General features: G+C 36.2%; 201 protein-coding genes, 1 pseudogene, 4 riboswitches and 2 other annotated features. Of the genes and pseudogenes, 157 read left to right on the top strand and 45 right to left on the bottom strand.

Annotation, left to right across the window (positions count from 1 at the left end):
• Positions 1-164: 164 nt before the first annotated feature.
• A complete protein-coding gene (locus LCM23_RS19955; RefSeq protein ID WP_224938498.1) occupies positions 165-383 on the bottom strand; it encodes a helix-turn-helix domain-containing protein in 219 nt (72 codons plus the stop codon).
• A 152-nt stretch (positions 384-535) separates the two neighbouring features.
• Between LCM23_RS19955 and LCM23_RS19950 the strand changes: the two genes are divergently transcribed.
• From LCM23_RS19950 to dapF, 6 genes and pseudogenes are all read left to right on the top strand, one after another.
• A complete protein-coding gene (locus LCM23_RS19950; protein WP_224938497.1) occupies positions 536-1,144 on the top strand; it encodes a hypothetical protein in 609 nt (202 codons plus the stop codon).
• 27 nt (positions 1,145-1,171) lie between these two features.
• Complete coding sequence (locus tag LCM23_RS19945; protein WP_224938496.1) at positions 1,172-1,405, top strand: hypothetical protein; 234 nt, start codon at positions 1,172-1,174, stop codon at positions 1,403-1,405.
• A gap of 269 nt (positions 1,406-1,674) precedes the next feature.
• Positions 1,675-1,817, top strand: a riboswitch (FMN riboswitch).
• 260 nt (positions 1,818-2,077) lie between these two features.
• A complete protein-coding gene (ribE, locus tag LCM23_RS19940) occupies positions 2,078-2,719 on the top strand; it encodes a riboflavin synthase (RefSeq protein WP_224938510.1) in 642 nt (213 codons plus the stop codon).
• Between the two features lie 10 nt (positions 2,720-2,729).
• Positions 2,730-3,320 (top strand): annotated as a pseudogene (gene ribB / locus LCM23_RS19935) (3,4-dihydroxy-2-butanone-4-phosphate synthase); the annotation flags it as partial.
• Between the two features lie 46 nt (positions 3,321-3,366).
• A complete protein-coding gene (gene ribH / locus LCM23_RS19930; protein WP_224938495.1) occupies positions 3,367-3,834 on the top strand; it encodes a 6,7-dimethyl-8-ribityllumazine synthase in 468 nt (155 codons plus the stop codon).
• Between the two features lie 128 nt (positions 3,835-3,962).
• Positions 3,963-4,952, top strand: a complete 990-nt coding sequence (dapF, locus tag LCM23_RS19925) for a diaminopimelate epimerase (protein ID WP_224938494.1) — start codon at positions 3,963-3,965, stop codon at positions 4,950-4,952.
• Between the two features lie 321 nt (positions 4,953-5,273).
• Here the strand turns inward: dapF and ligD are convergent, their stop codons facing one another.
• Entirely contained in the window at positions 5,274-6,479 is a 1,206-nt protein-coding gene (gene ligD / locus LCM23_RS19920) for a non-homologous end-joining DNA ligase (protein ID WP_224938493.1), read from the bottom strand.
• A gap of 111 nt (positions 6,480-6,590) precedes the next feature.
• Here ligD and LCM23_RS19915 point away from each other — a divergent pair, with 111 nt between their 5' ends.
• From LCM23_RS19915 to LCM23_RS19870, 10 genes are all read left to right on the top strand, one after another.
• Positions 6,591-7,496, top strand: coding sequence for an ATP-dependent DNA ligase (locus tag LCM23_RS19915; RefSeq protein ID WP_224938492.1), 906 nt, complete (start codon positions 6,591-6,593; stop codon positions 7,494-7,496).
• A gap of 94 nt (positions 7,497-7,590) precedes the next feature.
• Positions 7,591-7,845 (top strand): spore coat protein, encoded by a 255-nt coding sequence (locus tag LCM23_RS19910; protein ID WP_224938491.1) that lies wholly within the window; start codon positions 7,591-7,593, stop codon positions 7,843-7,845.
• A 194-nt stretch (positions 7,846-8,039) separates the two neighbouring features.
• Complete coding sequence (gene ku / locus LCM23_RS19905) at positions 8,040-8,900, top strand: non-homologous end joining protein Ku (protein WP_224938490.1); 861 nt, start codon at positions 8,040-8,042, stop codon at positions 8,898-8,900.
• A 66-nt stretch (positions 8,901-8,966) separates the two neighbouring features.
• Complete coding sequence (locus tag LCM23_RS19900; protein WP_095372947.1) at positions 8,967-9,608, top strand: phosphatase PAP2 family protein; 642 nt, start codon at positions 8,967-8,969, stop codon at positions 9,606-9,608.
• Positions 9,609-9,623: 15 nt separating this feature from the next.
• The gene (gene glpK / locus LCM23_RS19895) at positions 9,624-11,114 is read left to right on the top strand and encodes a glycerol kinase GlpK (RefSeq protein ID WP_224938489.1); all 1,491 of its coding nucleotides are present in this window, start codon (positions 9,624-9,626) and stop codon (positions 11,112-11,114) included.
• A gap of 37 nt (positions 11,115-11,151) precedes the next feature.
• Positions 11,152-12,798 (top strand): glycerol-3-phosphate dehydrogenase/oxidase, encoded by a 1,647-nt coding sequence (locus LCM23_RS19890; protein WP_224938488.1) that lies wholly within the window; start codon positions 11,152-11,154, stop codon positions 12,796-12,798.
• A 732-nt stretch (positions 12,799-13,530) separates the two neighbouring features.
• Positions 13,531-13,613: riboswitch (ZMP/ZTP riboswitch) on the top strand.
• A gap of 38 nt (positions 13,614-13,651) precedes the next feature.
• The gene (locus tag LCM23_RS19885; protein ID WP_224938487.1) at positions 13,652-14,494 is read left to right on the top strand and encodes a bifunctional 5,10-methylenetetrahydrofolate dehydrogenase/5,10-methenyltetrahydrofolate cyclohydrolase; all 843 of its coding nucleotides are present in this window, start codon (positions 13,652-13,654) and stop codon (positions 14,492-14,494) included.
• Between the two features lie 241 nt (positions 14,495-14,735).
• Positions 14,736-14,936, top strand: coding sequence for a cold-shock protein (locus tag LCM23_RS19880; RefSeq protein ID WP_095372951.1), 201 nt, complete (start codon positions 14,736-14,738; stop codon positions 14,934-14,936).
• Between the two features lie 183 nt (positions 14,937-15,119).
• Positions 15,120-16,586, top strand: coding sequence for a DEAD/DEAH box helicase (locus LCM23_RS19875; RefSeq protein ID WP_281202505.1), 1,467 nt, complete (start codon positions 15,120-15,122; stop codon positions 16,584-16,586).
• Between the two features lie 84 nt (positions 16,587-16,670).
• Positions 16,671-16,871 (top strand): cold-shock protein, encoded by a 201-nt coding sequence (locus tag LCM23_RS19870; RefSeq protein ID WP_095372953.1) that lies wholly within the window; start codon positions 16,671-16,673, stop codon positions 16,869-16,871.
• Between the two features lie 140 nt (positions 16,872-17,011).
• On the opposite strand, the gene LCM23_RS19865 is transcribed toward LCM23_RS19870, so the two are convergent.
• Positions 17,012-17,830, bottom strand: a complete 819-nt coding sequence (locus tag LCM23_RS19865; protein ID WP_224938485.1) for a GNAT family N-acetyltransferase — start codon at positions 17,828-17,830, stop codon at positions 17,012-17,014.
• Positions 17,831-17,962: 132 nt separating this feature from the next.
• Here LCM23_RS19865 and LCM23_RS19860 point away from each other — a divergent pair, with 132 nt between their 5' ends.
• Complete coding sequence (locus tag LCM23_RS19860) at positions 17,963-18,358, top strand: cytosolic protein (protein WP_224938484.1); 396 nt, start codon at positions 17,963-17,965, stop codon at positions 18,356-18,358.
• Between the two features lie 42 nt (positions 18,359-18,400).
• Here the strand turns inward: LCM23_RS19860 and LCM23_RS19855 are convergent, their stop codons facing one another.
• Complete coding sequence (locus tag LCM23_RS19855; protein ID WP_224938483.1) at positions 18,401-18,694, bottom strand: DUF6509 family protein; 294 nt, start codon at positions 18,692-18,694, stop codon at positions 18,401-18,403.
• Positions 18,695-18,961: 267 nt separating this feature from the next.
• Here LCM23_RS19855 and LCM23_RS19850 point away from each other — a divergent pair, with 267 nt between their 5' ends.
• Positions 18,962-19,165, top strand: a complete 204-nt coding sequence (locus LCM23_RS19850; RefSeq protein WP_095372957.1) for a cold-inducible protein YdjO-related protein — start codon at positions 18,962-18,964, stop codon at positions 19,163-19,165.
• A gap of 222 nt (positions 19,166-19,387) precedes the next feature.
• Entirely contained in the window at positions 19,388-20,815 is a 1,428-nt protein-coding gene (locus LCM23_RS19845; RefSeq protein ID WP_224938482.1) for an alanine/glycine:cation symporter family protein, read from the top strand.
• 280 nt (positions 20,816-21,095) lie between these two features.
• Here the strand turns inward: LCM23_RS19845 and LCM23_RS19840 are convergent, their stop codons facing one another.
• Entirely contained in the window at positions 21,096-21,539 is a 444-nt protein-coding gene (locus LCM23_RS19840; protein ID WP_224938481.1) for an Rrf2 family transcriptional regulator, read from the bottom strand.
• Positions 21,540-21,713: 174 nt separating this feature from the next.
• Here LCM23_RS19840 and hmpA point away from each other — a divergent pair, with 174 nt between their 5' ends.
• The 11 genes from hmpA to LCM23_RS19785 all read left to right on the top strand — a co-directional run bounded on the left by hmpA (position 21,714) and on the right by LCM23_RS19785 (position 33,826).
• Positions 21,714-22,868, top strand: coding sequence for an NO-inducible flavohemoprotein (gene hmpA / locus LCM23_RS19835; protein WP_224938480.1), 1,155 nt, complete (start codon positions 21,714-21,716; stop codon positions 22,866-22,868).
• A gap of 263 nt (positions 22,869-23,131) precedes the next feature.
• Positions 23,132-23,314: an H-type small acid-soluble spore protein gene (locus LCM23_RS19830; protein ID WP_095372961.1), complete on the top strand. Its 183-nt coding sequence runs from the start codon at positions 23,132-23,134 to the stop codon at positions 23,312-23,314.
• Between the two features lie 142 nt (positions 23,315-23,456).
• Complete coding sequence (locus tag LCM23_RS19825; protein ID WP_289433985.1) at positions 23,457-23,792, top strand: metal-sensitive transcriptional regulator; 336 nt, start codon at positions 23,457-23,459, stop codon at positions 23,790-23,792.
• Positions 23,793-23,805: 13 nt separating this feature from the next.
• Positions 23,806-24,015 (top strand): copper chaperone CopZ, encoded by a 210-nt coding sequence (copZ, locus tag LCM23_RS19820; RefSeq protein ID WP_224938479.1) that lies wholly within the window; start codon positions 23,806-23,808, stop codon positions 24,013-24,015.
• An 83-nt stretch (positions 24,016-24,098) separates the two neighbouring features.
• On the top strand, positions 24,099-26,519 hold the full coding sequence (locus tag LCM23_RS19815; RefSeq protein WP_224938478.1) for a heavy metal translocating P-type ATPase: 2,421 nt from the start codon (positions 24,099-24,101) through the stop codon (positions 26,517-26,519).
• Positions 26,520-27,050: 531 nt separating this feature from the next.
• Positions 27,051-27,228: riboswitch (cobalamin riboswitch) on the top strand.
• A 165-nt stretch (positions 27,229-27,393) separates the two neighbouring features.
• Complete coding sequence (locus LCM23_RS19810) at positions 27,394-29,601, top strand: ribonucleoside-diphosphate reductase subunit alpha (protein ID WP_224938508.1); 2,208 nt, start codon at positions 27,394-27,396, stop codon at positions 29,599-29,601.
• A gap of 25 nt (positions 29,602-29,626) precedes the next feature.
• Positions 29,627-30,667, top strand: coding sequence for a ribonucleotide-diphosphate reductase subunit beta (locus LCM23_RS19805; RefSeq protein ID WP_224938477.1), 1,041 nt, complete (start codon positions 29,627-29,629; stop codon positions 30,665-30,667).
• 95 nt (positions 30,668-30,762) lie between these two features.
• Positions 30,763-31,437 (top strand): response regulator transcription factor, encoded by a 675-nt coding sequence (locus LCM23_RS19800; RefSeq protein WP_224938476.1) that lies wholly within the window; start codon positions 30,763-30,765, stop codon positions 31,435-31,437.
• Positions 31,434-32,816 (top strand): HAMP domain-containing sensor histidine kinase, encoded by a 1,383-nt coding sequence (locus LCM23_RS19795; protein ID WP_224938475.1) that lies wholly within the window; start codon positions 31,434-31,436, stop codon positions 32,814-32,816. The genes LCM23_RS19800 and LCM23_RS19795 overlap by 4 nt, the downstream gene beginning before the upstream one ends.
• A 143-nt stretch (positions 32,817-32,959) precedes the next feature.
• On the top strand, positions 32,960-33,358 hold the full coding sequence (locus LCM23_RS19790; protein ID WP_224938474.1) for a hypothetical protein: 399 nt from the start codon (positions 32,960-32,962) through the stop codon (positions 33,356-33,358).
• Between the two features lie 132 nt (positions 33,359-33,490).
• Entirely contained in the window at positions 33,491-33,826 is a 336-nt protein-coding gene (locus tag LCM23_RS19785; RefSeq protein WP_224938473.1) for a hypothetical protein, read from the top strand.
• Between the two features lie 364 nt (positions 33,827-34,190).
• On the opposite strand, the gene LCM23_RS19780 is transcribed toward LCM23_RS19785, so the two are convergent.
• Positions 34,191-35,144, bottom strand: coding sequence for an aromatic acid exporter family protein (locus tag LCM23_RS19780; RefSeq protein WP_224938472.1), 954 nt, complete (start codon positions 35,142-35,144; stop codon positions 34,191-34,193).
• A 304-nt stretch (positions 35,145-35,448) separates the two neighbouring features.
• Between LCM23_RS19780 and LCM23_RS19775 the strand changes: the two genes are divergently transcribed.
• From LCM23_RS19775 to LCM23_RS19740, 8 genes are all read left to right on the top strand, one after another.
• Positions 35,449-37,257 (top strand): S9 family peptidase, encoded by a 1,809-nt coding sequence (locus LCM23_RS19775; RefSeq protein WP_224938471.1) that lies wholly within the window; start codon positions 35,449-35,451, stop codon positions 37,255-37,257.
• Positions 37,258-37,335: 78 nt separating this feature from the next.
• Entirely contained in the window at positions 37,336-39,009 is a 1,674-nt protein-coding gene (locus LCM23_RS19770) for a sigma-54 interaction domain-containing protein (protein ID WP_224938470.1), read from the top strand.
• Between the two features lie 184 nt (positions 39,010-39,193).
• A complete protein-coding gene (locus tag LCM23_RS19765) occupies positions 39,194-40,342 on the top strand; it encodes an acyl-CoA dehydrogenase family protein (protein WP_224938469.1) in 1,149 nt (382 codons plus the stop codon).
• Positions 40,343-40,363: 21 nt separating this feature from the next.
• Positions 40,364-41,995, top strand: coding sequence for a long-chain-fatty-acid--CoA ligase (locus tag LCM23_RS19760; protein ID WP_224938468.1), 1,632 nt, complete (start codon positions 40,364-40,366; stop codon positions 41,993-41,995).
• Positions 41,992-42,882: a 3-hydroxyacyl-CoA dehydrogenase family protein gene (locus LCM23_RS19755; RefSeq protein WP_224938467.1), complete on the top strand. Its 891-nt coding sequence runs from the start codon at positions 41,992-41,994 to the stop codon at positions 42,880-42,882. Before LCM23_RS19760 ends, LCM23_RS19755 begins: the two co-directional genes overlap by 4 nt.
• A gap of 15 nt (positions 42,883-42,897) precedes the next feature.
• Positions 42,898-44,046 carry an acyl-CoA dehydrogenase family protein gene (locus LCM23_RS19750; RefSeq protein WP_224938466.1) on the top strand — a complete coding sequence of 383 codons (1,149 nt, stop codon included), beginning with the start codon at positions 42,898-42,900 and terminating at the stop codon, positions 44,044-44,046.
• A gap of 12 nt (positions 44,047-44,058) precedes the next feature.
• Positions 44,059-45,252 carry a thiolase family protein gene (locus LCM23_RS19745; protein ID WP_224938465.1) on the top strand — a complete coding sequence of 398 codons (1,194 nt, stop codon included), beginning with the start codon at positions 44,059-44,061 and terminating at the stop codon, positions 45,250-45,252.
• A gap of 15 nt (positions 45,253-45,267) precedes the next feature.
• Complete coding sequence (locus LCM23_RS19740) at positions 45,268-46,044, top strand: enoyl-CoA hydratase/isomerase family protein (protein ID WP_095372977.1); 777 nt, start codon at positions 45,268-45,270, stop codon at positions 46,042-46,044.
• Between the two features lie 70 nt (positions 46,045-46,114).
• Here LCM23_RS19740 and guaC read toward each other — a convergent pair whose 3' ends face one another.
• A complete protein-coding gene (gene guaC / locus LCM23_RS19735) occupies positions 46,115-47,098 on the bottom strand; it encodes a GMP reductase (protein WP_224938464.1) in 984 nt (327 codons plus the stop codon).
• 339 nt (positions 47,099-47,437) lie between these two features.
• Between guaC and LCM23_RS19730 the strand changes: the two genes are divergently transcribed.
• Positions 47,438-49,423 carry an acetoacetate--CoA ligase gene (locus LCM23_RS19730; protein WP_224938463.1) on the top strand — a complete coding sequence of 662 codons (1,986 nt, stop codon included), beginning with the start codon at positions 47,438-47,440 and terminating at the stop codon, positions 49,421-49,423.
• Between the two features lie 98 nt (positions 49,424-49,521).
• On the top strand, positions 49,522-49,914 hold the full coding sequence (locus tag LCM23_RS19725; protein ID WP_224938462.1) for an acyl-CoA thioesterase: 393 nt from the start codon (positions 49,522-49,524) through the stop codon (positions 49,912-49,914).
• Positions 49,915-49,922: 8 nt separating this feature from the next.
• Here LCM23_RS19725 and LCM23_RS19720 read toward each other — a convergent pair whose 3' ends face one another.
• Positions 49,923-50,135: a hypothetical protein gene (locus tag LCM23_RS19720; RefSeq protein WP_095372981.1), complete on the bottom strand. Its 213-nt coding sequence runs from the start codon at positions 50,133-50,135 to the stop codon at positions 49,923-49,925.
• A 535-nt stretch (positions 50,136-50,670) separates the two neighbouring features.
• Here LCM23_RS19720 and LCM23_RS19715 point away from each other — a divergent pair.
• Positions 50,671-52,506 (top strand): PTS fructose transporter subunit IIABC, encoded by a 1,836-nt coding sequence (locus tag LCM23_RS19715; RefSeq protein ID WP_224938461.1) that lies wholly within the window; start codon positions 50,671-50,673, stop codon positions 52,504-52,506.
• A 127-nt stretch (positions 52,507-52,633) separates the two neighbouring features.
• Positions 52,634-52,717, top strand: coding sequence for a putative holin-like toxin (locus LCM23_RS26250; RefSeq protein WP_224938507.1), 84 nt, complete (start codon positions 52,634-52,636; stop codon positions 52,715-52,717).
• A 188-nt stretch (positions 52,718-52,905) separates the two neighbouring features.
• Here LCM23_RS26250 and LCM23_RS19705 read toward each other — a convergent pair whose 3' ends face one another.
• Positions 52,906-54,153, bottom strand: a complete 1,248-nt coding sequence (locus tag LCM23_RS19705; RefSeq protein WP_224938460.1) for an MFS transporter — start codon at positions 54,151-54,153, stop codon at positions 52,906-52,908.
• A gap of 154 nt (positions 54,154-54,307) precedes the next feature.
• Here LCM23_RS19705 and LCM23_RS19700 point away from each other — a divergent pair, with 154 nt between their 5' ends.
• From LCM23_RS19700 to LCM23_RS19650, 11 genes are all read left to right on the top strand, one after another.
• Positions 54,308-54,961, top strand: a complete 654-nt coding sequence (locus LCM23_RS19700) for an MOSC domain-containing protein (RefSeq protein ID WP_224938459.1) — start codon at positions 54,308-54,310, stop codon at positions 54,959-54,961.
• 33 nt (positions 54,962-54,994) lie between these two features.
• Positions 54,995-55,240: a binding site (T-box leader), on the top strand.
• A 37-nt stretch (positions 55,241-55,277) separates the two neighbouring features.
• Positions 55,278-55,531: a binding site (T-box leader), on the top strand.
• Positions 55,532-55,613: 82 nt separating this feature from the next.
• Complete coding sequence (gene trpE / locus LCM23_RS19695; RefSeq protein ID WP_224938458.1) at positions 55,614-56,999, top strand: anthranilate synthase component I; 1,386 nt, start codon at positions 55,614-55,616, stop codon at positions 56,997-56,999.
• A complete protein-coding gene (locus tag LCM23_RS19690; RefSeq protein WP_224938457.1) occupies positions 56,996-57,610 on the top strand; it encodes an anthranilate synthase component II in 615 nt (204 codons plus the stop codon). Before trpE ends, LCM23_RS19690 begins: the two co-directional genes overlap by 4 nt.
• Positions 57,579-58,604, top strand: a complete 1,026-nt coding sequence (gene trpD / locus LCM23_RS19685; RefSeq protein WP_224938456.1) for an anthranilate phosphoribosyltransferase — start codon at positions 57,579-57,581, stop codon at positions 58,602-58,604. The genes LCM23_RS19690 and trpD overlap by 32 nt, the downstream gene beginning before the upstream one ends.
• A gap of 4 nt (positions 58,605-58,608) precedes the next feature.
• Positions 58,609-59,391, top strand: a complete 783-nt coding sequence (gene trpC, locus LCM23_RS19680) for an indole-3-glycerol phosphate synthase TrpC (RefSeq protein WP_224938455.1) — start codon at positions 58,609-58,611, stop codon at positions 59,389-59,391.
• The gene (locus LCM23_RS19675) at positions 59,388-59,996 is read left to right on the top strand and encodes a phosphoribosylanthranilate isomerase (RefSeq protein ID WP_224938454.1); all 609 of its coding nucleotides are present in this window, start codon (positions 59,388-59,390) and stop codon (positions 59,994-59,996) included. Before trpC ends, LCM23_RS19675 begins: the two co-directional genes overlap by 4 nt.
• A 14-nt stretch (positions 59,997-60,010) precedes the next feature.
• Positions 60,011-61,213, top strand: a complete 1,203-nt coding sequence (trpB, locus tag LCM23_RS19670) for a tryptophan synthase subunit beta (protein WP_224938453.1) — start codon at positions 60,011-60,013, stop codon at positions 61,211-61,213.
• Positions 61,210-61,989 carry a tryptophan synthase subunit alpha gene (trpA, locus tag LCM23_RS19665; RefSeq protein WP_224938452.1) on the top strand — a complete coding sequence of 260 codons (780 nt, stop codon included), beginning with the start codon at positions 61,210-61,212 and terminating at the stop codon, positions 61,987-61,989. The genes trpB and trpA overlap by 4 nt, the downstream gene beginning before the upstream one ends.
• Before the next feature lie 133 nt (positions 61,990-62,122).
• Entirely contained in the window at positions 62,123-62,722 is a 600-nt protein-coding gene (gene cdaS / locus LCM23_RS19660) for a sporulation-specific diadenylate cyclase CdaS (protein WP_224938451.1), read from the top strand.
• A 72-nt stretch (positions 62,723-62,794) separates the two neighbouring features.
• Positions 62,795-64,396 (top strand): catalase, encoded by a 1,602-nt coding sequence (locus LCM23_RS19655; protein ID WP_224938450.1) that lies wholly within the window; start codon positions 62,795-62,797, stop codon positions 64,394-64,396.
• Between the two features lie 194 nt (positions 64,397-64,590).
• Positions 64,591-65,250, top strand: a complete 660-nt coding sequence (locus LCM23_RS19650) for an SOS response-associated peptidase (protein ID WP_224938449.1) — start codon at positions 64,591-64,593, stop codon at positions 65,248-65,250.
• A gap of 37 nt (positions 65,251-65,287) precedes the next feature.
• On the opposite strand, the gene LCM23_RS19645 is transcribed toward LCM23_RS19650, so the two are convergent.
• The 4 genes from LCM23_RS19645 to LCM23_RS19630 form a co-directional block, all read right to left on the bottom strand.
• Complete coding sequence (locus tag LCM23_RS19645) at positions 65,288-65,569, bottom strand: iron-sulfur cluster biosynthesis family protein (protein WP_224938448.1); 282 nt, start codon at positions 65,567-65,569, stop codon at positions 65,288-65,290.
• A 5-nt stretch (positions 65,570-65,574) separates the two neighbouring features.
• A complete protein-coding gene (locus LCM23_RS19640; RefSeq protein WP_224938447.1) occupies positions 65,575-65,769 on the bottom strand; it encodes a hypothetical protein in 195 nt (64 codons plus the stop codon).
• A 285-nt stretch (positions 65,770-66,054) separates the two neighbouring features.
• A complete protein-coding gene (locus LCM23_RS19635) occupies positions 66,055-66,192 on the bottom strand; it encodes a hypothetical protein (RefSeq protein WP_180316959.1) in 138 nt (45 codons plus the stop codon).
• A 26-nt stretch (positions 66,193-66,218) separates the two neighbouring features.
• Complete coding sequence (locus tag LCM23_RS19630) at positions 66,219-66,365, bottom strand: Fur-regulated basic protein FbpA (RefSeq protein WP_224938446.1); 147 nt, start codon at positions 66,363-66,365, stop codon at positions 66,219-66,221.
• A gap of 181 nt (positions 66,366-66,546) precedes the next feature.
• Here LCM23_RS19630 and LCM23_RS19625 point away from each other — a divergent pair, with 181 nt between their 5' ends.
• The 7 genes from LCM23_RS19625 to LCM23_RS19595 all read left to right on the top strand — a co-directional run bounded on the left by LCM23_RS19625 (position 66,547) and on the right by LCM23_RS19595 (position 73,249).
• A complete protein-coding gene (locus LCM23_RS19625) occupies positions 66,547-66,885 on the top strand; it encodes a MerR family transcriptional regulator (protein WP_191817265.1) in 339 nt (112 codons plus the stop codon).
• Positions 66,886-67,196: 311 nt separating this feature from the next.
• A complete protein-coding gene (locus tag LCM23_RS19620) occupies positions 67,197-67,955 on the top strand; it encodes a threonine/serine exporter family protein (RefSeq protein ID WP_224938445.1) in 759 nt (252 codons plus the stop codon).
• A 28-nt stretch (positions 67,956-67,983) separates the two neighbouring features.
• Positions 67,984-68,433, top strand: coding sequence for a threonine/serine exporter family protein (locus LCM23_RS19615; RefSeq protein ID WP_224938506.1), 450 nt, complete (start codon positions 67,984-67,986; stop codon positions 68,431-68,433).
• Positions 68,434-68,494: 61 nt separating this feature from the next.
• Positions 68,495-70,105 carry a glycoside hydrolase family 3 protein gene (locus tag LCM23_RS19610; RefSeq protein ID WP_224938444.1) on the top strand — a complete coding sequence of 537 codons (1,611 nt, stop codon included), beginning with the start codon at positions 68,495-68,497 and terminating at the stop codon, positions 70,103-70,105.
• Positions 70,106-70,178: 73 nt separating this feature from the next.
• A complete protein-coding gene (locus tag LCM23_RS19605) occupies positions 70,179-71,891 on the top strand; it encodes an ABC transporter ATP-binding protein (RefSeq protein ID WP_224938443.1) in 1,713 nt (570 codons plus the stop codon).
• A gap of 139 nt (positions 71,892-72,030) precedes the next feature.
• Positions 72,031-72,897 carry a carbon-nitrogen hydrolase family protein gene (locus LCM23_RS19600; protein WP_224938442.1) on the top strand — a complete coding sequence of 289 codons (867 nt, stop codon included), beginning with the start codon at positions 72,031-72,033 and terminating at the stop codon, positions 72,895-72,897.
• A 151-nt stretch (positions 72,898-73,048) separates the two neighbouring features.
• Complete coding sequence (locus LCM23_RS19595) at positions 73,049-73,249, top strand: hypothetical protein (protein ID WP_224938441.1); 201 nt, start codon at positions 73,049-73,051, stop codon at positions 73,247-73,249.
• A gap of 180 nt (positions 73,250-73,429) precedes the next feature.
• On the opposite strand, the gene LCM23_RS19590 is transcribed toward LCM23_RS19595, so the two are convergent.
• Positions 73,430-73,906 carry a hypothetical protein gene (locus LCM23_RS19590; RefSeq protein WP_224938440.1) on the bottom strand — a complete coding sequence of 159 codons (477 nt, stop codon included), beginning with the start codon at positions 73,904-73,906 and terminating at the stop codon, positions 73,430-73,432.
• Positions 73,907-74,065: 159 nt separating this feature from the next.
• Between LCM23_RS19590 and LCM23_RS19585 the strand changes: the two genes are divergently transcribed.
• The 10 genes from LCM23_RS19585 to LCM23_RS19540 all read left to right on the top strand — a co-directional run bounded on the left by LCM23_RS19585 (position 74,066) and on the right by LCM23_RS19540 (position 90,302).
• On the top strand, positions 74,066-77,161 hold the full coding sequence (locus LCM23_RS19585) for an SNF2 helicase associated domain-containing protein (protein ID WP_224938439.1): 3,096 nt from the start codon (positions 74,066-74,068) through the stop codon (positions 77,159-77,161).
• 596 nt (positions 77,162-77,757) lie between these two features.
• Complete coding sequence (locus tag LCM23_RS19580; RefSeq protein WP_224938438.1) at positions 77,758-79,017, top strand: C40 family peptidase; 1,260 nt, start codon at positions 77,758-77,760, stop codon at positions 79,015-79,017.
• Between the two features lie 394 nt (positions 79,018-79,411).
• Positions 79,412-80,095: a FadR/GntR family transcriptional regulator gene (locus tag LCM23_RS19575; protein ID WP_224938437.1), complete on the top strand. Its 684-nt coding sequence runs from the start codon at positions 79,412-79,414 to the stop codon at positions 80,093-80,095.
• 64 nt (positions 80,096-80,159) lie between these two features.
• Complete coding sequence (locus LCM23_RS19570) at positions 80,160-81,479, top strand: FAD-binding oxidoreductase (protein ID WP_224938505.1); 1,320 nt, start codon at positions 80,160-80,162, stop codon at positions 81,477-81,479.
• Positions 81,480-82,820, top strand: a complete 1,341-nt coding sequence (locus LCM23_RS19565; RefSeq protein ID WP_095373007.1) for a (Fe-S)-binding protein — start codon at positions 81,480-81,482, stop codon at positions 82,818-82,820.
• Complete coding sequence (locus LCM23_RS19560) at positions 82,817-84,274, top strand: FAD-linked oxidase C-terminal domain-containing protein (protein WP_224938436.1); 1,458 nt, start codon at positions 82,817-82,819, stop codon at positions 84,272-84,274. Before LCM23_RS19565 ends, LCM23_RS19560 begins: the two co-directional genes overlap by 4 nt.
• 109 nt (positions 84,275-84,383) lie before the next feature.
• Entirely contained in the window at positions 84,384-86,561 is a 2,178-nt protein-coding gene (locus LCM23_RS19555) for a malate synthase G (RefSeq protein ID WP_224938435.1), read from the top strand.
• 116 nt (positions 86,562-86,677) lie between these two features.
• Positions 86,678-87,454, top strand: coding sequence for a fumarylacetoacetate hydrolase family protein (locus LCM23_RS19550; RefSeq protein WP_224938434.1), 777 nt, complete (start codon positions 86,678-86,680; stop codon positions 87,452-87,454).
• A gap of 33 nt (positions 87,455-87,487) precedes the next feature.
• Entirely contained in the window at positions 87,488-88,258 is a 771-nt protein-coding gene (locus LCM23_RS19545; RefSeq protein ID WP_224938433.1) for an IclR family transcriptional regulator, read from the top strand.
• A gap of 268 nt (positions 88,259-88,526) precedes the next feature.
• On the top strand, positions 88,527-90,302 hold the full coding sequence (locus tag LCM23_RS19540) for an L-lactate permease (RefSeq protein ID WP_224938432.1): 1,776 nt from the start codon (positions 88,527-88,529) through the stop codon (positions 90,300-90,302).
• Positions 90,303-90,352: 50 nt separating this feature from the next.
• Here LCM23_RS19540 and LCM23_RS19535 read toward each other — a convergent pair whose 3' ends face one another.
• Complete coding sequence (locus LCM23_RS19535) at positions 90,353-90,640, bottom strand: hypothetical protein (RefSeq protein WP_224938431.1); 288 nt, start codon at positions 90,638-90,640, stop codon at positions 90,353-90,355.
• Between the two features lie 161 nt (positions 90,641-90,801).
• Here LCM23_RS19535 and LCM23_RS19530 point away from each other — a divergent pair, with 161 nt between their 5' ends.
• Positions 90,802-91,530 (top strand): class I SAM-dependent methyltransferase, encoded by a 729-nt coding sequence (locus LCM23_RS19530; RefSeq protein ID WP_224938430.1) that lies wholly within the window; start codon positions 90,802-90,804, stop codon positions 91,528-91,530.
• 1 nt (position 91,531) lies between these two features.
• On the opposite strand, the gene LCM23_RS19525 is transcribed toward LCM23_RS19530, so the two are convergent.
• Entirely contained in the window at positions 91,532-91,960 is a 429-nt protein-coding gene (locus tag LCM23_RS19525) for a MarR family winged helix-turn-helix transcriptional regulator (RefSeq protein ID WP_224938429.1), read from the bottom strand.
• Between the two features lie 235 nt (positions 91,961-92,195).
• On the opposite strand from LCM23_RS19525, the gene LCM23_RS19520 reads away from it, so the two are divergent.
• The 5 genes from LCM23_RS19520 (at position 92,196) to pssA (ending at position 97,984) form a co-directional block, all read left to right on the top strand.
• Positions 92,196-93,341 carry an acyl-CoA dehydrogenase family protein gene (locus LCM23_RS19520; protein ID WP_224938428.1) on the top strand — a complete coding sequence of 382 codons (1,146 nt, stop codon included), beginning with the start codon at positions 92,196-92,198 and terminating at the stop codon, positions 93,339-93,341.
• A 13-nt stretch (positions 93,342-93,354) separates the two neighbouring features.
• The gene (locus tag LCM23_RS19515) at positions 93,355-94,506 is read left to right on the top strand and encodes a thiolase family protein (RefSeq protein WP_224938427.1); all 1,152 of its coding nucleotides are present in this window, start codon (positions 93,355-93,357) and stop codon (positions 94,504-94,506) included.
• 21 nt (positions 94,507-94,527) lie between these two features.
• Positions 94,528-96,081: a fatty acid--CoA ligase gene (locus tag LCM23_RS19510; protein ID WP_224938426.1), complete on the top strand. Its 1,554-nt coding sequence runs from the start codon at positions 94,528-94,530 to the stop codon at positions 96,079-96,081.
• Between the two features lie 26 nt (positions 96,082-96,107).
• On the top strand, positions 96,108-97,142 hold the full coding sequence (locus tag LCM23_RS19505) for a CaiB/BaiF CoA transferase family protein (protein ID WP_224938425.1): 1,035 nt from the start codon (positions 96,108-96,110) through the stop codon (positions 97,140-97,142).
• A gap of 146 nt (positions 97,143-97,288) precedes the next feature.
• Positions 97,289-97,984, top strand: coding sequence for a CDP-diacylglycerol--serine O-phosphatidyltransferase (gene pssA, locus LCM23_RS19500; protein WP_095373020.1), 696 nt, complete (start codon positions 97,289-97,291; stop codon positions 97,982-97,984).
• A 143-nt stretch (positions 97,985-98,127) separates the two neighbouring features.
• Here the strand turns inward: pssA and LCM23_RS19495 are convergent, their stop codons facing one another.
• Complete coding sequence (locus LCM23_RS19495; RefSeq protein WP_224938424.1) at positions 98,128-98,505, bottom strand: nucleotide excision repair endonuclease; 378 nt, start codon at positions 98,503-98,505, stop codon at positions 98,128-98,130.
• 311 nt (positions 98,506-98,816) lie between these two features.
• Between LCM23_RS19495 and LCM23_RS19490 the strand changes: the two genes are divergently transcribed.
• From LCM23_RS19490 to pstB, 4 genes are read left to right on the top strand one after another with little or no spacing between them, the layout of a single operon-like run.
• Positions 98,817-99,659: a phosphate ABC transporter substrate-binding protein gene (locus LCM23_RS19490; RefSeq protein ID WP_224938423.1), complete on the top strand. Its 843-nt coding sequence runs from the start codon at positions 98,817-98,819 to the stop codon at positions 99,657-99,659.
• A 43-nt stretch (positions 99,660-99,702) separates the two neighbouring features.
• A complete protein-coding gene (pstC, locus tag LCM23_RS19485) occupies positions 99,703-100,608 on the top strand; it encodes a phosphate ABC transporter permease subunit PstC (protein WP_224938422.1) in 906 nt (301 codons plus the stop codon).
• 1 nt (position 100,609) lies between these two features.
• Entirely contained in the window at positions 100,610-101,434 is an 825-nt protein-coding gene (pstA, locus tag LCM23_RS19480; RefSeq protein WP_224938421.1) for a phosphate ABC transporter permease PstA, read from the top strand.
• A gap of 17 nt (positions 101,435-101,451) precedes the next feature.
• Positions 101,452-102,270 carry a phosphate ABC transporter ATP-binding protein PstB gene (gene pstB, locus LCM23_RS19475; RefSeq protein WP_224938420.1) on the top strand — a complete coding sequence of 273 codons (819 nt, stop codon included), beginning with the start codon at positions 101,452-101,454 and terminating at the stop codon, positions 102,268-102,270.
• 371 nt (positions 102,271-102,641) lie between these two features.
• Here pstB and LCM23_RS19470 read toward each other — a convergent pair whose 3' ends face one another.
• Positions 102,642-104,687, bottom strand: coding sequence for a molybdopterin-containing oxidoreductase family protein (locus LCM23_RS19470; RefSeq protein ID WP_224938419.1), 2,046 nt, complete (start codon positions 104,685-104,687; stop codon positions 102,642-102,644).
• Between the two features lie 470 nt (positions 104,688-105,157).
• Between LCM23_RS19470 and ileS the strand changes: the two genes are divergently transcribed.
• The 5 genes from ileS (at position 105,158) to fsa (ending at position 113,581) form a co-directional block, all read left to right on the top strand.
• A complete protein-coding gene (gene ileS / locus LCM23_RS19465; RefSeq protein WP_224938418.1) occupies positions 105,158-108,220 on the top strand; it encodes an isoleucine--tRNA ligase in 3,063 nt (1,020 codons plus the stop codon).
• Positions 108,221-108,762: 542 nt separating this feature from the next.
• Positions 108,763-109,965 (top strand): MFS transporter, encoded by a 1,203-nt coding sequence (locus tag LCM23_RS19460; RefSeq protein WP_224938417.1) that lies wholly within the window; start codon positions 108,763-108,765, stop codon positions 109,963-109,965.
• A 114-nt stretch (positions 109,966-110,079) separates the two neighbouring features.
• Positions 110,080-111,279, top strand: coding sequence for an NAD(P)/FAD-dependent oxidoreductase (locus LCM23_RS19455; RefSeq protein ID WP_224938416.1), 1,200 nt, complete (start codon positions 110,080-110,082; stop codon positions 111,277-111,279).
• Positions 111,280-111,429: 150 nt separating this feature from the next.
• Positions 111,430-112,845 carry an NADP-dependent phosphogluconate dehydrogenase gene (gndA, locus tag LCM23_RS19450; protein WP_224938415.1) on the top strand — a complete coding sequence of 472 codons (1,416 nt, stop codon included), beginning with the start codon at positions 111,430-111,432 and terminating at the stop codon, positions 112,843-112,845.
• Between the two features lie 76 nt (positions 112,846-112,921).
• The gene (fsa, locus tag LCM23_RS19445) at positions 112,922-113,581 is read left to right on the top strand and encodes a fructose-6-phosphate aldolase (protein ID WP_224938414.1); all 660 of its coding nucleotides are present in this window, start codon (positions 112,922-112,924) and stop codon (positions 113,579-113,581) included.
• A gap of 318 nt (positions 113,582-113,899) precedes the next feature.
• On the opposite strand, the gene LCM23_RS19440 is transcribed toward fsa, so the two are convergent.
• Positions 113,900-114,145, bottom strand: coding sequence for a methionine aminopeptidase (locus tag LCM23_RS19440; RefSeq protein WP_095373030.1), 246 nt, complete (start codon positions 114,143-114,145; stop codon positions 113,900-113,902).
• Positions 114,146-114,446: 301 nt separating this feature from the next.
• On the opposite strand from LCM23_RS19440, the gene LCM23_RS19435 reads away from it, so the two are divergent.
• On the top strand, positions 114,447-115,205 hold the full coding sequence (locus tag LCM23_RS19435) for a TerC family protein (protein ID WP_224938413.1): 759 nt from the start codon (positions 114,447-114,449) through the stop codon (positions 115,203-115,205).
• 47 nt (positions 115,206-115,252) lie between these two features.
• On the opposite strand, the gene LCM23_RS19430 is transcribed toward LCM23_RS19435, so the two are convergent.
• Positions 115,253-116,221 carry an ABC transporter substrate-binding protein gene (locus LCM23_RS19430; RefSeq protein ID WP_224938412.1) on the bottom strand — a complete coding sequence of 323 codons (969 nt, stop codon included), beginning with the start codon at positions 116,219-116,221 and terminating at the stop codon, positions 115,253-115,255.
• 112 nt (positions 116,222-116,333) lie between these two features.
• On the opposite strand from LCM23_RS19430, the gene LCM23_RS19425 reads away from it, so the two are divergent.
• The 4 genes from LCM23_RS19425 to LCM23_RS19410 all read left to right on the top strand — a co-directional run bounded on the left by LCM23_RS19425 (position 116,334) and on the right by LCM23_RS19410 (position 119,933).
• Positions 116,334-117,356 carry a FecCD family ABC transporter permease gene (locus LCM23_RS19425; protein ID WP_224938411.1) on the top strand — a complete coding sequence of 341 codons (1,023 nt, stop codon included), beginning with the start codon at positions 116,334-116,336 and terminating at the stop codon, positions 117,354-117,356.
• Between the two features lie 2 nt (positions 117,357-117,358).
• Positions 117,359-118,375 carry a FecCD family ABC transporter permease gene (locus LCM23_RS19420; RefSeq protein ID WP_404826629.1) on the top strand — a complete coding sequence of 339 codons (1,017 nt, stop codon included), beginning with the start codon at positions 117,359-117,361 and terminating at the stop codon, positions 118,373-118,375.
• 43 nt (positions 118,376-118,418) lie between these two features.
• Positions 118,419-118,679: a hypothetical protein gene (locus tag LCM23_RS19415; protein ID WP_224938409.1), complete on the top strand. Its 261-nt coding sequence runs from the start codon at positions 118,419-118,421 to the stop codon at positions 118,677-118,679.
• A gap of 159 nt (positions 118,680-118,838) precedes the next feature.
• On the top strand, positions 118,839-119,933 hold the full coding sequence (locus LCM23_RS19410; protein WP_224938408.1) for a metallophosphoesterase: 1,095 nt from the start codon (positions 118,839-118,841) through the stop codon (positions 119,931-119,933).
• Positions 119,934-120,006: 73 nt separating this feature from the next.
• Here the strand turns inward: LCM23_RS19410 and LCM23_RS19405 are convergent, their stop codons facing one another.
• The 3 genes from LCM23_RS19405 to LCM23_RS19395 all read right to left on the bottom strand — a co-directional run bounded on the left by LCM23_RS19405 (position 120,007) and on the right by LCM23_RS19395 (position 123,707).
• On the bottom strand, positions 120,007-120,225 hold the full coding sequence (locus LCM23_RS19405) for a methionine aminopeptidase (protein ID WP_095373037.1): 219 nt from the start codon (positions 120,223-120,225) through the stop codon (positions 120,007-120,009).
• A 60-nt stretch (positions 120,226-120,285) separates the two neighbouring features.
• On the bottom strand, positions 120,286-122,502 hold the full coding sequence (locus LCM23_RS19400; protein WP_224938407.1) for an MMPL family transporter: 2,217 nt from the start codon (positions 122,500-122,502) through the stop codon (positions 120,286-120,288).
• A 488-nt stretch (positions 122,503-122,990) separates the two neighbouring features.
• A complete protein-coding gene (locus LCM23_RS19395) occupies positions 122,991-123,707 on the bottom strand; it encodes an NAD-dependent protein deacylase (protein WP_224938504.1) in 717 nt (238 codons plus the stop codon).
• 215 nt (positions 123,708-123,922) lie between these two features.
• Between LCM23_RS19395 and LCM23_RS19390 the strand changes: the two genes are divergently transcribed.
• The 8 genes from LCM23_RS19390 to LCM23_RS19355 all read left to right on the top strand — a co-directional run bounded on the left by LCM23_RS19390 (position 123,923) and on the right by LCM23_RS19355 (position 133,297).
• Positions 123,923-124,387, top strand: coding sequence for a GNAT family N-acetyltransferase (locus tag LCM23_RS19390; protein WP_224938406.1), 465 nt, complete (start codon positions 123,923-123,925; stop codon positions 124,385-124,387).
• A 335-nt stretch (positions 124,388-124,722) separates the two neighbouring features.
• Positions 124,723-125,295: a histidine phosphatase family protein gene (locus LCM23_RS19385; protein ID WP_224938405.1), complete on the top strand. Its 573-nt coding sequence runs from the start codon at positions 124,723-124,725 to the stop codon at positions 125,293-125,295.
• 120 nt (positions 125,296-125,415) lie between these two features.
• The gene (locus LCM23_RS19380) at positions 125,416-126,468 is read left to right on the top strand and encodes a bifunctional transcriptional activator/DNA repair enzyme AdaA (protein WP_224938404.1); all 1,053 of its coding nucleotides are present in this window, start codon (positions 125,416-125,418) and stop codon (positions 126,466-126,468) included.
• Between the two features lie 151 nt (positions 126,469-126,619).
• Positions 126,620-127,816 (top strand): M20 metallopeptidase family protein, encoded by a 1,197-nt coding sequence (locus LCM23_RS19375; protein ID WP_224938403.1) that lies wholly within the window; start codon positions 126,620-126,622, stop codon positions 127,814-127,816.
• Positions 127,817-127,831: 15 nt separating this feature from the next.
• Positions 127,832-129,121, top strand: coding sequence for an amidohydrolase (locus tag LCM23_RS19370; RefSeq protein WP_224938402.1), 1,290 nt, complete (start codon positions 127,832-127,834; stop codon positions 129,119-129,121).
• 77 nt (positions 129,122-129,198) lie between these two features.
• Positions 129,199-130,521: a hypothetical protein gene (locus LCM23_RS19365; RefSeq protein WP_224938401.1), complete on the top strand. Its 1,323-nt coding sequence runs from the start codon at positions 129,199-129,201 to the stop codon at positions 130,519-130,521.
• A 294-nt stretch (positions 130,522-130,815) separates the two neighbouring features.
• Positions 130,816-132,339 carry an AbgT family transporter gene (locus LCM23_RS19360; protein WP_224938400.1) on the top strand — a complete coding sequence of 508 codons (1,524 nt, stop codon included), beginning with the start codon at positions 130,816-130,818 and terminating at the stop codon, positions 132,337-132,339.
• A 211-nt stretch (positions 132,340-132,550) separates the two neighbouring features.
• Positions 132,551-133,297 carry a GNAT family N-acetyltransferase gene (locus LCM23_RS19355; RefSeq protein WP_224938399.1) on the top strand — a complete coding sequence of 249 codons (747 nt, stop codon included), beginning with the start codon at positions 132,551-132,553 and terminating at the stop codon, positions 133,295-133,297.
• A gap of 119 nt (positions 133,298-133,416) precedes the next feature.
• Here the strand turns inward: LCM23_RS19355 and trhA (LCM23_RS19350) are convergent, their stop codons facing one another.
• Positions 133,417-134,052: a PAQR family membrane homeostasis protein TrhA gene (gene trhA / locus LCM23_RS19350; protein ID WP_224938398.1), complete on the bottom strand. Its 636-nt coding sequence runs from the start codon at positions 134,050-134,052 to the stop codon at positions 133,417-133,419.
• Positions 134,053-134,404: 352 nt separating this feature from the next.
• Positions 134,405-134,514: riboswitch (TPP riboswitch) on the top strand.
• A 123-nt stretch (positions 134,515-134,637) separates the two neighbouring features.
• Here trhA (LCM23_RS19350) and tenA point away from each other — a divergent pair.
• The 4 genes from tenA to LCM23_RS19330 all read left to right on the top strand — a co-directional run bounded on the left by tenA (position 134,638) and on the right by LCM23_RS19330 (position 140,753).
• On the top strand, positions 134,638-135,327 hold the full coding sequence (gene tenA / locus LCM23_RS19345; RefSeq protein WP_095373668.1) for a thiaminase II: 690 nt from the start codon (positions 134,638-134,640) through the stop codon (positions 135,325-135,327).
• Positions 135,328-135,627: 300 nt separating this feature from the next.
• A complete protein-coding gene (locus LCM23_RS19340) occupies positions 135,628-136,908 on the top strand; it encodes an MFS transporter (RefSeq protein ID WP_224938397.1) in 1,281 nt (426 codons plus the stop codon).
• Positions 136,909-137,205: 297 nt separating this feature from the next.
• Positions 137,206-139,341 (top strand): peptidoglycan D,D-transpeptidase FtsI family protein, encoded by a 2,136-nt coding sequence (locus tag LCM23_RS19335; protein ID WP_224938396.1) that lies wholly within the window; start codon positions 137,206-137,208, stop codon positions 139,339-139,341.
• Positions 139,342-139,937: 596 nt separating this feature from the next.
• The gene (locus LCM23_RS19330; protein WP_224938395.1) at positions 139,938-140,753 is read left to right on the top strand and encodes an ATP-grasp domain-containing protein; all 816 of its coding nucleotides are present in this window, start codon (positions 139,938-139,940) and stop codon (positions 140,751-140,753) included.
• Positions 140,754-140,795: 42 nt separating this feature from the next.
• Here LCM23_RS19330 and LCM23_RS19325 read toward each other — a convergent pair whose 3' ends face one another.
• The gene (locus tag LCM23_RS19325) at positions 140,796-140,966 is read right to left on the bottom strand and encodes an aspartyl-phosphate phosphatase Spo0E family protein (protein ID WP_224938394.1); all 171 of its coding nucleotides are present in this window, start codon (positions 140,964-140,966) and stop codon (positions 140,796-140,798) included.
• A 346-nt stretch (positions 140,967-141,312) separates the two neighbouring features.
• Positions 141,313-142,689 carry an aspartate aminotransferase family protein gene (locus LCM23_RS19320; RefSeq protein WP_224938393.1) on the bottom strand — a complete coding sequence of 459 codons (1,377 nt, stop codon included), beginning with the start codon at positions 142,687-142,689 and terminating at the stop codon, positions 141,313-141,315.
• 223 nt (positions 142,690-142,912) lie between these two features.
• On the opposite strand from LCM23_RS19320, the gene LCM23_RS19315 reads away from it, so the two are divergent.
• From LCM23_RS19315 to LCM23_RS19200, 24 genes are all read left to right on the top strand, one after another.
• A complete protein-coding gene (locus LCM23_RS19315) occupies positions 142,913-143,779 on the top strand; it encodes a MurR/RpiR family transcriptional regulator (protein WP_224938392.1) in 867 nt (288 codons plus the stop codon).
• A gap of 12 nt (positions 143,780-143,791) precedes the next feature.
• A complete protein-coding gene (locus LCM23_RS19310; protein ID WP_224938391.1) occupies positions 143,792-144,577 on the top strand; it encodes an SDR family oxidoreductase in 786 nt (261 codons plus the stop codon).
• A gap of 112 nt (positions 144,578-144,689) precedes the next feature.
• A complete protein-coding gene (gene htpG / locus LCM23_RS19305; protein ID WP_224938390.1) occupies positions 144,690-146,576 on the top strand; it encodes a molecular chaperone HtpG in 1,887 nt (628 codons plus the stop codon).
• Positions 146,577-146,724: 148 nt separating this feature from the next.
• Positions 146,725-146,892: a hypothetical protein gene (locus LCM23_RS19300; protein ID WP_224938389.1), complete on the top strand. Its 168-nt coding sequence runs from the start codon at positions 146,725-146,727 to the stop codon at positions 146,890-146,892.
• Positions 146,893-146,915: 23 nt separating this feature from the next.
• The gene (locus tag LCM23_RS19295; RefSeq protein WP_224938388.1) at positions 146,916-147,305 is read left to right on the top strand and encodes a VOC family protein; all 390 of its coding nucleotides are present in this window, start codon (positions 146,916-146,918) and stop codon (positions 147,303-147,305) included.
• 724 nt (positions 147,306-148,029) lie between these two features.
• Positions 148,030-149,397: an NAD(P)-dependent oxidoreductase gene (locus tag LCM23_RS19290; protein ID WP_224938387.1), complete on the top strand. Its 1,368-nt coding sequence runs from the start codon at positions 148,030-148,032 to the stop codon at positions 149,395-149,397.
• 19 nt (positions 149,398-149,416) lie between these two features.
• Positions 149,417-150,703 (top strand): NAD-dependent dihydropyrimidine dehydrogenase subunit PreA, encoded by a 1,287-nt coding sequence (preA, locus tag LCM23_RS19285; protein ID WP_224938386.1) that lies wholly within the window; start codon positions 149,417-149,419, stop codon positions 150,701-150,703.
• 24 nt (positions 150,704-150,727) lie between these two features.
• A complete protein-coding gene (hydA, locus tag LCM23_RS19280; protein WP_224938385.1) occupies positions 150,728-152,137 on the top strand; it encodes a dihydropyrimidinase in 1,410 nt (469 codons plus the stop codon).
• Positions 152,138-152,229: 92 nt separating this feature from the next.
• Positions 152,230-153,702: an NCS1 family transporter gene (locus LCM23_RS19275; RefSeq protein ID WP_224938384.1), complete on the top strand. Its 1,473-nt coding sequence runs from the start codon at positions 152,230-152,232 to the stop codon at positions 153,700-153,702.
• Positions 153,703-153,715: 13 nt separating this feature from the next.
• Positions 153,716-153,928: a hypothetical protein gene (locus tag LCM23_RS19270; RefSeq protein ID WP_095373056.1), complete on the top strand. Its 213-nt coding sequence runs from the start codon at positions 153,716-153,718 to the stop codon at positions 153,926-153,928.
• A gap of 21 nt (positions 153,929-153,949) precedes the next feature.
• The gene (locus LCM23_RS19265) at positions 153,950-155,179 is read left to right on the top strand and encodes a Zn-dependent hydrolase (RefSeq protein WP_224938383.1); all 1,230 of its coding nucleotides are present in this window, start codon (positions 153,950-153,952) and stop codon (positions 155,177-155,179) included.
• 442 nt (positions 155,180-155,621) lie between these two features.
• On the top strand, positions 155,622-156,395 hold the full coding sequence (locus tag LCM23_RS19260; protein ID WP_224938382.1) for a 2,3-dihydro-2,3-dihydroxybenzoate dehydrogenase: 774 nt from the start codon (positions 155,622-155,624) through the stop codon (positions 156,393-156,395).
• A gap of 21 nt (positions 156,396-156,416) precedes the next feature.
• Positions 156,417-157,577 carry an isochorismate synthase gene (locus LCM23_RS19255; protein ID WP_224938381.1) on the top strand — a complete coding sequence of 387 codons (1,161 nt, stop codon included), beginning with the start codon at positions 156,417-156,419 and terminating at the stop codon, positions 157,575-157,577.
• A 20-nt stretch (positions 157,578-157,597) separates the two neighbouring features.
• Entirely contained in the window at positions 157,598-159,214 is a 1,617-nt protein-coding gene (locus tag LCM23_RS19250; protein ID WP_224938380.1) for a (2,3-dihydroxybenzoyl)adenylate synthase, read from the top strand.
• 15 nt (positions 159,215-159,229) lie between these two features.
• Positions 159,230-160,114: an isochorismatase gene (locus LCM23_RS19245; protein ID WP_224938379.1), complete on the top strand. Its 885-nt coding sequence runs from the start codon at positions 159,230-159,232 to the stop codon at positions 160,112-160,114.
• Between the two features lie 15 nt (positions 160,115-160,129).
• The gene (locus LCM23_RS19240; RefSeq protein WP_224938378.1) at positions 160,130-167,236 is read left to right on the top strand and encodes an amino acid adenylation domain-containing protein; all 7,107 of its coding nucleotides are present in this window, start codon (positions 160,130-160,132) and stop codon (positions 167,234-167,236) included.
• Complete coding sequence (locus LCM23_RS19235) at positions 167,233-167,445, top strand: MbtH family protein (protein ID WP_224938377.1); 213 nt, start codon at positions 167,233-167,235, stop codon at positions 167,443-167,445. Before LCM23_RS19240 ends, LCM23_RS19235 begins: the two co-directional genes overlap by 4 nt.
• Positions 167,445-168,833 (top strand): DHA2 family efflux MFS transporter permease subunit, encoded by a 1,389-nt coding sequence (locus LCM23_RS19230; protein ID WP_224938376.1) that lies wholly within the window; start codon positions 167,445-167,447, stop codon positions 168,831-168,833. The genes LCM23_RS19235 and LCM23_RS19230 overlap by 1 nt, the downstream gene beginning before the upstream one ends.
• Before the next feature lie 20 nt (positions 168,834-168,853).
• The gene (locus tag LCM23_RS19225) at positions 168,854-169,537 is read left to right on the top strand and encodes a 4'-phosphopantetheinyl transferase family protein (protein ID WP_224938375.1); all 684 of its coding nucleotides are present in this window, start codon (positions 168,854-168,856) and stop codon (positions 169,535-169,537) included.
• A gap of 252 nt (positions 169,538-169,789) precedes the next feature.
• Complete coding sequence (locus LCM23_RS19220) at positions 169,790-171,373, top strand: PucR family transcriptional regulator (protein ID WP_224938374.1); 1,584 nt, start codon at positions 169,790-169,792, stop codon at positions 171,371-171,373.
• Positions 171,374-171,578: 205 nt separating this feature from the next.
• On the top strand, positions 171,579-173,045 hold the full coding sequence (locus tag LCM23_RS19215) for a CoA-acylating methylmalonate-semialdehyde dehydrogenase (RefSeq protein WP_224938373.1): 1,467 nt from the start codon (positions 171,579-171,581) through the stop codon (positions 173,043-173,045).
• Positions 173,046-173,061: 16 nt separating this feature from the next.
• On the top strand, positions 173,062-174,414 hold the full coding sequence (locus LCM23_RS19210; RefSeq protein ID WP_224938372.1) for an aspartate aminotransferase family protein: 1,353 nt from the start codon (positions 173,062-173,064) through the stop codon (positions 174,412-174,414).
• Positions 174,415-174,643: 229 nt separating this feature from the next.
• The gene (locus LCM23_RS19205) at positions 174,644-174,931 is read left to right on the top strand and encodes a DUF3219 family protein (protein WP_224938371.1); all 288 of its coding nucleotides are present in this window, start codon (positions 174,644-174,646) and stop codon (positions 174,929-174,931) included.
• Between the two features lie 119 nt (positions 174,932-175,050).
• Positions 175,051-176,025: a bile acid:sodium symporter family protein gene (locus LCM23_RS19200; protein WP_224938370.1), complete on the top strand. Its 975-nt coding sequence runs from the start codon at positions 175,051-175,053 to the stop codon at positions 176,023-176,025.
• 159 nt (positions 176,026-176,184) lie between these two features.
• On the opposite strand, the gene LCM23_RS19195 is transcribed toward LCM23_RS19200, so the two are convergent.
• Positions 176,185-177,363, bottom strand: coding sequence for an MFS transporter (locus LCM23_RS19195; RefSeq protein WP_224938369.1), 1,179 nt, complete (start codon positions 177,361-177,363; stop codon positions 176,185-176,187).
• Positions 177,364-177,616: 253 nt separating this feature from the next.
• Between LCM23_RS19195 and LCM23_RS19190 the strand changes: the two genes are divergently transcribed.
• Together LCM23_RS19190 and LCM23_RS19185 are read left to right on the top strand one after the other, a co-directional pair.
• Positions 177,617-177,817, top strand: a complete 201-nt coding sequence (locus LCM23_RS19190) for an IDEAL domain-containing protein (RefSeq protein WP_224938368.1) — start codon at positions 177,617-177,619, stop codon at positions 177,815-177,817.
• Positions 177,818-177,866: 49 nt separating this feature from the next.
• Positions 177,867-178,925, top strand: a complete 1,059-nt coding sequence (locus tag LCM23_RS19185) for a DmpA family aminopeptidase (RefSeq protein WP_224938503.1) — start codon at positions 177,867-177,869, stop codon at positions 178,923-178,925.
• A 287-nt stretch (positions 178,926-179,212) separates the two neighbouring features.
• On the opposite strand, the gene LCM23_RS19180 is transcribed toward LCM23_RS19185, so the two are convergent.
• Entirely contained in the window at positions 179,213-180,235 is a 1,023-nt protein-coding gene (locus tag LCM23_RS19180; protein WP_224938367.1) for a DUF1646 family protein, read from the bottom strand.
• 117 nt (positions 180,236-180,352) lie between these two features.
• Positions 180,353-180,880 carry a GbsR/MarR family transcriptional regulator gene (locus LCM23_RS19175; protein ID WP_224938366.1) on the bottom strand — a complete coding sequence of 176 codons (528 nt, stop codon included), beginning with the start codon at positions 180,878-180,880 and terminating at the stop codon, positions 180,353-180,355.
• Between the two features lie 307 nt (positions 180,881-181,187).
• Between LCM23_RS19175 and LCM23_RS19170 the strand changes: the two genes are divergently transcribed.
• Genes LCM23_RS19170 through LCM23_RS19155 form a run of 4 tightly spaced genes read left to right on the top strand, consistent with a single transcriptional unit; the run spans position 181,188 to position 184,629 of the window.
• A complete protein-coding gene (locus LCM23_RS19170) occupies positions 181,188-182,327 on the top strand; it encodes a betaine/proline/choline family ABC transporter ATP-binding protein (protein WP_224938365.1) in 1,140 nt (379 codons plus the stop codon).
• A 15-nt stretch (positions 182,328-182,342) separates the two neighbouring features.
• The gene (locus LCM23_RS19165; protein WP_224938364.1) at positions 182,343-182,996 is read left to right on the top strand and encodes an ABC transporter permease; all 654 of its coding nucleotides are present in this window, start codon (positions 182,343-182,345) and stop codon (positions 182,994-182,996) included.
• A gap of 16 nt (positions 182,997-183,012) precedes the next feature.
• Entirely contained in the window at positions 183,013-183,933 is a 921-nt protein-coding gene (locus LCM23_RS19160) for an osmoprotectant ABC transporter substrate-binding protein (RefSeq protein ID WP_373370915.1), read from the top strand.
• Between the two features lie 12 nt (positions 183,934-183,945).
• Positions 183,946-184,629 carry an ABC transporter permease gene (locus LCM23_RS19155; RefSeq protein ID WP_224938363.1) on the top strand — a complete coding sequence of 228 codons (684 nt, stop codon included), beginning with the start codon at positions 183,946-183,948 and terminating at the stop codon, positions 184,627-184,629.
• Between the two features lie 50 nt (positions 184,630-184,679).
• On the opposite strand, the gene LCM23_RS19150 is transcribed toward LCM23_RS19155, so the two are convergent.
• Together LCM23_RS19150 and LCM23_RS19145 are read right to left on the bottom strand one after the other, a co-directional pair.
• On the bottom strand, positions 184,680-184,829 hold the full coding sequence (locus LCM23_RS19150; protein WP_224938362.1) for a hypothetical protein: 150 nt from the start codon (positions 184,827-184,829) through the stop codon (positions 184,680-184,682).
• Between the two features lie 140 nt (positions 184,830-184,969).
• A complete protein-coding gene (locus LCM23_RS19145) occupies positions 184,970-185,644 on the bottom strand; it encodes a lysoplasmalogenase (protein WP_224938361.1) in 675 nt (224 codons plus the stop codon).
• 25 nt (positions 185,645-185,669) lie between these two features.
• Between LCM23_RS19145 and LCM23_RS19140 the strand changes: the two genes are divergently transcribed.
• Entirely contained in the window at positions 185,670-187,100 is a 1,431-nt protein-coding gene (locus LCM23_RS19140; protein WP_224938501.1) for an aldehyde dehydrogenase, read from the top strand.
• A gap of 96 nt (positions 187,101-187,196) precedes the next feature.
• Here the strand turns inward: LCM23_RS19140 and trhA (LCM23_RS19135) are convergent, their stop codons facing one another.
• A complete protein-coding gene (trhA, locus tag LCM23_RS19135) occupies positions 187,197-187,844 on the bottom strand; it encodes a PAQR family membrane homeostasis protein TrhA (protein WP_095373078.1) in 648 nt (215 codons plus the stop codon).
• Between the two features lie 130 nt (positions 187,845-187,974).
• Between trhA (LCM23_RS19135) and LCM23_RS19130 the strand changes: the two genes are divergently transcribed.
• Positions 187,975-188,547 (top strand): DUF1836 domain-containing protein, encoded by a 573-nt coding sequence (locus LCM23_RS19130; protein WP_224938359.1) that lies wholly within the window; start codon positions 187,975-187,977, stop codon positions 188,545-188,547.
• Positions 188,548-188,774: 227 nt separating this feature from the next.
• Here the strand turns inward: LCM23_RS19130 and LCM23_RS19125 are convergent, their stop codons facing one another.
• The 5 genes from LCM23_RS19125 to LCM23_RS19105 form a co-directional block, all read right to left on the bottom strand.
• Complete coding sequence (locus tag LCM23_RS19125; protein ID WP_224938358.1) at positions 188,775-189,782, bottom strand: LLM class flavin-dependent oxidoreductase; 1,008 nt, start codon at positions 189,780-189,782, stop codon at positions 188,775-188,777.
• A gap of 218 nt (positions 189,783-190,000) precedes the next feature.
• Entirely contained in the window at positions 190,001-191,131 is a 1,131-nt protein-coding gene (locus tag LCM23_RS19120) for a CAP domain-containing protein (RefSeq protein ID WP_224938357.1), read from the bottom strand.
• Positions 191,132-191,699: 568 nt separating this feature from the next.
• Positions 191,700-191,864, bottom strand: a complete 165-nt coding sequence (locus LCM23_RS19115; RefSeq protein WP_224938356.1) for a hypothetical protein — start codon at positions 191,862-191,864, stop codon at positions 191,700-191,702.
• Positions 191,865-191,910: 46 nt separating this feature from the next.
• Positions 191,911-192,858, bottom strand: a complete 948-nt coding sequence (locus LCM23_RS19110; protein WP_224938355.1) for a MerR family transcriptional regulator — start codon at positions 192,856-192,858, stop codon at positions 191,911-191,913.
• A 290-nt stretch (positions 192,859-193,148) separates the two neighbouring features.
• Positions 193,149-194,213 carry an AbrB family transcriptional regulator gene (locus tag LCM23_RS19105; protein ID WP_224938354.1) on the bottom strand — a complete coding sequence of 355 codons (1,065 nt, stop codon included), beginning with the start codon at positions 194,211-194,213 and terminating at the stop codon, positions 193,149-193,151.
• Between the two features lie 199 nt (positions 194,214-194,412).
• Here LCM23_RS19105 and LCM23_RS19100 point away from each other — a divergent pair, with 199 nt between their 5' ends.
• Positions 194,413-195,063, top strand: a complete 651-nt coding sequence (locus LCM23_RS19100) for an AAA family ATPase (protein WP_224938500.1) — start codon at positions 194,413-194,415, stop codon at positions 195,061-195,063.
• Between the two features lie 288 nt (positions 195,064-195,351).
• Here the strand turns inward: LCM23_RS19100 and LCM23_RS19095 are convergent, their stop codons facing one another.
• Positions 195,352-196,125 (bottom strand): methyltransferase domain-containing protein, encoded by a 774-nt coding sequence (locus LCM23_RS19095; protein ID WP_224938353.1) that lies wholly within the window; start codon positions 196,123-196,125, stop codon positions 195,352-195,354.
• 201 nt (positions 196,126-196,326) lie between these two features.
• Between LCM23_RS19095 and LCM23_RS19090 the strand changes: the two genes are divergently transcribed.
• The 8 genes from LCM23_RS19090 (at position 196,327) to LCM23_RS19055 (ending at position 203,921) form a co-directional block, all read left to right on the top strand.
• Entirely contained in the window at positions 196,327-196,707 is a 381-nt protein-coding gene (locus LCM23_RS19090; protein WP_224938352.1) for an XdhC family protein, read from the top strand.
• Positions 196,682-197,479 carry an XdhC family protein gene (locus tag LCM23_RS26105; protein WP_224938351.1) on the top strand — a complete coding sequence of 266 codons (798 nt, stop codon included), beginning with the start codon at positions 196,682-196,684 and terminating at the stop codon, positions 197,477-197,479. Before LCM23_RS19090 ends, LCM23_RS26105 begins: the two co-directional genes overlap by 26 nt.
• Entirely contained in the window at positions 197,451-198,074 is a 624-nt protein-coding gene (locus LCM23_RS19080; RefSeq protein WP_224938350.1) for a nucleotidyltransferase family protein, read from the top strand. Before LCM23_RS26105 ends, LCM23_RS19080 begins: the two co-directional genes overlap by 29 nt.
• A gap of 196 nt (positions 198,075-198,270) precedes the next feature.
• Positions 198,271-198,720 carry an SRPBCC family protein gene (locus LCM23_RS19075; RefSeq protein ID WP_224938349.1) on the top strand — a complete coding sequence of 150 codons (450 nt, stop codon included), beginning with the start codon at positions 198,271-198,273 and terminating at the stop codon, positions 198,718-198,720.
• A gap of 18 nt (positions 198,721-198,738) precedes the next feature.
• Positions 198,739-199,632, top strand: a complete 894-nt coding sequence (locus LCM23_RS19070) for an FAD binding domain-containing protein (protein ID WP_224938348.1) — start codon at positions 198,739-198,741, stop codon at positions 199,630-199,632.
• A gap of 1 nt (position 199,633) precedes the next feature.
• The gene (locus LCM23_RS19065) at positions 199,634-200,098 is read left to right on the top strand and encodes a (2Fe-2S)-binding protein (RefSeq protein ID WP_308937070.1); all 465 of its coding nucleotides are present in this window, start codon (positions 199,634-199,636) and stop codon (positions 200,096-200,098) included.
• Between the two features lie 14 nt (positions 200,099-200,112).
• A complete protein-coding gene (locus LCM23_RS19060) occupies positions 200,113-202,485 on the top strand; it encodes a xanthine dehydrogenase family protein molybdopterin-binding subunit (protein WP_224938347.1) in 2,373 nt (790 codons plus the stop codon).
• A gap of 161 nt (positions 202,486-202,646) precedes the next feature.
• Positions 202,647-203,921, top strand: a complete 1,275-nt coding sequence (locus tag LCM23_RS19055) for an MFS transporter (RefSeq protein WP_224938346.1) — start codon at positions 202,647-202,649, stop codon at positions 203,919-203,921.
• A gap of 78 nt (positions 203,922-203,999) precedes the next feature.
• Here LCM23_RS19055 and LCM23_RS19050 read toward each other — a convergent pair whose 3' ends face one another.
• Both LCM23_RS19050 and LCM23_RS19045 read right to left on the bottom strand, forming a co-directional pair.
• Entirely contained in the window at positions 204,000-204,431 is a 432-nt protein-coding gene (locus LCM23_RS19050) for a terpene synthase (RefSeq protein WP_224938345.1), read from the bottom strand.
• A gap of 36 nt (positions 204,432-204,467) precedes the next feature.
• The gene (locus tag LCM23_RS19045; protein WP_224938344.1) at positions 204,468-205,382 is read right to left on the bottom strand and encodes a DMT family transporter; all 915 of its coding nucleotides are present in this window, start codon (positions 205,380-205,382) and stop codon (positions 204,468-204,470) included.
• 116 nt (positions 205,383-205,498) lie between these two features.
• Here LCM23_RS19045 and LCM23_RS19040 point away from each other — a divergent pair, with 116 nt between their 5' ends.
• The gene (locus LCM23_RS19040; protein ID WP_224938343.1) at positions 205,499-206,368 is read left to right on the top strand and encodes a LysR family transcriptional regulator; all 870 of its coding nucleotides are present in this window, start codon (positions 205,499-205,501) and stop codon (positions 206,366-206,368) included.
• A gap of 54 nt (positions 206,369-206,422) precedes the next feature.
• Here the strand turns inward: LCM23_RS19040 and LCM23_RS19035 are convergent, their stop codons facing one another.
• Positions 206,423-206,863, bottom strand: a complete 441-nt coding sequence (locus LCM23_RS19035) for an OsmC family protein (RefSeq protein ID WP_224938342.1) — start codon at positions 206,861-206,863, stop codon at positions 206,423-206,425.
• A 117-nt stretch (positions 206,864-206,980) separates the two neighbouring features.
• Here LCM23_RS19035 and LCM23_RS19030 point away from each other — a divergent pair, with 117 nt between their 5' ends.
• The gene (locus LCM23_RS19030; RefSeq protein WP_224938341.1) at positions 206,981-207,736 is read left to right on the top strand and encodes an exodeoxyribonuclease III; all 756 of its coding nucleotides are present in this window, start codon (positions 206,981-206,983) and stop codon (positions 207,734-207,736) included.
• Between the two features lie 354 nt (positions 207,737-208,090).
• The gene (locus LCM23_RS25970) at positions 208,091-208,222 is read left to right on the top strand and encodes a hypothetical protein (RefSeq protein ID WP_263624346.1); all 132 of its coding nucleotides are present in this window, start codon (positions 208,091-208,093) and stop codon (positions 208,220-208,222) included.
• A gap of 71 nt (positions 208,223-208,293) precedes the next feature.
• Here the strand turns inward: LCM23_RS25970 and LCM23_RS26245 are convergent, their stop codons facing one another.
• On the bottom strand, positions 208,294-208,389 hold the full coding sequence (locus tag LCM23_RS26245; protein WP_224938499.1) for a type II toxin-antitoxin system prevent-host-death family antitoxin: 96 nt from the start codon (positions 208,387-208,389) through the stop codon (positions 208,294-208,296).
• Positions 208,390-208,856: 467 nt separating this feature from the next.
• Here LCM23_RS26245 and LCM23_RS19020 point away from each other — a divergent pair, with 467 nt between their 5' ends.
• From LCM23_RS19020 to trhO, 5 genes are all read left to right on the top strand, one after another.
• Entirely contained in the window at positions 208,857-209,585 is a 729-nt protein-coding gene (locus LCM23_RS19020; RefSeq protein WP_095373096.1) for a DUF421 domain-containing protein, read from the top strand.
• Positions 209,586-209,954 carry a DUF4363 family protein gene (locus LCM23_RS19015; RefSeq protein ID WP_095373097.1) on the top strand — a complete coding sequence of 123 codons (369 nt, stop codon included), beginning with the start codon at positions 209,586-209,588 and terminating at the stop codon, positions 209,952-209,954.
• A 47-nt stretch (positions 209,955-210,001) separates the two neighbouring features.
• Positions 210,002-211,057, top strand: coding sequence for an undecaprenyldiphospho-muramoylpentapeptide beta-N-acetylglucosaminyltransferase (locus LCM23_RS19010; RefSeq protein ID WP_289435173.1), 1,056 nt, complete (start codon positions 210,002-210,004; stop codon positions 211,055-211,057).
• 92 nt (positions 211,058-211,149) lie between these two features.
• On the top strand, positions 211,150-211,413 hold the full coding sequence (locus LCM23_RS19005) for a DUF1450 domain-containing protein (protein WP_224938339.1): 264 nt from the start codon (positions 211,150-211,152) through the stop codon (positions 211,411-211,413).
• Positions 211,414-211,426: 13 nt separating this feature from the next.
• Positions 211,427-212,389: an oxygen-dependent tRNA uridine(34) hydroxylase TrhO gene (trhO, locus tag LCM23_RS19000; protein ID WP_224938338.1), complete on the top strand. Its 963-nt coding sequence runs from the start codon at positions 211,427-211,429 to the stop codon at positions 212,387-212,389.
• Between the two features lie 45 nt (positions 212,390-212,434).
• Here trhO and LCM23_RS18995 read toward each other — a convergent pair whose 3' ends face one another.
• Positions 212,435-213,052, bottom strand: coding sequence for an NUDIX hydrolase (locus LCM23_RS18995; protein ID WP_224938337.1), 618 nt, complete (start codon positions 213,050-213,052; stop codon positions 212,435-212,437).
• A gap of 420 nt (positions 213,053-213,472) precedes the next feature.
• Here LCM23_RS18995 and LCM23_RS18990 point away from each other — a divergent pair, with 420 nt between their 5' ends.
• A complete protein-coding gene (locus LCM23_RS18990; protein ID WP_095373101.1) occupies positions 213,473-214,084 on the top strand; it encodes a superoxide dismutase in 612 nt (203 codons plus the stop codon).
• Between the two features lie 428 nt (positions 214,085-214,512).
• Here LCM23_RS18990 and LCM23_RS18985 read toward each other — a convergent pair whose 3' ends face one another.
• Positions 214,513-215,142 carry a helix-turn-helix transcriptional regulator gene (locus LCM23_RS18985; RefSeq protein ID WP_224938336.1) on the bottom strand — a complete coding sequence of 210 codons (630 nt, stop codon included), beginning with the start codon at positions 215,140-215,142 and terminating at the stop codon, positions 214,513-214,515.
• 187 nt (positions 215,143-215,329) lie between these two features.
• On the opposite strand from LCM23_RS18985, the gene LCM23_RS18980 reads away from it, so the two are divergent.
• The 5 genes from LCM23_RS18980 (at position 215,330) to sipW (ending at position 220,008) form a co-directional block, all read left to right on the top strand.
• Positions 215,330-216,289 (top strand): MBL fold metallo-hydrolase, encoded by a 960-nt coding sequence (locus LCM23_RS18980; RefSeq protein ID WP_224938335.1) that lies wholly within the window; start codon positions 215,330-215,332, stop codon positions 216,287-216,289.
• A gap of 463 nt (positions 216,290-216,752) precedes the next feature.
• On the top strand, positions 216,753-217,343 hold the full coding sequence (locus LCM23_RS18975; RefSeq protein WP_224938334.1) for a CalY family protein: 591 nt from the start codon (positions 216,753-216,755) through the stop codon (positions 217,341-217,343).
• Between the two features lie 36 nt (positions 217,344-217,379).
• A complete protein-coding gene (locus LCM23_RS18970; RefSeq protein ID WP_224938333.1) occupies positions 217,380-218,963 on the top strand; it encodes a M4 family metallopeptidase in 1,584 nt (527 codons plus the stop codon).
• A 67-nt stretch (positions 218,964-219,030) separates the two neighbouring features.
• Positions 219,031-219,459 carry a hypothetical protein gene (locus tag LCM23_RS18965; RefSeq protein WP_224938332.1) on the top strand — a complete coding sequence of 143 codons (429 nt, stop codon included), beginning with the start codon at positions 219,031-219,033 and terminating at the stop codon, positions 219,457-219,459.
• Positions 219,460-220,008 carry a signal peptidase I SipW gene (gene sipW, locus LCM23_RS18960; protein ID WP_224938331.1) on the top strand — a complete coding sequence of 183 codons (549 nt, stop codon included), beginning with the start codon at positions 219,460-219,462 and terminating at the stop codon, positions 220,006-220,008.
• Positions 220,009-220,270: 262 nt separating this feature from the next.
• Here the strand turns inward: sipW and LCM23_RS26240 are convergent.
• Positions 220,271-220,386 (bottom strand): IS3 family transposase (locus LCM23_RS26240; protein ID WP_404826601.1); only part of this gene is annotated, 116 nt, incomplete at its 5' end.

Below are 220,386 nucleotides of genomic sequence, written 5' to 3'. Positions count from 1 at the left end.
ACGATGAGAAAATAAGTCCCATTGGAAAACCAAAAGTTTTTATATATGATCCGAAAGATAGTATAGATAATGAGAGTATAGATGACTTAACATCAGTATTTTAAAATAAAATGACAATTATAAAGGAGGGCTCAATGATTGAAAGAGTTGAAACCACCAACAGATTACTGTTGGTGGTTTTTTTCGTCTCTAATATGAGTAATTACTTCTTCTACTTTACAGCCTAGCTTATTGCAGATGTCATCGATCACTTTTAAAGAAACTGGTTCATCCTTACTTAGTTTTGCTATTGTAGCAGATGATACTCCGATAGCCTCCTGTAAATCTGATTTAGACATTTTCATTCTATGTAACGTAGACATTAATGGCGCATAAGAAATCATTAAACCAACCACCTCATTTTCTATCTATAATTACATTATAAAGAAAATCTTTAAAAAGTTAAAGATATTTTTACAAAAGTGTTGACTTCACCTTTAGAAGATATTATAATTTCTTTAGAAAGTTAAAGAAATTCTTTAAAAAGAGGTGAACTATGAAAATCGAACTAAAAGAAATAAGATTAAGATTCCAAGTTGATAATCATCATGAATACTATCCAGTCGCTTATCTCTTTAATCACGAGATGTGTATTGCTTTTGATGATAAGCAAGTGTATCTGCATAGGGTTCATGAGGTTTTACCAGGTATTTATGAAGAAACACCAGTAACAAAGATAATAGTCCTAGGTGAAATTATGCTTGATGATATCACCTATGAACAATATGCTAAACGGATTATCGCAAAAATGAACAACACATCAATGTATGAATTTTTAACTAAAAGTATATCTACATTGGGATGGATTATGTTGAGGATGATTGGCAGCTTACTAACGTGTAGAGGGGATGGGGAGGTTATCCTGTTCCCTCCTATAAAAGGGGAGATAAATAAAATGGGATTAAAAGAAAAAGAATTATTAGATTATTTAAATTCGTTGGTAGTGGATTTTGAAGAAATGCTGAAGAAGGAAGAGGAAAGTGGGCACCCAAGAGATTTTTCTAGAGGAATGTTGCAAGGTCGAATTGATTCGTATAGACATGTCACAGAGATACTGAATAAAGAAAATCGAGATTATAACTTTTTGTTTCGTAGTAAAAAATAATAACATTTAAAAGGGAGAGATTTACATATGAAAAACTTTATTTTTGGGGATTTAAAAATTACATTAGCTGACCTTTCTGATCAAACTGCTAAGGAGTTACAACAAGAAATTGAAAGAGGTGTTAAATTTAAATTCTCTTTTATTAAGTCTGATGGTGAAGAAATTGAGATGGAAGTTGCTGAGACGATTGTTGAAGATATTAAAGCTTTTGATCCTTGTACCGAGGAAGAGATTTATGAGGATGATTTGGTTTACGAGTAATGCTGCTAATTTTTTAGCAGTTTTTTTGTGTACAAACTCCTATTTAATCTTTTTACTATTGATTATTTATTGAAGTGCATTTATTCTGTATATAGATACTCTAGTAAAAACGGTAGGATTTTGGTAGGTTTTTTATCTGAAATGGTAGGAAAAGAGAGGTTATCTCAAGACTACTAGAGGATAAAGAAAATATCGAAAAACGAAAGAAACGCTGATATATCAACGTTTCTAAGTTCCTATAGTTTCCTCTAGTATCAACAATTTAATAGAATATCCTTCGGGGCAGGGTGAAATTCCCAACCGGCGGTGATGAGGGTAACCTCTTAGTCCGTGACCCGGGCTCAGGAATGAGAACGGTGGATTTGGTGCAATTCCAAAGCCGACAGTATAGTCTGGATGGGAGAAGGATGCGTGTGTGTAAAAACGTTCAAAAACAGTTGATTTTGACGTTTATTTGGCCATGATTACTTTTCCCGTATACGTATTCGTATACGGGTTTATTTATTCATGAGTATTTTAAAAAGGGTGGTGATGATATGGGATAACGATAAGTGTGAGTCCAACTCTTTTTGTAATTTTCAACAAACTCTCCCGATACCGCGTATTTGCCCCGAGCGGAAAATTCCAACTTTTACTTAAACGAATAAATCTTATGCAGAGAGGTTGATCATTCTGTTTACAGGTATTATCGAAGAAATCGGTACTGTACAAAGAACGATTCATCGTGGATCTACTATCCAATTAGTGTTCAATGCTACAAAGATTATGGATGATATCCATATCGGTGATAGCATCGCTGTAAACGGTGTTTGTTTAACAGTGACCGAATTCCAACAAAGAAGTTTTACAGCAGATGTGATGCCAGAAACTTTTCATGCAACATCGCTTTCCTCTTTAAAAGTAGGAAGCAATGTGAATTTAGAAAGGGCGATGTTAGCAGGTGGAAGATTTGGCGGCCATTATGTAAGTGGTCATGTGGATGAAACGAGAAAAATTCTAAAAAAACAAAGACAAGAAAATGCGATTTATCTTTCAATTTCACTATCCGAGCAGTATCAGCATTTAATTCTACCTAAAGGATCTGTTGCTATTGATGGCACTTCATTAACAGTGATGGAGGTAGGGGATGGTTATTTTACGATTGCGTTAATTCCTCATACAGCTGAAGAAACGGTGATTAGTGAAAAAAAGCCAAATGATACTGTCAATATCGAATATGATTTATTTGCTAAATATGTATTTGCCTTTTCAGACACATCGAAACGTGAAAGAAATTTCGAACAGTTATTAGAAAATAATGGATTCTTAAGTTAGGAGGGAATATATGAGTCACTCAATTGAAGAAGCGATTGCTGACTTGAAAATGGGAAAAGTGATTATCGTTAGTGATGATGAGAATCGTGAGAATGAGGGCGATTTTATCGCTGTTGCCGAGTATGCTTCAGCTGAAACAATCAATTTTATGGCGACAGTGGGAAGAGGGCTTATTTGCGTACCGATTGAGCAGTCAATCGCCAAAAAATTAGACTTGCATCCGATGGTAACTAATAATACAGACAGCCATCAAACTGCTTTTACAGTAAGTATTGATTATAAAGAGACAACGACTGGTATAAGCGCATTTGAACGGTTTTTAACCGTAGAAAAAATGTTAGACGACAAAACACAAGCATCAGATTTTAATCGTCCAGGTCATATTTTCCCCCTTATAGCGAAGGATGGTGGCGTCCTTGAGCGTTCAGGCCATACGGAAGCGGCGGTAGATTTAGCGAAATTGGCTGAGGCAAGTCCGGTCGGGATTATATGCGAGATTATGAAAGAAAATGGTGAAATGGCTAGAGTAGCAGAGTTAGAGAAAGTAGCAGAAAAATATGATTTGAAGATGATTACGATTGAACAATTAATATCTTATAAGCAATCACAATTATTATTAAACTAATCTAATTTAGGAGTGAAGTAGAATGAATACAATACTAGAAGGACATTTAATTGGAACGGGAATGAAAGTAGCCGTTGTTGTATCACGGTTCAATGAGTTTATTACAAAAAAATTATTAGATGGTGCATTAGATAGCTTCAAGCGTCACGATGTGGCTGAAGAGGATATTACGGTAGCGTGGGTACCAGGTGCATTTGAAATTCCCTTAGCGGCGAAAAAACTTGCGGAAAGTGGCAAATACGATGCGGTTGTTGCCCTTGGAACAGTCATTAGAGGGGCAACACCACATTTTGATTATGTGAATGCAGAGGTAGCCAAAGGAGTGGCAGCGACTTCATTACAAACTGGGATTCCAGTAATTTTTGGTGTGTTAACAACTGATTCTATTGAACAAGCGGTTGAGAGAGCGGGTACAAAAGCAGGTAACAAAGGCTGGGATGCAGCTGTTAATGCGATTGAAATGAGTAATTTTAATAAACATTTTCGTTAAAAATTAATTTTCTTTGCTCCCTCTTTCTTTTTCTCGTTATAATAATATTACGTTTATATTCACATGAACAATGGTAAAAACATGTATAGAAGATAAATGAAGAGCCTAAAAGAGAAAGAGGGTTTATGATGAAATTAGAATTAATTAAATGTCACGGTTCGGGAAATGACTTTTTTATTATTGATGAAATGGAGCAGTCCTTTGGCTGGAGTGATGAAGAACGAGCGAATTTAACGATTAGTCTTTGTAATCGTGGCAGTGAGCTCGGTGCGGATGGGATTTTATTTATATTAGCCAGTGAAGTTGCTGATGCAAAAATGCGCGTATTTAATGCAGATGGTTCAGAAGCTTCCATGTGTGGTAACGGTCTTCGTTGTGTCGCGAGGTATGTTTGTGAGAAATTGAAAATCAAAGAGGCGACAATTGATACGATGAAAGTAACCCTTCATGTTAGTAAAGAAAGCGATATTTATAAAGATATCCCTACTTACAAGGTAGAAATTTCACCAGTATCATTTGATGTTGCTACTTTACCACTTCACATCAATCAGCACCAATTAGTCAATGAAAAGATGGAAGACCTTTCAGAAGATATCGCTTTTACTGCTCTTTCTGTACCTAATCCCCATCTTGTTGCTATTGTCGAAAAAGAACAGATGCAATCAGATATTCAAGAAGAAATAAGTTTGTATGTCAACGGAGAAAATGATTACTTTCCTGATGGTGTAAATGTGAGTTTCGTCAAACCTCTTCCAGAAGGTGGGATTTTTGTTCGTACGTATGAAAGAGGTGTGGGCTTTACGAATGCATGTGGGACAGCGATGTCGGCTTCAAGTTTAGTCACATGTCTGCAAAGGATCAATACCTATGAGCAGCCGATTGAAGTTTATAACAACGGTGGTAAGGTCCGTTGCGTTGTTCATAAGCAAAATGATACCTTTACAATCGACCTTATTGGTAATGCCAGCTTTGTCTATCAATGTACAATTGAAGTAGATATAAATCATCCAGGGACATTTACCGTCGATAATAGCGAAGAATATATTGAAGAAATGATGCAATATGCGAAGTTGCAACAAGAGGCTTCTGCCTTTTTAACTAAGCAATTAAATGCTTAAGAAATGTTTAAGAAAGAAAATGGGTTTTGGACCGAAACGACACTTATGAGTAAATAGTGTTGGTTCGGTTTTTTGTTTTTTTCATCTGAATAACGCGTAGAAATTGCATTAGCAGGTCGTTTCATAGTGTTTTCGCTCCTTGATGTCGTGCAAACTGAATGAGCAAAACGTTCAAATCAGTTTACTTTTTGAGTGATATGCAAACGGAGAAGGCAATCGTTTAAATGCGTTTTGGATTGGATAACGTGCATATCACATTTGCTTAGCTTTCACTTCCGTCACAAAAAAATCGCATAGGCTAAAGTTTCGTTTGTGTATAGTCTATTCTTTTAATGAATCTATAATTTTTGCAATCGTGTCATTTTTTGTTTCGAAAAAAGTTGCCATTGGACAGCAATCAGTTAAACGATACTTGCGGATGTTGTCTAGTGAAAAATTCTCCCGCTGCAGTTGTTTATTTACTTCATCCCAATAGAGAGGGGCTGCTACTATCGCACCTTCTCTGCCTCTAGGAGAGTAAGGAGCAATCATCGTTTTTCCTTCTGCATGTTGTATATAATCGATATATAACTTTTTCCCGCGATTCTTTTTCATTCTTTCTGTCGTAAATAAATCTGGGTTTTTCTCAACTAAATAGGATGCTATGAACGAAGTAAACAGTCGGGTATCTTCATAAGAAAAATGATGATGCATAATTGGGATATGTACTTGTATACCCTTACCTCCAGTTAATTTTGGAAATCCGATAATATTTAATTCTTCGAAAATCTTACTTAGTTTCTGTGCAGCATCAACAGCTAGTAGAAAGTGTGTTTCATCTGGTGGGTCAAGGTCGAACACAATATCTACCGGATGGTCGCTGCCAATTGTTTCAAAAGGGGTATGATACTCTAGTGCTAATTGATTACCTAGCCAAACAAGGGTAGATAAATCATTACAAAGGATATAGTCGATTTCGTCTTTTGTAAAAGAATTCACAAATGACGGTGCATAATCAGGTTTATTCTTCTGATAGAAAAATTCTTTCCCGATATAGCCATGTGGATAGCGAATGGTTGTTAACAATCTATTCTTCACAAACGGTAACAACCGTGGAGCGACGGAAACAAGATAAGCAATGAGCTGCTCTTTATTGATCTTTGGGTTGTCCCATAACGGTTTCTCTGGGTGGGTCACTTCTATAGAAGAATCGATATTTGCATTTTCTATCAATAATCTCTCCCAAGTACATGTTTCCCATTGCTCATTCGGTAAGAATTGCATAAATTGAGGGAGAATCAAGGTATCCTCAATTATGTCGCGAAAGCAAAGTTGAATACAAATGCTTGGGGAGATGCTGTATTTTACTTGATTTACTTTTTTTCCATTCTTTTGAATCAAGCTGACTAAAATAGCCAATTCTTGTTCATTTAGACCTTCGGAAAATTCGCCCATTGCCTTTACTTTATTTTGATATACGATACTATATTCAAACTGATTAGTTGTATTATTCCAGCCAGTAATAAAGAAACGACCTTTTTTCCTCATATGACCTTCAACCATCCTTTTTCTACATTTTGGTTTACATTCATAAAACCTATTACACATGGTCATAGTATGGTTAGATTAAAAAAAGACATACAAGTGAGGATCGATCCAATGAAGCCAATTATTCCTTTTGAACCAAAAATGACAAATGAAATTCCAAATGGCGATCAATGGATAGCGCAAGTAAAGTGGGATGGTACAAGGATATTGACTTATTATGAAAAAGAGAATTTAAGGATGTTTAATCGAAAAGGAAATGAGCGCACCATCCAATATCCGGAATTACATCAATTACCCTCATTAATTAAGGGGAATTCCTTCATTTTAGATGGAGAGGTAATCGCTTTTCAAGACGGTGTTCCCTCTTTTTATGATGTGATGAGAAGAGATCGGAGGAAGAATACGGTAACAATCAATCATTTACAGACAGAAATTCCTATTACTTATATGATATTTGACCTCTTATATTTTAACGGTAAATGGCTAATTGAAACCCCATTATATAGACGTCAGGAGATGTTAATGGAAATCATCCAGCCAACAAATGAGATTCAAATCGTCCAAAGTTTTAGAGACTGTCAATCATTATATGATGCTGTCATAGAGCAAGGATTAGAGGGCATTGTTTGTAAGGATTTATATAGTGCTTATCTATTAGGAGGAAAAGATGAACGCTGGTTAAAAAAGAAAAAAGAACAGGACCTTATTGCTGTTGTTGGAGGGGTAACTTATAATGGAGCACTTATTCGTTCAATTGATTTAGGTATATATAATGAAAAGGGTGAGCTGATTTATATCGGTAGTGCAGGCTCGAGCAAGCTTACTTTAAAGGATTGGCGTGAAGTGACTGAAGTGACTAACCAAATTCTTCAGGGAGAAAGTCCGTTTCATAATTATAGCGGATTATTGAAAAATCATGAGTGGCTATCTCCGATTTTAAAAGTGAAGGTTACATTCTTAGAGTGGACAAAAGATCATACAATGAGGCAACCAGTTATTCAGTCTTTTGTTTTTTAAATCGTTTTCGGATAGGTTTTTGCCTACAGCAAATTTAGGTGTTTTACATAGTTTATAAGGAGTATATAAAGAGAACGACAGAGGAGGTTATAGGGTGAATCAACACTTTTACCCGGTATATACACAGACTCACTTATATAGAAGGCCTTATGGTGGTCGTCCTGGTTTTGGGGGAGGTCCCGGTTTTGGCGGTCCCGGCTTTGGGAGACCTGGTTTTGGTTTTGGTGGTCCATTTTTAGGTGGTGTAGCGGCAGGTTTATTAGGTGGCGCATTATTAGCACCTCTGGTGTACCCGCCTTATCCACCATATCCTGTATATCCACCATACCCACCTTATCCGGTTTATTAAAAAAATGGCTCAGATTTCACAAACACCACAGATTTAGCTGTGGTGTTTATTGTTTTTAATGCTTGTTTTTTTGTAAAGACAGTGTTAGATGAAGAGATATAAAAGAGATGTAGCTAATCTTACCAACATTGTACGTGTATATGAATAATCCTCAGAGAAAAAATACAATTAATAAGAATGGAGGAGGTTTTCTGATGCACACAATGTGGAAAGGAAGCATTAGTTTCGGTTTAGTCAATATCCCGATCAAATTGCATGCGGCAACTGAAGATAAAGATATTAAATTGCGTAATTTGCATAGTAAGTGTCATTCGCCTATTAAGTATGAGAAAGTTTGTCCTGTATGTGATGAACCTGTTGAACAAAGTGATATAGTGAAAGCATATGAGTACACGAAAGGGAAATTTATCGTACTTGATGAAGAGGAATTACAAGCGTTAAAAAAAGAAAATGAAGATAAAGCAGTGGAGATTTTAGATTTTGTCAAAATCAATGAAGTAGATCCGATATATTTTTCTCGATCTTATTATATATCTCCAGGAGATAGTGGATCGAAAGCTTATGCCTTGTTAAGGGAAGCTTTGAAGGAGTCTGAAAAAGTAGGGATAGCGAAAATCATCATTCGCGCAAAAGAACAGCTAGCCCTTCTAAGAGTTTTTCACAATACTTTAGTAATGGAAACCATCCATTTTCCTGATGAGGTGAGAAATTTTGCAGATGTGCCTAATATTCCTGCAGAAGAAAAAATAGCCAAAAAAGAATTAGACACCGCATTGTTATTGATAGACCAACTAACGACAACATTTGAACCTGAGAAATATACAGATGAATATCGCCAAGCACTTTTAGAACTGATTGAAACAAAGAAAAATGGGGAAGAGGTAGTAATAACAAATCAACAGCAACCAAAGACATCCAATGTTACTGATCTTATGGCTGCATTGCAAGCATCCATCGATCAAACAAAACCAACACAACCGAAAAAAGAAAAAACGACGACGAAGTCAAAGAAGAAAAAATCAACGAGTGCTACAAAGACAAAGAAGGAAGCATAGTTTTGTTTATTCAATTGGAGAAGTCTAGACTTCTCCAACTTCCTAAAAAATATAAAGGAATGGGCAATGAAAAAATCAACCTTATACATAACGACAAACATCATACTATTCATTCTATTTTTAGGTATGTTTTTGTTTATCGTTTTCGATTACACAAACAATGATCTTGCTTGGTTTGATATGGAGGTCATTCATATTGTCCAGCAAAATGTAACTCCTGCATTAACCACATTTATCGATCGTTTTACTTTCCTAGGTTCTGTGCTGTGGTTTGTCATAGCCACAGTTGTTGTAATAGTCCTTCTTGTCTTAAAAAAGAAGTATGCATTAGCTATTTATATTTGTTTGACATCGGGAGTAGGGGCTCTTTTAAATTGGACTCTTAAGCACTATTTTAAAAGGGAAAGGCCAGATATCCTTCCATTAATTGAAGAAACTGGCTATGCCTTTCCAAGTGGACATTCAATGGGCTCGTTTATATTCTACGGATCGCTTGCTTTTGTCATCATTCATGTAGCTAAAAAGACAAGTATGAAATGGGCTGTAGCAATCATCATGGGGTTACTGATTTTGTCGATTGGGTTAAGTAGGATATATTTAGGTGTCCATTACCCTAGTGACGTAGCGGCTGGTTTTTTGGTCGGAGCGATTTGGTTAATGCTTTCAATTATGGTTTTTCATATGTATGAACATATATTTAATAAATAAAAGGAGAGGAAAAGGTTGGAAAAATATATTCTTTCATTAGATCAAGGAACAACGAGCTCTCGAGCAATTTTATTCAATCATGAAGGGGAACCAGTACATAGTGCGCAAAAAGAGATTAAACAGTATTTTCCGAAACCTGGATGGGTGGAACATAATGCGAATGAAATTTGGGGAAGTGTACTGTCAGTGATTGCTAGTGTTTTATCAGAGGCAAATGTTACTCCCATTCAAATTGCCGGTATAGGTATTACGAACCAACGAGAAACAACAGTTTTATGGGACAAAGAATCAGGAGACCCCATCTACCATGCCATTGTTTGGCAATCTAGACAAACGAACGACATCTGTAAAGAGCTTAAGAAAGACGGATTGGAAGATAAGGTGCGTCAAAAGACTGGTCTATTAATTGACCCTTACTTTTCTGGAACAAAGGTGAAGTGGATCCTAGATCATGTGGAAGGTGCACGTGAAAAGGTGAAAAAAGGGGAAGTATTATTTGGGACCATTGATACATGGCTTATATGGAAATTATCCGGTGGTAAAGCTCATGTCACGGACTATACAAATGCGGCAAGAACTCTAATGTTTAATATTTTTGACCTGAAATGGGATGAAGAACTGTTAGATTTATTTGGGGCAAACCATTCTATGATGCCTGAAGTGAAAAGTTCTTCAGAGATATATGCAGAAACGGCTCCTTATCATTTTTTCGGTCAGTCAGTTCCTATAGCCGGCGCAGCAGGTGATCAACAAGCTGCCTTATTTGGTCAAGCATGTTTTACTGAAGGCATGGCAAAAAATACGTACGGTACGGGCTGTTTTATGCTCATGAATACAGGTGAAAAAGCAGTACATTCAGATAATGGTCTCTTAACAACGATAGCATGGGGGATAGATGGTAAAATCACCTATGCGCTTGAGGGGAGTATTTTCGTAGCCGGTTCTGCTCTTGGATGGTTACGAGATGGTTTGAGGATGTTAAAGCATGCGGAGGATAGTGAAGATTACGCAACAAAAGTACAATCAACAGAAGGTGTGTATATGGTACCTGCATTTGTTGGTTTAGGTACACCTTACTGGGATAGTGAGGTAAGGGGAGCTATTTTTGGATTAACTCGTGGAACGGAAAAGGAACATTTTATAAGAGCCACTTTGGAGTCACTTGCCTATCAAACGAAGGATGTATTACAAGCGATGATTGAGGATTCGGGGATTGATATCACTTCTTTACGGACGGACGGCGGTGCAGCAAAAAATAACTTTCTCATGCAATTCCAAGCAGATTTACTGGATACAGTTGTTGAACGGGCAAAGATTAATGAAACGACAGCTTTAGGAGCAGCATATTTAGCAGGCTTGGCTGTTGGTTTTTGGGAAAACAAAAAGCAACTTACCAAGAAGTGGGATCTAGATAAAGAATTTCAACCAGAAATGGATGAAAAAGAAAGAGATAAACTGTATCAAGGCTGGCAAACAGCAATCAACGCAACAATGGCATTTAAGTAAGGTACTTCACCATTTGAAAAAACAGGAGGGTACGAAAATGAAATTTTCTGTGAAAAATCGTTCTACTACCATTCAGCATTTAACTAACAATGAGTATGATCTCGTTGTTATCGGTGGAGGTATTACAGGAGCTGGAATTGCCCTTGATGCTGTGACAAGAGGGATGAAAGTAGCTTTAATTGAAATGCAGGACTTTGCTGCAGGAACGTCAAGTCGCTCAACTAAACTTGTGCATGGTGGTCTACGTTATTTAAAACAATTAGAATTTCATGTCGTTTCTGAAGTAGGAAAAGAACGGGCGATTGTGTATGAAAACGGCCCTCATATTACAAAACCAGAATGGATGGTCTTACCTTTTTATCAAAAAGGAACTTTCGGGAAGTTCACAACATCAATTGGGTTGAAGGTCTATGATTTCCTTGCGGGAGTTAAAAGAGATGAAAGAAGAGAAATGTTAAATAAAGAAGAGGTGCTAATAAAAGAACCATTATTGAAAGAAGAAGGTTTACTTGGTGGTGGTCATTATGTGGAATACCGGACTGATGATGCACGGTTAACTATTGAAGTGATGAAAGAAGCCGCTCATCGAGGAGCTGATGTGATTAATTATGCTAAAGTAACTGATTTTGTTTATAGGGATGGAACGATTATTGGTGTTGAGGTGCAACACCAACTAAGTAATGAGTCTTTTCAAGTTTTCGGAAAAAAATGCGTGAATGCAACAGGTCCTTGGGTGGAACAGCTTTTAGATAAAGATGGGCAAATGAAAAATAAATCTTTAAAACTAACAAAAGGTGTTCATATTGTCATCGATCATTCTATTTTCCCATTAGAGCAAGCTATTTACTTTGACAGTGAAGATGGTCGAATGATTTTTGCCATTCCACGGGAAGGGAAAACTTATGTTGGAACGACCGATACCTTTTATAAAGGTGATCCTGTGCAACCTTCGATAACAGATGAAGATAGGCAATATTTGCTGAACGCAATTAAAGGGGTTTTTCCAAATGTGAAGGTGACAGAAGCAGATATCGAATCTAGTTGGTCAGGTGTGCGTCCACTTATTCATGAAGAAGGAAAGTCACCGTCAGAAATTTCGAGAAAAGATGAAATCTGGGTGTCAGAGCACGGTTTAATTACGATTGCTGGTGGTAAATTAACAGGTTACCGAAAAATGGCCGAGACAATTGTAGACAAAGTTTCGTTTATGTTAAAAGAAGAATATCAACTATTGTTTTCAAAAAGTATGACAAAACATCTACCGTTGTCAGGTGGAAGAGTAGGTGGAGCGAAATATTTCCCTACTTTTATCGAATCAAAGAAACAGGATGGGATAAAAGCTGGATTAAATGGAGAAGAGTCTCTTTATCTCTTAAGGCGTTATGGTTCAAATGCGCCGGTTTTATTCTCTTTGGTTAAGCAATATCATAAAGGAGAGCATCTAATCCCACGAGTCTTATGGTTGGAGCTAAAATATGCACTTGATTATGAAATGGCTGTTTCGCCTGTAGACTTTTTTTTCCGCCGGACAGGCGCATTGTTGTTTAACATTAAGTGTGTGTTCACATATAAAAAGGCTATCATTGAGATCATGGCAGATGAGCTTGACTGGACAGTTGAACAAACACAATCATATACGAACGAACTAAATGAAGTGATTGACTGGGCGACAAACAACGGGTAAAAAAAATCGTGGGTGGCGACGGGATATAGTGAGTCTCTCTCATATCCTGTCGTAAAAAACCAATGAATTTGACATGTATCTACCAAAGTACTATAATAGATTGTGGTATTTGAGATAGAAAGATAGTCGGTAGTCATACGGCTTTTCTTGATGTGAAAGTTACTCTTTAGAGTAAAGTTCGCTAAGCAAGGTTTATAATTAAGAACTATTTTGTGGACAACTTCATAAGTAAGTTGAAATTCTTCTTAAATCATCTTCTATTTACCCATAAATGAACTTTATATGGTTACTTCAATAATTAAACCCCAATATACAATTCAACAAAGAGTTACTTTTCTCAAGAACAAATGAAGATTTAACCTGATTCTCACTGGCGCAGCTTCGGGGTTGCAAGGATGGAAGAGAGGTAGGGCTTTCGTTGTTTTAGGTAAAGAACTTATTGAAATTTAATAATCTCAAATATAACCAGCGAACCGTCATTGAAGCGGTTCGCTTTTTGATTTATTCCTTATAATAGAGATAACGTCGTATAGCGTTGATTAAGATATATTCCCCATCCTTTATGTGGTTCTCAGCATTACTTTTGATTCTCAACAAAAATTATGCAATAATCAACCAATAATCAAATGTAGAGTAATAAAATAGCCTATGACGTAAATTCAAAAAGGCGAACAATAAGCGCGATTTTTATTGAAACATATGTGTTTTCTGTTATAATAAAAAGGAAGCTGAAGAAATCGCAGTAACTGACGACATTGCGGAAATAACCGCTGGGGAGCTGCGTCTATGTTTAGCCGGTCGTCTGGGCAGAGGTGAGTTTTCCTTATCTCTTTTTATTTCGGAGGGAATGGACATGGAAGAAAAAACGATACTAGACGGACAAAAAGTTTCGAAAGATGTAAAAGAAAACTTAAAAGAAAGAGTATTAAAATTATCGGCACAAGGAGTAACGCCTTGCTTAGCTACTATTTTAGTGGGAGATGATCCATCTTCTGCTACGTATGTACGCATGAAAGGCAACGCCTGTGAAAAACTGGGTATTCTATCAAAGAGAATACATCTAGATGCAAGTATTTCTACTGAAACACTCATAGAAACGATTCAGGATTTGAATAATGATAAAAATGTACATGGTATCCTATTGCAACATCCAGTACCTGCACATATAGATGAAAGAAAAGCATTTGAAGCGATTGACATCGAAAAGGATGTGGATGGTGTCACCAGTCTGGGGTATGGTCAAACAGCACTTGGTTTTGGTGTTTATCCATCTTGTACACCTGCTGCTATTATGGAAATTATTGATTATTATGACATTCCTGTTGAAGGGAAAAATGCAGTTGTGGTTGGAAGAAGTCCTATTTTAGGGAAGCCTGTTTCTGCATTACTACTCAATCGTAATGCAACTGTAACGACTTGTCATTCTAAAACAAAGGATTTAAGTGAACATTTAAGCAAAGCTGATATTGTTGTTGCAGCTGTTGGGAAACCTAATTTTATTCAAGGAAGCTGGCTAAAAGAAGGGGCTGTAGTGTTAGACGCGGGATACAACCCAGGAAATATTGGCGATGCTCATTATGATAGCTGTTATGAAAAAGCATCTGCCATTACCCCTGTCCCTGGTGGAGTAGGCCCTGTAACGATATCTATGTTATTAAAACACACTGTAGCTTCAGCAGAGAAAACGGTTCAGTGAGAAATAACTATTGACATTTAGCGACAAAACAATGTATTATAAAATATACGCTGTAAAGTTCGTTATATATTATTTGGATAAGTGGTCGTAACTGCAAGAAATGTAGGCGATTGTACTCTTCATTTCTTGTAGTTACGGCCTTTTTAACTTCATAAGAAAATTAAAGTACGAGGCATTCCACTTTTCTCTATAAGCTTATATAATTATGACTTTTTAGTGATTATTTTTTGGAGGTATTATCATGAATAACGGTAAAGTAAAATGGTTTAACGCAGAAAAAGGTTTTGGTTTCATCGAGTCTCAAGAAGGACAAGACGTATTCGTACATTTCAGTGCGATTCAATCTGAAGGTTTCAAAACTCTTGAAGAAGGTCAAGAAGTTACTTTTGAAATCGTTGATGGCGACCGTGGCCCTCAAGCTGCAAACGTTGTAAAAGCATAATAATGCGGTGATGCATGGCCTTTCATGCATCACCTTTTTATGTGAACTACTCCCCAACCGTTCTTATACCGTTACAATGATTTTACTTTTATTGCTTATAAATTGATAAAAATTAATGGAAACTGGATACACTCATACTATAGATTATTTTGAAGTATGTTTGAAATACAAGGAGGATTTATCTTGGTAAAATTTTCGGATTTTGGTTTAAGTACAGAGCTAGAAAAAGCTCTTTCTAATATGGGTTTTGAAGAGCCAACACCTATTCAAGCACAATCACTACCAATCGCATTAGCTGGTGCGGATATGATTGGTCAAGCTCAAACAGGTACTGGTAAAACAACGGCATTTGGTGTCCCAATGTTAGAGAAAGTAACGAAAGAAGATGGCATTCAAGGTTTGGTTCTTGCCCCAACAAGGGAACTAGCTGTGCAAGTGGCTGAAGAATTAAATCGTATTGGACAAGTGAAAGGAATCAGGACTTTACCGATATATGGTGGTCAAGATATTGGCAGACAAATTCGCGCACTTAAAAATCGCCCGCAAATTATCGCTGCCACACCAGGCCGTTTAATTGATCATATTGAAAGAAGAACCATTCGTCTAAACAATATTAAATCAGTTGTTCTAGATGAAGCGGATGAAATGCTAAATATGGGCTTCATTGAAGATATTGAAAGAATTCTTGGTGAAATTGAGCATGAACGCCAAACGCTTCTTTTCTCAGCAACAATGCCTAGACGTATTCAAACTCTAGCTGAGAAGTTTATGAATGATCCACAAATTGTTCGTGTAAAAGCAAAAGAGTTAACAGTAAAAAATATTGAACAATCTTATATCGAAGTGCATGAAAAACAAAAATTTGATGTGTTATGTAGCTTATTAGATATTCAATCTCCTGAACTTGCGATTGTATTTGGTAGAACGAAAAAACGCGTAGATGAAGTGGTAGAAGGATTAATTAAACGTGGATATTCTGCAGAAGGTATTCATGGTGATATTCCACAAGCAAAACGTGATCAAGTTATTCGTCGTTTCAAAGACCAAACAATCGATATTATGGTAGCAACAGATGTTGCCGCTCGTGGACTAGATATTTCAGGCGTTTCACATGTCTACAACTTTGATATTCCTCAAGATCCTGAAAGCTATGTGCACCGTATTGGACGTACTGGGAGAGCGGGGAATAAAGGTTTAGCTGTTACATTTGTTTCTCCACGAGAAATCGATCACTTGAAAATTATTGAAAATGTAACAAAGACAAAAATGAAGAAAGAACCAGTGCCAACGTTTAAAGATGTTGTTGCAGGTAACCAACGTGTGACGATTAATCGTTTAATGAATACGATTGATAAGAAAGACTACGATGAGTATAAACGTATTGCAGAATCGTTGTTAGAAGATACAGATTCAGTGACAGTATTGGCAGCAGCATTAAAATTATTAACAAAAGATCCAGATGTCACACCTGTAAAAATTACAGCGGTTGAGCCACTTCGTTCGAAAAAACCTAAAAATAGAGATGGGCGTAATCGTAGTCGCTTTGGTGATCGTCCGAGATCTGGTGGAAGAGATCGTAAAGGGGGCGGACGTGACTATAAAGGTCGCGAAAGACGTCGTGTAAAAAATAATAATAAAGGCCGCGATTGATTAAAATAAAGTAAATTGTGGTATATTAGGAAATACAGGAGACTATTCCTGTGAGTTTTCAAATGTTTAGGAGGAAAAGAAAAAATGGCAACAGGTAAAGTAAAATGGTTTAACGCAGAAAAAGGATTTGGCTTCATTGAACAAGAAAGTGGAGATGACGTATTCGTACATTTCTCTGCAATTCAAACTGAAGGCTTTAAAACATTAGATGAAGGACAAGAAGTGTCTTTTGATATAGAAGAGGGGCAACGTGGCCCTCAAGCTGTAAATGTGACAAAGCTATAATACAAATGTTCAATCAAACAAAAAAGATCATTCCATTGAGGAGTGATCTTTTTTCTTTTATTCATGGTTAATAGTACTCCACCGCTGTATTTGATGAGGACTAAATAGAACTCCATTCGGATGACAACGAATGTGAGTACCTATCTATGGTTTTTATTGAAGTGATAATAATCCTGACTGCCACACTCTGTAAATCCGCACTTTTTATAAAGCGTGAGTGCCCGGTTATTCTTAACCTCAACCTCTAAGTGAATGGAATAACGAGCTTCGTATTGTTCAATGATTAGACGCAATACTTCACTTCCTAACCCTTTACCTTGTTCATTGGGATGAATCGCGAACCCGTATATCCATAAATGATGATCCTTTATTTGGAGACGTATCTTACCGACTCTCTGATTACCATCGCAAATGACTAGTAATTGATGATCTTGTCTATGTAAGTTGAAATCACCATTAATCGCTTTAGCATCTTCTTCTGAAAGGTTAAAACATAGTTGATCGAGTCGGTTGCAGAATGTAGAATCTACTAATTCTGCGATTCTGAGATGAATATTTCGTTGCTCTTGTTTTGTCGGTTGACCCCCTTCATAGACCATTTGATATTCTGTGTAAGCATACGGTTGTTTCCATGCAGACATAACGGTCGTACCCGTATGTGATTGACCTGGTATATTAATTAGTACTTCTTGATAGTGGTCAATCATCGGCAAAGCTTCCGTAAATAATGAAGAGAATATTCCTTTTCTACGATAATTAGGATGGACCATACCACATATTTCAAGCTTGGACCCGAATGGATAAAGTGCAACAAAACCGATAAGTTGACCATCAATATAGTGCTTGTACAAAGGTGTTTCGGTTTGGGTATTCTCTATCATATCAAAGTTTAATTTAAGTATGATCTCATCATGTTGTTCACAAATTTTTTGCAACTGATAGATCTCATGTTTATCCATTTTCTTCGCACTCCTTTAAGCTATTATATCTGTAAAAATTAAAATGAAGAAGTTTCTTTTTTATTACGAAGGTAATAATAGGATAATACAGGTGTTTATGCTATCATCATATAGAGAAAGTGAGGGAGATGTATGCAATCATTTAAAGTACAATTCCATAAAGAAGATCAAGTGGATGAAATGAATGTAAACAAACTATCAGAGGAAGATTTTAACCGAATGACAGAAGGTGGAACAAGACACCTGTTTGAATTAGATACGAATATTGGCTTTTTTGTTTACTTTGATGGTCTTAATAAGGATGGACAAGAGTCGTATATGGTTCTTCATTATGAAGGCGAAGAAGAAGAGCCAACCGCTTGTTACAGTTTTTCATTGCCGGATTTTTACCAGTTTGTTGCCTTGCATTTAAATGATTTAGAATTTAACGAAGAAGAGCAAGAGGATGAAGAAGTGTATGGTCCAATACATCACCTTGCCCATTTAATGTATCATATCATTGAAGAAGGTAAAGAAGTAGAGGAATAATCATAAAAAATGCCTAGGGGCTAACCCTAGGCATTTTATGATTTATTCTTCATTTGCATTGAGATGTTGACTACAGAATTTAGTCACTAATATTTCTTCTTCTTCTTCTAATCCAAATTCCAAAATCTCTTCATTATTATTCTCTTGGAAGTGATAATTAAGTATCTTCATTTCGTCTTCACCTTTATAAAATAACACGCGCAAGCGAATACCTTGTTCTAAATATAATTCATCATCTTCATCAACATCAATATCTAAAAAGAATTCGTACCTCTCTCCAGACAGTATACCAGTTGGATCATTGATTTCCTCCACCGTATAACTAGAAATATGCAAATGTCTTCATCCTTTCTTTAAAGCAATCAGCGTCTCTATTATACACTTTTTCCACTATAATTCATACATAAAGGTTGTTTTTTATAGGACAACATGTTAAAGTGGAAGTTTCCTTGTTTTGACAAGGATAAAAAAATGTGCTATACTAATATTTGTTAAGTAAAAAATATCACACACACTTGTTATAAAGGACCATACTGGTTTGGCATAGCGAGTGATTTTTATTTTTTTCGGATGATATGTTCTACCTTTAGGAGGTGCCTGATAATGGCAATGGGATTTGGAAGAAAGAACATGGAAGAAGTGAAGACTGAAGAGATTAAAATTTGGGAATGTTCCTCAGAAACATGTAATGCTTGGGTGAGAGACAACTTTAAAAGTACACCAAAATGCCCAATTTGTGAGAGTGAAATGGTAGCAACAACAAAAGAATTACAAGTAGTCAATAACAATAGTCTTTATAACAAATAATATTCTTCTGTTATTTTTGGCTTCTGTTAAGTCAAGGATAATTGAATGAACAGGATAAGACGAGTGGTTGTTTGATAACCACTCTTTTTTATTTTATTTAAAAACTTTATCAATATAGGTTTATTTATTGTAAGAACGGGTATGTAGATATCTTAAGGGGGTGAAAAGACAGAATTTTTTAATAAATATGGTAAGTATTCATTTATATTAAAGGGGGATTTGATGGAGTTTATTGAAAACATTGTGAATATGAGTAATGAGGTATTATGGGGTTATGTTCTTATCTTTGTGTTAGTGATTGCAGGGCTGTTTTTTAGTATAAGAACAAAGTTTGTTCAAGTCAGGCATATTGGTGAGATGGTTAGGTTACTGTTTGTTAAAGAAACCGTTACAACAGAGTCTAAAAAAACTATTTCGCCTTTACAAGCGTTTTTTGTTGGTGCAGGAACGAGAATAGGTACAGGTAATATTGCCGGAGTAGCTATTGCGATGGTATTAGGTGGTCCTGGAGCAATCTTTTGGATGTGGTTAATTGCAGTTATTGGTAGTGCTAGCTCATTTGTCGAAAATACGTTAGCGCAAACTTATAAGGTTAAGACTGGTGTAGGCTTCAAAGGTGGGCCGGCATATTATATAAAGAAGCAATTAAAACTTCCTTGGATGGCTGTGTTATTTTCCACAATGATTATCTTATCGTATGGTACGACATTTAACGCTGTACAAAGTAATACGATCGCTGTTGCAATGGAGAATTCATTTGGCATTCAGCCTGTTTATATTGGTATCATTCTTGTTTTCTTAACAGGATTAGTAGTATTTGGAGGAATTAAGCGAATAGCAGATATTTCTTCTTTAATCGTGCCGTTTATGGCTTTTGGTTATATTCTGTTAGCTTTATTCGCAGTTGCTTCAAATATTACTGAGTTACCAGCAATGTTTGCTCTTATTTTTAAAAGTGCATTCGGATTTGAGCAGGCTATTGGTGGAGGGATAGCTGCTGCTATTGTTAATGGCATTAAGCGCGGATTATTCTCCAATGGTGCAGGAATGGGGGGAGATCCGATTGCAGCTGCAACAGCGACTGTATCTCATCCAGTAAAACAAGGCTTCGTTCAGGCTCTAGGGGTATTATTTGATACTTTATTGGTTTGTTCTGCTACTGCTTTTATCATTTTATCCTCTGAAAGCTATGCTTCAGGCTTAACAGGTATCGAATTGACTCAAGCAGCGATGTCGGAACACTTTGGTACAATAGGTGGAATGTTTCTCGGTATTGCTATTTTTTTATTTGCTTTTACTTCTATTATTGGATCTTATTATTATGGTGAAGCAAACTTGAATTTCATTCATAAGAGTAAAATATTTCATCATGCTTATAAGGTAGCTGCATTAGGAATGGTCATGTTTGGTGCAATTGCTAATTTAGAAATTGTTTGGGGAATGGCAGATTTAACAATGGGTATCATGGCGCTTGTCAATTTAACCGCCATTACGATGTTATCGCCTATCGTAGTTAAGCTGTTGAAAAACTATATGCAGCAACGGAAAGCGGGCTTGGAACCGCAATTTTATCAAGAGGATATCCCTGGTCTAACAGGGGTAGAAGCTTGGCCTGTCAGAGAAAAGGAGAAAAGAAAGAAAGCGATGTAATGGAAATGAGCGAATCCTAATTTTTAGGGGTTTGCTCATTTTTTGTGCGAGGAACAAGGTTTCACTTTGTATTAATTTTTTGCGTAAGTCAGCTAATTGAGGAACTGAGCCGATAATTGTGAATGTATCTCATCTCGGATGCAATGTGATTGAAATTGCTATCAATGTTAATTTCGCTTCAATTTAGCGTTAGGTTCTCGATTGTAATAAAAATAGCGGACTAAAGGCCGCTATTTTATTATTTCATCTCCCTACTTGGTAGGAGAGAATGCACTGCTATCTAAAATTTACTTTTAAATAAAAAGTCTGCTAATGCCGATTGATTCTTCGTTAGATCAGCTAATGTATATTGATCTAGTACTTCTAAATACGCTTTTAATGCTTTATTTAATACATGTCTTAGACCACAAACAGGTGAAATGACACAATGATTGTTATTAGTATCAAAACATTCAACTAAATGAAAATCTTCTTCGGTTTTTCTGACCACTTCACCAATATTAATATCTTTAGGTGACATCGCTAATCGAATGCCTCCATTTCTTCCTCGTATCGTCTCAACATATTGATTTTTCCCTAATTGATAGATAACTTTCATCAGATGATTCTTAGAGATTTGATATGTGTCTGCAATTTCTTTAATATTTGTCAGCTGGTCTTTTTCAATTGTTGCTAAATATATGAGAACTCTTAATGAATAATCCGTGTAGTTGGTAAGACGCATTATGAATCACACCTTTTTTCTATTAATAGTTCTATTATACATATTGCTTGATATGGAACCAATTGTGACAACTTTTTAAAAGATGTATTTAAAATATTGCTTTAAATTTGGAAACGGTATATTTTAAAGATGTATTTAAAATATTGCTTTTAAATTGAAAGGGTGGAGATATTAATGTTAAAACAAGAGACGATTAAAATCATCAAATCAACCATACCCGTATTAGAAATTCATGGAACCGCTATCACAACGCATTTTTATAAACGATTATTTGCTGAACATCCTGAACTACTTAACATTTTTAATCATGCTAATCAAGAGAAGGGAAGACAGCCTAAAGCCCTCGCTAATGTATTATTTCAAGCAGCTAACCATATTGAACATTTAGAAGAATTAGCGCCGGCAGTTGCTACAATTGCTCATAAGCATCGAAGCTTAGGGGTTAAGAAGGAGCATTATCCAATCGTCGGGGAACATCTATTAGCAGCGATAAAAGAAGTTCTAGGTGATGCAGCAACAGAAGACATTATTACGGCGTGGGCAGAGGCTTATGAAGTGATTGCCGGTATCTTTATTTCCACAGAAGAAGAGTTATACAATGCATCAGCATGGGCTGGATTTAAATCTTTTAAAGTAGTAAATAAGGTACCTGAAAGTGATCTTATCACTTCTTTTTATATTGAGCCAAATGATGGTATGACTTTACCAACCCACCAACCTGGCCAGTATGTAACGATTCGGGTAAATATAGCTGGCGAAAAGTACGACCATAACCGTCAATATAGCTTATCAGGTAAACCATCAGAAAAGACGTATCGTATATCTGTCAAAAGAGAAGAACAGGGTAAAGTCTCAAACTGGTTACATGACCATGTGCAAATAGGAGACAGTTTGGATGTTAGTGCACCAGCTGGTGAATTTGTATTATCATCCCAAGCAGAGACACCCGTGGTATTAATCAGTGGTGGTGTTGGAACCACACCATTATTGAGTATGCTTCATGCATTAGAAGGGACAAAGCGAGAAGTAAGTTTCCTTCATAGTTGTAAGAACAAAAACGTACATGCGTTTGAAGATGAAGTGAAGCCGTTGATAGCAGGAATTGAAAAGGGGCGTTTCCTAGTAAAATATAGTGATGACGTGGGCAGATTAGATAGTGAGGATTTAAAGCAACATATTAGTCAAGAAGCAGAGTACTATCTATGTGGTCCTATTAATTTTATGGAAAATATGAAAGAACAATTATTGATGTTAGGTGTGGAAAATTCGCATATTCATCTTGAACTGTTTGGTCCAGCCGTTCCTCTAAAAGAAAAGATCAATATGTAAAAGAAGAGCTTTTGAAATATTTCAGTAGAAAAGAGATGAAAACTCATCTCTTTTCTGTTTATTCAATTTTGCCTTTTCCCTTTCAACTTACACGATATAAATGAATAAATTAAAATCAATCCATTGTTAAGACCTTTCATCTCTTAGTAACCTTAATTGTATATTGTCGAGAAGTCCTTCATCAACAAATGAGTTCCTTTCGAAATGTATAAAAAGGCTAAAATGTTAAAGAATATATTTATCAATTATGAGAGGTGAATCATATGGAAACAAAGAGGATAAAACAAATACTTTCATCATCGAGTGATGTAGAAGTTCAATACAATGGAACTTCTGTATGGATAGATAAGTTACATGAAGATGATAAAACAGTTACAGTTCATTTAAGAGGAATTCCGTTAGAAGAAAGAACAGAAGTAGATATTTCAGACCTTAATGAAGTGTAATTACAATTCAACATGTTAGAGTGTAGGTAGATACTGCTACCTACCTTTTTATTTATAGTGGAGAAATGAACCATATTTAAAATTCTTTCACTTTACATAGGGTACCGGGGTATAATATAATATGTATAAGGGAGGCGATTCAATGGGATATGAAGAAGATAAGGTAAGAGAAGAAACAATGTGCCTAGAGCATGCAGATAGACGAAGTCATCATTCAGATAAAGTAAAAAAGAATTTAGTCACTCGATTGAATCGTATCGAAGGACAAATTCGAGGTATTAAAGGTCTAATTGAAAAAGATACGTATTGTGATGATGTGATTACACAAATATCCGCAACACAATCTGCCTTAAATAGTGTCGCTAAAATTTTACTTGAAGGTCATTTAAAAGGGTGTGTCATTGATCGGATAAATGAAGGTGACGAAGAAGTGTTAGATGAATTTCTTATTACAATTCAAAAATTAATGAAAAAATAGGAGGATTTTAAACATGGAAAACGTAATTTTACATGTAGAAGGAATGTCTTGTGGTCACTGTGTGAAAGCGGTAGAAAGTAGTGTTGGTGAACTTAAAGGAGTAGACACGGTCAAAGTAGATTTAGATAAAAAAGAAGTCAAAGTTGCCTTTGATGCTTCATCTGTAAAGCTTGATCAAATTAAAGAAACAATTGATGATCAAGGTTATGAAGTTAAATCTTAATCGTGCAGCTTTGCACGATTTATTTTAAGTGTTTATATAGGGTAGTAGGGTATAGTATTGAAAGAAAGGTGTGGTAGGAGCATATGTCTAATCAAGACGATTCTCACCAAAAAATTCATTTGCCAATTACGGGAATGACGTGTGCTGCCTGTTCTGCTCGAATAGAAAAAGGGTTAAGTAAAATGGATGGTGTAAACGAAGCGAATGTGAATCTCACTTCTGAAATAGCAACCATTTCCTATAACCCTCAAAAAGTAGGAGAACATGCATTTCAGCAGAAGATTAAAGATCTAGGCTACGAAGTTGTTTTAGAGAAAGCTGAGTTTGATATTACAGGAATGACAAGTGCTGCTTGTTCGGCGCGAATAGAAAAAGTTTTAAATAAACAGCCCGGTATTGCGCAGGCAAACGTGAACTTAGCTTTAGAAACAGGTACTGTTGAATACAATCCTGAACAGGTTTCGGTTGAGGAAATCATTGCAAAGGTAGATAAGATTGGGTATAGCGCTTCGCTAAAAACAACTGCCAGCGCAAATGATGTGAGGGAACAGCATATTAAAAAGCAGCAAAGGAAATTTATCGCTGCTGCTATCCTTTCTCTACCATTACTTTGGACGATGGTTGGGCATTTTGAATTCACCTCATTCATTTTTCTACCAGATTTTTTAATGAACCCTTGGATACAGTTAATTTTGGCGACACCTGTACAATTTATTATCGGTTGGCAATTTTATACTGGTGCATATAAATCATTGAAATCTGGTAGCGCGAATATGGATGTACTTGTTGTATTAGGTACTTCTGCAGCTTACTTTTATAGTTTGTTTCTAACATTACAATCGATGAATGCAACATATGGTCATCATGTTGAGTTCTATTATGAAACGAGTGCGATTATTATTACCCTTATTTTGTTAGGGAAATTATTTGAAGCACGTGCAAAAGGAAGATCATCAGAAGCAATAAAGAAATTAATGAATTTAAAGGCTAAAAAAGCCGTTGTAGTAAAAGAAGGGAAGGAAACGATTGTCCCAGTTGAGCAAGTTATGCAAGGCGATAAGGTTATCATTAAGCCTGGTGAAAGAATTCCTGTAGATGCAGTAATCATTGCAGGACATTCAGCTGTTGACGAATCAATGTTAACAGGAGAAAGTGTGCCAGTTGATAAGAAAGCTGGTGATGAAGTAATTGGAGCAACTGTAAACAAAAATGGCCATTTAACCGTTGAAGCAACAAAGGTTGGAAAAGATTCAGCGCTGGCGCAAATTATTAAAGTAGTCGAGCAAGCACAAGGGTCGAAAGCACCTATTCAGCGGTTAGCCGATAAGATTTCGGGCATCTTTGTTCCCATTGTGGTAGCTATTGCCCTTGTTACCTTCTTTATATGGTTTCTTTTCTTGCAACCGGGTGATGTAGCTAGTGCGTTAGAAAAAATGATTGCTGTGCTCGTCATTGCTTGTCCTTGTGCACTAGGATTAGCGACACCTACTTCAATTATGGCAGGGTCTGGCCGTTCAGCAGAGATGGGTGTTCTATTTAAAGGTGGAGAGCATCTCGAGATGACACATGAAATTACAACTGTTGTGGTTGATAAAACAGGTACTGTTACAAATGGTCAGCCTGTATTAACCGATATCATAGTCGAGCCTGGAACAAATGAGGCCCATTTTCTTTCCATTGTTGCTGCGAGTGAGAAGTCATCTGAACACCCTCTTGCTGAAGCCATTGTGAAAGGGTTAGAGGAGAAAAATATAGAAAAAATAAAAAGTGAATATTTCGAAGCGCTACCAGGTTATGGTATCTCTGCGAAAGTTACAGGAAAAGATGTACTGATTGGTACAGTTAGATTAATGGAAGAGAATGGGATAGACTCCTCTTGGTTCTCGAAACAAATGAAAGAATTAGAAGGTGAAGGAAAAACAGCAATGCTTGTGGCTATTAACGGTAGAGCAAAAGGCCTTCTTGCTGTAGCTGACACGATAAAAGATTCATCAAACGAAGCGATTCAAAGGCTACATGATATGGGGTTAGAAGTTATTATGATGACTGGAGATAACCAGTTAACCGCACAAGCTATTGCTAAAGAAGTAGGTATATCAAAAGTCATTGCAGAAGTCTTACCAGAAACGAAGGCAGAAGAAGTAAGAAAGCTGCAAAGTCTAGGGAAAAAGGTAGCGATGGTAGGAGATGGTATTAACGACGCCCCAGCATTAGCAACTGCCGATATCGGCATGGCTATTGGTACAGGAACAGATATTGCCATGGAAGCAGGAGACATTACACTTATGCGTGGTGATCTAAATAGTATTGCCGATGCAATCATGATGAGTAAAAAAACCATTCGTAATATTAAACAGAATCTTTTTTGGGCGTTTGGTTATAATACAATCGGTATTCCTATTGCAGCTGCGGGTTTCTTAGCACCATGGTTAGCAGGTGCTGCGATGGCGTTTAGCTCTGTGTCCGTTGTATTAAATGCACTTCGTTTGCAACGTGTAAGATAAAGATGACAAGTTACGTATGAATTTTTATAAAACATTCTATCAAAAAACTGATTGAGAAAAACAAGCTAATTAAATAGTTAGTTTGTTTTTCTCTTTTTATAGAAGGTATGTAGGAGATGGATAAAAAAATTTGTCCCTTGAGGTAAATTATTTTCTTTTTAATATGGCATATACTTATATAGATTTTTTGACCCACAACTTTACCACCATTGAATTTATTTCAACACTTCTGCGATTTTTTAATTTATTTACCAAAAAATTATTACTTTTCTGGTTTAAGCTTACTCGTTTGAAGGTAAAAAAGTAGAGTTGGTCAGCTTGAACAATTTTTAATGGATTTCAAGACTTTTTTACACAAATAAGAAATGCTATTATTTATTATGGTCTCAAATTTACCGCTAAAAGAACGAAACGTATATTTTAAATTTAGATAAAAGAAATAAATTGTATTCTATGAAATGATGTGATATGATTACTCATACAATCTCAGATACAATATATAGTTATTTTTTTACTTCTCGACAACTACATATAGTAATTGGTTGAAGGAGTCCAAATGGACTTAAAATGGGAATCCGGATAAGCCGGAGCTGTACCCGCAACTGTAAGTGTGACGAAAAGAGGAAACCACTGTTCTTTTGAAAGAATGGGAAGGCTCTTAGTAGATTGATACACAAGCCAGGATACCTGCCTTCTTAATCATAAGTTTCAATTCTTCGGGGCTTGAGAAGATGAAACGACAGTTGATGAAAAGAGTGTTATTGTACACTTGTATTTATACTGTCGTTTGATCCGCTCAAGGTGTAACTGGGGCGGTTTTTTTTATGCCTAAATTTGATAGAAATAGTTTGAAGGAGGAAGAAATTTGAAAACAATGATTGATACGACAGTCAATTTTGAACAATTATATCAACAATTCAACAACTTACCAATTAGTGCGTTAGAAAAGCGTGCGGAACAATTAAATCACTTAGAGTTAGATAGTTTCTATGATCAGTTAATACTAGAATGTCTTTCTTACATAAATGTTAATGAACCTGATTGGACATATGTGGCTGCCCATTTATATTTAAAGAAGATTTATCAACAAGCAGCGGAGAACCGAGGGTACAGTGGCCAGGCCTATGGTGATTTTCATACTTTAATTCAACAATTAAGTGATCTTGATATTTATAGTCCTATTTTATTATCTAGTTATACAAAAGAAGAAATTGATGAATTAGGCAAAGAAATTGTCCCTGAAAGAGATCAGCTCTTTACTTATCTCGGGATTAAAATGCTTACGGATCGTTATGTAGCAAAAGATCGCCAAAAGAGAATTTTTGAGTTGCCTCAAGAACGCTGGATGGTTATTGCAATGATTCTTATGCATCAAGAAGAAAAAAATCGGTTGCAATTAGTAAAAGAAGCTTACTGGGCAATGAGTAACTTATTTATGACTGTAGCTACACCAACTTTATCCAATGCAGGTAAGAACTGGGGACAACTATCTAGCTGCTTTATCGAAACAGTTGATGATAGTCTAGATTCGATTTATGACAGTAATACAGACATTGCTGCACTATCTAAAAATGGTGGTGGAATCGGCGTTTATTTAGGTAAGATTCGTAGTAGAGGCAGTATGATTAAAGGATTCAAAGGCGCTTCATCTGGTGTGCTTCCATGGATGAAACAGCTAAATAATACAGCTGTAAGTGTCGATCAACTTGGACAAAGGCAAGGAGCAATTAGCGTTTATCTAGACGTTTGGCACAAGGATATCTTTTCTTTCCTTGATGCAAAGTTAAATAATGGTGATGAAAGATTACGTACACATGATTTATTTACCGGTGTTTGTCTACCTGATTTATTCATGGAAAAAGTAGAAGAGCGTAGTAACTGGTATTTATTTGACCCACATGAAGTTCGACAAAAAATGGGCTTCTCATTAGAAGATTATTATGATGAAGAAGTTGGTGCAGGTACTTTTAGAATAAAATATCTAGAATGCGTCAATAATGAAGAGCTATCGAAGAAGGAAATTCCTGCTATCGATATTATGAAGTCTATCATGCGCAGTCAATTAGAAACGGGAACACCATTTATGTTCTATCGGGATGAAGTGAACCGTATGAATGCAAACGCACATGCTGGCATGATCTATTGCACAAATCTTTGTACTGAAATCGTTCAAAATCAAAGTGTAACAACAAGAGTAGAAGAGTATACAAAAGATGGTAAAATTGTCATCGAGAAAACACCTGGTGATTTCGTCGTATGTAACCTGTCTTCTATTAACCTTGCCAAAGCAGTGAATGAAGCAGTCATAGATCGATTGATTCCTATTCAAGTAAGAATGCTAGACAATGTAATTGATATTAATAAAATCCCTGTTATCCAAGGGCAGTTAACGAATAAAAAATATCGCGCGATCGGCTTAGGTACTTTCGGCTGGCATCATTTATTAGCTACTAATAAGGTCGTTTGGGAAAGCCCTGAATCATTAGAATTTGCAGACCGACTTTACGAGAAAATTGCTTACTTAACGATTGAAAGTTCTATGAATCTAGCTGAGGAAAAGGGAGCCTACCCAGCATTCAATGGTTCAGATTGGCATACAGGTGCCTATTTCGAAAAAAGAGATTACCTGAATGGTGATAGCGAACTTGATTGGCAAGGACTAATGGAAAAAGTGAAAGCAAAAGGAATTAGAAACGGCTATTTACAAGCGGTAGCACCTAATGCGTCAACTGCATTAATTGCAGGTAGCACACCGAGTATTGATCCAATCTTCAACAAGCAATACTCAGAAGAGAAAAAAGACTATCGTATTCCTGTAACTGCACCAGACCTAAACGCTCAAACGACGTGGTACTATAAATCTGCTTACCATATCGATCAAAAATGGAGCATTGCTCAAAATGCGAAACGTCAAAAGCATATTGACCAAGCTGTGTCATTTAATCTATATATTAAAAATACGATTAAAGCAAAAGAATTATTAGATCTTCACGTATCCGCATGGAAAAACAGGCTGAAAACAACGTATTATTTACGTTCTACTTCCACAGATATTGAAGATTGTGAATCATGCTCTAGCTGATTTCACCGAGAGGAGAATAAAATAAATGAACACTTTAAATAAACGTCCCATTATGAATCATGAAGCACCAAACCGTTCAACAGGTATTATTAATGGAGAATGTTCGAACGTTTTAAACTGGGATGATGTAAGATTTTCCTGGGCTTACCCTAAATATAAAAAGATGTTATCTAATTTCTGGACACCATTTGAAATTAATATGTCTCAAGATATTAAGCAATTCCCTGAGTTATCTGAGGACGCACAAGAAGCCTTTTTAAAGATTATCGGTTTACTAGCGTTACTAGATAGCATTCAAACTGACTATGCTGGGAAGACAGCAGATTATTTAACAGATTCTAGTCTTTCAGCGTTAATGATTATTCTTGCACAACAAGAAGTTATTCATAATCACTCGTATTCTTATATTCTTTCTTCTATTGTTTCAAAAAGTAAGCAAGATGAAGTCTTCGATTATTGGCGTACAGAACCAACATTAAGAGAACGAAATGATTTTATTACAAATGGTTATAAAGATTTTGTAAAAGAACCGACGGCGGAAAATATGTTAAAATCAATCGTTTATGATGTAGTATTAGAAGGCTTATTCTTCTATTCAGGTTTCGCTTTCTTCTATTATTTAGCGAGAAATCAAAAAATGGTATCTACATCAACGATGATTAACTATATTAATCGTGATGAACAAATTCACGTTGATTTATTTGTAAAAATCTTTAAAGAAATCTTAAACGAGCATCCTGCATTAGACACACCAGAATTGCAACAATTTGTAAAAGATACTTTCAGAAAAGCTGCAGATCTCGAAATTGAATGGGCACGTGAAGTAATCGGTGATAAAATGGATGGTATTCTTATTACTGACCTTGAAGCATACATCAAATTTTATGCCAATGTCCGCAGTAATCAATTAGGATTTGAACGACCGTTTGAAGGATTCCGTAAAAATCCACTCCGTTGGATTGTTGCTTATGAAGAGGTAGATCAAGGCAAATCTGATTTCTTCGAACAAAAATCAAGACAATATACAAAAGTGAATCAAGTCGATAATGGATTTGATGAATTATAAGTTTTATAATAAACCTTGCATATCATATGCAAGGTTTATTCTTTCTTCTTAATAATTGAAGAAATGATAAGCTTTAAGAAGAAGAGGTGTTTCTTGTGAAAAAAATTTTAATTGTTGATGATGATCAACATGTTCGCTATTTAATGAAGGATAGTTTACAAAAAGAAGGCTATCAAACCACTGAGGCAAAAGATGGTCAGGATGCGATGGCAATATTAGAAACGGAAGTAGTCGATCTTGTTATTGCAGATATAATGATGCCGAACATGGATGGCTATCAACTAACAAAAACAATTCGTAGGGATTTTGACCTCCCGATTATCCTGCTTACGGCAAAGGGACAATTAGATGATAAAGCAAAGGGATTTTCAGTCGGTACGGATGATTATGTGGTAAAGCCATTTGAGCCGAAAGAGTTATTATTCCGTGTCAATGCATTATTACGAAGATATGGAAAGGTAGGAACAACGAGTATCATGCTCGACCGATTATATATCAATAAAAAAAGCTATGAAATTGAAGTGAGCAATAAAGCCTATCTATTACCACTGAAGGAATTTGAGTTATTATATTTTCTGGCTGCTAACCAAAATAGAGTATACAGTAGACAGCAATTAATTGAACAAATCTGGGGCATTGATTTTTCTGGGGATGAAAGGACTGTTGATGTACATATTAAACGTTTACGTAGCCGCTTATCTAAGTTAGAGGTAGATGTAATCATTAAAACGATTCGCGGTATCGGTTATTCATTGGAGATAGGCAAATGAAAACACTTTACTCAAAAATTGCTCTCACAACCATTTGTATTATGCTTCTAAGTAGTGTCATTTCATTCATATTGAGCAATGCATATTATCAACAATCATTAAAGCCTAAAAACGATGCCAAAGTGACAGAGATGGCGAAAGCTACGATTACCTTCATGGAGGAGAATCCACAAATCAATAAGGAACTATATCTTACGCATATCAGCTCTTTTGGTTATCAAATATTTGTAACTGATGGTCTTGGAGAGGAATCTTTTTATGGAGCGGAGTATCGCGAACATAATTTAAGTAGTGCTGCTGTTCAACAAGTTTTGAATGGTCGGATTTATCACGGTATTAACCTTTTTCCACATGCTACATTTGTGACCGGTTTTTTTGCTAACGAACTTAAAAATACTGTCGGTGTACCATTTACTTATCAAGAGAGGGAGTATGCTCTTTTTCTCAGACCTGATATTTCCCTTTTATTTAGCGAAATGCACATGATGTTTGCTTGGTTATTGATTGGTATCCTCTTATTAAGTATTTTATTCGTGTTCATCAGTACAAAGTATATTGTAAAGCCGATTAGAAAGTTAAATGAAGCAACAACAGTGATTGCTAATGGAGCGTACAGTATTGAGTTACCTACTAATAGAAAAGATGAAATTGGTTCTCTCACTCAAAGTTTTATGAAAATGACGAAAAAATTAGAAGCAGCAAATGAAATGCGCAAAGAATTTATTACAAATATCTCACATGATATTCAATCCCCTTTATCTAATATAAAAGGCTACTTACATCTTTTTAAGGAAAAGAAAAGAACAGATGAAGAAATGAATCAAATGACAATGATGGAAGAAGAAGTAACCCGTTTGTCTGATTTAACAAATCAATTATTATTATTATCTTCTATCGACTATAGGAAAGATATGGTTAATATCGTTTCATTTAATATGAGTGAACAACTAAAGTTAGTGATTAAACAATATCAGTGGCATTTAGAAGACAAAGGCATGATGCTAAGTTATTCATTGCCTGATTGTATGATCGAAGGGGACCCCTCCTTGCTCTATTCTGTTTGGGAAAATTTACTCACAAATAGCATTAAATATGGAAAGGAAAATGGAGATATTTCCATCATTCTTAAAGAAGAGGGGGGCTGGATAAAAGTACAAATTCAGGATAATGGTATTGGTATGAATCAGGAGGAAATGAAAAAGGTTTTTAATCGTTTTTATCGTTCCGACCTTTCTAGAAATCGTTCCATTGCTGGTTCTGGGTTAGGACTTTCCATTGTTTATTCAATCGTAGATCTTCACCAAGGAGAAGTACGAGTCGAAAGTGAAGAAGGAGAAGGAACGATTTTTACAATTATGCTACCAAACCAATCGAATTAGCAAAACAATTCTATTGTAAACCATTGTTCATACTCCGTTCATATTCATTCTATAACCTTATTTTGTCAGTCATAAAAGGTGAGATAGGACATATGATGACAAAATAAAATCAAATGAATGAAGATGAAAAGGGTGAGTGTCAATTGAATAAATTTAGCAAAATATTACTTAGGTTTTCTGCTATCTTTGCAGTGATAGGTGCTTTTCTAGGATCACATATGGCCGGAGCAGGGAGTTATGCCTTCAAACCCATCCATGCCCATAGTTTAGTTGTTGGCTGGCTATCACTTTTCGCATGGGCGGTATATTATCAATTATTTACTCCGAAGCTAAGATTCCTTGCAAAATTACATGTCACTACTGCCATTATCGGCACAATTGGTTTAACCGCTGGAATGGCAATGTTTATCTTTAAACCAGGTTTTATGCCAGAGATGATTAATACGGTTTTTTATATTGTTGGAGGAAGTATCCTATTGATTAGCTTTGTTCTTTTCTTATTACTTACTTTTACAAAACATGAAAGTGAGATAAAAAAATAGCTTTCAGCTGTAGGTTTTAGAAAAAATAAATGACGCTTAGAAATTGATATATGAAGGGTGAGTTCTTCTTGTTGACTTCATACCAATAGGGGTATAGAATATGAGGGTGAATATAACATCCTAGGAGGAAAAATGCTTACGTTTATTAGTATACTCTTAATCATTTTACTTTTGACTTTTATATATAGTAGATATTTGCCGGTATTTGGTGTGAAGGCACAAGTGTTACAAGACAATCAAGAAAGCGATGTTCGGATTGTTGATGTGAGGGACTATAATGAAAAAGTAGATCAGGCTCATCATCGTCTGCATATTCCAATTGCTTATCTCCATCGCTTTTATCATGAAATCGATGGAAAGAGCGTACACGTTATTGCTTCATCAAAAATAGAAAAAAACATGAGCATTCGATTTCTTAGAAGAAAAGGATATAAGGTGTCAGGGTACACACTATGCAATGAATGTTGAACAATATAAATATAGAAAAGAGTGCCACAGATTAAGTGATCTGTGGTTTTTTGTTGAATTGTAAAAGAGGATAATAGGGAAATTCATTTTTTCCTAAAGCTGTAAGAAGAGTGGTACAAGGGGCGGATTCTTGCTTTTAGAAAAAGCCCCAAGAATAAAAGTAACGTAAATGAGAGAAACACTGCTCTCAGAGGAAACCCCAAGAGTGAGTACGCCTTAAAAGTAATAGTTCCTTCTCATAACGGAAAATAACAGTTACTAACTACATTTAAATTTTAAATAAGGCTGCAAAATAAAATCCTCTTCTGTACCATACGCTCTCATAAATACATCTTAAGTACTCGTATTTTCTATTCTCATCTAGTTATCTTAACTTTTCTTCATTCATTTGATACTGCATGATGAGCTGTTGTATGGCGAGCATATTTTCCTCGATTTTAAGGTGGTTGTCATTCAATGTATATTGTGTCCTTAAATGGAAATAGTCCTCTTCATTAGGTTGCTTGGATGGCTGTTTCAGATGCAGTATAGTATCTTGCAATAATCGCATTAAGTAGGGTGAAGGTGTAAGCTCTTTCAAAGAAAGGTTTACAAGCTGGAATAAGTGGATAAACGCTTGTTTTATGATAGTTAAATGCCTTTCTTTCTGCCTTAGGTAAAATACATCCTTCCTAGAAAATTTATGAAAGCGCCATTCATCTTTTTGATATTGTATCAGCTGTTGGTAATGAGCTATTTCTTCCTCAATCTTTGCAATGACTTGTTTGACCTCGTTTCTGCTGCTATTTCCTTGTTTGATGTTGTTTGTTACATATACAAGAATATTTTCCATACGATTCAATAACTGTGTAGACGTTTTGCTTATTTTTACTAAATAATTCGGGGGTAAAATAAATATATTTACACAAGTTGAAATTAATAAACCTAGCGTCGTACCTCCAAGTCTCATTAACAATGTTGCCATATAAGCTTCTTGTACAATTGAAATCATGGCCATACCGGTTAAAGCGGCTACAAGTAGACCATCTTCTAGCTTTAACTTCGTACATATCATCAAAGTGAAAACGGCTGTTAGTGCGTAAGCCAACGAACTATCTGAAAAGATAAAGGTAAATAAAACGGCGAAGGAAGCTGCTATAGAAGAAGCTTGAAATCTTGCTGGTGCTTTGCGAATGGATTCTTTCGCCGTAGGCTCAATCGTAACGAGAGCGGTAATGACTGCAAAGGTTGGTGGCCATGTGAATAGCTGACATAGAAATGCAGTAATAAAGACAGAAATGCCTGTTTTGAAAATTCGCCCTCCAAATAGTCTAATCATAGTTAGTATCCTCTTTCTATATGCCTTACATTTATAATGAAGGAAGTTTAAAATAAACACGCTGCATTAACAGAATGACCAATTGAACCTTTTTCAATCAAAAGAAAGAAAAAATAAATAAAAAAGAAGGTTCATTTGTACATCCTCCTATCGGTATTTTGAGCATTTACGGCGAAATTATTGCAAACAAGTAGATTTGAAATAAAAATGTCATACTATGTTCGCTTTTGTTTGGTTTTAATTGGTAAAATAGAGTGTGGTATACTGAATAATAAGAATAATCTATTAATAGGAGGGCAACTCTATGATTCAATTTCCAAAACCCGAGATGGATCAGTTTCTAAAAACGTTAAGCATTAATGATTTTGTCGTTAATTCCGATGAGTCCCAAGTAGTGTTTAGTACAAATTTAAATGGCTACTATAATTTATGGGCAATGAATTTGCCACAACAATTTCCAGTTCAGTTAACATTCAAAAATCAAGTGTGCATGGGGCTTCTCTATGATAAGAGTGGCAAATTTATACTTGCGGGTTTTGATCAAGATGGGGATGAGTGTGCGCAATATTATGCAGTCCATCCAAGTGGTGGTAAATTGAAACAACTAATCAATAATGAAAAAACCAGGAATTTTAATCCCTTATTATCAAAAGATGGCCAGTATTTATATTATAGTTCGGCTAAAAATAACCCAACTTATTTAAATGTTTATAGATATCATATAGAAACAGAGCAAGAAGAACTTTTCCTAGAGGGTAAAGAAGGTATGACGTTTCTAGATGGTTGGAGTCCAAATGAAGAGAGTTATATTTCATCTACTGTATTTGCCAATACGCATTCTCTCGCTTATGTACATACGGAACGTGAAAAGCTTTGTTTAACTGAAAAGGAGGAAGAGGCGCATACGGTAACTGGATCTTTGTTTACCGCGGAAGACACGATTTATTTGATCACCAACTTTAAAGAAAATTTCACTTATTTGGCTGAATTTAATATCGTGACAAAGCAATTTCGTAAAGTCGTCGGGCTTGACCATGAAAGTTTCTCATCCATTCATTATGATAAGAGTAATCACATCATCTATTTAACTTCTGAAAAAGGAGTGGAGGATTATCTTTATGCTTATTCATTAGATCATAATTCCTTACAAAAGGTAGAAATTCCTTGTGATATCATTGAAAAATTAGTTGTTCATGACTCAGGAAATTTATATCTTTTAGGAAGAAGCGCTATTAAACCGCACAATATTTATCAATTGAAAAAGGGTGAAAAGTGGAAGCAGTTAACTGAATATCGCGTACCAGGTGTGGAAGAATCTGAGCTTGTCGAGCCGGCAACGATTTACTATCCTTCATTTGATGATTTAGAAATTGAAGCATTATGGTTTGAAGCAAATAAAGAGGTAAATAATGGCCAAGTTATATTTTGGCCACATGGTGGACCGCAAGCCGCAGAGAGAAAATCTTTTCGTTCCTATTTTCAGTTTCTTATCAATCATGGATATAGCATCTTTGCCCCTAATTTTAGAGGATCAACAGGTTATGGCCTGTCCTTTATGAAAATGGTAGAGGGTGATTGGGGAGATGGTCCTAGGTTAGATAATATAGCTGGTATAGAGTGGCTAATTGAAAAAGGTTATACAAAGAAAGGTGACATTCTATTAATGGGCGGAAGCTACGGCGGATATATGGCGCTACTTTTACATGGTAGACATCCAGAGTATTTTAAAGCGGTGGTCGATATCTTCGGACCTTCTAATTTATTTTCGTTTATAGAATCAGTTCCCGAAGATTGGAAACCAATTATGGATCAATGGGTTGGAAATCCCTTAAAAGATAAGGAAAAACTCACTGAATACTCCCCTATTACTTATTTGGAAGCTATGACTAAACCGATGCTCGTTATTCAGGGAGCAAATGATCCCCGTGTAGTGAAGGAGGAATCTGATCAAATTGTGCAAGCATTGAGGAAAAAAGGACGCGAAGTAAAGTATATTTTATTACAAGATGAGGGACATGGATTTTCTAAAAAAGAAAATGAGCAGCTTGTGTTTGAAGAAGTTCTCTCTTTTTTTGATCAGCACACAAAGAAAACCGCCGATACGAATAGTTAATTACGTTCCAAGCTAGGAGGAAATATAGTGAAATTATTTCCTCTATTTGTTTACCATGTGAAGAGGTGAAGATAGTAGATGATTGTACAGAATCGTAGTCTTTTATTGACAGTAGAGACAACGCTCACTGGTGAAATTATTTCTATGAGCGAATCATTACGTATCTTGATAAAAGGGAAGCCTTCCACGTATATTGACGACCTATTTCCTAGATGGAATGCGTATGGTAATGAAAAGATAAAGGTTGCCTTTTTAACGGATGAAGATTTTCTTCTGTTTATCAGAAGTCAATCAGGACAACATCACTACTTATATATAGGGGTTCTATCTTCCGAATTGTCTCAATTAATGAATAAAGTAAGTGACTTGATGAAGGCAAATACGCTACTAGAAGCAATCATAGAAAACTCTTACGATGGTATTTATTTAACCGATCGAAACGGTAATACCATTTTAACCAATTCCGCAATGGAGAGAATTACAGGGATCCCAAAAGACTATTATATGAACAAAAAGGTCGATGCTTTAATTGAAAGAGGCATTCTCGAGAGTTCGTTAACGAAAAGGGTGATAGAAAAGAAAGAAACGATTTCACATGTCCAGTTTAATCGAGCTGGCAATGAATCGTTGCTCCTTACAGGTAGTCCAGTTTTTGACGATACAGGAGAAGTAGAAAGTGTTGTCACAAATATTAGAGATTTATCACAGTTGATTGAACTACAAAATGCTCTAAAAGAAGCAAATAAATTAAACCTCTCTTACCGTCAAGAAATTGAAAGGTTAAAACAAAACATTAACATACATCAGCAATCAATTGTCATAGAAAGTGAAAAAATGAAGCATGTATACGAAACCGCCGAAAGGATTGTTAATGTGGATGCCACAGTTCTTCTTCTTGGTGATACAGGCGTAGGAAAAGATGTTCTTGCTAAATATATTTACGAAACAAGCAATAGAAGAATGAAGGGCAAATATATTAAACTAAACTGTGGTGCGATTCCAGAAGAATTAATTGAATCTGAGTTATTTGGTTATGAAAAAGGTGCTTTCACAGGTGCAGATAAACAAGGGAAACCAGGGATGTTTGAACTAGCCGATGAAGGGGTTTTATTTTTAGATGAGATTGGGGAATTACCGTTGGCTTCACAAGTCAAATTGTTAAGAGTTATTCAGGAAAAGGAAATCCAACGGGTAGGCGGAACGAAGACGAAGAATGTAAATGTAAGGCTTATTGCTGCGACTAATAGAGATTTAAAAGAGATGGTGAATAAAGGTCGTTTTCGCGAAGATCTTTATTATCGCTTAAATGTAATTACCATTGAAATCCCCTCTTTAAAGGACCGGCGGGAGGATATTTATCCCTTAATCAATTATTTCTTAAAACAGACGAACGAAAAGTATCATTTCAACAAAGATCTACATAATGATGTAAAAAAATTTTTATACCATTATCAATGGCCAGGCAATATTCGTGAATTAGCCAACTTAATTGAGAGATTGGTTATTGTCTCACAAGAGTCTATCATTACAATGAATGATCTTCCACCAGAATATCAGCGAGAAATAGATTTTCCATATGAAAATGACAAAATAGAGACATTAAAGGATGTAGTAGAAGCAGCAGAAAAAAAAGCTATTATGAAAGCTTTAAAAAAATGTACAACAACCTATGAGCTCGCATCCGCTTTGCATACAAGCCAACCGACAATTTCAAGAAAGCTTAAAAAGTATGGAATAGAGTTGATTCATTAGTGAATCAACTCTATTCTTTTTTGAATCAAAAAAGTAAGCGTTTACTTTTTTGCTGATTTAAATGATGCGGAAAAAATAACTATATAACTTGTGTTAAAGCTATTCATTAACGATTTATCATGAGTTAAAAATGATGGCATGGTTTTTGCATCTATATTAATAAAGCAAACAAAGGAGTGATCTTATGTTCACAGTTCAAAACCAAGAAATCGATCAAATCGTGCAGATGGTTCACCAATTTGTCGAGAAGGAAGTAGAGCCTTTAGCACAACAAATTGAAGATGACGACCGTATACCAGATTCTTTGGTTCAGCAAGTGAAGGAACTTGGATTATTTGGGATGAGTATACCAGAAGAGTATGGGGGTATTGGTCTTGGCATGGTTGGGAAAACCGCTGTATTAGAACAATTAGGTCGCACGCATAATGGTTTTGTTAGTTTAATTAGTGCACACACAGGTATTGGTAGTACAGGTTTAGTAAGGCTTGGCTCTCCCTACTTGAAAGAAAAATACTTACCTGCTTTAGCATCAGGAGAAAAAATTGCTTGTTTTGCCCTTTCAGAGCCTGGGGCAGGTTCTGATGCTACTAATCTTGCGACAAAAGCAGAGAAAAAGGGAGATAAGTGGATTCTTAATGGGTCAAAACATTTCATCACGAACGCGCCTGTAGCAGATGTATTTACGGTCTTTGCTGTTACAGATAAAGACAAAGGCGCAAAGGGGATTACTGCCTTCTTAATAGAAAAAGATTTTCCTGGATTTACAGTAGGAAAAAAGGATAAAAAAATGGGTTTAAAAGGTTCATATACTGCACAATTATTGTTTGATCAATGTGAAGTGCCAGAAGAAAATGTTATAGGAGAAGTGGGTCTTGGATATGTAGCTGCACTAACTATTTTAAGTGAAGGACGGATTGGGTTAGCGGCAAGGGCAGTTGGATCTTGTGATAAACTCATTGAATTATCAGCGAAATATGCGAATGAGCGTATTCAGTTCGGTAAACCAATTGCAAAGAACCAAGCGATTCAATGGATGTTAGCTGATATGGCAACAGAAACAGAAGCAGCAAGAACATTAACATTAAAAGCCGCTCATTTAGTCGATCAAGGTAGAAAGGTCGTGAAAGAATCCTCAATGGCTAAACTTTACGCGTCTGAAGTGTTTAATCGAGTGGCTGACAAAGCAGTGCAAATTCATGGTGGCATGGGCTACGTCGCTGATTATCCTGTTGAAAGGTATTATCGTGATGCAAGAATAACGAAAATCTATGAAGGCACAAATGAAATCCAACGGCTAATTATTGCAAGAGATATATTAAAAGACTATATGTGACACATAAAGGAGGAATGTGTCTTGAATAATCTCTCATTAAAAAGAGTATGGGAAAAATATTATGAAGATCGGTTGCCAAATTTCCACATACCTTATATTGGCCTATATGAAGTACTAAAGGAAACTGCGCATTCTTATCGAGATCATGTGGCTATCATTTTTAATCACGAAACACTCACCTATGAGGAACTGAAGAAACGAACGGACACACTCGCTTCGTATTGGCAGAGATGTGGGTTGAAAAAAGGGGATAGAATCGGGTTATGGCTTGGCAATCATCCAGATTATGTCACTGCCTATTATGCTAGTCATGCACTTGGTCTTATCATCGTGCCAATTAACCCAGCCTATACACCAAGAGAGGTATTGCAAGTGTTTCATGATACAGAATTACGCGCACTAGTTGTTGGTGAAAAATCAGTTACTGCACTGCAGAAAATTAGAGAAGTGTATGATTTAGAGCATATTATGTATGCCACAAATGTCAGTACTAATAGGGAAGTATCTTCAATCGTTCATCATATGAAAGATATTTTTAAAAATGGAAGTACTAAATTTACTGAAGCGTCTATAGATCCTAAAAAAGACTTAGCCATTATACAATACACAGGCGGAACAACGGGAACGATAAAAGGAGCGATGCTTACACATCATAATTTAATTGCGAATGTTTACCAAAGTTATGTGATGTATCGACAAAAAGTGGCTTTCGGAAACGAAACGATATTAGCGGCAACTCCGCTTTATCATGTGTATGCGATGACAAGTGCTATGAATGTAGGCATCTTTTTAGGAGCGCGAATCTTACTCTTTGAACGTTTTGACGTTGATGAGGTTTTAAATCAAGTGAAGAAATATGCACCAACCATGTTTCCAGGTGTCCCTAAAATGTATCTTTCTTTTATCCATCATCCCAATGTACGATCCGCAGGATTAAACTCTCTTAAAATATGTTCATCCGGATCAGCGCCATTGCCAGTAGAGGTTATTAAACAATTCAAGCAATTAACTGGTTGTACCATCTTAGAAGGGTTTGGTATGTCGGAAACTTCCCCAACGACTCACCGTACGCCAATAAATGGTACACATAAACATGGTAGCATCGGTATTCCTGTTCCTGCTGTAGATTGTCGTATCGTTGATCAAAAACAGGAGGATTTGGGGATTAATCAGGTCGGTGAATTGGTCATTAAAGGTCCACAAGTGATGAAGGGTTACTGGAACAATGAGAAAGAGACAGCCTCTACGTTACAAGAAGGGTGGTTATTTACAGGTGATTTAGCCACAGTAGACGAAGATGGGTATTTCTATATTGTCGGTCGTAAAAAAGAAATGATTCTTTTCTCGGGGTTTAATATTTATCCTCAAGAAGTGGAAAATGTCCTTTATGAACATCAAGGTATTGCTGAAGTTGCAGTAGTCGGTATCCCTGATTCTGAAAATGGAGAGATTCCGAAAGCATTTCTTGTGGCTAAAGAAGGTTATACGCTCCATCTTGAAGAAATTAAAGCATTTTGTTATACGAAACTAACACCTTATAAAGTACCGAGAGTTTTTGAAGAAAGAAGTCACCTACCAAGAAATGGTGTTGGTAAATTATTGAAAAGATTACTTGTGAAAGAAGAATTAGAAAGGAGAAATAAACGAGAATGACAAATATAAAAAAAGTTGGTGTGATTGGAGCGGGAGCAATGGGTGCACAAATTGCCGTTGTAGCAGCGCTTCATCAATATGATGTCGTATTACAAGATATATCTAACGATCGTTTAATAAAAGCGAAAGAAGTGTTAGAAACACAGTTAGAAAAGAGGGTAAGAAAAGGGAGATTTTCGCGTGATGAGGTGGATAAAGCTTTCGAACATTTAACATTTACTACTGAAATCAACCAGTTACATGATGTAGATATTATCATAGAAGCTATTATTGAAGATTTAGAGGCAAAACAAACATTATTTCAATCTTTAGAAAAGATTGTCTCGGAAAATTGTATCATTGCGACGAATAGCTCCACTATAGTGAGCTCTAAATTGATAGATAAGTTAACCTATCAAAATCGTGTATGTAATATCCATTTCTTTAACCCAGTACTTGTGATGGAGCTTGTGGAGGTTGTTCAAGGTCCGCATACTTCAAAGGACGTTGCCCAGCAAGCGATGACATTCATTCATAGTATTGGAAAAAAACCAGTACTTCTACAAAAAGAAATTTCAGGTTTCATCGCCAATCGTATCTTAGCGAGACTCATGGATGAAGCGATTTATTTATATGAACATGGATATGCCAGTTATGAAGAAATCGATGTCGTTGTCGAAAAGGCTTTAGGTCATCCTATTGGTCCATTTGCATTAATGGATTTAACTGGTCTTGATGTAAATTATGCTGTAAGGAAGCAAAGATATGCAGAAACAGGGCTCGAGGTGGATCGCCCTAAACAGTCGGTAGTAGAAAAAGTGGAAAAAGGTGAATTAGGTAGAAAAACAGGTAAAGGATGGTACGCATACGATCAACACGGAAAGAAAATAGAGAATATTCAAAAATAAAGGGAGGCAGATGATATGAGTTATACAGTAAGTGAAGATATCGAAGTGTTGCAAAAAGGTGTTAGAGAGTTTGTGCAAAATGAAGTGGAAGCGGTTGCGATGCAGATCGAAAAAGAGGATCACATCCCAGATAAAATTGTAGAAATGGCAAAAGAGCTAGGCTTATTTGGTTTAAGTATTCCAGAAGAATATGGTGGGTTAGGCATTGGGATGGTAGGCAAATGTGCCTTGTATGAAGAAATTGGTGCCACGCATAATGGATTCACCACTTTGATTGGCGGTCATACGGGTATCGGATCAGTGGGCATTGTGGAAATGGGAAATGAATATCAAAAACAGAAGTACTTACCTGATATGGCTACAGGAAAGAAAATAGGTGCCTTCGCATTAACAGAGCCACAGGCTGGTTCGAATGCCACTAATTTAAAAACGACGGCAGTACGTAAAGGCGATAAATATATTCTAAATGGGTTAAAGCACTATATTACAAATGCACCTCAAGCGGATGTCTTTACGGTTATGGCTGTCACAGATCCATCTAAAGGTGCAAAAGGGATTACTTCTTTTATCGTAGAAAAAAGTTTTCCTGGTTTTCAAGTAGGAGCGATTGAACATAAAATGGGCCTTCGTGGTTCACATTCAGCAGAAATAATTATGGAAGACTGTGAAGTCCCAGTAGAAAATGTCCTAGGTGAAGAAGGGAGAGGGTATGTGAATGCATTAACGATTCTTGCCAACGGACGTGCAGGCTTGGCTGCCAGAAACTTAGGTTCCGCCCAAAAATTATTAGATCTTTCCATGACGTATGCAAAAGAACGGGTGCAGTTCAATGTACCAATTATTGAGCATCAGGCCGTTGCTCATATGCTAGCGGAAATGGCTGTCGATATAGAAGCATTACGATCTTTTACGTACCGAGTAGCTACGATGGTTGATGAAGGGAAGAAAGTAATTAAGGAAGCTGCGATGATTAAATTATTCGGCTCAGAGGTATATAACCGTGTGGCTGATAAAGCCGTACAAGTCCATGGCGGAATTGGATACATTTCAGATTTTCCTATTGAACGGTTTTATCGTGATGCGAGAATTACGAGGATTTATGAAGGAACATCAGAAATCCAAAAAAATATCATCGCTGCTCAATTAAATAAAGAATATAACTAAGGGGGGAAGAAAATGGACCTAAACAAAATCGTCATTGTAGATGGCGTAAGAACAGCGATTGGAAGGTATGGAGGAACATTACGAAATATATCTTCTAGCTACTTAGCCTCCGATGTTATATCTGGCTTACTTAAACGTGTCAATGTAAGCCCATCGACTGTAGAAGAAGTCATATTAGGAGAAGTGCGACAATCTTCGCAATCATCCAACGTGGCAAGAGTAGCTGCTTTAAGAGCGGGCATTCCTGAAACTTCTCCCGCTTTTACTGTGAATCGATTATGTGCATCAGGCATGCAAGCCATCGCTTCAGGTATGCAACAAATTTACTCCAAACAGGCCAATGTTGTTATCGCAGGTGGTACGGAAAGTATGAGTAATTCCCCCATTTTTATTAGAGGCTCACGTTTTGGAGGTGACCAAACAATACTAGTGGATGCCAATAAAGAGAATGGTCAACAACCACAAGAAATTTATGGCGCTCATTTAGGGATGGGGGTGACAGCAGAAAATGTTGCCGAGCGATACAATATTGCTAGGGAAGATCAAGACCAGTTTGCATATGAAAGTCAGCAAAAGTATAAAAAGGCGCAAGAAATGAACGCATTTCAACAAGAAATCATCCCAGTAACAATACAAAACAAAAGAGAACAAATCACTTTCGCTCAAGACGAACATCCAAGACCGGAGACAAAACGAGAAAAGCTTGCCAGCTTAAAGCCGGTATTTAAAGAAGGTGGTAGCGTAACTGCGGGAAATGCGTGTGGAAGAAATGATGGCGCCTCAGCACTCTTGCTTATGACAGCACAAGAAGCTGATAAAAGGGGATTATCAGCAAAAGCAATGATTCATGATTGGACATCTGTCGGTGTTTCACCTGAAGTCATGGGGATTGGACCTATACCGGCAATACGGAAGCTATTGGCAAGAACAAAGCTTAGTATCGCAGACATAGATTTATTTGAAATAAATGAAGCGTTCGCTTCTCAAGCCATTGCAGTACAAAGAGAGTTGATGCTACCACCTGAACGAATAAATATTAATGGCGGAGCAATTGCTCTCGGACATCCACTTGGATCAACCGGATCTAGAATTGTCGTTACTTTAATGCATGCACTAGCAAAAAAGAAGGGAAGATTTGGCATTGCCTCTCTCTGTGTCGGTGGCGGCCAAGGAATGGCTATGTTGATTGAAAACCTTCAAAAATAAGAAGGAGGAAATCTGATGTATGAAAACATTATTGTAAAAAAAGAAGGTCAACTTGCCTATATATATATTAATCTACCAGAAGTAAGAAATAGATTAAGTAAAGAAACGCTTAGTGAGATAAGGGATGCTCTTGTAGAAATTAAACATGATGGAGTGTCCCAGCTTGTTGTATTTACAGGAGAAGGAGACAAGGCATTTGCAGCAGGTGCAGACATTACCCAACTAAATGAGAAGGAAATGTTAGATGTTTTTGCAACAGGTAGTATGCAAGAGATTTATGATGAAATTGAAGCTTATGACATGCCGACAATTGCCATGATTAATGGTCTTGCCCTTGGCGGAGGATGTGAACTGGCATTAGCATGTGATATACGAGTGATGGCTGATCATGCCAAGATTGGTTTGCCAGAATTAAATTTGTCAATTATCCCAGGTGCAGGTGGTACGCAAAGGCTATCGCGAATTGTTGGAAAAGGAAAGGCGTTAGAAATGATTCTATTAGGAAAATTTCTTTCCGCTGAGGAAGCAATGACACATGGCTTAGTAACAGAAGTTGTCCCATTGCAATTTTTGAAGGATAAAGTAGATGAGATAGCAGAGCAAATTTTAGCTAAAGGTCCATTAGCGGTTAAGCTAGCTAAAATGGCTGTACAATATGGTGCAGAAACCGATCAAAAAACAGGACAAATAATTGAGAAATTAGCACAAGCAGTTTTATTTGCAACAGCGGATAAAAAGGAAGGAACAAAAGCTTTTATGGAGAAAAGAAAACCTGTTTTTACTTCAAAATAAACTCATCCTGCCCGGGGGTCAAATCCCTGGCAGGATGAAATAAATGATTATCTTGGCTTAATCGTGCTGTTTAATAAACTTTATCACCATTAAAGATTGAGTTTTTTACTACTACATAATCTACATTGCGGATACTCTCCAGCCTATTTCCACCAGCATAAGAAATAGAAGATTGTAAATCTTGTTCCATTTCTTTTAATGTATCCACAAGAGAACCTTTATGCTCGACGTACATTTTTTTGCCTTCAACATTTTTACGTTCGCCTTTTTGGAATTCAGAGGCTGAACCGAAATATTCTTTGAAGAGCTTACCATCTTTTTCAATTGTTTCACCAGGTGATTCTTCATGACCAGCAAACAATGAACCGATCATGACCATTGATGCGCCAAAACGGATAGACTTTGCAATATCGCCATGTGTTCTAATCCCACCATCAGCAATAATAGGTTTGCTTGCTGCTTTTGCACACCAACGAAGTGCAGCTAATTGCCAGCCACCTGTACCAAAACCAGTTTTTATCTTTGTGATACAAACTTTTCCTGGCCCAATACCTACTTTTGTTGCGTCTGCACCGGCATTCTCTAATTCACGGACAGCTTCAGGTGTACCTACATTACCAGCAATAACAAAAGCATCAGGCAAATGTAATTTAATATGTTGAATCATTTGAATGACTGCATTGGAATGCCCGTGAGCAATATCGATTGTAATATAATCAGGTACAATTTTTTCATAAGCTAATTCTTCAATAAAACCATATTCTTCTTCTTTTACACCAACACTAATAGAAGCAATGAGTTCACGTGCATGCATATCCTTAATAAAGTTTTTACGCGTCTCAGGTTGGAAGCGGTGCATGACATAAAAATAACCGTTTTCAGCAAGATAAGTAGCAATTTTTTCATCGATAATTGTTTGCATATTTGCAGGAACAACTGGGAGTCTGAATTTATATTTTCCGAGCGTTACAGCCGTATCACACTCAGAACGACTAGTCACAATACATTTAGCAGGAATTAATTGAATGTCTTCATAATCAAATACGTTTTCCATAGCTAGCACCTCAAAATACGAATATTATATTGGGTTAACATATTAATTGTTCGCCCATTACGTAATTTACATCATTTTATCCAACTTGTCAAAGGTTATCTCTAGAAAAAAGCTAAATGTTAGAATTAATTAAAATTTTCGAAGTTAAGGAAAAAGATAGGAACCTAAACACTTAGAATGATTTTTAATAATAATAATCGTTGTAGTCACTTATACTAGGAGAATATATGCTAAATAGTATGATAATAGCGATTTTTTTGATAATATATATAAAATGGAAATTTATTTCATCTCAGATTCCCGTCCATTTTACAAAAGAGTATGAAGGGGGCGAAGGAAATGGAAGCGGTTTCAAAAGGTCAGCTTTTATGGCAACCGAGCGAAAAGGAGATAGAGAAAGCAGGGGTAACAAAATTTCTTCATTGGATCAGAAACGAAAAGAAGCTCGAAATAAATGATGTCCATCATTTGTGGAAATGGTCAGTTGATGAATTAGAATTATTCTGGGGGTATGTTTGGGAATATTGTCAAATCATTTCATATACGCCATACTCACATGTCTTACAATCTCGAAAAATGCCAGGAACTAGATGGTTTGAAGGCTCCTCATTGAATTATGCTGAGCATGTGTTCAGAAATGATAGAGGTGATGAAACAGCCCTTATTTTCCGATCAGAAATGGAAGATATAAAGGAAATTTCCTGGAAAGAATTAAGGGGAAAAACGGCTTCACTAGCAGGTTATTTAAAAGAGATAGGTGTAAAAAAGGGAGATCGTATCGTTGGTTATATGCCTAATATCCCTGAGACGATTATTGCTTTTTTAGCATGTGCGAGTATTGGAGCAGTGTGGTCTTGTTGTTCACCTGATTTCGGTATGGAAAGTGTTGTGGAACGGTTCAAACAGATTGAGCCGAATGTACTCATTGCAGTGGACGGTTATGTATATAATGGCAAAACATCAGACCGAGTTGAACAAGTGGCTCACTTACAGAATGCACTACCAACTTTGAAGCGAACCGTGTTGTTTAAGAGCATAAATAGTGATAATAAACGGTTAAATCCACAGAAAACAATCGACTGGCACGAAGTAATGAAAAGAAAGAGTGAACTTGTTTTTGAACCAGTGCCTTTTAATCATCCTTTATGGATTTTATTTTCATCTGGAACGACAGGATTGCCTAAACCGATTGTACACAGTCAAGGAGGCATTGTACTTGAACATTTAAAAGTATTAGTCATTGAAGAAGGGGTTACAAACGAAGATGTATTTTTTTGGTTTACGACAACGGGTTGGATGATGTGGAATTTACTTGTTGGTGGCCTTTTAACAGGTGGAAAGATTGTTTTATATGATGGTAGCCCAATGTACCCGAAACCCGATGTTTTATGGGAATTAGCCGAAAAAACAAAAGTAAGTTTCTTTGGCACGAGTGCTGCTTTTATACAGGCAAGTTTAAAATTAGGAATTAAACCAAGAGAAAAGTATACATTCCCCCATTTAAAAGCCATTTGTTCCACAGGTTCTCCCCTAAGTATAGACGGTTTTAATTGGGTATATAACGAGGTTAAACAGGATGTGTGGTTAGCCTCTGTAAGTGGAGGTACAGATGTATGCACAGCTTTTATTGGAGGTTCCCCCGTTTTGCCTGTTCGTGCTGGAGAAATTCAAACAAAGGCTTTAGGAGTAAACGCCCAAGCTTTTAATGACGATGGAATGCTCATACTTAATGAGGTAGGGGAATTAGTGATTCTTAATCCAATGCCATCGATGCCAATTTATTTTTGGAATGATGAAGGTGATAAGCGTTACAAAGAAAGTTATTTTAGTACTTTTCCGGGAATTTGGCGTCATGGAGATTGGATTCAGTTTGATGATAAAGGGAGATCCGTTATCTTTGGCAGATCAGACTCAACCATTAATAAACAAGGCGTTCGCATAGGTACTAGTGAAATTTATCGAGCAGTCGAAAGTATAGAGATTGTGAGCGATAGCTTAGTAGTGGATTTAGAAACCCTGGAAGAAGAATCATATATGGCTTTATTTGTAGTGTTAAAGCGAGATCAACTACTCGAAGATGGACTCATTTCACATATTAAAGATGTCATACGGCAACAAGTTTCACCACGCTTTGTTCCAAATGAAATTATTGCTGTGGAGCAAGTGCCGAGAACGTTGACCGGTAAGAAGATGGAAGTACCGATTAAAAGGATATTATTAGGTCATCAGCCAGAGAAAGTGATTAATGTTGGTTCAATGGCTAATCCAGAAATACTTAAAACGTATATTGAATTTGCTCATAAAAGAAGGGCAATCAATCATTAGGTTTTCAATTGGTGAAAGGAATGGATAGTACTTTTCTTTCACCATTTTATCAATATTGTTCCGAGGAAATAGCATACAAAAAGGAGGACTGGCTTAAATTGAAAAAAATTAAAACAAGTATTGTTGTTCGTGAGAGTGATATAGATGAACTTGGTCATATGAACTATTTGAAATATTTCAACTACTTCGAATGTGGTATTGATGACTGGTTTTTAGCGCTTGGTCTAACGAATCAATATTTACAATCAAGACATATCGGTTGCGTTGTAAAGAAAGTGGAAAGTGAATATATAAAAGAGGCATTAGTGGGAGAACTGTTAGAGATTACGACAACATTAAAGAGAGTGGGTCATACGAGTTTTGTCATTTCTCAACAAATGGCAACAAGAGATCAAAAAATCATCGCAACAAGTGAAAAGGTTTTTGTTATGTTCCATTTGCAAACAAGAAAAGCAATTCCAGTAATCAAAACGATTACCTCTGCCTGTTAGTGACTTATTTATGTGTCACTTTGTTTTTCAAGTTCTAATTCAAAATCACATAAAGCGGTGACTGCAAAACTAACGAGCATAATAATCCATAGCTCTGCACCATTGAGGGTTTGTGATTGATAACATTCTGTTAATAAAAAAGTAATTCCACCAATTGATAATACAGTGAAAATACTCCCTGCAATATAAAAGATGACTGTTTCACTAGATGGCTTTGCCATGATCCATACTCCTCTATATTTTAATCACTTCGTTATAATTGAATCAAAACAATAGTAATATATTGCATTTTTCATATTGTAACATGTAACCGGACTATATGGAGTTATTTTATTGACCTATTTTAAAAATAATGATTTCTTTATTTGATGATACAATGGTCACAGAATAGTCATAAAAATAGTAAGAAATGCATATGTAAACATCTATAGTTATACAGGAACTTTAGATATACTGGAAGTATCATTTTATTTCCAATCGTTGGGTGATGATATAGTCAAAAGGAAAAAGATAAACAGAAAAAAGCCGTTTCTTATAAAGAAACGGAAAATGAGACTATGGATGAGGATAATCTTGCAAAATACAATATATAGTGATTAGTGAAGTTGAATTTAACTATATATTGTTATTTTGATTCTAGCATACATGAACAATTTCAGCAATTATCATTTGCTAGAAAAAATGATTGATTTTCTTATTATTTTTTGTATGATTGAAAGATAAAAAGACTTTTTGTTAGTGGAAAGGAGAGAGGTATTGAATATTACTGATTTATTAAGTGAAGAATCAATTCTTCTCTCACTTGAGGAAGTGACAAAAGTAGAAGCGATAACTGCGTTAGTCGATACGCTATACAGTGATGGTGGTATAAAGGAAAAAGGACTTTTCCTTGCTGATGTGCTTAAACGAGAAGCGCAAAGTACTACAGGTATAGGCAACGGCGTTGCAATTCCCCATGCAAAATCTAGGGCAGTCACACAAGTTGGTATTGCTTTAGCAAGGAGTCATGGAGGGATAGAGTTTAACTCTTTAGATGGTGAAAAAGCCCATCTTATCTTCCTTATTGCTGTTCCGGAAAACGCCGATGAACTCCATTTGGATATATTAGCTAAGTTATCCACCATTTTAATGAACAAAGAAACTCATTTCAAACTAATGACGGCAGAATCAAAGAGTGATTTACTCTCGATTATTAGTGAATTGGATAAAGATGATACTAGAAATGAAACTTATGAAACGAATGAAGAGACTCCATTTATTTTAGCAGTTACAGGTTGTCCAACAGGGATAGCTCACACTTATATGGCGGCTCATTCCTTAGAGTCAGCTGCCGCCACTTTGCATATTCCTCTAAAAGTCGAAACAAATGGCGCTGCTGGGGTTAAGCAACATATTACAAAGGCTGAAATAGAAAAAGCAACTGCCATTATTATTGCAGCCGATACAAAAGTAGAGTTGGAGCGATTTAGTGGCAAACATATGGTGCAAGCCTCTGTTGCAGATGGTATGAGTAAACCTTTTCAGTTATTAGAGAAAGCTGTTTCACAAGATTGTGATATATATGACCATAATCATGTAAATAAAAATAGTAAAACTTGGTCAAGAGAGCTTTATCAACATGTGATGAATGGGTTATCTAATATGCTCCCCCTTGCCATTGCCGCCGGATTTTTATTGTCATTAACGATTTTTAGTTCAGATTTTCGTCATCAATTTTGGGAGATTCTCTCTTTTTTCGGTGATCAAACAATTATTGTTTTATTAATGCCTATATTTGCTGGCTATATTGGTAAAAGCATTAGTGATCGCCCAGGATTTGCGCCAGGAGCAATTGGTGGTTTATTCGCTGCAATGAATGGTTCAGGCTTGATTGGTGGGATATGTGCAGGTTTAATCGGTGGGTTCATTATTAATCGTTTAAAGAAATGGACGAATTATTTACCATCTTCTATCACAGCGATGTCGAACATTATCATTTATCCTGTCATCGGCATTTTGATGACTTTATTGGCGATGTTTGTATTATTACAACCATTAACCTGGTTAACACAATCCATTACAACATTATTCCAAACGATGACGACACCTTTGTCTATCTTGATTGGTGCGATGTTCGGACTATTAATGGCCATTGACCTAGGTGGTCCTATTAATAAAATGACTTATTTGGTTGGTATTGGATTTATGTTAAATGGTGTATACGAACCATTAGCTGCTATTATGGTTGGTGGAATGGTTCCCCCACTTGCCATTGCTTTTGCGACGAGTATTTTTTATTGGAAGTTCTCTAAAAATGAACGTTTATATTATCGTACGAATTATGTAAAAGGTTTTTTGTTTATGACTGAAGGAGCGATCCCTTTTGTCGAGCGGAATAAAAAGGCGTATATACCACCAATTCTCCTTGGTTCTGCTATTGCGGGTGCGTTGTCGATGGCAACACATACAGGGATTGCGATTCCTCATGGAGGAGTATTAGTTACACCTTTTGTGTTCGGTTCTTCTCTTTCCTTTTTGTTGGCCATTGCGGTAGGTAGTCTTTTTGCTGCTTTGTTGCTAGGAACCATCAAAAGAAAATCTAAAGTAGAATAGGTGGATAGGCTCAATTTTCAAAAAGAGAACATGTGTTCTTATATTTTTGTGAAAATATGTTATAATGGAAGAGCGATAGTGTTCACAAGGGTGGTCGGCTAACCCCGTAGAAAGGGGGTGAGGCCTTTTGACAGTATTTGAATCTCTAATGTTGATGATTTCATTTACAACACTGATTATGGCGGTCTTAGCTTTTAATCATAAAAAATAGACCCCCCTTGAGCCTTTAAACTTTTAGGGTGAGGTCTACGTCAAACTTATTTGGCCGTCCCCTTTTAGGACGAACCTATTGCAGATGGCCACAGGTGCTGCAACACCTGTGGTCATTTTTATACGTAATATATAATAAAATCATATCATATGAGTGTTCAGTTGTCACGGGTTTATCTTCTGTGTTCCTTATGATTTCGGCTTAATTGCTAAGAAGGTTGCTAATGCAGCTATCAGTAAAATAAGACTAAAGATATAGAACATCCAATTTTCTGCATGCTTTAACAATAATGCCGTAATAGGTGGTCCTGCTGCAACACCAATAAAACGCATAGAGCTATAAATAGAAGATATCGTCCCTCTTTGCTCTTTTTCAATGCCTTCAGTAATCATTGCATCCAAACAGGGCAACGCCGCTCCGATACCAATCCCGCATAACAGAAACAGCATAATCATAAACCAAAGTTGGTCATTTAAGCTTAGTAATGCTACAGAGATCATTGCTCCTAAACAACTTACAAATATCATCCACTTCATCAATATTTTGTTTTGCTTAATTAACTTTCCTGTAATATAGGAAGATGCACAGAGTGAACATAAAGGTAATGCCAGTAGCAGACCTTTTTTTATATTTTTTATATGATAGCTTTTCTCTAATAAATCGGATAAATAAAATAATATCCCGAATAGAACAAGCATGAGGATTGCACCAATAAGAAAAATGGCATATAACCATTTTCCTTTTTGTGTAAAGATGTCTTTTATATGCTGAAAAAATTCCTTAAAAGGAATAGGTTCTTCTCGCTTATTGGGTGTTTTTACGAGAAACAGCATTAAGATAATCGAACATAAACAAAAAATAGGAATAGAAAAGAAAGGTAAAAACCAAATTACCCCAGCAAGCAAAGCTCCTAAAATGGGACTTAATACTTTTCCGAAAGTATTGGAGGTCTCGATTAAACCTAACGAACTACTTACATCATCATCATTTTTAAACATATCTCCAACTAATGGCATGACTATTGGTTGAGCTCCGGCAGCTCCTACCCCTTGAAGGGCTCTTCCAATCAAGATGACCGTATAGGGATTTTCCAACTTCCATGCAGCCCAACCAGAAACAATTCCACCAATTCCTGCAATCAACAGACTAGGGATAATGACTTTTTTTCTTCCAATATGGTCAGAAAGATAACCGGCAATCGGGATGAGAAAGATTGCGACAATGGAATATATTGTGATGATCATACTTACTTGGAAAGAATTAATTGATAGTTCTTTTTCCATAACTGGTAAGACAGGTATGAGCATAGAATTTCCAAGGGTCATGACAAGCGGGATAGAAGAAATAGATAAAATAGCCCACTTTTGGTTATTCTTTTTATTTTGTTTTTTATTTTTAGTCGTCTTTTTTTGTATGGCTTGTTCAATATGGTCCATGGTTAACTCACTTTCAATTGTTTTTACCCTCACAAACACTATTTATTAATATGAACGAAATGAACGGAAAGTATGGCTACAATTTTGTTTTTTCTTAACTAGTAAAAATTAGTAATAAAAGCTAAAATGAAAGGTAGATAAAGGGGGCTGGAAATTGAGAATTGTATCTTTAAGTAAAGGTAAACCTAAAGATTATCAATGGAAAGAAAAGCATGAAACATCTGCTATCGGTAAAACACCTGTAAAAGAACTCTTTTTAAAAAAAGATGCGATTGAAGGTGACGGAGTAGCTAATACAGATTTTCATGGTGGGATTGACAGAGCATTATGTCTTTATCCGTACGAACATTATGAAAAATGGCAAAAGGCATTTAACCGTACTTTTATACTTCCTTCTTTTGGTGAAAATATTAGTACAACAAATATGACTGAGAAGGAAATATATATTGGAGATGTGTTTGCAATTGGTGAAACGATTGTTGAAGTGACACAAGGGAGAGTTCCTTGTTCAACCATCTCAAAATTTAATGGTGAAGATCAATTACTAAAAAAGGTTTTTCAGACGAATCATACAGGTTATTTTTTCCGTGTGTTAAAAGAGGGAACGATTAACCTTCAGTCAGAAATTCAATTAGTCGAAAGAAAGCAATCGCAACTGTCTGTATGGGATGCGACTGATATTATACTACATAAACTTAGAGATATTGAAGCAATGGAAAAACTGTTGAATGTATCGGGGTTATCGCAAGAGTGGACAGAAATTTTAGAAAAAAGATTAAAAAATAAACAAAAACCTATTGACAATTAAAAGAATCAGGCATATCATATGTAACAAATAAAGACGTAAGCAATGACGAAGAGTAGTATCTTATATATGCTCATTTTAGAGAGCTGATGGTTGGTGGGAATCAGTGGGTGATATAAGTGAATGGACTTCCGAGCTTCCAGACCGAACCTTTATAACTAGTAGGCTCTGGCGAATGTCTCATCGTTAAAAGAGATAAATACGAATTTGTTATTCGTATTTGTTAAGTGAGTTGTAATATACAGCTAATAAAGGTGGCACCACGGGTCTCTCGTCCTTTTTAATAAGGAGAGAGGCCCTTTTTCGTTTAATTTCATATAAAAAATCGTTGATCAAGAGTAGTATATTTATCGTTAATCACATAAGAGAGCCGGTGTTGGTGGGAATCCGGTGTGATCGATAAATGGAATGGACTTGTGAGAGGTACCCTGAAAAATGTAAGTAAGGGACACGGGATTCCGCCGTTAAAAGGATAGAGTATCGATTTTGAATCTGTACTTGAAAAAGAGAATGTCCACATGGACATTCTGAACCTGAGGTGGCACCACGCATCTATATAGATACGTCCTCTATACCTAAAGCTATTGAGCGTTTTTGGTATAGGGGATTTTTTGCGTTTAAATTCGATTTATTATTGATAAGGAGAAGTGAAGAAATGAATCAGACTTTAGAAACCCTGGTTATTTTAGAAGTCAATGACGGTGATTTATTAACACCAATTGCCATTTATCAAAAGCTTTCAGGTAAAAAGAAATTCTTGTTTGAAAGTTCTTTAAAACATGAAGACGCTGGTAGATTTTCTTTTATCGGCTGCAATCCCGTTTTAGAAGTGCAAGGAAGTGCAAGAACTACGGTTATACTCTCAGAAAATGAGAGAGAAGAAGTAAAAAATAAACCGTTAGAAGTAGTCAAAGAGCAAATGAAAAAAATTGGCGTTCACAATTCTCAACAATTCCCTTTTATTGGTGGTGCCGTGGGGTTTGCTGGTTATGATGTCATAAGACAATATGAAGAAATAGGCGTTGAAATACAGGATGATTTGCAAATTCCCGAAGTACATTTCATGTTCTTTGAAGAAGTGATTGTTTTTGACCATTTAAAGCAAAAATTATTTTTAGTAGGCGTACCTATCGTATCAAATAAAAGGCAACTAGAAGAAAAATTAAGTAAGCGTAAGGCAGAGCTATTTTCTATGGAGCAAAAAACGGGTGAAAAAGCGCGAATCAGTCAATATAGACCATTAATGAGCGAAGATGCCTTTATCTCAAAAGTAGAAAAAGCAAAGGAATATATAAAGGCGGGAGATATTTTTCAAGTAGTATTATCCCAGCGGTTACAAGCAGAAATAAGTGGAGATCCTTTTGATTTTTACCGAAAACTCAGAATTGATAATCCTTCTCCATATATGTATTACTTGGACTTTGGTGATTACAAAGTAGCGGGGGCTTCTCCAGAGAGTTTAGTAAAGGTGAATCAGCATAAAGTAATGACTAATCCAATTGCCGGCACAAGGCCTAGAGGGAGAAGTAATTTAGAAGATGATCTGTTAGCAAAAGAGCTTAAGCAAGATGAAAAAGAGGTGGCAGAGCATCGAATGCTTCTTGATCTTGGGAGAAATGATTTAGGTAGAGTATGTGAATTTGGGACGATTAGCATTCGGAAATATATGAATATTGAAAAATATAAACATGTGATGCATCTCGTTTCTGAAGTAGAGGGGCAGTTAAAGAATGAATGTACAAATATTGATGCCCTTATTTCTTGCCTGCCAGCTGGTACAGTATCAGGTGCACCAAAAATAAGAGCGATGGAAATTATCAATGAATTAGAGGAAACAAAAAGAGGGATCTATTCCGGAGCCATTGGTTATTTATCGACAAACGGTAATATGGATTTTGCTCTTGCTATTCGAACGATGGTAGCAAAGGATGGGAACGCATATATTCAGGCTGGTGCAGGGATTGTTTATGATTCGATTCCTAAAAAAGAATATGAAGAAACGATTCATAAATTAAAGGCATTTCTGGAGGCAAACAAATGATTTTATTAATTGATAATTATGATTCATTTACTTATAACTTGTATCAATATTTAGGAGAACTAGGGCAAACGGTCGTAGTGAAACGAAATAACCAAATAACTGTCGAAGAAATTCGTTTATTAGATCCGACTCATATCATTTTGTCACCTGGCCCTGGGCGCCCAGAAAATGCAGGGATATGTGTGGAATTGATTCAACAATTACATCAAGAATACCCCATTTTAGGTGTTTGTTTAGGTCATCAAGCAATTGGATATGCATTCGGAGGTGAAATCACTGAAGCGAAGAAAATTATGCATGGAAAAACCTCAAACATGATGCATACGGGTGGGGGGGTATTTCAATATATGAGTCAACCGCTCGTAGTGATGAGATATCACTCATTAGTCATCAAATCAGGTAGCCTTCCAGGGTACTTCAACATTTCAGCACGTTCACTAGAGGACGGCGAAATAATGGCTATTAAGCATGAAGCATTTGATTTATATGGATTTCAATTTCACCCTGAATCCATTGGTACATTACAAGGACAAAAGATGTTGAGACATTTTATTGAAAACACTAAAAGGAGAGAGAAAGATGAAAGAAATTCTGCTGCAATTAACCAATAGCATTTCATTAACGGAAGAAGAAATGATAGAAGCTGTACAATATCTGTTTTCACCAGATATTACGGATAGTGAAATTGCTGCCTTTCTTGTTAGTTTAAAAGCAAAAGGAGAGACGGTTAATGAAATCGCAACATTTGTAAAAACATTAAGAGCTTATGCGCTAACCTTTGATACATCTATTCCTCATTTAATGGATAATTGTGGTACTGGAGGAGATGGTTCAAAAAGCTTTAATATTAGTACCACTTCTGCTTTTGTTATAGCTGCAAGCGGTATTCCTGTCGCGAAACATGGGAATAGGAGTGTATCAAGTAAAACGGGCAGTGCGGATGTCTTGGAACATTTAGGGATTCGTCTTGATTTATCACCACAACAAATTGAAGGAATATTAGAAAAGATTGGCATCGCATTTTTATTTGCACCTAATGTTCATCCGCAAATCAAGAGGATTATGAAAGTCAGACAAGATTTAAGAATTCCGACAACATTTAACTTATTAGGTCCGCTAATTAATCCAATGAATTTAGAAAATCAATTATTAGGCATTTATAAAAGAGATGCTGTTGAAATGTTTGCGGAAGTCCTTCAAAAGCTAGGACGAAAAAGAGCGGTCGTTATCAATGGAGCAGGGTATATGGACGAAGCTTCCTTACAAGGTGAAAACTATTTAGCTATTTTAAAAGACGGAAACATTCAAACGACTATGCTTCATCCTGAAGAGGTGGGGTTACATGTATATGCGAATGAAAAAATTCGTGGTGGTTATGCAAAAGAAAATGCAGCTATTTTACTTCGGGTTTTAGACGGAGAAAAAGGGGCGTATCGAGAAACCGTTGCGCTTAATGCTGGGATAGGTATTTTTGTTGGTGGAAGAACTGAATCAATTAAGGAAGGCGTGCAACTTGCTTTAGAAATCATTGATTCAGGCGCAGCCATGGAAAAGTTAGAGCAACTAAAAGCATTAAGTGTTCAATCTACAGAAAAGGTGATATAGACTCATGACAATCTTAGATCGTATCATTTCAGAAAAAAGACGAACTTTATCAAATTTAGCCTATTCAGAAAATAGTCGAAGGAACGGAACTACCCGCTCTTTATTAAAACAATTAGAAAAAAATAAACCTGTGATTATCGCTGAATTTAAACGAGCATCTCCCTCTAAAGGAATCATAAATAATCTATTACAACCTGACGAGCAAGCCTGTTTATATGAACGCTTTGGTGCTGATGCGATGTCTGTTCTGACCGATACCCCATTTTTTAAAGGAAATTTTACAGATTTAACAACTGTTTTTGATGCGGTATCGCTACCTTTATTATGTAAAGACTTTATTATCGATGAAAGGCAAATCGTTTATGCCAAAAATCATGGGGCAACAGTTATTTTATTGATTGTTGCAGCATTAACGAAAGATCAGTTAAAACAACTCTTTCATTTTGCAATCAATGAGGGTCTTGAGGTTTTGGTCGAAGTACACAATAAAGCTGAAGCAGAAAGGGCAATAGCATTAGGTGCTGAAATCATTGGTGTGAATAATCGTGACCTTCATACATTTGGTGTGGATTTGCAGGTAACGGAATCACTCGCTCCACTTATAAAAGAATCAGGAGCGTTCTTAATTAGTGAGAGTGGATTAAAAACAGGGGAAGATGTAGCAAGAGTAATTAATGCTGGAGCAGACGGTATTTTAGTCGGGGAAGCATTGATGACATCTGAAAACTTAGAATTATTAATGGGGCAAATGAAAAAGACGCAAAATTTGGCTGGTGGATCGAAATGAAAGTGAAAATTTGTGGAATTGTTAGTGAGGAAATTGCACAGCAAGCAATAGTCTATGGGGCTGATGCCCTCGGATTTGTTTTTGCTGTAAGTAAACGTAGAATTTCTACCGAGAAGGCGAAAAAGATTATTAAAGGTTTGCCTATAAATGTATGGAAGGTCGGAGTCTTTGTTGATGAGCCAATAGAATCGCTTCTTCTTATAGCAAAAGAAGTAGGCTTAACACATGTGCAATTACACGGTGATGAATCGAAAACCTATTGCACAGAAATCAAATCTCAAGGTTTTGAGGTAATTAAAGCGATACAAATGAAAAGCGAAAAAGATATCGACCTTATCTATGAATACGATGATGATTACATTCTTGTTGATAGTCCAAGAGGTAAATACCATGGCGGTAATGGAACGAGCTTTGATTGGACATTGCTGCAAGAAATGCAAAGAAAACACCCTAAATTAATTCTCGCTGGTGGTTTAACAGCAGAAAATGTTAAAGTCGCCATTTCACAATGTGCTCCCTTTATGGTTGATGTAAGTTCAGGTGTTGAAATAGATGGAAAAAAAAGTCCGAGTAAAATTAGAAGATTTATAGAAGCAACAAATTAAGAGGAGGAATAAAAATGACAACAACTATCCTACCAGATGAAAAAGGACATTTTGGCACGTATGGAGGAAGATATGTACCAGAAACGCTTATGCAGGCCATCCTAGAATTAGAAAAAGAATATGAAAAAGCAAAAGTGGATCCTGCATTTCAAAATGAGCTAAATGATTTATTAAGAGATTATGTTGGAAGAGAAACACCACTCTATTACGCGAAAAATTTGACAAAATACGCTGGGGGTGGAAAAATCTATCTCAAGCGCGAAGATTTAAATCATACTGGTGCCCATAAAATAAATAACTCTCTTGGGCAAGCATTATTGACTAAAAGAATGGGAAAATCAAAGGTTGTGGCAGAAACAGGGGCTGGTCAGCATGGTGTAGCAACTGCGACGGCTTGTGCGCTGCTTAATTTAGAATGTGTGATTTTTATGGGAGAAGAAGATATATTGCGTCAGCAATTGAATGTATTTCGGATGGAAATACTCGGTGCAAAGGTCATCAGTGTAAAGTCTGGAAGTGCAACCTTAAAAGATGCAGTTAATGAAGCATTAAGATATTGGGTGTCAAATGTAGAAGATACGCATTATATATTGGGCTCTGCTATGGGACCACATCCCTTCCCAAAAATTGTGAGAGATTTTCAAAGTGTGATTGGACAGGAAACGAAAAAACAATTTATCAAAAAAGAAGCTAAACTTCCAGAAGCGATAGTGGCATGTATCGGCGGAGGGAGTAATGCAATTGGCATGTTTTATCCGTTTTTAGAAGATCGTGAAGTAAAACTTTATGGCGTAGAGGCTGCTGGTTTAGGACTTCATAGTGAAAAGCATGCAGCATCATTAGCGAAAGGCAAACCTGGTATTCTTCACGGAGCCTATATGTATCTCCTTCAAAATGAAGATGGTCAAATACAGGAAGCCCATTCAATATCAGCAGGTCTAGATTATCCAGGGATTGGGCCAGAACATTGCTATTTACATGATATTGAACGAGTGAAATATGATGCCATTACCGATGATGAAGCACTGGAAGCGTTACAGGTGCTTTCGAAAACTGAAGGAATTATTCCGGCATTAGAAAGTGCCCATGCAATTAGTTATGCGATAAAACTTGCAAAAGAAATGGAGCCAACAGAACATATCGTTGTTTGTCTTTCTGGTAGAGGAGATAAAGATATGGAGGCTGTTAGATCGAAAATAGGGGGAGTGAAAGCATGAACCGTATCGAAAAAGTGTTCCAAACAATGAAAAAAGAAGGAAAAAAAGCATTTGTACCTTATGTAATGGCTGGGGACGGTGGCTTAACATCTTTGAAAGAAAAGTTAGTGTTTTTACAAGAAGCAGGAGCAACTGCCATTGAGATAGGTATCCCATTTTCTGATCCAGTAGCTGATGGTCCCGTTATTCAAGAGGCTGGTATTAGAGCTTTAAATACGGATGTTACCTTAAAAGAAATTGTAGAGTGTATGAGAGAAATACGACCAATAATCCATATTCCATTGATCTTTATGACGTATATGAACCCATTATTAGCTTATGGGCTGGAGCGGTTCTCGAGAGATATTCAAACATCCGGTATCGATGGATTAATCATTCCTGATTTACCTATTGAAGAAGAAGAGATTATCACTTCTTACTTAGATGAAGTTAAGATCGAATTGATTCGTTTAGTGACATTACAAAGTCCAATCGAAAGAATTGCGGAAATCACCAAGCGAGGTAAAGGTTTCGTCTACGCTGTTACCGTAAATGGCATTACTGGTACGAGAGCACAATTTGCTTCTCAGCTCTCAAGTCATTTAGAGAAAATAAAAAGTATAAGTCCACTACCTGTCTTAGCTGGATTTGGAATCTCCACACCAGAACATGTAGAAGAAATTCTTCAGTATTGTGATGGCGTCATTGTCGGATCAAAAATTATAGAGCTAATGGAAGCTGGTAATAATGAACAGATCCGCACTTTGATTAACGCAACCAAGCTACCTATTGCTTGAAAAATGAAGTTTGATAAAGAGCCGATTGGCTCTTTTTTTTACCTAAAACTAACAACAGAAAAAGAACATAATTAACGACTGATAAATCAAAATATGATAAGGAGAAAAAATATTCCCGCGAAAGGAGAAAAAAATGCAATATGGTTTAGAAGACTACCAGAGCACACTTGAACAATATATAAAGGATATCGAGGCTCAACTTTCTCACTTATCAAATATTAATATTGGCGTTGATTGTTGCATTTTAACCGAATTTGAACAGCTCCAACAAATTGTGTCTAATGCCCATAATTTAACGGCGATTTATTACTTGCAACATTATTTATCACCGTTTACAAACCATTTTTCTAGCATATCATTAGCGGGGCAAACACTATCGAACAAAGGTCACGGTGGTTTAATCATTATCGAGCGCGAAGTGGATGTTACGCCCTTTATCCATAATGGCATTCAAATCGATGCAAGGGTGAGTCAAGCTTTAATAGAAACGATTTTTTATCCAGGTGGTCCTGTACATGATGGAGGAACATTAATTCGTGGTGATATAATCATTTCAGCTGGAAATATTCTCCCTTTAACCAATAGGGAAGTGAATGGGCGCGTTTTAGGTACACGACACCGGGCGGCACTTGGTTTATCGGAACTTACGGATGCGGTTATCTTAGTTGTATCAGAAGAGTCTGGTCGTATTTCTTTTGCTTATAAAGGAGAGTTATTTGTTGTTCGTCCTTAAAATTATACATAGAAAAGCTCTAACTTGTACATATTACTCAAGGAAAGATATGTAAAAGGAGGCTTTTTTCTAATGAATAATGATCATAATGGTGAAAATGAAAAACTCGAACAAGAAGAAACCTTGACCAATCGCCAAGGACATCCGGTTACTAATAATCAAAACATACGAACAGTAAGCAACAGAGGACCAGCGACACTAGAAAATTATGATTTTATTGAAAAAATTAGTCACTTCGACCGTGAGCGTATTCCAGAAAGGGTCGTGCATGCACGAGGTGCTGGCGCTCATGGTTATTTTGAAGCGACCGGCATGGCAGGTGACGAACCAGTATCTAAATATACAAGGGCAAAACTTTTCCAGGAAAAAGGGAAAAAAACACCCGTGTTTGTTCGTTTTTCATCTGTTATCCATGGTGGTCACTCCCCGGAAACACTGCGAGATCCGAGAGGGTTTGCAACAAAATTTTATACAGAAGAAGGGAATTGGGACTTAGTAGGAAATAATTTAAAAATATTTTTTATTCGGGATGCGATGAAGTTTCCTGACATGGTGCATGCATTTAAACCAGACCCATTAACCAACATTCAGGATGCAGAGAGGTTTTTTGATTTTTGTGCTAATTCACCTGAAAGTTTTCATATGGTCACATTTCTCTATTCACCTTGGGGAATACCGGCAAACTATCGCCAAATGCAAGGCTCGGGTGTGAATACATATAAATGGGTTAACGAAAATGGGGAAGCGGTACTTGTAAAGTATCATTGGGAACCGAAGCAAGGGATAAAAAATTTAACACAAGAGGAAGCCGAACAGATTCAAGCAAAGAATTTCAATCATGCTACACAAGACTTATATGACGAAATTGAAAAAGGTAATTATCCTGAATGGGATTTTTTCGTTCAAATCATGAGTGATGATGCGCATCCAGAATTAGATTTTGACCCCTTGGATGATACAAAATTATGGCCGGAGGATCAATTTCCATGGCTTCATATTGGTAAGATGGTGTTAAATAAGAATCCGGAAGATTATTTTAATGAAGTCGAACAAGTTGCCTTCGGAACAGGGGTACTCGTTGATGGTCTTGATTTTTCTGATGATAAAATGTTGCAAGGTCGAACATTTTCTTATTCAGATACGCAAAGATATCGTGTTGGACCTAACTACTTGCAATTACCTATTAATAAGCCGAAAACAAATCAAGCGACAAATCAGCGTGGAGGACAGATGTCTTACTATGTCGATAAAGCACCTGGCCAAAATCCGCATATTAACTACGAACCATCTAGTTTAGGTGGTTTAAAAGAATCAGAGCAATTCGGTAAAGAGCATACACCAAAAATTAGTGGTGAGCTCGTTCGAGAATCGATTGATCGTGATGATAATACAAAACAGGCAGGACATACCTTCCGTGAATTTGAAGACTGGGAAAAAGATGAACTGATATCAAACTTAGTGAATGACCTTTCCACATGTGCTAAGGTGTTACAAGATAAAATGATTACATTAGCTGAATCAGCGGATGATGAATATGGCAAGAGGCTAAGAGAAGGTTTAGCGAATGCTCGGAAAGAGGAAGGGATGCATAAAGGTCGTCCACTTGGTGATAAAGATGGCGATGACGCACCCGGACATGCTGAACAGATGGGGCATGATGCAGATCGTTATTAATGAAAGGAGGGCTTGTTGCCCTTCTTTTTATTTTATTGGAATTATAAAGTACCTATGAGCGTTACTCACGTAATTAAGGCTATGAAAAAGGGTTGTTAGGGTAGAAAATAGATTCCTTTAGATTATCAGGCAGCTATATTTTTACGTTTTGAATATGGTTGGTATATGCTTTTATTAGGAAAGGGGTTGTCATCATGTGTGGTCGATTTACTTTATCTGAAGAAGTGTTCATTCTACAAAAAACATTTGAGTTTTATTATCATGATGTAGCGGATTTACCCAGGTATAATATTGCACCGGGGCAAAAAATTTTAGCTATAGTAGAGGAGCAAGGAGAGAAAATTGGGAGGAAAATGACATGGGGTTTCATACCACCATGGGCAAAAGCAAAACGTAATAGCACTTCATTCATTAATGCACGTGCAGAAACAGTGGATGAGAAACCTAGCTTTAAGCACTCTTTCCATACAAGGCGCTGTTTAGTCTTAGCTGATGGCTTTTATGAATGGAAGAAAAGAGAAGGTGGTAAAAGCCAGCCTTTTCATTTTACATTGCTTGAAAAAAAGCCGTTTGCGATGGCGGGAATCTGGAGCGAATATAGACAAGGGGACGAACTTTTTACATCATGTTGTATTTTAACTACAGCAGCAAATGAGATCATGTCGTCTGTTCATCATCGTATGCCGGTCATGTTAACAGGTAATGAAGGGGATAAGTGGATGTATAGCAAAGATAAAAAACAGCTGAAATCATTATGCAAACCTTTTCAAAGTGATGAAATGCAAATGGTTAAAGTCTCAGAATTGGTGAATTCTGTGCATAATGATTATCCTGAGCTACTGAATAGTTTATAATCTAAAAAATTGTTCAAGAGCTCCTTCTTGAACAATTTTAGAATGGTTGTACGAGAGGATGTGGATGGCGTATAAAGAATCCACCATCGCTATAATCAATCATTGTATCCTGTAGATAAGGTAAATCTGTAGGGTGGTATATGACTTGCACTGTATCATTTGTATAGATAGCGTCTTGTGTTGTGATTGTATCGGTTAGTGTAAGGTCATATTTCCGCTGGTTACAACAAGGGGTCGTAATTCGAAAGCGAATCATCACTTTGTCTTGACCGCTCCAATCTAAGAGTGCCTGTGTGGCCTCTTTTGTAATTGCAAACAAGTTACTCAACTCCTGTTTTTTTGCGCTCTGAATTTTATTAACTTCTCTTTAAATTGAGACCATCTCTTGATTCGAATTGTCTTTTCATCATTTTCATGGGTTTGATAAAAAAGTGAACGACGAACTACATAATGTATAACTTCTTCAATGATAATTAGTCCTACTAAAATACTTAAGGCAATAGTTAACCAAATTGGCAATTATAACCCTCCTAATAGTGGGAATATATTAATCAGTATGAGGAAAATCTGAGATGGCTTTAATATTCATTTTATCATATTTTTCGTACAACATGGTTGTATGATGGCTGGATCAATAAAAAAAGAAACGAGCTCATTCCACTATTACTCGGAATGGAGTTCGTTTCTTTATATATAAATATTTTATATCTTTACATATAAATGGTTACGTAAATAGAAATAAAAAGATCAACGTTCCGTAAATCTCTACATAATTAGTCAGAGAATTTAACAAAATAGTCCGATTTAACTGTTTTGTACAAGGCGAAGAAGTTTATGTGCATCATCTCCTGTAAGAGCCGCATAATACTCCCATATCTCGTCTCTTAATAAGTCGAGTTCAATAATTTTTTTCGCTAATTGAACTGCTTCTTCATTTTCCATTTGTTAAATCCCCCAATTAATTTTGATTATTTAATTGATAAGTGTTTTTTTGATAATCCTTCAAGTTCAGAGAGTGTTAAGCTTTGAAGTTTCTGATCGTGCAAACCGTATTCTTGTAATAACTTAATCAAATAATTTCGTTTCTTTTCCACCGCTTTACGTAAATATTGCATTTTTATCTGCTCCTTTAAATGGATGATGATGTCATTCTAAAACGTTTGTTATAAAAAATCATCTGAATTGTAAGATAATCTAACATGGTTTATTTTATGTTATTTTTTTTAACATAACTAGTGAAATTTTTTAACAATTCTGTATAATAGAAATAAAACCTTGAAATAGGGTGGTCTGCAGATGGAAAATGAATGGTCATATAAGGAAAGAAAAGTCATTTCAATTGGCGCTGTTAGTGAACTTACTGGATTAAGCGAAAGACAAATTAGATACTATGAAGAACGAAAATTGATATTTCCTTCAAGGTCTGATCGTGGTAATCGCAAATATTCTTTTTCGGATGTAGAAAGGTTAATAGATATTGCAAATAAACGAGAAGAAGGTGTGAGAACAGATGAAATTCGTATGGAGTATAAAAAAGAAAAGGTGAAAGAAGATCGCGAAACAAGAAAGAAAATGATACAAGGACAACTCAATGCGAGATTTATGGGGCAGAATAATGGAAAGAGATTTAGTTGATATTTGAAAAGAATAGAAGGTGGCAGGGTTCTTTAAAACAGGATGACGAAAGTAGTCTCCGTTTTAAAGCCCTTTTTTTATCTCGTATGTTACAGAATATGCCGTTAATGGTATTCTGTTATATATGATGACATAAATACATATTCTATGAGAAATGAAGGCTGTCCCTCTATATTGGTTTTAGAAGGGATTAGTAAAATAATTCTGTATTTCTTCTCAATACTTCCTTATTTTAACGAATTCGTATACGATGGATAAGCGTAATTGTGGACCTTCAGAATAAGGTTTTGACGACATGGAGGGATATTTCTTTGAGTAAAAATAATGAACATGTGTTTGAAGTAATTGAGCTTTGTTTATTAGCGGGTAAAATAATGCTGCAATCCGGAGCAGAGACATATCGTGTGGAAGACACAATGACGAGAATAGCGGGGGCATTAGGCATTCCTAATTCACATAGTTATGTTACTCCTACAGGAATTGTTTTTTCGACTGATGACACCAACCCAGCGAAATTAATAAGAATCTCAGAACGTTCTACAGATCTATATAAGGTGACATTAGTAAATGGTGTATCGAGAAAAGTAAGTAATGGCGAACTGACAAGACAAGAAGCATTTGAAAAGTTAATGGAAATTGAAAAGGCAAATTATACATTTCCAATTTATCAACAGGTACTTGCAGCATCTATTGCTAGTGCTTGTTTTATGATTATGTTTTTAGGCCAGTGGCATGATTTTTTTCCTGCCTTTATTACTGGTGGTGTTGGTTTCCTTTCTTTTATTTTTTTGCAGAGAGTAGTGCAAATTCGCTTCTTTTCTGAATTTCTGGCCTCTCTAATTATTGGTGTGATCTCGATGCTTTTTGTCAAAATCGGAATAGGTGAGCAACTGGATAAAATCATTATTGGTTCCGTTATGCCACTCGTACCTGGATTACTGATCACTAATGCTGTGAGAGATTTAATGGCAGGGCATCTTGTTTCAGGTTTATCCAAGGGCGCAGAAGCGTTTTTAACAGCATTTGCTATAGGTGCTGGGATTGCTGTTGTCTTTGCAACTATGAGTTAAATGAAAGTGAGGTGCGAAATACATGACAATGGTTATTACACATTTGTTTACAAGTTTTATTGCGGCAACATCGTTCGGTGTCATTTTTAATGCGCCAAGAAAATCATTATTGCGTTGTGGGTTTGTTGGTATGGTTGGCTGGATCATCTATATAATTCTTGTGAACAATCATTATGATGCAATCCCCGCTTCGTTAATTTCTGCAGTGTTCATTTCAGCAATTAGTCATATTTTCGCAAAAATCTATCGTACGCCAATAATTATCTTCAGTGTTGCTGGTATAATTCCATTGGTTCCAGGTGGTATTTCCTATGATGCAATGAGACATTTTGTGTTAAATGATTATAATATGGCCATCCAATTGGCAGCAAAGGCATTTATGATATCAGGTGCGATTGCGGTGGGACTTGTCATTGCAGAAGTGTTTTTTCAATTGTTTATGAAAGCAAAACATAAAATAACATCCAGAAACACATAATAGAGAAGAGGTGCGCATAGCACCTCTTTTCTATTAATTAATGAAAAGATGTGAAAGCAGGATGAGACGTTTCATATTTTGTATTTGTTTTATGTTTCTTTTGCAAAATGAATCGGGGGTTCAAGCTTTAACTATAGAAAAAACGAACGTAACACAGCAACTCCATGAAATGAGTGTGGAGGAAAAAATAGGGCAAATGTTAATGATAGATTTTAATCAAACAGTCGGGAGCGGACAAATAGGTGTGAATGCTTCAATCATTCGGGTAATAGATCAAATCCAACCTGGTGGGATTATTTTTTTTAAGGAAAATATTCAATCGATGGAACAAACAAAGCGATTTACAACGGAATTACAACATCTCAATCGTGGAATTCCTTTCTTTATAGGCGTAGATCAAGAAGGTGGAGAAATAGTGAATCGTCTCCCTTTCTTAACAGAAATGCCAGGAAATATGGCATTGGGAGCTAGTAGTGATCTTGGACTTACAAAGCGTGTCGCCTCAGTATTAGGAAAGGAGTTGGATTCATTAGGTTTTAATATGAACTTCGCACCAGTGGTTGATATGAATAGTAATCCTTTAAATCCCATCGTAGGTGTCCGCTCTTTTGGGGAAAATCCATACTTAGTTGCAAAAATGAGTGCAGCTTTTATGGAGGGGCTCCATGAAGCAGGAATAGTTGCTGTAGCAAAGCATTTCCCAGGTCATGGTGATGTAACGGTTGATTCTCATAAAGGGTTACCCACTGTGTCTAAGTCTATCGAGCAATTAAAGAAAAATGAGCTCATACCTTATCGATATTTAATAGACAATGGTCTTCAATCCATTATGACTGCTCATATTGCGTTTCCGGCTATTGAGAAGTCAGTATATCCAGCATCGCTATCTCACGCTATAACAACGAATCTTCTGCGGCAAAGTCTTGGGTTTAATGGAGTAGTTATAACAGATGCCCTAAATATGCAAGCGGTAGCGAGCAATTTTACAGCAGCTGATGCCGCTATTTCTGCTGTTAATGCTGGTGCAGATATATTATTAATGCCAAGTGAAGCATTAACTGTTAAGCGGGCGCTGATAAATGCCGTCAAAACAGAGGTTATTAGTGAGGAAAGAATTGATTTATCTGTGCTAAGGATTCTAAACTTGAAAGCACAGTTATTTAAAGAGCATAACACGATTGATGTCATACGTGTTAAAGAACATCTTAAGGTAGAAAAAGAAGCGGCTGAAAAAGGGATTACAATTATAAAACGAGATGAGACGCTCCCGATTCAAAAAAATGAGAGGGTGGCATTCATAGATGATGGCAGTAATCATCAATCGAACAAACGGTTAACTGAAATATTAGTTAAAGCGGGAATCTCCGTTACAACCGAAGAAGAGGCAGAACGACTCATTTATATTTTACATCATAAAAAAGGCGCGTTATTGAATAACAACCTACAAAAGGAAAAGAAGCCAATCATAGTGATTTCGACAACAACTCCTTATCACTATGAACAATGGGATTTTGTACAAGGATTTATTGCTACATTTAGTCAATCGAAAGCTAGTATACAGGCAGTAAGTGATTATCTTAGAGGGGAATTGTTAGCAACAGGATGTCTACCAGTTTCCATATACGATTCAACAGGAAAAGTGATTGTAATGAATGAAGAGCAGTGTAAATAAAGTAAAAAGGTATTGTAACTTTTATCTTCGAGGCATATAATCCAAGATATATTTTGAAAGTTAGGAGAATAGCATGTTTAGAAGATTTTTCACTTATTATTTACCTCATAAAAGATTATTTATTATTGATTTTAGTTGTGCCATTATCGTTGCTCTACTAGAATTAGCTTTTCCATTAGCTGTTAGTTGGTTTGTCGATGAATTACTACCAACCAACAATTGGTCAATGATTGTTGCGGTTAGTGCGGGTTTGTTTGCTCTTTATTTTACGAGTACTGGGCTACATTTTGTTGTTAACTACTGGGGACATAAACTTGGTATTAATATTGAAACAGATATGAGACAGCAATTATTTACACATGTGCAGAAGCAATCTTTTCGTTTCTTTGATAATACGAAAACCGGTCATATTATGAGCCGGACAACCAATGACTTAATGGATATTGGTGAGTTAGCCCATCATGGACCAGAAGACCTTTTTATTGCAGCGATGACTTTTGTCGGCGCTTTTTGGATCATGTTAACTATTAATGTGAAGCTTGCATTGGTAGCAATATTTATTGTGCCGTTCCTTGTATGGCTCATCGCATATTGTAATATTTCTATGAATAAAGCTTGGAAAAGAATGTATACAGAAATTGCCGAAGTGAATGGTAGGGTAGAAGATAGTGTTTCTGGTGCCCGTGTTGTTCAGTCTTTTACAAATGAAGCTTTTGAAATTGAAAGATTTACAAAGGATAATAGAAGGTTTCGTTCGGCTAAACTTCGTGGCTATAAAGTCATGGGGATCACATTATCTGGCGTCTATTTCCTCACGAGAGTGTTAATTCTATCTGTTTTAGTTTTTGGTGCTTGGTTAGCTTTCAATAATCAGTTAGCACCAGGAGAGTTGGTCGCTTTTGTATTGTATGCTAATCTTTTATTAAAGCCGATTGATAAAATTAGTGCGTTAATGGAGCTCTATCCAAAAGGAATGGCAGGGTTCAAGCGTTTCACAGAAATGATTGATCAAGAACCAGATATAAATGATAAGCCTGATGCAATAGAAGTTGATTCATTACACGGGAATATTACCTTTAACGATGTCACATTCGGGTACAATGATACTCAAAAAGTTTTACAAGAGTTGAATTTTCATATTCAATCTGGACAAACGGTGGCCTTTGTTGGTCCTTCAGGCGCTGGAAAGTCTACGATTTGTTCCTTAATACCTAGATTTTATGATGTTGATAAAGGAACCATTACGATTGATGGTATCAACATTCAAGATATGACGAAAAACTCTTTAAGAAATCAAATTGGTATCGTTCAACAAGATGTCTTTTTGTTTACAGGCACCATTAAAGAGAATATTGCTTATGGCAAGTTGGATGCAACGGAAGAGGAAATCATATTAGCAGCAAGTAAAGCCCACCTAACGCAATGGATTGATACGTTACCTGATGGTTTCGAGACACAAGTTGGCGAGAGAGGGTTAAAACTTTCTGGGGGACAAAAGCAACGTTTAGCCATTGCGAGAATGTTTTTGAAAAATCCACCGATTTTAATCTTAGATGAAGCCACTTCAGCACTTGATACCGAAACTGAAAAACTCATTCAGTCGGCCTTAACTGAGTTATCTAAAGATCGAACGACACTTGTTATAGCCCATAGATTTGCCACGATTAAAAATGCCGATAAAATCATGGTTGTTACTGAGGATGGTATAACCGAAGAAGGAACTGAAGAAGAGTTACTCGCTCTTGAAGGGATTTTTGCGAACCTACATCATGTGCAGTACCAATAAATAAAGGTTGTCAAAGTGAAGATTATTTATCATAATAAAAGATATGTGAAATTTAAAGAAAGACTTGTTTACCCGGTAGAAAGAATGTGGCTTTTCTTTCTCTGGGTTTTATTATGCCCAAAAGATAAGGAGGATGACAATGAAGATGAGAGTTTCTAGTGTGCAGTATCATTTGCATACGATTCGTTCGTTTGAGGATTTTGCTCGTCAATGCAAACACTATATTCTTACTGCAAAAGAGTTTGATTCTGAGTTTGTATTGTTTCCAGAATTTTTTACAACTCAATTACTATCAATTGGTAGTGAAACGGGTGAGAGTTTATCCATTGCAGAATTACCAGGTTTTACGAAACAATATCAATCGCTGTTTACTCAATTAGCTGCCGAAACAAATATGCATATGATTGCAGGGACTCACGTAATCAGGCGAAATAATCGTCTCTATAATATGGCCCATCTTTTTTACCCGGATGGACGGATAGAAGAACAAGCAAAGCTTCATTTGACACCGACTGAAATATATGAATGGGGCATAACAAAGGGTGAAGACTTAAAAGTTTTCGATACAGAAAAAGGTAGGATTGCGATTCTTACATGTTATGACATAGAATTTCCTGAGATTGTCCGCATGGCAGTAGCGAAAGGGGCAGATGTTATTTTTTGCCCTTCGTGTACCGATGACCGCCATGGTTTTCATCGCGTCAGATACACTTCTCACGCAAGAGCAATCGAAAATCAAATCTATGTAGTAGGTGCAGGGACGGTGGGATCACTTCCCACAGTTGATTTTATGCGTGCAAATTTTGGACAAGCAGCTATCATGACACCAAACGATATACCCTTTCCTCCGCAAGGTGTTTTAGCTGAGGGGGAATTAAATAATGATATGATTATTACAGCTGACATCGATCTTCATTTATTGGATGAAGTAAGAAAAAAAGGATCTGTTACAACTTGGCGTGACCGAAGAACAGATTTATATTATGATTGGGAAAAGGCAAGATAGGATTATTGAACATGTCATTGATTTTCCACTAAAAACAGTGAGTATGTGTCCATACTTAGGGAGAACCCTGAGGTAAACAAACGAGTCAAAAACTCAGTAACAGATAAAAATAGGATTGGATTAAATTATGGTTTCGATAGGCGGTGTTGTGGTGAAAAAATATCCTGGCTTTCTTCTTATATTTATAGGTATTGTTTTACTGTATTTTTCCTTTAAACTAGATGTTTCGCCAATCGTAGCGATTCTATTATTGCTTTCAAGTTTAATCGCTAATATCGCAGGTACGGTTATATTAGTAAAGCTAATTATTACTATTCAAAGGAAAGCAGCCGAATTGAATAAAGAAGAATGATTGGAAGGGTTCGCTCTATGTTCGAACTACCTTACGAGTGTGATGCTGAGAATTCAATTAAAGGCAATCACTTAATAAATATATATGAGTACCAAGGGATAGAAAAAGTCAGTTCCGTAAATGAGTGTTAACGGGACTGACTTTTTCTTTTTATCTATTTTCTTTATCAGTTTATCTCTATTATTCAATCTCCATCTTTTTTTCTGTACCATCAGCAAATATACGGTATTCTTCAATTTTCTGCTCATCGTTTACATAATAGAGTGCTGCACTTCTAATATTTTTCTCATCATCAAAATCAAAGTATATAATGGCCTCTAATTGTTTATTTTTTAACGCATCCATATCGACGAGCTGATAATCAGCATCTAATGAATAATGTTCATCATGTTTAAAATCATAGCGAAAAGAGGGTAAGCCGTACATATCATCCTTCATTTTTTGATCGGGTTGACCAAACTGATCGATTACGTCTTGTTCTGTCAGGTCGCTATGTAGTTTATCTTTTAATGTCGAAACGATATTTGCTTGTTCTTGAGTAGTCTCATTTTCAACTGTAGTATCCTTTGCTGCCACCGGTTCCCCATTTGGTACCGCAGTTAAGTTCAAAAATAGGACGAATGTTAGGACGGATAAGGAAAGTATAAACTTAAACATTTAATCTCCTCCGTTTATATTTTCTGTTTCTACTATTCATATTTCCTTTTATACACTTTCAAAACATCAATTCAACAATTAATAGAAAGTTTTTGCTATACAATCTTTATGTATAGGTTTGTTATAATAGAAGAACATTTGAAAAAAGGAGCATGATTTGTGGAATTGAACCTCACTGACAAGATGATTATTGAAAGATGTGGAGCTGTTTCTTATAAGCGCGGTAAAGCTTTTTTCTCTGCAGGGAAAGTCAACTTTATAACAGAAGAAGAAAACAAAATCTATGCAGTTGTTAAAAGCGGAGAACACTTCAATGTGGAAGTAGAACGGACAGATGGTGAGATACAATCAAAGTGTAATTGCCCTCAACTCTCTTCTTATCGTAAAGAATGTCAGCATCTAGCAGCCGTTTATATTGCCTGTCAAAAAAAGAACAGAGTGAGAGCGGACTCAGATGCGAATCAACTATTCTCCTTATTTGCAAAAGAGATTCCGGAAGTAAATGAACAAGCCCATTTTGAGTATAGAAAAAAATTAGAAATCCATATACAATGCCGTACGGTGACATGGAAAAATGAAGCAAGGCTAGCGCTATCATTTATCTATCAAGGTCTACCTATTTCCTCCCCTCATGATTGGTTCCGTTCTTTTATGCAAGGAAGGGTTTACAAAGAAAGTAATGGACTTCGTTTGGATGCTAGTAAACATTATATAGCCGAACCAATCGTCAATATTATGCAACTATTAGAGAATGCAGAAAGAAAGCACGAATGGTTATTCATTCCTTCATTAACTTGGGAAAAAGTAATGGAGAACATCATTCGGTTAGGTAATAGTCACTTTATAGAAGAGAACAAACAGTTACAAACGATGAGATTATCAGATCAACCTTTACCCATCATTTTTGAACTCTCTTATAACGAAGAAGAAAATATGGCTATTTTATCTTACAATCACAATGATTCTTTTCAGCTTTTACCATATTATCAAGCTGTATATAAAGAGGGATGCTTTTATCATTGGCCTAACCATGACTTTAGACGTTTAACTGAATTGTTAAAGATGATGCAGAAGGATGAGAAATTGATGATTGCTGATGAACAAATCTCATTTTTCTTAAATAAAGTAGTGCCTGGGTTAAAGAAGCTTGCGACCATAACCATAGCTGATACGCTTAAAAAACAATATATGCAAGCCCCCCTAGTGGCAAAGCTTTATTTAGATCGCTTAAATCATAAATTATTAGCTAGTCTGGAGTTTCATTACGGCAAATTAAGTTTTAATCCATTAGATGAAGAAAAAGCTAAAAAGGTTCTTTTTAGAAATAAAGAAGACGAGGAGCAAATCCTCTCTTTAATGGAGCAGGCCTCTTTTACAAAAACGGATGAAGGTTATTATATTCAAAATGAAGAATTGGAATATCATTTTTTAATGCATATTTTACCTGATTTACAAGAGCTTGTACGTATATACACGACTACAGCCATAAAGATGAGGATTGATAAAGGTAAAACGCGTCCAGTTATTAGAGTGAAAATGAAAAAAGATCGAATGAATTGGCTGCAATTTAAATTTGATATTGAAGGAATTCCTGAGCAAGAAATTAAAGAAATTCTAAGTGCAATTGAACATAAACGAAAATACTATCGCCTCAAGAACGGGGCATTATTATCATTAGAAACAGAAGATTATCAACAAATTAAGGCTTTTTTGAACGAAGTACCTCTGCAAGCTGAAAATTGGAGTGAAACGACACTTGCTCGTGGCTTACAGCTTATTGCAAAAACGAAGGAAGATACGATTGCCTTTGAAGCATCTATAAGAAATTTTCTTCAAGATTTTAAAAATCTTAAAGAAGAAGACTACCCTCTACCAGGGAATTTTTCGTCCATATTAAGGCCCTATCAAATGGAAGGTTATCAGTGGATGAGAAAGCTGGCAGAAAACCAATTTGGTGGAATTTTAGCAGACGATATGGGGCTTGGGAAAACAATACAAGCGATTACTTTCATCTATTCTTATATAGATGAAATAAGACATAAGCAGTCACCTGCTCTTATTGTATGCCCCTCAGCCGTACTTTACAATTGGTTACAAGAATGGATGAAGTTTGTACCGGATATGAAAGTTGTGATTTTAGATAGCAAACAGAGCGAAAGACAATTATTACGTAAAGATATTCATGTAGCAGATGTAGTTATTACATCATATACGTTAATAAGGAAAGACATTCATTGGTTGAGAAATGAACGTTTCCACACGATTATCTTTGATGAAGCACAAAGTTTTAAAAACCCATTAACTGAAACACATAAATCTGTAAAACAATTATCATCACAATATAAGTTTGCGCTAACAGGTACACCAATTGAAAATGCAATCGAGGACTTATGGTCTGTCTTTCATATTATCTTCCCAGATTTATTTCTCGGCTTACAACAATTTAGTGAACTAAATAACGCTGCGATTGCCCGAATAATTCAACCTTTTGTTTTACGAAGAATGAAAACAGAGGTATTGGAAGAGCTTCCAGTTAAGGAAGAAAAAATCGAAAGAATAGATTTATATAAAGAACAACAAAAAATTTATTTAGCGTATCTAGCCAAATTGAAAGAAGATACATTAAAGCATTTAGATAAACGGACGTTAAGGAAAAATCGTATTAGAATTTTAGCAGGACTAACGAGGTTAAGACAGTTATGTTGTCACCCAGCATTATTTGTAGAAGACTATCAGGGACGATCAGCTAAACTAGATCAATTATTGACTTTATTACAAGAAGCCAAACAGGCGAATCGCCGTGTGCTCATTTTCTCTCAATTTACGAGCATGCTTGAAATAATCAGTAGTGAACTCTCCTTTCAAGGGAAAGAATTCTTTTATTTAGATGGTCATACAACCGCAAAGGAAAGAGTAGAAATGTGTGAACGGTTCAATAGCGGGGAAAAGAACCTCTTTCTGTTATCATTAAAAGCTGGTGGCACTGGTTTGAATTTAACAGGTGCAGACACTGTTATTTTATATGACACATGGTGGAATCCAGCGGTGGAAAGCCAGGCGGCGGACCGTGCCTACCGCATCGGTCAAAAAAAAGATGTTGTAGTCGTGAAATTAATCGCTAAAGGTACGATTGAGGAAAGAATGGAAGAAATGCAGTATCGCAAAAAAGATTTAATTCATACAATCCTTGACCGGGAACCAGAAGACTTTCTTACGGAAGAAGATCTATTACATCTTTTAGATATAAGAGACTAATGGGTCTCTTTTTTTTGTTTCTGGTCTCTTGATTAGGTGTTATAAAGGCAAGTAATATTCCTAGTTCATTCATTTAATGTGGTTCACTCTTTTGAATAAAAGAAGAAAGTCTACCAATTTTAAATGGGAATTCTATAGTTTTCGCTAGCTAGCTCACTCAAAATAATATAACTCACTACCTTTACGCATTTATTTAACCTGTGTCTGTTCTAAAAGAGTTAATCATTGAAATGTTGAAGTGAATATGTTTTCATGGAGACTGGATTAAATAATTGAAATAACTAGATTTTTACAGATGATGGAGTATCATCCCTCTTTATTAGGCCAAAGAGATTAGGAGAAAGGTGCAAAAAAATACAAGTTTTTAGGAAAAAGTTTCAGTTTGTAATAAAAAAATGATGAAATATGTCGGATTAGTAATATATTTGTAACATTGCTATTACCTGAATGTCAAAAAGGGATGATATAATGCATTTTGTACTAGATAATATACCGACATATAAAAGTGAACTATAGTAAAAAAAACATAGAAAAATAGACAATATAGATAAAACATACATAAAATGGAAAAATGTTAAAAAGGCAGGGGAAAATGAGTGAAGAAAAAGATTATCGCATTAAACACAACAATTATGTTAGGCCTTGGAGCCTTCGCACTTCCAGCAGTGAACGCAGAATCTCTGGATGACATTAAAAAAGAACGCTCTGATGTCAAATCTGATCTTTCTAAAGCAGAAAAAGAACTTGCAGCTGTATTAACAGAATTAAATGGTTTAGAAGAGAAAATCGCAAAAGTAGACCAAGCAGTAGCCGATAACGAGAAAATTGTTAAAGAAACAGAAAAAGAAATTGAAGAAGCTAAAGCAAAAGTAAAAAAACTTGAAGAAGAAATTAAAGTCATTCAAGAAAGAATTGACAAGAGAAGTGAAATCTTAAAAGAGCGCGCAGTGGCTATCCAAAATAGTGGTGGTTCTAACGTTAACTATATTGAAGTCCTTCTAGGTTCTACTAGCTTCAGTGATTTTGTTGATCGTGTTGGTGCGATTTCTAAAATTGTCGATGCAGACGAAGAATTATTAATTCAACATGATAAAGATAAAAAAGAAGTAGAAGAAAAGAAAGCAACAGTAGATAAAGAGTTAACTACACTAAATGAAAAAATGACTGATCTTGAAGGTATGCGCGAGCAACTAAAAGAACAGGAAGCACAAAATGATAAGCTAAAAGCTGAATTAAAAGAAAAAGAGGAAGTTGCAGCTGAAAAAAAATCTAAGTTACAAGCTAAAGATGTTGATCTAGCAGCAATGCAAGCTGATATTGAGAGCAGCATGGCGAGACAAGCTCCTGTAGAAGCAAGTGTTACAAATAATGAATCAACTTCAACTGCAAATACTACAAACTCTAATAGTAGTTCTAAATCTAAGTCTTCAGCAAAGGCATCTTCTGCACCAGCATCTACAACTGTTGGTAGCGGTATGCAAGCAGTTATTTCAGCAGGTAATAAATACATCGGAAATTCAGTTTATGTATTTGGCGGTGGACGCTCAGCATCAGATATCGCTGCAGGCCGTTTTGATTGTTCTGGATTCGTACATTGGGCATTTGCTCAAGGTGGCTATAGTGTAGGTGCTAGTACGGATGCATTGAAGAATCAAGGTACACCAGTTCCAGCAAGCCAAATGCAACCTGGGGATATGGTATTCTTTAATACTTATAAAACAGATGGTCATGTTGGTATTTATATCGGTGGCGGTAAATTCATCGGTTCACAAAGCAGCACAGGTGTAGCCATTGCTGATATGTCAAGTGGTTATTGGGCAAAAGCATTTAACGGCCGCGTTAACCGCATCAACTAATCTATCACTTGAATTTTTGAAAAAGCGTCTTGTTACGAATGTAATAGGGCGCTTATTTATTTTATACCCAATTCTGTTCTCATCTTAAACATGGATCTTGAAACCTAATCATAATCGGTAAAAGAGAACAAATTAGTACTAAGTTGTATTATCCCATCAAATAATAGACCAGCACTTAAATGATTGTGGCGTTTGAAAACGTCCTGTTTATTCTCCTCAGCTATCGAATTCTCTATGTAAATAGGTGTCGAGTAAAATTGTCAACCTAACTTATCTTCTATAAGTAGTTATAAAATTATCAGTTAATTCAAAAAAATAGTTGCAATTATTCTTATTAGGTGTTTTAATAAAATTAACTTATCTGATATGTGATATATAACAGGATGTGATGATTTTGGCAATTGAAAAGATTGAGACGAAGAGAGTCTCACATATTATTGAAGAGAAGTTAGAGGAAATGATTCTCGATGGTCAATATCAAATAGGTGAAAAACTTCCATCAGTCCGCATGCTTTGTGAGTCTTTTGGTGTCGGGCGATCAGCGATTCGAGATGCAATCACTGCATTGAAAGGGAAGGGATTAGTTGAGGTAAAACAAGGAGAAGGTACTTATGTGAAGGCATTTGATGTTCATACATTACTGGGGAGTAAGTATTGGAATTTGTATGAAAAGGATATACGAGAACTCTTTCAAGCACGTAAGATTGTCGAGGTAGGTTTAGCGGAATTAGCTGCCAATCACAGATCAGAAAAGGATGTAGAGGATTTACATTATATACTTACAGAAAAAAAGGGGTGGGAATCAGATTTTTTATTTCACCAAAAGCTTGCTGGTATTGGAGGTAATACAGTTTTAATGCAATTTATAGACTTCATATCCGCACCATTGAAGCAATCGCTAGTAAAATTCCATCAATATATACAGAACAGTAAAGAAAAAGGTTCAATCATTGAAACCCAACATATGAACATTTTCCAAGCAATTAAGGAACGAAATAGCAAAAAAGCTTCAGAAGAAATGTTGGCGCATTTGACCACAGTCGAAGACATGTTACAAGAGACATCTACTATGGAGTAAAAATTTTTCGCTAATTGAGGAACGGTGTTTGGTAATAGCGAACAATAAGGAGGTAAGGAAATTGATGAATGAGGTGCTTTCTATCGTGGAGTATTTAACAGCTTATAAACTAGACTATGAAATGTCTCAAGCTGATTTGTATGGTAATAGTGGACAATACACCGTATATCCAACCTCAGAAGAAGAGTTAAGTGAAATTTTCGCATTTGTTCATAAATATCAATTCACAGTCAATATCCAAGGTGCTGGATCTAAAAGGGGTTACGGGGGATTAATAGATCAAGCTGATTTACTTATTTCAATGGAAAAGTTTACGGGGATCGTTGAACATCAAAGTGGAGATATGACTTTAACCGTTAAAGCAGGAACGAAACTTGAGGATGTTCAACGTTATTTAGAGGATTTTAATCAAAAGTTAGCACTAGATCCCTTTATGCCTCACGTAAGTACAATTGGTGGTGTGATAGCAAGTAATGATAGTGGACCGAAGAGACTAAATTATGGATCGGCAAGAGACGCAGTCATCGGTTTAAGAGTAGTATACCCAGATGGTAAGGTGATTCGCACAGGTGGTAAAGTAGTAAAAAATGTTGCCGGCTATGACATGAATAAGTTGTTTATTTCTTCAATGGGTACACTTGGAGTGATAACAGAAGTCACAGTTAAATTACGTCCATTGGCAAAGAGTACAGCCACTTGCATCATATCTTTTCAAGGTGAAGATAGAAATACGATTTATTCTTTTACTAGAAATTTATTAAATAATAGTATTGAACCAATTAGTTGTGAGTTACTTGATCCAATTGTTTCTTATAAAATTAGCGGCATAAATAAACTATCTTTACTCATAAGCTTCGAAGATGTTGAAAAATCGGTGGAATATCAAATAAAGTATATTCAAAGTTTAATAGAAGAAGAAATGAATCTGATTGTTCTAAGAAATAGCGAGGAAAAACAGTTATGGGACCGACTTTATCAACTGCCTATTGATAAGGAGGCTGAACATAACAACGGTGAAAAGCTCTTTGCTGTTGCTAAAATAGGTACAATCAATCTAAACGTTATAGACATTCTCCTAAAAGTAATGGAGATTAGAAGAAATACCAACATTGATATTTATACGCATGGAGGAGTCGGTCATGGCTTGATGCAGCTATATATCAAGGGGGAAGAAAGAGAAATGATTGAAACGCTTACAAAAATGAGAGAAGTAACAAATGAAAATGGTGGTTATTGTATCATTAAACATTTACCGCTAGCTCAAAGGTTGGTGTTTGATACATGGGGAGAAACGAAAGGTGCTCATTATTTACTTGAAGGAATTAAAACGAAGGTCGATCCAAAAAAAATCTTAAACCGTAAACGTTATGTAGGGGGGATATAGGTGACAGTCTCACAACAAAAATCAAAGCAACCAGCTTGCAAAGACGGGGTGAGCAATTATTTGTGGAATGATGCTCCTGATGAAACGAAATGGGCAGATTGTGTGCATTGCGGGATGTGTTTAGAATCTTGTCCAACCTATGAGCAAACAGGTCAGGAACAGCATTCGCCAAGGGGGAGAGTTTATTTAATTAAGTCTGTGGCAGAAGGGAAATTAACGGTAAATGAAGAGTTTATGGATCCTGTATTTGCATGTTTAGATTGTCGAGCTTGTACAACAGCATGTCCGGCTGATGTTGATGTGGGTGGATTAATTGAAGAAGCACGAGGGCAAGTAAGGCAAGCTATTCCTCTAAAAGGATGGAAAAAGTCTGTAAACAAGTTATTTTTACATGGGATATTTCCACATGAAAATCGTCTGCAAACCTTAGGTGGACTGCTGAAGTTCTATCAAAAAAGTGGAATGCAAACATTGGTTAGAAAAACGAAGCTCATTCAAATAATGCCTAAACATTTAGTCGATATGGAAGGGGTTATGCCAAAGATTCATTCATCAGTAAAGAAAAAACATCGTAATGGGTCAGTAATTAAAGCAAAACAAGAAACTAAACGTGAAGTGGCGATGTTAACTGGTTGTGTAATGGATGTTATGTTTAGTGATGTCAATGAATCTACTATAAACGTGTTAACACGTAATGGTAATGATGTTCATATTCCTCAAAATCAAACCTGTTGCGGGGCATTACATGTTCATGCAGGTGATCGAGATATGGGTAGAAAACTAGCAAAACAAAATATTCTTGCCTTTGAGAACGATGATACAGTAATTGTCAATGCAGCGGGATGTGGCTGTATGATGAAAGAATATGGTGAATTATTTAAAGAGGAGCCAGAGTGGCGAGAAAAAGCAGAAGCGTTAGCAGATAAAGTGGAGGACATCTCGAAGTTCCTTTATGATACTGGTTATGAAAAGCCAAAAGCTTCCTTGAATAAAAGAATTACTTATCACGATGCCTGCCATCTTGCTCATGGTCAAGGTGTGAGAGAGGAACCACGAGATTTGTTATTAAATATTCCTGGAGTAGAGATGGTCCATATGCCGAATGCAGATCGTTGTTGTGGGAGTGCAGGTATTTATAATATTACCAACCCTGAAATGGCGGGAGCTGTATTAGCAAGTAAAATGGAAAACGTGCCAGATGATGTCGAGATGATTTCCATGGGGAACCCCGGCTGTATGTTGCAAATGGCCATTGGTGTGAAAAATCATGGGCGCAGTCAAAAGGTTGTTCATACTGTTCAACTATTAGATTGGGCTTACCAAAAGGAGAGTAGAGGATGAAGAAATGGAAATTAAAAACAAAAGATCGACATATTCATGGACTCTCTCAATTGTTAAATGATAAACAAGCTATTCTTTATCATAAAGAAGATTTAATCAGTTATGATTGTGATGGGTTTACGATTCACAAATCATTACCAAGAGCGGTTGTTTTTCCTCATTCAACCGAAGAAGTGGCACGAATCGTCAAGTATTGTCATGATCATGCCCTACCTTTTTTAGCGAGAGGTGCGGGTACAGGATTGAGTGGTGGAGCGATTCCCCTTAATAATGAGGTCATTATTAGCATGGTTAAAATGAAAAGACTAATTGACATTGACCTTGATAATAGGAGAGCAGTTGTCGAGCCTGGTTATGTAAATTTGAAACTCACAAATCAAATTATTGAACGTGGGTATTACTATGCACCAGATCCATCGAGTCAATATTGCTGTACCATTGGTGGGAATGTGGCAGAGAATGCTGGAGGTGCCCATTGTTTAAAATACGGTGTGACAACAAACCACATTTTAGGGTTAGAATTAGTCCTACCAAATGGAGAAATAGTTGAAATCGGTAGAAACGGTGTTTTAGATGAACCTGGTTATGACCTATTAGGCCTTATTACAGGTTCAGAGGGTACATTAGGTATTGTAACAAAAATCATCGTCAGAATATTAAAAAATCCAGAAGGAAAACAAACCGTGTTAGCCTATTTTGATGATATTGAAGACGGTAGTCAAGCAGTATCGGATATCATTTCAGCAGGTATTGTTCCGGCAGCACTTGAAATGATGGATAAGACAGCTATTGAAGGAGTAGAAGCAGCGGCTTTTCCGGTTGGTCATCCGAAAGATATAGCAGCTGTTTTATTAATCGAAGTAGATGGTATTGCAGCAGGAATCGATGAACAAATTGAGCAAATTTTATCGGTTTGTCGCCATCGTAATGTTAGAGAGGTAAGAGCAGCAAAGGATGAAAAAGAACGGGCAGCATGGTGGGCTAATAGAAAAACAGGATTTGGCGCAATGGGGGCAATATCACCTGATTATCTTGTTCAAGATGGCGTTATCCCACGTAGTAAATTACCTGAAGTTCTTCGAAGAATTAATAAGATCAGTGAAGAATATGACTTGCGAATTGCTAACATATTTCATGCTGGGGATGGGAACTTACACCCGCTTGTTTTATTTGACGCAAGAGTTCCTGGTGAAACAGAGAAAGCGCTCGCAGCTGGTAGTGCATGTCTAAAAGTGTGTGCAGATGTTGGTGGAACAATTACAGGTGAACATGGAGTAGGTATTGAAAAGAGGGAAGAAATGCGGTTCGTTTTCACTGATGAGGAAATTGCAGCACAAACGGATATTCGATCTGTGTTTAATACGGATAATCTTTTGAATGCTGGCAAGTTATTTCCGTCTCCAAGTAGATGTGCAGAAGTGAAAAAAGAAATAAAAGAGAAAATTATTGGTTAAATAATCGTAAGAATAATCTAAAAATCGTTGAAGCGATCAGTCAATCATGGTATATTTTTTTTAGAATAATAGAAACAGTGTTTCGTAATAACAAACAAGGAGGATTATCATGACGCAATATGTAGAAAAAGGCAGTCTTAAAATCGCGGAGGAATTATTTCATTTTATTGAAAAAGAGGCATTACCAGGAGCAGAGGTAGATTCAGAACAATTTTGGCAAGGATTTGAAAAGTTAATTGCCGATTTAACTCCGAAGAATAAACAGTTACTACAAAAAAGAGAAGACATGCAAACAAAGATTAATGAATGGCATACAACACAAAAAGCGTTTGATGCGAAACAGTATAAACAGTTTTTAGAAGATATAGGCTACTTGCTCCCAGAAGCTGATGATTTTGAAATTACTACTCAAAATATTGACGATGAGATTGCCATTCAAGCAGGACCACAACTAGTTGTTCCAATTAATAATGGGCGCTATGCAATTAATGCTGCCAATGCGAGATGGGGCAGTCTATATGATGCCTTGTACGGCACAGATGCGGTTAGTACTGAAGATGGGGCAACGAACGAAGGTGCATACAACCCTATTCGTGGAGAGAAAGTAATTGCTTTTAGTAGAAACTTTTTAGATGAAGTGATCCCGTTACAAGAAGGCAGTCATAAAGACGCGATCGCTTATACTGTTGAAGCCAGTGAACTAGTCATTACATTAAATAGTGGGACAAAAGAATCACTCCGTAATAAAGCATTATTTATCGGTTATCGCGGGACAGAAACAGAACCAACGGCCATTCTTTTGAAAAACAATCAACTACATTTTGAGATTCAAATTGATCGTCAACATCCAATTGGAAAAACCGATGATGCAGGAATTAAAGATATTTTATTAGAAGCTGCAGTTACAACGATTATGGATTGTGAAGATTCAGTTGCAGCAGTCGATGCTGAAGATAAAGTTCTAGTATATCGTAATTGGTTAGGATTAATGAAAGGAGATCTAACTTCTACATTTAAAAAAGGTGACCGAGCAATCACAAGGGCTATGAATGATGATCGTGAATATTTGGCACCTAATGGAGGTACCTTTTCGCTTAATGGACGCTCACTCATGTTTGTCAGAAATGTGGGTCACTTAATGACAAATGAGGCGATATTAACAGAAAATGGTGAGGAAATTCAAGAAGGAATTTTAGATAGTGTGATTACTTCACTAGCAGCAAAACATACATTACTTGGAAATGGAAAATATCAAAATAGTAAAAAGAATTCTATCTATATCGTAAAGCCTAAAATGCATGGTCCAGAAGAAGTGGCTTTTGCCAATGAGCTTTTTAACCGAACAGAAGATTTATTGGGACTCGATCGTTATACATTGAAGATAGGTGTAATGGATGAAGAAAGAAGAACTTCTTTAAACTTAAAATCTTGTATTAAAGAAGTAAAAGAGAGAGTTGTATTTATTAATACAGGATTTTTAGATCGTACCGGAGATGAAATGCATACCTCAATGGAAATGGGCGCAATGATTCGTAAAAATGATATGAAGTCAACAAAATGGCTGCAAGCTTATGAAACATCTAATGTGTTAACAGGGCTTTCTACCGGTTTTAAAGGGAAGGCGCAAATAGGAAAAGGTATGTGGGCGATGCCTGATTTAATGGCAGCCATGCTCGAACAAAAGGTGGCGCACCCTAAAGCTGGTGCAAATACAGCTTGGGTTCCTTCACCGACTGCAGCTACACTTCATGCCCTTCATTATCATCAAGTAGATGTGGCTAAAGTACAGCAATCATTATCAGTGAAAAAGACTGACTTAAGAGACGAGATACTTGCCATACCAGTGGCAAAGGATACTAATTGGACTGGGGAAGAAATCCAAGCTGAGTTGGATAATAATGCACAAGGGATATTAGGATATGTCGTTAGATGGGTTGATCAAGGCATCGGTTGCTCAAAAGTCCCAGATATCAACAATATTGATTTAATGGAAGACCGAGCGACTTTAAGAATTTCGAGCCAACATATGGCGAATTGGTTGCATCATGGTATTGTATCAGAGGACCAAGTGATGACTACTCTAAAAAGAATGGCGAAAGTAGTGGATGAACAAAATGCGGATGATCCATTGTATTATGCGATGGCACCGAACTTTGAGGAATCTGTTGCTTTTCAAGCTGCATGTGAACTAGTTTTTGAAGGAGTTAAACAGCCAAGTGGATATACCGAACCAATTTTACACCGTCGTAGAATTGAGGCAAAAGCGAAGTTTGCTGTAAAACAGTAAAAAAATAATGAATAAAAGAGTGGTTCGTTTGCGGCCACTCTTTCTAAATATAGTAAGAAGAGTGGGGCTTGAAATTGTAATTTAAAACTTAAATGATTGTAGTAGGAGGATTTTAAATGAAATTTGTAAGATTTACGATTAATAATCAATTATTACAAGGTATCATTGAAAATGGAGAGATCAAAGAAATCTCAGGTGATATATTCAATAAGTGGGAAGAGACAGGCACCTATTATGATCAAAGTGATGTTAAACTTATTTCTCCTATTGTTCCCAACCAAATTATCGGAATCGGTGCAAACTTTGTTAGTGATAAACAAGAACTACCAGAGGAACTACCAGCAGTTCCAGTGTTTTTCTTTAAACCGGTATCATCCGTAATCGGTCCGAATGAAGAGATAATCATTCCTAAAGGGATTGATCAAGTTAAATTTGAATCAGAATTGGCAGTAGTGATTGGTAAAGAAACAAAAGATGTCGCTGAAGAAGATGTGTTTGATCATATTTTTGGTTATACGATTGGTAATGATGTAACAGCTCCGCAATTTTTCCATCAAGACGGTCATTGGACGGTCGGTAAAGCATTCGATACATTTACTCCTCTTGGGCCAGTTATAGAAACAGAGCTTAAGCTAGAAGATACTCGCATTAGAGCAAATCTAAATGGTCAATTAAAGCAAGATAGCCCACCTGAGTTAATGATTATTTCTATACAAAAGATGATTGCTTTTCTATCGAAGGTAATGACTTTGAGGGCTGGAGATGTTATCCTTACTGGAAGCCCTCTAGGCGCCGAATTGATTGGTGAAGGTGATATAATTGAATGTGAGATTGAATCAATCGGTCAGTTAACAAATACAGTCGTAAGAAGTAAAGCGGAAGTAAAATCATAAATGATTTTTGTAGGTTTTGATTGAGGTGAAGGTATGGAAAGAGATAATATGGTGAAATCGGTAAGTAGAGCGCTTGATATTATTGATATGATCAGTTTAAGAAAGTACGGTATGGGTGTGACTGAAATTGCAAATGAAATGGATATCAATAAAAGCTCCGTACACCGCATATTATCAACTCTTGTGAAGTATGGTTATATCGAGCAAGTAAAAGATTCAGGCAAATATAAAGTAGGTTACAAAATATTAAATATTAGTACTAGGTTGCTTGATTCAATAGATATCCGCTCAGAAGCGAAGCTTTATTTACAGGATTTGGAGCAAAAGACGAATGAAGTCATTCATCTAGTGGTGCCAGATAATGACGAGGTTGTTTATATCGAAAAACTCGATGGGAATGAAGCATTGAGAATGCACTCATCCGTTGGCAAACGTGCGCCAATGCATTGTACATCTGTTGGTAAAGCGATTTTAGCACATCTACCAGTACAAGTAGTCAAAGATATTATACAGAGAAAAGGATTGAAACCTCATACAGAGCATACAATTACAGATGAGATGGCATTGTTAGAAAATTTAAAGATGATTAAGACAAAAGGTTTTGCCCTTGACTTAGAGGAAAATGAAACCGGAATTGTGTGTATAGCTGTCCCAATATTTGACTATCAAAATAATGTATGTGCTGCGATCAGTGTATCCGGTCCATTAATAAGAATGTCACAAGAGCGTTTGCAAGAACTCGCTCCCTTTATGGTTGATATTGGAAAAAGTGTTTCTGTACGCTTAGGGTATTTAGATGAATAGTCTCTTTCAGTTAATAAAAACGCTCCCTTATAAAAAAAAGGGAGCGTTTTTACTTTTTTTAAGTCTAATATCGCACGCTATTACCTCATCTGTTAATCAATCATTCTACTTATTAAAAACTTTAATTATACATAAAAAATATCAATTTATAATTTTCAAAATATTGTTGTAATTGCATAATAAATAAGTATAATTAATATATATAACATTTGTTGTATAACAAAATATTTTAGTTATATAACAACAAAGAGAATAAGGGGGAGTGTTTGTGAGTACAGGCGTTTTAGCAGTTATTTCTTTATTACCGATTATTGCTGTTGCCATTTTTCTTGTAGGACTTAAATGGCCGGCAAGTAAAGCCATGCCGATTTCCTTTCTAATTGCTGCCGCATTAGCATTATTTGTATGGAAGGTTCCATTCAATACTGTAGCTGCAGCAAGTGTAAATGGTTTAGTTGTGGCCATTACACTGTTATATATTATCTTTGGTGCAATATTATTATTGAATACTGTACAAGAAAGTGGAGCCATGAGAACCATTCGCCAAGGCTTCATAGATATTTCACCAGACCGTAGAATTCAAGTGATCATTATTGCTTGGCTCTTTGGCTCATTTATTGAAGGGGCATCAGGCTTTGGTACACCTGCTGCGGTAGCAGTTCCATTAATGGTTGGTTTAGGATTTCCTGCAATGGCAGCTGTTGTGGCTGGCATGGTCATTCAAAGTACACCTGTTACTTTTGGAGCTGTGGGTACACCTGTATTAGTAGGTGTACAAACAGGTTTATCTGCTAACCAAAGTATAACTGACAATCTCTTAAATGTTGTAACAACGATTGGTGGTCATGCCGCAATCTTGCATATGATTGCCGGTACCTTTATTCCATTATTTGTTGTTGCTTTAATGACTCGCTTTTTTGGTAAAAATAAATCTTTTGCAGAAGGAATTAAAGTATGGAAATTTGCACTGTTTGCAGCTTTTGCAATGACGATTCCATACGTGATTGTTGCAAATACACTTGGACCAGAATTCCCATCTATGACAGGGGGACTAGTTGGTTTACTGATAGTTGTACTTGCAGCTAGAAAAGGTTTTCTCCTTCCGAAAGATGAATCGTGGGATTTTGAAGAGAAATCAAAATGGGATCCTGAGTGGACAGGTAGAATAGAAGTGCAATTAAATAACAATGGGAAAACAATGGGGTTACTAAAAGCATGGTTACCGTATATCCTAGTGGGAGTCTTTTTAGTTTTAACGAGATTGAAAACGCTTCCTTTAAAAGAGTGGTTACAATCTATTGTTATTAAATTGGAAAATATATTCGGCTCAAGTATTACTGCAAGCTTTGAGATTCTTTATTCACCTGGAACAGTTCTTATTTTAGTATCAATTATTACATTTTTCATCCATGGAATGAATTTTAGCTCCTATAAAAAAGCATGGAGTAGTTCGGCAAAAACAACAGCTGCAGCATCTGTTGCACTTGTATTCACTGTTCCAATGGTTCAAGTATTCATCAATACTGGTGGTGGAGCCGCAGGTTATGAACAAATGCCAATCGAATTAGCAAATGGGGCAGCGGCATTAGCTGGAGAATTCTGGCCATTCTTTGCTACCTTTATTGGTGGGATTGGTGCATTTATCGCTGGTAGTAATACGGTTAGTAATATGATGTTTTCCCTTTTCCAGTATGATGTCGGTAGCCAAATTGGGGTGAACCCAAGCTGGATTGTTGCTTTACAAGCAGTTGGTGGAGCAGCGGGTAACATGATCTGTGTCCATAATGTTGTTGCTGCTTCTGCCGTAGTAGGACTCGTCGGTAAAGAGGGAGAAGTTATTCGTAAAACACTCTTGCCATTTGTTTATTACGCTTTATTTGCAGGTGCTATAGGGTACTCTATTGTATGGTATTCAAGTAAAGGCTTATTTAACCTCGGTACACTGATTGCTGTTCTTATCATTTTGGCTGCATTTTATATTATAGCCACGAACAATAAAAGGCTTAATACGTTGCATCAATATAATCAAACAATTTCAAAGTAATAACAAAAAAAGTAACCGCACTATATTTAGCGGTTACTTTTTTGTTAAAATTACCAGAAAAATAAGGGAAGAAAGACTAAGGCAGCAATAGCACCTAAAGCAATCCCTGCGCCGAATCCCCAGCCCCAACCGCCGCGACCGCAACCACCGCGACCGCAACCACCTCTGCGGTATCCGCTTGCATAACCGTAACCACCATAATTTTTGTTCATTGGACGTAAATACACTCTGTCGTTAGATACTCTTTCAATAATCCCACGATGAATTCTACCATCATTCATTTTGATTTCTACAGGCTTTCCTATTCCGTTAGAACAGCGATGATAATAACCACTCATTAAAATAACACCTCCGGGAAATAAAAATGCTTTCTCTCCTTATGGTATGTCCACCTTTCTTTTTTGAATAGGTGCATGTCCTATATGAAGAGCGGAGTTTTTATCCAGTGTCAACAACTAGAACATTAGAATAATATAGATAGTATAAAAGGAGGGGAACAATGAAATATTCTTATGAAGATGCTTTAGCCTATTTTCAAGTCCCATTTGCTCACCCTGGAGGGAAACAACTTACGAGTGAGTTATTAATTAATGAGTCTATTACGACAGAAACGACTATTCTCGATGCGGGTTGTGGAACAGGAAGCACATCTTATCTTTTAAGTGATTTATATGGTGCGAGAATAGAAGCAGTAGACAAACATTCAGAAATGGTACAGGCCGCAACTAGAAAGGCGAGCATGTTAACAAAACCCTTTCACGTATCGTTAGGTAATGTGGAGAAGTTATCTTTTTCTAATCAACAATTTGATCTGATTCTATCTGAATCAGTCATCGCCTTTACTAACGTGGCAAGTACTTTAAAGGAATTTGCACGTGTATTAAAAGACAAAGGGAGACTCTATTTAATAGAGATGACAAAAGAATCATCAATGACTAGTGAAATGGAAGAAGAAATGAAGGCGTTTTATCAATTAGAAAAACTGTTAAGTGAAAAAGATTGGACGAAAGCTTTAGACACTGCCGGCTTTAAAAAGGTCGAAGTTTTAAAAGCAAGTACGATTGCAGAGATGATTGCAGAAGGAGTGAAGATGGGAGACGATAGTTCCCATCAACATATCAAGTTATTAAAAGAAGATTTATCACAAGTGTTAATTGATCATTACCAACTTAACTTACAATTAAGTAACCATCTAGGCTATCGAGTGATACGAGCGATGAAAACGTAGCTCACATTTGATCGAGGGTAAGATTTAACTTTTGATAGATTGCTAATAATTGTTTAATTTCTTCATTTGTGAGCCGTGCAAATGTATTTTTTTGCAGTTGATGTCCGTCTTCAGCTGCTTTTCTTAACACTTCTAAGCCTTCATCAGTGATATCTAAATATGAAATTCTTTTATCATTTAAATCAGGTATTCGTTTAATATAATCCCGTTTAGATAACTTCTGAATAAGATGCGAAATAGAAGATGGTGCGATACCGAGGCTTTCTGCCAAATCGATAGGTTTCATTTTTCCATCGCGCTTTAAATGACTAAGCAGAAGAATATGAGAAATACCTAATCCCTCATTAAAAGATTGATTCCATTTAATAATCATGCGGTTGGTTACTTGTTCCATCGCATGAATAAGTTCAAAAACAGTTTGATCATTCATTTTATGCCAGGTCCTTCCCTACGTTTCATACAGTAATCATATCAAAAAAAACAATGATGCAACAAACGTTAGTATCTTTACGATGTTTTTTCCAATAATCGGATATTATCTGTCGAAATCAACTTCACGGAATCCATTTCATAATTACATATTGCTTATGTGTGAGATTGATATTAATAATATTCGAAAAAATAAGAAAAATATAATAAAATATAGAAAAGGAGGAAAGGCAAAGATGAATGATACATATATAACACATGAGCATGAACTTTTTAGAAAGTCCTTACGGAAATTTTTAGATAAAGAAGCTTATCCCTATTATTCACAATGGGAAAAAGATGGTATGATTCCTAGAGCTTTCTGGAGAAAAATGGGTGAGCAAGGCTTCTTGTGCCCAAACATCGACGAGGAATATGGTGGAAGTGGTGTTGATTTTGGCTACTCTGTCATTATAAATGAAGAATTAGAAAGGGTCGGATCCGGAACGATTGGTATCGGTCTTCATAATGATATTGTTATACCTTATATCACAACATATGGTACTGAAGAACAAAAGAAACGGTGGTTACCAAAGTGTGCGACAGGGGAATTCATTTCGGCGATTGCCATGACTGAGCCTGGCGCAGGTTCTGATTTGGCATCGATTAGGACGACAGCTATTAAAGTTGATGACCATTATGTACTGAATGGCGAAAAAACCTTCATTACGAATGGAATGAATGCAGATTTGGTCATTGTGGCTGTAAAAACAGATACGAAGGTGAATCCTCCATATAGAGGAATTAGCTTAGTTATAGTAGAGAAAGGAATGAAAGGGTTTACAAGAGGAAGGCAACTAAACAAGGTTGGCTTACATTGTCAGGATACAGCAGAGCTTATTTTTGATGATTGTATCGTATCTAGTGAAAATCTACTCGGTGAGGAGGGTAAAGGGTTTTACTATTTAATGGAAAAGCTTCAACAAGAACGGTTAATTGTTGCTATTGCTGCCCAAATTGCTGCCGAAGAAATGATAAGAATGACAACGGCTTTTATCAAAGAAAGAAAAGCGTTTGGAAAGGCAATTAGCTCTTTTCAAAATACGCAGTTTAAAATGGCTGAGATGGTAACAGATGTAGAGATGAGCCGTGCCTTTCTTCAAAAGTTAATTCATGACCATATGAAACAAAAAGATATTGTCACTCAAGTTTCAATGGCTAAATGGAAATGCACAGAGAATGCGAGAAGAATTGCGACAGAATGCATGCAACTTCATGGTGGATACGGCTATATGGAAGAATATGAAATAGCAAGAAGGTATAGAGACATACCTGTCGCCAGTATCTACGCAGGAACCAATGAAATGATGAAATCAATTATTGCTAAAAACTTAGGATTATAAGGGAGGATTTCTTTTGCGCGAAGTAGTTATTATTGATGGGATAAGAAGTGCAGTCGGAAAAAGGAACGGTTCTTTAAGAAATACACGTCCTGATGATTTAGCTGGTGCAGTCATTAAAAGTTTAGTAGAAAAAACAGGGTTAAATCCAACACTAGTAGATGATGTTATTTTAGGATGTGTATCACAAATAGGTGAACAAACAGGAGATATTGCTCGTGTGGCGGCTCTTATCTCTGGATTACCAATCACAGTTCCAGGAACAACGATTGACCGACAATGTGGGTCGAGTCAACAGGCGGTTCATTTTGCCGCTCAGGCGATTTCATCAGGTGATATGGATATCGTTATTGCTGGTGGCGTTGAAAGTATGTCGAGAATACCAATTGGTTCAAGTTATCAGGGTGTAAAACCGAGTGAGCAATTGACAAAGCAATATGAGATTATCCATCAAGGGTTATCGGCGGAAAGAATAGCAGAAAAATATCAGTTCACTCGTGCTCAACTAGATGAGTTTGCATATCACAGTCAAGAAAAGGCACTACTTGCTCAAGCAGAAAATCGCTTTAAAAATGAAATTATGCCACTGGAGTTAGTTGACGATAGTGGGGAAACATTCAACTTTGATCAAGATGAGGGGCCAAGAAAAGGAACGAGTATAGAGAAGTTAGGCGGATTGAAACCTTCATTTAAAGAGAATGGCATCATACATGCTGGAAATGCAAGTCAAATAAGTGATGGAGCAGGTGCTTTGCTCATTATGTCAGGTGAGAAAGCACGAGAATTAGGATTGAAACCAAGATTTAAAATAATTACCCGCGTCGTTATTGGGTCAGACCCTACTTTGATGCTTACAGGTCCGATAGCTGCAACTGAAAAAGCATTGCAAAAGTCTGGATTAACCTTAGCAGATATGGATGTATTTGAAGTGAATGAAGCCTTTGCTTCTGTGCCATTAGCGTGGTTGAAAGAAACAGGAGCTAATGCGAATAAACTGAATCCGAATGGAGGTGCTATTGCCTTAGGTCATCCACTGGGTGCAAGTGGAGCTCGCTTATTATTAACAATGATGAGTGAATTAGACCGTACAGAAGGTAGATATGGGTTACAAACAATGTGTGAAGGTATGGGTATGGCTAACGCAACAATTATAGAAAAAATCTTTTAATAAAAAAGGGAGGAATAATAGATGACAATGACGATTGCAGAAATCTTTGATTTAACGGTAAGTAAGTTTCCGGAGAAGGAGGCGCTATATGATGTCAGAAAAGATTTGAGGTTTACTTATCGTGAGTGGGCAGACGAAGTCAATGGATTAGCACAGGCGTTACATGTAGCAGGAGTGAAAAAAGGAGACCGAGTTTCTACTTATTTATATAATACAGAAGAATTAGCAACGACGTTTTTTGCCTGTGCAAAAATAGGTGCAGTATTTAATCCTATTAATTTCCGGCTGATGTCAGAAGAATTGTCATTTATTATTTCTGATGCTGAACCAAAGGTGTTTATTTTTGAAGAAACTCTACAGACAGCTGTTGAAAAAGTGGCCAATAGTTTCCCCACAGTTCAATTTTGGTCAATTGATGGCAATCATCCTCCTTTTGCCAAAAGTTATCATGAGCAAATCAAAGCTGTTAATAGAGAGAACGTAGAAGTGGAACTATCATCAGATGATCTATATGCGATTATGTATACGAGTGGGACAACTGGGAGACCAAAAGGCGTGCTGCATCGCCATAAAGATATGACAGAACAGAGTCTGATTGTTATCCATGCACTAAATTATCATCAGAATGATAATGGTTTAGTCGCTGCTCCTATGTTTCATTGTGCAGAGTTACATTGCGCTTTTTTACCAAGAGTTCATATTGGGGCAAAGAGTACCATTCTCCACCAGTTTGATGCAAAAAAAGCATTAGCACTGATTGATTCAGAAAAAATTACCGCTTTCTTTGCAGCACCAACAATGTGGAATATGTTGCTTCAAGAAAATTTACAAGCGTATAATCTATCAACATTAGAAAAAGGTTTATATGGTGCAGCACCAATGGCCCCTAGTCTCGTGTTTGCTTGTCGGGAGAAGTTGGGTGTTAAATTAACTCAAGCCTATGGGATGACTGAAATGGGACCAGCAATTACGTTCCTTAGTGATGAAGACCAGATTCGTAAAGCAGGCTCGGCGGGGCAAGCTTGCTTGAACCATGAGATAAGGATTGTTGCACCTAATGATAATGGTCATTCATATGATGATCAAGTCGTTCCAACTGGTACAGTAGGTGAGATCATTGTGAGAGGACCAAGTATGATGCAAGGTTATTATAAAAGAGAGGAAGCAACTAAAAAGGCACTCCATAACGGCTGGTATCACTCAGGAGATATGGGCTACCTCGATGATGAAGGCTTTCTCTATGTGAAAGACCGTGTTGATGATATGGTGATTTCAGGGGGAGAGAATATTTATCCACGGGAAGTAGAAGATGTTATCCATGCACATCCTTCCGTGTTAGATGTAGCTGTATTAGGTGTACCAGATGAGCATTGGGGAGAAGTTGTCATTGCTTACGTTGTCAAAAAAGAGGGGAATATTACTGCTGAAATTTTAGATGCATTTTGTAAACAAAGTGAAAGCCTTGCAAATTATAAAAGACCAAGAAGATATGAATTTGTGGAAAGTCTACCGAGGAATGCTAGTGGAAAAATCCAAAAATTTGTATTAAGAAATCAGGAACAATTGCAAAAATAACCGCCAGTAAATGGAAGGGATAACATATGTTAACAGGTGTGAAAATAATTGATTTTACAAACTATTTACCAGGTCCTTTTGCCACGCTTAGATTGGCAGAACTAGGAGCAGAAGTAATTAAAATAGAAGGACCCAATGGTGATCCTGCACGACATGTAGAGCCGATGGGCAAAGGTCAAGGTGTCATATTTACGAGTAATAATCGGGGTAAGCACAGTCATTTCCTCAATTTAAAAGATACAACCGATTTAAATAAGGTGAAGGAACTAATACTAGAAGCAGACGTAATCATTGAAAGTTTTCGACAGGGTGTGATGAAGCGTTTAACATTAGACTATGAAACGATCCAAACATATCATCCCACAATTGTCTATTGTTCATTGGTTGGGTATGGTGAAAATACTCTTTATTCTACCTTTGGAAGTCATGATCTGAATTATATGGCCATTAGTGGGATGTTAGCACAATGGAAGGATGATATGGGACGTCCCATTCATCCTTCTCAACAAATAGCTGATTTAGTCGGAGGGATTGTGGCAAGCGAAAGAGTTTTAGCAGGTCTTGTTCAAAGAGGGATAAATGGAAAGGGTAGCTACCATCAAGTAAGTATGGCAGATACAATGACGGCTTTAATGGGTAACCACCATCTCGTTCATCAAGTGACCGAAATGAAACAAGGTGTAGAGGTTTTAGCAGGGACCATTGTTAACTATTGTTTATACGAAACAAGTGATGGTCGCTATATGGCATTAGGCGCATTAGAGAAGAAATTCTGGCAATCTTTTTGTTTAGCTGTTGAACATCCCGAATGGATAGCATGTCATATGATGAAGGTAAGTGATCCTGTTTATAAACAAGTTTCTGCAGTTTTTAAGGAGCAATCATTTACTGATTGGATAGGTGTTAGCGAGCAAGTCGATTGTTGCTTAACACCTGTGTTAGAAATCGATGAAGTACCCAAAAGTAGTTATCATCAACAAAGAGGAAATTTCGTTTATGATGATAACTGGTCGTGTATTCAACAATATTCTGACTTGAGAAATCCTCAAAAAAAGAAATAGGGACAAAAGAACTTAATAATCGTCAAACATATATAGTAACAACTTAGAATATAGTGTTATAATAGATAAACCTTAAAAAGTGATTTGTGTTTAAATGAAGGTTTATTTTGCAACGTAGATCACAAAAAAGTGAGTGATGATTGTAAGTGAAATTTATTAAGATGATACCTAATATGCTTACTTTAGGCAATTTATATTGTGGATTTTTGTCTATTGGATTTGCTGCTCATGGCCAATATAATAATGCGGCGATATTGATTATTATCGGGATGATGCTTGATAGTATGGATGGTCGTGCAGCGAGAATGTTAAAAGCAGATAGTACGCTAGGCAAAGAATTAGATTCATTAGCCGATGTTGTAACTTTTGGAGTTGCACCGTCATTTCTCGTATATTATACATACTTTTACCAATTTGGTTCTATTGGATTATTAGTTTCTGGGTTATTCCCGCTATTCGGTGCATATCGCTTAGCACGATTCAATATTGGTACTAGTAAGCAGTCCATGCATTATTTTATCGGTGTTCCGATTACTGCCGCTGGTGGTATTTTAGCTATCCTAACATTGTTTGGCCATTGGGTGCCCAGTATTATTACGACAGTTGTATTTACTGCGCTTTGTTTTTTAATGGTCAGTCGTATTCGCATTCCGAGTTTAAAAGATATCCCATTACCAAAGTACGGGACAATTGTGACAATCTTTTTAGGCTGTATGCTTTTTGTTCTTTATAAAGGGACATATGGTTCCTATCCTTATTTAATTTATATTGCCACTCCATTGTACATTGCCTATTTAGCGTACCGCTTTAAAAAGAACCAAAATAATAAGACTTCCGACTAGTAAGAATCTTACAGTTTGGGAGTCTTTTTTTGTTGTTAGAAAACCATTAAGTCATGAATGCAATTGATTCTTTCAGAGAGGGAAATCATTTTATAAAAAAAGGATGAAGGAGGTTTCTCCTTCATCCCATAGCTAAAATAAAATTAGCTTGAAAAGAAAACTTTTTCAGTATTATATTTTGCTTTTAACTTATTAATAATGTAGGTTTCGTATATTTCACGCTCAACGGGATCATCAACATACATACATGCAATTTTGGTTACTTGTTCACGGTGATTTTTAATGGGAGACACTTGGTCGTCGAAATGCTTTTTTACACGTTGTCTTAGTTTACGTGCTTTCCCAACAAAAAGAAGGTTCTCTTTTTTGTCAAAGAATAAAATCATTCCACCTCTATCTCTTGGAATCTTTGTAAAGTCCGTAAAACCATATAAATGGCTGATGGCCGTTGTTCCTTGTTCCCCGCCAGGCTTCTTTTTAGTGATAACTAAGTCTGGTTGAGGTATTTCAATATTAATCATCAATAATCACTTCCTATTCTAGCAATCATCGTACCACAACCTACATAAAAAAGCCCATACTTCCGCGTATTTTTCTTTAAATGTTTTTAAATCATATAATGTAGACAAAATAAACGTTTTCAAAAAATGAAAGTTTGAAAAATTGATAATATTTTTAGGTTGATTTTTACAATTTCTCCATAAATTTATGGGTATATTGATGAAATTTACAAAGGCTTTACAAAAGGTTAATAGAGAATTAAATATGATTCGTTATATTGGGGTTAACACAAACAAAACAGCTAAAAGCAATCTAAAGTGGAGGTTTTTCTATGCTAAAACTTCGAAAATGGAAGAGTATTTTGTTACTTTTGTCACTTACCTTAATTTTGACTGCATGTAATGGTGGTGAAGAAGAAGGAGAGGGACAAGCCAGTACAGGTAACGGAAGCACGATATCCATTTCTGGTTCTACGTCAGTTGGTCCGCTAGCGGAAAAGCTAGCTGCTAAATATATGGAAAATGCGGATGTGAATATTGAAATCAATCAAATTGGTTCTTCAGCAGGAATTACAAATGCAATAAGTGGAGTTTCCGAAATTGGTATGTCTTCTCGTAACTTAGAGTCAGGAGAAGAAGAAGAAGTAACACCTACAATCATTGCTTTTGACGGAATTGTAGTCGTTACACACGCAAACAATAAAGTAAAAGATTTAACAATGGATGAAGTGAAAAAGATCTTTACTGGTGAAATAACAAACTGGAAAGATGTGGGCGGTAAAGATATGGAGATTGTTGTCGTTTCACGTGAAGACGGGTCAGGTTCGAGAGATGCTTTTCAGGAAATTGTTGACTACTCTTCTGGTGAATTAGTGCGGAGCTCAATTATCGCTAGTGGGAACGGAAATATAAAAACGACGGTTGCAACAAATGAACATGCTATTGGGTTTATCTCTTTTGAATATATAGATGATACAATTTCAACGATTAATATTAATGGGGTAGAACCAACTGCTAAAAATGTGATTGAAGAGAAATATCCATTATCTCGTCCTTTCCTTTTCGTGCATAAAGACTTATCAGAGGAAAGCCAAGCGTTTATTGATTTCATTTTAAGTGAAGCTGGGCAGGAAATAGCTGCAGAAGCAGGGGCTATACCAATTATAGAAGAATGATGCTACATCAAACAATTAGCAAGTGACTTTGGAGGTATGTGTTTTGCCAAATCCATCAGAAGTAAAACAAACAAATAAATCTAATCGATTAAAATATATTATGGAGTTCATTTCAGAGAAGTTGTTTTTAATCTGTGCGCTAATCTCTGTGCTTAGTTTATTTCTCATTATTGGATTCGTCTTCTTTAAAGGATCGAATCCATTCATTGCAGACGGATATAGCTTTATTGATTTTATCTTTGGCTCTGATTGGATACCGAGTGAAGATAAGTATGGAATTTTTCCAATGATAGTTGCTTCCATTTATGCAACGATTGGAGCGCTTGTCATTGGAGTACCAATTGGGTTATTAACGGCGATCTTTTTATCGGAAATAGCTCCAAAACCAATTGCAAAGATTATTTCACCAGCTGTGCAATTGTTAGCGGGTATTCCCTCTGTATTATATGGTGTATTCGGCCTAGCGATTATTGTTCCTTTCTTACAAAATAATCTTGGCTTAGTAAAAGGGCAAAGTTTAATAGCGGTTATTCTCGTATTAGCGATCATGATGTTACCTACAATTGTAACCGTTGCTGAAACAGCCATTAGGGCAGTACCGAAAACGTATAGAGAAGGTTCCTTAGCATTAGGTGCCTCGCCAATCGGAACCATCTTTAAAGTCGTTGTTCCAGCAGCAAAATCAGGTATTATGGCAGCGATTGTATTAGGACTAGGACGAGCAATTGGAGAGACAATGGCAGTCATTCTTGTTGCTGGTAATAGTTTGATTATACCAACAAGCTTAACGGATAGTGTAAGGCCACTTACAACGAATATTGCCCTTGAAATGGGTTACGCTTATGGTACACATCAGGAAATGTTATTTGCGACAGGAATAGTATTATTCTCATTCATTCTAATATTGAATTTCGTATTAGCAAAAATAAGTTCGAAAGGTGGGAAGTAAAGTGAGAAAGTTTAAAGATAATTTATTATTAGGCTTATTGTGGTTTGGCGCTTTCTTAACTGTAGCTATCCTACTTATTATCGTTGGTTATATTTTTTATAAAGGTATCGGGTTAATTAATCTTGATTTTATCTTTGGTGACTATTCACCTGTCGGCGGCGGTGGAATTTGGCCAATGATTATTACTACCATTTATACAATTGTGATATCGTTAGTCATTGCCACTCCAGTTGGGATTTTAGCAGCAGTTTATTTACAAGAGTACGCGAAACAAGGAAAGCTCGTTCGAATGATCCGGTTTGCAACAGAGAGTTTAACGGGTATTCCATCTATTATATACGGATTATTCGGTGCTGTATTTTTTGTTACCACATTGGCGATGGGGATGTCTATTATTTCAGCATCCTTGACCTTAACAATTATTGTTTTACCAGTGATCATCCGTACAACAGAAGAAGCATTAAAAACAGTACCAGCTAGTTACCGAGAAGGTTCCCTGGCATTAGGTTCAACAAAGTTACAAACACTATATAAAGTCATTTTACCTAGCGCTATGCCAGGGATCTTATCAGGGATTATCCTCTCAATGGGACGTATCATTGGTGAATCAGCAGCAATCTTTTTAACAGCAGGTACAGTAGCTGCAATGCCTGAAGGGATTTTCTCATCAGCGAGAACATTAACGGTTCATTCGTATCTTGTTACACAAGAATCTGGTGATATTGAATTAGCAGCAGCAATTGGTATTGTGTTAATTGTAATGATTCTTGCTCTAAACTTTGCTGCAACATTTATCTCTAAAAAGCTTAATAAAGCTGACTATTAAAAAGGAGTGTTCTATTCATGAATACAACACTAGAACGTAAAGAAGTAAAAGAGTCTGCAAATGTTGAACATCAAAATGATCAGCGTTCAGTGAAAATTAGTGTAAGAGACTTAGATTTATTCTACGGTGAGAACCAAGCGCTTTATCAAGTGTCATTAGATATTCGTGAAAAAGAGGTAACAGCATTAATTGGTCCTTCTGGATGTGGAAAATCGACTTTCTTAAGAACATTGAATCGTATGAATGATTTAATTGATAGTGTGAGAATTAATGGAGATATCCACATTAATGGCAATAATATATATCAATCAAAAGATGTTATTGAACTTAGAACAAAAGTCGGTATGGTTTTCCAGAAGCCAAATCTATTTCCAATGAGCATCTATGATAATGTAGCCTATGGGCCTAGAATGCAAGGGATTAAAAATAAAAAAGAATTGAATAAAATTGTTGAAGAAAGTTTACGTGGAGCAGCGATATGGGACGAAGTAAAAGATCGTTTAAAAACTTCGGCACTTGGTTTATCAGGTGGTCAACAACAACGTGTTTGTATTGCCAGAGCAATTGCCATGAAACCAGACGTCATATTAATGGATGAGCCAACTTCAGCACTTGACCCCATTTCAACACTTAAAGTAGAAGAACTTATTGCTCATTTGAAGAAAGATTATACGATCGTCATCGTTACTCATAATATGCAACAAGCTGCTCGTGTATCCGATAAGACAGCGTTCTTCCTCAACGGAGAAGTCATTGAATTTGAACAAACCGATCAAATCTTCTCCATGCCAAAAGATAGCCGTACAGAAGATTATGTGACTGGCAGATTCGGTTAAAAAAATAAACGTGAGGTGCCGAACAAATTTCCATTGTTAAATAGGGATTTGTTCGGCTCTTTTCTTTGGGAAAATGTATGATTGATGCATAGATACCAAACTAATGAGATGTGAGAATAGCGCAAAAGGGGGGAACTAGACAACAGGTGAGCAATTTCGGATATGGGCTATGTAAATAGCTAAACATAACCAACAATAGGTTAACTTCCAATTTAATGGTTGCAAAACGGAAACTAATCTAGAGAAGTAAAACCTAAACATTGGTCTTCTTCCCTTAGCACTATAAAAAAGACTAGAACAAACGTTCAACCATACCAGTTTGTCCTAGCCATTCTGTAATTTAGACATTTGTCCATTTTCTAAAAAAGGTATTAATTACTAATGACTTTCTCAATATACACTCTGCCAGAAAAGAAAGTCGCCCCGCCTCCCATATCAGCGACTCTATCAGGTGTGAGGGTATTAACGAGATGTTTCTTACCTGGCTCATCAGCCCAAAGACCTTGACTAACAACAACCCCAGGAAGTACGTTTTCTCCGACAGCAGCGGTTAACTCACATTCTCCTCGATCATTAAAGATTTTTACTAGATCTCCATCTTCAATTCGATAAGCCTGCGCGTCCTTGCTATGCAAATGGATTTTTGGTTGTTTTTCTAATTTAATATGCTTGTCATTATTAGAAAAAGTACTATTTAAAAAATTATGGTTCGGTGCTGGTACGAATAAAAATGGCGCATCGCCTTCATCTACAATTGGATTGTAGGTCGGCAGTGGATTTAAACCGTCCTTCTCCATTAATTCAGAATAAAGTTCAATTTTTCCACTTGGTGTCTTAAGTTTGCCAGGAAGTAATGGACGTACGTCTGCTTTCATAAAGCGATTTTCTTTTAGACGCTCAAAATTAATTTCCTTCATATACTCATTCTTTGTATTCGCTAAAGCGGATGTGATTAAATCTTCTTCGGAATCCTTAAATAAATCTTCAGTATATCCCATATAATGTGCTAGCTGTTGAAAAACAAGATGATTGGACCTTGACTCACCATACGGTTCTATGACTGGTTCATGCAAATGAATATAATGGTGCCAATAAGACGTGTAAAAATCTGTATTCTCATATGATGAGGTAGACGGCAAGATAATATCGGCATATTGAGCTGTTTCCGTTAAGAACAAATCATGAACCACTAAAAATAAATCTTCTCTTTCAAGCCCTTTTTTCACTAGATTACTATTTGGCGCAATAACAGCCGGATTACTACCATAAACGTACATGGAGCGGATAGGTTCATCTTTTTGTACTAAAGCTTCACCTATGAGATTCATATTAATCGATCTTGTCTGTTTATTTGCTAATAAATCGGGACGCTGCATAACCGCGGTATTGAAAGCTAAAAACCCAGAGTTTGATTTTAGTGCGCCACCACCTTTATGCAGCCATTGGCCTGTTAGAGCAGGAAGGCAGGATATGGCACGTACATTCATCCCACCATTATCATGATGTTGCAATCCATTGCCAATCCGGATAAATGACGGGGTACTCTGACCATACTCTCTTGCTAATTGATAAAGATCATCAATAGATACCCCTGTAATAGAAGAGACTACTTCTGGCGTATATTTTTTTACATGTGTTCGTAATTGCTCATGTCCAATGGTATACGTTTCAAGAAATTCCTCATCTACCATATGCTCAGCGAACAAGATATGCATCATCCCAAGTGCAAGCGCACTATCCGTACCTGGTTTAATGGGAATAAACCAATCAGCCATTTTGCCTGTTTGATTTTTATGGACATCAATCACGATGATTTTTGCTCCATGTTTTTTTGCTTTTCGGGCAAGGATAACTTGATGCATATTCGTACTGACAGCATTAATTCCCCAAAGGATGATGAGCTTGGCTTCACTTGTTTCTTCCGGATCTGTGCCAAAGCCTCCACCCATTGTGTAACGGTAACCTTCTTTACCTGCTGCTTGACAAACTGTTTGTTCTAGTCTACTGGCACCTAAGCGGGAAAAGAATCGGCGGTCCATTCCTTCAGCAGCCACTCTACCCATATTACCGTAAAAGCTATAGGGAAGAATACTCTCAGGGCCGTGTGTTTTAATTAAATCTTTCCATTTATCTGTAATTATTTGTAGTGCGTCATCCCAACTGATCTCCTCAAATTGAAGACTACCTTTTGGACCAGTTCGTTTGAGAGGGTGAGTTAATCTCTTTGGGTCATATAGCCGTTCAGCCATATTTCTTACTTTATTGCAAATATTCCCTTGCGTAACAGGATGGTTAGGATCGCCTTCCACTTTAATGATTTTCCCCTCTTTTTTATGTATGAGTAAACCACATTGGTCTGGACAATCAAGTGAACAAACGGACGTGAAAATGCCCTCTTTCTCGGTGTGAATCGTCATTTTGTAATCTCCTTTATTCTTGGCAAGCTTTATTGTCTATTTAGCATGTTTTTATTAATAATTATTATAATAGGTTACTTCTCTTCATCCTGCAATGATAAAATATTTATTTCTATTGACAATTCATAATTATTAACATATGATACTTTCATATTAATTAAATTCTATTCAATTCGTTGACGAGAAAGAGTAGTTGTGCACATCTTATCCAAAGAGAGTTAGCCATTTGCTGAGAGGCTGACGTTAAGACCACAATGAAAATCCTCTCTGAGAAGCAAAGCTGAAGTGAAACTAAGCTTTGACGGCATCCAACCGATAACCTGGACGCGTATGATAGTACGTAGTGAGAGCAAATACAAACCACTACAGTTGGTTTTTTTGTTTTTTAGAGGGGATATTTTAACTCGATTCTACGTATAGGAATCGAGTTTTTTTCGTATATGAATGGATATCGAAAGGGGTCTTTATAGATGAAAGAACGAGATGTGGAAAAGGAGAGGAAGATTGCTGATTATTGGCAAGAAGCACGGATATTTCAAAAGTCCATACAGCAAAGGCAAGAGGCGCCATCCTTTGTTTTTTATGAAGGCCCGCCAACAGCAAATGGTATGCCGCATGCTGGTCATGCACTTGGTCGAACGATAAAAGATTTTGTTGCCCGTTATAAAACAATGACGGGACATCAAGTTTTAAGAAAAGCAGGGTGGGACACACATGGGCTCCCTGTAGAACTTGAAGTACAAAAGAAATTACAATTGCATAGCAAAGAGGATATTGAAGCATTTGGTGTAGAAGCATTTATCGCAGAGTGTAAGAAAAGTGTATTCACATATGAAAAAGAATGGCGACAGTTTACTGAGCTATTGGGCTATTGGGTGGATATGGATAACCCTTATATCACGCTCGATAATGAGTATATTGAATCAGTTTGGCATATATTGTCACACATTCATCAAGGTGGGCGTTTATATAAAGGACATCGAGTTGTCCCGTATTGTCCTCATTGTGAAACGTCCCTAAGCTCGCATGAAGTCGCACAAGGATATAAAGATGTGCATGATCTTTCAGCAACAGTTAAATTTAAAGTGGCTGAAAATGAATACTTACTTTGTTGGACAACAACGCCTTGGACGTTACCTGGAAATGTAGCTGTAGCGGTAAACCCTAAGCTACGTTATGTGAAAGTCGAGCAAAATAATGAACGATTGATTGTTGCAGAAAGCTTGGTTTCAACTGTACTTAAAGAAGGTTACAAAGTTATCGAGTTTGTACGAGGTGAAGAATTAATAGGTATGAAGTATGTAGCACCATTTTCATTTGTTCCGCTCAACAAGGGGCATATGGTGATTGCTGCGGATTTCGTAAAGGATGATGCAGGAACTGGGTTAGTCCATATTGCCCCTGCACATGGTGAAGATGATTATCAAGCTGTAAAAGAAAATGGATTAGATTTTCTTCAAGTTGTGAATGAGAAAGGGAGATATGTGCAACAAGTTGCCCCGCTTGCAAATAAGAGAGTGAAAGAAAGTGATGTAACAATCATTCAAATGTTAGCACAGCAAAATCTACTTTATAGCAAGAGGAAGTATGAGCACAGTTATCCGTATTGCTGGAGGTGTGACAATCCACTGATTTATTATGCGATGGAAGGATGGTTCATTCGAACAACTGATGTCAAAGAAAAAATGATAGACAATAATCAAATGGTTGAGTGGTACCCAACGCATATGAAGAATGGTCGATTCGGTCACTTTCTTGACCAACTTGTTGATTGGAATATTGGAAGAAATCGTTTTTGGGGAACGCCGTTAAATGTATGGACTTGTCAAACATGCGGATTAGAAATTGCCCCAGGTTCCATTGCACAATTAAAAGAAAGAGCGATTGAAAAAGTAAATGATCGCATCGATCTGCACAAACCTTATGTTGATCGCATTCATTTGAGATGTTCTTGTGGTGGTGAAATGAAGCGAGAGAAAGAGGTCATTGATGTATGGTTTGATAGTGGTTCAATGCCATATGCTCAATATCATTATCCTTTCGAACAGACAACGCCATTTAAAGAACAATTTCCCGCCGATATTGTAATAGAGGGAGTAGATCAAACGAGAGGATGGTTCTACAGTTTACTAGCCGTATCCACCCTTTACAAAGGTGTTGCACCTTATAAAAATGTCTTATCTCTTGGCCATATATTAGATGAGCAAGGACAAAAAATGTCTAAGAGCAAAGGGAATGCTCTAAATCCTACATCGTTGATTGAAGAGTTTGGCGCAGATGCATTAAGATGGGCTCTTCTTAGTGATAGTGCCCCTTGGAATAATAAGCGATTTTCTAAAAAGACTGTTCAACAAGCAAAATCAAAAATAGTCGATACGTTGAGGAATGTTTTTTCCTTCTATGATATGTATGCAAAGATAGATGGCTTTGATTTCAGGCAACATCGAGTCAAGGAATTTGCACTCATTGACCAATGGATACTTTCTAGATTGCATCATACGATTGCGGAGGTAAGAGAAGGGTTAGAGCGTTATGACTTTTTTAAAAGTGCTAAATTACTGGCAGAATTTTTGGATGATGTGAGTAATTGGTATGTAAGACGATCCCGGCAAAGATTCTGGAAGGAAGGGTTAGATCACGACAAAAGGGCAGCGTATACAACTCTATACGAAGTACTTCTGCAATCAACACGATTATTTGCACCATTTATGCCGTTCGTCACTGATGAGATTCACCTACAATTAGTCGGCAGTAGCGTTCATCTAACTGACTACCCTAAGCAAGAGAAAAAGAAGACTAACATCCAATTAGAATCCGAAATGAAAGCTATTCGACAAATTGTTGAACTCACTAGATCAATCAGGATGTCAGCAAATATCAAAACAAAGCAACCACTTCAAACATTAATCGTAAGTGTTGTTAATGGGAAGGTTAATTTGTCATCCTATGAACAGATCATAAAAGATGAAACAAATGTAAAAGACATTGTTTATGAAAAATATGTAAATAATTTTATGATGATTGAGTTAAAAGTTAATTACGCTATTGCCGGCAAAAAGTTCGGTAAAAGAGTAAAAATGATTGAGCAGGTAATAAAAGGATTAACTGCCCATGAAAAAGATAGGTTACTGACGGATGGAATAGTAAATATAGAAAAAGATGGAGAAATGCTCTTTTTAGAAAATGAGGATGTGTTAGTAGAGAAAAAAGCAAAACACCCATACAGGTTTGCGGAAGGAAAAGATTGTACAGTCCTACTGGATATCGGATTAACAGAAGAGCTTTTGCAGGAAGGGTTAGTGAGGGAAGTAATTAGAGAAGTGCAAAACACTCGAAAAAAGAAAGGGTTAGCGGTTGAATTACGTATTCATCTAACAATGTTTGGCAATGAAAGGGTTTTAAGTGTATTAGAGAAGTTTTCAGCGCTTTTACAAGAATCATTACTTGTCCAGACAATTACATTAGCAGAAGTTGAAGAAATGACAAATCTTGATGTAGATGGAGAAACAATCAAAGTCAAAATAGACCATTAAACAATGAAAAATCACAGCCAATGGCGGATGGCTGTGATTTTTACTGGGGGATATGTTGTTTAACCATTCATCACGTATCCATGTCCCTACAAAAAGTGTAATGGTAACCTTTTAGTATAGGCTTTGATTAATAAGCTATTAAAGTTTCGTCTGATGAGAATGCGACTGAATTTGAATAGTGGATGAATGATATTTCAACAATAAGTATTTGATGTAGGCTTGTAGGTTAAATTCATTATTCTTAACAAAATACGAAAAGTTAGTTCTTTTCAAGCTTAATCACAACCTTTTATATGTACTAAATAAAATGATCACCATTGAATATACCGGCCCCACCTTCGCCAAGTACGTTGATAGCCACACTTGCTATCCGCCTAATACTTAGTATATATGAAAACGCTTACATAAACAATAAAAAATTTTCTCTTTATTTCGACAAAAAAATAAGTAAAATGAGCATACTTTATTGGAGGATTATAAGCTATAATTGCTTAGGTAGTCGAAATATAATATATTCATTTTTTTGAGGAAGAAGGTTAAACATGCAATCGTTAGGAGGCAAGCTTTGGACCAGACAGTATATCATGGCCCTTATGCTTACTTTTTTATTTTTTTTAAGTTTACAATCCTTGTTAGGGGGATTTCCAATCTATGTTACTACATTAAGTAATAACCCGACATATGGAGGGTTAATGACAACAGCATTTATGATTGCTGCTGTTATATCTAGGCTTTTCTTAGGCTTATGCTTACGGTATTTGAATCAAAAAGCGTTATTAATTCTATCTTTAATAGGTATGTTGTTGTTTATTTTTGTGACAACATTCACAAATTCTATCGTTCTATTCACTATCCTTCGCATACTACAAGGAATTGCTTTCGGTTTTATTACTACTTTATTAGCAACAATAACCACAAATTTAATTCCTGACCACCGTTTAGGTGAAGGAATCGGTTATTTTGGCTTAGCTACTAGTGTAGGTACAACAAGCGGACCTTTTTTGGCTATTTCAATGATTAATGTTTATTCATTTGAATCCGTTTTGTACTTTTCTCTTATTCTTATTATAGTGATTACAATTGGTAGTCTTGCGCTTAAAACTTCTCAAAACATAAATCAGCAGGCAGTTAGTAAATTGTCAATTGTTGCATCTGCTTTTGATTCACGCGCTTTTTTACCATGCTTTTTAGTATTATTATTTTATTTTACGTTTGCTGGAGTGGTGAATTTTATTGAAGGCTTAGGAAGTTCTATTGGAGTTGGGGAACAAACCTCTTTATTCTTTCTCATCTTAGTGGCGATGCTCATTATCATTCGCCCATTTTCAGGGAAAATTTTCGATCGCTTTGGACATGCTTATTTAATATATAGCGCAACAATTGCAGCATTTATCGGGTTGTTACTGATTGCATTTGCTAAAGGTGTTTCAACATTATTTATTGCCGCTGTTTTTTATGGCATTGCATATGGTGTCATGCAACCGACATTCCAAGCTTGGGCTGTTAGACTCGTACCAAAAGAAAAAAGAGCGACGGCTAACGCCATGAGCTTAAGTTTTATGGATATGGGTTTAGCAATGGGTGCACTACTGCTTGGTATCGCTGCAAACGAAAAGGGATACGGTTTTATGTACATCCTATCTTCTTTACTAGCCGTCCTTATCTTTCTGCTCTATTTTGTTGCTCATATAAGAAGAAAAACCAAATTAACGCCATTGCCATCTCATAACAGAAAAGCTTCGTAAATGGATAATGTCTTGGTATTCTTTGTCATTGCTTTCTTTCTTATCATGTTTCTTATCCATATTTTTTGGGGAAAGTAACGTCATAATCTTCTATAGGCTGAAAGGATAATGACAATGAACTTAAAAGCTGGTAAATTATTTTGGCCAATGACAATGAACGACGTGAAAAAGTATGGCTGCTTGCAGGAGAATAAGAACTGTGATGTGTGTATTATTGGCAGCGGTTCGAGTGGAGCTTTTCTTGCTTACCATTTAGCGAAAGAAAACATTAGAACGATCGTCATTGATAAACGAAAAATCGGTATGGGTTGTTCCTCTGCAAATACTGGTTTACTACAATATAGTAATGATAAATCATTTACATCTTATATTAACTCTTTTGGCTTAAGTAAAGCGAAAAAGCATTTACAAAACTGCTTTGAATCAATATCTCATTATGAAACCAACATTCTGCCAACTTTAGAGGATAATCCAGATTTTTTTAAAAGAAAAAGCTTATATTTTGCATCTAAAAGAGAAGATATGAAAATGCTGAAAAAAGAGTTTGCCAATTTACAAGCTCATCAGTTTCCTGTGCGTTTTTTATCAAGGAGAGATATGAGAGATTGTTGGTCCTTTGAAAAAGAAGGTGCCATTGTTACTGAAGGAGATGCTGAGATTAATATATTTAAAAATATTCACTATTTACTAAGTGCGGCTAGTAAAAAAGGAGTAGAGATTTTTGAAGAAAGTGAAATTGTGGGCCAAAAATGGGGAAAAGATACGGTCAAATTATATACTGATAATAAAAGCGTTATTGAAACGAAATATGTAATTTATGCTACAGGGTATGAAGCTCAGATGGATATAGCTGAAAAAAATGCAATGATTGTGAGCACATATGCTTTAGCTACTAACCCAGTTGATTATCAATGGCCAGAAGATATGTTCATTTGGGAAACTGCCAGACCCTATTTGTATTTACGCCGTACATTAGATAAAAGAATCATTATTGGAGGCCTTGATGAGTCAACTTCAGACTCTAGAAAAAGAGATAGGATGTTAGTTCAGAAAAGGGATCAATTATTAAAACAATTACTTTTGTTGTTTCCCATGTTAAAGGACAAGTTAGAACCTGCCTATTACTGGACAGGCTTTTTTGGAGAGACTCATAATGGCTTACCAATGATCAAACAACATCCGAATTACTCAAACGGGTATTATCTTCTCACATATGGCGGCAATGGCACGGTATACAGTATGATTCTATCGGATTTAATGAAGAAATTTATTGCCAATGGAGACTCAAAGGGTATGGAACTATACTATCATTAGAGCGATATAGTGAGAAAGTTCACACAGTTTGTTTAATAATAGGATTGATTGTAATCACCCTTATCGTTTTGTATAATCACAGATGAGGGTTATTCTATTCTTGACTAAAGTATCAGTCAAGGAAAAATGAAAGACGAAAGGACCAATTAAATGAGTAAACAACAAATAGGTGTTATTGGATTAGCAGTAATGGGGAAAAACCTTGCTTTGAATATAGAAAGTCGTGGCTTCTCAGTAGCTGTTTTTAACCGTTCTTATGAAAAAACAGAAGCATTCTTACAAAATGAAGCAAAGGACAAGAACTTTACTGGCGCTGAAACTATTGAAGATTTTGTTCAATCATTGGAAACACCAAGAAAAATCTTGTTAATGGTTAAAGCGGGTGCAGCGACAGATGCGACAATTGAATCGCTAAAGCCATATCTTGAAAAAGGCGATATCTTAATTGACGGTGGTAATACATATTTTGAAGATACCATCCGCCGTAATCAAGAATTAGCAGAAGAAGGCTATCATTTTATTGGTACAGGCGTTTCTGGTGGTGAAGAGGGAGCTTTAAAAGGACCTTCAATCATGCCAGGTGGTAAGAAGGAAGCATTTGACCTTGTACAACCGATTTTTGAAGCTATTTCTGCTAAAGTAAATGGCGATCCTTGCTGTACATACATTGGTCCAAACGGGGCTGGTCATTATGTGAAAATGGTTCATAATGGGATTGAATATGGTGATATGCAGTTGATTTCTGAAGCTTATTTTATTCTCAAACATGTACTTGGTTTAGAAGCGAATGAACTTCATGAGACATTTGCAGAATGGAACAAGGGTGAGTTAGATAGCTATTTAATTGAAATTACAGCTGATATCTTTACAAAAGTAGATGACGAAACTGGCAAACCACTTGTTGATGTGATTCTCGATAAAGCGGGACAAAAAGGGACAGGTAAATGGACAAGTCAAAATGCTTTAGATCTTGGGGTGCCTCTTCCGATTATTACAGAATCTGTATTTGCAAGGTTCATTTCCGCAATGAAGGAAGAAAGAGTTCATGCGAGCAAGATTCTTGCAGGACCTAAAGAGGACACCTATAGTGGAGACCGTACGGAGTTAATAGAAGCTGTTAGACAAGCATTGTATATGAGTAAAATTGTCTCTTATGCACAAGGGTTTGCTCAAATGCGCGCAATGTCTGATGAACAGAATTGGGATTTGAAATATGGCGATATTGCTATGATTTTCCGCGGAGGTTGTATCATTCGTGCCCAATTCTTACAAAAAATTAAAGATGCTTATGATCGTGAACCAGCATTAGCAAATTTATTATTGGATCCTTATTTTAAGGAAATCGTTGAAAGCTACCAGTCTTCATTAAGAAAAGTTCTTTCTATTGCTATTGAACAAGGTATTCCTGTACCTGCATTCTCGAGTGCTATTGCTTATTTTGATAGCTATAGAACGGCAACATTACCAGCTAATCTACTGCAAGCACAAAGAGACTATTTTGGAGCACATACGTATCAGCGAGTAGATAAAGAAGGAACGTATCATACTAATTGGATGGAAAAGTAAAGAATGAAACTAGAAACGATTACCAGCTTTAGTATGGTATAATGTTAAAGGAAGCTAGAAAGGGAGGTATTTTACAATGAAATTTTTCATTGATACAGCAAATTTAGATGAAATTAAACAAGCATACAAGTTAGGTGTCCTTTCAGGCGTAACAACTAACCCTTCACTTGTAGCTAAAGAAGGCATTAAGTTTGAAACAAGAATTGAGGAAATCCTTCAAACTGTACCAGAATTAGAATCAGTATCTGCTGAGGTCACTCCTTCTGCAGAAACAGCTGAACAAATGATTGCAGAGGCTGAGGAACTGATTAAGATAAATAATGGTGATAAGAACATTACTATTAAAGTGCCAATGACAATGGCAGGCCTTGAAGCAACAAGATATTTATCCAAAAAAGGTGTTAAAACAAACGTCACATTAATCTTTACTGTGAACCAAGCATTACTTGCTGCAAGAGCTGGTGCTACTTATGTTTCACCATTCTTAGGCAGACTTGATGATATCTCAGAAGACGGGATTAACCTCGTTGCTAAAATAGCTGAGTTATTCCGTATTCATCAAATAGATGCTCAAATTATCGCTGCATCTGTTAGACATCCGGATCATGTCACAAGAGCTGCATTAGCAGGTGCTCATATTGCGACAATTCCGTACAAAGTAATTGAGCAGTTAACGAAGCATCCATTGACAGATCAAGGGATGGAGAAGTTCGCTGCTGATTGGAAAACAGTATAAGCTTTTTTAAACCCTCTCCTTCATTTTTAGGAGAGGGCTTTTTGATTAGTCTGTTGTTCTATACGAATTAGAAAATTATTGATTTTGCGTGCCAACAATCTTGTGAGGAGAATGGGTTACATAGTAATTAGAGCAGAACTAAAAAGAGTATGTGCGCAAGCTTCGATAATGAAATGGGAATATATAGCTGAAAAACATCCTTTTCTCTGTCCATTCACCCTTTCAGGTAAAAGGCAATGGCAGAAAATTTATACATAACTCTTGCCAAATAATTAAAGATACTCAACATTCGACTTGTGTTCTCCAGTAGAAGTTTGGTTATTCGACTTGTTCGTCCTCTGTATGCTTTTCTCTTTCTTGAATAGTCACCCAATCATTGAAACGACCACTTCCTTCGCATCCTGGACAAAAGAGTGTATCAGAATGTAGGGAGTACATAAGGCTAGGATATAATAAAAAGCCTTGTCCGTAGCATTCTGGGCATCTATTACTTCGTTTCATCTTTTCTAAATGTTTATGTTCTCGCGCATTTTTCCATTGATTAAAAGATTTACCTAGACTCATCGGCTTCACCTCTGATCATCGCTTTTTAATGAAGCGATAAATTGTCGTGATGCTAGACAAACTACTGTTAAACTTCATGCTTCAATTATGAAAGGACTTGAATATACCCGTACATCTTATAGCGAGCAAAAGTTTTTAACCATTTCTGTTAATTATTATATTAAAAAGAATTATTTTTGCTCATACTTTATGAGAGGAAATGAAAAATATTTTGTTAGATTAACGAAACTTTCGGGTGGCGAATCTATTTGGTATAATAGAAGAGTATAATAGGTTCAATTCATTTAAAGGAGTCTTGTCAATGGAAGTATTAAATCAGTTGTTATCCACCTATGCATCATTTTTTGATTGGTCAATGTGGAAAGAGGTTCTTACAGATCCTGTTTCTTGGGGATATATAGGTACACTCATTGTCCTAGAAGGTCTATTATCAGCTGATAATGCATTAGTATTAGCCGTTATGGTTAAGCATTTGCCGAAGGAGCAGCAAAAAAAAGCACTTACTTATGGCTTAATTGGCGCTTATTTTTTCAGATTTCTCTTTATCGGTTTAGGTATGTGGCTGATTAAATTTTGGTGGATTAAAGTACTAGGAGCCGCTTATTTAGCTTACTTAGTGATTAAACAATTTTGGCTTAAAACCCCTGAAGAAGATATTGACGGAGTAAAGAAAGACGGTTGGATGATTCGTACTTTTGGTGTTTTTTGGGGAACGGTTATTTCAGTAGAGTTAATGGATTTAGCTTTTTCTGTAGATAGTATATTGGCTGCCTTTGCTGTTTCAGATAAAGTATGGATTTTGTTAATTGGAGGTATGCTGGGTATTTTAATGATGCGTACAGTAGCTAAGTTATTTTTAGTGCTAATTGATAAGATTCCTGAGTTAGAGACAACAGCTTTTATTCTTATTGGAATCATTGCAATTAAAATGTTATTAAGTGTGTTCCATATAGAGATTGGACATCTATTATTTTTTAGTATTATCATTGCAGCCTTCGTTATCACATTTTTTGTTCATATTTATCATAATAAACAAGGTGGACATGATCACGTGGCATAAGAAAAAGGCTAAGTTTCCAAAAGGAAAACTTAGCCTTTTTGCTTGTCTTATTTATTAAGAATAGTTTCTTCCACATCTTCAATGATTTGTGTATTCGCTATTGTTCCAGTGTATAACCACCCTGTGTCTCTAGAGAATTCATACACATTCTCATTTTTCACTGCCGGAATATTTGCCCATAATGGATCAGATAAGACTTCTGCACCTTCACCATCGCTATTAATAAAGAATAGGTGGTCAACATCCATATCTGCTAATTTTTCTAATGAAATCGCAGACCAGTTTCCAGTAGCATCTGCTGAAATTTCTTCAACGACAGAAGGAACGGCCATACCTAAATCATTATAAATTACATCACCTGCAGAAAGATCCTTACTTACGACAAATAAACTGTTATTCACTAACCAAATAGCTGCAGCAGATTCACCAGCATGATCTTTTTGTAGCTCCTCTTCAACTTGTGCTGCTTTATCTTCGTACTCTTTAAGAACTTCAGTTGCCTTATCTTCTTTACCGAAGATTTCACCAACTGTTTCAAGTTCTGTACGCCAATCACTATTTTCTTCTTCACCAATCACGTAAGTTGGAGCAATTTTCGCATATTGATCATATTTACCACCTTCAACCATACCTGCTCCATCCATAATTATTAAATCTGGATTTTGACTAGATACAGCTTCTAAAGGTAAATCATGAGCAATTGTAGGTACATCTTTTAAATATTCTTGAAGGTATTCTTGTTTGCCGTTAGCAACTGACCATTGTACAATAGGTGTAATGCCTAAAGAGACAAGATGATCTTCTAAGTATGTAGCAACTACTCGTTCAGGATTAGCAGGAATTGTTACTTCGTTTCCTAATGCATCAGTTAATACACGATCCTCGGTTTGCTCAGCTGCTTGGTTTGAGTCATTGTTACTATTTTCAGCATCCTCATTACCACAACCAAAAAGGGCAAGAGATGTTGTAATTGTAGCAATTAATAATAAGTTTTTTTTCTTGTGAGATAAAAACAAGATGTTAACCTCCTAAATGAACTATGATATAATTAGCCTATGCAAATGATAACAATTATCACTATCGATTACAAGATATTTCTTGCACAACTTGATGAAAGAGAGATACATAATGGCTTTACTTAATGGAACAAATACGAGTAGAAATCGTTTTTTTGCGATTATGATCGTCACATTTGGTACAATCATCCTTTGTTTATCGATGGCTGTTTCCATTGCTTTTGGTGCAGTGAATATTAATCTTTCAACTGTATGGGAAAGTGTTGTATCATATGACCCATCTAAAACGACGCATCAAATTATTATTAATTTAAGGATGCCTCGAGTAGTGGCAGCAGCACTAGTTGGATCTGCACTTGCCATTGCCGGAGCAATTATGCAAGGGATGACAAGAAACCCACTAGCTTCACCATCCATTATGGGGGTTACCTCTGGGGCTACATTTGCTATTGCAATGGCTTTAGCCTTTTTTACCTCTTTAAGTCCGATTGGAACCATGTTTGCTGCTTTTATCGGTGCAAGCATTGGAGCAGGGCTTGTTTTTGGTATCGGAATGCTATCACGAAATGGGCTGACTCCTGTTAAACTGGCTCTTGCCGGTTCCGCTATTACGGCTCTTTTAAGTTCTATCTCATCTGCAATTGCCATTCACTTTAATGTCGCAAAAGATTTAAGCTTTTGGTATGCAGGTGGTGTGGCTGGTATCCAGTGGGAAAGTGTTGGCCCTGCTATTCCTGTTTTTATTATAAGTATTATCCTAGCAATTATGATTAGCAGTTCCATTACTGTTTTAAGTATGGGTGAAGATGTTGCTATCGGACTAGGGCAAAAGACAGGCTTGATCCGTACAATTGGTTTTTTAGTTGTTTTGCTCTTAACTGGAGCAGCAGTTTCTATATCGGGTACGATTGGATTTGTGGGTCTCGTGATCCCACATATGATTAGGTTTTTAGTTGGAACAGATTACCGCTTAATCATTCCTTGCTCAGCAGTATTAGGTGGTCTACTACTTGTGTTAGCGGATATTGGTGCGAGAATGATTAATCCTCCTTTTGAAACACCAGTTGGTGCTATCATGGCATTGATCGGTGTACCTTTCTTTCTTTATTTAGCAAGAAGGGAGGGTGGAAGATAATGATGTATAAATCTAGAAAACAAAAATGGAAAGTGGTTGTATTCTTTCTAACGATATTATTAGCTTTACTATTCATTGCTAGTTTGAGCTTTGGAGCCAGTTTTATTTCACCCGTTGCTATTTTCAACAGTGTATTATCTTCTACACCTGGTCAATATGATTTAGTCCTTTTCGAATTTCGTTTACCAAGGATTGTTCTAGCCATTTTAATTGGTATTGGCATGGCAGTTTCTGGTGCGATATTACAAAGTGCGACTCAAAACGGTCTAGCTGATCCGGGGATATTAGGAATTAATAGTGGTGCTGGATTTGCTGTAATTTTGTACATCTTTTTTACACAAGGTATTAGATTTGAATCTGAGTTATTACAACTGTATATTCTGCCTATATTTGCATTATGTGGGGCGCTGCTTGCAGCATTTTTGATTTATATTTTCTCGTGGAAAAAGTCTTCTGGTGTTACACCTATTAGGTTAATCTTAGTAGGTATAGGTATTAATGCGGCTTTTTCTGCTTTAATTATTATCCTCCAATTAAAAATGGACCCCCGTTCTTTTACACAAGCAACTGTTTGGTTATCGGGTAATATTTCTGGGGTGAGTTGGAGTTATACTTATGCTCTTTTACCATGGTTAATTGTGCTGTTACCCATTGTGTTATTCAAGGCAAGGTATTTAAATGTTCTCACACTAGGGGATGCGATGTCTACTGGCTTAGGTGTCAATGTCAATCGTCAAAGAAAATGGTTATTATTACTTGCTGTTGGACTAGCTGGTTCTTGTGTGGCTGTTGGTGGTGGCATTTCATTCTTAGGTCTAGTGGCTCCTCAACTAGCAAAAAAACTCGTAGGGCCAAGAAACGAAATTTTATTACCTGTTTCAGCGTTAGTCGGTGCGGTGTTACTACTCTTTTCAGATCTTGTTTCACGTACCATTTTAGCACCTTCAGAAATTCCAATTGGCTTAGTCGTTTCTGCAATTGGCGCACCTTACTTTATTTATTTATTAATTAAAAGCTAAATCGACCATACTATCGTTAACAATAGAAGAAGGGTATGAGCACATGGCTAAAACGGAAGAAAATAATAGTAAGGAAATCGACCATCTCAACTCTATGCTTGCAGCTGTAATGAATTATTTAACAGATGAAACAGTTGAGGAGATAGACTTTGATTATCTTCTTGATTCTACTGAAGGACTGAGACAGTGGTGGAATGAGTATGAAGAAAGACATAAGAAGGAAATTGCAAAAGAAATTAAACAATCTTTAGAGGGTTTATCTTTAAAAGAATTACAGCAAATCAAAAAACAAATCACACCTTAAAGTCTTCACAGTAAAAGTGGAGGCTTCTTTTTTTATATATGTAATAAAATTATTTAACATTATTTTTGTAATTAAGAAGCAATTAGTTGTTTTCAACATACGTCTCTGATAATATTTTTTACAGTTCTATACTTTATACATAATGTGAAGGGGAAAAATATGCTTACATTGTTCGTTGGCATTACAATGATACTTATTTACGGCTTAACTTGTTACTATATTGGCTTTAATACATGGCGTTGGTTAAGTAAAACTTTTTCTTTTCGATTCAAAAAAACATTTATCGTGGTTGTTTTTCTTCTTGCAATATCATTTTTTGTTGGATTTGCGATTCATCTGCCGGTCATTGAATGGATTGGTGGATATTGGCTTGTCATTGTTAGCTATGGTATTCTCCTATTACCGATTATCAATTTGCTTTATTTTATTTCAAAGAAAAATGCTAAATTTTTCACTTACTCAGGTTGGGCGATTGTTGCGTTTTTTACGTTTGTCTTTGTATATGGTACATATAATGCATGGACTCCGATTGTGAGAGACTATCAAATAACAATCGATCAACCGACAGAAGCAAAAGAAGGGAAGTTAAAGGTTTTATTAGCGGCAGATTTGCATCTGGGTACGATTATAGGAAATAATCATCTTGAAAAGTTGGTGAAAATAGCGAACCAGGAGAAACCTGATATTATTCTTATACCTGGTGATATTATTAATGATGATATTACCCCATATGTAGAACAGGAAATGAATAAAACGATGGCAAAACTAGAAGCCCCACTTGGTGTTTTTGCTTCTCCTGGTAACCATGATTATTATGGTGGTGATAATGAACAGTTGAAAAAGGAATTAAATGATATCGGTATTCATTATTTAATGGATGAAGCAGAAATTGTAAATGACCAATTTGTAGTAATTGGCAGAGAGGATTTAACGAACCCAAATAGAAAAACCATAGAGGAACTTATTGCTACGAATAAAACAAAAGATTTACCCGTTATTGTATTAGATCATCAGCCTCATGAGATTACAGAAGCACAAGTGGCTGGAGCAGATGTGATATTATCTGGTCATACACATAGGGGGCAGTTATTTCCAGCAAATTTAATTACTGAGAAATTGTTCGAGAATGATTGGGGTTATATGCAAAAAGAGCAATTACATTCTTTTACTACTTCAGGATTCGGATTATGGGGGCCAACACTACGTATAGGATCTCAATCAGAAGTAATGATCATTGAAATAGATTTTCGATAAAAAACCATCTCCAGAGATAATGCTGGAGATGGTTTTCCTATGTTTGTCTATTTAAATAAATTCAGGAGGAATATCATTTAATTTGGTTACTTTCCCATATATCATACTCACCGCTGCCATTACAGCTTGCACAGTAGTAGGCATCGTCGTCCATAAACATATATTCTTGACCAGCAAAATATTGAAATCCCTTTCCACGACAATCAGGGCATTTTTCGAGATCTTTCATCTTCTCTACGTGATTAGCATATCTTGTTTCACGCCACTCGTTAAAAGCATTGAGTAATCCCATGAAAGTCCCTCCTTACTTTTTCTACTAGTTTGCATCAAAGTGTGGAGAGATATACCTACTTTATTTTTTAAATGTGTCTTCACAATTAGAAGTAATCTTTCTCTTTTTAGTAGTCCAAACAAGAAGTGTGGGTAATAAGAAACCACGAACAACAAAAGTATCCAGTAAGATACCAATAGCCATCGTCATTCCGAAAAGATATAATTCCTGTAGAGGTTGTGTGATAAGCACTGCAAAAGTTGCTGCTAATATAACCCCTGCAGACGAGATGACCCCACCTGTTAGCGTCACTCCTTCTTTCACAGCTTGAATCCATTCAACTTCTTGTGCTCTTTCCTTAATTCTTGCTAGCAACATAATATTATAATCAATTCCAAGGGCTACCATAAAAACAAATGTATAGACGGGTATTCGATAGCTGATGGCATCTAGCCCTAGTAAGTATTTAAATATCAACCAACTGAAGCCTAATGAGGCAAAATAAGATAGTAAAATAGTTGCTACCATAAGGAACGCCAATTTAAATGATTTGGTTTGAATTAATAGTAGCCCTATCAGCAGTAGGGTAACAAGTGTTATCAAAACGATAGTATCCCGTTGATTCATCGATTGGATATCAACTAATTTAGCCGTTTGTCCGATTAAATATAGTTGAGTTTCTTCAGAATCAAAACCAGCATTTTTCATTAACTCATCTTTTTGTTGCAACAAGCTTTCCACCGTATCCATACTCGATTGTTCATAAGGGTGATCATCTAGTATAATTTGAAAGGAAAAACTATTTAGAGAATTTGATTGAAAACCTTTTGGTAATGATACTTGTTCAGATACCATCTCATCTGTAATGGAAGGCGAAATAGTTGATATTCCTTCTGTTTCTTCTATACTTTTTGCCAACGCCTGCAAACTTGCTACATTTTCTCCAACATTGTTTGTCGCAATTTGATCTTGATGTACTAACACTGTTAACGGCGCTAATTGTCCGGCTGGATAGTTCTCTTCTAAGATTTCGAAACCTACACGTGAGGATAAATCTTCGGGAAACGATTTTAATAAATTATAAGAAGGACTAATCGTGCTGAATTGATAAGCACTAAGCCCAAAAATAATTAATAGTAAAACAGCCATTCTTTTTGGGTATGTCACAATCAATTGACTAGCTTTTTCCCAAAACGGATGCTTATTAGTATCTGCTGCATCCATTTGAGGAATAAATGGCCAAAAGGCTTTTCTTCCAAATAAGGCAAACATGCTGGGAATCAAGGTTAAACCTGCTAATAAGATTAATATGACAGCTACAGCAAACACTGGTGCAAAATGATTATAGGGCTTAAAAACAGTAAAAAATAATGTCAGCATTGCCATTAAAATAGTACCGCCACTAAAGAAAATAGGCTCAGCTAAATGTGTAGCCGCATGGTGCATCGCTTCATAATGAGAAGGATATTTCTTCAATTCACTTCGATACCTAGAAAAAATAAAAAGACTATAATCAGTTATGACAGCAAATAGAAGGACGAGCATAATAGAGATACTGGCACTATCGACAGTAAACCAATCCCATTTTCCTGCTATACCAAGGATGCGGTCAATCACACCATATGCGATTAAGGCAATTATTACTGGTATGATTGCAATGATTGGTGAACGGTAAATAACCATCAGTAAAAAGAATATTAGTAAGATGGTTGTAATCATAAGCACAAAGTCTGCATTTTTAAAAAGGGTCACTGTATCAGCGGATATACCTGCTGGTCCTGTTATTTCGAACTGAATATCTGTTGCTCCCATTCGTGTGAATTGTCTACGTAAAGAGTCAAATGCCTGATTAGCGACATCAGAATCTATATTTTCTTTTAAAGATGCATTTATAATTAAAGTGGATTGATCTTTAGAAAACATTTGATTTTGTATAGATTCATTAAATTGATGAAAAGGGAGGGCAGAAGAAAATGCTTCTGGCTTGTCATCAGTTGTTAACCAATCACTAAAAGAAGTAATTTTTTCTCGATCTTCAACTTTAAGACCACCTTCACGGTGGAAAACGAGTAAAGCAGTTAATCCATCATCTGATGGATATTCTTCTTCATATAAGTCTTGAGCGATTTCTGATGGCATTTTGCCAGATATACTGCTTTCACTACTATTTGAAGCATATTCTTTCGAACCAGGTGCAGTAAAACTTAATAGGATCATAATGACGATCCAAAAGAATATGACCCATTTAGCTCCTTTTTTACTGCTGGAAAATTGCACGATTTTTTTTAATGATTTCATTATTCGTTTCATCTCCTTCAAAATCAATCCTATCTAGCTAATTTGAACGGAGAATGAACATTAGATGACATTTGATTTAGCCTAAGCCAACGTAAGCAAAGAAAATAAAAAAACATGTTAGATTATTTAACAAAATAGATGCAGAACGAAAAGAATCATAATATAGTAAGTATATGATCCTAAGCCCCACTTGGGAGGAAGCCTGATAACTATTGTTATCAGGCTTTTTTTGATCGTTGTGGTTACCGTCTGAAAAATTTAGTCATTTTAGAAATGAAATGATGGAAATATGACAATTTTGATAGTGGGGAAGTTCTCTTATGAGAATGAAGAAAAAATTAATTATATGCCTACATGAATCCAAACGCGAAGATGAGCTTAACCGAGGTAAAACAACGTGTTCTGAATAGAAGGAATGAACGAATGATTTTTATTACAAAGTAGAATATATAACGCTCGTTTAATATGTTATATCGAATTTTCTTAAATTAAATGCTATGTAATTGTTGATCCACAGCGGATAATACTTCTCCAATCTTCCTCTCATTAATGACTAAGTCAGCATAATGATCGAGATCGGTTGATTCTTCATTAATGATTATTAACTTTGCTCCTGCTTCTTTTGCGATTAAAGGAAATTGATTGGCTGGAGCTACAGAAAGAGAGGAACCTAAAACAATAAAAAGATCGCAGGATGAAGAGAGATGTGACGCATCTTCGAAAGCTTTATTTGGTAACTGCTCACCGAATAGTACGATAGAGGGTCTTATCTTACCACCACAGTGACATTTGATTTGTTGCTTTATAAAATCGTCTCTATCCTTTGTCTCCCCACAGCTTTGACAGTGAAATCTTTTTAAAGTACCGTGCAGTTCTGCTACATGTGTAGAACCTGCTTCTTGATGTAGACCATCAACATTTTGCGTAATAATACCTTCAATTAACCCTTGTTTTTCCCATTGTGCAAGAATGCTATGCCCTTTATGAGGCTTTACAAGCTGTACACTGTTCACTCTTTCTTGATAAAATTGCATAAAATCACTGAGCTGATTGTTCAATGCGTCAATACTAGCTAATTGCTTTGGGTCGAATTGCTTCCATAATCCTGTAGATGAGCGGAAATCTGGTAAACCACTTTCTGTAGACATACCAGCCCCGGTAAAAACAACTGTTGCATGTGCATTTTTCAGCCACTTTGTTAACATATCCAATTTCATCTCCGCCTTTCATTACTTTTTATTATTATAGACAATCAAGTATCGAAGGAAAAGAAATTCAGACTATGGCTAGTTTTTAGATGATGTTATTTGATATTAACTATAGCGTTTGTTTAAAAATTTGATGATATAATGGCCATACACACCACAGATTAATCAATGTGAAAGCTTCATAAGAGTTAATAGATTGGGGGATTTGTAAAATGATAAAAACAATTGATATTACTGACTTTGAGTCAGCTCAAGAGGTGTTCTCCATTCAAATCGCAGCATATAAAATAGAAGCTTCGATTATTGGTTCATATGATTTACCCCCATTAAAAGAGACAATAGAAACGCTGCAAAATTGTGGGGAAACTTTTTTTGGTTATTACAGCGAAGAACGGTTATATGGGGTTATATCAATCGAAATTGATAGGCATGTGATAGAGGTTTGTCGTTTAGTGGTCCACCCAATCTTTTTTAAAAAGGGCGTTGCACAAGCACTATTAAACTTTATTGAGGATGAAAACAAGTCAAAAAAACTGAAGGTTTCGACAGCAACTAAAAATACACCAGCAGTCAATTTTTATAAAAAAAATCGTTTTCAATTGGTGGACGAGAAGATAGTAAGTGAGCATATTACTTTGGCTTTTTTTGAAAAAAGCGAGAAAAAGCTTGATAGATAAAACGAGTTTGAAATTGAAAACTAATAAAGTCGCCCACCGAGCAGACTTTGTCACTAGGTGGGCTACAAGGCGAAGCAAACTGGTTTTAGCGGGAAAGAAATTTTTATTCGTTAATATCTTATGATATCAGGACAAGTATGTGCATCATACGAATAAAAAAATACGAAAAATCGGTATGTAAAACAATAAGAAAGGGATTGAACAATGTTCAATCCCTATTTCAAAAGGGGGGGAATTTGTTTATGTCCTAGCTGTATTATTAATATACACATAAAATATGAATAACCTATGAACGCAAGATGAAAAAAACGTTAACTTTTTGGAGGGGGAAAAGAATGACAACGATTTGTTTGATTAGACATGGAGAAACCGATTGGAATGCTGCGAGAAGAATTCAAGGTAGAACGGATATTATGCTAAACGAAAAAGGAAAGCAACAAGCGAAGCAATGTGGAAACTATTTTTCTGGAACGGATGCAGATGTAATGATTGTAAGTCCCTTGAAAAGAGCCCGACAAACAGCAGAAATTATAAATGAGAAGCTGCAATTACCCATTGTTATCATGGATGAATTTATTGAAAGATGTTTTGGAGAAGCAGAGGGAATGACTTATGAAGAAAGAAAAGAGCGGTTTCCATCACATAATATCCCGGGGTATGAAAGTGATAAAATATTAATGGAAAGAATAAAAATCGGTTTATCAACCATTCATTATCAATATCCTTATAAAAAAGTCCTTCTTGTTGCACATGGTTCGGTGATTGGCACACTACTAAATCATTATTCAAAAGGTGAAATTCACCAAAAAAGAGACAGGTTATTAAATGGTTGCATTAATACAATTACTTTAAATAAAAAAGACTGGCTCATAAAAGAATATAATATAACCCATCATCTATATGATTGAAATGACTTTGAAAAGGATATAAACCTTAAATAAAAATAGTTGTTCATTTTTCGAAAGAAATCTTGCTTAGTCTCGCTATAATTATAGTAGCGATTAACCGAAATAAAGGAGGGGGCAACTATGGTTATAGGCGAGGAAAAGGCAAGGGAGTTTTATCAAGCTTTAGTTGACAGAAATCCAAAATATGATGGTATTTTCTTTGTAGGCATAAAAACAACCGGTATCTTTTGTCACGCGACCTGTTCGGCAAGAAAGCCTAAGTATGAGAATTGTGAATTCTTCTTAACTGCAGAGGAAGCATTATTAGCAGGATATCGCCCTTGCAAGCGGTGCACACCATTATTCTATCCAAATAGTATTCCTAAAGAAATTGAGAAATTAGTTGTAGCCGTTGAGGCAAGCCCGGAAAAAAGATGGAAGGAAGCAGATTTTCGAGAAATTGGTATCCATTCGGCAACTGCCAGAAGAAAGTTTAAAGAAATTTATGGTATGACATTTGTGCAGTACGCCCGCTCAAGAAGAATGGGTATCGCCTTTAAAGAAATATTAAATGGAAAAAAAGTCATAGATCAACAAGTATCACTCGGGTATGATTCATCGAGTGCGTTTAATGATGCATTCTCAAAGATTATCGGTAGATCACCTAAGAGAGCTTCTTTATCGATATTATATGCAAATATTTTATCAACACCTCTAGGGCGGATGATCAGTATTAGTGATGAAAAGTATTTATATTTATTGGAATTTGTTGATAGACGTGGACTTGAAAAAGAGATAGAAAACTTAAGAAACAAGCAAAATGCGCGAATTCTACCAGGGTATACAACGATTAATAGAAACCTAGAAGAGCAGCTCAAGCTTTATTATGCTAAACAACTTCGACAATTTACAATCCCTCTTTTCCTTCAAGGAACTCCTTTTCAACTGGAAGTATGGTCTCTTTTGCAAAAGATTCCTTATGGACAAACTGTATCTTATCAGGATATTGGTCAGCTATTAGGAAGTAGCAATTACGTGAGGGCTGTCGGAAATGCGAACGGAGCCAATCAAATAGCCATTATAATACCGTGTCATCGCGTGATTAAAGCAGACGGTAAATTAGGTGGGTATGGCGGAGGAATAGAAAGGAAGGAGCATCTTTTACGTCTAGAGACCGAGAGTGAAATAAAATGAGTAACTGATTGGATATTTTTCTATTCACAAAAGAAATTTACGTAAATTTTTAAAAAATTCTCGGATTTCCCTCAAATTTGATTCATTTTAGTGTATTATCGGAATTGATAAGGAATTTTTCCTTAATGATTTGATAGAGGGAGAGATCATTATGACCGTTTCTTTTAAAGGCGAAGCAAAAGAAATAGCTACTGAATTAACACTGTTTAGACGTGAGCTTCATGAGTATCCAGAGCTAAGTGGCGAAGAAGTACAAACATCTTCGAAAATACAACAGAAATTAAACGATTATCAAATACCATATCAAACTGGTTTTGCTAAAACTGGTATTCTAGCAATTATTAAAGGGGCAAAACAGGGACCGACAGTATGTTTAAGAGCGGATATTGATGCCCTACCGATTGAAGAACAAAGTGGTGTCTCTTATTCTTCGAAAGTAAAAGGTGTGATGCATGCTTGTGGTCACGATAGCCATGCAGCAATGTTATTAGGAGCTGGAATTATTTTAAATAAACATAAAGGCAGCATATCCGGCACAATCTTGCTCTTATTTCAACCAGCGGAAGAAAAGTCTCCAATAGGTGGAGCGAAAATCATGATGGAAGATGGTGTATTTGATGAATATAAACCGTCTGTTATTATTGGTCAGCATGTATGGCCAGACCTTCCGCCAGGTCAAATAGGAGTTAGACCGGGACCAATGATGGGTAACTCTGATCGATTTTCTTTGAAAATCACTGGTTCAGGCGGGCATGCAAGTATGCCCCATACGACAATAGATGCAATTATTATAGCGAATCAAGTAATTACAATGTTGCAAACGATCGTAAGCCGAAACATTGATCCGCTAGAATCGGCGGTAGTCACAGTTGGTAAGGTGTCTGGCGGTGTTGCCCATAACGTCATTGCGGAAGAAGTAATTATTGAAGGTACAGTAAGGACTTTAACAGATAAGGTAAAAACACAAGTGAAGAATCGTTTTCATCAAATCGTAACAGACACTGTTAAGGCGCTAGGTGGACGTGTCGAAATCACATACCTTGATGGTTATCCTTCCACAGTAAACACTCCGGAATGGGCTGAAAGAGTAAAGGAAACAGCGGCAAAATTTATAGGTAAGGAAAATGTCCCAGAAGTCGCACCCTCAATGGCAGGAGAGGATTTTGGCCGCTTTTTAAAAGAATATCCAGGTGTATATTATTGGCTAGGTTGTTCAATAGGAAATAATCAAAAGCCGCTTCACAACCCTTCTTTTCAACTTGATGAAAACATTTTGCCGATCGGTATGGAATTAATGGCTCAAGTTGCCATTGATACAATTGAACAATTACAAAGTAAGGGTTTATAGGAGGAATTTTTTTCAATGGAAGCATTCATAAAAGACATCACCCCGTATTTAACTAAAATGAGAAGAATGTTTCATGCATATCCAGAGGTAGCGTGGACAGAGTATGTGACAACTGCAAAAATTGCTGAAGAGATAGAAAAGCTTGATTTTGAAGTAGAGATGGGACAAGCGATTCTCCATCCACATACAAGAATGGGGTTGCCAACAGAAGATCAGATAGAAAAAGAAGAACAAAGAGCGATGGAAGCGGGCATAAATAAAGCGTATTTATATTTAATGAAAGGTGCTTTTACCGGACTTAAAGCTTATTTCGACACTGGTCGAAAAGGAAAACATATTGTTCTACGATTTGATATTGATGCCCTGCCGATTAATGAAGCAGAGGATGAAGCACATTTTCCTTTTGTGCATGGGTTTCATAGTAACAGAGCGGGCTATATGCATGCGTGCGGTCATGATGGGCATACCGCCATTGGTTTAGGTGTGGCGCATTTTATTCATGAAAATCGCCATCAATTAAACGGCCGTTTCACCTTGTTATTTCAACCTGGAGAAGAAGGTGGACGAGGGGCAAAGCCGATGGTGGATAAAGGCTTGTTAGATGATGCCGATGTCTTTTTAAGCGGACATATAGGCATCCACTCATTAAACATTGGTGACATCGTTGCAACAACAGATCAGTTCTTAGCGAGTACCAAGATAAACGTTGAATACTTTGGCAAATCAGCACATGCTGGATTAGAGCCAAATGAAGGCAGGAATGCTCTATTAGCCGCTGCAGCCTCTTCATTACATTTAAATGGTATTACGAGACACGCAGGTGGTGCGACGCGCATCAATATAGGAACACTAGAGGCTGGAAGTGGCCGAAATATCATTGCTGATTATGCGAAAATGCAATTAGAAACCCGAGGTGCTTCAACTGAACTTAATGAAGAGTACATGGTCCTCGAAGCCATGAGAATTATTCAAGCCAGTGCAGCACTATATGATGTCACAACAAATGTTGAAATCGTTGGGCAAGCGCCAAGTGCAGAGTATCAAGAAGAATGGGTGGATTTTATTAATGAGGCAGTGAAAGCCAGTACAAATATTAAAAATGTGATCCCAAAATTACCTCTAGGGGCTTCTGAAGACGCTGCCTTTATGTTAGAGAAGGTGAGGAATAATGGGGGAGCGGCGAACTATATGTTATTTGGAACACCGCTCGCTGCTGGACATCATCATCCATGTTTTGATTATGATGAAAAGGTACTGCCTATCGCCGTTGAATCAATTTGTCGTGTGATTTTAGGATGGCAATAAGTTAAAAAGAACGAACCTTAACCAGTCATGTTAAAATAAGGCTATATTGTTTAATTTGTTGGAGGCAGGTGCGTTGGATGAAAATTCGAGTGGGGGTTATTGGACCAAAGGATTCAGTTAAAATGATTATAGATACAGGGGCGGACTACGGCGAACTTCACTTTATTCCCTTTGTGTATGAATCGACTGAAGAAACTGAGCAAATTATTATTAGAAATAGAGAATGGGTTGATCAGTGGCTTTTTTCAGGACAGGCGCCATATTTTTATGCATTATCCAAGAAAGTGATCACAAAAAAAGAAGCGAGTTATATTCCTTTAAGTGGTGCGAGCCTGCTTGCTGTCTTAGTAAAGGTTTTTTTAGATAGCGATCAAGTGCAAAAGCGTTTTAGCTTGGACACTATTCAAGAAGAAGAAATGGATAGAGGACTCGATCCGTTAGTGAGGAATCGAGTCCTTTTCCAGATGAATTCTTACGATGGATATATGCCGGCTGAAGAAATTATTGCTTTTCATAAAGAATTATATGAAAGTAACAAAGTCGATGTGGCTATTACTTGTTTGAATAAGGTGTATAAAGAATTAACGAAGATGAATATCCCAACTTATCGCATTGAGCAATCTGAACTAACGGTCAGACGTTCTTTAGAAACGATTAAAGAAAAGGGGCAAGCATCATGGTACCGGAAATCACAGCTTGTCATTATTGGTGTCGAACGCATCGTTGCTTCTTCTGAAAGTGAAGAAAGAAGGCGATCCTTCCGGTTAAAGCATCAAGAACTAGAACTAAAAAAAGTCTTGCTTGACGTTGGTGAACAAATGAATGGTTCAATAGTCCAGATGGATGATGGCGTTCACTATATTTTTACTACACGAGGAGAACTTGAGCTATTTATGCGAGACCAATCGATGTTGACGATCAGTGAAGAGATTTTTGTTCATAGTCGGTTACGTGTTCGCATAGGTGTAGGCTTTGGATTAACGGTATTAGAGGCTGAGGAAAATGTGAGCATGGCTTTCTCTCATGCTCGTGAATTTAAGGGTCCTATCGTTATCTCTGTTAATGAAGAAAAAGAATTAACGATTATTAATAATGAAAGAGAAGAAATAAGTTTCCATTCAAGGATTTACGGAAATGATTGGGAAAAAATATTTAAAGATGCAGGTATAAGTAGTAAGGTTGTTGCAAAAATTGAGTCTTTATCATTACATTATCAAAAAAATAAGATCACTTCTCAAGATTTATCTCATTGGCTAAAAAGCACTGATCGCAACGCAAGAAGAATCTTGATGGAGATGGAAAAGATAGGTTTAGCTGAAATTATTGGAGAAGAGACAGGTCATAGAGGGAGACCACGAAAAATTTACCAATTAAACTTTAATCAGTTTGCCAAACAATAAAAAATAAATCCGTATGATTTGAACCTAAACACTAGAAATATCACTTATTTCCAGTTGTTTAGGTTTTTATTATCGTTTAAGTTAAATAACACCTAACAAAAGGCGAACATTGAGAATGATTATCAACCATATAATCCCTATATATTCTTTTATTTGTAAATAAAAATGATATTTATTAGAAAATTACTAAAAAAGACAAAAAAGATTAAAAAAAGACTATTCACAATATAAATGTGATGATATAATAACGGAAATGTTAAGGAATAGTTCCGTTATTAAAGGAGTGGATAATGTATGAAAGTAGAACATGAAGTCAAACAGTCAAGAGTAATGACTGGATTCTTAAATGGAATTGAAAAACTAGGTAACAAATTACCTGATCCATTTTTCATTTTTGCATTTTTGGCAATAGTTGTTATTATCGCGTCAGCAATCATTAATTCTTTAAATGTAACTGTCGTTCATCCAGGAACTTCAGAAGAGCTAGCAATTAAAAGTTTACTATCAGGTGAAGGAATTCAGTTTATTTTAACTGAAATGCTCAGTAACTTTACTGGCTTTGCTCCGCTAGGTTTAGTACTCGCTATGATGCTAGGAGTAGGTCTTGCTGATAAAGTTGGACTACTTGAAGCTGCGATTAAAAAAACCATGTTAAGTACGCCAAAATCATTAGTCACTTATGCAGTTTTTTTTGTTGGAATTTTAGGTAATATTGCTTCCGATGCTGCATTTGTCTTAATACCTCCTTTAGCCGCAATGATATTTTACACAGTGGGAAGACACCCGTTAGCGGGTTTAGCTGCAGGTTTTGCTGGGGTAGGAGCAGGTTTTACGGCTAATATTATTGTTGGTGGAACAGATGCACTGTTAGCAGGTATTACTTCTGAAGCTGCTAAAGCAGTAGACCCTAGTATATCAGTATCGCCTGTTGATAATTGGTATTTTATGTCAGTTTCTGTCGTTATTTTAACACTTATCGGTGGCTTGATAACTGAGAGAATTATAGAACCAAGGTTAGGAAAATATGATGGAGAATTAAAGAAAGAGTTTGAACCAGTTACTCAATTAGAGTCAAAGGCTTTAAAAAATAGTGTCATAGCAGGTGTAATTTATTTAATTGTGTTATTCACAGCACTTTTTTGGCCAAATTCGCCTTTAAGGAATGAAGAAGGTGGTATTATACCTTCAACATTTTTAAGTGGAATTATTCCGATCATACTATTATTCTTTATTGTAATGGGTACCGCATATGGGGTAACTGTTAAGAAGATTCAAAAATCTACTGACATACCAAAGTTTATGGGTTCAGCAATGAAAGATATGTCCGGTTATATTGTGTTGATTTTCGCAGCTTCTCAATTTATTGCTTATTTTAACTGGAGTAATTTAGGGACTTTAATTGCAGTAAGAGGAGCGGATTTACTTACCTCATTAAATTTGACTGGTTGGTTTGTTATTATTCTATTTGTATTTTTTACAGCGGGATTAAATTTATTAATATTTAGTGGCTCTGCTCAATGGGCGCTGCAAGCACCAATCTTTGTCCCAATGTTTATGTTATTAGGTTTTAACCCGGCTTTTGTACAAGTAGCCTATAGAATTGCTGATTCTTCTACTAATGTCATAACTCCTTTGAATCCGTATATATTAATTATTCTTGCTTATATGAAAGAATATGATAAAAAGGCAGGCTTAGGGACATTAATTTCAATGATGTTACCATACTCAATCGCCTTCCTTTTTACATGGGTCATCTTGCTTGTATTATTTGGTTTACTTGGTATTCCGTTTGGTCCAGGGGTGGGAATGTTTCTCTAATATTTTATTAATGCTAAATGATTAAAGTAGAATGACTCTCGCTTTCTGAGTGAGAGTCATTTTGTCTTTTGCATAAAAATCTTATTAGGAAAAGTATAAAAGAAGCTATAATTGTTAATATAGACATGTTATTTTGGAGTTCAAATCAGTTATTCTTTTAATATTTTGTCTTACTATTACCCAAAAATTTAGTAAGAGGGTGGGTTTATTAATGGTTAGTTTCAGAGATATACACCATGATGGTAATTTAATAGCAGAGAAAGCCAACTTTGATCACTATGGCACAAAACAGTTCTATTTTAAATATGATGCAAACTTTATTCAATTTAAAATAAATCCTAGTTTGCAAGATTTTCAACTGGCACAGAGGTATTTAGAAGACTATCAGAAAGAGCATAAACAAGAACATTTGAAGTTTTATTTACCAGCAGACGAAATGATTAAAGAGGATGTTTTATTATACCTTTATCAACAATTTTATACGATCGGGTGTCAGGAGTTATATGAAATTAAACCTCTTCAATTTATCTATAAAGATAGAAAGAACGAAATCGTGGTTGAGGAAGTGACAAATGATAATTTACGAGAATATCTACTATTGCAGGGAAACTTTGATCAAGATTATGGTGAGGAATATGTGAATCTTAATAGAAGCATGCATTCCTATCATTATAATGCAAAAGATACGTTACAGTTACTCGCATATGATCATGGTGTGCCAGCAGGTTCATTACAAGTATTTTTTAATAAGTGTACAGCTGAAATTGATAATGTAGGTGTGTTACCAGCTCACCGATTAAAGGGGATTGCTGCAAGTTTGCAATATGAAGTAATGAAACGATTTAGCAATCATAGGGTTATACTTGTAGCCGACAGCAATGACACGCCAAAGGATATGTATCGCAAACAAGGGTATAAAAAAGTGAGTTTTCGCTATGAAGTAATGAAGTTATTATAAGTAGTAGTTTTTTTAGATTAAACACGTATTGTCATAAAAACTCAACAAACGGATATTAATAAATCTGCAGGCGGTGAGAGTAGCCATCTGCAGATCATTTATAAAGAAGTAAATTTTGATCATGGTAGAAGCGAGAGAACAGCAAAAAAATGCATAATCGAACCAGCGAGAACAAAAACATGCCACAATGCGTGATGGTACTTAAATCCTCTCCATACATAAAATATTGAACCAGCAGTGTATAGTACGCCACCGATAATGAGGAAAATCATTCCTTGTGTGGGTAAGTGTGTAACCAAGGGCTCCCAGGCAAATATAATTAGCCAGCCCATCAAAACATATAGTAATGTCGAGAAGACTAAAAACTTTTTAACAAAAAAACATTTGAAAACCGTACCAGCAATCGCTAGCCCCCAAACAAGACCAAATAAAGTCCATCCTAAGGGTCCTTTAACTGTTATAAATAGAAACGGTGTGAACGTTCCAGCAATAAAAAAGTAAATGGAAGAATGATCGAGAATCTCAAATACATCCTTTGCTTTTCCAGCAGGTAAACTATGTAGCAAAGTTGATGAGAAATATAAAATAACCATCGTTTTACCAAAAAGAACAAAGCTGACAATATGCCAAGCTGTTCCATATAAGGATGAAAAAACAGTTAAAATGACCAGAGCCGCAATACTTAATAGCGCACCAATTCCGTGTACGATCGCGTTGGCGATTTCTTCTCCCTTTGAAAAAATATGTGTTTCCAAGTAGTATTCACCCATTCTTTATCCAAAATCATAATTCTAGTATAAACATATTTTAAGCTGATAAAAAGTCGAAAGCTTTCATTATAAAGAAAAACTTCACCGAACGAGAAGGGGGGAGGGTCTGGTCTAACGGCAGAGAGTTTAAATGCTTGGAGAATATTTGGTGTTATCCATCCTTGAGTCAATGCCAATTTAAGCCGGGGTATTACGTCAGTTGAAGCATTCATCCAACTTGTTTCATAATGGTTACTGAAAGAGAAGCTCGACATTGCTTATTTACTAAACTTGCAGTTTCCATTTAGGTTGACATTTATTGATAAGATGATAACATAACTTTGAAAGCATAATTGAATAAATCCACTAGGGGTGCCTTTAAAAGGCTGAGATTAAAGTGTAATAACTTTAAGACTCTTAGAACCTGATCTGGTTGATACCAGCGTAGGGAAGTGGCGTATATAAATTTAGTTAACATTATAACTATAACTAAATGAATAATGTATACAGTAACCACTTTCTTATAGGAAGTGGTTTTTCGCTTTTCTGGATTTTTTATGCTCGATAAAAAAAAGAGAAGAGGTAGAAATGATGACAACAAAAGAAACGTTTACACAATCGTTAAGGAAAGAAGTACATGATATATGGGAAGCGAATTTTGAACACCCTTTCGTTAAAGGAATTGCTAAGGGAGATTTACCAATTGAGTGTTTCCGCTTTTATGTGTTACAAGATTCTTACTATTTATCACATTTTGCTCGTGTGCAAGCAATCGCTGCTTCTAAAGCAGAGAATTTATATATGACCTCAAGAATGGCCTCGCATGCGCAAGGTACCTATGAAGCTGAACTAGGGTTACATAACAAATTTATGGAGGTATTAAAAGTTTCTGAAGAAGAGTTAAACCAGTTTAGACCCGCTCCTACTGCCTATGCATATACATCCCATTTATATCGTGTAGCAGAGACAGGCACAGTTGGCGAGGTCATCGCTAGTTTGCTTCCGTGTTATTGGATTTATTATGATATTGGGCAGAGCTTTAAAGGGGCAAAACCAAAAGAAGAAATCTATCGTACCTGGATTGATACATACGGTGGAGAATGGTTTGTTAAACTTGTACTGGAACAAATTCATCATCTTGATCGGCTTGCCGAAATTGCATCTGAAACAGAAAAAGAAAAAATGAAAATGGCATTTACCATTAGCTGTCAATATGAATTAGCTTTTTGGGAAATGGCTTATACCCAAGAAAAGTGGCTAAGTGATAAAACATATGCATAAAACTTCATAAATGAAAGCGGGAATAGTGTTAACAGAATAAGGTTAGTTCATACTAACTCAATTCTGTTAACATTATACCCATTATAATCGTTGTAGTATCAGGTTTGTTTATGGAATAAAGACAATTTGCCGTATCGGATTTTCCTAAAAAGAAGTTCGGACTTCAAAAACTACTCATCTAGTCAATAGAAATGACTTCTACTTCTCCACCCTCATAGACATATAAACTTCCTATATATATATAATGACAATAAGCGTATAATGAGAGACGAATGTTAAATTGAGGAAGGCGTTTTAAAAATGAATAAACAACAAAGTAAGTACAGATGGGTTGTATTTGGTGTTTTACTTTTAGCCTATTTATTTATGGTTAGTCAAAGAACAGCACCTGGTTTAATTACTGATCAATTAATGGAAGAATTTCATTTAACTGCAGCAACGATAGGGCTGATAACGAGTATTCAATTTTTTGCTTATGCTGGATTGCAAATTCCCATAGGATTATTCTCTGATAGATTTGGTCCAAATGTATTTCTTGTCGCTGGAACACTGCTAAACGGGCTAGGTACCATCCTGTATAGTTCGGTAGATAATAGTTATATGCTCATCTTTGCTAGGTTATTATGTGGAATTGGCGATGCTACTATATGGGTCAATTTAGTTCTTGTATTGAGCATTTGGTTCAAGCAGCAGGAGTTTTCGATGCTAGTGGGACTTGCCGGAATGACCGGAAGTTTAGGATTCTTATTAGCAACAGTTCCTTTTAGTTCGACCATTTCTCTATTAGGGTGGCGACTTCCATTTTTAATTGTTGGCATTGTAATATTCACCCTTGGTATGGGGCTCTATGTTGTTTTAATAAAATATCCTAAGAAGAAATTTCAAATGGAAGAAGAAAAAAATCAAAAAGAAACAAATGAACCGTTATTAGTCATCATAAGAAGATTACTTGTCAATCGCCAAGCTTGGGCGACATTCCTTTGTCACTTTGGTGTAGTGGGCACATATATCGGCTTTATTGGCTCTTGGGCAGTTCCCTATGGTATGGACATTTACGGTTTATCACGATCAAGTGCAAGTGAAGTAATTATGTACGGCTTATTTGGTGCCATTATCGGAGCACCATTAACAACCTATCTATCTACTTTTTTTGACAGAGTCAAAGCACCGTATGTCATTGTGCAGATGCTGTCGGTTTCTGCTTGGATCACTTTAGTATTGATGGGTGGAGAGCCACCATATTTATTATTCATTCTTTTATTCGTAATCATAGGTTATGCAAATGGTGCCAGTGCTCTAACCTTTACAGTTGTTAGACAGTCCTTTCATATAAAGGAAGTGGGGCTTATTTCCGGTTTCGCTAATACGGGAGGCTTTCTTAGCGCAGTGTTGTTGCCAGCAATTTTTGGAAAAGTATTGGACCATTTTGCTAATTTTGACGTTACAACCGCTTATCAATATGGACTTTATATTCCTTTAAGCTTTGCGATTATTGGGTTAATTGGAGTATTCATGTTATATGAGCCAACAGTATATCGTCAAAAACTTCAAATGAGTCAAATGAAAAAATCGGTTGGTTAACAATCGATTTTTTTATTTAGCTAATAAAAAATGAAGAACAATCATCACTTAAAAGGCAGTCGAGTGGATACCTGATTTGTTCACCATCTATCGTCTTTAGAGAAATGTTACTGAAAGTGTAAAATTGATCTTTTTTTATCAAATATTTCTTCATAACAATTGAAAAAATTGGATATTTGTTGTAAGATAGTTTATATTATTAATCTAATTTTAATAGATAACATATTTGTGAAATATAATAGTTACATATAGTAATAATTAAGAACATTCATACTTTGATGATTGGTTGTGTTGATGATGGCGGGAGAACAGAGAAGAAAAAAACGAAATAAAAAAATGGTTTTTCGGATTAATTTAATGTTTTTTGCAGTATTTATACTCTTTTCGATTCTGATCTTCCGCTTAGGTATTGTTCAAATTGTTTACGGAGAGAATTATAAAAAAGAGATTGAACGGGAAGTGGAGGTGCCAGTAGCAAGCACGGCACCTAGGGGGCAGATCTATGATAGTAAAGGTAGACTGGTTGTAGGGAATAAACCCCAATTAGCCATAAGTTATACTCGCTCCCAATCTACAACACAAGAAGACATGATTCAGACATCAGAGCTTTTAGCGAAGATGATTAAAAAAGACACGGAAGAAGACTTGAAGGCGATTACTGAAAGAGATAAACAAGACTTTTGGATAATAAAGTATCCGAATGAAGCAGCAGAAAAAGTATCGGATAAAGAAAAAGATAAATTGCTAGCAAGTGATATGTCATCAAAAGAAGTAGATGACGAAATATATAAACGAACGCGGGAACGAATAACTGAAGAAGAACTGAATGCTTTTAAGAAGGATGAACTAGAAGTTTTAGCGATATTTCGAGAAATGGCAAGTAGTCGAATGTTGACACCTCATTTTATTAAGAACAAAAATGTCAATGAAGATGAATTTGCTCTTGTTAGTGAGAATCTTCATCTATTACCTGGTATTGATACAACGGTAGACTGGGAACGTTATAATGCTTTGAAAGACGAAGACGGCGAAGTGACATTAAGTTCTGTACTTGGAAATGTTTCAAGTTCAAAAGAGGGCTTACCTAGTGAAATGCTCGAATATTATCAATCTAAAGGTTATAGTCGTAATGATCGTGTCGGCAAGAGTTATTTAGAATTGCAATACGAGTCTGTTTTACAAGGGCAAAAGAAAATCATGAAAAATTACACAGATAAAACAGGTGAAGTAACAAAGCAAGATGTGGTAAGAGAAGGACAAGCAGGAAAAGACCTTGTCTTAACAACTGACATCGAATTCCAACAAGAGGTAGAAAAAATTATTGAAAAGCATGTTCGGAGTCTGAGGGGAAGTAATTACTTTTTAGATCGTGGCTTCGTTTCAGCGATGAACCCACAAACAGGTGAGGTTCTCGCAATGGCTGGCAAACAATTTGTCAAAGATGAAAAAACAGGTGAAACAGAAGTCATGGATTACGCCTTAGGTAATATGACAAGTCAATATTCAATGGGTTCCACTATAAAAGGCGCAACAGTGTTAGCAGGTTACCAAGAAGGGGTAATCTCACCTTGGAGTGTTTTGGTGGATAGACCTTTGTATTTTGACGGAACACAACCTAAACGATCTTGGAATACGGCAGGATTTGGTGCCATTAATGATCTAACGGCCCTTAGGAAATCGTCAAATGTTTATATGTTTTTAATAGCGATGAGAATTGGTGGGCAACAAGAATACATTCCGCGAGGTAAACTTCGTATTGATAAAGATGAAGGTATTAGAAAGTTACGATATAATTTTCACCAGTTCGGTCTTGGGGTGAAAACGGGTATCGACTTACCAGGTGAAGTAACAGGACAATCACCCATTCCTCCTAATGGAGGGAATACGCTTGATTTTGCCATTGGACAATTCGATACTTATAGTCCGCTACAATTGGCACAATATGTATCAACGATAGCAAATGGTGGTTACCGTATGCAACCACAGATTGTGAAGGAAATTCGTGAACCGAATCTCGAGAATAATCAACTTGGTGCGGTTTATCAATCCATTGAGCCAAATGTTTTGAATAAAATTACGATGAAGGATGCATGGATTGAACATGTACAGGATGGGTTTATCCAAGTAGTCAACCATCCGCAGGGAACAGCAAATAGTGGGATTACAAATAAAAAGTACAAGATTGCAGGTAAAACAGGAACAGCCCAAGCTTACTACGGGGGGCCGCTTAAGGTGCAATCAAATCCGGATACTTGGAATTTAACCTTTGTCGGTTACGCGCCGTATGATAACCCTGAAATTGCCATTTCAGTCGTCATTCCATGGTTGTCTTCAGATAAATCCAAGATTAACCTTCATATTGCTGATGAGGTATTTGATGCTTATTTTAAAATGAAGACTAAACAAAAAGACGAAGAAAATGAAGAACTTTAAATAAAAAAGAATAGAGCTTTTGATGTACACCCCGAAAGTCTAACACTCGGGGTGTTTTTTATGGTGAATGATGATGGGGCTATTAAGCAAAAAATTGTTATTCTCTCTCTTGCTAGGGAAGGTGGTTACGCTTCCTTAGCAAAGGTAATTGGAATCCGTAGTAAAACGATTGTAAGATAATGGGTGTGTGCTTTAAAAAGAGAGGGTGGTTCCCTTAGAAGGACTAACAAAACAAGTCATTCTATTCAATTTAAGGTAAATGTCCTACACTAGAAATTTAAACAGGAGAATCTTTTGACACAGTTGGTTTTTAAAATTTGGCATTAGAAATGAAAAAAATAAAGAAAATGAGTGTAAATGCATTCAACTCTTTTAATTTTCCAAAAAACCGGATCTATTTTCCTGATTTTTCTTTATTCTACTTCCGTATAATTACAATAAATATTTAGAAATATTAATAAGAATATTTCTTGAAAAAACTGATTGTATTTTTTTACAAAAATGCTATGATATTAATAGTTTTCTATTCTTTTAAATACATTTTTTAACATCTGTAATACGGAAAACATAATTGAATAATGAAGGTGAATGAATCAATGAAAATTGTTTCTTTTAATGCATTTCGCACGATTGGTATGCCCAATGTGCACTATATAAAGCCAGAACATATGTTTAAGGAAATAGATGCAATAAAGCAAGCAGACATCGTGTTATTTCCTGAAACGTGGCAAGTACCGTCACTTGTGTATGGGTTGAAGAAAAAGATTTTTCCTAGCATAGAAACAATGCAGTTAGGTTTTAGTAAAATTGAAATGACAAGGGCCCTTTGGTCGGTGAGTCCTGAGCATGCTCCCTATACTGAAATCCTTGCTAATACAAGGAGCAATATTGAGTATGTGTTAGATACTTTTCCCTTTCCTTTTGTAGCAAAAGAATCACGAAACTCTATGGGAAAAGGTGTTTTCCTTATCCAATCGAGAGAAGACTTTCTAACGTATTGTGAGAAAGTGGACGCTTTATATATCCAAGAATATTTACCGAATGATGGCAAAGATTTACGTATATGTGTGGTTGGGAATGAAGTACTGGGCGCCTACTGGAGAGTGGGACTAGAAGGAGAGTTTCTTCATAATATTGCACAAGGTGGAGAACTATGTGCCGATTTTATTCCACAAGAAGCAATCGACCTTGTTTTAGATATCGCCGGTCAATTAGGTATTAATCATGCAGGGTTTGATGTCATGGTAAGCGAAGGGAAATACTATATTATCGAATTTAATGTGTTATTTGGGAATCAAGGGTTAAATAAACTAGGAAAATCAGTGGAACAAACGATTTATCAATATTTATTATCACAATTTCTACCACCATTTCCAACATCGCCAACACCAGGAAATAAAGTTGTTTCTTAATGGTAAAAGCCTAATTCCTTTCAGAGGAAACTAGGCTTTTACTTATTTATACATTGCGTATTTTTCTTTTTGTACCATATTAATTAAGAGGTCGAGTTCCTCGCTTATTTGAATAGTGAACGGGTCTGATAGTCCAAAAATATCCCCGATAATTAAAAGCATTTCTCTTGTATCTTTTATTTGACTCTCTATGTCTATAGAAGTTACCTGCATCTGTCATTACCTCGAATTCAAAATATCATAACTAATTATATTATCACATATTTTTACATATTATACAATCAATAGTTATCTCTTTAAGTTATAACAGAGCTGCAGTTTTTATAGCCTGAATCAAAATGCTATAAATCTAGTAAAAGGATAAATTGTGTCATGCCCAGAATTTTGCTTTCGTTTTAGCAACGAGATGAAAAAGAAGAAAAAGAGAGAAATTAAAAAAATCATTGAAGAGCATCAGATAGTTATGGAGAGCGATAAATAGTTGATTCATAAATGGCACAAACAAAAACGATTTTTTAGGAGTTTTTGTTTGTGCTTATTCACTGGGTACAACGAATGATTATAAATCTTGTAAAGCTTTTTCGAATATCTCCAAGGTTCTATTAATTTCTAAATCAGTGTGTGCTGTAGATAGACTGAAACGATTCATTGGTTTTGTATATAAACCATTAATTAATAATAATAGATCTAATCTTTTTCGTAAGGCAAAATTCGCTTCCTGTAAGTCGCGATAATTCCATATTTCTTTATCAGTAAATACGATGTTAAAAATGGACCCGAGTCCAATGGTTTGCATCGTTAATCCTTTTCTCTCAAAAAGACTTGTTAGTTCTTGTTTTAAACGATGCGTTCTAGCTATTACAGTAGAGATTTCATTTTGTAATACGTCAATGGTTGCCATACCTGCTGCAAGGATTGAAGGGTGACCATTATATGTCCCGCTATGGAAAAGAACATCTTTGGCACTGGAGTTCTTACCTGTACTATGGTCAAAAACATCCGAGAAGGCAGAAGGAGCACAACACATCATTATCTCTTCTTTGCCTCCAACCATACCAACAGGAAAACCCCCTCCAACTACTTTACCTAAGGTTGTTAAATCAGGTGAAATATGATAAATGGATTGTGCACCACCAAGCCCCAATCTAAAGCCGGTTTTTACTTCATCAAAGATTAAAACAATACCTAAGTCTTCCGTTATTTTTCTCAATCCAGTCATAAATTCTTGTGTAGCAGGGATAAAGCCACTTTGAGCAGGTTCTAAAATCACTGCTGCTACCTCATCTTTATGTTTTGTCAAAATTTCTGCTGTTGCTTCTAAATTATTAAAAGGTAAAACAATCGTATGTGTTTCGTGATAGGGATCAACACCTTTAGATTCAATTAAAGCATTTGGTTCCGAAGCTGGACCTGCTTGATCTACTTTTGGATTGACACTAATAAGCATTTGATCATATCCGCCGTGGTAATGACCTTCAAACTTAGCAATCTTATATTTACCAGTGTAAGCATAGGCTAATCTTATTGATAATAAAGTGGCTTCAGTACCTGAGTTTGTATATCTAAGTTTTTCCATCGAAGGATAAAGTGCTTGTAATTTTTTTGCCATTTCTAGTTCAAGTTGATGAGGCGTCCCGAATAAATGTGTACCATTCACTTGCATTTGGTCAGCTAATGCTTTTTGCACTTTTGGGTGACCATGACCGAGCATTAAAGAGCCATAAGATAATAAGTAATCGATGTATTCATTGCCATCAATATCGAATAAGTAAGCGCCACTACCTCTTTGCATAACAATCGGGTATGGATCAAAGTATTTAATATTTGCTGTCACACCGCCTGGCATATAGCTTTGGGCATCTAAAAAGAATTGATATGATTTACTCGTTTTTGCTTTTAATTGTTCGTGTACATCATCTAATGAACTTGTTTTCACTGTATTTTCCACCTCTATAATGAAATGTATATTTCATATTTATTAATATAAGAAATATATAGAACATCATACGCTGAAAAAACCTATTTGTGAAGTATTAATTTCATTTTTAATTAAAATGAAATAAATAATTCATTGATGGTTATACAAATTATCAATTTTTAAGCTTTTCACGTATAATAAAAAGGATGAGAAAGAAATCTGTTAATTTTGAAGAAAAGGTATGACTTACAAAATGGAGAATATCGAAAAGTTAATTGCGGATCAATATCCAATAATGAGTAAATCTCAAAAGAAAATTGCTACATACATGCTTGATCATAAAAATGAAATTCCATTCTTAACTGTCGCTAAACTAGCCAAATCTACGAAAGTTAGTGAAGCTACTGTTGTTAGATTTGCCGTTTTTCTTGGATTTACTGGTTACTCTGATCTACAGCAATACATGCAAAGCTCTATACAAAAACAACTCACTACAACAGAGAGATTGAGAATGTCATCAGATGTGTATGAACACGAAAGAGAAGGGGTTGTCTCTCTGTTCCAGGATGATATGGCTAACATCCAATTGACGATGGAAAAGTTAGATGAACAACAATTTATGAGAGCAGCACAATATATATTAGAGGGAAGAAGAATATACATCAGTGCCAATCGCAGTGCTCGGTCATTAGGTGTATTTCTGCAATATTATTTAAATATTATCCTTGGACATAGTGAATTAATAGGTGCTGCTGACACTGTATCAGAACAGTTATTTAAGTTGGATGAGCATGATGTAGTGATTGGTATCAGCTTTGCTCGTTATTCAATGAATACAATTGAACAAGTGCAATATGCAAACGAACATGGAGCAAAAGTGATTGCAATTACTGATCATCTAACGTCACCATTAGTGCCATATGCAGACGTAGTATTAACTGCTTCTAGCAAGCTTCCGACGTTTATCGACTCCTTTACCGCACCACTTAGCTTAATTAATGCTTTAATTGTTTATTTAGGGAAAGAGCGGACAGATGTTGTAGAAGAAAGGTTAGACAAGTTAGAAGACTTATGGGAGCGGTTTGATATATTTTATAGAAAGAAATAGGAGGAGTAGTCAATGGATTTAAAAATAAAAGGTAAAGTAGCTTTAGTATTAGCTTCCAGTCAAGGTTTAGGAAAGGCGATTGCCCTTGAATTAGCCAAGGAAGGCGCCAAAGTAATGATTTCTAGTAGAGATGAAAGTAAACTACAAGTCGTACAACAAGAGCTAAAATCAAGTGGTTTCATGGAAGTGGAGTACCAAGTGTGTGATATTACAAAACAGGAAGATATTGAAGAACTTGTTCAAAAGACAAAAGCTACATATGGAACCGTTGATATCCTTATCAATAATGCTGGAGGACCCCCTGGTGGCGGATTTGAGGATTTATCGGATGAAGATTGGTATCGTTCGTTCGAATTAAATTTACTTAGTTACGTACGAACAATCCGAAGTGTATTGCCTGAAATGAAGAAACATGGTGGGAAAATCATTAATATTGCTTCCACATCTATTAAACAACCAATTCCAGGTTTATTATTATCTAATACATTTCGCTTAGGAATTGTCGGTTTGACTAAAACGCTTGCTGATGAATTGGCTCCGCATCAAATATTAATCAATACGGTTGCACCAGGTAGAATAGCAACAGATCGTATTGACTATCTTGATCAATTAACGGCCAATAGAAAGGGGATGACGAAAGAAGAAGTGCAAAAAGCATCAGTACAATCGATCCCGTTAGGTCGTTATGGTACGCCGGAAGAATTTGCTCAATTTGTCACTTTCCTATGTTCAGATATTAATACTTACGTAACGGGTTCTTCCATTTTAATAGATGGCGGAATGGTGCGTTCTTTATAAATATTAACTATTGACTGGGAAAAAAGAGGATATTAAAATAGTATTAGCACTCTACAAGATAGAGTGCTAATTTAGTCTTTGAAAATTTCATGATAAAGGAGAGACTGTGAAGATGGCAGAAAAAATGCAATTCCAAGCTGAATCGAAACGATTGCTTGATATGATGGTACATTCTATTTATTCACAAAAAGAAGTGTTTTTACGTGAATTAATTTCTAATGCAAGTGATGCAATTGATAAAATCTATTATAAGGCGTTGACTGACGACCAACTTGTTTTCGAACAAGACGATTATTACATAAAGGTGATTCCTAATAAGGAAACACGCACATTAACCATTATTGATACTGGTATCGGAATGACAAAAGAAGAACTAGAAAATAATCTAGGTGTCATTGCTAAAAGTGGGTCCCTTGCTTTTAAATCAGAAAATGAAGCAAAAGATGGTCATGATATTATTGGGCAGTTCGGTGTCGGATTTTATGCAGCATTTATGGTAGCAGACGAGGTAAAAGTATTGTCCAAAGCTTTGCATAGTGACCAAGCTTATCTTTGGGAATCTCAAGGGGCCGATGGATATACTATTGTGGAAACAACGAAAGATCAAGTAGGTACAACCATCACACTTAAATTAAAAGAAAATGAAGAAGAAGAGAACTTTGATGATTTCCTTGATGAATATCAATTAAAATCAATTATTAAGAAATATTCTGATTTCATTCGTTATCCAATCAAAATGGATGTCACAACGAGTAAACCGAAAGAAGATAATGACAAAGAATTTGAAGAGATCATAGAAGAACAAACCATTAATAGCATGGTTCCAATTTGGCGTAAGAACAAAAATGAATTAACGGATGAAGATTATCAAAACTTCTATCAAGAGAAACGGTATGGGTTTGATCAGCCATTAAAGCATGTGCATGTAAGTGTCGATGGATCCATTCGATATAATGCCATTCTTTTTATCCCAGAAAATCGTCCTTTTGATTATTACTCTCAAGAGTATCAAAAAGGGTTAGAGTTATATTCAAATGGCGTGTTAATTATGGAGAAATGCCCAGACTTATTACCTGATCATTTCAGCTTTGTTAAAGGGATGGTTGATTCTGAAGATTTATCCTTAAATATTTCAAGAGAAATTCTCCAGCATGATCGTCAATTAAAATTGATTGCCAAAAATATTAATAAGAAAATTAAAAGCGAGTTAAAAACATTATTGAAAAATGAACGTGAACAATATGAGAAGTTCTATGAATCATTCGGTCGCCAAATCAAGTTTGGTGTGTACAATGAGTTTGGTACACATAAGGATTTATTAAAAGATTTACTATTGTTCCATTCGTCCAAAGAGAAAAAACTAGTAACATTAGATGAATATATAAGCAGAATGCCAGAAGAGCAAAAATATATTTATTATGCTACAGGTGATTCAATTGATCGTATTGACAAGCTACCACAAACAGAAATCGTAGCCGATAAAGGATATGAAATTCTTTATTTTACAGAGGACATTGATGAATTTGCAATTAAAATGCTTGTTAACTATGAAGAAAAAGAGTTTAAGTCAGTATCTAGTGGAGATTTAGGAATTGATGCGGAAGACAAAGAAGAAGACAATGAAGATGAAGTAAAAGAAAATAAAGAAATATTAACGAAAATGTCTGAAATACTTACTGGTAAAGTAAAAGAGGTCCGTGCATCCAAACGACTAAAATCTCATCCTGTTTGTTTATCAGCTGATGGTGAAGTAACCATTGAAATGGAAAAAGTATTAAGTATGATGCCAGATAATCAAAATGTCAAAGCTGATAAAGTACTTGAACTGAATATCCACCATTCTGTTTTCAATAGTATCCAAGCTGCATTTAATAATAATGATGATGAAAAATTAGCTTTATACACCAATTTACTTTATAACCAAGCATTACTGATTGAAGGCTTATCTGTGGAAGACCCGGTAGCGTTCACAAATGATATTTGTAAGGTAATGCAATAATCTACTTTGAAATAGTTTTTTCAACATGAGGCCCGATCGATTGTTCGGGTCTATTTTAATTTACGCTGTTTTCGTAATGAATGACAACTCTGTTTGAGAATAACATCATCGTGGTTAAGGAAGCATTTCGATTTGTAAGGAGGGGTAAATGTACGTTCAAAAGAAAAATGAGTGCTTGTTAAAGCTATTAGAAATGACTTGTTTCCAGCAGAAGTTGATACGTTTATTATACGTTAAAATCGTTTTCCTAATGGAATGGGTTGTGTTTATTGTGGAAATACATCAGCGATATGTAACGGAAAGTACAAGATGTTAATTTTACATTTAGGAGGGATATAGATGATTTTTGAAATGACTACTCAAGTTAGAGTTGCCAATATTGAAGAAGGGCAAAAGTGGTATGAAGCACTGCTTAATAAGAAGGCTGATTTTACTCCACATGAGGGGTTTGCTGAGTGGGAACTTATTCCTGGATGTTGGTTGCAAGTCGCAGAAGGAACTCTTTCCGAGGGTAACGGACCTTTGCGTTTAGGAGTAACTAATATTGAGGCTGAAAGAGAGAGACTTATAGAAGTTTTAAAGATAGATAGGTTTGAAACACATTCAAGACCTGATGTACCAGTGAAATGGGGAACTTTCACAGACCCATGGGGAAATCGACTTGGATTTTTCGAATATTTAGATAAGGGAGAAGAGCAAGAGCGTATTAAAACGATCAAAGAACAATAAAAGTTTGAAATAGTCTGGTAAGAAAGGGAACTACGAGAGAGGTTCCCTTTCATTTATGTAAAAAACAACAAAGGTCACGAAAACAGTGTTAATTTAAAGAAGATTAATAATTAAGAAATAGGTATATACCTAAGAAACACAAGAAGTCTGTAAACAATCATCTTTGAAAAACAATTGCTTTGTAATGAGCTCACTACTGTTTTCGTTTGTCCGTGCATAAAAAATAAATAGAATTAACTTTATAGTGAATTGCAAAATCCTTTCCACTCGTATCCTCTTAAAAAACATCTCCAGGGTCTTTTAAAGGCTCTCCCTCATAATTCTGAGTATAGAGACCTACATTCATATTTAAAGTTTATTATTCTATTTCTTACAAGATCTTAAAACAAGCATTAGTCAATTATTATTTGTGAGACATAATAAATTGCTTATGTTTGCCATTTCAGAATGTAAAAGAACACTAATATTTACAGGGTATGTAAGGATAAATAACATTCAAAAATTAGAAAGAAAAAACTATTTGGAACAAGTATTAAGTGAAGCGCTTACAAAACTTTGCTTTTTACATTTTGACAAGCAAGACTAGTGAACTATTTTACGAATTGTATAATGATTAATCGATTAGAACACAGTAAAATGATTATAAGATTCTAACAATTCAGTTTAATTAATGTTAGAAAAACTAACATTCAAAGATGCTATCTTTTAAGGAGGTTACTCTATAGTGAAAAGCGACCGAAAAGAGACATTAGCAACACTAAAGCGGAACTTTGAAGAAGTAGAACCACCTTTTTCTAAGCATGATGCACTGGATGAGGCCAATCGATGTTTGTATTGTTATGATGCTCCTTGTATTCAAGCGTGTCCAACGGGAATTGATATCCCTAGTTTTATTAAAAAAATTGCCACAGATAATTTATTTGGATCTGCAAAAACAATTATGTCTGCTAATCCTGTAGGAGCTAGTTGTGCGCGCGTTTGTCCGACAGAAGAACTTTGTGAAGGCGCATGTGTACTCAATCATTCTACTAAACCTATTTTAATAGGAAATTTACAACGGTATGCAACGGACTGGGCAATTAAGAATGAAGCTACCCTGTTTCATGCTGGAAAGCCAAATGGAAAGAAAGTAGCGATTATAGGAAGTGGGCCTGCCGGTTTATCAGCAGCCAGAGAATTAGCAAGAATGGGTTATAAAGTGACGATTTACGAAGCAGAAAGTGAAGCGGGAGGATTAAATACTTACGGAATCGTCTCATTTAGATTACCCCAGAAAATATCTTTTTGGGAAGTAGAACAAGTAAAAAAATTGAATGTAGACATTGTTACAAATACGAGAGTAGGGGTAGATATCTCTGCTAAAGAAATTCTGGAACAGAATGATGCTGTTGTTTTAGCCATTGGTATGTCATCTGTACCAGAATTAGGCATTCTTGGTGAAGATTTAAATGGCGTTCATGATGCGATTGAATTTGTAAAAGAAACAAAGACAGCACCTATTCATGATGACTTATACAAAAAAAAGGTAGCAGTAATCGGGGCTGGTAATACAGCTATCGATGCTGCAACTTGTTCAGTTAGATTAGGAGCGGATAATGTCAAAATTTTATATAGAAGAACGCTGGCTGAGATGACAGCTTATGATTTTGAATATGAATTTGCAAAGCAGGATGGTGTCGAATTTCGCTGGTTAACAGCTCCGGTTGAAATTTTAGGAGATGAGCAAGGGAAAGTTACAGGTATTAAATGTGTCAAAATGACTTTATCGGAACCTGGTGAAGATGGAAGGAGACGTCCTGTACCCTTAACTGATTCTGAATTTACGATTGAAGTAGATGCAGTGATTAAAGCGATCGGACAAAGTCGTTATATTGATTTAATTGAACAATTTGAAATTAGTCACGATGGTGGTGTTGTGACAATAGATAGTGAAACCTTTCAAACATCTAACAGTAAAGTATTTGCCTGTGGAGATTGTATATTTGGTAAAGGACAAGGTGAAGCAATGGTTGTGTCTGCTGCACAACAAGGAAAAGCGAGTGCCATAAGCATCCACCGCTCTCTATTAAAAGAAACGATAGAAACTGCTTAAATATCTTGGAGGTGAAATAATGGCAGATTTAAGTACAAATATAGCTGGAATTAAATCCCCAAATCCATTTTGGTTAGCTTCAGCTCCGCCAACCAATTCAGGTTATCAAGTACAGCGTGCCTTTGAAGCTGGGTGGGGAGGTGCAGTTTGGAAAACATTAGGTGACCCTATTTTAAATGTTTCTTCGCGTTTTGCAGCAGTGAGTTTTAATGGTCAAAAAGTAGCAGGGTTTAATAATATTGAATTAATTACTGATCGACCGTTGGAAGTAAACCTGAAAGAAATCTATGAAACAAAAAAGAAATATCCTAATCATGCAATCATTGCTTCGTTGATGGTCGAACCGAAACAAGAAAAATGGCATGAAATTGTCAAAAAGGTGGAAGAAGTGGGTGTCGATGGACTTGAATTAAATTTCGGTTGTCCGCATGGGATGGCTGAAAGAGGAATGGGAGCAGCCTCAGGTCAAGTACCAGCACTTGTTGAGCAACAAACCTATTGGGTAAAAGAAGTAGCGAAGACACCGGTAATCGTGAAACTTACACCAAATATCACCGATATAACTGCAACAGCTGAGGCTGCGGTTAATGGTGGTGCAGATGCAATTAGTATGATTAACACGATTAATAGTTTAGCAGGTGTAGATATTGAAACGTGGAATACCATTCCGCATGTTGGAGGGAAGGGTGCCCACGGTGGCTATTGCGGACCTGCAGTGAAACCAATTGCTCTAAATATGGTTGGAGAATGTGCACGTAATAGTAGAATTGGTGTGCCAATCTCAGGAATTGGTGGTATATCTAATTGGCAAGATGCTGTGGAGTTTATGCTCATGGGTTCAACAAGCGTACAAGTTTGTACAGCGGCCATGCATCATGGCTTCCGCATCGTAGAAGATATGATTGATGGGCTGAATTATTATTTAGATCGTAAAGGGATCGCTTCGGTAAATGAAATCATCGGTAAGTCTGTACCCAAATATTCTGATTGGGGCGATTTAGATCTAAACTATCAAATTGTCGCACACATTAATAATGATGTTTGTATCAATTGTAATAAATGCCATATTGCCTGTGAAGATACCTCCCATCAATGTATTGATATGCTGACCGGAACTGATGGTAAGCCTTATCTCCAAGTTCGCGAAGAAGATTGCGTCGGTTGTAATTTATGTTCGATTGTTTGTCCTGTAGATGGAGCAATCGATATGGTCGAAAAACGAAATGAACTACCACCGATGACTTGGAATGAAAGGCAAGAAGCCATTGCAAATATAAGCTATGTTGCAAATAGTACAGCGAAGTAAAAGAGTGAGAAAGGGTGGTTACTTATGAAAAAACTCATAAAAAATGGAGTAATTGTTACAGCAACAGATACTTACAAAGCAGATATACTAATTGAAGATGAAACAATTATGCAAATCGGAGAGAATCTTCAAGAGAGTGGTGCGGAAGTCGTTGATGCAAAAGGACATTATGTCTTCCCTGGTGCGATTGACCCCCATACTCACTTAGACATGCCTTTTGGTGGAACGGTCACTAAAGATGATTTTGAAACGGGTACAAAAGCTGCCGCATTTGGTGGAACAACTACGATTGTTGATTTTTGTTTAACGACAAAAGGGAAATCACTCAGTAGCGCCGTTGAAACTTGGCATCAAAAATCAAAAAATAAAGCGGTCATTGACTATGGTTTTCACTTGCAAATTGTTGAGAGCAGTGACGCTGTATTAGCAGAGATACCGAAAATGGTTGAGGAAGAAGGCATAACTTCATTAAAAGTATTTATGGCTTATAAAAATCAATTCCAAGCAGATGATGAGACACTATATAAAACTTTACTTGCCGCTAAAGAACTTGGGGCACTTGTCATGGTGCATGCTGAAAATGGTGATGTAATTGATTATTTAGTAAAGGACGCATTAGCAAAAGGAAATACAGACCCTATTTATCATGCTTTAACTCGTCCCCCTGAAGCAGAGGCAGAAGCAACAGGAAGAGCTGCAACACTTACCGGACTTGCTGGATCCCAATTATATGTCGTGCATGTTTCGTGTGCAGATGCGGCTAAAAAAATTGCTGAAGCTAGAAGTCAAGGTATCGATATCTGGGGTGAAACCTGTCCGCAATATTTGGTCTTGGATCAAACCTATTTGGAGAAACCAGATTTTGAAGGAGCTAAATATGTTTGGTCACCGCCATTAAGAGAAAAATGGAATCAAGATCATTTATGGAATGCGTTAAAGACAGGACAATTACAAACACTCGGATCTGATCAATGTTCTTTTGATTTTGTTGGCCAGAAAGACTTAGGAAAAGGTGATTTTTCTAAGATTCCAAATGGTGGTCCATTAATTGAAGACCGCGTAAGTATTTTATTTTCAGAAGGTGTGAAAAAAGGGAGAATATCACTTAATCAATTTGTAGAGATTACGTCAACCCGTGCAGCTAAATTATTTGGATTATATCCGAAAAAGGGTACGATAGCTGTTGGCGCTGATGCTGATCTTGTTATCTATGATGGCAATGTCGAACGGACGTTGTCGGCGAAAACGCATCATATGGCAGTTGACTACAATCCTTTTGAAGGCATGAAAATTACAGGAGAGCCTATTTCAGTGTTATCTAGGGGTAACTTTATCATCAAAGATAAACAATTTGTAGGTGAAGCAGGTCAGGGTAATTTTATTAAGCGTGCTAAATATGGAGAAACGTTAGAAAAACGACCAACAATGATTTAACTTTTATTGCGCCCTGCTGAAATGATTTCAGCAGGGTATCCAACTTCAAGAACTTTACTAAATGTGTTGTTCATATTAAGGGGGTGTCCATATTGGAGAAGAAAGATAATTATTTAAAATCACCGGACCTATTGCCAATTGGTTATAAGGAAAGGAAAATTGGTACCTTTGGTTTTGCAGTTATTTGGATTGGTATGGCGATTGTGCTAGCCGCATTTGCTATTGGTGGTGGTGGAATTGTTCATTTATCGCTTCCTATGGTTCTGTTAGCAACCATTATCGGCTCAGTGGTCATTGGGATATTGATGTCCTTAATTGGTGATATTGGTGTGGAACATGGACTTTCTTTTCCTGTATACATGCGGGCGCCGTTTGGAACAATTGGCACACATATTCCTTCAGTTGTTAGGGGGATAACTGCTTCATGTTGGTTTGGCATAAACACTTACTTTGGTGCTTCCGCTATTAACGGGATACTTAATCTTCTTTTTGGCTTTGATCAGTGGTTCGTATGCTTTATTCTTTTTGCTGCTGCACAATTAATCAATACAGCATTAGGAATTAAATCGATTGAACGGTTTGCTGATTTAGCTGCCCCTATTATTATTATAATCTCATGTTGGATGTATATTACATTATCAGATAATGCAACAAGCCAAGGTAAAGATGTCTGGACTTGGGTGGAAAGTCCTGCGACAGGTATAACTGCTTTTACAGCTTTCATGGTTGTAATTATGGCAAATATGGGCTTTTGGGCTACACTTGCAGCAGATATGCCAAGCTTATCAAGATTCTTTAAAGCCCCTAGAAATGAGAGGAATTGGTTTAAACGCAATAAATCTCAGTTAATTGGTAATATCATCGTGATGCCAATTGTGAATACATTCATGATTGCGATTGGCGCTGTATCATATATGGCAGTTAGCACATCAGATCCAATTGTGGCATTACAAGAATCAGCTAGTGGTTTTATTTTAGGGATTCTTCTATTAATGATTGTTTTAGCACAGTGGTCTACAAATACTTCGGCCAACATTATACCAGCAGCAACTGTTTTCTCTAATGTAGGCGGGCCGAAAGTACCTTTTTGGGTAGGGGTCATTTTTGCAGGAATTATTGGTACTCTTGCGCAGCCATGGAGCTTGTTTGATGTGCTTAATCAAGCGTTATTAGTCATTGGGGGAATCCTAACATCTATCGTTGGTATATTATTTGCTGATTATTATTTATTAAGAAAGAGAAGAGTGAATGTGCCAGCATTATATGAGAATGAAGGGCAATTCAAATATTTTGCAGGTTTTAATGGCGCTGGACTAATTGCTTGGATTGTCGGGGGGATATGTGCCAATCTATTGTCTACCTACTCTTCCATTGTAGGTTTTGTCGTTGGAGCTGTTCTCTATTATGTTTTAGCGAAGTACTGGTGGTTTAAAAAATACAAGCAAAGCGAAATGAATGATCCTAGTGATGAGAAATATCTGGGAATTACAGTCGGAAGAGATTGGGTTTTATCTATTGATGAACAGGAAATAGTAAATACTAAAGTCAAAGAAAAAGTCCAATAAAGGAGATGGTCAAATGTCTGAGCATATTGAATATATGAAAGAAAAAACAAGCATTGATGTCCTGTTAAATAACGGTTATACAATTAAAAGCATTACAGAGAATTTAAGTGGTGCCTTTGTGGAGTTTGAGAGAATTACAGGTTCAACGATTTACTCTGAAACGTTACACATATTAACAGCTGATGCACGCAAGTATTTTTCTGTCCATTTAATTAATCGTAAATAAGTTGTTGAAGGAGATGACATTTTGGAGAAACAAAAAGTAAGGATTAATAGTGAGAGATTAACAGAAACGATTGAACATTTCGCGAATTTTGGTAGGACAGAGAATAATGGTGTAACAAGGTTAGCTCTATCAGAAGAAGATCGCTTAGCACGAGAATATTTTAAAACCTGCTGTGAAGCACTGAAAATGGAAGTGAAAATTGATGATATGGGTAATATGTATGCTCTTTTACCAGGTTTAGAAGAGCGTCCACCGGTGGTCATCGGTTCCCACCTTGATTCAGTAAAATGCGGAGGTCGTTTCGACGGTGTTTTAGGGGTAATTACAGGTTTAGAAATTGTGAGAACACTTGTTGACAATAATATTACACCTAAGATTCCTATTATGTTAGTTAATTTTACGAATGAAGAAGGTGCTAGATTTGAACCTTCAATGATGTCCTCCGGAGTTTTAAGTGGAAAGTTTGATAGTGAAAAGATGTTGAACAAAAAAGATGCTGATGGCAAGGTCTTTAAAGAAGAGTTGGCGAAGATCGGTTTCAATGGCTCTGAGGCCAATAGATTAAAAGAAGCGCATGCCTTTTTAGAGCTACATATTGAACAAGGACCGGTTCTTCAGCATGAAGAGTTGAAGATTGGTGTAGTTGACTGTGTAGTAGGGATGGTCTGTTATGAAATTAAAATCGTAGGTGACTCTAATCATGCGGGCACGACGCCTATGCATTTACGAAAAGATGCACTATTTACAACCAATAACTTTATTCAAGATATTAGAAATGAATTAAGTAGTTTACCAGATGACCTCGTATTTACTATGGGAAGACTAGATGTTTCTCCTAATGTTCATACGGTTATTCCAAATGAAGTGATTTTTACGATTGAAGCAAGGCATAAGGAACCTGAAGTAACAGCAATTGTAGAAGAAAAAATAAAAAAAGTACAAGAAACCGTAAATAGTGAAGGATGTTCTGTATTCATTGAAAAACTCTGGGATCGCTCGACCGTCCATTTTGATAATGAAATGGTTCAATTACTAGAAAATGTGACAAAAGAACAGAGATTACCATATAAAAAAATGGCTAGTGGTGCAGGGCATGATGCTCAGTTTATCGCAAGTATGATTCCTACTGCTATGTTATTTGTACCTAGTATAAATGGAAAAAGCCATAGTGAAGATGAATTTACTCCATATGACGATTGTGCAGCAGGTGTCAATGTAATGTTAGAGGCTGTATTGGAACTTGTAAAATAAATGAATGAACAAAGAAACGAACTTAACAGTGACATTCACTTAGAGTTCGTTTCTTTTTTATCTGGAATTTATTAGAAAATAAAGGTTTTTTAAAAGAAAAATGAATGAATTCCCAAAAAGCCACCTGTATTTTTTACTATAGATATTTAAATAACTTTTCCTACATTTATAAAATTTTTTGGTTCAATCGATCGTCATTCAATCCTTAATTTTCCATTCCAAACCATTCGATTCGATAAAAAACCATTCGATTTCATAGAAATAGGATTTTTTTCCTCCTTGACGAATATTAGGAATCTGTACTATTGTTAATATTGTGATGTGATAATGAGAATCATTATCATTAAAAGTGTAATTTTTTTCTAACCATGTAAGAAAGAAATGAACGCTTTCTTTTTTTATTTTAATTGAGAATGATTATCTGTTGAGAAAGGGTGTTAAGATGCTTAAAGGAAAAGTTGCAGTCATCTCAGGTGCAGCAAAAGGAATGGGTGCCGCTTTAGTCAAGCGTCTCTGTTCTGAAGGTTGCCAAGTGGTTGGCTTAGATATCGAAGCAGAAAAACTAAACCAATTATCGGAAGAGTTATCAAACTGGGATCATACATTTGAAGGCTACATCTGTGATGTATCAAATAAAGCACATGTAACAGATACGATACAACTAGTAATAGAAAAATATAAAACGATTGATATTCTTGTCAATGTTGCTGGTGTGATCTCAGTAAACCCGATTCAATCTATGACAATGGATGAATGGGAACATACTTTTTCCATTAATACAAATGGGGTATTTTATCTATCCCATGAGGTGAGTAAAGTGATGATTACCAAGCAATCTGGGGCAATTGTTACAGTTAGTTCAAACGCAGCATCTGTACCGAGAACATCTATGTCAGCGTATTGTGCATCAAAAGCTGCTTCTCTCATGTTTACAAGATGTTTAGGGTTAGAGCTTGCAAAATACAATATACGTTGCAATATTGTCTCACCAGGTGCCACTGACACAGATATGCAAAGAGACTTCTGGAAGGACGGTGCTATTGAGCAAGGAATTAAGGGTGTTCAAGAAGAATATCGCGTAGGTATTCCATTACAAAGAATAGCCACTCCGGAAAATATTGTTGATTCGATTCTTTACCTCGTTTCAGATCAGGCAAGTCATATCACTATGAATAATATTGTGATAGATGGTGGAGCGAGCTTAGGTGCACAATGACGAAAAAAGAGGTGGATATTAATGGCGATATTACAAGAAAAAAGCGTCAATAAAATGGCGGATTTATATAATAATGGCGATAGTTTCCTTGGTTTTCCCACGAAACATATTTTAGCAAAGGGAAAGGAAGTTAAATTACATACGGAAGAACAGGAAGGAAAATCCTTTAGCGAACGAGTGGATTTACTTTGGCAGAAGTGTCCCCGGACATATGGACATCATGATCTGATGATAGCTGCTTTTCCTTTGGATCAAAAGGATGTAGCAACCTTATATATCCCTAAAGAAGTAATGTTGGAGAAACCGTTAACTAGTACAAGATATCAAGAAGGAAATAGACTCCCGTTACCTAATAAGGTGAATTTTCATCCACAACCACAGGAATATATGATGATGGTCGAAAAGGCTGTAGCAAGAATAAAAAATGCAGAGCTTAAAAAGGTTGTTTTAGGCCGTTTAATGCAAATTGAGTTTAGTAAAGACGTGAATATTCGTTATGTTTTACAGAATTTATTAGCAGATAATGAAGATAAATTTAATTTTGCGGTTCATTTATCAGATGAAAAAAGTACGTTGATAGGATCTAGCCCGGAATTGCTGATTAAAAAAGAGGGAGGAAAAGTGATTACCAATCCTTTAGCAGGTTCAAGGCCGAGGATGGCAAACGAAGAGGATGATAAAAAAATGGCCCAAGAATTAAGTTGCTCTGAAAAAGATTTATATGAACATCGCCTTGTCGTTGAAGCGATTGAAAGAAATCTTAAACCATATTGTCGAACACTAACTGTTCCCGCTCGACCTTCTGTTATTTCTACAAAAACGATGTGGCATCTTTCAACAAAAATAGAAGGGGAGTTGTATGACGAAAGCGTTTCATCTGTTCAATTAGCCGAGAGTATTCATCCGACACCAGCTATTTGTGGGACACCAGCAGTTAATGCTTTTCAATTGTTGAATGAACTCGAGCCATATAATCGTCATTATTTTACAGGGATGATTGGTTATAGTAAAAGAAACGGTGATGGAGAGTGGGCGATTTCAATTAGATGTGCAGAACTGAGTCAACGAAAAATGAAGTTATTTGCTGGAGCAGGAATTGTTGCTCAATCAGTACCACAAGAAGAATGTGATGAAACGGCCGCAAAATTAAAAACGATGTTAAGTGCATTAGGTATTGAATAATTCATAAAGGAGAGTTGTAAATGTTACAAGGATATACACCGTGGCCAGATGAAGTGGCAACAAAATATCGCTCAAATGGTTGCTGGACTGGTGAAACTTTTGGGGAAGTATTAGAAAGAATGGCAACATTCACACCGACATCCATTGCGCTCATTGAAGGAAATCGTAAAGTCACGTATGAAGAGTTAGATGATAGAGCCAATCGCTTAGCCCATGGATTCATACATCTTGGGATAAAAAAGCAAGATCGAGTAGTATTGCAACTCACCAATACCATTACCTTTTTTGAAGTTTGTTTTGCGTTATTCCGTATTGGGGCTCTCCCTATTTTCTCTTTGCCATTGCATCGACAAACAGAAATTACTTACTTTTGCGAACATACAAAAGCCGTTGCTTATGTGATACCTGATGTTTTTGATAGACATGATTATGTGAAGATGGCCAGAGAAGTGAAAGGAAAAGTTAATACATTACAACATATTATTGTCGCAGGAGATGAGCAGGAGTTTTTAAACGTTGAAGCACTAATGTCTGAAGAGTCTGTGGATCTACCAAATATTACGGGTAGCGATTTAGCATTTTTCCAATTATCTGGTGGAAGTACTGGGTTGCCTAAGTTAATTCCGAGAACACATGATGAGTATTTATATAGTGTTCGCAAAAGTGTAGAAATCTGTGAATTAAGTGAAAGGACGAAATATCTTGCTGTATTACCAGTAGCACATAACTTCACGATGAGTTCACCTGGTGTTTTTGGTGTCTTATATGCTGGTGGGTGCATCATTTTAAGTCCCGACCCTAGTCCAGATACGGCATTTCCACTAATCGAAAAAGAAAAAATCAACTTTACTTCACTCGTTCCTCCGCTCGCAATTATTTGGATTGAGGCAAAGAAGACAAGAGATTATGATCTTACTAGCTTAGAGGTGATTCAAGTAGGTGGGGCAAAATGTAGTGCCGAAGTAGCGAAAAAGGTGGGACCTAGTTTTGGCTGTTCACTACAACAAGTTTTTGGCATGGCTGAGGGCTTGGTTAATTATACGAGATTAAATGATGCAGATGAGAAAAACGTTTATACACAAGGGAGACCAATGTCTGAATTTGATGAGATTCGTATTGTAGATGAAGAGGATCAGTCTGTTGCCATTGGTGATACGGGCCATTTACAAGTAAGAGGTCCTTACACGATAATTGCCTATTACAATGCAGAGACTCATAACGAAAAAGCATTTACTCATGATGGCTTTTATCGGACAGGAGATATTGTTAAACAAACGGAAGATGGTTATTTAATCGTAGAAGGAAGAGATAAGGACCAAATTAATCGTGGTGGAGAAAAGATTGCTGCTGAAGAGGTTGAGAATTATTTGCTCTCACATGAAGATGTATTAGATGCAGCAATTGTCAGTATGCCAGATGCATTCCTTGGTGAAAGATCTTGTGCATTTATTATCTCGCAAAACGCACAGTTGACAGGTCAAGCTTTGAAGTCGTTTCTACAATTAAAAGGAATTGCCGCATTTAAGATACCTGACCGTTTTGAATTTGTACATGAGTTTCCACAAACACCACTTGGAAAAGTAAGTAAAAAAAGCTTGAGAGAAATCATCCAAGACAAATTAGCTACTAAAATATAAAAGGAGAGATTCCCTATGTCAATACCAAAAATCAAAACCTATCCATTACCTGAGGCAAATAGTTTACCAAAAAATAAAGTAGATTGGCAGCTTGATAATAAGCGCGCAGTACTGCTTATTCATGATATGCAAAATTATTTTATCAACTATTATGAGAATGGTTCTCAATTGATTGAGGGAGTGATTGAAAAGATTGCTCGTGTAAAAGCCTATTGCCAAAGTCAAAATATCCCGATTGTCTATACGGCACAACCAGGTAATCAAAAAGATGAAGATCGTGCCTTATTGACCGATTTTTGGGGGCCAGGACTAACGGAAGATGAAGCACAAACAGGTATTGTACCTGAGTTGGCACCAACAGACAATGATACGATTCAAACAAAATGGAGATATAGTGCTTTTAAGAAATCAAATTTACTTGATCGTATGAAGGAAGATGGTCGTGATCAACTTATTATATGTGGTGTGTACGCACATATAGGTTGTTTAGCTACGGCAATGGAAGCATTTATGTATGATATCCAACCATTTCTAATTGCCGATGCGGTAGCTGATTTCTCTTATGAGGAACATGTACAGGCATTAAATTATACAGCAACTAGATGTGGGAAGGTTTTATTAACAGAAGCACTACTTCATGATTTATCAGAAAAAAACGCATCTAATCGTACGCACAGTGAAATAAAGGCAAAAGTAGCAGAGATACTAGATATCTCCCCTAGTGAAATCAAGGATGATGATGACTTAGTGAGCTTAGGATTAGACTCCATTAGGATGATGACGTTAGTAGAAGAATGGCGAGCTGAAGGAGCAGATGTAAACTTTATGAAAATGGCATCAAATCCAACCCTACAAGCTTGGTATGAAATGTTTCCACAAACAGACGAAGTCTATTCTTAAAAGGAGGAGCATGGAATGATCAGTGAAGCAACTAAACTGCAAGCAACAGATGCCCAAGAAGGTATTTGGTACGCTCATGAATTAGATGAAAAAAAGACAGCTTATAATACTGGCGAATATGTTGAAATAAACGGGCGAATAAACGTGTCGTTATTAATAGAAAGTATAAAAAGTACTGTTCAAGAAGCAGACAGCCTCCACATTACCTTTTTTGAAGAGGATGGAAAATTATATCAAGTTCTTCAAAAACCGAATGAAGTGCCTGTTCAATATATCGATGTGAGTCTAATGAAGACTCCTAAGCAAACGGCTATTGATCTCATGAATGATGACTTATCCCTGTCAATTGATTTGAAAAAAGGTCCGATTTATAAGCAAATTCTCTTTAAAATAGCAAGTGATGAATATCTTTGGTATCAAAAAATACATCATATTGCTTGTGATGCATTAGGATTTTCATTAATAACAAACAAAGTGGCAAGTACTTATTCAGCATATCTAAAAGAAAAGTTTGAGCCAGAACCTGCTTTTAAACCATTGTCTCTATTAATTGAAGAAGAGAAAAAGTATAAAGAATCTTCGTTATATATGGAAGATCAAAAATATTGGAAGGAAAAATATAAAGGAGTCACACACGACGTTTCATTGTCTCAGAATGAGCTTCAATCTTCTGAGGCAACATCTACGATAAAAATTGCTAAAAAATTAACAGCCACAGAGTTTCAAAAGATAAAAAACAAGGCAAAAGAATGGAAAATCGCGTGGCCACATCTCGTGATCGCAGCTATGGGGGTTTATCAATATAAGATAACGGGGGATCGCAAGAGTTTATTAACATTACCAATGATGAATCGTTCAACAGTTGCGATGAATATTCCAGCAACAACAATGAATATTCTACCCTTACTGCTATCATTTTCTATTGATTCAACTTTTATGAGTCTGGTGAAAGATGTTGTAAATGAAACGAGCGAAAATAGTAAACATCAACATTATCGTCAAGAACAATTACAAAGAGATTTAGGAACCATTGGCCAGAGTAGTTTTTTGAACTCTTTTCAAGTAAATATTATGCCGTTTACGTATCAACCGATTTTTGGCGATGTCGCTGCCACTACTTATAAATTAGCCACCGGTCCAATTGATTTAATGAATATGAATATGTTTGAGCAAGATAGAGATGGCAGTCTAAGAGTAGATATTGAAGCAAATGGTACGAAGTTTCAGCAATTGGAAGTAGAGCAACATGCAAGTAGAATTATCCATTGGCTAAAGAGGTTACCAAGTATTGATGGCGGGCAACCTATTTGGAAGATTAATTTATTATTAGATGAAGAAAACGCATTGATGCGAAAAGATTTAGGGTATGAGACAGCTGAAAGCGTTCATCCGCTTATTCAATTCAAGGAAATGGTAAAGAAATATCCTCAGCATCCAGCATTAGAATATAGTGGAGAAATATGGACATATGAAAAGCTAGATAAGATGACTTCAGCATTAGCAAGAGAAATGATTAGCACGGGGTACAATTCCCCCTTTATTGCGGGGATAGCTGTAAGCCGTTCTGCCAATATTTTGGTTGCCATATTGTCTGTTTGGAAAGCTGGCGGTGCCTATGTGCCAATGGATATCGATTATCCTGAGAGTAGACTCAACTATATGTTAAAAGATAGTCAAACACAACTGATTCTTACTGATACAGAAGGGAAGCAGAAACTACCAAAAAGCTTCCAACCGTATCTTATGAACATCGATGTTATAAAGGCTGAAAGTGAGACTTTGCTACCGCTCGTAAATAGTGGAGATCCTGCGTATATGATTTATACATCAGGTTCAACTGGTAATCCAAAAGGTGTTCTCGTATCTGCAAAGTCACTTTCTTATTTCTTATCGGCAATGAATAAGCATTTACAATTAAACCATATGGATCGCTTTTATGCTTTAACGACGATTTCGTTTGATATTTCAATTTTAGAATTGATTTTACCCATCACGGTTGGGGGCACATGTGTTATCGCTAAGAATGCGGTCATTTCTGATCCGCCAAGTATTGTCAAAGAATTGAAAGAAAAGCAGATTAGTGCGGTTCAAGCAACACCGACACATTGGCAAATGATCCTACCATTTGTAACTGAAGAATTAAAGAAAGTCAAAGTATTAGTTGGGGGAGAGAAACTTCCTTCACATACAGCAAAGCAAATGCAAACGTTATGTCGAGAAGTGCATCATGTTTACGGGCCAACTGAAACGACAATTTGGTCTACACATTATGAATTAACGTCAGTTGATGGTTTTACTTCACCACCACTTGGAGACGCCCTTTCAGGCACAGAAATTTACATTTTGGATGAAAACCTGCAACTAGTTGCTCCGGGAAGACCAGGTGAAATCTATATTGCGGGAGAGGCTGTTACATACGGTTACTATCGTAAGCCAGCGCTCACCTCTTCAAGGTTTGTGGCTAATCCATTTACTGAAAACGGTCAAAGAATGTATCGAACAGGTGATATTGGCATAAGAGATCTTTCAGGGAAACTTCATTATGTGAAACGTAGTGATGATCAAGTAAAGGTCCGTGGTCATCGGATGGAATTAGGCGAGATCGAGCATCACTTGTTAGCACACCCTAATGTGAAAAGTTGTAAAGTGATTGTGAGGGAAGATCAACCGGGAGATCAACGTATTACTGCTTATATAATAGCGGCTGAGAGCGTGAAGAAAACAAGTGAAGATTTCAATTCATACTTAAGTGGTTTTTTGCCAGATTATATGATTCCTAGTTTCTTCATGTATTTGGACGCATTCCCATTGACGCTTAATGGAAAGTTAAATTTGCGTGAATTACCTAATCCGCTGGAAAGTAACGCAAGCTATACAGGTGACGAATGTTGGACTCCTTTGCAGAAGGATGTTTATAATATTTTCCAACAAATATTAATGTTGAATGAAATACGCGAAACCGATTCGTTCTTTGCCCTTGGTGGTCATTCATTACTTGCTTCCCAATTACTTGGTAAACTCCGTGAGGAATTCGGTCTAAGTTTATCATTCTCAGCATTTTATCAAAACCCAACGATCCAATTTATTGTTGAACAAGTGAAAGAACAAGCAGACAACAAGTTTGAAGGTAGAAAGTTAAAGCCATATAAGAGAGATCAGTATGCTCCAATGAGTCATGAACAAAAAAGATTATGGTTTATCGAACAAACTGAAAATGTGGCTTCTACTTATTATATTCCTGTGGTAGTCAAGTTGAAAGGTACACTCCGAACGGAAGCTTTATACGAATCTTTAGTTGAGGTAATGAAAAAGCATGAAGCGTTGAGAACTGTCATAGAAACAAAAGATGGTGAAGTATATCAAAGGGTATTATCAGCAGATGAAGCAACATTGAAATACTATGAAAAAACGATTAATCGAAATGAGCTCAATCATGAGATAGATGAAGCGATCAAAATGCCAATCGATTGGGAAAATGAATTAGGTTGGCATAGCTATCTATTTAGAATAAATAAAGAAGAGAATATATTATGTATTGTTTATCACCATCTATTCGCTGATGGGTGGTCGATTGCACCATTTATGGAAGATGTATCAACTGCTTATGAGACCCTTGTTAAGGGCGATCAGCCAGTTTTATCTTCATTACCTATTCAGTATGGTGATTATGCCTTCTGGCAACAGGAAATGTTAGTGCATGATATGGAGGAAAAGCTTGCCTTTTGGAAAAAACAATTAGCCCACATACCTGAGGCCATCCCATTACCATATGGGGTTGAAAGACCAGAGAAAAGAATGGTTGAAGGTGGACGATTGACTTTTGAGCTGGACAAAAACCTTTATCGACAACTCAATCAGTTAGCAAAAGGTGAAGATGTTACGTTGTTTATGGTTCTACAATCAGCATTAGCAACACTGTATCATCGTTTAGGCGCTGGAGATGATATTCCATTTGGTACACCAGTAGCTGGGAGGGATGAGCCGTCATTACAAGCAATCGTTGGCTTCTTTGTTAATACAATAGTTCTACGTACAGATGTTTCAGGCAACCCATCATTTTTACAGTTACTACATCGCGTGAAGAAACAAAATATGAGTATTTATGATCAGCAAGACACACCGTTTGATAGAGTGGTAGAGGCGATTAACCCAACCCGTTCGAATAAAGTTCATCCATTATTCCAATCAATGATTATTATGCAAAACACACCACAACCCTCATTTAAAGTAGAGGGAGTGGATGCTGAAATTCATATTAACGGTACGAACACAGCGAAATTTGATTTAACTTTTGAATTTTGGCAAGGATCTAATCAAGATACATTGGAAGGTGCGATTGAATATAGAAAAGACCTTTATAAGCATGAACAAATCCAACAATTATTGCAGCAATGGTTGACTCTCTTAAGTTCAATCATTGCTACGCCGAATCAATCTGTTGGAAAGTTACCAATTCTAATAGACACAGAAAAAAATGAGTTATTACATCTACAATCGAAGAAAGTAACGACGAAACAAGAACATATCGTTCATAACTTTGAACAAATGGTAGAACAATACCGTAATGAAATAGCGGTAACATATGATGAGACATCAATCAGTTATCAACAACTAAATGAAAGGGCAAATCAGCTTGCTAGATTGTTAATAGATAAGGGTGTAAAAGCAAATGATTTTATCACCATTTCATTACCACGCTCCTTGGAGTTAATTACAAGTATTTTAGCAGTATTGAAAGCCGGTGCAGCCTACGTACCAATAGATCCGGATTACCCCGAAGATCGCAAACAATATATCCATCGTGATGCTGGTGCGGTTATGATGATTACTGATAAAAAACAGGTAGAAAACGGGAATCAAATTGTGTTTGATCTACAATTACACCAAACATTGACATTGTATGATTCTTCTAACTTAGAAGAAGTTGAGGGGAATGAGATATATCCTAGTTCACCAGCTTATATTATTTATACATCAGGTTCTACCGGTAAGCCGAAAGGTGTGCTAGTTCCACATAGCAATGTGGTACGACTGTTTGCCTCAACGAATCGATGGTTTTCTTTTGATCATGATGATGTTTGGACACTTTTCCATTCGTATGCTTTTGATTTCTCTGTTTGGGAGATATGGGGCGCATTATTATTTGGTGGAAAACTAGTTATTGTCCCTTACGAGACGACTAGAAACCCACAAGCTTTTCTACAATTATTAGTTAAAGAACGAGTGACTGTATTAAATCAAACACCTTCTGCATTCTATCAATTAATGGAAGCTGAAAAAGAAAGAATTGATTTATCGGATATGTTGCGAATCAGATATATCATTTTTGGTGGAGAGGCGTTGGAACTACCAAGATTGGAAAGTTGGTATAACTTGCATGCGATGTCAAAAACAAAGCTTATTAACATGTACGGTATTACAGAAACAACCGTTCATGTCAGTTACTTAGAATTAACGAAAGACATAATTCGACAATCTGCTAGTAGTTTAATTGGTGAAGGTATCCCTGATTTAGGTGTGTATATATTAGATGATTACCTTCAACCTGTTCCTAAAGGTGTCATAGGAGAAATGTATGTAACTGGGGATGGACTCGCTCATGGTTATTTAAATCAACCAGCACTGACAGCGGAGAGATTTGTCGCTAATCCATATGGATCAGCAGGAAGTCGAATGTATAAAACGGGAGATTTAGCAAAATGGACTGAAGATGGTTCACTTGACTATATTGGTCGCTCTGATCATCAAGTGAAAATTCGTGGTTTCCGCATCGAGTTAGGTGAAGTAAATGCAGCACTTCTTCAGTATCCTGCTATTAAACAAGCTGTAACAACAGTACTAACGATGCATGGTGATAAGCAATTGGTTAGCTATTTCATCTCTCATAATGAGATTGATTACAAAGAACTGAGACAATTTTTACAAACGAGATTGCCTAAATATATGGTTCCGAATCACTTCGTTAGAACAGATGATATCCCGTTAACGAACCATGGGAAATTAGATATGAAAGCTCTCCCGAAACCAGAGATGGAGACAATGCAGGGAGATAGGCATCTACCTAGAACTCCACAAGAAGAAATACTTACGCAGTTATTTGCTGAAACCCTACATTTAACTGAAGTAAGTATTGATGATAGTTTCTTTGACTTAGGAGGACATTCGTTATTAGCAGTTCAATTAATGAAAAAAATAGAATCAACATTCGGCAAAGAGTTAGGTATTGGTGTGTTATTTGAAGCACCAACTGCTGCCCAACTCGCAAAAGTGATTGAAGGTGATGCAGAAGAAGGCGCTTCATTACAGTCATTATTGGGTTTACGAAAAACAGGAAGTGAGACGCCATTATTCTGTGTGCATCCTGCAGGTGGTTTAAGCTGGTGCTATGCTGGATTGATGTCGAAACTAGATAGTCGATTTCCTATCTATGGCCTCCAAGCAAAAGGGATTAAAGAGAAGGAAAATAAACCTACAAGTTTAGTTGAAATGGCGAAGGATTATATCCAAGAGATTCGTTCTGTTCAACCAAAAGGTCCGTATCGCTTACTTGGCTGGTCGTTAGGAGGTAACGTTGTTCATGCAATGGCAGTTGAATTACAAAAGCAGGGAGAGAAAATTGAGTTTTTAGTCATGATGGATTCCTATCCAGGACATTTCATTTCTATGAATGAAGAAGAAGCAGAAGATGATGCGTTAATTGCGATGCTAGCACTTGGGGGCTATGATCCTCAAGAAGTGAAAGGCGATCAATTAACAATACAATCGGTTAAAGAATTACTTCAGGAAAAGGGGAGTGTACTTGCATCATTGGATGAAGAAACAATCGAAAATCTTAAAGAAACCTATCAAAATTCCGTTCGTATCATGTCAGAATATGATCCAGAAGTATATGAGGGGGATATGATTTTCTTCAAGTCAACAATTGTTCCAGAGTGGTTTAAAAATGATGATCCAGCGAGATGGTTACCATATGTCCATGGCAGGATGAGACAATATGATATTGCTTGCCGTCATAAAGATATGTGTCAACCAGAGCCTTTAGCAGAAATAGGCGAAGGAATCGCAAGAGAGTTAAAGTGTTTAATTGAAAACAAGCATTTAGAAGGGAGTCTACAAACATGAGTAACCCATTTGATCAAAAAGATTCTATGTATTTAGTTTTAATGAATAATATAGGGCAGTATTCATTATGGCCAAGTTATATTGATGTACCAACAGGTTGGCAAGTGGTTTGGGGGGAAACTACCCTTTCAAGCTGCCATCAATATATTGAAGAGCATTGGGAAAGTCTACTTCCAAATGAAAAAGAGAAGGAAAGTCTATCACTCTAATGACAATGGATAAAAAAGTGAAATACCAAAGAAGAGCATTATGTACAGTGTATATACTAGCTATGTTTATGGCGGCATTAGACGGAACAATCGTCTATGTTGCCCTTCCTTCGATTGCTGCTGAACTGGGCGTAACATCCGCTCAGTTAAGTGGATTGACTGTCTGGTATCTTGTTGGGGTTAGCATGATTTTACCTTGTGCAGGGTATTTAGGTGATCGTTTTGGAAGTAAAAAGATGTTTATGGTTAGCTCACTCGTTTTTACATTCGCTTCTTATATGTGTGCTTTAGCAGATTCAGTTTCGATGTTAAACATTGCACGGTTTCTGCAAGGATTAGGAGGCGGCTTGTTTGCCCCTATAGGCATGGCGATGATCTTTCGGACGTTTTCAATTGAAGAACGTCCGAAACTGTCGCGGTCTTTCGTCATTCCTATTGCCATTGCACCTGCCCTTGGTCCGATAATTGGTGGAGTAATCGTGACTTATTTACCGTGGCAGTGGATCTTCTTAATTAATATTCCGATTGGCTTGTTCATCGTTATAATCGGTGCACTATTTTTACAGGAAAAACATGAGTATATGGGTAAAAAGCTAGATGTTAAAGGTTTATTATTACTGGTGATTGGTTTTCCATTATTTATGTATACGTTGAATCGACTAACAGCAGGAATGAGTCTGCCAATAATCGTTTTTGGGATGATTGGGCTAATAATGATTGTTACATATGTTTTTCATGCATTAAAAGCAGATCAACCATTATTGAACTTAAAATTATTGGAGGAAAAGACATTTAAACGAATAAGCATGCTCTCCTTTCTTGGAGCGGCAGGCTTACAAGGTTTCTTGTATTTGTTCCCGATTATGTATCAATATACAACTGGTGCATCACCATTAAAAAGTGGATTAACTATTTTTATTGAAGCGATTGGTTTAATGGTGGCATCAAGAGTAATGCCCTTGACATTAAAACTTCTCGGCGTTTATCGTGTGATCGTTTATGGATTCTTATTATCCAGTGTCTTTTTCCTACTCATCAGTTGGATAGGCCCTACTGGTTCTATCATCGGTTTACAAATTTGTTTATTTGGAATTGGACTGACGTTAGGGCATGCCGTGATTGCCATGCAGTATACGGCATTCCATCATATTAATAAAGAAAAAATGTCACAAGCAACCACATTATTTAATGTGCAGAACCGTTTAGGTGCAGCAATGGGAATTGTGAGTATTTCTTTGATTATCAGCATGTTTTCAATCGGAAATGAGCAATTATATCAAGTGGCAATTATTTTTTGTGCTATGCTTCTACTCGCCGCGTGCTTGTTTGCGATCAATAGTCAAACTGCCATTAAGTCAACTTCACCAAAAATGAAAAAAGCAAGCTAGTATAAGAAGGAGGGGAAGGTATGCTTGAAGTTTTTGCTTGTCGATTACCGCAAGTACATTCAGAGGTAACTTTACATCATTATAGCGACTATTTACCACCATTAAAAAAAATACAAATCCACCGTTATAGAAGAATAGAAGATGCATATCGTACGTTAGTAGGTTATCTATTATTAAGGAAAATACTTATGAAGAAGTTACCTAAAGTTGATTTTACTAAGCTCCAATTCAGCAAATACGGTAAACCTTTTTTGAACGCGGACCCTTTTCCCCCTTTTAGCTTGTCTCATTCAGGTGATTGGTGTGTTTGTGCCGTTGGAACTGATGGAATGGTTGGGATAGATTTAGAAAAAATAACTAAACCAAAGCCAGAGTTACACTCCCTATTGTTTCGAGAGGAAGAAGAGTGTATGGGAGCGAAAGATTTTTTTAATCGTTGGACGATAAAAGAAAGCTATTTAAAAGCCATCGGTACGGGTTTACTTGTAGATCTCCAAGAAATAGAAATGGAAGAAAAAAATCGGAGTGAATTCGAGGTCAACCATCAAGAAAAACGGTACCCAGGGGGAAAAGTAAAGGTTTATAACCTCCTGAAACAATATAGCTTATCACTTTGCACATTGTCTACAGAGGAAAAGCTTCCTCAACATCTAAAACTTGTCACATTTGAAGAAATTATCAAATCCAGCGCACAAACAGTATAAAGCGCTGGGTTTTCATTTTACGAGCATCACTTATGTGACGGAATGCATAAAGAAATCTTGCTGAGTATGGAGAGCGATTGATCCGAAGAATTGTTAAAAGGCGTTTAAGAAATGTGTAAAAAGTATAACCATTTATTTTCATGGGAGTGGGCCTCTTGTATTTACTGAATGTATTAAATATTTCTATTATATTTGACAATTTGTCTAGTTATCTATTAATATTCTATATATTCAGAATTTAGGAGGGCGAGAATGAAATCCTATTTAACCGTCAATGATATCTTGCAAAGAAAGCATTTCGATCAAATAGAAATAGTTGCAGGGAAAGATGGGTTAGTAGATCAAGTGAAGTGGGTTCATATTGTTGAGGTAACAAAAATAGGGAATCTCTTAAAAGGAAATGAATTAATCCTTTCAACCGCTGTTGCATGGCGAGAGAGAAAGGAATTATTTATCTCAATTGTACAACAGTTAATTAAGTCGAATGCAGCAGGCTTATGTATTGAATATGGCACTTATACGAAGGGCATACCTCATGAAATCATCTCTATGGCAAACAAAGCGAATTTCCCCATTATACTCATATTAAAGGAAGTTCCTTTCGTGGAAATCACGCAAGACATTCATACATCTTTAATTAATCAGCAATATGATATGTTAGCAAATTTAGAAAAAATCTCTCATATCTTAAATAAGAAACTACTTTCTATTAATCATTATGATGAACTTTTGAAGGTCATTTATGAAGAATTACAAGTGCAAATTCTATTATTATTTCAAGATGAAAGTGCGAAGTTTTATCCTGTACTACCGGAAATAAAAAGAGAAAATATCCTAAAGAAGGTGCAAGCCCAACAAGAACCCTCTCGTTTTGTCGTAAGAGCTACTATTGAACTTTTAGGTGAGAAATTTGCTGAACTTATCATCATTTCTTCATCTCATCAACTAACAGAATATGATCAGCTAATTGTAGACAGAACAGCTAACGCTTTAGCACAATTCTTTATTCGTGAATTATATGTAGAAGAAAAAAGAAGATTAGAAGAAAGTGAGTGGGTAAATTCTTGGTTAGAAGGTAAGGAAACGACGCCTTCATTACTAAACCATGTATCTGCCTATTTACCGAAAGCACCTCGAGGGGCGGTTGTATGTGTCTATCAAGTGGAAAAGTTAGAAAATTTAACCTATTTCAAGTTGTATTTTCGCTCCATATTAGAACAAAAAGGTTTTTCCCTCTTAGCTGTTGAGAAGCACAAAGCAATTGTATTTATATTATTTAATGAAAGAGGATTATCTGATTGGAAGAGGAGAGTAGTGCAAGCAATTGAAAAAATGAAGCAATTATTTTCGGATATGCAATCAGACACGACTTTTAATTTTGGAATTGGAAAATATGTTTCTGATTTAAATGCCGTGCATGAGAGTTATCAAACGGCATTAGAAACAATCCAAGTGAATCAACAATTTTATCATCGTTCGTATTCAAGTATGTTTTATGATGACTTACATATATTTCGTATTATCTCAGTTGCCAGTAGACACATGAATTTACAAGGAATGATCGAAGAATATTTAGGGCCGATTGTTGAATATGATACCGCACATCAATCAAAGTTAATGGAAACATTAAAAATGTACTTAATTTGTAATGGCTCAAAAAAAGATACGGCACAAAAATTATATATTGTTAGACAAACATTATATCATCGGTTGGAAAAAATTGAGCAGTTATTAGGCTCCGACTTTATGAGTCATGAGAAAAGATTGGCATTGGAATTTATGCTATTAAGCTATGATTTTATCCAGCGACCAATGGATTTAAAACAAATAAAGTAAAAAGGAATGAACCGTCTCTAGTAGTCGGTTTATTTTGCTTGTTACGATTTCCTTTGAGACACTGATTTCGAGATTACCCCTATTTCATATAGACCGTTTGTTTATGAATGACCGTTATCCTTTTTACAGTATGTCTAATGAAAAGGAGCTAGTAAATAAGAGATAATGAAATCAGAATAATCAATCTTTAATAGGAGGTTTGATGATGAGCGTAATTGAACAGGGAACGAAAACTTTACAGAATTTTATTAATGGCCAATGGGTACCTTCACAATCTACAGAAACAATGGAGGTGCCTAACCCAGCAACTGGGGCAATTATTGCAAAGGTACCTATATCCACGAAATCAGATGTTGATCAAGCAGTAAAGGCAGCAGCAAATGCTTTTCAAACTTGGAAAAAAACACCGGTTCCAAAAAGAGCGAGAATTCTCTATAAATATCATCATTTGTTAACGGAAAACCATGAAAGATTAGCAAAATTAATCGTAGAAGAGAATGGTAAAGCATATAAAGAAGCATATGGGGAAGTGCAAAGAGGAATTGAATGTGTGGAATTTGCCGCTGGAGCCCCAACACTAATGATGGGAGAAACTTTGTCGACGATTGCAGAAGACATCGATTCACAAATGTTTCGTTACCCACATGGAGTTGTCGCTGGTATAACACCATTTAATTTCCCAATGATGGTTCCTTTGTGGATGTTTCCACTTGCCATTGCATGTGGAAATACTTTTGTTCTCAAGCCATCAGAGAGAACGCCTATTTTATCTAATGAGTTGACGAAGTTGTTTATGGAAGCTGGTGCACCAGCTGGCGTCTTAAATGTTGTTCACGGTGCGCATGATGTAGTTAATGGCTTACTGGAACATCCCCTCGTTAAGGCAATTTCATTTGTTGGTTCTCAACCGGTTGCGAAATATGTCTATGAAAAAGCGGCTTCTTACGGTAAAAGAGTGCAAGCATTATCAGGAGCGAAGAATCATCATATTGTTATGCCAGATGCGGATATGGAGAAAGCGATTAGTCATATTATAAGCTCCACATTTGGCAGTGCTGGTCAGCGTTGTATGGCTTGTAGTGCAGTTGTTGTGGTAGGTGATGGATCTGAGTTTGTGGAAAAGCTTTCACAAGCAGCAGATGAATTAATTATTGGTGAAGGCTCTAATGAAGAAGTCCTGCTAACACCAGTTATAAGAGATTCTCATCGTCAGAAAGTTTTAGGATATATTGAGCAAGGCATTGAAGAAGGAGCAGAGCTGTTACGTGATGGTAGAGCTGTTATGACTGAAATGAAAAACGGCACATTTTTAGGTCCGACAATTTTTGATCAAGTCACACCTGATATGACCATTGCGAAGGATGAGATATTTGCCCCAGTGCTAAGTTTATTGCGAGCGAAAGATTTAGATGAGGGATTAGCTTATATTAGTCAATCAAGATATGGAAATGGCGCAACGATTTATACAAAAGATGCGCGTGCTGTCCGTCAGTTCAGAGAAGAAGCGGATGCAGGTATGTTAGGGATCAATATTGGTGTCCCAGCAACAATGGCCTTTTTTCCTTTCTCTGGGTGGAAGGATTCGTTTTATGGTGATTTGCATGTAAACGGGAAAGATGGTGTTAATTTTTATACCCGGAAGAAGATGATTACCTCTCGTTTTGATTATTAATAAGGAGGAAAAGTGCATGGCTGAAATTAAGGAAGAGAAAGGGTTGCTTAAGAAAGATGCAGAGGTTGTTTGGCACGCGATGAAACCATTTAGCCCTAATAGCACAATTATAGCGGAAAAAGCCGATGGTGCTTGGGTTACTGATCATGAAGGTAATCGCTATTTAGATGCAATGGCAGGTTTATGGTGTGTAAATGCAGGCTATGGTAGAAAAGAGCTCGCAGAGGCAGCATACGAACAATTAAAAGAGATGAGTTATTTTCCTTTATCACAAAGCCATACACCAGCGATAAAATTAGCTGAAAAACTAAATGAAATGCTCGGTGGCGGCTATGTATTCTTCTTTTCAAATAGTGGTTCAGAGGCGAATGAAACCGCATTTAAAATCGTTAGACAGTATTATAAGCAAAAGGGAGAACATGAACGCTACAAAATTATTTCTAGGTATCGTGGGTATCATGGGAATACGATGGCAACACTTGCAGCAACAGGGCAGGCGCAAAGAAAATATAAATATGAACCGCTCGCACCAGGCTTTATTCATGTCGCACCACCTGATATGTATCGCCAACCGGAAGATGAAACCTTGGCATCTACCAAGCTTCAATCAGTACAGGAAATAGATAAAGTAATGACGTGGGAGCTAAGCGAGACCGTTGCAGCTGTCATAATGGAACCAATTATTACAGGTGGAGGGGTTATTATGCCCCCAGAAAACTATATGAAAGGAGTAAAAGAGGTTTGTGAGAAGCACGGGGCATTGCTCATTAGTGATGAAGTTATTAATGGCTTTGGTCGCACGGGTGAACCGTTTGGATTTATGAATTATGAGGTCTCACCAGATATTATTACGATGGCCAAAGGGATAACAAGTGCATATTTACCTTTGTCAGCTACCGCCGTGAAAAAAGAAATCTATGATTATTTCAAAGGAACAGAAGAATATGATTACTTTCGCCATGTGAATACTTTTGGAGGAAACCCTGCTGCTTGCGCTTTAGCATTGAAAAACCTAGAGATTATGGAAGATGAGAAGCTGTACGAACGGTCGAAAACGGCCGGTGAAGCGCTAAAGAGGACATTACTGCAAAAGCTGCAACATCACCCTTATGTAGGGGATGTGAGAGGAAAAGGATTATTAATAGGTATTGAGTTAGTAGAGGATCAGGCGACGAAGGAACCGCTAGCTGTGGAGTATGTGAATAAGATCATTTCCGGATGTAAGGAGAAAGGTGTACTAATAGGTAAAAACGGAGCAACTGTTGCTGGATATAATAATATTATTACACTTGCCCCACCGTTAAATATAACTGATAGTGATATCACTCTTTTAGTTGATACATTAACAGAGCAAATGAACCAACTTTAATTATATGCTGCACTGGCTTGCCATTTATAGCAACCAGTGCTTTTTTCCATAGATGTATGTATGAACGGTGTTAAGAAGTCATTAGCTATTTTTTTATTTGTTATGAAAATATATTTCTCATCATTCATTTTTCTATGTAGGTTGTATCATTGTTATTTAGTAAGCAAATCAATATAACCTCCGCTCATTATTTGCTAGAATAAAATTTGTAAGGAAGGAGCAGATGATAATGGTTCAAGAGATACAATTAAACAATTATACATTACCTATTAATCAATATAAGGAAACCTTAGTAAATGGTTTAAAACAAATTGCCATTGACTTTAAAGTAACGAGTGAGAACTATCATGATATTGCCGTGCTTTTATATGAAGAAAATTTTGATGTGCAAGTTCCGGCGAATAATCTTAGAATGAAAGCCGCAATAACTCAATATTATACATCAGTAACAAATCTGTATCGTGAAGGCGAAATTGGCGACTATCATGTAACCTTACGGGAAGTTTTAGGTGAATAATCAAGAATAACGTAATATTGTGCTCATATAGGCATAATATTACGTTTTTATTTTATCGAAAAATTCATTGCTAAAAAGTGTTAAAATATATATGTATAAAAAAGAGAAAGGAGTGAGGGATGATATTAACGAAAATAAACAGTCAACTAGATAAAATGATGCCCTTGATTACTCCTACTAGTGTCATATTGGGTATATGCTTTGCTGTCTATTTAAAAAACCTAGATAGTCTTATCCCATGGATCTTTGCGTTTATGACATTCGCAGGTAGTTTGAAAGCAAATTTTACATCGATGAAAGAAGCCATCACTCATCCTTTGCCACTATTTATTGTCTTATTTGTTCTACATATTTTTATGCCATTATGGGCCTTTACTGTTGGTCATATTACTTTTCCAAATGATACTTATACAATTACTGGTCTAATTTTAATGATGGCAATACCTACAGGTATCTCAAGCCTGATATGGGTTTCCATTTACAAAGGCAGCATTCCATTGACTTTAACGATTATTCTCGTTGATACGTTATTATCACCAATACTTGTGCCACTTACACTAAAGCTCTTAGTAGGAGCAAAAGTGGAAATGGATGTCATAAACATGGTGAGTGGGTTAATCATGATGATTGTCATTCCATCTATTTTGGCCATGGTTGTTAATTCAATCACAAAAGAGAAGGTTTCAAACATACTTAGTGCAAGACTTGCTCCATTTTCTAAAATAGGTATGGCGACTGTTGTAATGATTAATAGTGCCGTTGTTTCATCCTACTTGACAGCCTTTGATTTACGTTTATTAGCATTAGTTGTCACCGTTTTCTTTATAGCCTTTACAGGATACTTAGTGGCTTTTTTAATTGCTAGAAAAATAGTAGGGAAAAATAGGGAAGCGGTGATTGCGATTACTTTTAATGGTGGTATGCGAAACATTAGTGCAGGCTCTGTCTTAGCTGTTGCCTATTTCCCACCGCCAGTGGCCGTGCCTGTTGTTATTGGCATGCTATTTCAGCAAATATTAGCAGCTTTATTTGGGATGATTATAAATAAGGTTGAAGAAAAGGATCGACTGAATGTGAGGAAAGAGGCAGTGTGAAGATAAAAGAGACAGTTCTATGAAGGTGGTCTAATCTCGAAGCTTGAAGATAGTAGTATTGGTATAAGTCTTAATTAAAAACCCGAAAAACATTTTAATCACAATGAAAAAATGTCTTTTCGGGCTTTTCTATTAGGCTTATTTTTTTTTACAAGGTTGTTAGCGGGTCTTTCTCATTTGTAATAACATACCAATATAGATGAATAAAGAAACAACAACTGAAATGGCAGCAACGATATAGATAGAGCTATATCCTAAGTAAAAAGCGATTTGTCCAAACATAATTGATCCAATACCGATTCCTAAATCAAAAAAAGAAAAGAACGTGGCATTAGCCATTCCTCTACGATTGACCGGTGCTTCTTTGACAGACCAAGCTTGCAAAGCTGGTTGAATCGTACCGAAACCTAAACCATATAAAATGGCTGCAGTAAATAGAATCGCATTACTCGGTAACCATGCGAGTAGAAGCATGGCGGCAATAATAAGGAGCACACCTGGAATAAATACAGCTTGATGCCCTCTTTTATCATAAATTCTACCTGCAAAAGTACGGCTGATGAGTAGCGCTAAAGCATAGAGAAAGAAATACCATTCAATTCCATCAATTCCTTTTTGTAATGAATAGATAGGTAGAAATGTAGCAATCCCTCCAAATGTAACGGTGACAAAGAAGATTAATATGGAAGGGGGCAGAGCGGATTTCTCGTAAACATCAAACTTTTTCTTTTCTACAACGCTAGCAGTATGGTCTACTTGCTTATATTTTATGAATGATGAAAGGATGAAAGCAGCGAGTCCTAATAAAGAACAGATTAGAAATAAAGAAGTAAAGCTAATATTGCCAATGAGTGCTAATCCTAAAGTAGGACCAAAGGCAAGAGCGAGATTACCTGATAGTCCAAAGTAACCCATCCCTTCGCCACGTCTTTTCTGTGGAATAAGATCTGTTGCGATTGTCCCTGAAGCTGTTGTAGAGAATCCCCATCCTAAACCCTGTACTAATCTGAGTATAAGTAGAAAGGCAATACTCGTTATAAAGCCAATGACTCCAACGGAAAGAACAAATACAGCTAGTCCAATAAGAAAGACAAACCGCCTGCCTTTTGATTCTAACGCATGTCCCGCAAAAGGACGCATAATAAGGGATGAAAAGGTAAATATCCCGATGACTAACCCAATTAATTGGTCATTGCCACCAAGTTCTTCGACAAACAAAGGCAATGTTGGTAATGTCATTTGAAAACCTAAAAATACAAAGAAGTTTGCAAAACAAATTAATGTAAAATCCTTAGTCCAAATTCTTTCTTTTTGTAATGAATTTGTTGATTGATCCAAAACCCCACCTCATTTATAAATATATATACCAATAGATATATTTTGATTCCCTAAATATCCATTATAGTAAAGAAAATTATATTTGCAAGGAAGTGGATAAACATATTTTAAAAAGGTTTAAATCAAGATAGTACGGGGTAATATTTATATTAACAACAATTAGTAATAGAGTATAAGATAAATTTCATTTAAGGTTTGAATTATCAGAAATTTTTTGTTATAATAGAAAAAAGGTCAAGGGGTTGATTTCAAAATGGAAAAGTACACGCTTAACTCAACAGTCCAAACCGATGAAAACCAATACTCAGTCGTAGCGGAACAAGTGTTAAATAAGGCTATACTTGACTTCAGAATGAAAAAGCTCCGCCAAGAAATTGATAACGCTCTTGAAGAAAGAAACGAAGAGAGATTTATTGAATTAACTGATGAATTAAATAAGTTAACGAATGAATAAAAAAAAGCAACCTTCTTCAAGGAAGGTTGCTTTTTTGGTACAGAAAGAAATGGAGAGAAAAGCATTGAAAATACGAGAAAGAGGAATAATCATTGGTAGTATACCGACAGGGGAAAATAATTGCTTGATTGATGTCCCCGGGGTGAGAGTCGGACATAAAACCATTGATGAAAAGACGGAAACAGGATATGCCTGTACAGGTGTCACTGCCATTTTGCCACATGGTGGTAATTTATTTAAAGAAAAAGTAGTGGCCACATCGTATGTTATTAATGGTTTTGGTAAAACCACTGGGTTGGTACAAGTAAATGAATTAGGACAGATAGAATCACCCATTATGTTAACCAATACATTTTCAGTCCCGGCCGTTACACAAGGTACCCTGCAATATATGTTACAAGAAAATAAAGACATTGGAGATACAACAGGGACGATTAACATTGTCACCGGAGAGTGTAATGATGGTTTACTAAATTCAATAAGAGAAATGGTTGTTACGCCTAAAGATACTATAGAAGCCATCTTGCACGCTTCAACAAATCCAGTGGAAGAAGGTGCAGTTGGTGCAGGAAAGGGAATGGTATGTTTTGGCTATAAAGGAGGGATTGGTACTTCTTCTAGAAAATTGTCAGTAAATGACGGGGAATTCTTTCATGTAGGTTGTCTTGTCTTAAGTAATTTTGGAGGAAAACCTGAATTCCCTTTTGATCGTTATTTTAAAAACAACCTACATTATCCTTTAGAGTTAGATAAAGCAACTGACGGATCAATTATAATTGTATTAGCAACAGATGCTCCGTTAAGTGATAGACAATTACACCGAGTTGCTAAAAGATGTGGAATTGGACTGGGTAGGACGGGTAGCCATTATAGTCATGGTAGTGGAGATATCGTTATTGCTTTTTCTACTGCAAATACAATAAAGCACAAACAATCATCTTATTTGCATACGATGAAAACTTTAAGAGAAGATCATTCGATTATGAATGAGCTGTTTGCAGCAGCAGCAGAAGTAACAGAAGAAGCAATTATGAACTCATTATCCCAAGCTGAAACGACCGTTGGAAGAAATGAAACGGTTGTACATTCCTTATTTGATTTAGCTTAAATAAGGAGTGAATATAAAAAGTGGATTTGACATTATTCATACTTATACAAATGAAAAAGGAATACATAAAATAATCCTCGAAAAAAATTTAGTTAAATAATACAGCATCAGACCATTATTGATTAAACTGCAAATGTTATAGCGGAGGCATTTACGATTCAATTTGTCTCCGCTATTACTCTATTATGTGAAGTTTTGTTTCTATAAATAATGAGTGTAAATAAGATAGCCTACAGCTGGTCAATCGTTTATGTCAAAGAAAGTCTCTATTTTCTATAGGAGATTAATTATTGAATAAACAATAGCACAATAAAAAAAGCAAGCATGAATACTAGTCCTATAGGTAAACCGATTTTCGCCCATTCTTTACTCGTAATATTTAATTTACCGGCTGCAATAATATTCGGGATATTGCCCGGAACAAGCATCCCACCGCTTATTAAAAGGCCGAGTAATATCGCTTGTATGGTTTGATTACTCATAGAAGGGCTAATTTCCGCAGCAGCTAATGTCGCATTATCAAGTACTGCAGATAATGTATTAATCCAGTACAGAGCAGAAGGCGAGAGGTTTATCAAATATTGGCTAATTAATGGTTCAAATCCTGCACCTAAAAATGTTAACCCCATTACGAAGAAATAAATTTTTAAAGAACGAATACTTATTTCACCGTAGCCTTCTTCCTCGTTTTGCACCATTTTGCTGAATTTATCTGTTTGCCTGGGTGGTTTAACTAAAATAGCGGCTAGTAAACCGAAGAATAACAAGGCAATTAGAATCTCTTTACCAACTAAATTGATAAGGAAAAAGAAATCCTCATTTAATTTACTAATAGCGATTGTTGAAAGTGGTTCACCAATCGGTGTTAAAGATGCACCTAGACCAATAGAAAAACAGGAAAGAACAACAAATATGATTAATGACTGTCTATGTAGTGGAAGTGAAGAAGCAATAAGGACAAGAATGAGTGCGGCAATAATTGCAGTTATAACACTTGAAATCAGTCCTAAAAAGATTACTGTGAAAAAAATAAAAAACCAAAAGGGCACACGTTCACTAACATAGACGATTGAATTTTGCAGTCCGCGTCGAAACCACTTGAATAACACACCTGCTATAAAAACCGCTATTGCGATATTAATTGGTGCGATTGCTGCCTTAAAAAATAATGCTTCCGTATAGACTTGGCTAATAAAAACAGCTAAAACGCCCATAAAGAAAAGAAATATTTCTAAATTTTCTTCGACTACCTTTGAACTAAAGGGCAGAAATAACACAAGTAAAAAAATGATGATCAGTCCAGTTAACATATAACAATCCCCATTTAATTGTTTTTCCTAACCTTAGGAACGGTTGGATATGTTATATATATGAAAAGATAGGACAAACTTTACAATAAATATTAAAGAACGGTTATAGCTAATTCTTTAGTATGGCTTCGGTACATGTTTAAATACTTCCCCACTTTCAAAAAACTCTACAAGATTAGCTAGCCATTTGTAGTATTCCATCCATTCCTTTGCTTCTGCTAATAATTCATTTATCTTTAATTCATCTTCGACGGTAAGTTCCTTTTTTGATGTGATAAGATGAAGCTCTTCTTTTATTTTCTTTTCAAATTGTTTGTTCTTTTGTATCGCTTTTTGCCAATTGGAAGTGAATAGTGATACGAACGTTTGGTAATAGTCTTGTTCAACGTTGTATAAGTCTTTACGGATGCCTTTCTCAAATACTTTTTCCGCTATATTTAACTCCACCATTTCTCTTACTACTTGACTCATTCGTGTTTTGCTCATGCCCGTTGCTTCCGATAACTCGCTAAGTGTCATCGGTTTTCTGTTCATATAAATAATCCCTAACACTCTACCAACCGTTGAGGAAACACCATACGTATTCATATTATCCGCTATTTTATCGATGAAAATAGATTCAATTTGATCAAAACTTTCGCTCAATCCAATCACCCTTTCAATATAAGGATCATTTAGTTAATGACAATGTACCATATTTGAAAAAAATTTACATAATCACACCTTTGGGAGTAATTCGTATGATTACGTAGCTATTATAAGATATAACGAGTAAAAACATTATACAATATTTATTTTAACTATTTTTTATAAAATATGTACACTTTGTAAACTTTTTATTTCATGAAGTTTATAATATACTACGTTATGTAAGTAAAAAGTCTGACAAGAGGATTCATATTACGGAGAACTGGGTATTGTTTGTGGTAGAGAAAAAATGGGGGTGTTATAAATGCTGAAATTTGAGCATGTATCAAAAAAGTATAAAGGCGGTAAAACAGCCGTTTCTAATTTAAATTTAGAATTTAAGAAGGGTGAATTTATTGTATTTATCGGCCCAAGTGGTTGTGGGAAGACAACAACAATGAAAATGATCAACCGCTTAATCGAACCAACAGAAGGCAAAATCTTCATTAATGATGAAGACATTATGGAGAAAGATCCGGTTAAGCTGAGAAGAGAAATCGGTTATGTCATCCAACAAATTGGTCTATTTCCACATATGACTATTCAAGAAAACATTTCACTTGTGCTTAAACTTTTAAAATGGCCAGAAGAAAAAAGAAAAAAACGGGCAGAAGAGCTTCTTTCTCTCGTTGATATGACTCCTGATTATTTAGAGAGATATCCACACGAATTGAGTGGAGGACAACAGCAACGTATAGGTGTCTTGAGAGCGTTAGCCGCTGATCAACCGTTAATCTTAATGGATGAACCATTTGGTGCACTCGATCCAATTACGAGAGATGCCCTACAAGATGAATTTAAAAACTTGCAGAAGAAATTAGACAAAACAATCGTTTTTGTTACGCATGATATGGACGAAGCGCTTAAACTAGCAGACAGAATTGTCATTTTACGTGATGGACAGCTTGTACAATGTGGGACTCCTGACGAAATTTTACGTGAACCTGCCGATGAATTTGTTGAAGAATTTATTGGAAAAGAAAGATTAGTGCAAGCAAAACCAAACATTACAACAGTGGAGCAAATAATGAATGCGCATCCTGTAACCATTACAAGTGATGAGCAATTATCTAATGCGATAACTGTTATGAAAACAAATCGTGTAGACTCACTATTGGTTATTGATCAAGAAGGAGTTTTAGAAGGATATATTGATGTGGAAGCCATTGATCAAAACAGGAAAAAAGCAAAAGACGTAGCCGATATATTAATCCCTGATACATTTTCTGTGTATAAAGATGCGCTTGTACGTGATACGATCAGGCAAATATTAAAGAAAGGGCTTAAATATGTGCCGGTTGTAGATGAGAAAAGACATCTTGTCGGTATTGTGACTAGAACAAGTTTAGTCGATATCGTTTATGACTCTATTTGGGGAGACGAAGAGCTAGAACGTGCACAGTAGAAGGGGGAGATATAAATGAGTGCCATCATAGACTTTTTAAATAATAACGGTTCGGATTTATTGATCAAAACTTGGGAGCATTTATATATATCAGTCATTGCTGCAGCTCTTGGTGTCATTGTAGCTGTTCCTTTAGGTATACTTCTTACAAGATTCGATAAAGCGGCATCACCCGTAATGGGAGTGCTTGGTATGATTCAAACAATTCCGAGTTTCGCAATTTTAGCGTTTTTTATTCCTGTTCTTGGAATAGGTAAAATCCCCGCCATTATTGCTTTATTTTTCTATTCAGTCCTGCCTATCTTAAGAAACACATATACAGGTGTGAAAGATGTTAATAAAAGCTTATTAGAAGCTGGTCGTGGGATGGGCATGACTGGATGGGAAAGAATTCGATATGTTGAACTACCACTGTCCATCCCTGTTATTATGGCGGGTATTCGTGTATCGACAGTATATTTAATTGGGTGGGCTACATTAGCTGCGTTTATTGGTGCAGGCGGTTTAGGTGATTTTATTTTTAGCGGGTTAAATTTATATCAAACTGAGTTTATCATTGCAGGTGCGATTCCTGTCACCATACTCGCATTAATAGTCGATTTAATACTTGGAAAATTAGAATTTAAGGTTACGCCTAAATCAATGCGTGACAAAGAAAAAACAGCATAAGGTGGTGATTAGTTTGATAAAAAGCAAAAAAATTTTCATGACGATGATGTTAACGATGACTCTTTTATTATCAGGCTGTTCACTTCCTGGTTTAAGCGGATCTAGTGAAGATTCTATTTCAGTAGGGACTGTGGTCACCTCTGAATCACAAATTGTCGGTCAAATCATTAAACAGTTAATTGAAGAAGAAACCGATCTCAGTGTAAACATGGTCAATAATCTTGGGTCTTCTATTGTGCTTCACCAGGCAATGGTGAGTAATGATGTAGATATATCAGCTACTCGCTATACAGGCACGGATATTGCAGGACCATTAGGAATGGAGCCAGTACTTGACCCTGATAAGGCAATGGAAGTTGTCCAAGAAGAGTTTGACGAGAGATTTAATCAAAAATGGTATGATTCATTTGGGTTTGAGAACTCGTATGCTTTTACCGTAACTGATGAATTAGCAAAAGCAGAGGATTTAGAAACGGTCTCTGATTTAGAGGCATTAGCAAATGAAATAAATTTCGGTGTAGATACTTCATGGTTGAATCGTGAAGGAGATGGATATGATGGTTTTGTTGAAACATATGGCTTTGATTTTTCGAATGTGTATCCTATGCAAATTGGACTTGTTTACCAAGCAGCGGCATCGGGCGAAATGGATGTCGTTTTAGCTTACACGACGGATGGTCGTATAAAAGCCTTTAATTTAAAAGTATTAGAAGATGATAAGAACTTCTTCCCTCCATATGATTCATCTACTGTTGCGAGTAAAGAAATTTTAGAGAAATACCCTGAACTTGATCCATTATTAGAGAGATTAGTTGGAGAAATCAGTACAGAAAAAATGCAAGAATTAAATTATGCAGCAGATGGGGAATTAAGAGAACCCGCAATCATTGCTGAAGAGTTTTTAGAAGAAAATAATTATTTCCGTGATAAGGAATAGGGGGTGGCATAAATGGATGTGTTTTCTGACTTAATTACTTATTTTACAAATAACGGTTCTTATGTATGGGAACAGTTCTTTAGACATTTTCTAATGTCAGCCTACGGGGTTTTATTCGCAGCGATCGTGGGTATTCCGGTTGGCATCTTAATAGCAAGATATTCACGTTTAAGTAGTGTAGTTCTCTCGTTAGCCAATGTAATTCAAACGATTCCTGCACTCGCTATGCTCGCAGTTTTAATGCTTGTGATGGGCCTTGGAACAAATACAGTCGTTTTTGCACTATTCCTTTACTCCTTATTGCCAATTATTAAGAATACTTACACAGGAATTAGGAATGTAGATCATACTTTAATAGAGTCAGGTAAAGCAATGGGTATGACAAAATGGCAAATATTAAGAATGGTAGAAATACCACTTTCTCTTTCTGTCATTATGGCAGGGTTACGAACAGCACTAGTCATTACAATTGGTATTGCAACAATAGGTACTTTTATTGGTGCTGGGGGACTTGGTGATATTATTATGCGTGGAACAAATGCGCAAGACGGAACGGCAATCATTTTAGCTGGAGCTATTCCAACAGCATTTATGGCAGTAATTGCAGATGTTCTAATGGGCTGGTTGGAAAGAAGCTTAATGCCAGTGAAGAAGAAGAAACAGGATAGTAATGAGCAAGAAGAGGTTACGGCATAAAAAATGATGGTGATTCATCATTAAAATGAATCACCATCATTTTTTTGTTCTTAATTTCCGTAACCATTTAACCCCGTCCCGAACGTATCAAATTCTGGTTTTCTTTCAATTCTTTCAGCAGCCGTCTCAACTGTCTCTATTTCATTTTCATGATTTTCGCCATTATCTTGTGAATGAAAAGAAAGTTGTTTCTTGTTCATACTGGTATCCTCCTTTTACAATGTAAGATAGATTATAACTAGTTAAGCCTAAACGGGAGAGTGAAATAAATTTGCTTATTGTTATTTTATGCTAATGCCCAATTTAGGTTATTTCTTTATTTTAACATAAATTTGAAAAATTATCCTTTTGTTGCTATGGGTGAATTTGGTTTCTGTATCTTCACTTGTTTTACTGTATGAAACAAGCTAAAAGCAATTAAAAATTGTGCTAAATAATAGGTAATCATAATAATACTTCCGGAAAAAGGAATGGAAGAAATAAATTTATTCCATGCTAATACACTATCAGAAATGACAAAGAGTAAACTTCCAATGATGGCATATAATTGCCCTGACATAATAGCAGACCAAAACATCAATGATATGACCGCGATATAGAGGATGACTGGTATAATCAATTCATTTTCATTGCGGTTGTGAAGTGCTTTCACAAATTCCGAACTCATGAAGATGCCATAGGCAAGAATAGGAATAAAAGAAAGAAACCTAGCTAAAGAGTATTCCCAAATCTTAAAAAAGCCAATCGTATAGAATATATGACCGATTAAAAATGCGGTCAATCCAACCACAAACCAAATGAGTAGACCGTCACCGAACATACAAAAAATAAGACCTGAAAAAATAAAATAGTAGTGAATAGGTTTAGTTTCTTGCCGATTGCGATAGGTGTATAGAATAATAAGAATCATCGGTACTAATTTGAAAAAGATTTTTAGGACTGTCGGTTCCTCGGGTATAAAAAATATATAAAGAACAGCAAATAGAAGAATCATATATGGCAGTTTTTTTCGCATAGGATTCACCTCATTTTTTTAGTATATATTCAAGAGAGTAAAACCATTTTCCTGCAGGAGGTATATAAAATTGAAAGTAGAAAGAGGGAAGAGCATGGAAAAGAATATTTTAGCACAGCAAAAAGCATTCTTTCATACGGGTAAAACAAAAGCACTTACATACCGATTGGACGCATTATATACATTAAGAAGTTTAATTAAGAAGAACGAAAACAGCATAGCGGAGGCTTTGCAAAAAGACTTACGGAAATCATTTTTTGACTCCTTTTTAACAGAGATTGCTGTTTTACTAGAGGAAATAAAATTTACAATTAAACATGTGAAAAAGTGGTCGAGACCTGCAAAAGTAAAATCATCTTTAACTACATTCGGTTCAAAAAGCATGATTTATCCTGAGCCATATGGTAATACATTAATTATTGCACCATGGAACTATCCTTTTCAATTAGCGATTGCGCCATTAATTGGTGCAATCGCTGCAGGCAATACAGCAGTCATCAAACCTTCCGAATTAACACCTCACACTTCTCGTTTAATTGCTCATCTTATTGAGGAGCATTTTCCAGCTGAATATATTACAGTTGTGGAAGGTGGCGTGGAAGTTAGTGAAAATTTGTTAGAAGAATCTTGGGATCATATTTTCTTTACTGGGAGTGTAGCAGTTGGTCGACACATTATGAAAGCAGCCGCTAATCATTTAACACCTGTTACGTTAGAGCTGGGAGGAAAAAGTCCAGCAATTATTCATCATGATGCCCAAATAAACCATGCAGCCAAAAGGTTAGTATGGGGGAAATTCTTAAATGCTGGACAAACATGTGTAGCACCCGATTTTGTTTATGTCCATCAAGAGATTCATGACAAGTTTCTTAAGGAAGTTACAGCTCAGATAGAAAGTCTCTATGGAGAGAATGCAATCGAAAATACGGCTTATACAAAGATTGTCAATGAGAAGCATTTTAAGAGGCTTGCTACATTTTTAACTAATGGTCAATCTTTTTATGGGGGGAGAGTGGATGAATCAAATCATCTGATCGAACCGACCATCTTAACTGAAATTAATTGGCAAGATCCAATTATGCAAGATGAAATTTTCGGACCGATTCTTCCAGTATTGAGTTATAAGGAATTAGATGATGTCATTAGCAAAATAAATGAACAACCGAAACCGCTGGCACTTTACCTTTTCTCAGATGATAAAAAAGTCCAGCAAAAAATCTTGCAATCAATTTCCTTTGGTGGTGGTTGTATCAATGATACAGTCATGCATTTAAGTTCCCCACATTTACCATTTGGTGGTGTAGGCAATAGTGGAATTGGATCTTATCACGGACGGGCAAGTTTTGATACATTTACGCATTATAAAAGCGTCTTAAAGCAAACAACAAAAGTGGATTTTCCATTTCGGTATCCGAGTGAAAAATCATTAAAGCTATTGAAAAAGCTAATTAAATAATGAATAGAGAAGGGCTAAATGAGCAGAATAGACATCTATCTCACTTAGCCCTTCATTTTATACACAAACATAATATTCCTATGACCATTCAATTAATTAAAGAACGTAGCCATATACGCTAATAAAGTGACAAAGCGTTCCTAATAAGATAAAGATATGAAAGATTTCATGAAACCCCATATGTTTAAATTCCATGAATTTAGGTTTGACCGCATAAATAACGCCACCGATTGTGTAAAATACGCCCCCTTGAATTAACCATACGAGTCCTGCTGTACTCAATGCTTTACTTAATGGGAGGAAGGCGATGATGATAACCCAACCAAGAAGAATATATAAAAAAGTGGATAACCATCTAGGACAACTAAACCAGACCATTTTAAATAATACACCTAGAATGGATGTCGTTATAACGAAAGCAAATAAACTTATTCCTAATACGCCATCAAGTGCGATTAAACAGAAAGGTGCATAAGAACCAGCAATTAACACGAAAATCATGGAATGGTCAACTTTTCTCAAGAAAGCAATAACTGTATGTTTTGCTCTTACTCCATGATAAGTGGAGGAAGCGAGATAAAGTAACATCATACTAATACCGAAAAAAGTAACAGAGAATATGGCAATGTTTGTTCCGTTATGTAATGATGCTTTGATGATTAACGCCAGTAAACCTATAAATGACAATATTGCGCCAACGAAATGAGTTAAGCTATTGATGGGTTCTCTTATAAACGACATGATAACACCCCTAATAATATTATAAGTAGTTTTTAATACTACATATAATATTACTACTAACTATAATATATAGTCAACATTTACATTTCTATTGATAGGATGTATGATAGGAAGAAAAATAATGAGGGATAAAATGATGGAAAAACAAGAAAGAATCAGACAAGGAAAGCCGATTCGCATGGAAGACATTCCGTCTATCGCTTTATATATGGATCAAGTCATACAACTGTTTGAACAAAACTACCATTCTTATAAACGAAATGAAGATGAGAAAATCTTAACAAAAACAATGATTAATAATTATGCCAAAGGAAAACTATTACCACCCATTAAAAATAAGCGCTACAGCAAAGAACATATATTAACGATGAGCCTTATTTATCAACTAAAAGGCATTTTATCGATTCAGGACATTAAATCAACGTTAGAAAGTCTGAACGAGGAAGTGCAAAAAGAAGAGGTGAATATAGAAGACGTTTATGATCTGTATGTTGACATGATAAATGAGAATGAAGAACAATTTAATGAAAATGTTGACTGGATGGAGAAATCGATGGCTCAAAATTATAATGAAAAAATCTCCCAACCGAACAATGAAATGAAAGAGGTATTAATGATTAACTCATTGGTCCATATGAGCAATCTTTATCGCCGGTTAGCTGAAGCAAAAATTGATTCACTTTCTAGGGAAGAAAATAGGAAGTGAATCAGATTCTCACCCCATATACATATTTAAATATTGAAGCTGTACCAACATGAATAATAAGCTAAAGATGATAAAAGAGGGATGAGGAAGGGTGCTCCGTACCATAACTAAAGCCAAGCAACGCAGATTTCTAAGTACGACCCTGTATGAAAGAGAACAATGGGGTCGAAAGCAAACATGTAAACTAGTTTTCATGTAGTTTTGTTTGCTTTCGATGATCAAAGTTCTTAAGCGTTTATTTCCTTCATTACATTCGCCACATGCTGATAAGATGCTTTTCTTTTATCATGGTCATAGATTTGAGCATTGACGATGATCTCATTGGCGCCAGTTTCGCCAAGGAATATTTCAAGCTTTTCTTTCACTTTCTCAGGACCACCAATAATGGAAGAACCTAATTGTTGTTGTAATAATTGTTTCTCAATAGGTGTCCAAACTTCGTCCATATTCTCAACAGGAGGCAACATCCTTCCACGTTTATTACGCATCATGCCTAAGAAAGATTGGTAAAGAGAACTTGCTAGGTATTGTCCTTCTTCGTTTGATTCCCCTGCAATGATATTCACCCCAACCATTACATAAGGTTCTTTTAATACATCAGATGGTTTAAAGCTCCGGTGGTATAGATCAATTGCTGGTAGTGTATTGTCCGGTGAAAAATGGCTAGCAAAAGAGAATGGCAAACCTAACTGACCAGCAAGTTGCGCACTATAACCACTTGAACCGAGTAACCATATTGGAATATTCAAGCCTTCTCCTGGAACCGCTCTAACTGGTAATGGTTGTTCTGAGCGGGAAGGATCAAAGTAAGTTCTTAATTCTTCCACTTGTTGAGGGAAATCTTCGGCATCTGTTCGTCTTGTCCTTCTTAATGCCGCCGCAGTAAGTTGGTCAGTACCTGGCGCACGACCTAGGCCTAAATCAATTCTTCCTGGGTAGAGTGATTCGAGTGTACCGAATTGTTCAGCAATCACTAAAGAAGAGTGATTTGGTAACATAATGCCCCCAGATCCTACTCTAATTGTATTGGTAGCGCGGGCAATATCACTTATAACAATAGATGTGGCTGAACTAGCAATCCCCGGCATATTATGGTGTTCAGCCAGCCAATATCTCGTATAACCTAAGTTTTCTGCATGTTTGGCTAAATCGCGCGAGTTCGCTAATGACTCACTAGGTGATCCACCTTCAAGGACTGGTGCTAAATCTAAAACAGAATATTTTATTGTTGACATCGTTTTCAGCTACTTTCTTTTTAGTATCTGTACATATTGTAGCAACTTCTATTACATGAATGAAATTATCTGCTTTAAAAATGAATGATTCGGTTATTAAAATGTTATCTGATATGATCATTAAAGCAAAGCTCATTTAACCGTTTGTCTTAAGAGTGAATAGTTATATTAAATGGTTTGTAGTATGAAAAAGAGCATGTCAGAGCAGTTCTGCATGCTTATCTTTTCGTATAAAAATTTTCTGTGAAATAAGGCTGGTTATCGTCATTAAATGCCACGCCAACACCAAGAAGCTGGTAATCTTCTTTAAGAATGTTTTTCCTATGTCCTGCAGAATTCATTAAGCCTTCATGGGCAAAAATACTACTAAATTGGCCATAGGCTAAGTTTTCGCCGGCTGTTCGGAACAGAATATCATCCGCATTCATCCGGTCAAACGGCGATTCACCTTTTAAGTTATCGTGACCGAAATAATTATTAACAGCCATATCAGCACTATGATCTCTAGCTGTTTGTCTCACGGGATCATCCCAAGTTAGTGTAGGTAAATGATAATTAACTCTTTCAGCATTTGTTAAATCAAATAACTGGAATTCAAAACCTTCCTTTAAAGCTGCACTTTTTTCACCATAGAATCCAACTTTATTAAGTTCAAGCTCTTTAGCAATTAATTGAATGGCAGTTACTTGGTTATTTTCATGAATATCATAGAAAACCGTTAAATAACTATCATCGACCTCATAAAGTGCATAATTACTGTCGGTTGCATATTGATAATTGGTTATACCTTTACGAATCGCGCTAATCGGTTCCCCGAATATCTCTGTTACTTCCTCTTTTGTCATATTCATTTGAAAGCCGTTTTTAGAAGTAATTAAATCTTGATTCGTATAGATGCCATTAATTAATTCATTTTCATCATAAGAAATCATGATGAAGTGATGATAATTATCATGATAAGCATGCCATTTACTACCGTATTCATTTGATGTAATTCTTTGTGGGGATCCTAATGTATTCTCAACTTCCGCTTTCTTCTCACCGATTTCAAAATTATAGACTGAAATTGTTTGGCTATCAGGTTCAGATAATGCGGGCTTCTCGACTGATTCCTCTTCTGCCGGAGGAGAGTCATTAGGTGAAGGCTGGATCCATTGTTCAAAATTGATAATCATTTGATTAAAAGCAATAACAGCATCTTCTGTAAAGCCTTGAACATCTTTTTCTTCAATAGTTGATTGAATTTCTTTCAAGTGTTCGCTGGTTTTATCCCCTAGAGCTTCACGAATTGACGGCCAACTTATATAAATAAGTAAACATATTAAGAAAAATATACTAATCTTTTTCAAAATAGAATTCCTTTCTAACCTTGATACTACTCTTTATTGCCTAAATTATAGTCTCGTTAAACATAGGTAACAACTCATTTGACTTATCCATAATTACCCACTAAGGATATATTTCCTATTATTTACAGAATAACATAATCTGTTTATGAAAATATAGTTTTGTTTTAAAGAAAAATATTTGGGCTTTCTCATAGTAGGAGGAGTCATTGAAATGGAGAGATAATACACCGAATAAACGGGGAATGGGACCGCTTTTAAGAAGATTAACAGAAAAAGGGGTAAGACATAACTAAATGACCTAACCTCAAAGATGAACAATAACAAATGAAGAACTATAAAAAATCAGTTGCAAAAAAAGTCTGTCCTCTTGCACTACAGCCACTCACTTTCCTTCTATTTCTAGTCGGAGTCGAGTGTCTTCCGCTCCATTCCACTATTCTATAGGATATAAATCACACAAAAAAACCGAATGATTAGAAGTTGTATGCTCATAATCATTCGGATATATCCTTAGCTAGAATACAATACTTCTCTTCCAGCTTCTTTTAGAGGGTATTATCAGGTGTATTTAGTCTTTAAGCATTTGCATTTTGTGTTCAAATTTTTCAAGCTTTCTTTTTAACATCTCCATTTTCGATTCCAGTTCATCTAGACGAAAATCTACACGATGATGATCATTGTCCATTGTAACTAATAATTCATCCACATGATGCGCTTTTTGCTGATTTTTCATTTGATAAAAACCCCTTTATATTGAGGGGATACTCGCCCCTACGAATTTATTTTTTCCACTTTTGCCACCATTTCTTTTCTTGCTTACTCGCTGCGGCATCTCGGAAAGACAGCATCATATCTTGAAATGCGTCTTCTCGCTCACGTAATCGATGTAAATATTCTTCATGTTCTTTTCTCATTGTTTCGACATAAATATCACGATCTGCATTCATGCTCTCTTTTAATTCATTTATTTCATTGCTAAATTCTGTTCCTGTTAATTCTTGCGAGCTAGAAATATAATGAATCATTGTTTTGAACTCTTCAGAGGATGCTTCTGAGGATTCGGTTATTTTGTTCGTGATATAGTGCATCTGGTCTGTCGTTCGCTTCGACTGTTTCGCAACTCTTTTTGACAAGGTTTCGAGCGCTCCGGAGCTTTGTTTGGAAGCATGCTTCCATTCGTCAGTCATTTCTTGAATTTCTGCTTTCGTCTTCTCGTTGGATTTATAGATGGAGTCTGAAATGGTTTTAACTGTATGAAGCGAATTTTTGGAAAGCTCCATTTTCATTTCTTCTACAACTTCTTTTTTAAAGTTCGTTTTTAATTCTTGCTTGATCTCTTGTAATAAATGGTCCTGGAATTGTGTCATGACCATAGATAGCTGTTCGATATTGAGAGGATGATGATCTTGCTCAGTTGTTGCTTCATGTAGGATAGGATTCAATGATGTTTCTAAGGGGTTCTCTTGTTGGTCTGCTATTGACTCTGAATCAAGATGTTGCTTAAGTAGTCTGCGAATCATTTTTTGACTTAAATTTTGATTACGCATCTTTTTGACGGTATCTAGTAAGCTAATTTCTTCATCTGTATAATATCTTGCCCCATTTTTTGATCGGGGAATGACTAATATATCCTTTAAATCTTTTTCCCACTGTCTTAATGTTCCCGGCGGAATATTTAACTGTTTAGATACTTCATTAATGGTATATGCTTGCATAATTTGATTCATGAATAACTCCCTTTCATCATAGTGTAATTTTTCATGTTTCGGAAGGGGATTCCGAACTACATAATAAATTCCGTATAATTAGCTATTCCGCATCGTAGCCCGTCTTTTCCTGCCTGCTGACAAAAGATATCAAAACAAGACGTTATTCCACAAATGTAGGCACTTTATAACGAAATTGACTATTTCGACAATGAATTTTGTAGATAAAAAATAGATTTACGAAGGAATAGGTAAATGGTCCTGAGGTGAGGATAGATCATTTAGGATAGGCAAAAAGGGTCACCAACTGGTTACCCTTTTACTGTCCTATATCGTAAAAATAGATATTTTAAACAAGGGGGTACAATAAAGAAGATGAAAAATACCCGAAAGAGTTGATAGCCGGTTACAACAGCCAACTGTGCGTCGACTTCATGGGCAATAATAGCCATTTGATCCATTCCACCAGGTGATAAACTTAAGAAGCTTGTAGCAAGGGAAAACTCATAAAAATGACTAAGAAGAAAGCTTAGAATCATTGAGATGACGATTAATAAAGCGCTGCTAAATATACCTAAACTTAATAATTTCCATTTGTTTTCAAGCTTTTCTGGATGCATCATGAGACCAATGTTAATACCAATAAAAACTTGTGCAATCTCAAGTAAGCTGTTAGGTAAAGCAGGACCATTAATATTAAGCAGTGTCATGAGGCTTGTTGCAATAATAGGTCCGAGAAGAAATGGGGTTGGTGCGTTCCATTTTTTAAAAATAATAGCTAAAATAAATGATAGAATCATAAATGGAATAATGTCAGGTAATAACTGCTGCCAGCTAGCTGTATGTTCATAATCCGGTAAAATATTACTGCCATTATGGAAGAACGGACCAAATATGAGAAAAGGAACAAAAAAGATAATAAGTATTAATCTTACTACTTGTAAGAAAGTAACAACAGTCACATTCATTCCTTTTGTTTCTTCAGCTAATACGAGCATTTGTGACAAACCGCCAGGAATACTACCAAGCAATATCGATGGATAATGGATACCGGTTAATTTTGCAATGAAGAATGAAGTAATTAAACTGAACCCAATAATGAGTACTGTTAAAAATAACATGGAGGGTAGTTGGTGCAAGATGAACACCATCGCCTCTTTTGTTAATGAAAGGCCCATACTGTATCCAATTATAAAGATCCCGATGTTTCTAAAAGATTTTGGCCAGTACAACGTCGTCTTTGATAGTATAGAATAAAGCATAATACTTGTTATGGATCCTAAGAGCCAGCTTACAGGGATATGAAGTAGGGTGAAAATGCCCCCACCTGCTAAGGCAATAGTAACTGCTAGCAATAGTGAATAGCTTTTGTTCATGTGCAGACCTTCTTTTTCTTATGAGAAATTTCGATTCTGGAAAGATATGTTTATCATACCATAGACAATAACATATTTTTAGTAAATGCTTAGGTGAGACATTCTAAAAACAGGAGGAGAGACCTTGCTAAGAAAAATAAAGAAAATAAGTAGTAGTCATGAAAATACCTATCCTTTATCCATTCCCACGATTGCATCAATGGATGAAATTCAATTTAAGTCACCTGTAACGTTCTTTGTAGGTGATAATGGTTCTGGCAAGTCAACCTTATTAGAAGCCATTGCCCACCAATGCGGTTTTAATGTGGCTGGAGGGAGTAGAAGTAATAGTTATGAATTACATGCCTCCGAATCTTCCTTAGCTCCCCACATTAGGCTTTCTTGGATGCCGAAGTTAACAAATGGCTTTTTCTTAAGAGCCGAATCTTTTTATCAGTTTTCTTCACATATTGATGAATTAGAACGGGAATGCCCAACAGGATATAGTGGTTATGGTGGCAAGTCATTACATGCACAATCACATGGAGAATCGTTTCTATCACTCTTTCTGAATCGTTTTGATGGAGAGGGTATCTATTTGTTAGATGAACCTGAAGCGGCATTATCGCCTGCAAGGCAGCTTGCGTTTCTTAGAATCATGCATGATATTGTCTCAGCAGAAGAGAGCCAATTAATTATTGCCACCCATTCTCCGATACTACTTGGCTTCCCTGGAGCAACGATACTAAATTTCGATGAAGGTAGCATTGCGGAAACAACGTATGAAGAAACAGATCATTACCAAATAACGAAATACTTCTTGGAAAATAGAGAGCGATATTTACATGAAATATTTAAAGAAGAAGACTAATCAATACCTTGCTGTATAAACAAGGTACTGATTAGTCTTTTATGACTTAAAGTTCATCAAAGATCAGTCATCGTGTTATATAAGATTACCAATCTTGTCTTTAGAAGAACCCAGCAATTATGACCACCGCAAACAAACATGGAAAATAAAAGACATGCGAGAGTTATAAGGAACACACTACTAAGAATCATGATTATGCTTAAGAGAATGAAATCTGGGTCTACCTACATGCAGGGTAGGCCCAGATTTATTCTAATAATGACTTTAATCCATAGACTTGTAAGGGATTTACACTTGTACTATTGTTATATATCGTTCATAAGTGATAGGTAATCCTTTAACGGTTTGATGTTTCTTGAAAATGTTAGTGATTTCTTGTATGTCGGAGCTAACTACTTGATAGATTTCTTCTTTTTGTCCAAAGCAACGATAGTGGATGAGATCAAGCGGTGAATGTAAATATTCAATCGTATGATACGGGTGAATTTCAAATTTCTTGAAAGGAGCCTTTGTAAAGATCTTTGTGAGATGTTGTTGAATGGGTATGTTATGTTGGTTGTTTGGAAAAAGTTTAGGAAACCAGTTTGATAACTCTTTTCCCTCATTTTCACCCGGGTGCAACCCTAAAATGAGCCCTCCTTCTTTTACGTAAAGAGGTAATTGATGATAAATAGATGTTGGCCCTTTGCGGATAATGGCAATATCAAAGAATGCTCGTTTAAAAGGAAGTACATGTTTTGAATGAGCAACAATAAATGATGTATTTTCGGGCTTTGTCTTCATTGCCGTCTGAATAAATTGCATAGAAGAATCGGCCCCAATCATTTGCTTGGCATATAAAGCATATTTTTTTGTGAATCTTCCATCCCCGCAGCCAAAATCAAGGGTAACTTTATCTTGTGTATGCAAACAGACAAGTTGATCAAAGATATTCTCTGCTATAGGTGAATCAATAGTAGATTGCCATGGGTATATGTATGCATTTCCGTTCTTGCTTATTTGCCTATACCATTCGGGAGAGTGAGGAGAAAGCCAATAATTGGATAATGTAGGATTTTTCAAATGAATACCTCCATATGTATGTTGTGTAATAAAAAGTCAAAAATTTCAAATAGTAATCTATTGTAAATTTTCTAAAAATTTAATTGACATAGTCAAGAAGTAACGATTATATTATTCTATATCGGAAACTTCGTTTTATAGGTAAAACATTCCAATTTTTATTTGTACTATTAAATATATACGCATTGGAGGGTGATGTCGATGACTAATGAACAGTTGGAAGTGATGAGGGCAATACAAAAACTAAAAGCCAAGAAGCTTCCTTGTGCGCTAGCAACAGTTATTAAAGTAAAAGGATCAGCTTATCGAAAAGAAGGGGCAAAAATGCTAATCGATGCGGATGGAGTTACTGTTGGATTAATATCGGGGGGCTGTTTAGAAGCAGATGTAGCAGAAATAGCCAAGGAAGTAATAAAGACAAAAGCTCCAATAATTAAAACGTATCATTTAGATGAAGACGAGGTATGGGGGTTAGGCCTTGGCTGTCCAGGAACGGTTCATATCTATATTGAACCTATAATATATACAACACAGAATATTGAGGAGGTGGATGAATGTGCAAAAGAAATTGGCGCCTTTTGACGCTTGGCTAGATGCGATTGACCAACAACAAGCTGCTGTTTTAATGACCATTACGGAAGCTAGTTTGTCACAAAAAAATTATCGGATTTGCTATCTGGAAAATCAATCCCCTATTGGATCTTTCCATGACCAAGCATTGGAATTGGATGCTTTATCCATTGCTAAAGAAAAGTTAAGGCAATCCAACCCGCAATCAGAAAGTTTAATGATACAAGATGAGAATGAATTAGATGTAGACATATTCTTCGATGTATTTGTTCCATCACCTACTTTGATGGTGTTTGGTGCAGGACATGATGCGATACCTGTTGTTAAATATGCAGCAGAATGCGGGATGAAAACGGTTGTCATTGATCAAAGAAGCCTTTATAACAATGAAGAAAGGTTTCCTCATGCCGAAAGAATAATAGCTAGACCAGAGGATTTCACAGCATGTATTCGTGTAACAAATCGTACATATATTGTCGTTATGAATCATCATATTGAGAAAGATAAGCAGACATTAAAATTTGCCCTGTCTTCACTGGCTCCTTATATAGGCGTTTTAGGACCGAAATCACGACGTATCAAAATCCTCGATCAGCTTTATTTGGAAGGTTGTCACTTCACGTATACAGACTTACAAAGAATGCATAGTCCAATTGGTCTTGATATAGGAGCCGTATCCTCTGAGGAGATTGCTATTAGTATTGTTGCTGAAGTGATAGCAGTTAGAACAAGACATAAAGGAGGCTTTCTACAAGGTGCGGAATTTATCCACCAATCATCATAAACGTCCAATGAAAGCAATTATTCTCGCAGCAGGGTTATCTACGCGAATGGGGCGGACGAAGCAGTTGCTGCCATTTAAAGGGACAACTATGCTTCATTATGTCATTGAACAAGTATTAAAGTTACATTGTAAAGAAGTGATAGCAGTTATTGGTCATGATGCAGTTACCATTATGGAAGAAATAAAGATAAATCACCCTTCCTTTTCTTGGGCTTATAATTCGGATTATGCCAATGGTCAATCGTCTTCACTGTACAAAGGACTTACCCAAGTTGCCTTTCCAAAGGAAGATGCACTCGTATTTTTAGGAGACGCCCCCTTTATAGAAAAGGAAACTAGTGAAATGATTATTCAAAGAGGGCAACAGTTAGCGAGAGAGAAGAAACATCCAATATCTATAAGGCCATCATATGATCAAACGCCTGGCCATCCTGTCTATTTTGCAAACATCAACAATACAATGATTCATTCGATTCAACAACAAAGTGGGAAGAACTTTATTCAGACCATCCCATATAAGGAAGAAATTGCAGTGAATGACCGCGGTATTCTATTAGATATAGACACAATAAAAGAGTATGAAAAGCTAAAATAATAAATTGGTTTTACATCCAAAACAAAAAATAGCCTTCTTCATCTAATACAATCTTATTTACATATTTGTGTTTTATATAAAAAACGATATTTAGTTAACGAAACAAAAACATCCGCATTTTATTGACAAAATTTTTCGAAAAAATTAATATTATTACTATTAGCACAATTCAAAAAATTATAAAGGGGAGAAAATAATGATCTTATCAGGTCAAGTGAAAATGAAAAAAAATTATAAAGATGTTTGGGATGCACTTCACAACCCTCAAATATTAGAAAAAGCTATTCCAGGATGCAAAAGCCTAGTGTTAAAAGAGGACGGAACCTATGATGTTGAAATGAAATTGGGCATTGCTTCAGTTAAAGGGGATTACAAAGGAAATGTAAAACTTGAAGATATCGAAGCACCTGTACACTATCAATTAATAGCAGAAGGGAGTGGAAAGCCAGGATTTGTTAAAGCAAAAATGGATTGCTATATTACTGCAGTTGATGAAGAAAAGTGTGAAGTTAAATGGGAATGTGATGCTGAAGTTGGCGGCATGATTGCAGGTGTAGGAAGCAGAGTAATGAGCGGTGTGGCGAAATTTATTGCTGGAAACTTTTTTAAAGATGTGGAGAAACAAATCACTTTACAAAAGGCGTAACGAAAGGGTGGCACGAGCATGAAACCATCAAAATTTAAATATTTAAAACCGTCAAGTGTTAATGAGGCACTAACCTATCTAGAAGAATACGCAGATGATTGTAAAATCATTTCTGGAGGGCAAAGTTTAATACCTGTACTGAATATGAGGCTATCTACCCCTGAGTTTTTAATCGATGTGAGCGGTATAAAGGAGTTAAATTATATTCGTGAAGAGGATGGATATATCGCCATTGGTGCACTGACAAGGCATGTGGAAGTGGAAAATTCACTATTAATTAAAGAAAAATGTCCATTGCTTATTGACGCAATTAAGTGGGTAGGTCATAAACAAATTCGCAATCGTGGGACAATTGGTGGCAGTATAGCTCACGGTGATCCTTCGGCAGAATTACCGTGTGTATTGACGACATTAAGAGGTGAGATTGTTATTGCTTCAGTGGATGAAGAGGAAGTTGTCGGTCCTGAAGATTTTTTTCTCACTTATCTCCTGACTTCATTACAAACAAATCAATTAGTGAAAGAAATCCGCTTTCCAATTATGACACAAGGAGAGAGAGTGGGGCATTCTTTTGTAGAAGTGGCGAGGAGACATGGAGATTTTGGCTTAGCAATCGCTGCAGCAGTAATTGAACTTGATAATCAAGGACTTATTCAAAAGGCACAACTAGCTGTAGGTGGTGTTAATCCTGTTCCTCTTATAATAGAAGAAGCTGAGGAATTATTAATAGGAAAGAAAGTAACGGAAGCTTTATTAAAAGAAATCGCTGAATTAACGAGTGAGTGTGTGGACCCAGAAGGAGATTTGCACGGAAGTGCTGATTATCGCAGGGAACTTATTGGTACCCTATTAAAACGTGCAATAGAAGAAGCAATAGCAAGAGCATGGGAAGGAGAAGAGAAGGTTGGATAAAGTGAATATTTCTTTAAATGTAAATGGAGAAAAAGTGGAAAGAGATATAGAACCTAGGCTCTTATTAACAGACTTCTTAAGAGAAGAATTATTTTTAACAGGCACACATGTCGGTTGCGAGCATGGGGTATGCGGGGCATGTACAATACTTTTAAACGGTGAAGCGGTTCGAGGTTGTTTAATGCTAGCTGTTCAAGCAGATGGGGCAACAATTGAAACAGTTGAATCACTTGCTGGTGAAGATGGTCAATTAAATCCTCTTCAACAAGCATTTACGGATTGCCATTCCCTCCAATGTGGATTTTGCACACCAGGGTTCTTAATGACACTAACGCAATTTACGAAAGAAAATCCCAATCCGACAGAAGAAGAAATTCGAGAAGCCATCTCAGGGAATCTTTGCCGTTGTACAGGCTATGCCAATATTGTTAAAGCAGTAAAGCAAGTTACACATCAAACGGTATAAAAGGAGGGAGAAACATGCATAAATATATCGGAAAAAGCATGCACAGAAAGGAAGATTATCGCCTTTTAACTGGAACGGGCATGTTTGTAGGCGATATTAGTTTAACCAATATGGCAGAGGCAGTATTTGTAAGAAGCCCTCATGCACATGCGAAGATTGTGGACATAAATATAGAGGCTGCAAAAGCAATAGAGGGTGTTTATGGGATATTTACTGCAAAAGATATTGAAGACATCAAACCATTGACGCAATTTGAATCACATTGTTTTTTGCCACCCAATTTAGTTGAGGCTATATCGCCAACAATCAACTTTAACTATGAAGATATTTTGGCTAAGAAGAAAGTTACATACGTTGGCCAATCTGTAGCAATAGTTGTGGCGAAAAATCGTTACATCGCCGAAGATGCAGCTGATCTAGTTGAAGTAACGTATGAGCCGCTACAACCCCTTGTTGACCCATATGAGGCAAGAAAAAAGGGTGCACCTCTCATACAAGAACATTTAGAAAATAATATTCAGTCCCATTTTCATGTGACAACAGGCAATGTTGAGCAAGCATTTGCCGAGGCGGACTATATAATGAATGAAAAAATTCGCACCCCACGACTCGGATCAAATCCGTTAGAAACAAGAGGAGTAGTGGCGAAATTTGATACAAGAAATCAAGAACTGAGAGTTTGGTCGTCTTCGCAAATGCCTTATGAAATCAGATCTACTTTAGCACATTGTTTGTCATTACCCGATTTAAGTATTCGTGTTACAGCACCTGATGTTGGAGGGGGATTTGGACCAAAAGGAGGTGTTCACCCAGAAGAGATTGTTATTCCTTACTTGGCTAAAAAATTGCAGAGGCCGATAAAATGGGTAGAGGACCGAATGGAGCATTTAACAAGTGCAAGGCAATCTAGGGATCAAATCCATGATGTGAAAGTTTCATTTAAACAGGATGGAACGATTACGGCAATTAAGGATTTTTTTGTGATTGATAGTGGTGCTGTTAATTTCTTCGCCTTAACTTGTGCTTATAATAGTGCCTATCATTTAAGAGGAGCTTATAAAATCCCTAATTATGATAGTGAATGTGAAGTCATCTTAACGAACAAAACACCTAATGTCCCATTTAGGGGGGCAGGTAGACCTGAAGTAGTCTTTGTAATGGATCGAATTATCGATATCGTCGCAAGAAAATTAAAAGTAGATCCAATCGAAATTATGAAGAAAAATATGATCCAAGCTGAAGACATGCCTTATGATCAAGGAATTCTTGTAAAAGATGGTCATCAGCTTATTTATGATAGTGGCGATTATCCTGATGCATTACGCAAGGCAGTTGATTTAGTTGACTATGATGCTTTTAGAAAAGAACAAGAAGAGAAGAAGAAAGAAGGTAAGCTAGTTGGTATCGGCATCTCTTCTTACGTAGAAGGTACGGGCGCAGGACCTTATGAAGGGGCACATATCTCTATTGACCCTTCTGGTCATGTAACAGCTTATTTAGGCTGTACCCCTCAAGGACAAGGGCATGAAACAGTATTTTCACAAATTGCAGCAGACGGATTGGGTGTAAACCCGCAAAATATTACTGTTCGAGTTGGCGAAACAACTGTGTTGCCAATGGGTCAAGGAACTTACGCAAGCCGAAGCGCAGTAAATGCAGGTTCAGCTATTTATGAGGCAGCATTAAAAATGAGAGAGAAAGTGTTAAAAATCGCTGCACATTTGCTAAAAACGGATGAAGATTTAGTCATTGATGAAGGGAAAATATATGCAGAGACTTCTCCTGAAAAGTTTGTCACCTATCAAGATGTTGGGCGAGCGGCGCTGCCTGCTAAATTAGGGAATTTACCAGAAGGCATGGAAGCAAGCTTAGAAGTAACACATTATTTTGCCCCTCCAACGGTTACATTTGCTGCTTCGATTCATATGGCACAAGTGGAGGTTGATAAAGAAACAGGTTTTGTAGATTTACAGAAATATAGTGTTGTACATGATTGTGGTACGGTTATTAATCCGATGATTGTTGATGGTCAAGTGCAAGGCGGTATTGCACAAGGAATTGGTTCAGCTCTTTACGAAGAAATCGTCTATGACCAAACAGGGCAATTGCTTACCGGTACTTATATGGATTATTTATTACCAACATCGATGGAAGTACCAACGGTGGCAAAAGCACACCAGGAATTCAAATCAACAAGAAATCGCCTAGGGATAAAAGGTGTAGGTGAGGGGGGTGCCATCGCGCCACCAGCTGCAATAGCAAATGCAATTGTAGATGCACTTCATCCATTAGAAATTAAAACAAATGATTTACCTATCAGTCCAAATAAGTTAAGAACATGGATTAAGGAAGCAGAGGCATCTTTTCAAGCACTACAAACAAATTAAAGGAAAAAAACAGGTATCTTCCAAAGGATTTTGTGGGAAATCCCTTTGATTGCAAGATACCTGTTCTATCTTAAAGATTACTAGGAAAGCCATCAATAAGAGTGTATTTATTATATCACTCTTCTACTAACATGCCAATTTTCACAAGGAGTGATTCAACTATGCAAAAGGCAAATGTACTACACGAAGAAAACATGACAAAGGCAACAAATGCTAGGTGGATTTATATTTCACTACCATTAATGCTACTGTTCACGGTTTCAATGATCGATAAATCTAATATTAATATACTATTTGCAGAAAGACAGTTTTTACAAGATTTAGCTATTAGTGATAATGTGATCAAGGGAACATTAAGTTCTGTCTTTTTAATTACATACGCATTAGGGCAGTTTTTCTGGGGATTTGTAGTCGACCGTATCGGCGCATTTAAGAGTGGAATGATTGGTATAGCCATTTGGGGTATAGCGATGATTATCGGTGGAGTAGCTACATCGGTTACGGCATTATTATGGTCAAGAGCATTACTAGGGGTAGGTGAAGGTGTTTTATACCCCATTGCACTTACCTTAACTGCTAAGTGGTTTCCGCAACAAGAACAAGGGAAAGCTCAGTCTTTTTGGTTTACAGGGAATGCAATCGGACCAGTTATTGGTATTCCAGCGATCGCATTAATTGCCGCCTCTTTTGGATGGAGAGAAAGTTATTTCGCACTAGCGATTATTTCTTTTATTTGTTTGGCCATATTTATTTTTATGATTAGAAACAAACCATCTGAACATTATGCAACTAATGCTGCAGAAGTGAACTATATAGAAAAGGGACAAGGAGTGAAAAAGACTGCTAACATCGATACAGGAAGTGTTAAATCTGTTTTAACTAGTCCTCTGTTCTGGATATTAACAACAGTATATGCTTGCGTCTCAATCGGTTTTTTTGGATTTTCTACATTTTTGCCAAGCTATTTAACAGAAGCAAAGGGGATTGATTTTGTTAATTCAGCTATGATTAATGCAGCGGGTTATGCTCTTGCCATCATCGTTCAATTAGTATGTGGCTATCTTTCTGATAGATGGATGAAACGGGCTATATTTGTCGCCGTAGCAAGTGTCATCATCATAGGCTGCTTCGTAGGCTTCTTATACACTACGAATACTACAGTCGTTATTCTACTTACAATTATTCTATTAAGTGTATTATACATGCCAGCACCGATAACCATGACGATGCTCCATGAAGTCGCTTCATCCCAAGTGATGGGGAGAATAAGCGGTACATTCGGATGTGTATCTTATTTAGTAGCAGCTGCTGGGCCAATGGTTGTTGGCTTTTTCAGTACAACAACAGGCTCTTTTACAGGCGGTTTTATGGCGTTAATTAGTTTTATCGTTCTTTCACTTTTATTATGTGTGTATTTGATGAAAAAAGGTTATTGATATAGAATCATTTTAAAAAAATTAAAAAAGTAGAGTCGTTCTGAACAAAGTGAACGGCTCTATTTTTTTTTAGAAACCTTAGTCTTGTGATAAATAAATCCAATTTTTTTCATCAAATTCTTCTATTATATAATTTGAACCAATACTTTGTAGGATTTTATTAAAGGATTTTATATCGTCTTCGTTCTCATACAAATCTTCTTGAATATATTCCTTCATAATAAAATTTGTTAAGTGAGTATTGTTAACGAAGTCCGAAAAATATATTCGTAGTGTTTCCGAATCCTCTTCGTTTAACTTTTCATCATTAATAATAGAAATTCTGAAAACATTTAGTATCTCATCAATATCTTCATCTTCCATATAACATAGCGGCTCTAGTTTTTTATCATCATTTGTAAATGGTTTTCTAGTATCTTCAATGATTACATAAGATAAGAAATGTTCTTGCTTCCATACATGAAAGATTTCTAAATCACGTAATTTTAAGACTCTACGAAGTGATAACATAAACTTCCTCCTTTCCAAATTAAGTTAATGGCTGTACTAAAGTAGAATTTTTTCTGTTTTTTGTTCCATTGTTTGCTCAGTTTTTACCTTAACAGGCACTCGATAGCTCCCTAATGTCGCAACAATCACACCACAAATAATTAAAAAAGCACCTATGATATCTCGAATGGTAAATGCTTCACCAAGAATAATAACAGCTAGACCGGCAGCGAATAGAGGTTCTAGCGAAAACATTAAACTCGTTTGTGTTGGTGATGTATGTTTTTGTGCCACAGCTTGGGAAATAAAGCCAAAGGCACTACATAGGATCGCTAGTCCAAGTATACTCATCCAAGCAACTGTGTTTTGGGGTAGGATTGGTGATTCAAAAAAGCTACTTAAAACAAGAGCGAGTATACCAGCAAAGCCGAGTTGCATGATACCAACTGTAATGGGTTCATGATCCTTAGTGACTCTTCCAATAATCAGAATATGAATAGCGTATGCGAGAGCGGAAAGCATACATAAAATATCGCCGTAATTGAATGATAATGATTGTGTAATTGTCATGATGATAATACCAACAAATGTAATGATGATGCCAATTCTAACTGGCACGATTGGTAACCTTCTTTGCAGAATACTTTGGATCACCGGAACGAATATGACCGTCATACTTAATAAAAATCCGGCATTAGAAGCATCTGTCATCGTCAAGCCAACAGTAACTAAAGAGAACACAAGTAATAATAAGAAGCCTAATAGAAAACTGTAAAATAAAAGTTCCATATTTACATGCCGTAAAGAACGATAAAAAAAGGTAGCGGCAATTACAAAGGCAATTAAACATCTTAATGCGACAAGGTTAAATGGTTCAATCGACGCGATTCCCATCTTCATAAAAATATAAGATAATCCCCAGAAAAAATTCACCACCACTAAAAGAATCGTTGCTTTCGTGTGCATACTCATAACCATTTCTCCATTCTCATGATTTTCTACATGTATTATAATGAATCTATTAACATTAATAAAACGAATCTTTTTCATTGTTTATATGAAATAATTTCATGAAAAGGAGTAGCGAGATGAGTTTAGTTAAATATGAGATTTATAGCAAGGTTTCTGAGCTTCAAAGTTTTACGAAAGCAGCAGAAGTACTAGGGATGACACAATCTGCAGTCAGTCATGCGATGGCTAATTTAGAAAAAGAATTAGGTTTCACGCTTTTTCATCGTTCAAGAGGTGGGCTAACATTGACGAATGAAGGAAGAAGCATGCTTGTAAGTATTCGTAAGGTGTTACACTATGACGAACAAGTACAACAAGAGGCAGCAAAAATAACGGGTTTGATGAAAGGAACAGTAAAAGTAGGTACATTTACGAGTGTTTCATCTACTTGGTTACCCGAAATCATTAAATCAATGGAGCAAAGTTATCCTTATATCCGTATTGAATTAATTGAAGGAGATTATGAAGCGATTGACCGTTGGATTCTTAATGGAAAATTAGACTGTGGCTTTATTAATGTCGATAGCTCCAGTCATTTTGATGTTATTCCGTTAAAAAAGGACCGTTTGCGTTGTATTGTGTCAACAGATCATCCTTTTTCAACAAGAAGTGAGATAAGCGTACAAGAGTTAAAGGATATTCCTTTTATCATGCCGACATATGGGGGGTACCATGAAGTAAAAGATTTATTTGCTAAAGCGGAGATCCAACCAAATATTCGCTTTGAATTAATGGCGGAAGATTCAATTAAGTCAATGGTTGCTCATAATTTTGGTGTAAGCATATTACCAGAATTATTATTAGAAACCATTCCTAAAAATTGTGTGGTAATGCCATTAAAGGAAGAAAGCTATCGCATATTAGGATTAGCGATGAAGTTTAACCTGTCACCAGCAGCCAAAAGATTTGTAGAGATCACGGAGAGGTGGTTGGCGTCGTTTTATTAAATCCTCACGCCTCTAGTGAAAACTTGTAAGAGACGTGGATTGAAAACGATACTTTTATTTAATGGTTACTTCTAGTTCAATATCTACATTGCCTTGTATGGCGCGCGAAATCATGCAGGATGCTTCTGCTTTTTTAGCCAATTTCAGAGCAAGATCTCTGTCACGTTCATTATCATGGTTAGTAAGTACGATGGTTGGTTTATGAATGATTTTCTTATAAGTTAAGACGCCATTCGTTTCGTTAACAATTGCAGTTGATTCCATTGATAAATCATTTTTCTCTACTTTACTTCTTTCCATCATGGCAGCTAAGGTAATGATATAACAAGTGGCAGCAGCACCTAGAAGCATTTCATCTGGGTTAGTCCCTACTCCTGGTCCGTTCATTTCAGGTGGAATAGATACTTTTGTACTCAGTTGTCCACTTTCGATTGTTCCGACGCTATTTCGTAATCCTGGAAAGTGTGCTTTTAAATGAAATTGATGATCGGCCATTAGTATTCCTCCTTCAAACTATACGTAAAAACTATAGCAAATCACAAGGCTTTTATCAAAGACAAACTTCCTATAGAATAAGAAGGGACAGATAGAGAAAAAGGGGAGTTTAGCAACATGAAATTTGTGTCATGGAATGTAAATGGTTTGCGTGCTTGTGTGAAAAAAGGCTTTCTCGACTTTTTTGCAGAAGTGGATGCGGATGTGTTTTGTATACAAGAATCAAAGCTTCAAGCGGGTCAAATAGAATTAGATTTAAATGGCTATCATCAATATTGGAATTATGCTGTTAAGAAGGGCTATTCAGGAACCGCTATTTTTACTAAAGAAAAACCTCTATCAGTAAAATATGGCGTAGGGGAAAACGAAGAACAAGAAGAAGGTAGAATTATTACGTTAGAATTTGAAACGTTTTACCTTGTAAATGTATATACACCGAATTCAAAAAGAGATCTTTCCCGATTAGACTATCGTTTACAATGGGAAGATGATTTAAAAACATATTTGCTTTCGTTAGAAGCGGAAAAACCTGTGATTTATACAGGGGACTTAAATGTTGCACACCAAACAATTGATTTGAAGAATGCAAAGTCCAATATTGGAAATTCAGGATTTACTGATGAAGAACGTGGGAAAATGACAAGTCTCCTTGAATCAGGGTTTGTCGATTCTTTCAGATACCTTTATCCAGAAAAGACGGATGTCTATACATGGTGGTCGTACATGGCCAAAGTGAGAGAGCGTAATATTGGCTGGCGAATTGATTATTTTATCGTGTCGGAAAAATTAAAAGTACAAATCAAAGATGCCGGTGCACACTGTCAAACAATGGGTAGTGACCATTGTCCGATTTTCTTAGAATTAGATATATAAGGAAAAATAAAGTGAGGTTTTAGACTTCATTTCAGCTGGTAGACAAAGTATAAGAACTAAACCATGTCCACAAGTTTTTTGTATAATTGATTGGAATCAAATTTATGTGGGAGATATAAAATATTATCAAAACACGTTGAGACTGGAAGAAATCAAATTAAAATGGTAATGTTGGAAAAAGTTGTATCTGATTAGGAAGGTTGAACAAGCGATTGAGAGTCTCAATTGTATGCTGAAAAAGCATATGATTATTTAGAACTGGTAGAATAATTGTTTTTGACATTTCAATTATTTATATATATTGTTTTTATATATAGTAGATAAGATATTTTTGTTAAGTGGGGGGGAAAGGTAATGCAGGGTATGACGGATCACCAATTTGATGTAGTATTATCTTTAATTGTGGAACAATTAAAAGATTGTAAAACAGTAGAAGAATACCAAAAAGTAACTGCAAGAATTGAAAAACTGAAAAAGAACAAATAAAAAGAGTTCAGCCACAACTGAAATCCCCAACTTTGGAGATACGGACTTAACCCGTATCTTCCTTTTTTTTATCATAAATTTTTTTTTACTAATTTCTCGTATTCTTCATGACTCAATAACACTAAAAATTCTTTTCCTTGTTTGGTTACAAAAACGGGTTTTCGCAGGTTTCTCTATAACCATATCACTAATAGCTTTAGTGTTTTTAAGTTCAGTTAGAGGTATAATTTTATTCACTGTAACACTTCCATACCATTAACAAGTTTTATACAATTTGTACATAATAATGTGAATGATGATTAAATAATTATGTTATTACAAAAAATAAAACACTCAATAATTAAAGCGAGTGTTTTTCTGTGTATTTGCCCAGCGAACCTTCATGATAACAATGATAACCAAGCAAACAGGACTAGTTCGAACTAACTGTCGGACCCCTTCTAAGATAGCTGTGAAAATGTTGCGAGAATCCTTCTCGTTTATTTTTCTGTTGTATCTTTTAAATTTGGAACCATTGTTTTTTTTAATGCCATATGCAAAAAATTTAAATACTACCCCCAATTTCAACGTGTTTTTCTAAATACTTTTTCTAGTTCTGCTCATACTAAAGGCAATGATTGTAGGAGTGAAGTCAATGAATGAGACATCAGTCGTTATTGTAAGGTCGATTATTGCTTTTGGTACATTACTTATATTTACACGATTTTTAGGTAAACAAACAGTGAGTCAAATCACATTCTTTGATTACATTTTAGGTATCTCGATTGGTTCTATGGCCGCAAATCTTTCAGCAGACATCGCGACAGATGCTTGGCCATATTGGGTGGGGCTGTTTACATGGACGGTTCTTGTATTATGTCTGCAAAAAGTAACAATGAAGTGGCGACAAGCATCAATCTATTTCGATGGGGAGCCTGTCATCGTTATTATGGATGGGGAAATTATGGATGAAGTTATGAAGAAACTGCGTTACCGTATCTCTGATCTCCAAGAACAACTAAGAGAAAAAGGGATATTTGATTTAAAAGAGGTAGATTATGCAATTGTAGAAAAAGATGGGCAAATATCCGTGTTAAAAAAAGCGGATTATTTACCAGTTACCCCAAGAGATTTACAGTTAAAGTCTACATATAAAGGAATAGGGACGGAATTAATTTATGATGGTGTGCTTGTCCGCAATAATTTGCAGCAATTGCAAAAATCTGAGGAATGGCTGATGAAAGAATTAAAAAATCGTGGATATACAAAAATTAGTGATATCTTTCTAGCGATTATTGATAGCAACGGGATGCTCTTTATTGACGCTTATCATGATAAAATGAAAAAACCCGTAGATATAACAGATTTTAAAGGATTGAAGTAAATGAAAGAGTTTATTCTTTATAAATTGATTCCATTACTTATATTGGCTATTTTTATTTTTACAATGAAGTCTGGAGATTTTCTTAAACAACCACTTGTTGATGGCGATGATGTAATAGGGACGCTTTCTTTAGTTGAACAATCAATTCACGAAGGCGATTGGAAAAGTGCAAAAAAACAAATCAATAGAGCCAAAGAAGGGTTTTTAACTGTTCAGATGCGAGTGCAGTTTTCTGTAGAGAAAAATGAACTGAATCAAATAGGCACAAGTTTAAACCGAGCAATTGGCTTTATTGATGTTCATGATGAGGGAGGAGCTCAGGCTGAAATAGAAGAAATCAAATTTGCATGGGAGGGGTTAGGAAAATAAAATAACAGTAAGACCTTTAAATAAGAGAATGAGGAGAATGATTGATGTTGGCTAAGAAAAAAGTAGTTTTAACAGGAGGGGGATCAGCGGGGCATGTTACCCCTAATCTCGCCCTTATTACAGAATTACAGAAAGAAGTCGATTTTTTTTACATAGGTTCGAAAACAGGCATTGAAAAGGAGTTAATCGCAAAGACCGAGGTCCCTTATTTTTCAATTTCCAGTGGGAAATTAAGAAGATATATAGACTTAGAGAATGTAAGGGATATCTTTCGCGTCATGAAAGGTGTAATTGACGCAAGGAGAATCTTAAAACAGATAAAGCCTGATTTGCTTTTTTCAAAGGGTGGATTTGTATCAGTCCCCGTAATAATTGCTGCTAAAATGCTAAAGATACCAGCATTTATCCATGAGAGTGATTTAACACCCGGGTTAGCAAATAAAATTGCCCAACGGTTTGCTGAAAAAGTGTTTACTTCGTTTGAAGAAGCGAAAGCTTATTTTCCGCGAGAAAAAGTGTTTGCCATTGGCTCACCAATACGGCCAGAAATATTTAACGGCGATAAAAACACGGCCCTAAAGTTGCTTCATTTTTCTAGTGTAAAGCCAATTATTACTGTTATGGGTGGTAGTTTAGGTGCCAAAAAGATAAACGAACAAGTTCGCAAGGAGTTACCGAATCTATTAGGTAACTATCAAGTTGTGCATATTTGTGGAAAAGGTCAAGTTGATGAAAGTTTACTAGGGAAAGCAGGTTATAAACAATTTGAATATATTCATGAGGAATTACCACATATCCTTGCCGCTACTCATTGTGTAATCACAAGGGGTGGATCCAATGCGTTATTTGAATTCTTAGCACTAAATATGCCCATGCTAATCATTCCCCTATCTAAAAAACAAAGTAGAGGTGATCAATTGTTAAATGCTGAGTCTTTTGCACAAAAAGGATTCGCTAAAGTAATCGAGGAAGAAGCAATTGGTTCCTTATTACAAACGTTAAGACAAATGGAATTGGATAGAGCAGAAATGATTGCTAGTATGAGCAAATCTCCTTTGACGAACGGTTTAAAAGTTATAGTGAATGAGATTAGGGAAAGGTAATTGTTGCAAATCTATTTGAAAATGTTTGTCAAAGCATGGTATAGTATTCTACGGATAAATAGGAAATAGACATCTAAAAAAGGATGTTGTAAATGGGATTATTTAATAAAATTTTTTCAAAAAAAGAACAAGTTACGATAGAATTTTGTGAAAAGAACCTCGATCGTTTTTATACTGATGAAGACTTTGCACTTTTTGGCCCTTTTCTTTCTAGTAAAGAGGTATCTTACAAACAATATGAATGCCAATCACATTGTAAGCAATGCAAGAAAAGTCCATATGCAATAGTTAATGGCGAATTTATACAATGTGAAACACCCAATGAACTATTATCGCAAATGAAAGAACAGAAATAAGCAGGTGGAAGAAATGACAGAAGAAAATAATCAATACCGCGTCTTACTCTATTATAAATATGTAACAATCGAACACCCTGAAGCCTTTAGTAAACATCATTTAAAAGCATGTCGTGAGCTCGGATTAAAAGGAAGAATCCTTGTTGCCAAAGAAGGTATAAACGGTACGGTTTCAGGCACAGTGGAACAAACAAATGCGTATATAGATATGATGAAAAACGACAACCGCTTCAGTGATATGGTCTTTAAAATTGATGAAACGAATGGACATGCATTCAAGAAAATGCATGTCAGACCTCGTAAAGAAATAGTGACATTAAAACTTGAGGATGATCTCAATCCTAATGAGATCACAGGCAAATATTTAGAGCCAAAAGCATTCTTTGAAGCAATGCAAGCAGAGGATACTGTTGTTATTGATGCAAGAAATGATTATGAATATGATATCGGCCACTTTAGAGGGGCGATTAGACCGGATGTTGAAGCATTTCGTGATTTACCTGATTGGATACGTGAACATAAAGACCAACTTTCTGGGAAGAAGATTTTAACATATTGTACAGGTGGCATACGTTGTGAAAAATTCTCTGGTTGGTTAGTAAGAGAAGGTTTTGAAGATGTGAATCAGCTACATGGTGGCATTGTCACATATGGTAAGGACCCAGAAGTTCAAGGAGAACTATGGGACGGTCAATGTTATGTATTTGATGAAAGAATCAGTGTGCCAATTAATCAGAAAGAACATACCATTGTCGGAAAAGACTATTTCACTGGTGAATCTTGTGAACGTTATGTCAATTGTGCTAATCCTGAATGTGATAAACGTTTTATGACGACAGAAGAAAACGAACATAAATATTTACGGAGCTGTTCGGATGAGTGCCGCACACATCCTGATAATTTATACGTGAAAGAAAAGGGTTTAACAGATGAAGAGTGGCAAGAGCGATTACAGAAGATAACAATTGACGCATAAGAAAAAGGCTCATAACCAAAAATGGGAATGGGCTTTTTTCTTTGATTAATCGATGATGGGGAATTTATGAGGATCTTTAAGGTAGCCAAATGCCATTTTGATTTGTTCTTCCGTATTTCGATTAAGGGATAGTGGAGGTAAGTTGTTTTCAGGAAAAAAATCAATCGCTTCGGTTTCTATTCCGCAGGTAGCTTGTCCGCCCGTAATCTCACATAAAATAAATATTTTATAATAATGGAAGATTTGTTTGGGATGCGGGTGCTTATTCATATCCAACAAGGCAATGAGCTTCTTCGCAACACAAATAAAACCTGATTCTTCTTGAATTTCTTTTATAACATTCTCACTTGCAGATAAGCCAACATCACAAAAACCACCTGGTAAGGACCATTTGTTATCAACATTTTCTTTCACTAGCAATATTTTGTTTTTCCTGAAAACAACGCCTCGAACGTCAATTTTCGGTGTTTGATAGCCTGATTCATTACTTAATACGGCCACAATTTCGTCTGTTGATTGTCCTGAGTACTCACCTATGATCTCAGCACTCAGTTCTTTTAACTGCTCATACCTTTCAATATCATAGATATCTTTCGAAAAGGCTAAGCCAGATTGTGCAATCGCTTGGATTTTCCTCGCCCATGTTAACCACTGGTCGCTCATTATCTCATCCCCTTTGATAACCTTTACACCATGTTAGTTAATCATCCAATTCAATATTTGCTTGTGATCGAAACTCCGTCGTTTGGTAAGCTTTAGATGTTTTCAGAAATCCCTGTTTCTGATGGTCCTAACATTGATAGGCATTCATGATGAGAAAGTGTATGCTCATTAAATTGTTAAACATCTTGTTTAACGCAGCGTTAAAAATTTAATGTTTTGGCTAACGTACCATCGATATCAAAGGAGGACTGCTTTCATAAAATCATCCTCATACTCATTTTATACCAATTTTAACAAAAGGAGGTAGAAATAGGAAGTTTTATTTTCTAGCTACTTTTTATACTTATTAGTTGAAAAAGTAGATAAGGTATTCTAAAATATAGAGTGTAAATAGATTTTACATATTAGGAGGAATTCAAAATGGCTAAACACGAATTACCAGCATTACCTTATGCAAATGATGCGCTTGAACCACATATCGATGCGCAAACAATGGAAATCCACCATGATCGTCACCATGCAACATATGTAAACAACTTAAATGCTGCATTAGAAGGACATGACGAGTTAGCTAGCAAATCTATTGAAGAACTAATTGCTAACTTAGACGCTGTTCCTGAAGATATTCGTACAGCTGTACGTAATAACGGTGGCGGACATGCAAACCACAGCTTGTTCTGGACACTTCTTTCTCCAAACGGTGGCGGTGCACCAACTGGTGACGTTGCTGGTGCAATTGAAGAAGCTTTTGGTAGCTATGATGCATTCAAAGACCAATTCGCTAAAGCTGCAGCTGGACGCTTCGGTTCTGGTTGGGCATGGTTAGTATCTGAAAATGGTCAATTATCTATTACAAGCACACCAAACCAAGATAGCCCAGTAATGGAAGGTAAAACACCAATCCTTGGTCTTGATGTTTGGGAGCATGCTTACTACTTAAAATATCAAAACAAACGCCCAGATTATGTTCAAGCATTCTTCAATGTTGTGAATTGGGATGAAGTAAACAAATTATTCGCAGCATCAAAATAAGGATGTTGATCAGGGACCCAAAATTTGATTTTGGGTCTTTTTTATATGCAAAATGAGAGGGAAGAAATAGTTAAGAATTTACTGATGTAAAAGTAAATACCAAAAACACCAAACACCTGAGGAATATAGAAAAAGAATAGCAAATAAAAAATATGCATAAAACACCTATGAAAACAGATAAGAGGAGTGGACAAACAGAAAATTTATTCCATATTGTGTAAATGTAAGTGAAGGGAATATACAAATAATTGCAAAATATAGGGATATTGAAGGCCTTAAAAAGTGATAAATGTACACTGTTGTTCTTATAGGGATGTATCACAATAAAAGATAAATACATAAAAGAAACTAAGTTAAAAGTAAAGCCTAGAAATCGAAACTGGGTGAATATAAAAGAAAAACTATTACTCTAGCAAGTAATAGTTGAATCAATTAAATTTAATTTTAAATTGGCAATGATCATGGCCTTCTGTTTTGCATCTTACACGATGCACTTGATTTGTGTTTAATGCTTGCTTGAACAATTGGGTTTCACAATGACAAGCTGTTTTATACGATTGGGCAATGGAAAGAATGGGACAATTAAATTCTGTAAGCTCATATTCGTCTGTTCCTGTTTTCAACAAGTTTGCCATATAGCCTTTTTCATTTTGTATGTTTAATAATGTTTGCATTTTCATATCAGGGGCTTGTTCTTGTAATCTATGTTCGTACTCTTCCACTAGTCGCTTTTCTCGTTTAATAAATAAGTTTTCAATCGCTTCACTGCCATATAATTCTTCAATATCAAAGAGAAATTCAAGTGATAGACCTTCATAATTTTTTGGAAAATAATGTTCGCCTTTACTCGTTAAATAGTAGAACTGAGTCGGTCTACCTAAGGCTTGTTTCGTTTCTTTGGACGCGATTAAACCGCTATTCTCTAATCCGGTTAAATGTTTTCTCACCGCCATATGGCTAATATTCAGGCGCTCCTTAAGGTCGTTGACAGACATGGAAGACTCTTTTTTTAATAAAAATAACACTTTATCTTTTGTTGATTCAGCATGAAATTCCATTCTATCACCTCAAGTATAGTCAATATTCGCGTGGCAATGGCCGGTTTGACAATCATACTTATTATACTATATTGTATAAAAAAACTTAAGAGATAATCATTGCCAGCGGAATTTTTAGAGAAATAAGACATTACGATTGAGTGCTCATTCAAACATTTGAGATAAATAGTTTAGTAGGGGGAATAAAATGATTTATCCAATAACCATACCGACAAAAAGTGATTTGCGTTCTTTTAATTTTTTTCTTGTAGAAGGTAGTAAAGGATTAACTTTAATAGATGCTGGAATTAATCATGAAGCATGTTGGCAGCAATTTCTTCAACTATTACAGCGCCATCAATTTCTGTTGGAAGATATCAATGAAATCATCCTTACTCATTCACACGAGGATCATACAGGCTTGATTACTAGAATTATGGAAAAACACAACATCCCCGTTTATGTTCATGCTGAAGCGATTCCTCGGTTAAAGAGGGAAAAGTCATTTTTTGAAAAAAGAATTTCCTTTTATGAAATATTATATCGTGAAATGGGTTGTGGCAAGGAAGGTGAAAAAAGAGTACAGCAGCTCAAGAATATCGTCATAGAAAAACAAAACGAGGGATTGCATGCTGATTATAGAACGTTAAGTGAAAATGATTATATTATTAATAGAAAAGTAATTGAAACACCAGGACATGCTCCTGATCATATCGCTTTAATAGATGAAAGAAACAATGTGATGTTAGGTGGAGACCACCTTATCGCCCATATATCAAGTAATGCTTTAATTGAACCTTATATGAATGGTGAAAGAAGAAAGACGGTCCTTGAGTATGTGGAGTCACTGCAAAAATGTTTAAACTATGATATTGACTATTGTTATAGTGGGCATGGTGAACAAATAACGAATCCACATCTACTTATACATAAAAGGTTGAAAGGGATAGAAAGAAAAGCTGAAAAATTCCTATCCTATGTTTCTGAAGCAGAAAAAACAGCGAGTGAAATTGCCCGGTATTTTTACCCGGACAAATATTATACGCAGTTCAGCCTTGTTATGTCAGAGGTAATTGGTCACTTAGATTATTTGGAAGAAAAGAACAAAGTAGAGAAGGGAATGGAAAATGGAGTTTGGCGGTATAAAACCGTTAAGCACATTAAGTAGAAAGTTTTTATAGGGGAAATGGATTTTCTCATATGGAACATTTGATGAGGTCCAATCCCCCTTTAGCTCTGTTCTCTTAATATTAAATAACTCCATATACAACTCTCTCTGTCAATGATAGATTAATATCGTAACTGCATAGTTAATCTCAATTTCTGGTGTTGGATTAGACAAATACCTAAATACAATAGGTAGGAGACGGGCAAAGGGGATAACAAGCTTTGCATATGGTTGGGTTGCTAATAGTAAGCTTGAAAAATCACTTTTTCCGCCAAAAATAATGGTAATAAATACCTCATTTTTACTAAAAATGTGAAAAATGAAGGAATATGACTATATTTAAATAGGGCATAGGAAACTTAATTCCAACCATTGATTCCTTTATGTTTGACGTAAGCTTTTCTTATAAGTCTAAGCAAATGAAGAAAAGTCTAAATAAAGGGTTGAAAGGAGCAGATTTACTATGGGAGTGAAAAGAAAGCTTGCATCTGGGATGATGTCAGCAGCACTTGGATTGGCTCTGGTTGGAGGAGGAACATTTGCCTATTTTTCCGATGAAGTAACGACGAATCATGTATTTGCTGCTGGCACACTAGACTTATCAATTAATCCTGAGGTTGTGTTTCAAGTTGAGAACATCAAACCGGGTGACACAGTCACGAGAGAGCTTGTTTTAAGTAATAGTGGTTCGTTGCCAATTGAATCCGTTCACCTGCTCACAAATTACCAAGTATCGGATGAATTATCTGATAATACAGAAGATTTCGGCAAACATATTCGTGTAAACTTTTTGTGGAATTGGGAGAAAGAGTCAGAACCTATTTTCGAGACAACTTTGTATGAATTAAAGAATATGGACCCTGATATTGTTCAAAGAGACCTATGGGATCCTTTATGGAAACAGAATAGTGGCCTAGCTCCAGGAGAAACAAATGAGATATGGGTACAATTCGAATTTGTTGAAAACGGTGAAGATCAAAACCAATTCCAAGGGGATCAGTTAGATCTAGAATGGGTATTTAATGCTTCACAAACAGCTGGTGAGGAGAAGTAGAGTAAATGAAAATAAGCAATGGGGAGGCGTTTTTGCATGTCGATAAAAACGAAAGTATTATCAACAGCATTCATTTTAGGGATGCTAGCGAGTCCTATTCAAGGGCAAGTTTATGCAAATGAATCACAAACCAAACTGTATAGCGAATCATCTCAGCTTACTGAGCATATGAAGGTAAGTGAGACTGTTGAGCCTAAACAAATACTTGAAAGCTATCTACTTTCTAAAAGTAAGCAATTCAATTTATCTAATAAACAAATGAGCGAAAATTTCACAATAAAAGATTATGAATTTATTAAAAATGAAAACTTTCATCACTATCGTTTGCAACAATTATATAAAGGTATTCCTATATATGGAGCAGAACAAACTTTTAATATTAGAAAAGATACTGATAAAGTTACTTTTTATGGTGAAGTCGTTTCAGACATCGATATTGACCTAAAAGCTACAACCGACCAAATAAGTGAAAAAAAGGCTATTTCCATTGCAACAGCAGGAATAGAAGCATCAATTGGCGAAGTAAACCATTATGATAGTGAAATAACAGCAGAAAAATACATTTACAAGTTTAATGATAACTATTATCCTGTTTATCTTGTGAAAGCTTCCACCACCTCTCCGGAAGTAGGGTATTGGCATTACTTTGTAAATATAGAGACTGGGCAGATTATTGATTCCTTTAATGCAGCAAATGAAATAACGGCATTTGGTTATGGTGTATTCGGAGATAAACAAATGTTTAAGGCATCTTACATTGATGGTTTGTTTAAGATGTATGACCAAACAAGAGGTGATGGGGTCATTACATACGATTATGATAATAATATTAATGAAGATATTGTTAGTAGAAGTAAGTTATTTACCGATGGTGCAGCAGTTGATGCTCATGCCAATTCTCAAAAGACATACGACTACTACCAAAAAACCTTTGATCGCAACTCTGTAGATGATCAAGGGCAAAGATTACTCTCCCGTGTACATGTTGGGGATAATTGGAACAATGCTTCTTGGAATGGTGTATATATGTCTTATGGAGATGGTGATGGTATTAGATTTCATCCGCTAGCTGGTGGTCTTGATGTGGCTGCACATGAAATGTCTCACGGTGTCATTCAACATACAGCAGGGTTAATTTACCGCAATGAATCAGGTGCGTTGAATGAATCATTTGCTGATATTTTCGGAGCAATGGTCGATCGAGATGATTGGATTATCGGTGAAGATATTATGGCGAATGGGGCGATTGGATTACGCTCTATGGAAGACCCAGCTAGTTTAATTGAGAATAGAACACAACAACCTTATCCAGATCATTGGGATAGAAGGTATACAGGCTCTCTTGATAATGGTGGTGTCCATATTAATAGTAGTATTAATAATAAAGCTGCTTACCTTGTCTCTGAAGGGGGAGAGCATTACGGAGTGGAAGTAACTGGTGTTGGCCGAGAAAAAACGGAACAAATTTATTATCGGGCCTTATCGGTTTATTTAACACCAAATTCAACATTTACCATGATGAGACAAGCTGCCATCGATGCTGCAGAAGATCTCTATGGTGAGGATTCAGCGGCAGTTACGGCAGTTGAACAAGCTTATAACGCTGTTGGCGTTCAATAATTAAAACATAAATATGCTGGGGAAATGATCATCGTTCCCCAGCCCTTGAAAGAAAAGGGGATATAACATGAAGCGCAATGGAAAAATCATTTTATTACTCTCTGTTCTGTCTATCTATTCTCTCATTTTGACTTTCCATTCAGTTTTAATAGGGCAAACAAAAGCAAGTTATACATATTCAACCTCCGTTGATGTAAATGTAGAGAGTAAAGTCTGGTCATCTAATGAAGAAGTAAGCGATAGTGAAAAAAAACGAGAGACAGAAAATGAGCATGAAGAGGAAAATGACCAAGAGATAGAAAAGCAAGAGGATGAAAAGATGGCAAAAGAAGATAAGCAACAGCAGGAGGAGCAAAACGAAAGTACTGAAGAAGAAGAAAAAAACGTCGATGTTGAACATAACCAAGAAGAACTGGAAGAAGAGGAAGTTAGTAACGAAAATCCATCTTCTGATGACGAAATTGAACAAACACTTGAAGAAGAGGAAGTTGAATAAATGAGAAAGGTACTTAATTGGTTTAGTACGGCTTTGACGGTTTTCTTAATGGTTATAGTTATCGTGTTAGCGGTTGTTGTTGTTGCTGCTAAAGCATCAGGCGGGGAACCAACAATTTTAGGGTACCAATTAAAGTCTGTGTTATCTGGTTCTATGGAACCCACGTTTCAAACAGGTGCAGTTATTGCCGTAAAACCACTAGAGCAGGATGAAAAGCAATCTTTACAAAAGCAAGATATTATCACTTTTCAAAGTGAAGAAGGCATGCCTGTTACCCATCGTATTCATAATGTTATCCATAGTGGCGTGCACACGATGTATGAAACAAAAGGAGATAATAATAATACAATTGATAAAGATCTCGTACTTTCCGACAATGTAACAGCTAAGTATACCGGCTTTACTATTCCTTACGCAGGCTATTTTACACAATTCGCACAGTCTAGGGAGGGAAGCGCGTTATTATTAATTGTTCCAGGTGTTTTCTTACTTATATATGCTTTATTCTTAATTATAACGGGTTTAAAGTCCATTCAAAATCAACAATAAGGAAACCTCACGAGAACAACTACTTAGGAGGTTTCTTTTTTATATTTCTCATCGATTGTTACTAGCCCTTGAGTTTATTTTAAAGTAAAGATTCGTGCGGAGGTAATATAAATGAAGGGGTACCCCACATTAATCGGGGGTGTACAAATTCAACTGATTTAACGATAATGCCGTCATTCACAGCTAAAAGCTTCAGGAGAAAAATGAAGAATAAAAGCCGTGCTTTATGGTCTTGCCCCTGTCAAGTAGACAACATAGAAAGCTAAGCAGTGAGCGCGTGTCGATATTCAATCGGCGCGCGTTTCTTTAGTTTCTTTTGTCTTCGTTTGTAATTGTAATGGTAAATGTAATCCTCAAGAGCTTGCTCTAGCTCTTCTT

Source organism: Cytobacillus kochii (assembly GCF_020171845.1).
In the GTDB taxonomy this organism is placed as follows: domain Bacteria; phylum Bacillota; class Bacilli; order Bacillales; family Cytobacillaceae; genus Cytobacillus; species Cytobacillus kochii.
The sequence above is the reverse complement of the archived record's forward strand: the minus strand, read 5'-3'. Positions and strand labels throughout refer to the sequence as shown.

Excerpts from the sequence above, each read along its gene's own strand:
- ribH (WP_224938495.1), top strand. The coding sequence starts at position 3,367 with ATGAATACAATACTAGAAGGACATTTAATTGGAACGGGAATGAAAGTA.
- LCM23_RS19880 (WP_095372951.1), top strand. The coding sequence starts at position 14,736 with ATGAATAACGGTAAAGTAAAATGGTTTAACGCAGAAAAAGGTTTTGGT.
- gndA (WP_224938415.1), top strand. The coding sequence starts at position 111,430 with ATGAGTAAACAACAAATAGGTGTTATTGGATTAGCAGTAATGGGGAAA.
- LCM23_RS19520 (WP_224938428.1), top strand. The coding sequence starts at position 92,196 with ATGAATGATACATATATAACACATGAGCATGAACTTTTTAGAAAGTCC.
- LCM23_RS19650 (WP_224938449.1), top strand. The coding sequence starts at position 64,591 with ATGTGTGGTCGATTTACTTTATCTGAAGAAGTGTTCATTCTACAAAAA.
- LCM23_RS19165 (WP_224938364.1), top strand. The coding sequence starts at position 182,343 with ATGAGTGCCATCATAGACTTTTTAAATAATAACGGTTCGGATTTATTG.
- LCM23_RS19270 (WP_095373056.1), top strand. The coding sequence starts at position 153,716 with ATGTCTGAGCATATTGAATATATGAAAGAAAAAACAAGCATTGATGTC.
- LCM23_RS19505 (WP_224938425.1), top strand. The coding sequence starts at position 96,108 with ATGTTAACAGGTGTGAAAATAATTGATTTTACAAACTATTTACCAGGT.
- LCM23_RS19795 (WP_224938475.1), top strand. The coding sequence starts at position 31,434 with ATGAAAACACTTTACTCAAAAATTGCTCTCACAACCATTTGTATTATG.
- LCM23_RS18965 (WP_224938332.1), top strand. The coding sequence starts at position 219,031 with ATGAAGCGCAATGGAAAAATCATTTTATTACTCTCTGTTCTGTCTATC.
- LCM23_RS19050 (WP_224938345.1), bottom strand. The coding sequence starts at position 204,431 with ATGTTATCACTTCGTAGAGTCTTAAAATTACGTGATTTAGAAATCTTT.
- LCM23_RS18970 (WP_224938333.1), top strand. The coding sequence starts at position 217,380 with ATGTCGATAAAAACGAAAGTATTATCAACAGCATTCATTTTAGGGATG.
- LCM23_RS18985 (WP_224938336.1), bottom strand. The coding sequence starts at position 215,142 with ATGGAATTTCATGCTGAATCAACAAAAGATAAAGTGTTATTTTTATTA.
- LCM23_RS19745 (WP_224938465.1), top strand. The coding sequence starts at position 44,059 with ATGGACCTAAACAAAATCGTCATTGTAGATGGCGTAAGAACAGCGATT.
- LCM23_RS19125 (WP_224938358.1), bottom strand. The coding sequence starts at position 189,782 with ATGTCAACAATAAAATATTCTGTTTTAGATTTAGCACCAGTCCTTGAA.
- LCM23_RS19325 (WP_224938394.1), bottom strand. The coding sequence starts at position 140,966 with ATGCAGGTAACTTCTATAGACATAGAGAGTCAAATAAAAGATACAAGA.
- LCM23_RS19415 (WP_224938409.1), top strand. The coding sequence starts at position 118,419 with ATGGCTAAAACGGAAGAAAATAATAGTAAGGAAATCGACCATCTCAAC.
- LCM23_RS18995 (WP_224938337.1), bottom strand. The coding sequence starts at position 213,052 with ATGAGCGACCAGTGGTTAACATGGGCGAGGAAAATCCAAGCGATTGCA.
- LCM23_RS19335 (WP_224938396.1), top strand. The coding sequence starts at position 137,206 with ATGGCGGGAGAACAGAGAAGAAAAAAACGAAATAAAAAAATGGTTTTT.
- LCM23_RS19245 (WP_224938379.1), top strand. The coding sequence starts at position 159,230 with ATGTCAATACCAAAAATCAAAACCTATCCATTACCTGAGGCAAATAGT.
- LCM23_RS25970 (WP_263624346.1), top strand. The coding sequence starts at position 208,091 with ATGCAGGGTATGACGGATCACCAATTTGATGTAGTATTATCTTTAATT.
- LCM23_RS19405 (WP_095373037.1), bottom strand. The coding sequence starts at position 120,225 with ATGGGATTACTCAATGCTTTTAACGAGTGGCGTGAAACAAGATATGCT.
- LCM23_RS19655 (WP_224938450.1), top strand. The coding sequence starts at position 62,795 with ATGAATAATGATCATAATGGTGAAAATGAAAAACTCGAACAAGAAGAA.
- LCM23_RS19380 (WP_224938404.1), top strand. The coding sequence starts at position 125,416 with ATGGTTATAGGCGAGGAAAAGGCAAGGGAGTTTTATCAAGCTTTAGTT.
- LCM23_RS19570 (WP_224938505.1), top strand. The coding sequence starts at position 80,160 with ATGAATGAGGTGCTTTCTATCGTGGAGTATTTAACAGCTTATAAACTA.
- LCM23_RS19765 (WP_224938469.1), top strand. The coding sequence starts at position 39,194 with ATGTTCACAGTTCAAAACCAAGAAATCGATCAAATCGTGCAGATGGTT.
- LCM23_RS19495 (WP_224938424.1), bottom strand. The coding sequence starts at position 98,505 with ATGATTAATATTGAAATACCTCAACCAGACTTAGTTATCACTAAAAAG.
- LCM23_RS19145 (WP_224938361.1), bottom strand. The coding sequence starts at position 185,644 with ATGCGAAAAAAACTGCCATATATGATTCTTCTATTTGCTGTTCTTTAT.
- ileS (WP_224938418.1), top strand. The coding sequence starts at position 105,158 with ATGAAAGAACGAGATGTGGAAAAGGAGAGGAAGATTGCTGATTATTGG.
- LCM23_RS19675 (WP_224938454.1), top strand. The coding sequence starts at position 59,388 with ATGAAAGTGAAAATTTGTGGAATTGTTAGTGAGGAAATTGCACAGCAA.
- pstB (WP_224938420.1), top strand. The coding sequence starts at position 101,452 with ATGAATACAACACTAGAACGTAAAGAAGTAAAAGAGTCTGCAAATGTT.
- LCM23_RS19185 (WP_224938503.1), top strand. The coding sequence starts at position 177,867 with ATGGAGAGAAAAGCATTGAAAATACGAGAAAGAGGAATAATCATTGGT.
- LCM23_RS19375 (WP_224938403.1), top strand. The coding sequence starts at position 126,620 with ATGACCGTTTCTTTTAAAGGCGAAGCAAAAGAAATAGCTACTGAATTA.
- hydA (WP_224938385.1), top strand. The coding sequence starts at position 150,728 with ATGAAAAAACTCATAAAAAATGGAGTAATTGTTACAGCAACAGATACT.
- LCM23_RS19225 (WP_224938375.1), top strand. The coding sequence starts at position 168,854 with ATGCTTGAAGTTTTTGCTTGTCGATTACCGCAAGTACATTCAGAGGTA.
- LCM23_RS19740 (WP_095372977.1), top strand. The coding sequence starts at position 45,268 with ATGTATGAAAACATTATTGTAAAAAAAGAAGGTCAACTTGCCTATATA.
- fsa (WP_224938414.1), top strand. The coding sequence starts at position 112,922 with ATGAAATTTTTCATTGATACAGCAAATTTAGATGAAATTAAACAAGCA.
- LCM23_RS19535 (WP_224938431.1), bottom strand. The coding sequence starts at position 90,640 with ATGAGTGGTTATTATCATCGCTGTTCTAACGGAATAGGAAAGCCTGTA.
- LCM23_RS19720 (WP_095372981.1), bottom strand. The coding sequence starts at position 50,135 with ATGGCAAAGCCATCTAGTGAAACAGTCATCTTTTATATTGCAGGGAGT.
- LCM23_RS19330 (WP_224938395.1), top strand. The coding sequence starts at position 139,938 with ATGAAAATTGTTTCTTTTAATGCATTTCGCACGATTGGTATGCCCAAT.
- LCM23_RS19060 (WP_224938347.1), top strand. The coding sequence starts at position 200,113 with ATGCATAAATATATCGGAAAAAGCATGCACAGAAAGGAAGATTATCGC.
- LCM23_RS19845 (WP_224938482.1), top strand. The coding sequence starts at position 19,388 with ATGGAGTTTATTGAAAACATTGTGAATATGAGTAATGAGGTATTATGG.
- LCM23_RS19615 (WP_224938506.1), top strand. The coding sequence starts at position 67,984 with ATGGTTATTACACATTTGTTTACAAGTTTTATTGCGGCAACATCGTTC.
- LCM23_RS19900 (WP_095372947.1), top strand. The coding sequence starts at position 8,967 with ATGAAAAAATCAACCTTATACATAACGACAAACATCATACTATTCATT.
- trpB (WP_224938453.1), top strand. The coding sequence starts at position 60,011 with ATGACAACAACTATCCTACCAGATGAAAAAGGACATTTTGGCACGTAT.
- LCM23_RS19775 (WP_224938471.1), top strand. The coding sequence starts at position 35,449 with ATGATTCAATTTCCAAAACCCGAGATGGATCAGTTTCTAAAAACGTTA.
- sipW (WP_224938331.1), top strand. The coding sequence starts at position 219,460 with ATGAGAAAGGTACTTAATTGGTTTAGTACGGCTTTGACGGTTTTCTTA.
- LCM23_RS19690 (WP_224938457.1), top strand. The coding sequence starts at position 56,996 with ATGATTTTATTAATTGATAATTATGATTCATTTACTTATAACTTGTAT.
- LCM23_RS19830 (WP_095372961.1), top strand. The coding sequence starts at position 23,132 with ATGGAAACAAAGAGGATAAAACAAATACTTTCATCATCGAGTGATGTA.
- LCM23_RS19945 (WP_224938496.1), top strand. The coding sequence starts at position 1,172 with ATGAAAAACTTTATTTTTGGGGATTTAAAAATTACATTAGCTGACCTT.
- LCM23_RS19210 (WP_224938372.1), top strand. The coding sequence starts at position 173,062 with ATGGCTGAAATTAAGGAAGAGAAAGGGTTGCTTAAGAAAGATGCAGAG.
- LCM23_RS19590 (WP_224938440.1), bottom strand. The coding sequence starts at position 73,906 with ATGTTTAAGTTTATACTTTCCTTATCCGTCCTAACATTCGTCCTATTT.
- LCM23_RS18980 (WP_224938335.1), top strand. The coding sequence starts at position 215,330 with ATGATTTATCCAATAACCATACCGACAAAAAGTGATTTGCGTTCTTTT.
- LCM23_RS19180 (WP_224938367.1), bottom strand. The coding sequence starts at position 180,235 with ATGTTAACTGGACTGATCATCATTTTTTTACTTGTGTTATTTCTGCCC.
- LCM23_RS19850 (WP_095372957.1), top strand. The coding sequence starts at position 18,962 with ATGGCAATGGGATTTGGAAGAAAGAACATGGAAGAAGTGAAGACTGAA.
- trhO (WP_224938338.1), top strand. The coding sequence starts at position 211,427 with ATGACAGAAGAAAATAATCAATACCGCGTCTTACTCTATTATAAATAT.
- LCM23_RS19365 (WP_224938401.1), top strand. The coding sequence starts at position 129,199 with ATGAAAATTCGAGTGGGGGTTATTGGACCAAAGGATTCAGTTAAAATG.
- LCM23_RS18990 (WP_095373101.1), top strand. The coding sequence starts at position 213,473 with ATGGCTAAACACGAATTACCAGCATTACCTTATGCAAATGATGCGCTT.
- LCM23_RS19055 (WP_224938346.1), top strand. The coding sequence starts at position 202,647 with ATGCAAAAGGCAAATGTACTACACGAAGAAAACATGACAAAGGCAACA.
- LCM23_RS19115 (WP_224938356.1), bottom strand. The coding sequence starts at position 191,864 with ATGAAAAATCAGCAAAAAGCGCATCATGTGGATGAATTATTAGTTACA.
- LCM23_RS19705 (WP_224938460.1), bottom strand. The coding sequence starts at position 54,153 with ATGGACCATATTGAACAAGCCATACAAAAAAAGACGACTAAAAATAAA.
- LCM23_RS19545 (WP_224938433.1), top strand. The coding sequence starts at position 87,488 with ATGGAAAGAGATAATATGGTGAAATCGGTAAGTAGAGCGCTTGATATT.
- copZ (WP_224938479.1), top strand. The coding sequence starts at position 23,806 with ATGGAAAACGTAATTTTACATGTAGAAGGAATGTCTTGTGGTCACTGT.
- LCM23_RS19315 (WP_224938392.1), top strand. The coding sequence starts at position 142,913 with ATGACTTACAAAATGGAGAATATCGAAAAGTTAATTGCGGATCAATAT.
- LCM23_RS19075 (WP_224938349.1), top strand. The coding sequence starts at position 198,271 with ATGATCTTATCAGGTCAAGTGAAAATGAAAAAAAATTATAAAGATGTT.
- LCM23_RS19370 (WP_224938402.1), top strand. The coding sequence starts at position 127,832 with ATGGAAGCATTCATAAAAGACATCACCCCGTATTTAACTAAAATGAGA.
- LCM23_RS19200 (WP_224938370.1), top strand. The coding sequence starts at position 175,051 with ATGATATTAACGAAAATAAACAGTCAACTAGATAAAATGATGCCCTTG.
- LCM23_RS19230 (WP_224938376.1), top strand. The coding sequence starts at position 167,445 with ATGACAATGGATAAAAAAGTGAAATACCAAAGAAGAGCATTATGTACA.
- LCM23_RS19240 (WP_224938378.1), top strand. The coding sequence starts at position 160,130 with ATGATCAGTGAAGCAACTAAACTGCAAGCAACAGATGCCCAAGAAGGT.
- LCM23_RS19190 (WP_224938368.1), top strand. The coding sequence starts at position 177,617 with ATGGAAAAGTACACGCTTAACTCAACAGTCCAAACCGATGAAAACCAA.
- LCM23_RS19040 (WP_224938343.1), top strand. The coding sequence starts at position 205,499 with ATGAGTTTAGTTAAATATGAGATTTATAGCAAGGTTTCTGAGCTTCAA.
- LCM23_RS19355 (WP_224938399.1), top strand. The coding sequence starts at position 132,551 with ATGGTTAGTTTCAGAGATATACACCATGATGGTAATTTAATAGCAGAG.
- LCM23_RS19625 (WP_191817265.1), top strand. The coding sequence starts at position 66,547 with ATGGAAAATGAATGGTCATATAAGGAAAGAAAAGTCATTTCAATTGGC.
- LCM23_RS19250 (WP_224938380.1), top strand. The coding sequence starts at position 157,598 with ATGTTACAAGGATATACACCGTGGCCAGATGAAGTGGCAACAAAATAT.
- LCM23_RS19600 (WP_224938442.1), top strand. The coding sequence starts at position 72,031 with ATGAAGATGAGAGTTTCTAGTGTGCAGTATCATTTGCATACGATTCGT.
- LCM23_RS19100 (WP_224938500.1), top strand. The coding sequence starts at position 194,413 with ATGGATGAAATTCAATTTAAGTCACCTGTAACGTTCTTTGTAGGTGAT.
- LCM23_RS19030 (WP_224938341.1), top strand. The coding sequence starts at position 206,981 with ATGAAATTTGTGTCATGGAATGTAAATGGTTTGCGTGCTTGTGTGAAA.
- LCM23_RS19915 (WP_224938492.1), top strand. The coding sequence starts at position 6,591 with ATGAAGCCAATTATTCCTTTTGAACCAAAAATGACAAATGAAATTCCA.
- LCM23_RS19340 (WP_224938397.1), top strand. The coding sequence starts at position 135,628 with ATGAATAAACAACAAAGTAAGTACAGATGGGTTGTATTTGGTGTTTTA.
- cdaS (WP_224938451.1), top strand. The coding sequence starts at position 62,123 with ATGCAATATGGTTTAGAAGACTACCAGAGCACACTTGAACAATATATA.
- ku (WP_224938490.1), top strand. The coding sequence starts at position 8,040 with ATGCACACAATGTGGAAAGGAAGCATTAGTTTCGGTTTAGTCAATATC.
- LCM23_RS19810 (WP_224938508.1), top strand. The coding sequence starts at position 27,394 with ATGATTGATACGACAGTCAATTTTGAACAATTATATCAACAATTCAAC.
- LCM23_RS19785 (WP_224938473.1), top strand. The coding sequence starts at position 33,491 with ATGCTTACGTTTATTAGTATACTCTTAATCATTTTACTTTTGACTTTT.
- LCM23_RS19950 (WP_224938497.1), top strand. The coding sequence starts at position 536 with ATGAAAATCGAACTAAAAGAAATAAGATTAAGATTCCAAGTTGATAAT.
- LCM23_RS19045 (WP_224938344.1), bottom strand. The coding sequence starts at position 205,382 with ATGAGTATGCACACGAAAGCAACGATTCTTTTAGTGGTGGTGAATTTT.
- LCM23_RS19105 (WP_224938354.1), bottom strand. The coding sequence starts at position 194,213 with ATGAACAAAAGCTATTCACTATTGCTAGCAGTTACTATTGCCTTAGCA.
- LCM23_RS19525 (WP_224938429.1), bottom strand. The coding sequence starts at position 91,960 with ATGAATGATCAAACTGTTTTTGAACTTATTCATGCGATGGAACAAGTA.
- LCM23_RS19870 (WP_095372953.1), top strand. The coding sequence starts at position 16,671 with ATGGCAACAGGTAAAGTAAAATGGTTTAACGCAGAAAAAGGATTTGGC.
- LCM23_RS19360 (WP_224938400.1), top strand. The coding sequence starts at position 130,816 with ATGAAAGTAGAACATGAAGTCAAACAGTCAAGAGTAATGACTGGATTC.
- LCM23_RS19440 (WP_095373030.1), bottom strand. The coding sequence starts at position 114,145 with ATGAGTCTAGGTAAATCTTTTAATCAATGGAAAAATGCGCGAGAACAT.
- LCM23_RS19005 (WP_224938339.1), top strand. The coding sequence starts at position 211,150 with ATGGGATTATTTAATAAAATTTTTTCAAAAAAAGAACAAGTTACGATA.
- LCM23_RS19130 (WP_224938359.1), top strand. The coding sequence starts at position 187,975 with ATGATGGAAAAACAAGAAAGAATCAGACAAGGAAAGCCGATTCGCATG.
- LCM23_RS19630 (WP_224938446.1), bottom strand. The coding sequence starts at position 66,365 with ATGCAATATTTACGTAAAGCGGTGGAAAAGAAACGAAATTATTTGATT.
- LCM23_RS19750 (WP_224938466.1), top strand. The coding sequence starts at position 42,898 with ATGAGTTATACAGTAAGTGAAGATATCGAAGTGTTGCAAAAAGGTGTT.
- LCM23_RS19400 (WP_224938407.1), bottom strand. The coding sequence starts at position 122,502 with ATGAAATCATTAAAAAAAATCGTGCAATTTTCCAGCAGTAAAAAAGGA.
- LCM23_RS19385 (WP_224938405.1), top strand. The coding sequence starts at position 124,723 with ATGACAACGATTTGTTTGATTAGACATGGAGAAACCGATTGGAATGCT.
- LCM23_RS19955 (WP_224938498.1), bottom strand. The coding sequence starts at position 383 with ATGATTTCTTATGCGCCATTAATGTCTACGTTACATAGAATGAAAATG.
- LCM23_RS19035 (WP_224938342.1), bottom strand. The coding sequence starts at position 206,863 with ATGGCCGATCATCAATTTCATTTAAAAGCACACTTTCCAGGATTACGA.
- LCM23_RS19295 (WP_224938388.1), top strand. The coding sequence starts at position 146,916 with ATGATTTTTGAAATGACTACTCAAGTTAGAGTTGCCAATATTGAAGAA.
- guaC (WP_224938464.1), bottom strand. The coding sequence starts at position 47,098 with ATGGAAAACGTATTTGATTATGAAGACATTCAATTAATTCCTGCTAAA.
- LCM23_RS19815 (WP_224938478.1), top strand. The coding sequence starts at position 24,099 with ATGTCTAATCAAGACGATTCTCACCAAAAAATTCATTTGCCAATTACG.
- tenA (WP_095373668.1), top strand. The coding sequence starts at position 134,638 with ATGACAACAAAAGAAACGTTTACACAATCGTTAAGGAAAGAAGTACAT.
- LCM23_RS19255 (WP_224938381.1), top strand. The coding sequence starts at position 156,417 with ATGGCGATATTACAAGAAAAAAGCGTCAATAAAATGGCGGATTTATAT.
- LCM23_RS19560 (WP_224938436.1), top strand. The coding sequence starts at position 82,817 with ATGAAGAAATGGAAATTAAAAACAAAAGATCGACATATTCATGGACTC.
- LCM23_RS19770 (WP_224938470.1), top strand. The coding sequence starts at position 37,336 with ATGATTGTACAGAATCGTAGTCTTTTATTGACAGTAGAGACAACGCTC.
- LCM23_RS19510 (WP_224938426.1), top strand. The coding sequence starts at position 94,528 with ATGACAATGACGATTGCAGAAATCTTTGATTTAACGGTAAGTAAGTTT.
- LCM23_RS19470 (WP_224938419.1), bottom strand. The coding sequence starts at position 104,687 with ATGACGATTCACACCGAGAAAGAGGGCATTTTCACGTCCGTTTGTTCA.
- ligD (WP_224938493.1), bottom strand. The coding sequence starts at position 6,479 with ATGAGGAAAAAAGGTCGTTTCTTTATTACTGGCTGGAATAATACAACT.
- trpD (WP_224938456.1), top strand. The coding sequence starts at position 57,579 with ATGAAAGAAATTCTGCTGCAATTAACCAATAGCATTTCATTAACGGAA.
- LCM23_RS19170 (WP_224938365.1), top strand. The coding sequence starts at position 181,188 with ATGCTGAAATTTGAGCATGTATCAAAAAAGTATAAAGGCGGTAAAACA.
- LCM23_RS19435 (WP_224938413.1), top strand. The coding sequence starts at position 114,447 with ATGGAAGTATTAAATCAGTTGTTATCCACCTATGCATCATTTTTTGAT.
- LCM23_RS19825 (WP_289433985.1), top strand. The coding sequence starts at position 23,457 with ATGGGATATGAAGAAGATAAGGTAAGAGAAGAAACAATGTGCCTAGAG.
- LCM23_RS19205 (WP_224938371.1), top strand. The coding sequence starts at position 174,644 with ATGGTTCAAGAGATACAATTAAACAATTATACATTACCTATTAATCAA.
- LCM23_RS19215 (WP_224938373.1), top strand. The coding sequence starts at position 171,579 with ATGAGCGTAATTGAACAGGGAACGAAAACTTTACAGAATTTTATTAAT.
- LCM23_RS19890 (WP_224938488.1), top strand. The coding sequence starts at position 11,152 with ATGAAATTTTCTGTGAAAAATCGTTCTACTACCATTCAGCATTTAACT.
- LCM23_RS19635 (WP_180316959.1), bottom strand. The coding sequence starts at position 66,192 with ATGGAAAATGAAGAAGCAGTTCAATTAGCGAAAAAAATTATTGAACTC.
- LCM23_RS19300 (WP_224938389.1), top strand. The coding sequence starts at position 146,725 with ATGTACGTTCAAAAGAAAAATGAGTGCTTGTTAAAGCTATTAGAAATG.
- LCM23_RS19455 (WP_224938416.1), top strand. The coding sequence starts at position 110,080 with ATGAACTTAAAAGCTGGTAAATTATTTTGGCCAATGACAATGAACGAC.
- LCM23_RS19395 (WP_224938504.1), bottom strand. The coding sequence starts at position 123,707 with ATGTTAACAAAGTGGCTGAAAAATGCACATGCAACAGTTGTTTTTACC.
- LCM23_RS19110 (WP_224938355.1), bottom strand. The coding sequence starts at position 192,858 with ATGAATCAAATTATGCAAGCATATACCATTAATGAAGTATCTAAACAG.
- LCM23_RS19490 (WP_224938423.1), top strand. The coding sequence starts at position 98,817 with ATGCTAAAACTTCGAAAATGGAAGAGTATTTTGTTACTTTTGTCACTT.
- htpG (WP_224938390.1), top strand. The coding sequence starts at position 144,690 with ATGGCAGAAAAAATGCAATTCCAAGCTGAATCGAAACGATTGCTTGAT.
- LCM23_RS19155 (WP_224938363.1), top strand. The coding sequence starts at position 183,946 with ATGGATGTGTTTTCTGACTTAATTACTTATTTTACAAATAACGGTTCT.
- LCM23_RS19090 (WP_224938352.1), top strand. The coding sequence starts at position 196,327 with ATGACTAATGAACAGTTGGAAGTGATGAGGGCAATACAAAAACTAAAA.
- LCM23_RS19885 (WP_224938487.1), top strand. The coding sequence starts at position 13,652 with ATGGAAGAAAAAACGATACTAGACGGACAAAAAGTTTCGAAAGATGTA.
- preA (WP_224938386.1), top strand. The coding sequence starts at position 149,417 with ATGGCAGATTTAAGTACAAATATAGCTGGAATTAAATCCCCAAATCCA.
- LCM23_RS19310 (WP_224938391.1), top strand. The coding sequence starts at position 143,792 with ATGGATTTAAAAATAAAAGGTAAAGTAGCTTTAGTATTAGCTTCCAGT.
- LCM23_RS19730 (WP_224938463.1), top strand. The coding sequence starts at position 47,438 with ATGGAAGCGGTTTCAAAAGGTCAGCTTTTATGGCAACCGAGCGAAAAG.
- LCM23_RS19070 (WP_224938348.1), top strand. The coding sequence starts at position 198,739 with ATGAAACCATCAAAATTTAAATATTTAAAACCGTCAAGTGTTAATGAG.
- LCM23_RS19755 (WP_224938467.1), top strand. The coding sequence starts at position 41,992 with ATGACAAATATAAAAAAAGTTGGTGTGATTGGAGCGGGAGCAATGGGT.
- LCM23_RS19020 (WP_095373096.1), top strand. The coding sequence starts at position 208,857 with ATGAATGAGACATCAGTCGTTATTGTAAGGTCGATTATTGCTTTTGGT.
- LCM23_RS19015 (WP_095373097.1), top strand. The coding sequence starts at position 209,586 with ATGAAAGAGTTTATTCTTTATAAATTGATTCCATTACTTATATTGGCT.
- hmpA (WP_224938480.1), top strand. The coding sequence starts at position 21,714 with ATGTTAAAACAAGAGACGATTAAAATCATCAAATCAACCATACCCGTA.
- trpC (WP_224938455.1), top strand. The coding sequence starts at position 58,609 with ATGACAATCTTAGATCGTATCATTTCAGAAAAAAGACGAACTTTATCA.
- LCM23_RS19610 (WP_224938444.1), top strand. The coding sequence starts at position 68,495 with ATGAGACGTTTCATATTTTGTATTTGTTTTATGTTTCTTTTGCAAAAT.
- LCM23_RS19410 (WP_224938408.1), top strand. The coding sequence starts at position 118,839 with ATGCTTACATTGTTCGTTGGCATTACAATGATACTTATTTACGGCTTA.
- LCM23_RS18975 (WP_224938334.1), top strand. The coding sequence starts at position 216,753 with ATGGGAGTGAAAAGAAAGCTTGCATCTGGGATGATGTCAGCAGCACTT.
- trpE (WP_224938458.1), top strand. The coding sequence starts at position 55,614 with ATGAATCAGACTTTAGAAACCCTGGTTATTTTAGAAGTCAATGACGGT.
- LCM23_RS19860 (WP_224938484.1), top strand. The coding sequence starts at position 17,963 with ATGCAATCATTTAAAGTACAATTCCATAAAGAAGATCAAGTGGATGAA.
- LCM23_RS19805 (WP_224938477.1), top strand. The coding sequence starts at position 29,627 with ATGAACACTTTAAATAAACGTCCCATTATGAATCATGAAGCACCAAAC.
- LCM23_RS19555 (WP_224938435.1), top strand. The coding sequence starts at position 84,384 with ATGACGCAATATGTAGAAAAAGGCAGTCTTAAAATCGCGGAGGAATTA.
- LCM23_RS19425 (WP_224938411.1), top strand. The coding sequence starts at position 116,334 with ATGGCTTTACTTAATGGAACAAATACGAGTAGAAATCGTTTTTTTGCG.
- LCM23_RS19420 (WP_404826629.1), top strand. The coding sequence starts at position 117,359 with ATGTATAAATCTAGAAAACAAAAATGGAAAGTGGTTGTATTCTTTCTA.
- LCM23_RS19390 (WP_224938406.1), top strand. The coding sequence starts at position 123,923 with ATGATAAAAACAATTGATATTACTGACTTTGAGTCAGCTCAAGAGGTG.
- LCM23_RS19530 (WP_224938430.1), top strand. The coding sequence starts at position 90,802 with ATGAAATATTCTTATGAAGATGCTTTAGCCTATTTTCAAGTCCCATTT.
- LCM23_RS19260 (WP_224938382.1), top strand. The coding sequence starts at position 155,622 with ATGCTTAAAGGAAAAGTTGCAGTCATCTCAGGTGCAGCAAAAGGAATG.
- LCM23_RS19605 (WP_224938443.1), top strand. The coding sequence starts at position 70,179 with ATGTTTAGAAGATTTTTCACTTATTATTTACCTCATAAAAGATTATTT.
- LCM23_RS19460 (WP_224938417.1), top strand. The coding sequence starts at position 108,763 with ATGCAATCGTTAGGAGGCAAGCTTTGGACCAGACAGTATATCATGGCC.
- dapF (WP_224938494.1), top strand. The coding sequence starts at position 3,963 with ATGAAATTAGAATTAATTAAATGTCACGGTTCGGGAAATGACTTTTTT.
- LCM23_RS19235 (WP_224938377.1), top strand. The coding sequence starts at position 167,233 with ATGAGTAACCCATTTGATCAAAAAGATTCTATGTATTTAGTTTTAATG.
- LCM23_RS19865 (WP_224938485.1), bottom strand. The coding sequence starts at position 17,830 with ATGGATAAACATGAGATCTATCAGTTGCAAAAAATTTGTGAACAACAT.
- LCM23_RS19840 (WP_224938481.1), bottom strand. The coding sequence starts at position 21,539 with ATGCGTCTTACCAACTACACGGATTATTCATTAAGAGTTCTCATATAT.
- trpA (WP_224938452.1), top strand. The coding sequence starts at position 61,210 with ATGAACCGTATCGAAAAAGTGTTCCAAACAATGAAAAAAGAAGGAAAA.
- LCM23_RS19550 (WP_224938434.1), top strand. The coding sequence starts at position 86,678 with ATGAAATTTGTAAGATTTACGATTAATAATCAATTATTACAAGGTATC.
- LCM23_RS19150 (WP_224938362.1), bottom strand. The coding sequence starts at position 184,829 with ATGAACAAGAAACAACTTTCTTTTCATTCACAAGATAATGGCGAAAAT.
- LCM23_RS19780 (WP_224938472.1), bottom strand. The coding sequence starts at position 35,144 with ATGATTAGACTATTTGGAGGGCGAATTTTCAAAACAGGCATTTCTGTC.
- LCM23_RS19220 (WP_224938374.1), top strand. The coding sequence starts at position 169,790 with ATGAAATCCTATTTAACCGTCAATGATATCTTGCAAAGAAAGCATTTC.